Below are 162552 nucleotides of genomic sequence, written 5' to 3'. Positions count from 1 at the left end.
CCCACCAACCCACCCCCGCCAGCCCCAGCCAGGCGGCGCATCAGACCCGACGCTTTGGCTTTGGCTACGACCATTAAAGTCGCCCGGATCCAGGCCGATAGTGACCGTGACGCCCCGGTTTTCCGACCGCCACGCCCGACCCAGGATTCCCTCCATGAACGACAGCAACCCCAACGCCGCCAGCAGCGGTGGCGAATACCTCAGCTTCACCCTCGGCGCCGAGCACTACGGCGTGGACATCCTCAAGGTCCAGGAAATCCGCGGCTATGACTCGGTCACCCGCGTTCCCGATGCCCCCGACTACATCAAGGGCGTGATCAACCTGCGCGGCACCATCGTTCCGGTGATCGACCTGCGCCTCAAACTGCGCCTGGACGAAGCACGCTACGACGCCTTCACCGTCATGATCGTCCTCAACGTCGACAACCGCGTCGTCGGCATCGTCGTTGACAGCGTCTCCGACGTGATCCCGCTCAACGCCGACCAGATCCGCCCCACCCCCGAGTTCGGTGCCGCCGTCGATACCCGCTTCATCTCCGGCATCGGCACCCAGGACGACCGCATGCTGATCCTGCTCGACATCGAAACCCTGCTCGACAGCGCCGACATGGGCCAGCCGGCCGTTGTCGAAGACGCCGCCGCCTGATCGGCCCGCCACGGCAGACCGGATCGACTTTCATTCAACAAAGCCCTTCAGTTCTGTCGCAACTGGCCGATAGCTGGATTCAGGAACCGGACGCGCGGCACTGCTTCGCCCCGGACCACTTGTCCATATCCCCCGGAGAATCTCCCGATGAAGTCCCTGCTTGCCTTGATTTCCATTGCCGCGCTCGCCTCGTCCGCCTCGTCCGCCTTCGCCCAGTCGGCTGAAATGATCCCGCCGGAGCTGGCCCCGCGCGCCGTTGGCAAGGATGGCATGGTCTGCGGCAAGGTCGAAAAGGCCCGCTACGCCGAAGGCTCCGAAGGCCAGCCGACCTTCCTGTACATGGGCGGCGCCTTCCCGCGCCACACCTTCTCGGCCCGCATCGCCGGCGAGAACCGCGGCAAGTTCAACTTCCCGCTGGAAACCCTGGAAGGCAAGACCGTGTGCGTGATCGGCAAGATCGCCCGCGATGCCTCGCGCGCTGAAATCGAAGTCAGCTCGCCGGCTGGCCTGAAGCTGGCCAACATCAAGTAAATCGCCCCACGCCCCGCCACGCCGGCACAGGCCGGCGTGGCCGCTGCAACCGGGCGCCACGCCCGGGCGCGTCTGCCACCGGAGAGTGCACCACCATGCAATGGATCAACAACCTCAAACTGATGCCGAAGTTGATGCTGACTTTCGGTGTAATCCTGCTGGTGATGCTGCTGCAGGGCGTGGTCGCCTATCGCGGCCTGCACTCCCTCAACAACGTGACCACCGAACTGGCCGGCAACCGGATGGAAAGCATCCGCATGGCCGGCGAAATGCGTGGCATGCTCGGTGAATACCGAAACGCCGCCTACCAGGGCCTGATCCGCGCCAGCGACGACGTCAAGGCCGACGCCAAGACCCGCGCCGCCGACTTGCGCGGCAATATCGACGCCTCGATCAAGAAGTACCCCTCGCTGATCGATGGCCCGCAGCAGAAGAAGCTGTTCGACGCTTTCGCCAAGGACTGGAACGACTCGCTCGCCTCCTACGATGCCGTCGCCGAAATGCTGGAGCTGGACCTGCCGGACGATGCCATCGATACCTTCGTTGGCGAAACCCGTGCCAAGCACGGCAAGGCCTCGGCCGCGCTCGAAACGCTGATCGCCGAAGACAACCGCCTTGCCCGCGCCTCGCGCGAAGAGGCTGAATCCACCTATGCCACCTCGGCTACCCTGACCATCATCGCCCTGCTCGGCGGCGCCGCGCTCGGCCTGGTACTGGTCTACCTGTTCGCCCGCTCGCTGGTCGGCAGCGTCCGTGGCGCCGTGTCGGTGGCCAACGAAGTGGCCGGCGGCAAGCTGGACGGGCATATCGACGTCACCCGCAAGGATGAAGTCGGCGACCTCATGCAGGCCATGCAGCGCATGCAGCGCGACCTGCGCGACCGCACCGAAACCGAACAGGCCGTGGCCCGCGAAAACCTGCGCATCCGTACCGCGCTGGATTACAGCTCCACCGGCGTATACCTCACCGACAACCACCTCAACATCGTCTACGCCAACCGCGCACTGGAGCAGACCCTGTCCCAGTACCAGGACGAGCTGCGCAAGAGCCTGCCGGACTTCGACGCCACCACCTCGCTGGTCGGTCGCCCGTTGACCGTGCTGGAGCATCACGGCGAGATGGACACCCACCTGCTGGCCAACCTCAAGCAGCACGGCGTGGCACGCCGCGCCATGCAGTTCGGCGATGCCCAGTTCGCCCAGGTCGTGTCCACGATCCGCAATGAAGACGGCGAGAGCGTCGGCCACGTGGTCGAATGGCGTGACCGCACGCCGGAAGCGCTGGTCGAAGCCGAAGTCGCCCGCGTCATCGCCCAGGCTGCCGCCGGCGACCTGTCCGGCCGCATCACCGCCGAAGGCAAGGACGGCTTCTTCCTGCAGCTGGCCCAGCAGATCAACGGCCTGCTCGACGCCAATGCGTCCAGCATCGAGCAGATCTCCGGCCTGCTCACCGCCCTGTCGCAGGGCGACCTGACCGTGCGCATGCACGGCGAGTTCGACGGCGTGTTCGCCACCATGCGCGACGACGCCAACGCCACCGCCGAACAGCTCAGCGGCATCGTTACCCGCATCAAGCAGTCCAGCCAGGCCATCAGCTCGGCCGCCAGCGAAATCGCCACCGGCAACAGCGACCTGTCACGCCGCACCGAACAGCAGGCCGCCAACCTGGAAGAAACCGCCGCCTCGATGGAGGAACTGACCTCCACCGTGCGCCAGAACGCCGAACATGCCCGCCAGGCCAACCAGCTTGCCATCGGCGCGCACACGGTCGCCTCGCAGGGCGGTGACGTGGTCGGCCAGGTGGTTACCACCATGAGCGCGATCCAGACCTCGTCCAAGAAGATCGCCGAGATCATCTCGGTCATCGACGGCATCGCGTTCCAGACCAACATCCTGGCGCTGAACGCCGCCGTGGAAGCGGCGCGTGCCGGCGAACAGGGCCGCGGCTTCGCCGTGGTCGCCTCTGAAGTGCGCACCCTGGCCCAACGTTCGGCCGGTGCGGCCAAGGAGATCAAGGGCCTGATCGACGACTCCGTCGGCAAGGTCAACGACGGCTCGGCACTGGTGCACAAGGCCGGCGCCACCATGGGCGAGATCGTCGCCTCGGTGCAGCGCGTGACCGACATCATGGCCGAGATTTCCGCGGCTTCGCAGGAACAGTCGGCCGGCATCGAACAGGTCAACCAGACCGTGGTGCAGATGGACGAAACCACCCAGCAGAATGCCGCGCTGGTGGAAGAAGCCACCGCCGCTGCGCGCTCGATGGAAGAACAGGCCGGCCACCTCAGCGATGCCGTGTCGATCTTCCGCCTGGACGAGCAGGAAATGATTCCCGCCGCGCCGGTCATCGCGCCGGCACCGCGTGCGGTGACCCGCCCAGTAGCCGCACCGGCACCGGCGCGCAAGCCGGCCAGCCGTGCGGTTGCAGCCGAGCTTGCCGACGGTGACTGGCAGGAGTTCTAAGCCGGCTGCACGCCCGCGTGCAGGGCAACGAAACAGGCCCCGGTGCTTCGGCATCGGGGCCTTTCTGCATCCAGAGCTGAATGCACTCAGCTCATGCTGCTCAATGCGCAGCACCTGCGGCCGATAACAGCATTGCCGCCACGTGTTCGTCGACGGCACGCCCCCGCTAGAAAAGACCCCACTACATGAATCTTTCCAGTCGCTTCTCCAACCTCTCCGTCCGGGGCAAGCTGAACCTGCTTACCGTTCTGATCGCCATCGGCGTCATCGCCCTGGCCATCATTGCCGCGCGCATCCAGTACCTGGACCTGGCCGAGACCCGCAAGGACGCCCTGAAGACCCAGGTCGAACTGACCTACGGCATCCTCGACCACTACAAGCGACTGGCCGATAGCGGCGAGCTCACCGAAGACGCGGCCAAGGCGACAGCACTGCAGGCGCTGCACAGCATGCGCGCCGATGGCGAGAGCGCGTACTACAACGTGCTGGCCACCGATTACACCCTGCTCATGCACCCGTTCGCGCCCGACCGGGTGGGCAAGGTGCAGAAGGACTACCTGTCCAAGGACGGCGTGCCGCTGTACCTGCAGCAGGTGGACATGGCCAAGACCGGTGGCGGGTACACGTACTACTCCACCACCAAGCCGGGCGCCGGCGAGACCCTGATCGAGAAGGCCACCTACGCCAGCATGTATGCGCCGTGGCAGTGGGTGGTGACCAGCGGCGTGTACATGGACGACGTGCAATCGGACGCGCTGGCCTTCACCGGCATCATGGCGGCGTCCGGTGGCGCGCTGGTGCTGGTGGTGCTGGCCCTGAGCTGGCTGATCGGCAACCGCATCACCGGTCCGCTGCGCCAGGCCACCGCCGTGGCCGACAGCATCGCGCGCGGCAAGCTCGATACCCGCATCGGCGCACAGGCCCAGGACGAACCGGGCCGCCTGCTCGAAAGCATGGGCCGCATGCAGCAGCAGTTGCACGCGGTGATCGGCGCCCAACGCGAGATGGCCAGCCAGCACGATGCCGGCCAGACCCGCTTCCGCATGGACGAATCGGCCTTCCCGGGCGAGTACGGCCTGATGGTGCACGAAACCAACTCCCTGGTCGGTGCGCACGTGCAGACCATGCAGGACGTGCTGGCCGTGGTGCAGCGCTATGCCGTGGGCGACCTGAGCGCCGACATCGCCCGCTACCCGGGCGACAAGGCCACCATCAGCACGACCGTGGACACGGTCAAGCAGAACCTCGCCAGCATCAACGCCGAGATCAAGCGCCTGGGCGCTGCGGCGGCTGCGGGCGATTTCACCCAGCGCGGCGATGCAACCCGCTTCGATCACGATTTCGGCCAGATGATCGCCAGCCTCAACGCGATGATGCAGGTCAGCGACGACAACCTGGGCAAGCTCTCGCAGCTGCTCTCGGCCATTGCCGAAGGCGACCTCACCGCGCGCATGCACGGCGACTACCAAGGTGTGTTCGCCACCATGCGCGACGATGCCAACGCCACCGTCTCCCAGCTGACCCAGATCGTCGGCCAGATCCAGGAAGCCGCCGGCAACATCAACCTGGCCGCCGGCGAAATCGCCACCGGCAACAGCGACCTGTCGCGCCGTACCGAGCAGCAGGCCGCCAACCTGGAAGAAACCGCCGCTTCGATGGAGGAACTCACCTCCACCGTGCGCCAGAATGCCGAGCACGCCCGCCAGGCCAACCAGCTGGCGATCGGCGCGCACAGCGTGGCCTCGCAGGGCGGTGAAGTGGTCGGCCAGGTGGTCACTACCATGAGCACCATCGAAGCCAGCTCCAAGCGCATCGCCGAGATCATCTCGGTCATCGACGGCATCGCGTTCCAGACCAACATCCTGGCGCTGAACGCCGCCGTGGAAGCCGCGCGTGCCGGTGAACAGGGCCGCGGTTTCGCCGTGGTCGCCTCCGAAGTGCGTACCCTGGCCCAGCGCTCGGCGGCTGCCGCCAAGGAGATCAAGGGCCTGATCGATGATTCGGTGGCCAGTGTGGCCGATGGCTCGGCGCTGGTGCACAAGGCCGGCACCACCATGGGCGAAATCGTTGCCTCGGTGCAGCGCGTGACCGACATCATGGCCGAGATTTCGGCGGCCTCGCAGGAACAGTCGGCCGGCATCGAACAGGTCAACCAGACCGTGGTGCAGATGGACGAAACCACCCAGCAGAACGCTGCGCTGGTGGAAGAAGCCACCGCCGCCGCCCGCGCCATGGAAGAGCAGGCCACCCAGCTGTCCGACGCGGTGTCGATCTTCCGCCTGGACAACCAGGTCGCGGCTGCCGTCAGTGCCGTCACCGCCCGCATCGTCAGCCCGGCGCCGGTACGCAGTGTGAAGCCGGCAGGAATTCCCAGGTAGAGCGGGGCGCGCCCCGGCAGCAGCGACAAACCGAATGGATGAACGCGTCGCCACGCGCCATTGCAATGAATGAACGACGCGCAACCGGGCCACGCTCGGCTTACCCCCTTGATGGACGCCACCCGTGACCACGCCTACCGCACCTGCCTCCGCCGCATCTACGACCGGCCGCGAATTCGAGTTCGCCGACCGCGACTTCCGCCGGATCTGCGACCTGATCTACCAGCGGGTCGGCATCTCGCTGGCGCCGGCCAAGCGTGACATGGTGTACGGCCGGCTCTCGCGCCGGCTGCGCACGCTCGGCCTGCGCAGCTTCCAGGAGTACCTGGACCAGCTGGAAAGCCGGGGCGGCGATGAATGGCAGGCGTTCACCAACGCACTGACCACCAACCTCACCGCGTTCTTCCGCGAACCGCATCACTTCGAGAAGCTCGACACCGAACTGCGCGCGCGTGCCGGCCACGGCACCCTGCACCTGTGGTCGTGCGCCGCCTCCACCGGCGAAGAGCCGTACTCCATGGCGATCACCGCCTGCGAGGCGTTCGGCACGCTGAAGCCGCCAGTGCGCATCCTCGCCACCGATGTCGACACCCAGGTGCTGGCCACCGCCAGCCGTGGCGTGTACGCCATCGACCGCGTGTCGGGCCTGGATCCGGCGATCAAGAGGCGCTATTTCCAGCGCGGCAGCGGCCCCAACGAAGGCCAGTGCCGCGTGCACCCTGCGCTGCGCGAGCTGATCGACTTCCGCCCGCTCAACCTGCTGGCGCCCCGTTACGACGTCGGTGGCCCGTTCGACGCCCTGTTCTGCCGCAACGTCATGATCTATTTCGACAAGCCCACCCAGCGCGGCATCCTGTCGCGGCTGATCCAGCACATGGACGACGATGGCCTGCTGTACACCGGCCACTCGGAGAACTACCTGCACGCGGCCGACCTGATCCAGCCGTGTGGGCGCACCCTGTACAAGCGCGCGCCCGGGGCCCCGGCATGAGCCACGCTGCGCGCCCCGACGATGTGATGCGCTATTTCGACAGCCGCTTCAAGGTAACCGCGGCCAAGCTGCTGCCGACCCAGTACCTGGTCGTCGACGACAACACCGTGCTGACCACCACCTTGGGCTCGTGCGTGGCCGCATGCCTGCGCGACCCGGTGCTGAAGATCGGCGGCATGAACCACTTCCTGCTGCCCGAAGGCAACGTCGGCGATGGTGCGCCGGCACGTTACGGCAGCTACGCCATGGAACTTCTGATCAACGATCTGCTCAAGCGCGGCGCACACCGCAAGCGCCTGGAAGCCAAGGTGTTCGGCGGTGCCAACGTGCTGAAGGGCTTCACCAGCAACCCGGTGGGCACCCGCAACGCCGAGTTCGTGCGTCACTACCTGCAGGCCGAGCATATTCCGGTACTGGCCGAGGACCTGTGCGGCATCCACCCGCGCAAGGTGTGGTTCTTCGCCGACACCGGCCGCGTGGTGGTGCAGCGCCTGCCGCATGCCCACGAAGCCGAAGTGGCCGCCACCGAATCGGCCGTGCGTGCGCGCCTGTCCAAGGCCCCGGTCACCGGTGGCGTGGAGCTGTTCGAATGATCAACGGTTCCCCCTGCCGGGTCCTGATCGTCGACGACTCGGCGGTGGTGCGGCAGATGCTCAGCGAGATCCTCGCCAGCGATCCGGGCATCGAGGTGGTGGGCACCGCTGCCGACCCCCTGCTGGCACGCGAGAAGATCAAGCGCCTGGCCCCGGACGTGATCACCCTGGACGTGGAAATGCCGCGCATGGATGGCCTGGCGTTCCTGGAGAACCTGATGCGCCTGCATCCGCTGCCGGTGGTGATGATCTCCTCGCTGACCGAGCGCGGCGCCGACACCACCCTGCAGGCGCTGGCGCTGGGCGCGGTCGACTTCATCTCCAAGCCCAAGTTCAACGTAGCGCGTGGCCTGCAGGGCTACGCCGAAGAGATCATCGGCAAGGTCAAGATGGCGGCGCGCTCACGCGTGCGCACCCTGGCCCGCCCGGTCACCCCACGCATTACCCTGGATACCGTGGCGCCCACGCCCGCGCGCAAGATCCAGTTCCGCACCACCGACCGCCTCATCGCCATCGGCGCTTCTGCCGGCGGTACCGAAGCGCTGCGCGTGGTGCTCGAAGGCTTGCCCGCCGATGCCCCGGCGGTGGTGCTGACCCAGCACCTGCCCGCCACGTTCAGCACTGCCTTCGCCGAACGCCTGGACCGCCATTCGGCGATGTCGGTACGCGAAGCCAGCGATGGCGAAGCGGTGCTGCCCGGCCACGCCTACCTGCCGCCCGGCGGAAAGCACCTGCGGGTGATCCGTGACGGCGCGCGCTGGCGCTGCCGGGTGGATGATGGCCCGGCAGTGAACCGGCACAAGCCGGCCGTGGATGTTCTGTTCCGCTCCGTGGCCGAAAGCGCCGGCGCCAACGCCATCGGCGCGATCCTCACCGGCATGGGCGACGACGGCGCGCGTGGCCTGCTCGAACTGAGGAACGTCGGCGCGCCGACCCTGGTCCAGGACGAAGCCACCAGCGTGGTCTGGGGCATGCCCGGCGCCGCATTCAAGCTGGGTGCTACCGACGAACAGGTACCGCTGGAACGGATCGCCGAACGCCTGATGGCGCTGGCCCGGGGGGCCTGACGCCGGGTAGGGTCGGTTCCTGAACGACTGCCGATACGATTGATCGGCACGGTAACGCATGAACCCCGAACGCGGAAACGCTCTTCGCCGAATGTCATGCCTCAATGCACCACCTACCACCCCGGCGGTCGATTGGGATGCGACCCTACCAACAGGTTCGCCAACGTTGCTCCATCACGTCCAGTACAACCGCATCGGGTTGTCCACCAGCAGCTTGCGCTGCAGCTCGGCCGTCACGGCAATCCGTGGAATGAAATCCACCAGCGTGCCGTCGTCGGGCATGTGCGATTTCAGGTTCGGGTGCGGCCAATCGGTGCCCCACAGCACCCGGTCCGGGAACTGCTCCATCAGGTGCCGTGCGAACGGGACCACATCGTCATACGTCGGCGGCCCGGACTGCGACAGCCGCTCCGGGCAGCTCACCTTGCTCCACACGTTCGGGTGTTCGCGCATCAAGCGCACGAAGCGCTGGAATTCCGGGCCGTCCACCGCCTGGGTCACGTCCGGCCGGCCCATGTGGTCCACCACCACCGTGGTCGGCAGCGAGGTGAAGAAATCCCAGCGCTCGGCCAGGTCGGCCGCCTCGAAATACACCACCACGTGCCAGCCCAGCGGTGCGATCCGTTCGATGATTGCGTTGTAGTACGCATTCGGCTTCGGGTCCACCAGCCGCTTCACGAAATTGAAGCGCACCCCGCGCACACCCGCCTCATGCAGCTCGCGTAGTTCGTCATCGGTGACCGTATCGCGCACCGTGGCCACGCCACGCGCACGACCCTCGGCACTGCGCAGCGCATCGACCAGCGCCCGGTTGTCGGCACCATGGCAGGTGGCCTGCACGATCACGTTGCGTTCGAAGCCCAGCTGGTCGCGCAGCGCGAACAGCTGCGCCTTGCCTGCATCGCAGGGTGTGTACTTGCGCTCGGGCGCGTACGGAAACTCGTCACCGGGCCCAAATACATGGCAATGCGCATCCACCGCCCCTGGTGGCGGTACGAACGCCGGCTGGCTCGGGTCGGGGCAGAAATCCAGCCAATCGGCATCTTTCACGAAATCCGCCATTACAGCCCCCTCGCCTTCAGCTGGGCGTCCAGTCGTGGGTAGACCCGGCGCGCGTTGCCCTCCAGGACCTTCGCGCGGTCGGCGGCCGACAACCCCAGCGCCTCCACGTAGCGCAGGGTGTCGTCGAAGTACTGCCCGGTCTCCGGGTCGATGCCACGCACCGCGCCCACCATTTCCGAACCAAACAGGATGTTGTCGATGTCGATCACCTTGAACAGCAGGTCGATACCGGGTTGATGGTAAACGCAGGTATCGAAGAACACATTCTTCATCACGTGCTCGTTCAGCGACGGCTTGCCCAGCATGTCGGCCAGGCCGCGGAAGCGGCCCCAGTGGTACGGCACCGCGCCGCCGCCGTGCGGAATGATGAAACGCAGGTCCGGGAAGTCACGGAACAGGTCGCCCTGCAGGAACTGCATGAACGCGGTGGTGTCGGCGTTGAGGTAATGCGCCCCGGTGGCGTGGAAATTGGCATTGCAGCTGCCCGACACATGCACCATGGCCGGCACGTCCAGCTCCACCATCTTCTCGAAGAACGGGTACCAGGCGCGGTCGGTCAGCGGCAGCCCGGTCCAGTGCCCGCCCGAGGGATCCGGATTGAGATTGCAGCCCACGAACCCCAGTTCGTTGACGCAGCGCTCCAGCTCGGCGATCGAGTTCGCGATGGGCACTCCGGGCGACTGCGGCAGCTGGCAGACGCCGATGAAGGTGTCCGGGTACAGCCCGACCACGCGCGCGATCAGGTCATTGCAGCGGCGGGTCCATTCGGCGCTGACCGCCTCATTGCCCACGTGGTGCGCCATGGTGCTGGCCCGTGGCGAAAAGATGGTCATATCCGCGCCGCGCTCGCGCAGCAGCCGCAACTGGTTGCCTTCCACGCTCTGGCGCAGTTCGTCGTCGCTGATGTCCGGGTAGACCGGCTTCGGCAGCGACGGGTCGTTGAAGTGCGCCACCTGCGCCTTGCGGAAGGCATCGTGGCTGGCGGGAGCGGTCGTGTAGTGACCGTGGCAATCGATGATCATGCAGGGGCCTCGTGGGGGAGGAGTTACCAGCCGAACAGCTGGGCGAAGTGGACGTCCACGCGCAGCCCGACGATCAGTGCATCGGGAATGTCGGTGGTACGGGTGGGTGCGTAGATCGGATCCGGATTGATCACATACTGCAGGTTGGGCATCAGCCGGATGCCCCTGTGCACGGCCCAGCCGTAGCTGAGCTCGGCGATGATCTCGTCGGCATTGGGCGCACCACTGCCGCCGTTGCGGGCGCGCCGGTCGCGCAGGAAGGCGATCTGCTCGTCGCTGAAATGCGTGTTGGAGACAAACATTGCCAGGGTGTCCTGGTCGCGCCCGGCGAAGGTGCCGGTCTTGACGAACCCTGCAGCGAGGAACTGGTCGACGGGCGCCTCGTTGCCGGTGTTGATATACGCACGGGCGAACAGGGCCAGGTTGCGCTTGCCCTCACCGCGCCACACGGTCTGGTCGGCCATCGCGTACCAGCCCATGCGCGCGCCGTCCTGCATCGCAGTGGGCCTGCCGGTGAGCGCGGCCGAGTTGCCGTTGGCATCGAAGTAGGAGCTCTTGCCGCCATCGCTGTTGCGGTACATGCCCACACGGTAGGTACGCGGCAGTCGGTCATTGGCGAAGGTGGTCTGGTAGCCGGCCTCATAGGCCGTGATGGTGCCGGTGCCTTCGCCGACCGAGAAATCCAGCCCGTTCTTGCCGGCCTTGTTCAGCTCGTTGTTGTAATCGAACGCCCCGCCCTGCACATACCAGCGATCGTTCACGTCGTAGCGCAGGATCCCGGCCCAGGACGAGTTCGGGTACGCGGTGATACCCAGGTCGGTGATCGCACCATAGGGCGTGAGGCACATCGCGTTGCTCATGAACACGCAGTTGAGTGCCGAATTGTTGAAATAGCTGTTCACCGGCGCGCGGCCGGCGGTGATGCTCAACCCGTTGTCGAACCGGTGGCGCACGGTGAGTCGGGTCAGGCGACCGCCAGCCACTGGCCGCCAGGTCTGCTGCGCGCTGATCGAATTGCCGATCTTCTCGCGCGCCAGGTTGCGCCCGGCGAACCAGGCCCACTGCGCGTCGACGTCGGTGTTGTGCACTCCGAACAGCGCGTCCAGGTCGAACTTCGACTGCGCCATGATCCAGTAGGATCCCTCGGTGCCCTGCTCCACTCCGCCAACCGGGTTGGAGGCCACGTTGCCGACGAAATCCAGGGTCAGATCGACGCCCTTGGGCAGGGTGCCTTCGGCGGCGGCAGGAGCGGCCAGGGCGGCGCTCAGCAGCAGCGCCAGTGTGGAGCGTTGGATGATGGACATGATGTCTCCCTCCCCGGCGCCGTGGGCACCGGGTTCAATGCATGGTCAATGGGCGCCGCAGCTCGCCTGCGGCGCGTCGGTCAGGCTTCGCGGACGCCGAGGTGGCGCAGGCGGGTGCGGCGGGTGCCGATCTGCTCGGCCATCACCTTTTCATCCAGCTTGCCTTCCCACTTGGCGATCACCAGCACCGCGATCGCGTTGCCGACCAGGTTCACGAAGGTCAGGCCCTCGGCCAGGATGCGGTGGATGCCCAGGATCAGCGCGATGCTGGCCACCGGGATGGTGCCGGTGGTACCCAGCGTGGCCGCCAGCACCACGAACGCGGCCCCGGCCACGCCCGCAGCGCCTTTGGAGGTCAGCAGCAGCACCGCGATCAGGCCCAGCTGGTGCCACACGGTCAGCTCGGTATTGGTCGCCTGGGCCAGGAACAGCGCCACCGTGGTCAGGTACAGGCAGGTGCCATCCAGGTTGAATGAGTAGCCGGCCGGAACCACGAAACCGACCACGCCTTCTTCGCAACCCAGCTTCTTCATCTTCTCGATCAGGCGCGGCAACACCGTTTCGGTGGAGGTGGTGGCGGCCACGATCACGATTTCATCGCGCAGGTAGGCCAGCAACCGCCACAGGCTGGCACCGGTCCACCAGCACACCGCGCCGAGCACGAATACCGTGAACGCCGCGCAGACCACGAAGAACTCGATGATCAGCTCGCCCAGCGACAGCAGCGAGCCCGCGCCGAACTGGCCGACGGTGAAGGCGATCGCCCCGAACGCACCGATCGGGGCGAAGTACATGACAAAGCCGATGATCTTGAACAGCGCCGCCGAGGTGCCTTCGATGACCTTCATCACCGGCGCGCCGCGCTCACCGATGGAGGCCAGTGCCACGCCGAACAGCACCGCCACGAACAGCACCTGCAGCACATGCGCTTCAGTGAACGCACTGACCAGCGTGTTGGGGATGATCGCCATGATGTAGGACACGATCGACTGGTCGTGCGCGGTATGCACATAGCCCTGGATGCTGGCCATGTCGATGGTGGCCGGGTCGATGTTCATGCCGGCGCCGGGCTGCCACAGGTCCACCGCGACCAACCCGACGATGAGCGCCAGGATGGTGATCACCTCGAAGTAGATCAACGACTTGAGCGCAAGCCGGCCCACGCTGCGCATGTCGCGCATGCCGGCGATGCCGTGCACCACCGTCACGAAGATGATCGGCCCGATCATCATGCGGATCAGCTTGATGAAGGCATCGCCGAACGGCTTCATCGCCGAACCCCAGTCCGGCTGCAGCCACCCCAGCACGACGCCGATGATGGTGCCGGCCAACACCTGGAACCACAATTGGCCAAAGACGCCGAAGCGGCCCTGCCGCTTCTCGACAACAGTCATAACAACCCTCCCAGGTCACAAGAATAGAGACGTCGCGCGTATTCAGTCGAACAGCACGCCGTCGAACAGCTTTCGGGCGGTACGCAGGATGGCCGCAGCGGCCACCTGCCCCTGCGCATCCCGCTCCAGCACACAGCCGGTGCTGCCGCTGGGGTGTTCGATGTCCAGCTGCAGTCGCCTGCCGTCGGGCACCACCGCCAGTGCGCTGGCCGGTGAATCAGGCAGCAGGCACGCCGTTGCCACGGTGACCGCGCCGAGCACCCCGATCGAGGCGTGGCAGCGGTGCGGAATGAACGAACGCACGCAGATCGCGCCACCGTCGCGCGGCGCCGCCACCAGCATCATCTTCGGCACCGACTGCGCGGTGACATCGCCGAGGTTCATCCGCGGGCCGGCCTGCAGGCGGATCGCCTCCAGGCGTGCCTTCAGCGCGTCATCGGCATCCAGCGTGGCGCGGTCTTCGTAGCCACTCACGCCCATATCGCGGGCGCGCAGCACCACGCACGGCATGCCGTTGTCGATCAGGGTGACGTCCACCCCGTCGATCACATCGCGCGCGTTGCCCGTAGGCAGCAGCGCGCCGCAGCTCGAACCGGCAATGTCGGCAAAGGTCAGCGGAATCGGCGCGGCCGTGCCCGGCACGCCGTCGATCCTGGCCGTGCCGTCGTAACGCACCTGGCCGCCGGGGGTCAGTATGTTGGCGGTGGCCACCGTGCCGGTGTTCACCATGAAGATGCGCACGTCGGTGCTCTCCCCGGTGGATTGCACCAGCCCACGCTCGATGGCGAACGGGCCGACCCCGGCCAGCAGATTGCCGCAGTTCTGCGCATCGCTCACCACGGCCTGGTCGACGAACACCTGCAGAAACAGGTAGTCCACGTCGGCGTCGACGCGGTTGCTGCGCGATACCACCGCGACTTTGGAGGTCAGCGGATCGGCACCGCCCATGCCGTCGATCTGGCGCGGGTCTGGCGAGCCGTAGGCGCGCAGCAGGAATGCATCGCGCGCGGCCGCGTCGGCAGGCAGGTCGGTGGCCAGGAAATATCCGCCTTTGGACGTGCCACCGCGCATCCACATCGCGGGCACGCCCTTACTCATAGCGCAGGCCCCTGGCCGCGAGGCGTTCGCGCATCGCGTAGATATCCAGGCCCAACTCGCCCTTGGCCAGCCGTTCGCGCTTCTCGGCCTCGCGCGCCTCGCGCGCCTGCGATTCGGCGGCCACGCGTGCGGCATCGGCACGCGGCACGATGCAGATGCCGTCATCGTCGGCGATCACCACGTCGCCGGGGTGTACCAGCGCACCGCCGCAGACCACCGGTACGTTCACCGAGCCCAGCGTCTCCTTGACGGTGCCCTGTGCGTGGATCGCCCGGCTCCAGACCGGAAAGCCCATCGCGGTCAGGTCGCGCACATCGCGCACGCCGGCATCGATCACCAGCCCGCGGCAGCCGCGCACCTGCGCCGAGGTGGCCAGCAGGTCGCCGAAATAACCGTCGGTGCAGTCGCTGGTCGGTGCCACCACCAGCACGTCGCCCTCGCGCAACTGCTCGATGGCCACATGCATCATCCAGTTGTCGCCGGGCGGCACCGAGACGGTGATGGCGCTGCCTGCAATGCGCGCGCCACTGTAGATCGGGCGCAGGCGCGGGTGCAGCAGGCCGCTGCGTCCCTGGGCCTCGTGCGCGGTGGCAACGCCGGCCTGGGCCAGGGTTTGGATCGCACCGGCAACGGCACGTTCGACGTGGGTGACGACGCGGGACATCCATCCATCCTTCAATGACGATGATGCAGTCTTGTCCGCGAACGCCGACCCCCTCAAGATCGATTTCCGTAACACCCATTGAGTTTGGTTATAGTTGATGCATGAACCGGTCCTTCGAACTGAACCTGAAGCATCTGCATGCACTGGTCGCGGTGCACCACCACGGCGGCATCAGCGCCGCCGCACCGCATGTGAATCTGTCCCAGCCAGCGTTGACCCAGGCCATTGCCCGGCTGGAGAGCCAACTGGATGCGCCGCTGTTCGACCGCCAACCCGGCGGCATGGCGCCCACTGAAGCGACTGAACTGCTGGTGCCGCGCATCGAGCGCGCACTGGGGTACATCGCCGATGGTGTGCGGGTGGCACGGCGTGCACAGCGCTTGCCCGCATTGCACGCAGTGGAGCGGCGGGTCACTTTGGGGCAACTGCGCGCCTTGGTGGCGGTGGACGACGCCGGCAGTTTCACCCTGGCCGCCACCCGCGCCGGCATCTCGCAGCCGGCGATCTACCGCGCCGTGCACGAGCTGGGCACCGCGATTGGAACCCCGCTCACCGAACGCCACGGCAAGACCGTGCAGACCACCCCGGCCGCCACGCGCATGCTGCGGCTGGTGCGCCTGGCCCTGTCCGAACTGGCGGCAGGCCTGGACGAAGTGGCCCTGCTGCGCTCCGAACAGGGCGGCAAGGTCACGCTCGGCGTGATGCCGCTGGCGCGCGCGATCCTGCTGCCGCAGGTGCTGGCTCGCTTCGCCCGTGCGCATCCAGGTGCATCCGTCAACGTGATTGAAGGGCCCTACGCAGAACTACTGGGCGATCTGCGCGCAGGCAGCCTGGACCTGTTGATCGGTGCGATGCGCGATACCTTGCCCGTTCGCGATGTCGCGCAGGAAGGCCTGTTCGATGATGACCCGGTGATCGTCGCGCGCAGCGGGCACCCGCTGGCCGGCAGCGACCCGCTCGACTTCGACCGGCTTCTGGCGTTCCCGTGGGTAATCGCCGCCACCGGCGCCCCGGTACGGGCACGCTGGGAGCGCATGTTCCGCCAGCATGGCCACGAACCTCCTCGCCTGCGTATCGAATGCGGCTCGGTGCTGATCACCCGCGGCCTGCTGCTGGAAGACGACTGGCTCACCCTGATGTCACGCGACCAGTTCTTGATTGAACGCCGCGCCGGACTTCTATGCGAAATCGGCAGCGCCGGCGACGAACTGCGTCGCCGCATTGGCCTGACCACCCGCGCAGACTGGCACCCGACCCGCCTGCAGCAGGCGTTCGTGGAAACCTTTCGCGCGGTGTGCGCAGAACGCAGCAACGACGCCGACAACGCATGGCCGTTCCGATACCCAGCGCGTGGATGACGTCGGAAACTGGCACCTGGATCGCGTGGCGGCGGTAGGGGCGGTTCCCAAACGACTGCCGATAACGGCTCGACGCCCGGTAACGCATGACCCGAAACGAAAAACGGCTCTCCGTTCCGGCGCCATGCACACCGGACAGGCGGCTTCGGACGCATGTCAGCGTCGGTGATGTCATCCGCGCCGCATTGCCGTGGCTTCGGATGCTTGCGCCGCGCTTCGCGCGGTCGCCGACCAACGGTCGGCGCTACGAATTGTTGGCGAACGCGATAAGACACGGATACATCACCAACGGGTGAGCAAACAAAAACCCCCGGTTTTCACCGGGGGTTTTGTTCAAACGTCCACCGACCAACGGTCGGTGGCTACCGTTGCCGGGCAGCGCCCGGCATCACTCAGGCAGCGACCGTGTTGGCCACGTCCTGGTAGTCCTCGATCTGGTCGAAGTTCATGTAACGGTAGATCTCCTTGCTGCTGGCATCCAGCACGCCGATGTCGGCCATGTACTCTTCCCTGGTCGGGATGCGACCCAGACGCGAGCAGATCGCGGCCAGTTCGGCCGAACCCAGGTACACGTTTGAGTTGCGGCCCAGCCGATTCGGGAAGTTGCGGGTCGAGGTCGAGAACACCGTTGCGCCCTCGCGCACCTGTGCCTGGTTGCCCATGCACAGCGAGCAGCCCGGCATTTCCATGCGCGCACCAGCGGTGCCGAAGGTGCCGTAGTGGCCTTCCTTGGTCAGCTCCGAGGCATCCATCTTGGTCGGCGGGGCCACCCACAGCTTGGTCGGGATGTCGCGCTTGCCTTCCAGCAGCTTCGCCGCCGCACGGAAGTGACCGATGTTGGTCATGCACGAACCGATGAAGACTTCATCGATGGCCGCACCGGCCACGTCCGACAGCGTCTTGACGTCGTCCGGATCGTTCGGGCAGGCCACGATCGGCTCGTGGATGTCGGCCAGGTCGATCTCGATGACGGCGGCGTACTCGGCGTCGGCATCCGGCTGCAGCAGCTCCGGGTTGGCCAGCCAGGCTTCCATCTTCTCAATGCGGCGCGCCAGCGAACGCGCGTCCTGGTAACCCTCGGCGATCATCCACTTCAGCAGCGTGATGTTGCTGGTGAGGTACTCGATGATCGGCTCCTTGTTCAGGTGCACCGAGCAACCGGCCGCCGAACGTTCGGCCGAGGCATCGGACAGTTCGAATGCCTGCTCGACCTTCAGGTCCGGCAGACCTTCGATTTCCAGGATGCGGCCGGAGAAGATGTTCTTCTTGCCGGCCTTGGCCACGGTCAGCAGGCCCGACTTGATCGCATACAGCGGGATCGCGTTGACCAGGTCACGCAGGGTCACGCCCGGCTGCATCTGGCCCTTGAAGCGGACCAACACCGATTCGGGCATGTCCAGCGGCATCACGCCGGTGGCAGCGGCGAAGGCGACCAGGCCCGAACCGGCCGGGAACGAAATACCCACCGGGAAACGGGTGTGCGAATCGCCGCCGGTGCCCACGGTGTCGGGCAGCAACATGCGGTTGAGCCAGCTGTGGATCACGCCGTCGCCCGGGCGCAGCGAGACGCCGCCACGGGTGGAGATGAATTCCGGCAGCGTGTGGTGGGTCTTGACGTCCACCGGCTTCGGGTACGCGGCAGTGTGGCAGAACGACTGCATCACCAGGTCGGCCGAGAAGCCCAGGCACGCCAGGTCCTTCAACTCGTCGCGGGTCATCGGGCCAGTGGTGTCCTGCGAGCCCACCGAGGTCATCTTCGGTTCGCAGTAGGTGCCCGGACGCATGCCCTGGCCTTCCGGCAGGCCACAGGCGCGGCCGACCATCTTCTGCGCCAGCGAGAAGCCCTTGCCGGTGTCCGGCGGGTCCATCGGCAGGCGGAACAGGTCGGTCGGGGCCAGGCCCAGCGCTTCGCGCGCCTTGGCGGTCAGGCCACGGCCGATGATCAGCGGAATGCGGCCACCGGCGCGCACTTCGTCGAACAGCACGTCGGACTTCACCTGGAACTCGGCGATGACCTGGCCATCCTTCAGGGCCTTGCCGTCATAGGGACGCAGTTCGACCACGTCGCCCATGTTCATCTGCGACACGTCCAGCTCGATCGGCAGCGCGCCGGCGTCTTCCATGGTGTTGTAGAAGATCGGGGCAATCTTCGAACCCAGGCACACGCCACCGAAACGCTTGTTCGGAATGAACGGAATGTCTTCGCCGGTGAACCACAGCACCGAGTTGGTGGCCGACTTGCGGCTCGAACCGGTACCGACCACGTCGCCCACGTAGGCCACCAGGTGGCCCTTGTCCTTCAACGACTCGATGAACTTGACCGGGCCACGCTTGCCGTCTTCTTCCGGCTCGATGCCATCGCGCTTGTTCTTCAGCATCGCCAGCGCGTGCAGCGGGATGTCCGGGCGGGTGGTGGCGTCCGGGGCCGGCGACAGGTCGTCGGTGTTGGTTTCGCCGGTCACCTTGAGCACGGTGATGGTCAGGCTCTGCGGCACTTCCGGTCGGCTGGTGAACCACTCGGCATCGGCCCAGCTCTGCAGCACGCCCTGGGCGTTCGCATTGCCGGCCTTGGCCTTTTCCTGCACATCGTGGAAGGCATCGAAGACCAGCAGGGTGTTCTTCAGCGCAGTGGCGGCGATCGCACCGACGGCGGCATCGTCCAGCAGCTGGACCAGCGGTGCGACGTTGTAGCCGCCCAGCATGGTGCCCAGCAGCTCGGTGGCGCGCTCGCGCGGGATCAGCGCGTTGGTTTCGCTGCCGAAGGCGATGGCGGCCAGGTACGAGGCCTTGACCTTGGCCGCGTCATCGACGCCGGCGGGAACGCGGAGGGTGAGCAGGTCGAGCAGAAACCCGGCCTCGCCGGCCGGCGGGTTCTTCAGCAGTTCAATGACGTCGGCCGTCTGCTGGGCGCTCAGCGGCAGCGGCGGGATGCCAAGCGCGGCGCGCTCGGCTACGTGGTGGCGGTAGGCTTCCAACATGACAACTCCCGGGAAATTCTTTGAATAAACTTCGGTTGAATACGGCGGTTGAGTAACGGGCTCAGGCGTTCGGCACGATCAGCTTCAGGCCCTTGAAGTAGTCGCGGTAAAATTTGTCGTTCCAGGTGATCAGGCCGTCGCACTGCAGCAGGGCATGCGCGCCGACCATGAAATCATCGATGCCGCGCTTGCCGGTACCGCGCTGGCGGTGGCGGCGGTGCATCTCGCCGGCGCGCAAGGCTGACTTGGCTTCCAGCGGGCTGAAATGGATACCCATTTCTTCCAGCGCTTCCTGCACCTCGGCTCCGCCGCGCAGCGCGGTGCAGATCTCGGCCAGCACCACCCCGCAGATGACCACGCGGCCGCCGACCAGGCTCTGGCGCAGGCAGGCTTCCACGGCATCGGCCTGCGGGCCGTTGCTTAGCAGTTCGATCAGGACCGGGGAATCGACGGCGATCATGCGGCGATCATTCCTCGTCGCGCACGGCGCGCACGGCTGCCTCGGCCGAATCGAAGCCGTCCAGCGCGAACTTGCCACGGGCACGCGAAATGGCATCGTCCACGCTCTTGCGCAGGATGATGCGGCTGCCCTCGAGCTCCACCTTCAACTGGGTGCCCTTGGTCAGGCCAAGCGCATCGCGGACCGCCTTGGGCAAGGTGATCTGTCCGCGTTCTGCAACGGTGGCTTCCATTGGTAGGCCCTCCAAAGTATGCACAAATTATACATACTTCCCCGGACATACTTCCACTGCAGCGTTGTTCAGCCAGCCAAGGCCCATACCGCGCAAAGGATCCGCCTTATCGATGACATCGGCGATACATATTTGTATGTAGCCTGAGAACCCTGCCACCGACCGCGTCCGGCTGAATGGTTCATACTCAGTCCGACTGCCGGGCCGTCGGCGCACCGGCAACCGCAAGCAGGCCCGAACGGGCCACTGCAAGCCATCCGCAAGAGGAGTCACCCCGCATGAGCGATTCGTTCTCCACCCGCAGCCAGCTGGACGTCGGCGGCACCACCTACGACTACTTCAGCCTGCCCAAGCTCGGACAGCAGTTCGACATTTCCCACCTGCCCTACTCGATGAAGATCCTGCTGGAGAACCTGCTCCGGCACGAGGACGGCGGTGTCACCGTCGGCAAGGATCACATCGAAGCGGTGGCGCGCTGGGATCCCAAGGCCGAGCCGGACATCGAAATCGCCTTCATGCCCGCACGCGTGGTCCTGCAGGACTTCACCGGCGTGCCGTGCGTGGTCGACCTGGCCGCAATGCGCGATGCCGTGGTCAAGCTCGGCGGTCGCCCCGAGCAGATCAACCCGCAGATCCCCTCCGAACTGGTCATCGACCATTCGGTGCAGGTCGATGTGTTCGGCACGCCCGATGCGCTGGACCTCAACGGCAAGATCGAATTCCAGCGCAACCAGGAACGCTACGGCTTCCTGCGCTGGGGCCAGAAGGCGTTCGACAACTTCAAGGTGGTGCCGCCCAATACCGGCATCGTCCACCAGGTGAACCTGGAAAACCTGGCGCGCGTGGTGATGACCGCGGACAAGGATGGCAGGACCATCGCCTACCCCGACACCGTGTTCGGCACCGACAGCCATACCACCATGATCAACGGTATCGGCGTGCTGGGCTGGGGCGTGGGCGGCATCGAGGCCGAGGCGGCCATGCTGGGCCAGCCCTCGTCGATGCTGATCCCGCAGGTAGTCGGCTTCAAGCTCACCGGGCGCCTGCCCGAAGGTGCCACCGCCACCGACCTGGTGCTCACCGTCACCCAGATGCTGCGCAAGCACGGGGTGGTCGGCAAGTTCGTCGAGTTCTTCGGCGAAGGCCTGCAGCACCTGCCCCTGGCCGACCGCGCCACCATCGGCAACATGGCGCCCGAGTACGGCGCGACCTGCGGCATTTTCCCCGTCGACAACGAATCGCTGAACTACCTTCGCCTGTCCGGCCGCAGCGAGGCACAGATCGCGCTAGTGGAAGCCTATGCCAAGGCGCAGGGTCTGTGGCACGACGCGCAGACCGCGCACGCCAGCTACAGCGCAACCCTGGAACTGGACATGGGCGAGGTCAAGCCCTCGCTGGCCGGCCCCAAGCGCCCGCAGGACCGCGTGCTGCTGCAGGACGTCAAGCAGAATTACCGCGACAACCTGGGCGGGCTGACCACCAACCGCGACAAGCGCAACGAAGAGGTGTCCAAGTTCGTCAATGAAGGCGGCGGCGCGGCGGTCGGCAACGAGCAGCTGGCCAAGGGCTACGCCGATGTCGAGCTGGGTGGCACCCGCTTCCGGCTCAAGGACGGTGCGGTGGTCATCGCCGCCATCACCTCCTGCACCAACACCTCCAACCCGGCGGTGATGATCGGCGCCGGCCTGCTGGCCCGCAACGCGGCCGCCAAGGGGCTGGACCGCAAGCCGTGGGTGAAGACCTCGCTCGGCCCAGGCTCGCGCGTGGTCACCGACTATCTTGAGAAGGCTGGCGTGCTCACCGAGCTGGAAAAGGTGGGTTTCTATGTGGTCGGCTACGGTTGCACCACCTGCATCGGCAATTCCGGCCCACTGCCCACCGAAGTCAGCGCCGGCATCGCCAGCGGCGACCTGGTGGTCACCTCGGTGCTCTCAGGCAACCGCAACTTCGAGGGCCGCGTGCACCCCGAAGTGAAGATGAACTACCTGGCCAGCCCGCCGCTGGTGGTGGCCTATGCAATCGCTGGTACCACCGACATCGACCTGACCACCGAGCCGCTCGGCACCGGCAACGATGGCCAGCCGGTGTACCTGCGCGACATCTGGCCGAGCAACAAGGAAATCGGCGACGTCATCGCCGCCACCATCGGCCCGGAGATGTTCAAGCAGAACTATGCGGACGTGTTCAAGGGCGACACCCGCTGGAATACCATCCAGTCGCCCGACGGCGACCTGTACGACTGGGACGGCAGCTCGACCTACATCAAGAACCCGCCGTACTTCGAGGGCATGACCATGCAGGTCGGCCACATCGAGGACGTGCATGGTGCACGGGTGATGGGCCTGTTCGGCGATTCGATCACCACCGACCACATCTCCCCGGCCGGCAACATCAAGAAGGATTCACCGGCAGGCCGCTTCCTGCAGGAACGCGGCGTGCAGCCGGCCGACTTCAACAGCTACGGCAGCCGCCGCGGCAATGACGATGTGATGGTGCGCGGCACCTTCGCCAACATCCGCATCAAGAACCTGATGTTCGGGGGCGAGGAAGGCGGCAACACCCTGTACTTCCCCAAGGCAGGCGGCGCGCCGCAGAAGCTGGCCATCTACGATGCGGCCATGCTGTACAAGGCCGAGGGCGTGCCGCTGGTGGTGTTCGCCGGCAAGGAGTACGGCACCGGCTCCTCGCGCGACTGGGCCGCCAAGGGCACCAACCTGCTGGGCGTGAAGGCGGTGATCGCCGAGAGCTTCGAGCGCATCCACCGCTCCAACCTGGTCGGCATGGGCGTGCTGCCGCTGCAGTTCCAGGCCGGCGAGAATGCCCAGAGCCTGGGCCTGGACGGCTCGGAAACGGTCGATATCACCGGCCTGGCCGATGGCGCCAGCAAGACCGCCACCGTCACCGCCTCCAAGGCCGACGGCACCGCCAGGACGTTCCAGGCCCACGTGATGCTGCTGACCCCCAAGGAAGTGGAGTACTTCAAGCACGGCGGCCTGCTCCAGTACGTGCTGCGCCAACTGGCAGCGAGGTAGCGCCGGCCTCTGGCCGGCTCCCGGGTCCCCCCGCGCTTCGTAGAGCCGGCCTCTGGCCGGCTCCTTACGGACCCCGCACCGTTCTACACGTCGCCTGCACGCGATATTCACGGGCTCTTCGCGTTTTCCATTCGGACCGGTATGCTGCCGGGGACCGAAACGACGGATACTCTCCGTCAGCATCACACCATCAACGTTTCCTGGAGGGGGAATAATGAGTCTGGAACGTCCCTGGCTGCAGAGCTATCCGAACGGCGTACCCGCCGAAATCGACGTCAACGAGTTCCATTCGGTATCGGCCGTATTCGACACGTCGGTGGCCAGGTTCCGTGACCGCCCCGCCTACTCCAGCTTCGGCAAGGTGCTCACCTACGGTGAAACCGATGCCCTGGTCGAACAGTTCGCCGCCTACCTGCTGGGCGAACTGCAGCTCAAGAAGGGCGACCGCGTCGCCCTGATGATGCCCAACTGCCTGCAGTACCCGGTGGCCACCTTCGGTGTGCTGCGCGCCGGCCTGACCGTGGTCAACGTCAACCCGCTGTACACCGCCCGCGAGCTCAAGCACCAGCTGGTCGATTCCGGCGCGTCGGTACTCGTGGTCGTGGACAACTTCGGCGACACCGTGCAGCAGGTCATCGCCGACACCCCGATCAAGCAGGTCATCACCACCGGCCTGGGCGACATGCTCGGCCTGAAGGGCGTGGTGGTGAACTTCGTGCTGAAGTACATCAAGAAGATGGTGCCCAACTACACCCTGCGCGGTGCCATCCGCTTCAACCAGGCGCTGAAGCTGGGCAGCGGCCACACCCTGCCGAAGGTGGAGCTGGACCACGACGACGTGGCCTTCCTGCAATACACCGGCGGCACCACCGGCGTGGCCAAGGGCGCCATGCTGACCAACCGCAACCTGGTCGCCAACATGCAGCAGGCCTCGGCGTGGATCTCCGCGTCGGGGATTGAAATGGGCAAGGAGTGGATCATCACCGCCCTGCCGCTGTACCACATCTTCGCATTGACGGCGAACGGCCTGGTCTTCATGAAATTCGGTGGCTGCAACCACCTGATCACCAACCCGCGCGACATGAAGGGCTTCGTCAAGGAGCTCAAGGCGACCCGCTTCACCGCCATCACCGGCGTCAACACGCTGTTCAACGGCCTGCTCAACACCCCCGGCTTCGACGAGGTGGATTTCTCCTCGCTGAAGGTCACCCTGGGGGGCGGCATGGCGGTGCAGCGTGCCGTGGCCGAGCGCTGGAAGAAAACCACCGGCGTTACCCTGGTCGAAGCCTACGGCCTGACCGAGACTTCGCCGGCAGCCTGCATCAACCCGCTCACCCTGGCCGAGTACAACGGCGCGATCGGCCTGCCGATTCCGTCCACCGACGCCTGCGTGAAGGACGACAATGGCGTCACCCTGCCCGCTGGCGACGTCGGCGAACTGTGCATCCGCGGCCCGCAGGTGATGAAGGGCTACTGGCAGCGCCCGGAAGACACCGCCGCGGCGATCGACGCGGAGGGCTGGCTGCATACCGGCGACATGGCGCGCATGGACGAGCACGGCTTCTTCTACATCGTGGACCGCAAGAAGGACATGATCCTGGTGTCCGGCTTCAACGTGTACCCGAACGAAGTCGAAGACGTCATCGCGATGATGCCCGGCGTGCTGGAAGTGGCCGCCGTGGGCGTACCGGATGAAAAATCCGGCGAAGTGGTCAAAGTGGTGATCGTCAAGAAGGACCCGAACCTGACCGCCGAGATGGTCAAGGAACACGCCCGCGCCAACCTGACCGGCTACAAGCACCCGAAAATCGTCGAATTCCGCAAGGAACTGCCGAAGACCAACGTCGGCAAGATTCTGCGCCGCGAACTGCGCGACGCACCGGCGGCGTAACGGCCAGCCACATGCAACACCGGAACGCCCGCGAGGTCAGACTCGCGGGCGTTCTGCTTTCTGCCTCCTGCGTGGACGGTATAATGAGGGCATGCCAGCGATGTTCCCCGCGGGCACGGCCGCCTCACTTGTCGGTGGCGTCCTGACCCCTGCAGGAGCACGTGACATGAACCCAACTGCTTCCCCCTCGCCAACGGTCGCAGACTTCCTGTCGGTCGACACACCGTCTGAGCTGAGAATGCTGGGACACTTCAACGTGCTTAAAGCGTCACTGAGCGCGGCACTCGGACTGACAGTTGCGACGCGCAGCTGGGATGCTCTTTACGCGTTGGTCAGCGATATCCAAACGACAATCAAGAGCGATCCGTCGATTCGCTCCACTGCCCCTTACCCGGCCTCAGAAGCGGTAAGAAGCAAGCTGTCCACCGTTCTGATGAGCGCGACGTCAGTCAAAGGACCACTCGTCAATTACGACGCCGCACTCGCCCATGCCGTTATCCAGCTCGTCGCCGCCGCCCGTGACCCTGCCGCCAGGTTTCAAGCCAGCCGCACACGCAACTTTCAGCACAGCTCCCGACTTGAGGGCATAGACATGCGAAAGGCGAAGCCGGCGGAATCCCTGCAGACTGTCCTCAACAGGTATCGAAAGCGCTGAGATGGACCGGTACGACGATGCAGGCGTCCGGTACTGCCTTGGCAACTCTGGCGCCCTGAAGAATAAGCTGGGCATTACCCAGCTCGACGACGTGGAAGCTGCAGAGCGCGACATAACTGCCCTCACCCATCGAATCGTCGAGTATTTACCGCCGCCGTACAGCCTGCAGTCCCTCCAGGCCGTTCATCGGACGCTGTTCGCAGACCTTTATGACTGGGCCGGCGAACTACGAAACGTCGATATTTCCAAGGGAAGCACGCGCTTCTGTACCCATGGCCGAATCGAAGCCGAGGCACGACGTTGCTTTGATGCCATGGCGCGAGACCGCTGGCTGCAAGGCCTGGATCCTGACGCCATGTGTGGAAAGCTGGCTGAGCATTATTGCGAGCCCAACATGATCCACCCGTTCCGCGAGGGAAACGGGCGCGTTCAACGCATTCTGTTCGAGCAGCTGGCGCTCAGTGCGGGTCATGCGCTGGACTGGTCGGACATCGACCCGGGTGAATGGATCGAGGCAAACCTTGGTGGCGTACGACTCGACTACCGGGCCATGCAAGCGATATTCGAGCGCATCATCGCGCGGTGATGTGGGGCGCCCGGGACAATTCCGCCGGGCCGGCAGATTCGTCGAATTCCTAGGTTGATCCGTCGCCATCACCCTTGGCCGCGCAGCGCGGTGTGAACCGCTGGATACGCTTGCGGCGTAAGGATGAACGAGATTTTGGCTTGGGTTTCGGGCCCCAATGGGCAAGGTCTACAACGTTTGCATTCCGGCCCGGGTTGGCGGTGTAGGATCGCGGCGTGTGGACCCGTCCGGCCTGCCGCCCACCGTCCTCCCTGCAGGCCAACCCGCCGAGGCAATCACCATGCAATCCATCGAAAAGCTTCCGTATTCCCGCGGCTACACGACCATCCGCACCGAATCGACTCCCGACGACGCCGCCCATTGGCTCTTCATGCACGCCGATGCCGCCACCGGCATCCGCCCCTGTTGCCGCAAGGACATGCTGGATGAAATGTGGAGCGTGATGAGCAGGATCACGCTGTCGCCGGCCGAGCGCAACAGTGGCCGGCTGCGCCACTTCGTGCTGGCCTCCGACGCCACCGCCTACAACCTGGGTGGCGACCTGACGCTGTTCGCCCAGCTGATCCGCGAAGGCAACCGCGACCGCCTGCTCGCCTATGCCCAGCGCTGCGTGGAAGGCGTGCACCACCTGCACACCGGCTTCGGTGGGGATGTGCGTTCGATCGCGCTGATCCAGGGCGACGCACTCGGTGGCGGCCTGGAAATGGCGCTGGCCTGCCACACCATCATTGCCGAGGAAGGCTGCGGCATGGGCCTGCCCGAGGTGCTGTTCGGGCTGTTCCCGGGCATGGGGGCGTACTCGTTCCTGTGCCGCCGCGTGGCCCCACAACTGGCCGAGAAGATCATCCTCGAAGGCCGCGTCTACTCCTCCGAAGAGATGTATGCCATGGGCGTGGTCGACGTACTGGTGCCCAAGGGCCACGGCGTCAAGGCCACCGAAGAGCTGATCCACCAGCAGCAGCGCACCCCGCGCAGCTACCTGGCCATGAACGCCGCGCGCAACCTGGCCCAGGCGGTGGGCTACGACGAGCTGCTGGAAATCACCAGGATCTGGGTGGATTCGGCGCTGGCCCTGGAGGACAAGTCGCTGCGCACCATGGACCGGCTGATCAAGGCGCAGACCCGTCGTGCGCAGTTCGATGCGGCGTAACTGCGCCAGCGCCGGCCAGGGGGAAACGGGGCGGCATCAACGCATGTCGATGCCGCCGTCGTCGCTGGATGAGGCGCCGGGATGCCTGCGTTCTTCCAGCGCCTGCCTGCCTTCCTTCACCGCCGTGCGGATCAGCTTCATCCGCTCGCGCCATTCGCTCTTGAGCTGCCAGTCGGCCATGTGCATCACCTCACCGGCCCGGTAAGCCACCCGCACCAGCCCCAGGTTGCTGGCCACGCCCTTGATGGCGTGCGCCTGCTCGCGCAGGTGCACCCAGTCGCTGCGTTCGCCGGCTTCCATTGCCACGCCCACGCACTGCGTGGCGTCGGCCAGGCACTGGCGGATGAACTCCTGTTCGAAACCCTCCCCCATCCCCAGCGCGGCCAGCTCATCGAGCACGCCGGTGTCGAGCACGCCCACCGCAACCGGTGGCGGCTGGACCACGGCAGTACGCAGCTTCAGGCCATCGTTGGCGGCGATCTCGGCCAGCGTGTCGAGCAGCTTCACCGGCACCACCGGCTTGCCGAAGAACGTGTGCGCACCGGCCTGGGTACACTGCTGGATCGATTCGGGGGTGACATCGGCGCTGAGCACCAGCACCGGCGTGCGTGGGGCGCCACCGGCCTGCAGCACGCGCAGCTCCCTTAGCATGTCCAGCCCGCTCATGCCCGGCATGTGCAGGTCGACGATGGCCACGTCGTAGTCGCTCTCGGCCATCGCATCGAGCACGGCTTCGCCGCCATTGACGCACACCACCTTGTGCCCGGCCTTCTGCAGCAGCCGCTGCAGCACCAGCCGGTTGGCCTGGTGGTCGTCGGCGACCAGCACCTTCATGCTGCGCACCCGCGCGCGATGGCGCAGGAACGGGTCGGCAAAGGCGATCACGTTGTCCGCGACACCCGGCGCGCGCTCGCCCAGCACGGCCGGGGTGAACTCCCCGGCGACTACGGGCGGCAGCGCGAACGGCAGCTCGAACCAGAAGCAGCTGCCCTGCGGCGGGTTCTCGGCATAGCCGATCTGGCCGCCCATGGCTTCCACCAGCCCGCGCGAAATCGAGGTACCCAGACCACTGCCTTCGTGGCGGCGGCCCAGGCTGACGTCGGCCTGCTCGAAGGCCTGGAACAGGCGCGGCTGCATGTCGGCAACGACGCCGATACCGCTGTCGAGGATGTCGAAGCGCAGCCGGACCTGGCCCTGGCCCTCCTCGCGCAGCTGCGAAACGCGTATCTCCACCTTGCCGTGCTCGGTGAACTTGACCGCATTGCCGGCCAGGTTCAGCAGGATCTGGCGCAGGTGGCCGAGGTCACCCCGCAGCAGTCTGGGAACCCCTGCAGCGACCTTGACCTGGTAGTCCAGCCGCTTGAGCTTCGCCTGCGGCATCAGGATCAGGCCGATCGACTGGATCACGTCATCCAGTGCGAAGTCTTCGGCCACCACCCGCAGCTTGCCCGCTTCGATGGCCGAGATGTCCAGCACCTCCTCCACCAGCGCGAGCAGGCTGCGTGAAGAAGCCTGGATGGTGTTGACGCACTCGCGCTGCTCTTCGTCCAGCGTGGTGGTGGCCAGCACTTCGGTCATGCCCGAGAGCCCGTTCAACGGGGTGCGGAATTCATGGCTCATGTTGGCCAGGAAGCGGCTCTTGGCCTCGCTGGCGCGGCGTGCCTCGTCCATGGCGCGGGTCAACTGCCGCAGCAGCGTGGCGAAGTACAGCGGCACCGCCGCCAGGCCCAGCCACAGGCCGAAGCCCAGCCGCGCATTGGCCTGCCAGTAACCGGTGGCCAGCACCGTCACCCCGAAGCTGACCAGCGCCATGCCCACGGCGGTGTACAGGTATTTGTTGCCGTAGCGCATGCCGTTGCCGACCGTCACCCACATCACCACGATGTAGACCCAGGCAAGCGGCTCACCCATCTGCACCATGCCGGCAGCGATCAGCCCGTAATCGGCCAGCATGCCGGCCACCCGGCGCGGGTCCGAACGGCCCGGGCGCGCCAGCAGCCACGCAAACAGCAGCACCGACAGGGTAAGACCGGTCAGCACGATGCCCAGCACCACCTGGTACTGATGATGCGGCAGGTCGTTGCGCACGCCCGGCATCATCACGTAGCCCAGGATCAACACGATCAGGACGATGCGGACGATCGCCTGGCCATGCTCGCTGTCGGGGCGGTTGCCCAGCCGGTGCTTGAGCAGCGCAAGGCCGGGGAGCGCGCCGAGCCGCTGTTTCACCACCTGGAACAGACCGGCCATGTCACATCCCAGGGCGGGAGGACGCAGTGGAATGCTGCGCGCAGATATCGTCGAGCTGTACGCGGCCGCGCAGCAGCGCGTCCACGCAGCGCGGGTCGAACAGGCGTCCGCGTTGTGCGTACAGGTAGGCCAAGGTGGCTTCCATCGTCCATGCTTCCTTGTATGGGCGCGGCGAGATCAGGGCATCGAAGACATCGGCGACGGCCACGATCCGCGCTTCCAGCGGGATGGCTTCACCGACCAGACCGTCGGGGTACCCACTGCCGTCATAACGTTCGTGGTGGCGCAGCGCGATCAATGCGCCCACCTGGATGAAACGGTTCTGGCTGCCACTGAGCAGTTCGTAACCAATACGCGGGTGCCGGCGCATGATCGCCAGCTCCTCGTCGTTGAGTTTGCCCTGCTTGAGCAGCACGGAATCGGGAATGGCGATCTTGCCCATGTCGTGCAGGGGCGCGGCCATCTCGATCAGTTTCACTTCTTCTTCGGGCAGCCCGAGCTGCTCGGCGATCAGCCCGGCCACGTGCGCCATGCGCTCGAGGTAGGCACTGGTGCCGGCATCACGGAACTCGATCGCGCGTGCCAGCCGCGACAGCGTCTCGCGCTCGCGCTCTTCGACCTCGTGCATGCTGGCCAGCAGCCGCTGTTCCAGCGACAACGCGCGTTGCTTCACATTTTCGGACTGTTGGCGCAGCTGCAGCAGGTTGTAGCAGCGGGCGCGCAGTTCACGCGGGCGGATCGGCTTGACCAGGAAGTCGATCACCCCGGCTTCCAGCGCGGCCTGGCGGATCGGCTCGTCGCCCACCACCGTGATCAGGATCACCGGAATGTCGCGGTGCTTGGGCAGGCGGCGGAAGCGGCGGGCGAACTCCAACCCGTCCATTTCCGGCATGCGGTAATCCAGCAGAAGCAGGTCCACCCCGTGCGATTCGCACCAGGCCAGGGCGGTGAGTGGGTCGCCGAAATCATGCACGCTCAGTTCGGGCGCGATGTCCTCGATGACATGCCGCAGCATCGTGCGCGCGGACGTCTGATCGTCAACGATGACAATATTCAAGGCTGCTTCCGTCGACTTCCTGGACCACACTGGAACATGCTCCAGTAAGGATACTCCGCTGCTCTGCATACCGGCACCTTGCATGGGACCACCTCCGGTCACGATTCCCCAGTTCATGATCGTGGTCACAGTGTGATGCGCCTGTCACGCATGCTCCGTCCCATCCTCATGCTCCGTGGCCAGCGCGCATTGCGCCACCCAGGGCCACGGGCAAACCATACGCGTCCGGCCACCGCAGCGGAAGCCCGCCGCAACGGCCTCGGGGGGCATCCGGACCTGCGTCTCAGTTTTCGGGACGCATGTAGGGGAACAGCAGCACATCACGGATCGAGCTGCTGCCGGTGAGCAGCATCACCAGACGGTCGATGCCGATGCCCAGGCCGCCGGTCGGCGCCATACCGTACTCCAGCGCACGGATATAGTCGGCATCGTAGTGCATGGCCTCGTCGTCCCCACCTTCCTTGGCCGTGACCTGGGCCTGGAAGCGTGCCGCCTGGTCTTCGGGGTCGTTCAGCTCGGAGAAGCCGTTGGCCAGCTCCTTGCCGTTGATGAACAGCTCGAAGCGGTCGGTGTAGCCCGGCTGGTCGTCATTGGCCCGGGCCAGCGGCGAGACCTCGACCGGGTGGTCGGTGATGAAGGTCGGCTGCACCAGGGTGTGCTCGACGGTGGCTTCGAAGATCTCCAGCAGCAGCTTGCCCCAGCCGTAGGACGGCTTGACCCGGATCTTCAGGCGCTCGCAATGGCGCAGCAGCGCCTCGCGGTCGGTGCAGTCGGCCAGGCTGATGTCCGGGTTGTGGTGACGCACCGCCTCGTCCATGCGCCAGCGGCGGAACGCCGGGGCCAGGTCGATGGTGGCGCCGTCCCACTCCAGGGTGGTGGTGCCCAGCACCTTGCTGGCCACGTCACGGATCACGCCTTCGGTCAGGTCCATCACTTCGTTGTACGTGGCGTAGGCCTCGTACAGCTCCATCATGGTGAATTCCGGGTTGTGCCGGGTGCTGACGCCTTCATTGCGGAAGTTGCGGTTGATCTCGTACACGCGCTCCAGGCCACCCACGACCAGGCGCTTGAGGTACAGCTCCGGGGCCACCCGCAGGTACAGGTCCAGGTCCAGCGCGTTATGGTGGGTGGTGAACGGCTTGGCCGTGGCGCCGCCGGGGATGTAATGCATCATCGGCGTTTCGACTTCCAGGAAGTCGCGGTTGTCCAGCCAGGCGCGCATGGCACGGATGATCCGCGAGCGCTTGATGAACACCTCGCGCGACTCCGGGGTCACGATCAGGTCAACATAGCGCTGGCGGTAACGCTGCTCCACGTCCGCCAGGCCGTGCCACTTGTCCGGCAGCGGGCGCAGCGACTTGGTCAGCAGGCGGATGCTGCTGGCCTTGACCGACAGCTCGCCGGTCCTGGTCCGGGTCAGCCCGCCTTCGACGGCGATGATGTCGCCCACGTCCCAGCCTTTGAAGGCGGTGTAGGCATCGCCCAGCGTGCTGCCCTGCAGGAACAGCTGGATACGGCCGGATTCGTCCTGGATCTGGGCGAAGCTGGCCTTGCCCATCACCCGCTTGGCCATCAGCCGGCCAGCCATCCTGACCTGGCGGTCGGTGGCTTCCAGCGCCTCGGCGGTCCACTGTTCGGCGTCGGCGAATTCGCCCTGCAGGGTGCCGGCAAAATCCTCACGACGGAAATCGTTCGGGTAGGCGATGCCCTGCCCACGCAGCGCGGTCAGTTTCGCGCGGCGCTCGGCGATGAGGCTGTTCTCGTCGACGGGGGGCTGCGGCGCGGGGATCTGATCGTTCATGGCGTGGGTCTATGTCTGGGGAATATGGACGGGGAATACGAAACCCGGGGCGTGCCGGGGGTGGAGCGGATCGGACCGCGCGCGGCGGCCCGGCCGTCAGGCGTCGAGACGTTTGGAACCGACTTCCAGGCCCGACTTCAGGCTGGCCTCGACGAACTCGTCGAGGTCGCCGTCGAGCACCTTCTGCGTGTCAGAGCGTTCGATACCGGTGCGCAGGTCCTTGATACGGCTCTGGTCGAGCACGTAGTTGCGGATCTGGCTGCCCCAGCCGATGTCGGACTTGGTGGCTTCCACAGCATCGCGTTCGGCGTTGCGCTTCTGGATTTCCAGCTCATACAGCTTGGCGGCCAGCATCTTCATCGCGTTGTCGCGGTTCTGGTGCTGGCTGCGGCCGGTCTGGCAGGCCACGACCGTATTGGTCGGGATGTGCGTGATGCGCACCGCCGATTCGGTCTTGTTGACGTGCTGGCCACCGGCGCCGGACGAACGGTACACGTCGGTACGCAGGTCGGCCGGGTTGATGTCGATTTCAATGTTGTTATCGACTTCCGGCGACACGAACACCGAGGTGAAGCTGGTATGGCGGCGGTTGTCCGAATCGAACGGCGATTTGCGCACCAGGCGGTGCACGCCGGTTTCGGTCTTCAGCCAGCCATAGGCGTAATCGCCTTCCACGCGCAGCGTGGCCGACTTGATGCCGGCAACGTCGCCACCGGACACTTCCATCAGCTCGGTCTTCCAGCCGCGCGATTCGCACCAGCGCAGGTACATGCGCAGCAGGATTTCGGCCCAGTCCTGTGCTTCGGTACCACCGGCGCCGGCCTGGATGTCGACGAACGCCGGGGCGTTGTCCATCTTGCCCGAGAACATGCGCTGGAATTCCAACTGCTCGACGTGCTTCTGGTACTTGTCCAGGTCGGCGACCACGGCCAGGGCGGTATCTTCGTCCTGTTCGCTTTCAGCCAGTTCCAGCAGCTCGCCGGATTCGGCCAGCCCATCGAGGATGGTGGCGATGCCGCCCACCGTCTTTTCCAGGCTGGAACGCTCGCGGCCCAGGGCCTGGGCGTACTCGGCGTTGTTCCAGATATCGGGGTTTTCCAGTTCCCGGGTTACTTCTTCCAGACGCTCTTTCTTGGCGTCGTAGTCAAAGATACCCCCTGAGCGAGAGCACGCGATCGGTGAGATCGGTGATTCGCTGGCGCACGGGATTGAGCTCGATCATATCGGCGGTCATGAAGGCTTGGGACAAGACCGGAATTGTAACGCAGGGACGCCTGTTCATGTTTGGGGGCCGGCGGCCCGACGGCCCCCACTGCGGCATGGCCTGCTGCGGGCCGGCCAACGGCCGGCGCTACCCGCTCGCGCTGTGCATCGCGGTATGTCGTCCACGTCCGGCGGCGTGTCGCCGCCGGGTTATGCCCCCGGTAGCGCCGGCCGTTGGCCGGCCTCCAGGGTCTTTCATCGCACCTCGAATTCGCCCCCCCCTACCTCCTTCCGGCATCCATCCGGATCGTCCTGCGCACGTAACGGTTCGTAGAGCCACGCGCTGCGTGGCTACCGCGCGCAGCGCGGCACAAGCATCCGAAGCCGCATAAACGTGGCGCTCGTTATGGACCCGGCGTTTGGACCCAACCGAAGACATGCAGCAGGGTTCATGACCTCTACACGTCGGCGCAGTGCTCGATGATCAGCTGGATCGCACCGCCGCCCCGGTAATCGTCGCTGACCAGCCGGTAGGCGATATGCACGGTGTTGGCCGGGGCGTTGCCACGCCAGCCGCTGAAGTGGATGGCGTTGATCGGCTCGGCCCGGCCGGGCACGCGCAGGCTCAGCTTGAGGTGTTTCTCTTTCAGCACCTGCCAGCGCGCCACCTGGAACTGGCCATCGAACAGCGGCTCCGGGAAGCCCTGCCCCCACGGGCCGGCCAGGCGCAGCGCTTCGGCATGCGGGAAGTCCAGCTCGGCCGGGGCGAGCTCGCCATCACTCATCAGCAGTTGCTGCAGCGCGGCCGGATCCATGCTCGCTTCAACCACGGACACGAACGCCCGCTGGAATTCCTGAAACCGCGCATACGGCAGGCTCAGGCCGGCCGCCATCGCGTGGCCACCGAACTTGTCGATCAGGCCCGGGTGGGCCGCATTGACCAGCGCCAACGCATCACGGATGTGGAAGCCGGCGATGGAGCGCGCCGAGCCGCGCAGTGAATCGCTGCCGGGCGCGGAAGGCGCAAACGCAATGACCGGCCGGTGCAGCCGATCCTTCATCTTTGAAGCGACCAGGCCTACCACGCCCGGATGCCATTCCGCGTCGAACAGGCAGGCCGCGATCGGGCGCTCGCCTTCGGCCGTCAACACCGCGCGGGATACCGCCCGTTCGGCGTCATCGGTCATCAGCTGCTGCACGGCACGCCGTTCGGCGTTGATCTGCTCCAGCGCCTGCGCGATCTCGCGCGCCTGGCTTCGGTCTTCGGTGAGCAGCAGTTGGATGCCCAGCGCCATGTCTTCCAGCCGGCCGGCTGCGTTCAGGCGGGGGCCGAGGGCGAAGCCGATATCGGTTGCGCTCAGGCGCGCCGGGTCGCGACCACTGGCTTCGATCAGGGCCTGCAGACCAACGCAGCCCTGCCCCGCACGCAGCCTCCGCAGGCCGGCAGAGACCAGTGCCCGGTTGTTGGCATCCAGTGCGACAAGATCGGCCACGGTGCCGACCGCGACCAGGTCCAGCAATGTCAGCAGGTCTGGCTCCGCACCTGCGACAAAGGCGCCCTGCCCGCGCAGGTGCCGCCGCAGCGCCATCAATACATAGAAGATCACCCCGACCCCGGCCAGCGCCTTGCTCGGGAACGCATCGCCGTTGATGTTGGGGTCCACGATGGCATCGGCTGGGGGCAGCCGTTCGCCCGGCAGGTGGTGATCGGTGACCAGCACCTTCCAGCCCAGCGCCTTGGCCGCGGTCACGCCGGCATGGCAGGCAATGCCGTGGTCGACCGTGACCAGCAGCCCCGGCTGCAGCGGTGCCAGTTCGGCCACCAGCGACGGCGACAGGCCGTAGCCGTGCAGCATGCGGTTCGGCACGGCATGCACCACGTCGCGCGCGCCGAGCAGGCGCAGGCCGCGCACGCCGACCGCACAGGCGGTAGCGCCATCGCAGTCGAAATCGCCCACCACCAGGATGCGCTCATCGGCGGCAATGGCGGCCGCCAGCAGGTCCACGGCCGCCTGCATGCTGCCCATCAGCTCCGGGGGATGCAGCTGCGCCAGCTTCGGCTGCGCCTGCGCCGCATCGGTGACGCCGCGCGCGGCGTACAGACGCTGAAGCAGCGGCAGCATGTCGGCGGGCCAATCGCCGAGGGCAGCCGCAGGACGGCGTTGAATCTGGAGGGAGTCAGCAGAGGTCAAGGCGGGCTCGGTAAACAGCGCGAACGCCGGTGGCCACCATGATACGCGCCATCAATCCCTCAGCCCTCGTGCAATTGCACCGGCTTCTTCCAGAACCGCCAGCGCTGGGCCTTGTCCAGCTCGAACCGCGCGCCATCTTCGAAATCCAGCACCAGCCGGCGCAGTTCGCCGCGCTGCAACGCCGACAGCAACGGCCGGATCGCATCGTTGCCCAGCTGCTCCAGCGAGCGCAGCTGGCGCAGATCCACCAAGGCATCCACCTGCTGGTCGCCATCGGCCTGCACGCCGGCGGCCTTGGCCAAGGCCTGCAGCAGCGCATCACGGCTGCGCACCTGCGCATGCGCGGTACGCACTGCCCCGGGCAGCTCACCACCGCCCCAGAACCACAATGAATTGATCGCCCGCTTGCCGGCCGCCAGGCGCTGCACGTTCCACGGATGCTGGTGCAGCACCACCTGCGCCTCGGTCAGCAACGCACGCCAACGGCGCCCGGCATCCCCTTCTGGCAGGTGTGCGAACAGGTCGTCGCCGAGTGCGTCATCGGGCGCGGCGAATGCCGGCAACGTGGTCCCGGGTGGCAGGCGCAGATACCAGCGCGATGGGGTCGGCGCGTCCAGCGTGAATCCATAGCCTGCAAAGAGAGGCTGCAATGCAGGCAGCAATGCCGCCACGTCGTCGGCGTCAAGCCGCAGCGTGTCGCCATGACCCATCATCCGCGCGCCGTGCATGTCCGGCACCACATTGGCCGGATCGGCACGCAGCCACACGCCATCGTGGGCGTCACCGACATCCAGCTGCCGGGTCAGCGCCGCCACCGGCCAATCGGCCGGCTGCAGTTGGAAATGCCGCTGCAGCTGGGCGCGTTCGCCAGCATCAACGCGACTTCGCTCGGCACGGCCGAGCGCCTTGGCCACGTCATCCGGCAGCGCCGCCGCCGGGAAGCGGCTGCGCGCCGGCAGCAACAGGGTTGCCGTGGCCATGGTCAGGTCAGTCCAGGTACTGGACGCTGACGATTTCGTACTCGCGCTGCCCTGCCGGGGCGTCGATCACGATGCTGTCGCCCTCGTTCTTGCCGATCATGGCACGCGCCACCGGGGAGGAAATCGCGATCAGGCCAAGTTTGATGTCGGCCTCCAGGTCGCCCACGATCTGGTAGCGCTTCTCTTCCTCGCTTTCCACATCGGCCAGTTCGACGGTGGCGCCGAACACCACCTTGCTGCCGGCGTTGAGCTTGGTGATGTCGATGATCTCGGCATGCGACAGTTCGCCTTCCAGCTGCTTGATGCGGCCTTCGATGAAGCCCTGCTCTTCGCGCGCGGCGTGGTACTCGGCGTTCTCCTTGAGATCGCCGTGCTCACGCGCCTCGGCGATCGCCGCGATGACCTTGGGGCGCTTGACCGACTTCAGGTGGTCCAGCTCTTCGCGCAGACGCTGCGCGCCCTTCAGGGTGATCGGTGCTCTCATGCGTTCAACTCCTTGTGCAGCTCCTGCAGCGACCAGACGGGGCCGGTGCCGCGGAATTCCAGTGATTGCACCAGCGCCTTGGCGCCGGCAATGGTGGTCGAATAGGTGACGCGGTGCTGCAGCGCTTCGCGACGGATCGAGAACGAATCGTTGATCGCCGCACGACCTTCAGTCGTGTTGACGATATACACGATCTCGCCGTTCTTGATCGAATCGACGATGTGCGGGCGGCCTTCGACGACCTTGTTGACGATCTCGCATTGCATGCCGTGCTGCTGCAGCCACGCGGCAGTGCCACGCGTGGCCACCAGGCTGTAGCCACGTTCCAGCAGCGCCTGGGCGACCGGCAGCACGCGCTTCTTGTCCGGGTCGCGGACCGACACGAATGCCTTGCCCAGCGGCGGCGCCTTGATGCCGCCGGCTTCCTGTGCACGCGCGAAGGCGGCACTGAAGCTGCGGCCCACGCCCATCACCTCGCCGGTGGAGCGCATTTCCGGCCCGAGGATCGGGTCGACGCCCTGGAACTTGGCGAACGGGAAGATCGCTTCCTTCACCGAGTAGTAATCCGGCACGATTTCCTTGGTCGCGCCCTGTTCGGCCAGGGTCTTGCCGGCCATGCAGCGCGCGGCGATCTTGGCCAGCGCCATGCCGGTGGCCTTGGACACGAACGGCACGGTGCGCGAGGCACGCGGGTTCACTTCCAGCAGGTATACGATGTCTTCGCCGTTCTCGCCCGCCTGGATCGCGAACTGGGTGTTCATCAGGCCGACCACGTTCAGGGCCTTGGCCAGTTCCACCACCTGGCGGCGCAGCTCGGCCTGGGTTTCAGCCGACAGCGAATACGGCGGCAGCGAGCAGGACGAATCGCCCGAATGCACGCCGGCTTCCTCGATGTGCTCCATCACGCCGCCGATCAGCACGTTGCCGTCCTTGTCGGCAATGATGTCCACGTCCACTTCCACCGCGTTGTCGAGGAAGCGGTCCAGCAACACCGGAGAATCGTTGGAGACCTTGACCGCGTCACGCACGTAGCGCGCCAGGTCGGACTCGCCGTAGACGATTTCCATCGCGCGGCCGCCCAGCACGTAGCTCGGGCGCACCACCAGCGGGTAGCCGATCTCACGGGCCAGCAGCAGCGCTTCCTGGTCGTTGCGGGCGATCCGGTTCGGCGGCTGCTTCAGGCCCAGCTTGTCCACCAGCTGCTGGAAGCGCTCGCGGTCTTCGGCCAGGTCGATGGAGTCCGGCGAGGTGCCGATCACCGGCACGCCATTGGCTTCCAGCGCGCGCGCCAGCTTCAGCGGGGTCTGCCCGCCGTACTGCACGATCACGCCCTTGGGCTGTTCGAGCTCGACGATTTCCAGCACGTCTTCCAGCGTCAGCGGCTCGAAGTACAGGCGGTCGGAGGTGTCGTAGTCGGTCGAGACGGTTTCCGGGTTGCAGTTGACCATGATGGTTTCGAAGCCATCCTCGCGCAGCGCCAGCGCGGCGTGCACGCAGCAGTAGTCGAACTCGATGCCCTGGCCGATGCGGTTCGGACCGCCGCCCAGGATCATGATCTTGTCGCGGTTGCTGGGCGCCGCTTCGCATTCGTCCTCGTAGGTCGAATACAGGTAGGCGGTGCTGGTGGAGAACTCGGCGGCGCAGGAGTCCACGCGCTTGTACACCGGGCGCACCTTGTGCGCACGGCGCAGCGCGCGCACGGCTGCTTCGTTGGTGCCGGTCAGCTCGGCCAGGCGCGCATCGGAGAAGCCGGCGCGCTTGAGCTTGCGCAGGCGCGCGGCGTCGAGCGCGTCGATGCCTTCAGCGGCCAGCTGGGTTTCGGCCTGGATGATCTCTTCGATCTGGTCCAGGAACCACGGGTCGATGTGCGACAGCGCGAACACCTCTTCCACGCTGAAGCCGGCGCGGAACGCGTCGCCCACGAAGAACAGGCGCTCCGGGCCCGGGGCCTTGAGTTCGCGCTTCAGGGTGGTGATGTCGTCTTCGCTGGCCAGGTCCAGGCCGGTCGGGTCGAGGCCGATCTTGCCGGTTTCCAGGCCACGCAGCGCCTTCTGCAGCGATTCCTGGAAGGTGCGGCCCATCGCCATCACCTCGCCCACCGACTTCATCTGGGTGGTCAGGCGCGCGTCGGCGGCCGGGAACTTCTCGAAGGCGAAGCGCGGGATCTTGGTGACGACGTAGTCGATCGACGGTTCGAACGAGGCCGGGGTCAGGCCGCCGGTGATTTCGTTCTTCAACTCGTCCAGGGTGTACCCCACCGCCAGCTTGGCAGCGACCTTGGCGATCGGGAAGCCAGTGGCCTTGGAGGCCAGCGCCGAGGAACGCGACACGCGCGGGTTCATTTCGATCACGACCACGCGGCCGGTGGTCGGGCTGATGCCGAACTGCACGTTCGAGCCACCGGTATCCACGCCGATCTTGCGTAGCACGGCGATGGAGGCATCGCGCAGGCGCTGGTATTCCTTGTCGGTCAGGGTCTGGGCCGGGGCCACGGTGATCGAGTCACCGGTGTGCACACCCATCGGGTCCAGGTTCTCGATCGAGCAAACGATGATGCAGTTGTCGGCGGTGTCGCGCACCACCTCCATTTCGAATTCCTTCCAGCCCAGCACCGATTCTTCCACCAGCACTTCGGTGGTCGGCGACAGCTCCAGGCCGCGGGTCACGATATCGACCAGCTCTTCGCGGTTGTAGGCGATGCCGCCACCGCTGCCGCCCAGGGTGAAGCTGGGGCGGATGATGGTCGGGTAGCCGACGCGGGTCTGGATCTCGATCGCTTCCTCGACGGTGTGCGCGACCGCGGCGGACGGGCAGTCCAATCCGATCTCACTCATCGCCACGCGGAACAGCTCGCGGTCTTCGGCCATGCGGATCGCATCGCGCTTGGCGCCGATCAGTTCAACGTTGTACTTCTCCAGCACGCCGTGGTCGGCCAGGTCCAGCGCGCAGTTCAGCGCGGTCTGGCCACCCATGGTCGGCAGCAGGGCGTCGGGCTTTTCCTTGGCGATGATCTTTTCGACCGTCTGCCAGTTGATCGGCTCGATGTAGACGGCGTCGGCCATCTCCGGGTCGGTCATGATCGTGGCCGGATTGCTGTTGACCAGCACCACGCGGTACCCCTCGTCACGCAGGGCCTTGCAGGCCTGGGCGCCGGAGTAATCGAACTCGCAGGCCTGGCCGATGACGATCGGGCCGGCACCGATGATGAGGATGGTCTTTAGGTCAGTGCGCTTGGGCATTGTCTTCTCTAAGTCAGTACAGCGTGTCGGGGTGTCGCAGCGCCGCGCCGAAGGCAGCGGCGCCTCGAATCAGGCCTTGGCCTGCGCCATCAGGGCAATGAAGCGGTCGAACAGCGGGCTGACATCGTGCGGGCCCGGCGATGCTTCCGGGTGGCCCTGGAAAGAAAACGCCGGCACGTCGGTGCGGGCGATGCCCTGGTTGGTGCCGTCGAACAGCGAACGGTGGGTCACCCGCAGGGTTGCCGGCAGCGTGGCTTCGTCTACCGCAAAGCCGTGGTTCTGCGAGGTGATCATCACCCGGCCGTCGTCCAGGTCCTGCACCGGGTGGTTGGCACCGTGGTGGCCGTGGCCCATCTTGACCGTCCTGGCACCGGAGGCCAGCGCCAGCAGCTGGTGGCCCAGGCAGATGCCGAACACCGGCACCTTCTTGCCCAGGAACACCTTGATCGCCTCGATGGCGTAGTCGCAGGGTTCCGGGTCGCCCGGGCCGTTGGACAGGAACACGCCGTCCGGGTTCATCGCCAGCACTTCGGCGGCCGGGGTCTGGGCCGGTACCACTGTGATGTCGCAGCCGCGCTCGGCCAGCATACGCAGGATGTTGAGCTTGGCGCCGAAGTCATAGGCCACCACCTTGTACTGCGGGGCGGCGCTGGCGAATGTATTGGAATCCAGGTCGAGCTGGCCCTCGTTCCAGCGGTAGGCCTTCTCGGTGCTGGTCACCTTGGCCAGATCCATGCCCTTCAGGCCGGGGAACTTGCGTGCCGCTTCCAGCGCGATGTCCACGTTGATGTCGTCGCCGGCCATCAGCGCGCCGTTCTGGGCGCCGCGCTCGCGCAGGATGCGGGTCAGCTTGCGGGTGTCGATGCCGGAAATGGCGATCACCCCGCGCTGCAGCAGCCAGTCCTGCAGCGAGACCTGGCTGCGCCAGTTGCTGGGACGGCGCGGCACGTCGCGCACGATCAGACCGGCCGACCACACCTTGCGGGCTTCGTCGTCCTGGTCGGTCATGCCGGTATTGCCGATATGCGGGTAGGTCAGCGTGACCATCTGCCGGGCGTAGGAGGGATCAGTCAGCACTTCCTGGTAACCGGTCATGGCGGTGTTGAACACCACCTCACCGACGGACAGGCCGGGCGCGCCTACGGATTCGCCCTCGAATACGGTGCCGTCTTCGAGGACGAGGATTGCGGCTTGGGTCACGGGAATCTCACTTTGGCTACCGAGGGGTCACCGAAGTCACGCCACGCTTCACGGAAAAGCGGTTGCAAAAAAGCGCGGACTGCGGTGCGGGACCGGTCCGGCTGTCGTGATTCGGCGAGCGGGAATTGTAATGGGAAGGTCACCCGGACGCCAGTGGTTGTGCGTATTCAGCGTTGGGCGGTACAGGTCCGCGAGGACACGCGTAGAGACACGCCATGCGTGTCCCACGTACCCCATGCCTCGTTCAGCTACCCGAACCTGCCAGCAGATCCCGAACCCGATAGCTTCCTGCCACGCGCCCATTCAGCTGAACGGCGGCGAACAGGGCGCCGCGGGCGAAGATGTCGCGGCTGGTGGCACGGTGGGTGAGTTCGATGCGTTCGCCCAGGCCGGTGAACTGGACCAGGTGCTCGCCCACGATGTCGCCGGCGCGCAGGCTGGCGTAGTGCGGCTGCGCCCCGCCCTTCTGGGCGGCGGCACCCAGGGTCAGGGCGGTGCCGGACGGCGCGTCCTGCTTGTGCACATGGTGGGATTCGACGATGTCGCAGTCCCAGCCAGCCAGGGCGGCAGCGGCGCGTTCGACCAGCTCGTCCAGCACGGCCACGCCCAGGCTGAAGTTGGACGCCCACACCAATGGAATGCGAGTAGCCGCCTGGATCAGCGCCTGGCGCTGGGTTTCGCTGATCCCGGTGGTGCCGGATACCAGCCCTGTCCCGCGCTCGACGCACAGGGCCAGGATGGGATCGAAGCCTTCGGGCAGGCTGAAGTCGATGGCGACATCGAACTGCGGTGCGCCGTGGAGTTCACTGGCGGCGAAATGCGGCACGCCCTCGACCACGCGCTGGGCGGGCGAACGACGGGTAACGGCCGCAACGACCTGCAGATCGTCGCGCTCGGCGGCCAGGCGCAGCAGAGCCTGGCCCATGCGACCGGACGCGCCGTGGATGAGCAAACGAAGGGGGGGAGTAGTCATGTTTGAAGGCTAATGGAAAGCCTGTAGAAACGGTAGCGCCGGCCGTTGGCCGGCCCACGCGATCCCAGGGCCGGCCAACGGCCCGCGCTATCGGTGCTGTTTCGGTGGCGTGGGCCCGCAACTGTCGCAACCACCACACGCGCCCCCGCCGCCATTGACCGGCGGCGCGATCCTCCGCCCCAGTGCCTGCACCCATCCGGCCCGCGCCGGCTTCACCAGCCCCAGTGCAATCGCCCCGCGCGCCTTGCGCAAGGTGCCCGGGAACTGCTTCTTCAGCACCACCCACGCACTGGCCAGCACGATCAGCGCGACCACGATGTACTGCAGCAGCAGGCCGGTGCTCATCAGCCACCGCCCAGGGCCACGGTCACCTGGTAGGTGACCAGCGCCGCGATGTAGGCGGCCGCGAACAGGTAGAAGGTGGCAAAGCCAACCTGCTTCCACGAATTGGTTTCGCGTTTGATGGTGGCCAGGGTCGAGATGCACATGGGCGCGTAGATGAACCACACCAGCAGCGACAGCCCGGTGGCCAGCGACCAGCCGTGGGCCACCACCGGGGTCAGGGCCTGGATCGCGGCGTCATCGTCGGCGGCGGACAGGGCGTAGATGGTGGCCAACGAGGATACGGCCACTTCGCGGGCGCCCATGCCCGGGATCAGCGCGATGCAGATCTGCCAGTTGAAGCCCAGCGGCGCGAAGAACACCGCCATCGCGTGGCCGATCTGGCCGGCAAAGCTGTAATCGATGGCCGGGTTGGTCGCGTTCTCCGGCGCGCCGGGGAACGACAGCAGTACCCACAGCAGGATGGTCAGCGAGAGGATGATGCCGCCCACCCGCTTGAGGAAGATCATGCCGCGCTCGTACAGGCCCACGGCCAGGTCGCGCGGGTGCGGAATGCGGTAGGACGGCAGTTCCAGCATCAGCGGATGTTCGCTCTTGTCGCGGCGCCACTTCTTCATCACCCACGACATCGCCAGCGCACTGAAGATGCCGGCGACATACAGAGCGAACAGCACCAGGCCCTGCTGGCTGACGAAGCCCCACAGGGTCTTCTGCGGGATGAACGCACCGATCAGCAATGCGTACACCGGCAGGCGTGCCGAGCAGGTCATCAGCGGCGCCACCAGGATGGTGGCCAGGCGGTCGCGCGGGTCCTGGATGCTGCGGGTGGCCATGATGCCCGGCACCGCGCAGGCAAAGCTGGACAGCAGCGGGATGAACGAACGCCCGGACAGGCCGGCCGAGGCCATCATCCGGTCGAGCAGGAACGCCGCGCGCGGCAGGTAGCCCGATTCCTCAAGCGCCAGGATGAAGGCGAACAGGATCAGGATCTGCGGCAGGAACACCACCACGCCACCAACGCCGGCGATGATGCCGTCGGTGAGCAGGCTGGTCAGCGGGCCTTCGGGCAGCCCTGCGGCAACGACCTCGCCCAACCAGCCGAAGCCGGCTTCGATGCCGTCCATCATCGGCGTGGCCCAGGCAAACACCGCCTGGAAGATCAGGAACATCACCACCACCAGGGTCAGCAGCCCGAACACCGGGTGCAGCAGCCAGCGGTCCAAAGCGTCGTCGATCCCGGCGGTGCGGGTGGGCATGCTCACCGACGCAGCGAGAATGCCGCGCACCTGGGCGTGGTAATCCACCTCGCCGGCCGGGGCAGCCACCGGTGCATCCAGGTGCGGCACCATCGCATCCAGGCGCTCGACCAGTGCGTGTGCACCGTTGCGGCGCACCGCCACCGTTTCCACCACGGGCACGCCCAGCGCCTGCTCCAGCGCGCGCACGTCGATTTCGATGCCACGGCGCTCGGCCGCATCGACCATGTTCAACGCCACGATCATCGGTTTGCCCAGCTCGCGCAGCTCCAGCGCGAAGCGCAGGTGCAGCCGCAGGTTGGTGGCATCGATCACGCACAGCAGCACGTCGGGTGCGGCTTCGCCCGGGTAGAAGCCCCGGCACAGGTCGCGGGTGATCGCCTCATCCAGGCTGGCCGGCTGCAGGCTGTAAGCGCCGGGCAGGTCGAGCACGGCGAACTCGCGCCCCGACGGCGCCCGCAGGCGGCCTTCCTTGCGCTCCACGGTGACGCCGGTGTAGTTGGCGACCTTCTGGCGGCTGCCGGTGAGCTGGTTGAACAGCGCGGTCTTGCCGCTGTTCGGGTTGCCGACCAGGGCAACGCGCAGGGTGGCGGCCGCGCTCATGCGCCTGCCCCGGCTGCAACAGCGGTGATCTCGATGCGGGCCGCTTCGGTACGGCGCAATGCGAAACGGGTGAACCCGACCTGCACCAGCAGCGGCTCGCCGCCGACCGGACCATGGGCTACCAGACGCACATCTTCGCCCTTCACGAACCCCAGTTCCTGGAGGCGGCGGGCGATGGCGTCGTTTGCATGAAGTTCGCGCACCGATTCCACCAGGGCGGAGGCGTGCAGCGGCAGATCGGACAACGTCACAGGTCGCCTTCTCGTCGATAAGAATGGTTATCAATTCTAGCATCGCCGCGCCGCGTCATGGTCCGGGCCCCATGGGCCGCTATGATCCATACATGTATGGAGCAGGCGCAGGCCCCCGATGAGTGACGCTTTACGAATTGAACGCAGCGCGGCCGTGCTGACCCTGTGGCTGAACCGCCCCACCCTGCATAACGCCTTCGATGCCGCGCTGATCGCCCAGCTCACCGCCGCGCTGGATGCGGCCGGGCGCGACGAACAGGTGCGCGCGGTGGTGTTGGCAGCCACCGGGGCCTCGTTCTCGGCCGGTGCCGACATGCAGTGGATGCGCGGCATGGCCGCCGCCAACGAGGAAGACAACCGCCAGGACTCGCTGGCGCTGGCCCGGCTGATGCGGACGCTGGATGAACTGCCCAAGCCGACCATCGCCCGGGTGCATGGCGCGGCGTTCGGCGGTGGGGTCGGCCTGGTCGCCTGCTGCGATATCGCCATTGCCAGCACCACCGCCCGCTTCGGCCTGACCGAGAGCCGGCTGGGCCTGCTGCCGGCGGTGATTTCCCCCTATGTGATCGATGCGATCGGCCCCCGCCAGGCCCGGCGCTGGTTTGCCACCGGTGAGCATTTCGACGCCGACACGGCCCTGCGGATCGGCCTGATCCACCAGCTGATCGAACCTGAACGGATCGACGAAGCGGTCCAGCGCCAGCTGGGCCTGCTCGACAAGGCCGGCCCGATTGCCTCGTCCTCGGCCAAGGAGCTGGTACGGCGGGTGACGGTCGGCCGCGACCGCGACGCGCTGGACCACGACAATGCCGCGCTGATCGCCCGGCTTCGTGTGTCGGAAGAAGGCCAGGAGGGGCTGGGTGCCTTCCTGGATAAACGCGCGCCACATTGGGTTACCCAGGAGTGATCCCCCTGCCGGCCCCCGGTCGGTAGCTGCCGTGTCGGACCCCACCCCGGCCAATGGCCGTTTTGCCGACCATCCCGCGTATCTCCCTGTCGTGGCCCGCCAGGGAATTGCACCGCTACTTTCAGCCAGGACGTTCCGTGATCGCATGTGAGTACCACCCGCTTCCCGCCCGCCCGGAGACCCGTCATGGATGACTTCGTCCGCATCGTCGAGGTCGGTCCGCGCGACGGACTGCAGAACGAAGCCCGGCCGGTGGCCACCGCCGACAAGATCGAGCTGATCCGCCAGCTGTCGCTGACCGGCCTGCGCACCATCGAAGCCACCAGCTTCGTCAGCCCACGCTGGGTGCCGCAGTTGGCCGATGCCGCCGAGGTCTACGCCGGCATCGAACGCCGGCCCGGTATCGATTACCCGGTGCTGGTGCCCAATGAACAGGGCTACGACCGTGCCCGCGCGGTGGGCGTGGAGGAAGTGGCGGTGTTCACCGCCGCGTCGGAAACCTTCAACCGCACCAACACCAATGCCGGCATCGATGAATCGCTGGCCCGCTTCGCGCCGATCCTGGCGCGTGCCGCCCTCGATGGGGTCAAGGTGCGCGGCTATGTGTCCACCGTGCTCGGCTGCCCCTACCAGGGCGAGGTCGCGGTCAGCGAGGTGGTGCGCGTGGCGCGTGCGCTGCACGACATGGGCTGTTACGAAATCTCGCTGGGCGACACCATCGGCGTGGGCACCCCGCGCAAGGCCCGCGCCATGCTGCGCGCGGTGGCCAGTGAAGTGCCGATGGCCGCCCTGGCCGTGCACTTCCACGATACCTACGGCCAGGCGCTGGCCAACATCGATGCGTGCCTGGAAGAAGGGGTGCGCGTGGTCGATTCGGCGGTGTCCGGTGCCGGTGGCTGCCCGTATGCCAAGGGTGCCAGCGGCAACGTGGCCAGCGAGGACGTGGTCTACCTGCTGCACGGCATCGGCATGCGCACCGGCATCGACCTGCCTGCCCTGGCCGCGACCGGCCGCTGGCTGGCCGCACGGCTTGGTCGCGAAACCGGCAGCAAGGCCGGCAAGGCCCTGGCGGCGACATGAACCACCGCCGCCCGCGCAAGGATGCTGCGGTCGGCGATCACCTCGCCGCGCACGTGCATGCGCTGGCCGCCCTGGAACAGGCCCTGGCGCAACCGCCCGGCGAGGACGTGCACGTCCTGCTGCGCGACGTGCAGCAGGCCCTGCAGGAGGCGATGGATGAGCGACAGCTGGCATTGCGCCGCTACGCTGCGCTGTTCGACGCGGTACCCGACCCGGTCAGCATCCTCAGTGAATCGGGGGTCGTGCTGGACCTCAACGAGGCCGGCGTGCGCGCCTACGGACGGACCCGCGCGGACATCATCGGGCAGCCGATCGAGCTGCTGAACCCGGACCTGCCCAGCGACCACCTTGATCCGGTCTGGGAAGCGCTGCGGCGCGGCGAGACCTATGTCATCGAAGTCACCAACATGCGCGGTGACGGCAGCCGCTTTCCGGTGGAGGTGCACTCGGCCGGATTTGAACACCAGGGCGAGCACTGCATCGTGGCGGTGGCGCGCGACCTGAGCAGCCGCTGGCAGGCCGAGTCGCGCTATCGCCTGCTGATGGAATCCATCGACAAGGGCGTGATCCTGTTCGACCGCGATCTGCAGGTGGTATCGGCCAATCCGGCCGCACACCGGATACTGGGCTCGCCGGGCAACGGCGGCAGCGTGCAGGCCCTGCTGGCACCGGAAGACTGGATCAGCGTGGACGAACACGGCCACCTGTTGACCCGCGAGCAGTGGCCGGCCAGCGAAGCGCTGCTGCGCGGCCGCATCATCCGCAGCACCATCGTCGGCCTGTACCACCGTCCGCGCGGACGCATGATCTGGATCTCCACCACCAACGTGCCGGTCTACAGCAATGGCCGCGACTGCCCCGACCACGTGTTCGCGCTGTTCAGCGACATCACCGAACTCAAGCGCAACAACGCCCTGTTCGACCGGGCGCAGTCGCTTGCCCATATTGGTGGATGGGAGTGGGACCGCGGCCTGCGGCGCCTGTACCTGACCGACGAAGCCGCGCGCATTCTCGGCCAGGCGCTGCCATTGCAGGACATGACGCAGCTGATGGAGAGCCTGCGCCTGGACGACCGCGCCCAACTGCAGCAGGCGCTGCAGGACGTGATTGACCGCCAGGTGCCGTTCGAGCTGGAGCTGCAGGGCCAGCGCAGCGACGGCCATTCGTTCTGGGTGCGCATGATCGGCGAGGCCGAGGCCGGCGACGTCAACGCCGCGCGCATTGCCGGCACCGTGCAGGACATCACCTCGCGCAAGCAGGCCGAAGAATCCCTGCGCATCCAGGCGCGCACCGACCCCCTCACCGGGATCATGAACCGCGATGCGGTGCTGACCGACCTGGCCACGCGCATGGGCAACCCCACCCACTGCCGGGTCGCCGTGCTGTACATCGACCTGGACCGGTTCAAGACGGTCAACGACCTGCTCGGCCACAACGCCGGCGACGAGCTGCTGATCGACGCCACCCGGCGCATTTCAACCGCGATCGGCACCGAAGGGCTGGTCGCCCGCTTCGGCGGCGACGAATTCCTGGTGGTGTGCGATACCCGCGACCAGCCCGACCAGCCAGAACGCCTGGCCGAAGCCATCACCCGCGCGTTCTCCACCCCCTTCCGGTTCGGCAGCGACGAGTTCGCGGTCACCACCAGCATCGGCATCGCCCGCGCGCCGCAGGACGGGCTGCGCCCACAGCAGCTGATCCAGAACGCGGACCTCGCCATGTACGACTGCAAGCGGCGCACCCGCAACGGCTGGCAGGTGTTTTCGCCGGAACTGGCGCAGCGCCAGCACGACCGCCTGCAGATCGAAAGCCGCCTGCACCGCGCACTGGACGACGACGAGTTCCATCTGGTCTACCAGCCGCAGGTCAATCTGCACACCGGCCAGATGGTGGCGGCCGAGGCCCTGATCCGGTGGCGCAACGCGCAACTGGGCGAACTGCGCCCGGACGTCTTCATCAGTCACGCCGAAAGCACCGGCGACATCGTCCGCATTGGGCTGTGGGTGCTCAATGAGGCCTGCCGCCAGGTACGCCAATGGCAGGACGCCGGGCTCGGCATCGTCCGGGTGGCGGTCAACGTGTCCTACCGCCAGCTTGTCGGCGAGGACCTGGCCCGCAACGTGCGCCAGGCATTGGACCAGTACGGCCTGCCGGGCAGCGCGCTGGAACTGGAATTCACCGAGCGGGTGCTGATCGAGGACGCGCCGGACACCCTGCACACCTTCGCCCGGCTGCGCGAGATGGGGGTCGTGCTGACCATCGACGACTTCGGCGAAGGCTACAGCGCGCTCAACTACCTACGTCGGTTGCCAATTCATGGGCTCAAGCTCAGCCAGCTGTTCGTCGAAGGCGTGCCGGGCGACCGCTCCGACGTGGCGGTGTGCGAGGCGGTCTGCGGCATCGCCCGCAGCCTGGGCCTGGGCCTGGTCGCCGAAGGCATCGAATCGGAGGTGCAGCGCCAGTTCCTGCACGACATGGGCGTTACCGTGGGCCAGGGCTTCCTGTTTGCGCCGGGCCTGACCCCGGACGAGTTCGCCCGCCGCCTGCCGCCGCGCCGCTGAGCGCCTGCACGCGCTGCACAACGGCGAATGGCCCGGCATCCGCTAGAATCGGCGGCTCTTGAACCCGCGGGATCGTGCAATGCAGCTGTCTTCCGTCCGCGCCGTCGTCACCGGCGGTGTTTCCGGCCTGGGCCTTTCGGTAGCCCAGCACCTGGTCGCCCATGGCGCCAAGGTAGCCCTGTTCGACCTCAATGATGACAAGGGCGCCGCTGCCGTGGCCGAGCTCGGCCCGGCCAACGCCCGCTATTTCAGCACCAATGTCAGCGACGAAGCCGCGGTGTCCGCGCAGATCGACGCCGCGCACGATTTCCTGGGCGGCCTGAATGCCGTGGTCAGCTGCGCCGGCATCCTCGGCGCCGGCCGCGTGCTGGGCAAAGAGGCACCGATGCCGCTGGCCACCTTCCAGAACACGGTGATGGTCAACCTGGTCGGCAGCTTCAACGTGGCCAAGGCCGCCGCCAACCGCATGCAGCACAACACGGCCGGCGACGATGGCGAGCGCGGCGTGATCATCAACACCGCCAGCGTGGCGGCCTATGAAGGCCAGATCGGCCAGGCCGCGTATGCCGCCTCCAAGGGCGGCGTGGTCGGCATGACCCTGCCGATGGCGCGCGAACTGTCGCGCTTCGGCATCCGCGTGATGACCATCGCCCCGGGCATCTTCTGGACCCCGATGGTCGATGGCATGCCGCCGGCCGTGCAGGAATCGCTGGCCGCCTCGATCCCGTTCCCGCCGCGGCTGGGCAAGCCGGACGATTTCGCCGGCCTGGTCGGCCACATCCTGACCAACACCTACCTCAACGGCGAAACCATCCGCCTTGACGGTGCGGTGCGCCTGGCGCCCAAGTAAGCAAGCAACCCTACCTCCCACGAACCGACCTTCATTCCATGAAAGCCAACGACATCAAGAAGGGCAACGTCGTCGAACACAACGGCGGCGTCTACCAGATCCGCGACATCGAACGCAGCTCGCCGCAGGGCCGCGGCGGCAATGTGCGCTTCCGCTTCATCATGTACAGCGTGCCGGGCGGCAACAAGCTGGACGCCAGCTTCGACGCCGACGACAACCTGCCTGAAGTCGAACTGCTGCGCCGCCAATCGACTTACTCATACAAGGATGGCGACGCCTTCGTCTTCCTCGATGATGAGGATTACACGCCGTACACCCTGGATGCCGATGTCATCGGCGATGACGCTGGTTACATCACCGACGGCCTGACCGGCATCTACGTGCAGGTGATCGATGAAACCCCGGTCGCCGTGCAGATGCCGAGCAGCGTGGTGCTGGAAGTGGTCGAAACCCCACCGGAACTCAAGGGCGGCACCGCCACCAAGCGCCCGAAGCCGGCCAAGCTCAGCACCGGCATCGAAATCATGGTGCCCGAGTACATCGCCAACGGCGAGCGCGTGCTGGTCAACACCGCAACCGGCGAATTCGCCGGCCGCGCGGACTGACCGCTGACACCGGATCGTAGAGCCACGCCGCGCCGGATGACCGCTGGGCGCCGTTGCGATGAGCGCGTCGCCACGGTCTGGCCGCAATGGAACGGGGCAGTGCTTGCTGCGTGGCTGCGTGGCTGCGTCCGGTGGAAGCAGATCACGCCATCAAGGGCGCTCGGCCAAGGCCGGCGCCCCGGCGAAATCACCACAGCCGTGGTACTGGCGCGCGCCCACCGTGAGCATCACGGTGGCGCCAAAGCCCTGCCCGCTCATGTCGTCGTGACACACCGTGCGCTGGAAGCTGAGCTTGATGTCGGTACCATCGGCGGCCTTGCCCGACCAGCCATCCTTGCCCTGGGTGGGCGACACCACCTCGAACTTCTGCTCGCCGTACCCGGTCTCCACGCGCAGCACCGGGTTTTCCCCGGCACTGACCTGCGCCAGCCAGCCCGGCTCATTGCCGGTAGCGCGGAACGCGGGCGCTGCATCCGCAGTGACTGCGGCGGCGGCAACCTCGCCCTCCTTGCCCGAGCCCGTGCAGCTGCGGTCAGGCTCGCCCTGGAGTGTCAGGATGCCTTCGGTGGTGCCCTTGGTCCAGAACACGTTGCCCTGGCCGTCGCTGAACTTCGCGCCGGAGGCGGCGGTGTCCGACGCCATCACGAAGGTGCGCCCGCCCACCACCACCGTGGCCGAATCCTGTCCGCGGTAGGTTGCCTGCACGGCCAGATCACCGCACTGGAAGGCGTACACGCGTTCATCGGAGGTCGGTGCTGCCGTCGGCGGCGGCGTTTCGTTGCCGGCCGCGACGGTGTCAGGGCCCGCACTGTCGGCCTGCTGCGCCGGCTGGCATGCCGCCAGGCCGGTGGCGATGGCCAGGCTGAGAATGAAGGGAGATGCGCGCATGTTCGACTCCTTGCCGATGTTCTGATTCAACCGGAGATCCTAGCCCTGCCGGTGTGACCGGGGGTGAAATGCGGTCGCTGCCGCGTCTGGAAAATACGCCCCCCGCGTAGGGACACGCCATGCGTGTCTGCTCTCCGCCCGGCACCGCGCAGACACGCGGCAAGCACTGTCCCGTTCCATTGCGGCCAGACCGTGGCGCGTGGCGACGCGCTCATCGCAACGGCGCCCAGCGGTCATCCGGCGCGGCGTGTCCCTACACCCCTTCGCGCGCCAGCTGACGCATTCGGCTCCCCAGCCGGGCCAGCGTGTCATCAATCGTGACCAGCTCCCGCTGCTGCGCCGCCGGCAACCGCGCACGCATCTGCGCCTGCAACGCCGCCCACGCCGGCACCCCACGTGCGCTGATCTGCTGGGCCGCCTCGGCCGCCACGACACGCTCCTGCAGCGTCGGCAACCCATACCCGTCACCGCCCACCAACCCAGCCGGATTGGCCAGCTGCCCGGCATCGTCCAGCAACGCCAGCAATGCCGCATGCGCCGCATCACCGCCCGCAGCCGAACCGCCCAACGCCCGCTTCAACCCATCGCGCGCCCGCAACTCTTCCCGGTACCGCGCCGCCTGCTCCAACAGCAACAGCGCCGATGTCGCACGCAACCCGCCTCGCTCCGCCCAGGCCGCGCGCTGCGCCGCAGGCAACGCCAACCACCCGGTCACCTGCGTGGTTGGCAGCGCCAGCTCCGCGCGTGCCACATCAAACAGCTGCTGGTAATGCGCCTGCGCCGACGGGAAGTAGTAGCCCAACCGCATTGCCTCGCGTCGATCCTCCAGCACCGCGCCATCGGCACGGCCCTGCCGCTCCAGCCGGCGCAGCAATCCACCGGGGCTCAGCCGGTTCAGCCCGGGATCGGCCCAGCGCGGCACGCCTTCCTGCAGCAGCTTGCCGGTTTCCACCGCGCAGTTGTTGCTGACAAAGCGATACCGCCCGTCATAGCTCCAATGCACCTGGCCCACACGCTCCAGCAGGCTGGCGATGTCGGTTTGATCAAGCGCCAACGGCACCGACTGCAGCCCGCGCAGCTCCAGTTGCGTGTATTCGTTGATCACCTGGTTGAGCGGCAGCACGAACAACCGCGACGGGTACGCCCCTGTAAGCCCACGCCAGCTGGAAATCTGCACATCGCCGACAAACGCACGAAACGACAACACCCGGTGCTCGGCCAGATCCAGCCGGCAATCCGGACCGCGCGGCCTGCCGGGCGCGCAGATCACCAGCCGCAACATGCTGTGGCCCCAGCGGCTCATCAGCTGGTCGTTGCCCTCGGCCAGCAGGTAGTCCACTGCGTACACCCGCTGCGGATCCAACGCCAGCAATGACGCTTCGCCCGGCACATCGCCGGCCTGCACCAGCGCCACGCGCGGATCGCACGCTGCCTGCTGCGGACCCGGGCCGATGCGGTCGGCGAACCACGCCGCCAGCGCCGGGCGACGGCAGGCGTAATCGGCATCGAGCAGGTAGTGCTCGGCATTCACCGCCAGGTACTCGGCCGGGCTGTGGCGCTCGTACGGATCGGGGCTGCGTTCGGTGAACGCGTTCGCCCCCCGGCCCCACCGCCAGGGGTGCTGCTGCCAACCGGCCAGGTCACGCCAGCGGGCGCTGTACGACCAGCGGCCGGCGGCGGCGCGGTCCAGCACGTGGGTCAATTCATGGATCAGCGCCGCCTGCACCGCGCGTGGCAGCGGTTGACCGGGCTGCATCTGGTCCAGCAGGCTGCGCCGCAGGGTGATCGCGCTCTTCCGGGTGCGGCCATGCACCGTATCGGGAAGCTGGTCCGACCACGAGATCGTGACCGGAGCGACGAACCGCGCCTGCCATGACCCAGGCAGCAGCGCAGGCGCCTGCTGCAGCACGAGGTTGGCTTTCGCTCGCTGGCCTGGATCAAGCCCGTCTGCCTGCAACTGAAGCTGCAGGGCGGCATGGGCGGTCGGGACGGCCAGCAACGCCGCCAGGACCGCCGCGCATCGGCGCAGGGCCCGGCGGCGGAGTTGCATCAGCGGGCCAGGAGGGCCTGGGCCAGCTGCATGTCGCTGGCGTCGCGCTGGGCGGCGCCGGTTTCGCGCAGGTGCAGCAGTGCCGCTTCCAGACGTGCGCCACGGATGGCGCCGTCGGTGGCCACGAACGCAGCCGCGTCTTCGCGCGCGTCGACCACCACCTTGTCGTCGTCCGAGCTGGACGAACCGGCCGACGACGCGCCGGAAGCGGAACCGGCCGAGGAACCCGCGAAGCTGGAGGCGAAGGCCGACAGCGGCAGGGCGAGCACGGCAAGGAGCAGGATCGAACGCATCATGAGGGTGTCATTCACGGCAGGAAAAGACAGAGCGTATCGGCTACGTGAAATTCTGTCGCGTGCTACAGATCAAACACCTTGCCGGGATTCAGCAGCCCTTGGGGATCAAACGCACGTTTGACCGCCCTCATCAGCGCGATTTCCTCCGGGCCGCGGGTGCTGTCCAGGTAGCCCTTCTTGACCAGGCCGATGCCATGTTCGGCGGAAATGCTGCCATCGAAGTCCTTCAGCACCTGCGCCAGCAGCTTGGTCACGTGCTCGCACTGCTGCAGGAACCGTGCATCGTCGGTGGCATCGGGCTTGAGCACGTTGATGTGCAGGTTGCCGTCGCCGATGTGCCCGAACCAGACCACGTCGAAATGCGGGTAGGCCTCGCCGATCAGCGCCTGGGTGCGCGCCATGAACGCCGGCATGGCCGAGATCCGCACCGACACATCGTTCTTGTAGGGCTTGTAGCGGGCCACGGCCTCGGTGATGCCCTCGCGCAGGCGCCACAGCTGCGCGGCCTGCGCATCGCTCTGGCTGACCACGCCGTCGCTGACCCAGCCCTGCTCCATGCATGCCTCGAACGCCGCCATGGCCGCCGCTTCCTGGACCTCGTCGCCGGCGGCGAACTCGGTCACCACATAGAACGGATGGACCTCATCGAACGGCGCCTGTGCGCCATGGGCCAGCACGTGTTCCAGCGCCCGGTCGGTGAAGAATTCGAAGGCCTGCAGCTGCATGCGCTCGCGAAATGCAGCGAACACCTGCATCAACACCTCGAACGAGGGCAGCGCCAGCAGCATCACGTTGCTGGCGGGCGGCGGGTCGGTGAGCTTGAGCGTGGCTTCCACGATCACGCCGAGCGTGCCCTCGGAGGCGATCAGCAGCTGGCGGAAGTCGTAGCCGCTGGAATTCTTGATCAGCCCCCTGTTCAGCTCCAGCAGCTCGCCACTGGCGGTGACCACCTTCAGGCCGGCAATCCACTCGCGGGTGTTGCCGTAGCGGATCACCCGGATCCCGCCGGCATTGGTGGCGATGTTGCCGCCGATCGAGCAGGAGCCGCGTGCGGCGAAGTCGACCGGATAGATCAACCCGTGCTCGAGCGCTGCGTTGTGGACCGCTTCCAGCGCCATGCCGGCCTGCACGGTGAGCGTGCGGTCCACCGCATCGAAGGCCAGCGGCTTGTTCATCCGCTCCATGCTGAGCACCAGCTCGCCGTTGGCCGCGACCGCACCGCCGCTCAGACCGGTGCGGCCACCGGACGGCACCACGGCCACGTTCTGGGCGCTGGCCCAGCGCAGGATGGCCTGCACCTGCTCCACGCTGGCCGGCAGCGCGATGGCCAGCGGCGCCGGGGTCCAGCGCCGGGTCCAGTCGCGCCCGTAATGTTCCAGCTCGGCCGGCTCGGTGGTGAGCCGCAGCCCGGGGCAGTCCTGCAACAGCGAATCAAGGCGTGGATCGGTCATGTGAACAAGGGAGCCAGGACAATCCAAAAGGGTAACGCACGCAGGGAACGGTGTCGCCGTTCCCACCGTCGCTTGCCGACGGCCCGAAGGGTGCCCGCCTCGGCGGGCATACTGTTGGTCGTGCGACCCCGCCACGAATTGGTCGCATCTGAAACCGTCAAACCATCACATGGCGCACCGCACCATCCCTGCCCTGATCTGGCATAGTGGACAGCTCCCGTCCAACCTGCTGCCGCTTGCCCATGTCGCCGAAGAAGACCTCATTCCCGAAGCAGGATATCCGCGTGCTGTTGCTGGAGGGGGTGAGCCAGACGGCCATCGACGTGTTCAGTGCCGCCGGCTATTCGCAGATCGAACTGCACAGCAAGGCCCTGCCCGAAGACGAGCTCAAGGCACGCATCGCCGAAGCGCACATCGTGGGCATCCGCTCGCGCACCCAGCTCAGCGCCGAGGTGCTGGCCAACGCCAAGCGCCTGATGGCGGTGGGCTGTTTCTGCATCGGCACCAACCAGGTCGACCTGGACGCGGCCGAGCTGGCCGGCATTCCGGTGTTCAACGCGCCCTACTCCAACACCCGCAGCGTGGCCGAGCTGGTGATCGCCGAAGCGATCATGCTCACCCGCGGCATCCCGCAGAAGAATGCCGAATGCCACCGCGGCGGCTGGTCCAAGTCGGCCGCCGGCAGCCATGAAGTGCGCGGCAAGACCCTGGGCATCATCGGCTATGGCCACATCGGCACACAGGTCGGCGTGATGGCCGAAGCGATGGGCATGCAGGTGATTTTCCACGACATCGAAACCAAGCTATCGCTGGGCAACGCCCGCGCTGCGATCGACCTGGACGACCTGCTCGCCCGCGCCGATATCGTGACCGTGCACGTGCCCGAAACCCCGGCCACCCAATGGCTGATCGGCGCACCGCAGCTGGCCCGCATGCGCCCGGGCGCACACCTGATCAATGCTGCACGTGGCACCGTGGTCGACATCGACGCGCTGGATGCGGCGCTGCGCTCGGGGCACATTGGCGGCGCGGCGCTGGACGTGTTCCCGGTCGAACCGAAGGGCAATGGCGATGCGTTCGTGTCGCCGCTGACCGCGCACGACAACGTGATCCTGACCCCGCACGTGGGTGGCAGCACGTTGGAAGCGCAGGACAACATCGGCGTGGAAGTGGCGGCGAAGCTGGTGCGCTACAGCGACAACGGCAGCACCCTTTCGGCGGTCAACTTCCCGGAAGTGACGTTGCCCGAGCATGCCGACAGCCTGCGCCTGCTGCACATCCACCAGAACGTGCCGGGCGTGCTGTCCAAGGTCAACGAGATCTTCTCGCGCCACAACGTCAATATCGACGGCCAGTTCCTGCGCACCGACCCGAAGGTGGGCTACGTGGTGATCGACATCACCGCCAGCGAGGAACAGGCCGCGACGGTGCGCGAGGAGCTGGCGGCGATTCCGGGCACGTTGCGGACGCGCGTTCTCTACTGAGTCTGCAGCCCGCACGCTGGTAGGGTCGCATCCCAATCGACTGCCGATATCGATGATCAGCGCGATGGCGGCATGACTCCGGAACGAAACGCGCTTTTCCCTCAAACGGTCATGCCCCACCGAACGTTGCAACATGGTCGGCGGTGGAACGCTCTTCCGCATCCTGCGGTCGCACCACTTGTGCATCCATGCACGGCGTCGATCGGGATGCGACCCTACCAGGGTGGCATCCCCGTTGACCGTTTTACCGCGCCCGCTTCGGCACATGGTCCTGATATCGGTACGGCACGGGCACCGGTGTCTCATCCAACGTCAGCGTGATCCGCTTCGGCTCCACCTGCACCACCACACGGCCGCCTACGGGCAGTTCAAACCGGTCCAGCCACAGGCCGCGCAGCATCAGGCACGGAATGCGCCCACCGCCGGGTAGCGGATGACCACCAGGATGCTTGAACGACCCGATCCGCAGGTGCTCCGGCGCACGCAGGCCAATGCCGGTTTGCGGTTGTTCGTTTGAGGGTAAGTCCGAAATCGAGCGACGCATTTGCCACCTCCGAGGAAGTCTCCCTCGCCGGAATGGCGAGGGAGTCGGGAGGCTGAAACCGTGCGAAACGTCGGCATGGCGTATTCCCGCGAAGGTGTTGTATTCCACCACCCTCCCGACAAAGAACTTCCACATTGCGTCTGTTTCACGGAGATTTCAGGCTCCTGAGCAAACCATGCGCGAGATCGAGTGCGATGGGAAATTGCTTGTTCCGAAGGATATTCGAGTTTCAGTAGGCAGTACCTACCGCATGTCGCAATCGGTGCAGTTGCACGCGCGTCTTTCCGATCATGGTCATGCCACAACCGGACGTTGGCACACGGCCGGCAGTCGATTGGGATGCGACCCTACCGCGAGTTACCTCGCGGCGGTTGATTTCGTGCGGCAGCCATCGGTAGGGTCGCATCCCTATCGACCGCCGATAACAATGATCGGCGCGACGAAGGCATGACCTCCGAACGAAACGCGTTTTTCCGCCAACGGTCATGCCGAACGCGTGCGATGGCCCACCGGTAGGGTCGCATCCCTATCGACCGCCGATAACGATGATCGGCGCGACGAAGGCATGATCTCCGAACGAAACGCGTTTTTCCCGCCAACGGTCATGCCGAACGCGTGCGATGGCCCACCGGTAGGGTCGCATCCCTATCGACCGCCGATAACGGTGATCGGCGCGACGAAGGCATGACCCCAGATCGAAGGCGCCTGACTCAGCGCGCCAGCCAGCGCTTGGCCATGCGCGGCAACGACTCATCCCCGTCCGGCGTCTCGATCGCGGCATTGGCCACATCGGTCACCTCGCGCCACGCCAGCGCCAGCGACTCCTCACTGACTGCGAACGCCTCGCTGCCCACCGCCCGCACCACGTACCGGGCGTCGTAATGCCAATGCCCCGGCACGTCATGGCGCTCCGGTATCCAGTGCTTGTCAATATCGAACAGGACCGCCCCGTCCTCCAGCACCAGCCCGGTCAGACCAGACTCTTCCTCGGCTTCGGTCAGCGCGACCCGGGCCAGGTCGCGCTCGCCATCGGCATGCCCGCCCAGCTGCAGCCAGCGGTTCAACTTCCGGTGGTGGGTCAGCAGCACGCGGGCGCCGTCGGCGCTTACCAGCCAGGCGCTGCCCGTGAAATGGCCGGCCAGCCGGCTGCGCAGGAATGGATTTTCCCGCTCGTCGAGCAATGTGCCGAATTCGTCAGCCAGACCAGCGTGTTCGGGGTGGCGCCGTGCGTAATCGGCCAGCTGCGCGCGCAGCGCGGCGTCAAGTCCTACAACGGATTCAGGGATTTGTGACATGGCGGCAGGGGGAGAGGACGGATTTTGCCGATTATCGCCCGGCATGTTGCATTTGCGCTTGTGCGCGGGCTTCGGCTTTGGCTAAGGTACAGCGGGCCGTCGCGTTGGGGCGGCCGACAATAAACGCAAGGGCGTGCGGCGATCTACCGCACGCCCGTCATTGCCGCAGCGGGGCAGAGCCCCGCTCTACCGTCCTTTTTTGGGAAGCACTGCATGTTGAAGTCTCTGTTGAGGGTCAAACCGGTCGAGCCGGCCGGGCACGTCGATGCCGGCGAACCGATTGAAGGCAGCCTGGATGGCGAAGCCTCGCTGAAACGGACCCTCACGGCGAAACATCTCATCATGCTGGGTATTGGCGCCGTGATCGGCGCGGGCATCTTCGTGCTGACCGGCCAGGCGGCCGCCAACCATGCGGGCCCCGCCATCATGCTGTCCTTCGTGATCGCCGGGTTTGCCTGCGCCCTTGCCGGCCTGTGCTACGCCGAATTCGCGGCAATGATGCCGGTCTCCGGCAGCGCCTACTCCTATTCCTATGCCACCCTGGGCGAAGGCATGGCCTGGTTCATCGGCTGGTGCCTGGTGCTGGAGTACCTGTTCGCCTCGGCCTCGGTCGCGGTGGGTTGGTCGGCGTACCTCATAAGCTTCATCACCACCACGCTGCACATGCCGTTCCCGGATGCGCTGAGCGCGGCGCCGATCAGCTGGACCGGGCATGAGTTCATCTCCTCGGGCAAGCTGTTCAACCTGCCGGCGGTACTGATCGTGGCAGCGGTGTCGGGCCTGTTGTACGTGGGCGTGACCCAGTCGGCGTTCGTCAACGCGATCATCGTGGCGATCAAGGTCACCGTGATCTGCCTGTTCATCGGCTTTGGCGCGCAGCACATCGACATGGCCAACTGGACCCCGTTCATTCCGGAAAACACCGGCGTCCCCGGCGAATTCGGCTGGAGCGGCGTGTTCCGTGCGGCCACCATCGTGTTCTTCGCCTACATCGGCTTCGATGCGGTTTCCACCGCCGCCGGTGAAACCAAGGACCCGCAGCGCAACATGCCGATCGGCCTGCTGGGCTCGCTGGCGGTGTGCACAATCGTCTACATTATTGTGTGCGCGGTACTGACCGGCATGATGCCGTACAACCTGCTGGGCACCGACAAGCCGGTAGCCACTGCCCTGGAGCCGTACGCGAGCCTGTCCTGGCTGAAGACCGCCGTCGAAATCGGCGCCATCGCCGGCCTGTCCTCGGTGGTGCTGGTAATGATGATGGGCCAGACCCGCATCGCCTACACCATCTCGCGCGATGGCCTGCTGCCCAAGTTGTTCGGCAAGGTCCACAAGCGCTTCCGCACCCCGTACTGGGCCACCATCGTGGTGGGCGTGCTGGCCGCCGCGCTGGCCGGCCTGATGCCGCTGAACGTGCTGGGCGAGCTGGTCTCGATGGGCACCCTGCTGGCCTTCGCCACGGTCTGCATCGGCGTGCTGGTACTGCGCTATACGCGCCCGGAACTGACCCGTCCGTTCCGCGTGCCGCTGGTGTGGGTGATCTGCCCGCTCGGCGCGCTGTCGTGCCTGTTCCTGTTCTGGCAGGCGTTCGTGGTGCATTGGCACCTGTTCGTGGGCTGGACCGTGCTGGGCCTGCTGATCTACTTCGGCTACGGCATCCGCCACAGCAAGCTCAACAAGGCTTCGTGATCCCATGCTGAAACAACTGTGGGCCACCAAGCACCCGCACGCCGCCCATCAGGACGCCAACGGACTGAGCCTGAAGCGCACCCTGGGTCCCTGGGGCCTGACCGCACTGGGTATCGGCGCGGTGATCGGCGGCGGCATCTTCGTCATCACCGGCCAGGCCGCCGCCAACCATGCGGGCCCGGCGATCATGCTGAGCTTCGTGCTGGCGGCGATCTGCTGCGCGTTCTGCGCCATGGCGTATGCGGAGTTCGCCTCGATGGTGCCGGTTTCCGGCAGCGCCTATACCTATACCTATGCAACCTTCGGCGAGCTGGCGGCCTGGTTCATCGGCTGGATGCTGGTGCTGGAATACGGCGTATCTGCCTCGGCGGTGGCGGTCAGCTGGACCGGCTACTTCCTGAGCCTGCTCAGTCATTTCGACATCTACCTGCCAACGGCGCTGGTGAGTGCCCCGCTGGATGCGCAGCTGCGTCCTACCGGCGCCATCGCGAACCTGCCGGCGGCGATCCTGGTGCTGCTGCTGACCTGGCTGTGCTATGTGGGCATCAGCAAGTCGTCGGCCATGAACATGGCGATGGTGGTCCTGAAAACCGGCCTGATCGTGCTGGTGATCGTGGTTGGCTGGAAGTACGTGGATCCGGCCAACTGGACCCCGTTCATTCCGGCCAACGAAGGCCCGGGCAGGTTCGGCTTCGAAGGCGTGCTGCGCGGTGCGGCAATGGTGTTCTTCGCCTACATCGGCTTCGAGGCGGTGTCGGTGGCGGCACAGGAATCGCACCGGCCGCAGCGCGACATGCCGATCGGCATGTTGCTGTCGCTGGTGATCTGCACGGTGCTGTACATCGCCATGGCCGCAGTGATGACCGGGCTGGTGCCGTACACGATGCTGGGCACCGACGAGCCGGTGGTGACCGCTGTGGCGGCCCATCCAACCCTGGGCTGGTTGCGGGTGGTGGTGGAGATCGGCGCGTTGATCGGGCTGTCATCGGTGGTGCTGGTGATGGTGATCGCGCAGCCGCGCATCTTCATGATCATGGCCAACGACGGCCTGCTGCCGAAGGTGTTCACCACGATCCACCCGAAGTACCGCACGCCGCACATCAACACGGTGATCACCGGCATCGGCATCGCGCTGCTGGCGGCGCTGTTCCCGCTGGACGTGCTGGGCGAGCTGACTTCGATGGGCACGCTGATCGCGTTCGCAGCGGTCTGCGCGGGCGTACTGATCCTGCGCCGCACCCAGCCGGACCTGCCCCGCCCGTTCCGCATCCCGGCCGCCTGGCTGATCTGCAGCCTGGGCGTGTTGAGCTGCCTGGCCCTGTTGTCGGCCATGACGATGCACAACTGGATGCTGATGGGCATCTGGACGGTGATCGGCTTCGCGATCTACTTCGGCTACAGCTTCCGCCACAGCCGCCTGCGGGGCTGACGGCGAGCCGGGCCGGGTCCGACCCGGCCCGGCGCCCGGGAACCTGCTTTTAACGCGCAACGCCGTTAAAATGCCAGCCATGAACAACACCCCCTACGACACGGCCCGGCTCAGTGAACTGGCCCAGGTGCTGATCGACAACATCCGCGAACTGGCCCAGGCCGGGTGGACGCCGGCGACCAGCAGCAACTTCTCGCACCGGCTGGATGACCAGCATGCGGCGATCACCGTGTCCGGCAAGGACAAGGGCCGCTTGATCGAAGACGACATCATGGTGGTCGACTTCGACGGCAAGGCCGTCGGCCGCCCCCTGCGCCCGTCCGCCGAAACGCTGTTGCATACCCAGCTGTATCGCCGCTTCCCGGAAATCGGCTGCGTGCTGCACACACATTCGCCGGTGCAGACCATTGCCTCGCGCCTGTATGCCGCCAATGGCCATATCCGGCTGGAGGGCTATGAGCTGCTCAAGGCCTTCCACGGTAACAGCACCCACGAGACCGCCGTGGACGTGCCGGTGTTCGCCAACACCCAGGACATGGACGAGCTGGCCGCCAAGGTCGAGGCCAAGCTGGACGAAGGCTGCATGTGGGGCTACCTGATCGACGGGCACGGCCTGTACGCCTGGGGCCGGGACATGGCCGAGGCACGCCGCCACCTGGAGGCGTTCGAGTTCCTGCTGCATTGCGAGCTGGAGCTGCGCAAGCTGCGCGGTCCATAACGCCGGCGCTACCGGTCTCTCCCCCGGGAAACTGTTTTCCGCGCAGGCGTATCGGGTTGCCGGGCAGAGCCCCTGGTTGCCGGGCAGAGCCCCTGGTTGCCGGGCAGAGCCCGGTACTACACACTGTCACTCCCTCCGCCGTTCAAGCTGCCGCCATGAGCCGACTGCGTATTTACGACCATGACCATCCTGACGCCCCGCTGCTGGATTCCCAGGACGGCAGCGTCATTGCCGCCGAGCTGCAGAAGATCGGCGTGACCTTCGAACGCTGGCAGGCGGCCCATGAGGTCGCCCCGGGCGCCAGCCAGGACGAGGTGTTCGCCGCCTACCGCAGCGACATCGACCGCCTGGTGGCCCAGCACGGCTTCAAGAGCGTGGACGTGGCCTCGATCGCCCCGGACAACCCGAACCGCGCCGAACTGCGGAAGAAGTTCCTGGACGAGCACTTCCACAAGGAAGACGAGGTGCGCTTCTTCGTCGCCGGCTCGGGCCTGTTCACCCTGCACGTGGACGACAAGGTCTACGAGATCGAGTGCGTGAAGGACGACCTGATCGCCGTGCCCGATGGCACCACGCATTGGTTCGACATGGGCGATGAACCCAGCTTCGTGGCGATCCGCTTCTTCACCGAACCGGATGGCTGGGTCGGGCACTTCACCGGCACCGACATCGCACAGAAATTCCCCCGCTACATTCCAACCAAGGCGTCCTGATCCATGCCCCACCCCACCGTCATCCTCACCGACATCGAAGGCACCACCAGCAGCATTTCGTTCGTCAAGAACGTGCTGTTTCCGTATGCGCGCAAGGCGCTGCCAGCCTTCGTGGCCGCGCACGGCCAGCAGCCGGACGTGCGTCGTTGGCTGGATGCGGTGGCAGTGGAGATCGGCGGTGCCTGCCAGGACAGCCTGATCGTGGAGACCCTGCAGGGCTGGATCGACCAGGATCGCAAGCACACCGCGCTGAAGGCGCTGCAGGGCATGATCTGGGAAGCCGGCTACCGCAATGGCAACTACAAGGCGCACTTCTACCCGGAAGTGGCGGCCGTGCTCAACGGCTGGCATGCCGAAGGCAAGCCACTGTACGTGTACTCGTCCGGTTCGGTGCCGTCGCAGAAGCTGTTCTTCGGTTTCAGCGAGGCCGGCGACCTGACCGGATTGGTGTCGGGCTGGTTCGATACCCAAATCGGTGGCAAGCGCGAGGCGGAGAGCTACCGCAACATCGTCAAGGCCATTGGCGTGCCCGCCGGCGAGATCCTGTTCCTGTCCGATGTGGTCGAGGAGCTGGATGCGGCGCGTGAGGCGGGTCTGCAGACGCGGTTGCTTGACCGGTTGGACGACTATCCGCTACCGCGTACCGGCGCCGCCGCCAACGGACACGATCGCGTCGAGAGTTTCCAGCAGATCACGCTGTAAACCAGAACCGCGCAGCGGCCGCTGCCGGTAGTGTCGGTTCCCAAACGACGCCGTGCATGGATGCACAAGTGGTGCGGCCGCAGGACGCGGAGGAGCATCCACTGCCGGTAACGATGATCGGTGCTGGGACGCATGACCTCAAACGGAGAAGCATCTCCGACGGAGGTCATGCGTTAAAGAAGTCACGACCGCTATTGGCAGTCGTTTGGGAACCGACCCTACCCCACCCGATTCAACCAATGGGTTACCGACCCGCTATCGCGTCCGCTACGGACCGGATCCGCAGCGCCTTGCGCAGCGTTTCGGGATCGGCATCTGCCTTCACCTTGATCCGCACCGGTTCGCCCGGCGCCAGGTCGATGGCATTGTCGTCCAGAACCGCATCCAGCCCGTCGAAGTCGATCCACACCCCGCGCGCCAGTTGCGCTGCGCGGAGTTCCAGCACGGTGTCGTCGCCATCCTGCACCCAGCGGCTGTCGATCTTCACCTCCGGCAGCTGCATGTCCTTGGCCGCGGCGAAATAGACGACCTGCCGCGACAGCACGCGCTTCCCGTCCAGCAATTCCACCACCGCGACCGTCCGCGTCGGGTCGGCCTTGTCCAGCAGCTGCGCATCGGTGAAACGCCCGACCTCCAACGCCGACAGCGCCGGCACGGTCACCGCATGCTGTTGCTTCGAGATCTGGCGGCCATCCACATCCATCACCCGCAACCGCCACTGCGCCTTCAGCGGCTGCTGCAGGTCATTCAGCAGGCTGACGCGGGTAACACCCTCGTCACGCAACGCCGCTACCGCGTGGTCGGCAAAGAACCGCTTCGCATGGAAATGCAGCGCCTTCCAGCGCCCGGCATGATCGATGCTCGACCACGACGCCCCCGGCCACACATCGTTGAGCTGCCAGTACAACGAGCCCATCGTGTACGGCCGCGAGGCGCGATGGTGCAGCGCGGCCAGTTCGATACCTTCGGCCTGCATCACCTGGCTCAGGTAGACGAAGTCCGGGAAGTCACGCGGCGTGCCGAACTCGCGTTCGATGTACTGCAGCAGCCGCTGGTTGCCCTCGCCGGCCATGAACTTCTGGTGCGCGCGCACGGTGTCGCTGTCGACGCGCATCTGATCCGCCGGAATGATGCCCTCCAGCGTACGCAGCGCCGGCCAGGCCTGCAGGCCATACTCGGACATGAAGCGCGGGGTCTCGCGCAGGTAGGCCTGCACCGGCAGCGCCGGATTGCCCCACACCTGCCAGTAGTGCTTGTCGCCGCGGGTGGAATCGTTGGCCACCGTATCCAGGTCGTTGCTGGGCGAGCTCGACCAGTACGGCACGCCGAGCCCCGCTTCAGCCACCACCTGGCGCAGGTCGTGGCCGAACAGGTCCACATAGCCCTGCCAGACGCGTTCGGCAAAGGCGGGATCAGCTGCCTTCAGGTCGCGGCCGTGGCCCCAGTCCTTCCAGGCGGTTTCTTCTTCGTTGTTGCCACACCACAGCACCACGCTGGGGTGCCGGCGCAGGCGGCGCACGTTGCCGCGCGCTTCGGCCACCACGTTGGCGCGGAAGGCCGGATCGTAGCCGGGCTGCATGCCGCCGCCGAACATGAAATCCTGCCAGACCAGCAGGCCCAGCTCGTCGGCGATGTCGAAGAAGGCATCGTCCTCGTAGTAGCCGCCGCCCCAGTTGCGCAGCATGTTCATGTTGGCGTCGCGGGCGGCGGTCAGCTCGCGACGGATCCGCGCCGGATCGACGCGGGCCGGGAACATGTCGAAGGGAATCACGTTGGCGCCCTTGGCGAAGATCGGCACGCCGTTGATGACGAAGGCAAAGCCCTGTCCGCCCTTTGCGTCGTTCTCCCGGCGCAGCTCGACGGTACGCAGCCCAGTGCGGATGCTGCGCTCTGCCGCCTCCGGCGTATCGGCATCGATGCGCGCCCGCACGGTATAGCGGGCCTGCTCACCGTGGCCGACCGGCCACCAGCGCCGGGGCTGCGCCAACTGCACCGGTACCAACACCACCTGCACGCCGGCGCGCAGCGTGGCCGGTTGTTCCACCGTGGCCGCGACACGACCGTCTGGGTCGAGCATCTCGACCTGCACCCGCGCCTGCCGCGCGGCCGCCGCTTCCACCTCGACGGTTACCTGCAGCACGGCGCGCTGTGCGTCCAGCGCCGTGGTCTGCACCGCCACATCGGTGATGCGCTGCGCATTCCAGCTCTCCAGCCGCACAGGGCGCCAGATTCCGGCGTTGACATAGCGCGGACCCCAGTCCCAACCAAAGTGGTAACCGGGTTTGCGCACGAAGTTGCCGACCATCGCATCGCGCGGCTCATCGCCGTACGGCGACGGGTAATTGCCGGCAATCTTGTGCGGCATGGCCTGCACGCCGGGCAACAGTGTGCTGATCGGCGAACGGAACACCACGCGCAGCTCATTGCCGCTGGCGCGCAGCTGCCCCTGCACGGCCGCCCGCCAGGTGCGGTGGCTGTTGTCGGCACGCAACAACGGCCGGCCGTTGAGCATGACTTCGGCGAACGTGTCCAGACCGTCGAACACCAATTCGGCGTGGCTGCGCGCCAGCGTGGCGGCATCCACATCGAACCGCGCCTGATACTCCCAATCGGCCAGGCCGATCCATTGCAGCCCGGCTTCGGGTGCACCCGCATACGGGTCCGGTATCAGCTTCGCTGCCAGCAGGTCGGTGTGCACCGCGCCGGGAACCGAGGCCGGTCGCCACTGCGCTGCATCGGGATGGGCTTTCAGCTGTGCGGTGCCTGGCAGCAGCCGGAACGACCATTGCGCCTGCAGCGGCGCCGCAACGCTGGGAAGCGCATGCAGCGCAAGCAGAAGAACCAGTCCAACGCCCCATGCCCACTGCTTCATGCACCACCCCACTGCTGCAGACAACACGCCGTAGCGCCGGGCTCTGCCCGGCGAACCCCATTGCTCTCAACGCACCACGTTGAGCACTTCGTAACACGCGCCCATGGTGTGGTAATCGGTCTTGCCGGCCGGGCTCTTCTCGTTGCTGTACTTGCGGTTGTCCGCATCCAGGATGCGGTACCACGCGCCGTACTGGTGGTCGATCATGTGTTGCCATGCATACGCCCACAGACGGTCGTACCAGTCCCAGTACACCGCATCACCGGTGCGGGCGGCCAGCAGCGCGGCGGTGGCCAGCGATTCGGCCTGTACCCAGAAGTACTTGTCGTCGTCGCACACGCTGCCATCCGGCGCGAAGCCGTAGTACAGCCCGCCGCGTTCCGCGTCCCAGCTGCGCTCGATTGCAACGTCGAACAGGTGGCGCGCGGTCGGCACCAGCCAATCGGCCTGCACGTGGCGGTCCAGGATCAGCAGCAGCTTGGCCCACTCGGTCTGGTGGCCGGGCTGGAAGCCCCACGGGCGGAACAGGTGCTTGGGGTTGTCGCGGTTGTAGTTCCAGTCGATCTGCCAGTTCGGATCGTAGTGCTCCCACACCAGGCCCTCGCCCTGCGCAGCCTGGCGGCGGGTCATGTGGTCGGCCAGCAGCAGGGCACGGTCGCGGTAGCGGGCTTCGCCACTGGCGTCGTAGGCAGCCAGCATCGCTTCGCACATGTGCATGTTGGCGTTCTGGCCGCGATAGTCACTGAAGTTCCAGTCCGCGTCCGCTTCGTCCTTGTACAGGCCGAATGCCGGTTCCCAGAAGCGGCTTTCCAGCAGTGCCCAGGTTTCATCCATCCAGGCACGTGCCTCGCCGATGCCCGCCTTCAATGCGCAGCTGTAGGCCAACAGCACGAAAGCCACGCCGTAGCAGTGGTTGGTGGCATCTTCGACCACGCCGTCGCGCAGGGTCCAGGCGTAGCCGCCGGAAACCGGGTTGCGGTGCACCTCACGCAGGTAGCGGATGCCATGCTCGACCGCCTTCAGGTCTTCCGGCTTGCCGAACTCGCGGTAGGCCATCGCGTGGTTGAACACGAAACGGGTGCTGCTTACCAGGTGGCGGTGGCTGGCGTCGTAGACCGTGCCATCGTCCAGGTAGTAGTGGAAGAAGCCACCGTTGGGATCGATCTCGTGCGGCTGGTAGAACGCCATGCTCTGCGCGATATGCGCGCGCAGGAATGCCGGCGAACGGAAATCGGGCTGTGCGGGAATGTTGGTGGTCATGCGGCGGTTTCCTGTTGTTGCTGCAGCAGGTGCTGGACATCGGCCAGGCTCGGCATCGCGGCGAACGCACCTTTGCGGGTCACGGCCAGCGCGCCGACGGCGGCACCGAATCGAATGGCGCCCTGCAGGCCCACGGGATCACGGCAGAAGTCGACGAACGCCGGGCCATCGGCGCCGCGCTCACCGAGCGCGAACAGCAGGCCACCGACGAATGCGTCACCCGCTGCCGTGGTATCCACGGTGGGCACCTGGAAGCCGGTGACCACGCCGCTGCCATGGCGGGTGTGCCAACGCATCGGGGCGGCACCGTCGGTGACCACTACGGCCTGCGCCTGCGCGGCCAGCAGGCGCTGGATGACCACGGCATTGCCGTCGGCGCCGAGCGGCGCGGCCAGGTAGTCCAGTTCCTCGCGCGAGAGCTTGACCAGGTCGGCCAGCACCAGCGCTTCCCACAACTGCGTGGTCGGGTCGACATCGGCCGGCCACAGCGCCGGGCGCAGGTTGAGGTCCAGGCTGACCATCGCCCCGGCGGCGCGGGCGCGCTGCATGCCTTCCAGCGTGGCCTGGGCGATGGCGCGTTCGGTCAGGCTGTTGGAGCACACATGGAAGCTGCGGGTGCCCTCGAAACAGGCCGGGCTGAAGTGCCCGGCGCGGAACAGCAGGTCGGCGGCCGGCGGCCGGTAGAAGCTGAAGCTGCGCTCGCCATGCGCGTCGAGCGCGACGAACGCCAGCGCGGTCTTGGCCGCGTCGGTACGCACGATGCAGTCGGTCGCGACGCCCGCACTGGCCAGGCTGTCGGCAAGGAAGTCGCCGAACATGTCCTGGCCGAGCATGCCGGCGAAATGCGTGTCCGCACCCAGCCGCGCGGCGGCCACGGCAACGTTGGCGGGGGCACCACCGGCGTACTGCAGGAACGCGCGCGGCGTGTCCGGCGTGGCCGGCGGCTGGGCAAGTAGATCGATCAAAATTTCGCCGAAACAAACAATCTTGGTCATGACGCGCTCAGCCCCCCTGGCTGAAACCGGCGCGCGGGCGCGAGCCCCACACGCCGTAGAAGAGGATGTAGCCGTAGCAGAGCAACGGCAGGATGAAAGACAGGTGCAGCCCGATCCGGTCGGCCAGCAGGCCCTGCAGGAACGGAACAATCGCGCCGCCCACGATCGCCATGATCAGCAGGCTGGAGGCCTTGCTGGTCAGCGCGCCCAGGCGTTCGATGCTGAGCGCGAAGATGGTCGGGAACATGATCGAGTTGAACAGGCCGATGGCCACCACCGAGTACACGGCCACCTGCCCTTCGCTGCTCATCGTCACCGCCAGCAGCACCGCGTTGGCCGCAGCGAACAGGGTAAGCAGGATGCGCGGGGAGAAGCGGGTCATGATCGCCGAGCCGGCGAAGCGGCCGATCATCGCCATGGTCCAGTAGGCCGATACGTAACCGGTAGCCTGCTGCTCGGTCAGCCCACCGATGTTGGGCATGGAAAGGTAGTTGACCAGGAAGCTGCCGATCGACACTTCCGCGCCGACGTAGAAGAAGATGCCCAGCACCCCGAACGTCACATGGCGGTGGCGCAGCGCATCCATCAGGGTGTGCTTGACCGGGTCGGCCTGTTCGGTGGTCTCATTCAGCGCCGGCAGCCGGAACAGGTAGACGAACACCGCCAGCAGCGCCAGCGCGATCGCCAGGCCTACGTACGGTCCCTGCACCGCCTGCGCTTCCTGGGTGCGGTAGGCCAGCTGTTCGGCCGCGCCCAAGGCGGACAGTTCATCGGCGCTCTTGACCGTGTTGCCCAGGATCAGCAGGCCGCCGAAGATCGGCGCGATCGCCGTGCCCAGCGAGTTCAGTGCCTGCGCCAGGGTCAACCGGCTCGACGCGGTCTGTTCCGGGCCCAGCAGTGCCACGTACGGGTTGGCCGCCACCTGCAGCACGGTGATGCCCGTGGCCAGCACGAACAGTGCGCCAAGGAAGGCTTCATACACGCGCAGCTCGGCGGCCGGCCAGAAGCCCAGTGCGCCCACCGCAGCGATGGCAAGCCCGGCCACGATGCCCTTCTTGTAGCCCAGGTGCGCCACCAACCGACCGGCCGGCAGCGACATCAGGAAGTACGCACCGAAGAAGGTGAACTGCACCAGCATCGCCTTGGCATAGTTCAGTTCGAACACGGCCTTCAGGTGCGGGATCAGGATGTCGTTGAGGCAGGTCAGGAAGCCCCACATGAAGAAGATCGTGGTGGCCACCGCCAACGCCATGCGCGTGTTGACCACGGGTGCGGTGGACGATGATGTGGGCAGGCGATGCGTTGGAGAAATGGGCATGCGTAACGCGCCTCATTGCGCGGGCAGGTGAAGGGGAAGCGCGATCAGCCGACGGCGGGGCCGCTGCTGTCACGGATGCGGAGCTGCACCGGCGCCACGGTACGGCGCGGTGCGGCGGTGGGATCGTCCAGCCGCTGCAGCAGCAGTTCGGCCGCCTGGCGGCCGCGCTCGCGCGGGTTGACGGTCAAGGTGGTCAGCGGTGGCAGCGCCACCGCGGCTTCGGAAATGTCATCGAACCCGGTGACCGCAAAATCGCGGCCCGGCTGCACGCCGCGCGAGGCCAGGCCCAGCATCAGGCCCAGGGCCACGGTGTCGTTGTAGCAGACCGCGGCAGTGGGCACTTCGCCGGTGAACAGCTCGCCCGAACGCGCTGCGGCCTCAAGCCGATTGGGCGCCGATTCGATCAGCCAGTCCGGCTGCACCGGCAGCCCGGCTTCGGCCAACGCCTGCGCATAGCCGGTACGGCGCTGGTGGCAGGAGCTGGACTCGGCATGGCCGCCGAAGAAAGCGATGCGGCGATGGCCCTGCTCGATCAGGTGGCGGGTGGCCAGGTAAGCGCCCTGCTGGTTGTCCAGGGTGAGGAAATCCCAGTCGCCGCCCTTGAGCTCACGGTTGAACAGCAGCACGTTGGCATTGAAGCCCACGGCCTGGCGCACCTCGGTGGCATCGCTGCCTTCGGCCGGCGACAGGATCACGCCGGCCGGGGTGTGTTCCATCAGCGTGGTCAGCACCGCCTGCTGCCGCACCGGTGATTCGCCGGTGCTGCCCAGCAGTGTCACGTAGCCCTTGGCGCCCAACGCCTCATCCACGCCCGAGGCGAACTCGGCGAAGAACGGGTTGGACAGGTCGTTGATCACCAGCGCCACGCTGGTCGAGGTCCGCCGGCGCAGGTTGGCTGCGCCACGGTTGTAGACATACCGCTGCCGGCGCAGTTCGGCCTCCACGCGCGCGCGGGTGTCGACATTGACCAGCGGGCTGCCCCGCAGCACCAACGACACCGTTGCCCGCGACACACCGATCGCATCGGCGATGTCGGTCACGGTGACCGCACGTGCGGCGCCGGCACGGGGCGTGCTGGCGCGGGTTCCCTTGGCAGCGGAGGTGTCCTTTTTCATCGTGGCGTCGGCGTCCTTATGGTCCTGCAAGCCTAAACGATCACATCGGTCAACGGATCGCGGCCTGCGGGCTCATTCCAGCGCGGCCCCCGGGGTGGCGCAGTACGACACCGGCAGCGCATCGACCTGGGTACCCCAGCCGGCTTCCGGCGCTTTGTCGCCCAGGGTGTAGGCGATGGTGCCGCCCTGCTGCAGGCGGCTCCAGTCCAGCCAGACCGGGGCATGCGCCTGGCCATCCACCTGCACGCCCTGCACATACTGCAGCCTGCGGCCGTCGGCGCCCGGCGCCTGCAGGCGCAGCGTGCGGCCCTGGCCGAGGTCGACCTCGACCTTGGCAAAGCGCGGGGTGTGCAGCAGGAACTGGCCACTGCCCGGCACCGCCGGGTACAGGCCCAGCGCGCTGAACAGGTACCACGCCGACATCGTGCCCAGGTCATCGTTGCCGGTGACGCCATTGGGCGCGTTGGTGAACAGCTGCTGCGCGGCGCGCACCACGGTGGCGGTTTTCCACGGCTGGCCGATCAGCGTGTACATCCACGGGGCGTGCAGGTCCGGCTCGTTGTTGGGGTTGTAGCGGTACTGGTTGTAGTAGCTGTACGGCCCCACCACCCATTCCTTGCGCGCGGCCTGCAGCGGCGACTGCAGCAGTGCGTCGTAGGCGAAGAACGCATCCAGGCGCTTGCCGGCGTTCTCGCGGCCGTGCATGGCCTGGACCAGGCCGGGGATGTCCTGCTGGGCCAGCCACTGGTACTGCCACGCGGTGCCCTCGTGGAAACCATGGTGCGAGCGCGGGCTGTAATGCCCATCGGCCGGCAGGTACCACTTGCCATCGTCCATGCGCGGACGCGGGAAGCCGCTCATGCCGGTTTCCTCGTCACGCACGCCCGGGTCCCACACCTTCTGCCAGTTGCGGCCGCGTTGGCGCAGCACGCCTGCATCGTCGGCATGGCCGAGGCCGTCGGCCATCTGTGCCAGCGCGCAGTCGGCCAGTGCGTATTCCAGCGTGGCCGAGCCACCGTGGTGCGGATCGACATCCATGCCCTTGGACGGGAAGGCGCGGTCGTAGGCGACGTAGCCGTTCTCCACATACCCCGGGTTGCCCGAGCGGCCGGCATGCCGCGAGTTCATCGGCGGCAGTTCGAACGCATTGCGGCGCAGCGCGGTGTAGGCCTCGCCTTCGCGCCCGGCCAGCGCGCCGAAGCGCCACAGGTCAACCATGAAGGGCGTGACCGGGTCGCCGGTCATGATGTTGGTCTCGAAGTTCGCGTAACCCCAGCGCGGCAGCCAGCCGCCCTGTTCGTTGATGGCCAGCAGGCTGCGGCCGATATCCTTCGTCACCTGCGGCCGGGTCAGCGCCAGCCACTGGTTCTGCGCACGGTAGGTATCCCACAGCGAGAAGTACTCGTAGTAGGTCCAGCCGTCGGCGTGGTGGATGTTGTCGTCGTAGCCCCGGTAGCGCCCGTCGGCGTCGCTGCCGGTCAGTGGCTGCAGCAACGCGTGGTACAGCGCGGTGTAGAGCACGGTGCGGTCGTCGGCGTGCTTGCTGTCCACGCGCACGGTCGACAGTTCCCTGCGCCACTGCTGCTGCGACAGGCCGCGCATGCGCTCGAACCCGAGCAGGCGGCCGTCCTGCATGCCGTCGCTGCGCAGGTTGGCACGCGCGCCCTCTGCATCCACGTGGGAGATCGCGCTGACCGCGGTCACTGCCCGCCCCTTGGACAGGTCGAAGCTCAACCAGGCACCGCTGGGCTTGAGTTCGCCTTCCATGCCGTGGCGGGCCCCGGGCAGGCCGCCGCCTTCGCCCCAGGTGCCGAACGCCTTGAACGGGCGGTCGAACTCGATGCGGAACCAGGTGGTGTACTGGTGGCCGCCGCAGAAGCTCTTGGTGACCAGCTTGCCTTCGACCACGCGGTCGCCGACCACGTCGATAACGCTGCCGATCACCGAATGGCGCTCGTTGGCCTGGCCGACGTTGACCAGCACGTGGCCGGTGCCGGCCTCGGACGGGAAGGTGTAACGCTCGGCTGCGGCGCGGGTGCGGGCGGTGGCTTCGGCATCGATGCCGCCGTAACTGGTCAGGCGCACCTTGTAGTAGCCGGCCTGGCCGACTTCGCCTTCATGGGTGTAACCGGAGGCGTAGGCCTTCTGGTCGAAGCTCTTGGCGCTGTCGGTATCGAAATCACCGCCCGGCCCGATCGTGCCGGTCACCGGCAGCACCGAGACCTGGCCGCCCTGCTCCCAGCAACCGGCGCCGGACAGGAAGGAATGGCCGAAACCGCGGATCTTCGGGTCGTCATAGCGCCAGCCGGCGTAGTGCTCGCCGATCGGGCTGACCTGGATCAGCCCGAACGGGGCCGAGGCGCCCGGGAACGTATTGCCGTCATCCTTGCTGCCGATGAAGGTGTTGACCTCCCGCTCGAGCGCGGCCGGAGCGGCCTGCAGCATCGGGGTGAAGGCCAGCACGGCCAGGCAGGCCAGGCCCGCCAAGGGGCGGCGCAGGGGCGGTAAGGCAAGGCGGGACGGCAATCGGCGCATGCAGTGGGTCCTTAGGTTTGGATCGCTCCAAAGTCACGATGGCGTGAATTTAGATCGATTTAAGTAAACCATGGACAATTTGCGGGATGCATTCTGCGGCGCAACATAACGACCCTCCACCACCAGCCATAGACACATCTACCCCCTCCCCGTCCATATTGCGGAGCAGCATGCTTCCCTGGGCTGGCCGTGTTAAAAATTCGCCGCCAACGGTTTAGATCGATCCAACTCCAAACCGTCACACCAGCGGCCAGGGCGAGTTCGGGACCCGTGAAACCCCGGCCCGATTCGGCCTTCGAATTTAGATCGATACAACGTGTCAGCCAAACGATTCAATCCAAGGGAGAGAGTGGAATGAACCAGATGTCCCGCATGCACGGCCGCGACGCGTTGTCGGCCGCCATCACCTTCGCATTGGCCGCCGCCGCTTTCGTGCCGGCGACCGTATTTGCCCAGCAGGCCGCAACCCCGTCCGAGACCCCTTCGGCGACCACGCTCGACAGCGTGCAGGTCACCGGCTACCGCTACGCGATCGAAAAGAGTCTGCAGCAGAAGCGCGACGCCAACGCCGTGGTCGAAGTGATCACCGCCGAAGACGTGGGCAAGTTCCCCGACAAGAACGTGGCCGATTCGCTGCAGCGCGTGCCGGGCGTGGTCATCACCCGCGACGGCGGCGAAGGCAAGAGCGTCAGCGTGCGTGGCCTGGATCCGGACCTGACCCTGACCCTGTTGAACGGCAACTACATTGCCACGTCGGAAACCAACAACGAGGCCAGCCGCTCCTTCAATTACACCCTGCTGCCCTCGAACATGCTGTCCAGCGCCGAGCTGTTCAAGTCGCCGGAAGCGCGCATCGACGAAGGCGGCATCGGCGGCACGGTGATCCTGCATACGCGTCGTCCGCTGGAGATGGAATCCAATTCCGGCTACGTGACCCTGGAAGGCACCTCCTCGGACACCAGCCATGACGTCGATCCGCAGGCGTCGGCGCTCTACTCCTGGCACAGCAAAGACGAGCGCTTCGGCGTGCTGGTCGGCGTGACACAGCAGAAGCGCACCAGCCGCACCATGGAAGCCACCACCGAGAATTTCCAGTGGTACGGCACTGATACCACCGCCCACGATGTCAACGGCAACCCGATGAACCAGGGTGGCGTCAACTACTGGTGGGGCAACTCCGGCTTCAACGACCAGAACGGGCGCAATTACACCGACTTCTTCATGCCCACCTCGGTGAACTTCGCGGTCAAGGAAGAAGAGCGCGAGCGCAAGGGTGGCCAGTTCACCTTCCAGTTCAAGCCGACCGACAACGTCACCTTGACCGCGAACTACTTCCGCTTCGAGCTGGAGGGTGATTACACCCAGAACATGCTGAAGATTCCGGAATGGAACATGGCGCGCTACAACCAGGATGGCAACTGGGCCGGCGGTCGCCTGCTCAATGGCCTGACCATGGACCCGAGCGGCAGCATCGTCACCGGGGCGCAGTTCGAGAAGATTCCGGGCAAGACGTACTACTGCAGCGAAGACGAGGCCGCAGCGGCTGGCCTGCCGCCGGGTGGCTGGGGTCCGGACGACTGCACCATCCCCACCCCGCAGCTGACCGGCGACTACAGTCGTGAAAAGGCGCTGTCGCAGACCGCCGACCTGAGCATCGACTGGGACATCAGCCCGCTGTGGAAAGCCTCGTTCAGCGGCGGCCGCACCTGGTCTGAAGGTGGCCCGACGATGAAATTCCGCATGTCGGCCAAGCCGCGCCGCCGCGTCGATGGCGTGTGGCAGGCCGGCAACCAGTATTCGGCGTGGGACCTGACCGGCACGCCGTCGGCCACGTTCTCGCCCGACCTGCAGCAGCAGCTGATGAATGGCGTCGCGGAAGTGGACACCGGCTCGACCGATTCGTCCTGGATGCAGACCGAGGTCAAGCAGAATCACTTCCAGGCCGACTTCACCAAGCTGTTCGAGACCGGCGTGCTGGATTCGTTCCAGTTCGGCGCCAAGTACAGCGATGGCAAGGTCCACCGTAATACCGGCAACACCTACTGGGTCTGCCCGGGCACCGACCCGGCCGACTATGACAACAACCGCTACCAGGCGGGCTGCGACAACACGGCGGGTATCGCGCAGCCGGGCTTCTTCCTGTCCAATCCGATCAGCGGCATCCGCGGCGGTTTCGACGCCAATGTGTTCCCGGGCATCGATTACCCGGCCTACATCAACTACCTCAACGATCGCTACGGTGGTTCCCACAACCGCACCGAAGAGGACTTCGTCTACAACGTCAACGAAAAGGTATACGCCGGCTACTTCCAGGCCAACTTCCGTACCGAGCGCCTGCGCGGCAACGTGGGCATGCGCGTGGTGCGTACCGAGCAGTTCGCGCAATCCAGCGATGCGATCGAACGCTTCAACGACTACTTCCTGGACAACGCATCCGGCGCGCCGATGTCGTGCAGCGACCCGGCGGCGGCGGCCTTCCCGACCTTTGGTTGCGAAAGCGGCTTCGTCCGCCTGCCTGACAGCCTGGCGCGCGAGAAGTCGTTCGAGCTGATCGGCACGGACAGGACCTACACCGATTTCCTGCCGAGCTTCAACATCGCCTGGGACATCACCGACAACCTGGTGCTGCGTGGCGCGGCATCCAAGGTCATTGCCCGCCCGAGCTACACCAGCATCGCCGCACCGGGTGCGCTGAGCTACTTCAGCGCCGAGTACGTCAATGACCGTCGTGTCGCCGGTGGTGCGCCGCAGGAAGGCTGGCAGGGTCACGGCAGCAACAAGGACCTGGAGCCGTTCAAGGCCACCCAGTTCGACGTGGGCCTGGAGTGGTACTTCACGCCGGGCGCTGTCGCGGGCATCGGCCTGTTCCGCAAGAACGTCGACAACTTCACGGTGCCGGTGGTGCGTGACGTGCAGATGGTGATCGGCGGTGAGTCGGTCACGGTGCAGGATTACGAGACCCAGGCCAACGGCCGCGATGGTGTGTCGCAGGGCGTGGAGCTGTACGGTCAGTACACCTTCGACATGGGCTTTGGCGTGCAGGCCAACTACACCTACAACGACACCAACCTGGCATCGATCGTGCTCGACGGTGAAAGCATCGGTTCGTCGCCGCTGGTCGGCAGCGCCAAGAACCAGGCCAACGTGACGGTGTTCTACGAGAACGAGAAGTTCCTGGCGCGTGCCTCCTACAACCGTCGTGGTGAAGTGGTTGGCGGTCTGAACGGCGGCATGACCGAGTACACCGAGCCGTATGCACAGCTCGACCTCAACGTGGCCTACAACTTCACCGACGCGCTGACCTTTACCGCCTCGGTGTTGAACGCCACCAAGGAGGAACAGCGCATCCACCTCGGCAGCGACACCGATGCCCGCCTGATCTCCAGCCTGTACTCCGGCCGCCAGCTGTACTTCGGCGCGACCTACAAGTTCTAAGCCACCACCCTACCCCGCCTTCGGGCGGGGAAACGCTCCTCCACGGCAACCGCGCTATTACAGGCGGTTGCCGTTTTTTTTGTTTTTGGAATCAGGGTCAGGGCCGAAGCAAAAGCCGTCATTTTCCCGATCACGCACGCAGGGCCGGCGGGTGCGGGGGTACGGAACACGCCGTGAACCCATCCATGGGGGCTCGTAGAAAACATCCATGTTTTCTACGGTCCCGTACCCCCGCACCCGCCGACCCTCTGACGGTTTGTTGGGGGCCATAGAAGATGCAACAGCAACAGCGTGTGTTGATGCGTAGAGCCACGCCCTGCGTGGCTGCATTGCCCAACCGCACACGGAATCCGTCGGGGAGGCAGGCGGGCAGCCCCTGTAGGGACTGTCAAAAACATGGATGTTTTTGCCAAGCCCCCATGGATGGGTTTACGGCGTGTCCCGTAAGGGGTTGCCCGACTGCCTCCCAACTCGTAGTACTGGAAACGCTGCCGTTGCGGTTGCGGTTGCGGTTGCTTTAGAAGCCAAATCCATCCAACGCAGCACGCAACCCAGCCACGGTCTCAGCGTCCGTCTGCGTCCAGTCGTTGTCGAGACCACGCAGGTCTGCATTGCGATAATGCATCCCCGAGGTGCGAACCGCCTTGGCCGACGCATGCAGTTCACGGCACCCGGTGGTTGTCGCGATGCTGGCGATGTTGCCCGGGCCGATACCCGCGCCGGCCATCACGGACAGGCGATCACCTGCCTTCGCGACCAGCTTGGCCAGCATGTCACTGCCCGCTTCCGCGCTGGCCTGACCGCCGGAACTCAGCACGCGCTGGCAGCCCAGCGCGATCACCTGCTCCAGGGCGGCCGCCAGGTCGCGCGCGGCGTCGAAGGCGCGATGGAAGGTCACCCCGAGCGGGCCGGCGGCGGCGATCAGTTCGCGGCACAGCGCGGTGTCGATGCCGCCCTCCGCATCCAGTGCCCCGATCACCACGCCGTCGCAGCCCAGCTGGCGGCACTGCGCGATATCCCGCAGCATGATCTCCGTCTCCAGCGCGTCGTAATGGAAATCGCCAGGGCGTGGCCGGATCAGCACGAAGAGGGGAATCCGCAACTGCTCGCGCGCTACGGCGATGCTTCCGTGCGAAGGGGTGGTGCCGCCTTCGCCGAGGTTGTCGAACAACTCGATGCGGTCCGCGCCGCCCTGCTGGGCCGCCAGGGCAGAGGCAACCGAGTTCGAGGCTATCTCGAGGGTACGACGCGACATGCTCAGGTCTGCTCGCTGGTATAGACCGAGGCCGAATCGCGCAGGTCATCCTGGCGGTCCTTGTCGCACACCGCATAGACGAAGCCGCGATGCAGCGCATACGCGCCCACCTCGCCGTGGCGGTCCATCGCCAGGAAACAGACCTGCAGCGTCCTGCTGGCTTCGGGGCGCTTGCGCACCACCCGCGCGATGGCTTCACGGCAGGCCTCCGCCGGGGAACGGCCCTGGCGCATCAGTTCCACCACCAGGAAGGAGGCCGCGTTGCGGATCATCTCCTCGCCGACGCCCGATGCCGTGGCCGCGCCGACCTCGTTGTCCACGTAAAGACCGGCGCCGATGATGGGGCTGTCGCCCACCCGGCCATGCAGCTTCCAAGCCATGCCGCTGGTGGTGCAGGCACCGGCCAGCTGCCCCTGCGCATCCATGGCGAGGATGCCCAGCGTGTCGTGATTGCTGCTGTCGCCCGGGCGCGTACGCCGCTCTGCATTGATCTCCGGCGTGTACTGCGCCGTCTTCAACCACTCGCGCCACGCCTTCTCGGCCGCCGGCGTCAGCAGTTTTTCGCGTTTGAACCCCTGCTTCAGGGCGAACTGCCGGGCGCCCTCGCCCACCAGCATCACGTGCGGGGTCTGCTCCATCACTTTGCGGGCGACCGATACCGGGTGCAGGATGTCGCTCAGCGCCGCAACTGAACCGCAGCGCCCGTCACCGGCCATGATGCTCGCATCCAGGCTCAGCACGCCGTCGCGATCCGGGTTGCCGCAGCGCCCTACGGTCGGATTGCACAACTCGCTCTCCGCCCAGCGTGCTCCGGTTTCCACCGCGTCCAGCGCGCTGCCGCCGGCCGACAACACGTTCCAGGCGGCCTGGTTGGCACCCACGCCGAAATCCCATGTGGACACCACCCGCGCGCGTCCGTCGGCCTTGGCCTGCCCGCGCGGAAACGCCATGACACCTGCGGCCAGCGCACCGGCCTGGAGGAATTGCCTGCGATCAGTCACTCGTTGTTCTCCCAGAATACTTACGCGGCCGCGCAGCGATGTTCGGCATGCCAAACGGCTGCACCCACCACGCCCAGCTCGCCGTGTTCCACCCGCCACACCGGCACCTGCTCCAGGACCCTGCGCATCACGCCCTTGGCGAGGAAACGCGTGCGGAAATGCCCGTCATCGAGGAAGCGCGCCACGTGGCTGGAGATGCCGCCCGCCAGGTACACCGAGCGCGCCCCGAAGGTCACCGCAAGATCGCCTGCCAGGCTGCCCAGCCAGCCGCAGAACACCTCAAGCGCTTCCACTGCAAGTGCATCCTCGCCCGCGTGCGCCGCAGCGATCAATGCTTCCGGCGTTGGCCACTGCGGGGTTTCGCCGCGGATCGTGCACAGTGCCGGGTAGAGATTCATCAGGCCGCTGCCGGACAGGATGCGCTCATTGTCCACGTGCTCCCAGCGCGCCAGCATCTGCTGCAGCACCTGCAGTTCCAGCGCAGTGCCGGCGCCGAGCGCCGCGTGCCCTGCCTCGCTGGCCAGCACCGCGCGTGCACCGGCCTCGAAGCGCAACGCACCGCCCAGGCCAGTGCCCGGCCCCAGCACCAATGCCGGCCAGCGGCCGCCATCGGCCGGTTCGCCGTTCAAGGCGACCAGTGTGTCCTGCGCCACGTGCGGAATCGCGTAGGCAACGGCTTCGAAATCGTTGATCAGATCGAGCGTGGCCAACCCGGCGTCACGCCGGGTCGCTGCTACCGAGACCGACCATGGCAGGTTGGTGTTGACCAGATGGTCGCCCTCGAGCAACCCCGCGATGGCCACCACGGCAGTGGCGGGCGCGAGATGCTGCGACGCACGGAACGCCGCCAGGATGGCGGCCAGGCTGGCGAAATCGGCGCATGCGTAACGGCGCAGGTTGCGGATGCGGGGCGCTTGGCCGACGACCACGTCTGCCAGTGCCAGGCGTGCATAGGTGCCGCCGACGTCGGCGACGATCAGGGTGTCGCCTTGGGAACCCGGGCGTGGCAGCAGCGCGCTCGACACTTCAGGGTGAACCGGATGGGCGTCCGGAAACGGTATCGCAACGCTCACTCGCAGGCCTTGGGTGGATTCGATTTCATTGCCGGGATTTTCGGTGATCGTGCTGGCTTTGCAAAGCCGTTGATGCCGTACTTGGGCGTACTGGCGCTGGGGCCAGCACCGCCTGGTTGCCAGGCAGGGCCTGGCACTACGGCTTTGCTGCCTGGAGGCGGTAGGTGGTGCTGGCGGTGGCGGTGGGGCCATCGGCGTGGACGGCGCGTACTTCTACCTTGTGGGGGCCGGCGGCCAGATCGGTGGGCAGCGCGCCGCGCCAGAGGTGCGGTGAGGGGGTGGCTTCGGGCGAGCGGTCGAAGCCGCGCAGGCGTTCTGCAGTGTCATCAGCGACGTTTTCGACCAGCAGGCGCGGGTCGGGCTGCTCCACCCGCTTCATGCCCTGCCATGCACCGTCGTCAACGCGGTACTCCACCCGCGTATCTTCCTGGCCCATGAACACGTTGGCGTAGACGCCCCATGCCGGGTAGGCGCCCTTGCGCAGCACCTTCGGTGCGTGCAGCGCGATCTGATAGTCATCCGGCGCGCGCGCCACGTAGTAGCGCAGGCCGTAGTCGCCGCCGGCCTTCACCGACAGCACCGCGTAGCCATTCGGCGTGCCATCGCTCATGGTGGCATCGGGAATGCCGCTGCTGTCCTTCACCCCGGACCAGAACGCGCCACAGGCCGCGCCCACGTTGTACTCATGCAGCGGCTGGCTGCCCTGCCAGCCTTCGGCCGCACCGTGGTAGTAGTGCTGCTGCGTGTGGCTGTGGCCACTGAGCACCAGCACGTGCGGAAAATCCTTGAGCAGTGCGAACAGGCGCGTGCGATCGGCGTGGCGGAAGGTCTCGCGGCCCGGCGCGGCATCGAACAGGGGAATGTGCATGCCCAGCACCAGCAGGCGGTCACGCGGCAGGCCCTTCAGGTAGTTCGCCAGGAAGGTGAACTGGTCCGGGCGCAGGCCGCCCACGTACTTCGGCTTCGCAGTCGGATCGTAGACGACATCATCGAGGAACACGAAGCTGGCGCCGCCCTCTTCCACCGCATAGGTGTCCGGGCCATAGACCGCGCGCCAGCTGTCCAGCGAATGGCGGTCATCACCGGCATCCATGTCCAGGTCGTGGTTGCCCGGCACATGGAACCACGGCACCTGCAGCTGTGCGGTGGCCTTGTTGATCTGGGGATACAGGGACAGATCGTCGTTGACGATGTCGCCCAGCGTGGTGCCCAGCCGCGCCGGATGCTTGCCGATGATCGGCTCGACGATGGCACGCTGGTAGTAGTCCACGTCCTGGCGGCTGGCGGTCTGCGAATCGGTGAAAACCAGCATCTCGAAGCCGGCCCGCGCCGTGTCGGCGTCCTCGACCGGCTCCAGCGCGAAATCCCAATTGCGGGTGTTGCTGCCGGTGGCGGCGATGCCGTCGTACTTCAGCCGTGGCGACCCCTGCGGCGCGTAATGCCGCCAATAGCCGGGCATGCCGTTCTCCGCTGCGGGGAAGCGGAACTCGTCGGGCTTGATCACGAATACCGTCTGGCCCTCGCGGACCGGCAGGCTGTAGCTGCCGTCGGCTGCGGTACGCACGATCTGTTCGCCGTTGGAAACCTGCACCCCCGCCAGGGCCGGGTCGGTTGGGCCGCGCCCGGGTTTCCCGTCGCGCTCCTGGTAGACCTTGCCGGTCACGGTGGCCTCGCTGGACCAGGCAGGTGCGGACATCAACAGCAGGCAGGCCAGCCAGGCAGCAGTGCGGGTCATCGAGGCGTTCCGTTGAAGGTGGGCGATTGTAAAGCCACACATGATCGCCTGCGGCCCGTTTCAACGACGTTAAATGGCGGGCCGCCTGCTCACCCGGCGTGGCGGGCCGCCAGCACGGCGACCGCATCCTGCAGCGACAGCCCGCGGGCGCGCAGCAGCACGGTCAGGTGGAACAGCAGGTCGGCCGATTCGCCAAGCAGTGCACCCTCGTCCTGGACCACGCCGGCCAGCGCGGTTTCCACGCCTTCCTCGCCCACCTTCTGCGCGATCCGGCGCAGGCCCTGTTCGAACAGGCCGGTGGTGTAGCTGTTGGCCGGACGCTGCTGCTCGCGTTCGCGCACCAGCGCGTCGAGACGGCCAAGGAAACTGCCTGGCGCCTGGGCAAAGCAGCTCTCGCTGCCGGTGTGGCAGGTGGGCCCAGCCGGGCGCGCGCTCACCAGAAGGGTGTCGCGGTCGCAGTCCACGCGCACGGCCACCACCGCCAGCACGTTGCCGGATGACTCGCCCTTGGTCCACAGGCGCTGCTTGCTGCGGCTGTAAAAGGTCATGTGCCCGGTCTCCAGGGTCAAGGCCAGCGATTCGGCATTGGCATAACCCAGCATCAGCACCGCCAGCGTATCGGCATCCTGCACCACCACCGGCAGCAGCCCATCGCCCTTGGCCCAGTCCAGCTGTTCCAGCGCCTCGCGCGACGGCAATACTTCAATAGACATCTCGTACCTCGATCTGCTGCGCGCGCAGGAACTGCTTGAGCGCGGGAATGGCAATGGCGCCACTGTGGAACACGCTGGCGGCCAGCGCACCGTCGACATCGGCCTGGTCGAACACATCGGCGAAGTGCTGCATGTCGCCGGCACCGCCGGAGGCGATCAGCGGCACGCTGCACAACGCCCGCGCCTGGCGCAGCTGGGCCACGTCGTAGCCGCGGCGCACGCCGTCGCTGTCCATGCAGTTGAGCACGATCTCGCCAGCGCCACGGCGCTGGGCTTCCGCCAGCCAGTCCAGCGTGCGCATCGGTACTGCCTGGGTCTTGTCGGGGTCACCGCTGAAGCGGCGCACGCGCCACTCGCCATCGGGCTCGCGCACCGAATCGATGCCGACCACCACGCACTGCACACCGAAGGCATCGGCCAGCTCCTCGATCAGCGCTGGGCGGCCCAATGCGGGCGAATTGATGGAGATCTTGTCCGCGCCGGCATACAGTACCCGGCGCGCGGTCTCCACGTCGCTGATGCCGCCCGCCACGCAGAACGGAATGTCGATCAGGCGCGCGATGCGTTCGATCCACCCCACATCCACGGCACGCCCTTCCGGGCTGGCGCCGATGTCGTAGAACACCAGCTCGTCGGCGCCCTGGTCGCGGTAGCGCAGCGCGAGCTCGGCGATGTCGCCCATGTCCACGTGATCGCGGAAGCGCACGCCCTTGACCACGCGACCGTCGCGCACGTCCAGGCAGGGAATCAACCGGCGACTCAGCATGCCAGCGCCTCCTGCAGGGTCATGCGCCCTTCCAGCAGCGCCTTGCCGAGGATCGCGCCACCACACCCGGCGGCCTTCGCTTCGGCCACGTCAGCGGCGCTGCGAACGCCGCCCGACGCCTGCACCGCCACACCGGGCAGCAGCGCGGACAGGTGCCGATACAGGTCGATGTTGGGGCCGGACAGCATGCCGTCGCGGGCGATGTCGGTGCACAGCAGGTGGCGCATGCCGGCCTGCGCGTAACGCTGCGCCAGCACGTCCAACGTCACGTCGGCGGTTTCGGTCCAGCCATGCACCGGCAGCAGCCAGCGGCCGTCGTCGGCCTGGCGCGCGTCGAGTGCGATGGTGAGGCGATCGGCGCCAAATTCCTGCAGCCAGCCGATCACGGTCTCCGGTTCGCGTACCGACACCGAGCCCACCACCACGCGCGCCGCGCCGGCATCCAGCAGCCGCGCCACGTCGTCACGGCGACGGATGCCGCCCCCGGTCTGCACGTTCAGGCCGCTTTCGCTGGCGATGGCGGAGAGCAGCGGGGCGAGGGTGTAGCCGCCGGCGCGCGCGGCGTCCAGGTCGACCAGGTGCATCCAGCTCGCGCCCGCTGCAGCGAACGCGTTCGCGCGCGGCAGCGGATCGTCGCCGTAGGTGGTCTGCTGGGCGTAATCGCCCTGCAGCAGGCGCACCACGCGCCCCTCACGGATGTCCAACGCGGGATAGACGGTGAAACTCATGCGGGTTCGTTCTCGAGGAAGTTGCGCAGGATCCGCGCGCCGGTGGCAGCGGAACGCTCGGGGTGGAACTGCGCGCCGCTGTGGCGACCGCGCTGCACCACCGCCGCGAACAGGCCGCCGTGGTCGCAGGCGGCCACGGTGTGTTCGTTCAAAGGGGCCGCATAGCTGTGCACGAAGTAGGCGCTGGCGCGGTCGGCCACGCCATCCATCAACGCCGCCTGGCGCAGCGGCAGCAGCCGGTTCCAGCCCATGTGCGGCACGCGGATGCCGGTGGCCGGGTGCAGGTGGCGGACCACACCGGGCAGCAGGCCCAGGCATTCCACGTTGCCCTCTTCGGAGTGTTCGAACAGCAACTGCATGCCCAGGCAGATACCCAGCAGCGGCACCTGCAGCTCACGCAGGGGCTGCACCAGGTCCTGCGCATGCAGACGTGCCATGCCGTGCGGTGCAGCGCCCACGCCGGGCAGGATCACCCGCGATGCACCGCGCAGGCCTGCGGCATCGCGCACCAGCTGCACGCGCGCACCCAGCCGTTCCAGTGCATAGCGCACCGAGCCAAGATTGGCACCGCCGGCATCGATGAGGGCAACGTCGGTCACAGTGCCCCCTTGGTGCTGGGCAGCGCGGTGCCCTGGCGCGGCAGTGCCTGGCGCAGTGCGCGGGCCAGTGCCTTGAAACACGCTTCGACCTTGTGGTGGTCGTTGTCGCCGCGCACGCTCAGGTGCAGGTTCAGGCCCGAGGCATCGCACAGCGAACGGAAGAAGTGCGGCACCAGCTCGGTGGGCATGTCCCCCACCCGCTCGCGCTTGAACTCGCCTTCGAACACGAAGTACGGGCGGCCGCTGAAGTCCAGCGCGGCACTGGCCAGGGTCTCGTCCATCGGCAGGGAGAAGCCATAGCGGCCGATGCCGCGCTTGTCGCCCAGTGCTTCGCGCAGGGCCTGGCCCAGGGCCAGCCCGGTGTCTTCGATGGTGTGGTGCTCGTCGATATGCAGGTCGCCTTCAGCCTGCACGCTCAGCGCGAAGCCGCCGTGCTTGCCGATCTGCTCCAGCATGTGGTCGAAGAACGGTAGACCGGTGTGGGTCTGCGGTTCGGCGGTGCGGTCCAGGTCGACCTCGACCCGGATGCGGGTCTCCTTGGTGTTGCGCTGTACGGTGGCGCGGCGTGGGGCATCGGCCAGCTCATGCGCGATGCCGTTCCAGTCCCACTCGCCGCCAAACTGTTCGGTGCGCAGCTGGAAACCACGGATGTTCATGTTCTGCGCGAACTGGATGTCGGTCGGGCGGTCGCCGACCATGCCCGAGCGTGCCCAGTCGATGCTGCGGTCCTGCAGGTACGGCAGCATCATGCCGATGCCCGGCTTGCGCGTGGGCGCGTTGTCGTGCGGCCAGGTGCCGTCGATGAGCACGTCACGGAACACGATGCCCTGGCTGGCAAAGATCTGCAGCATCAGGTTGTTGGGGCCATCGAAGGCGGCCTGCGGGTAGCCCTCGCTGCCCAGACCGTCCTGGTTGCTGACGATCACGAACTGGTAGCCGGCATCGCGCAGCTTCAGCATCGCCGGGATCACATCGCGCACGAAGCGGATCTTCTCGTACGCGTCGATCTGGAAATCGGCAGGTTCTTCGATCAGGGTGCCGTCGCGGTCGACGAACAGGATGGGGGTCATGCGGCGGCCCTCCGGGCGCTGAGTGCCTGCAGCACGCGGTCGTTCTGCTCCGGGCTGCCAAGGGTGATGCGCAGCGCATCGTGCAGTTGCGGGGCGGCGCGCTGGTCGCGCACCACCACGCCAGCGGCCAGCAGCGCGTCGAACGCAGCCTGGGCATCGCTGAAACGGACCAGCAGGTAGTTGCCCTGCGAGGGATACACGCGCGCCACCCCAGGTGCCTGTTGCAGCGCATCTGCCAGACGGGCACGTTCGCGCTTGATCTGATCCACGCGCGCGGCGGTGATCTCGAGCGCGGCTGCGTCCAACGCGGCCAGCGCCAGTGCCGCGCACGGGGCCGGCACCGGATACGGGGCCTGGCAACGGCGCAGCACCTGGATCAACGCCGGGGCGGCGATCAGGCTGCCGATACGCGCTGCAGCCAGCGCGTGCGCCTTGGACAAGGTACGCAGCACTGCCACGTTGTCATGGTCCGCCAGCAAGGTGGTGGCCGAAGGCTGTTCAGCGTACTCGCCGTATGCCTCATCCACCACTACCAGCGCCCTGCCCCGCAGCGCCCGCGCGACGCGTTCGATATCGGCCAGCGCGATCGTGCTGCCAGCCGGGTTCGACGGCGTGCACAGGAACACCAGCTTGGCGTTGCCGGCCAGGGCGGTGGCGATGATGGCGTCGATATCCGCCTCCAGCGCATCGCCAGCGTCACGCAGTGGCACCTCCAGCAGTGGCGCGTTCTGCAGCCGCGCGCACACCGCATACATGCCGAACACCGGCGGGGTGACCAGCACGGCATCCCTGCCCGGCTCGCACAATGCGCGGACCAACAGATCGATGGCTTCATCGCTGCCGCGGCCGATCAGCAACTGCTCGGCCCTGCAGCCATACAGCGCCGCCAGCCGCGCACGCAGCGCTTCGGGCTGCGGTTCGGGATAGCGGCGGGCAGTTCCCTGCGCGTCGACAGGGTTGGCCCAGGCCGCTTCATTGGCGTTGAGCCACACATCCCCCACCAGCGCGCTGCTGCGCGCCGAGGAGTAGCCGGCAAACGCGCGCAGGTCGCTGCGGACCAGATCGAGCACGGTGGCAGCGGTCATGCGGCCGACTCCATGCGCAGCGCCACGGCATTCTCGTGCGCATCCAGCCCTTCGGCACGCGCCAGTACACGGGCGCAGTCGCCGATGGCGGCGATGCCCTGCGCGGTCGCGGACTGCACGCTGATCATGTTCTGGAAGCTGGCCACGCTCACCCCGCTGTACGCGCGCGCGGCACCGGCGGTGGGCAGCACGTGGTTGGTGCCGCTGCAGTAATCGCCCAATGCTTCGGGGGTGTAATCGCCAAGGAACACCGAACCGGCCGCTTCCACCTGCGCCAGCCAGTCGCGCGGTTCGCGCAGCGCCAGGATCAGGTGCTCGGGCGCATAGCGGTTGCTGATCTGGAAGGCCTGCACCAGCGAATCAACCAGGACCAGGCGGGAAGACTGCAGCGCCTGCGCGGCGATGTCGGCACGCGAGAGCTGGGCCAGCTGCACCTGCACCTGCGCTTCCACCCGGGACAGCATGTCGGCATCATCGGTCAGCAGCAGCACCTGCGAATCGGGGCCGTGTTCGGCCTGCGAGAGCAGATCGGCGGCGACGAAGGCGGGATTGGCACCGGCATCGGCAATCACCAGCACTTCGGAAGGGCCGGCGGGCATGTCGATGGCGGCGGCGCCATCCTGGGCGACCTGCTGCTTGGCTTCGGTCACGTAGCTGTTGCCCGGCCCGTACAGCTTGTCGCAGGCAGGCACGCTGAGCGTGCCATAGGCCATCGCCGCAATGGCCTGCGCACCGCCCAGCTTGAAGACGCGGTGCACGCCGGTGAGGCGCGCGGCCACCAGCACCGCCGGATCGGCGCTGCCATCGCGGCGCGGCGGCGTGCACAGCACCACTTCACGGCACCCGGCCAGCTGCGCCGGTACGCCCAGCATCAACGCGGTGGACGGTAGCGGCGCACTGCCCGCCGGCACGTAAAGGCCGACCCGCCCAATCGGGCGCAGCATGCGTTCGCAGCGCACGCCCGGCGCGGTCTCCACCGCATAGCCCTGGCTCATGCCGGCCTTGTGGAACAGACGGATGCGTTCGGCAGCCTCGGTCATCGCCTGGCGCAGCGCTGTGGGCACCGCGCGCTCGGCGGCGGCGAATTCTTCGTCGTTCACTTCGAACGAGGTAGGCGCCACGCCATCGAAGCGCAGGCTGATCTCGCGCAATGCGGCATCGCCATCATCACGCACCGCCGCGATCAACGCGGCCACCAATTCACGGGTACGCGCGGCCACCGCCTGCACCGGGCGCTGCAGCGCCTCGGCCTGGGCGGTGTCGCTCAACTGGGACCATTGCAGACGATTCATGCCAGCGACCGCTCCACGCTCAACACCATCAATCCCTGGGCGCCCGCGCGCTCCAGCTCCTCAAGCCGCTGCCAGGTCAACGCACCGTGGCACATGGTCTGCAAACGCAGGTGGCCGCCATCATCGGGCAGCTGCACCAGCGGGTCCGCGTCGGGCAGCAGGCGGGCCAGCTCGGACACGCGGTCCAGCTCTGCGCGGAACATCAGCAGCTTGCTGTCCTGCACCTTCACCACGCCGTCAAGGCGGCGCAGCAGCATCGCCATCAGGCAGGCGCGGGCATCGTCGGGGGTCTTCACCGGGCCGGCCAGCACCGCTTCGCTTTCCAGCAGCGTTTCCACCGGCTTGAGCTGGTTGGCTGCCAGGGTGGCACCGCTGGACACCAGGTCGCAGATCAGGTCGGCGGTGCCAAGACGGGGGGCGATTTCCACCGAACCGGACAGTTCCACCACCTGCGCGTCCACGCCACGCTCGGCCAGCCAGTTGGCCAGGATGGCCGGGTAGCTGGTGGCGATGCGCTTGCCGGCCAGCTGCTGCACGCCCTGCCAGTCCCATTCCTCGGGCACGGCCAACATCAACCGACACTGGCCGAAGTTCAGGCCGCGCAGCGCCTGGTAGGCATCCGGCAGGCCGATCCGGCGGCGCGCAGCGCCCTGCTCGTCCAGCTCGTTGCGGCCGACGATGCCGAAATCGCACACGCCATCGGCGATCAAACCGGGGATGTCATCATCGCGCACCAGCAGCAGGTCCACCGGCAGCGATTCGCCGTAGCAGAACAGCTTGTCGCGGCTCTGCCGCCAGCTCAGCCCGCAGGCGGTAAGCAGGCTGCGCGCGGGTTCGGCCAGGCGCCCGTTCTTCTGGATGGCAATACGCAGCCGGTCACGGGCCGGGGCGGTCTGGGTTGCACTCATGGGGGAGGTCTCTACTCGGATTCAGGGGGTGCAGGCGTGGCGGTCGCGGCAATGGCGGCGGCATAGCCGCCGTGGCCATGGTCCAGCGAGCGCGCCACGCGCCCGGTGGTGGTCACGCTGACACCGGTCAATTCGTGGATTTCGCGATACGGCACGCCCTGCTTGAGCAGCGGCACCACCTTCCAGCGGTCCGACAGTGCCTCCAGCTCGGCCGGGGTACACAGGTCGCGCAGGAACGCGGTGACCTGCTCGGCGCTGGACAGGCCGGCAAAGGCGCCAGCCAGGCTGCCCAGGTCGGCCTGGGGGTCTTTCTCACGGGGGACAGGGCGAATTTTCATCGTATCAATGTAATAGCGTGCTATTACATTAGCGCACAAGTGAGGCCATGCCAAGCCGTCGCGATCCGGGAGAGCCGGGCTCGGCCGCGCTGCTGTTGGATTTAGGCGAACAGCCCTTGGGTCTAGCGATCCCTGGTTTGGGTCGCCCGGTGCCGGTTTGCGGGGTCGCCGTAAACCCATCCATGGGGGCTAAGCGGTCGCCATCCATGGCGCCGATTCCCCCGCAAACCGACCCCGGGCGATCCTCTGACAGATGGCCGGTGGCCAAGACAAACGCGGTAGAGCCGGGCACTGCCCGGCCGCTCTTCCAGCCGCATCGCGACAACGTACGGGGGCGGCCGTCGGGTAGCCCCCGGAGAGACGCTAGAAAACATGGATGTTTTCTAGCAGCCCCCATGGACGGGTTCACGGCGTGCCTCGGAGCGGGGCTACCCGGCGGCCGCCCCTGCACGTAGCAATCAGACGCGGGCTGTTCGCCGTTGACGTTGAGGTATCACAAACGACCACCCGTTCCCAAGGCCGGCCAGCGGCCGGCGCTACCGGTCTTGCGACACGGAAACGACAACGGCACCCGAAGGTGCCGTTGTCGAGTGACTCAACAGGCCCTACCCCTTACGCCATGGCGCGGGCCTGCTCCAGCTCTACCTGCAGGGCGCTGGCCAGCTCATCGCGGGCGACTTCGAACTGCTGCTCGCGCAGCAGGTCCTTCACCGCCACCACGCCACGCGCCAGCTCGTCCTCACCGGCCAGCACCACGAAACGGATGCCTGCCTTGGCCGCGTACTGGAACTGCTTGCCGATCTTCTTCGGCTCCATCTGCACTTCCGCATTGATGCCACCCACGCGCAGGCGACGGGCGATATCCAGCGAATCTGCCAGGCCGCTGTCGTCCATCAACGCCACCAGTGCATGCACGCTGCTGTCGTCGATGCCGGCGATCAGCCCGGCTTCGCGCAGCTGCCAGAACAGGCGCGTGAGGCCGATGGAGATGCCCACGCCCGGCAGCTTGGACTTGCTGTAGTGGCTGGCCAGGTCTTCGTAACGGCCGCCCGAACAGATAGAACCGATCTGCGGGTGGTCGGTCAGCGTGGTCTCGTACACCGTGCCGGTGTAGTAATCCAGGCCGCGTGCAATCGAGAAGTTCAGGCAGTACGCCGTTTCCGGCACGCCCAGCGCCTTGACCAGCTGCAGCACCTCGCGCAGCTCAGCCACACCCAACTTCAGCGTCTCGCTGGCGCCGCCATCGGTAACCAGTGCATCCAGCTGGGCCAGCGCATCGGCATGGTTGCTCGAGCGCACCGCCACGAACGCCAGGATCCGGTCCACCTGCTCGGCCGGAATCGCGAAGCCTTCACCGGTCAACGTCTCGCGCACGTAATCCGGGCCGCGCTTGTCGAGCTTGTCGACTTCGCGCAGCACCGCCATCTGGCGCTCGCCGTCGGCCACGCCCAGGCTTTCGAAGAAGCCGCGCATCAGCTTGCGGTTGTTCAACTGCACCGAGAAATCACCGATGCGCAGCTCGGCGAACACCGCGTGGATGACCGCCAGCACTTCGGCGTCATAACGGGTGCTCAGGCTGTCCTTGCCGATCACGTCGATATCGCACTGGTAGAACTCGCGGAAACGGCCACGCTGGGCGCGCTCGCCACGGTACACGCGCTGCATCTGGTAACGACGGAACGGGAAGGTCAGGTCGTGCTCGTGCTCGGCTACGTAACGCGCCAGCGGCACGGTCAGGTCGAAACGCAGGGCCAGCTCCGGCAGGCCCTTGTCGCCGGCCTCGGCGGCATTGGCCAGCGCGCCGGTGGACTGCACGAAATATACCTGGCGCTCGGTCTCGCCACCGGACTTGGTCAGCAGCACATCCGACAGCTCGAACACCGGGGTTTCCACCGGCAGGAACCCGAACCGCTCGTAATTGCGGCGGATGACGTCCAGCATGCGCTGGAACGCGATCTGCTCGCGCGGCAGCAATTCCATGATGCCGGGCGGCGTACGGGGCTTGATCACTTGCGGGACTCCTGCGGGGGAACGTGGGAAGAGCGAGCTGCATATTCTAGCCGCAGCCAGGCCGCGCGGCCGCCATCGACCCTCTCGAACCGGGTCAACCGGGTCAACCGGCGCATGACGTATCATAGGCAGGCCCCCGTTTCCTGGTTTGACATGACCCGGCCCCACTCCGGAACCGCCGTTGCCGCTGTAGACGATCCCGCACCGGGCTACCCGCCGCTGCGCGACTGCCTGCACTGCTCGGTACGGCACCTGGCCGTGTGTTCGGCACTGTCGCCCGACGAAGTCCAGGCGCTGGAACGGGTCACGGTGTCGCAGCCGCTGCTGCTGGGGGCCACCCTGGCCCGCGCCGGCGAGGCGCGCCAACATGTCTATACCTTGACCTCGGGCGCCTTGCGGCTGGTCCGCACCCTGGCCGACGGACGCCGCCAGATCAGCGGGTTCGTGCTGCCCGGCGATTATCTCGGCCTGACCGGCAGCGACCACCACCGCCATGACATCGAGGCCATCGCCGACAGCCGCGTCTGCCGCGTGGGTCTGGCCCCGATGAAGGACCTGCGCGCGCGCTACCCGCACCTGGAGCGCAAGCTGCTGCAGCGCGCCTGCCAGGCGCTGGACGAGGCGACCGATGCCGCGCTGGCGCTGGGCCGCCTGCAGCCGGCCGAGAAGCTGGCCGATTTCCTGCTGCGGCTGGCCGCGCGCGAAGCGCGGCTGGGCGGCAATGGCCTGCGGGTGACCCTGCCGATGGGGCGCAGCGACATCGCCGACCACCTTGGCCTGACCATGGAAACGGTGAGCCGTACGTTCACCAAGCTGCGGCAACAGGGCCTGGTCGCCCTGCCCCATCTGAATACTGTTGAGATTCTGGACGAGGCTGGGTTGCAGGTGCTCTGCGGGGGCTGAGGGGCGGCTTCGGTTGTTTTTAACCCCGGTCGGGCATGAGCCAACGGAAATGATCCGGTTTCGGAGGCTTGTGCCGCGCGTTGCGCGGTGGTCGACCATGGGTCGACCCTACGAATTTCTACGTCCCGGGTTGGGATCTTGATACATCAGGAAAGCAGGAATTCGCGCAGCGCCGCGTAATGCGGCGGGCACGGTTCGGCATGTGGGGGGCGTTCCAGCAGCGCCGCCAGTGCTGGCGGCACCTCGATGGGGCGGCCGATCAGCGGTTCCACCACCGATTCGAATTTGGCCGGGTGCGCGGTGGCGGCCACCGCCCAATCGCCCTGCACGCCTTCAGCGCGCAGCTGTTCGAGTAGTTTCGCTGCGGTGGCGGTGTGCGGGCAGAACACCTCGCCTGCGGCGGCGTGGCGTCGCGCGATCAGTTCCCGGATCACCGCATCCTCCACTGCTTCGACGCGGAACGACGTGCGCAGCGCATCGTCGTCCTCCGAATACAGCCAGCGCAGCCGCTCGAAATTACTGGGCGCACCCACGTCCATCGCGTTGGCCAGTGTCGCCACGCTGTGCTGCGGCCGGTACGCACCGCCGTGGAAGAAGCGCGGCAGCACGTCATTGGCATTGGTGGCCAAGGCGACCTGCCCCAGTGGCAGGCCCATCGCACGCGCGAGCACCGCTGCCATCGCGTTGCCCAGGTTGCCGGTGGGCACCACCAGGTTCAGTACCTCACCCGTCGCCTCATGATGGGTCAGCGCAGCATCGGCGTAATAGCTCATCTGCGGCAGCCAGCGCCCCAGGCTGATGCTGTTGGCCGAACTCAACGGCACCTGCGCCTGCAACTCGCGGTCGCCCAGCGCCTGCTTCACCATCGCCTGGCAGTCATCGAACGAACCGGCCACGCGCAGCGCATGGATGTTGTCGCCAAAGCATCCCAGCTGGTGCGCCTGGCGCGGCGACACGCGACCATCCGGATACAGCACCACCACGCGGATGCCAGGCTGGCGATGGAAGGCCGCGGCGACGGCCGCGCCGGTATCGCCCGAGGTGGCCACCACGATCGTCAACGGCCGGGCACGATCACGCGGGAGCCGGGCGAGACTGGCGGCCAGGAAGCGCGCCCCGAAATCCTTGAACGCTGCGGTGGGCCCATGGAACAGCTCAAGCACGTGGTCGCCGGGGGTGGCGAGCGCACGCAGCGGCGCGGGGAAGTTGAACGCTTCCTCGCACAATGCGGCCAGGTGCGGGGCGAGCGCGTCGCCGGCGACGAACGGTGCAAGCACCGCTTCGGCGTTGCGCGCCAGGGTGCCCTGCGCCTGCCAGCGCCGCAGCTGCGGTCGCTGCTGCGGAACATACAGCCCGCCATCGGGGGCCAGGCCGGCGGCGATGGCGGCACTGAGGGTTGCAGCCGGTGCGGCATGGCGGGTCGAAACGAAATGCATGGCAGATCCTGGCAGAAGAGAAGAAACCGCGCTCACAGCAGCTGCGCCCCCGGCGCGTTCAACAGTGATACCCAGCCCTGGCTGTCGAAGCCCGCCTCGGCAAAGGCTGCCTGCACGGCGCGCTGTGCGGCCTGTGCCGCCGCCTGGCTGTCAAACCACGCGAACACGCTGGGACCGGCCCCGGAGATGCTGGCGCCCAGTGCACCTGCGGCCAGCGCGGCGTCGCGGGCGGCGGCGAACCCCTCGATGAGGCCGGCACGGCGCGGTTCCACCAGCACGTCGCGCAGGCCGGCGCGCACCAGCCCGGCATCACTGCGGAAGCAGCCGCTCAGCACCAGCGCCAGATTCGCGCTTTGCGTGACGAATTCCGGCAGGGTGTAGCTGCCCTGCAGCGCCGCGCGTGCGCGGCGCGTTTCCAGCACCGCGTCCGGATGCACCAGCAGGCTGTACCAGCCCGCCGGCACCGGGATGCTCACCAGCCGATCCATCGTGCTGAGCACCAGTCCGCCCAGCAGCATCGGCCCCAGGTTGTCGCCGTGCCGGCCGCCACTGGCGACGGCTTCACCGGTCAACGCGAACGGATACAGCGCCTCGCGCGGCAGGGGCGTGTCCAGCAGCGCATTGGCCGCCACCAGCGCGGCCACGCACGAGGCCGCCGAACCGCCCATGCCCGAGCCCAGTGCGATGCCCTTGTCGATTTCCAGTTCGAACCCGAACGGCAACGCCAGCACGTCGATCATCGCCAGCAACGCGGCGCCTGCGGTGTTCTCGGCGGCCGCCAGCGGCAGGTCGACGACGGTGCCGCGGATGGCGATGATCCGCACACCCGGCGCCTCGGTGCGGCGCACGGTCACGGTATCACCGACGCCCGCAATGACATGGCCAAGAATGTCGAATCCCACCGCGACATTGCCCACCGATGCCGGTGAAAACGCACGCGCTTCCCGTACTTCGCCCGCCATGCTCACAGACGCGCTCCTTCGCCGGCAGCCACCCGCAGGACATCGGCGAACACGCCCGCGGCAGTCACTTCCGGACCCGCCCCCGGACCCTGCACCACCAGCGGGTTGTCGCAATAGCGGCGCGTGGTGAACTGCACCACGTTGTCGGTCAGGCGCAGGTTGGCGAACGCATGATCGGCCGGCAGCTCCACCAGGCCGACCTGCGCCGCATCAGCGGACAACCGCGCCACGTAACGCAGCACTGCGCCCCGCGCCCGGGCCTGCTGCAGCCGTTCGGCAAACTCGCCATCGACCGATGCCAGCCCGCCCATGAAGTCGTCCACGCTGGCCTGGCGCAGTGCCTCGGGCACCAGGCTTTCCACGCTGACCTGTTCCAGGCTGAGCTCGCGGCCGGCTTCGCGCGCCAGGATGACCAGTTTGCGCGCGACATCCACGCCGGAAAGATCGTCGCGTGGGTCCGGTTCGGTGTAGCCCATGCCGCGCGCCTGGGCGACCAGCTCGGAGAACGGCACCTGGCCGTCGTACGTGTTGAACAGCCAGGCCAGCGTGCCGGAGAAGATGCCATCGACGGCCAGCACTTCATCGCCGGTATCGACCAGGTCGCGCAGCGTGGTGATCACCGGCAGTCCTGCACCCACGGTCGCCTCGTAGCGGAACCGCGCGCCGGTGGCGGCCGCCGCCTCGCGGATGGCGTGGTAGCGCGGCAGCGGGCCGGCACCGGCCTGCTTGTTGGGCGTGACTACGTGGATGCCGGCCTGCAGCCAGCCGGCATAGCGGTCGGCCACCTCGGCGCTGCCGCTGCAATCGATGATCAATGCATGCGGAAGATGCGCCGACAGAAGGTGCTCGGTGAACTGCTCCAGGTCGGTCGCCTGCGCCTGCCCGGCAAGTGCAGCGCGCCAGTCGCCCTGCACGCCTCGTGCATCCAGATGCATGCGGTTGCGCGAGGCCACCGCGCGCACCCGCAGGTCCACGTTGGCCCGCGTCAGCAGCGTCGGCTGCGCGGCCAGCAACTGGTCCAGCAGCGCAGCGCCGACATTGCCCGGGCCGATCACACCCACCGAGAAGGTCTGCGGCGACAGCCAGAACCCGGCGTGCGCCGCACGCAGGGCCTTGGTTGCGTGACGGCTGTCCACCGCCACCGAGATGTTGCGTTCGGAAGAGCCCTGCGCGATGGCCAGGATGTTGACCTGCGCGCGCCCCAGTGATTCGAACAGGCGAGCGGCCACGCCCGGTTGGCCAGCCATGCCATCACCCACCGCCGCCAGTACGCTGACGTTGTCGGTGAGCTGCACGCGCTGCACCTGGCCCAGGCCGAGTTCGTGCGCGAACGCCTGCAGCAGGGCATCGCGCGCACGTTGCGCTTCGGCCTGGCGCACCACGCAGCAGATCGAATGTTCCGACGACCCCTGCGAGATCATCACGACCGACACGTGCGCGTTGCGCAGCGCGGCGAACACGCGCTCTGCGGTGCCCGGTACGCCGATCAGGCCGGTGCCCTCCAGGTTGAGCAGCGCCAGTTCCGCGCTCAGGGTCAGGCCCTTGATCGGGCCGGACGCGGTGCGTTCGGCGGTGATCCGGGTACCGGGGTGATCGGGGTGGAAGGTGTTGCGGATGATGATCGGCAGGCCGCGTTCGATGGCCGGCGACATCGTCTGCGGGTGCACCACTTTGGCACCGAAATACGCCAGTTCGCAGGCTTCGTCGTAGCTGAGCGCTTCCAGCTGCACGGCTTCTGGCACCACCCGCGGATCGGCCGAGAGCACCCCGTCCACGTCGGTCCAGATGTGCAGTTCGTCGGCGTTGAACAGCGCTGCGAAAATCGCACCGGAATAGTCGCTGCCGTTGCGTCCCAGCGTGGTCACCCGGTCGCGGCGATCGCGCGCGACGAATCCGGTGGCCACCACGCGCGCAGCCGCATGCGCTTCCCGCCACACCGCCAGGCGCTGCGCGCTCTGCACCCAGTCCACGTCCACGCCCAGCTCGCCACGGTCCACCACCAACACCTCGCGCGCATCCAGGACCGCACAGTCTTCGCCGATGCTGCGCAGGTAGAGGCCCAGCAGCTGCGCGGAATACACCTCCCCCAGCCCCTGCACGCGGTCGAGCACCTCACCCGGCAGTTCGCCGATCACCGCCAAGGCACCCAGGACTTCAGCCAGGTGATCGAAACGCGCATCCAGCCATTCCAGCGTATCGCCCGCGTGCTCGCCCAACAGGGCCACCGCAGCACCGCGATGGCGCGCGCGCAGCGCGTGCCAGTCGTCGCGCCACTGCGGGGCGTTGTCGGCAGCGGCACCGGCCACGGCGATCAGCGCGTCGGTCACGCCCTTCATGGCTGACACCACCGTGACCTGCACCGCCTCGTCGCGGGCCAGCAGCAACTGGGCCACATGGCGGTAGCGGTCAGCGTCGGCCACGGAAGTGCCGCCGAACTTGTGCACGACCGTCGAGGTTGCCGCACGCAGCGGCGAGGAGGATGCAGGCGATGCGGCGGCATCGGGTGAAGCGGCGACAGAAGACATGCTGACCTCGATTCGAGGCCCCGCGTCATTCAGGCTGAAGGAGATCCCCCGCAACCTGATCTGGTGCGGGGCCGTTGTTTTCGGAAATTACGCGAAGACGACGGGCCGCACCAGGCGAGTGGTGACGGTAGTAATGGTGGTGGTACCGCGGGCCCGGGCAACGCTGCACATGCCGCCGATGAGGGCGGTGGTGAGCAACGGGGCGGTGGCGGCGGCAAGGACCATGAACCAAGAAAACTACGCCGGCATGCTGCTTGTCAAGTGTTGCAGCGCAAAAACCCGAACGCAGCAATCGGCAGGCATCGTCGGCAAACAAGTTGCGAATGTGACCATCCTCGCCATGCAACGCAATCAGCCCGCGTGCTCGGCCACCGCCCTCGGGGGGCGGTGCGCATGCGCGCACAACAGCACGCCGGACACCAGGCAGACGATCGCCAGCGATTCCATCAGGGTCGGCCAGCGGCGCTGCCAGCCGAATCCGTACAGCAATGCGAACAGTGTCTCGAACACGATCATCTGCCCGGTCAGGGTCAGCGGCAGGTTGCGGCTGGCCCGGTTCCAGCAGGCGTTACCGAGCACCGATGCCACCACCGCCACGCCCGCACTGATGACCCAGAACCACATCCAGTCGACCACGGCATGCGAGGGGCCGGAGACCACGAACGCGCTGGGCACCAGCAGCAGCGCCAGCGCACCGGTAGCCACGCCGGTCAGCAGCGACCAATCGTGCCCGGAAAGGTCCGGCCGCCGCGCCAGCCAGCGGCTGTTGCCGATCGAGTACAGCGCCCACGAGAACAGCGCACCGAACGCGCACAGCAGGCCCAGCAGCCGTTGATTGGCCGAGCCCTGCGCATGCTCGGACTGCAGCGCCTCATGCCCGACCAGCGCTACCCCGAGCAGGCAGAGGGCCAACGCCGGCGCGAGCTGGCGCAGCGGCACCGCGCCTTCTTCGCGCACGCCGGCCACCGTCACCACGACCGGAATCAGCCCGACGATCAGCGACGCCGCCGCGCCGCCCGCCCACTGCACCGCGTGGGCCAGCAGCACGAAATACACCAGGTTGCCGGCCAGGCTGAGCCACAGCAGCCCCCGCCATTCGGCCATGCCGATCCGCTCGCGCAGTTCGCGCCAGCGCGGCGCCAGCAGCACCACGGCGATGAGCCCATAGACCAGGTAGCGCCCGGCCGACAGCTGCACGGCGCTGAAACGGCTCAGCACGGCCGGAGCCAGGAACACCACGCCCCACAGCGCCCCGGCGGCGACGCCATTGGCGATACCCACGCCCATCGAACGATTCATCAGCGACTACATGCCCGGCAATGGAAACACGGCGCAGTGTAGGCGCGACCTGCGGGCTGAGTCCGAAGGCATGGCGGAACAAGGCGTGCAGGCCACTTCCATGGGTGGTGGTCCACGTCCGATGAGTGTCCATAGCGTCGAAGGTTGAAGGCAGGTGAAGGCATCGTGAGAGAGATCGTGGTCTGTGTTTGAAGTCTGCGCGCGGTTGCGGAAAGCTGCAACGCGTCACGGCAGAGGCCCGTTACCCGGGTGGTATAACGGGTGCGTTGCCTTGAGACGTACCGTCGCGCCGTACAGGGAATACCCGATGCCGTTTCTTACACTCAGCCAGGCCCCCCACCTGTTGCCCGTTATTGCCGGCTGGTACTTCGACACCTGGGGCTGCCACATGCCGGGCGCGACGCTGGAAGACGAACAACAGCGGTTGGAGGTGTTCCTGCACGACAACGAGCTGCCCGTGCTGTTGATGGCCATGCACAACGATCAGCCCATTGCCGCCGCACAACTGAAATTCCATGAACGCACCGAACGTCCGGAACGGCTGCACTGGCTGGGTGGCGTGTACGTGTGCCCCGCGCACCGCGGCAAGGAGCTGGCCAGCGGGCTGATCGCGGCGTTGATGGAGATCGCGCAGGGCCATGGCGCGCGCGAAGTGTTCCTTCAAACCGAACGTGACGATGGCGGCCTGTATGCCCAGCTCGGCTGGGAGCCGCTGGAGCGGCGAAAGCATCGCACCGGGGTGCAGGTGCGCATCATGCGCCGCGTGCTGCCGCTCCGGAAATGAACGCTGCAGGCGACCTCAGCGGAAACGCACCGGCTGCGGTGCCGGGCGATCCGCCAGCGACCCCATGGTGAAGGTGTAGCCGGCTTCTTCAAGCAACTTGCGCATGCGCAGTTCGGCCCGCTTGGGATACGCGAGCGAGGTAGGTGCATGCAGTGCATAGGCGATCGAGCGCCCGGCCTGGGTATCGCGGGTGACCGATGACTGGTTCGTCTCGCACGCGTTGGACCACAGCTCCTTCAGAACCACAGGTCCGATGGACTGGTTGTTGCCAAGACGAAGCGTGAGCCAACGCATGTGTTCCATGAGCAATCCCAACGATATCTGTGATCGAGTATGCACCATATCCCGGACACCCGTACGCAGGGGTCCGGAATCGCGCGGCCCCCTGATACGCAAACGCCCCGGGCGGAGCCGGGGCGCTTGCTGCGAGGTGCAGGCGGGTGAAACCGCCGCAGCCGCTTAGTGCTTCATGGCGTGTTTGCGAGCGCGCATGACCTGGTGGGTTTCTTCCACGACGGGCAGCAGGCGGGTGACCTCCTGGCGCGCGACCGGCGGCGTGTCACTGTCATTGGCCGCATCCCTGAAGGCCTTCAGCAGGCGATCTTCGGATTCTTCCAGTTCGGCAACGTAACCGTACTGGGTGTCGCCCAGGGTGGCGCGGACCTTGCCGTAGAACTGCTGCATGGAGCCCACCACGGTACCGTGTTCGGGCGGCTTTGCGCCGGTGGCGGCCACAGTGCTGCTCAGCGACGTGACGATCTGCGACTTGACGCCGGCGATGCGGGTGAACAGCGCGGACAGCTCGGCATCTTTCACCTGCTTGGCCGCTTCGGTGTAGAAGTCCTGGCCATCACGGGCGATCTCGATGAGGTCGTTGAGGGTGTGCGCGGTCTTGGATTCGGTGCTCACTGATTTCTACTCCTGAAGAGAATTCGTGTTGACCCGTGTCGGGGTGAATCCACTTTTCCGCATTCGCAATGAAGTCGACGTGACCTTTGGACGACGATAAACAGCAGCGTTAAGGCACGTGTGCAGGATGGCAACGCGGCGTCTTCGCATCGTGTCTGCGCGCCCAACGATCTCGTCACGCCATTCAGCGTGATCAGCAAAAAAAAGCGCCGCACATCATGCGCGGCGCGACTGGCAGTCATCGTTCTCTGCCAGGAACCGGCGCTTCCAACGGTGGCTCGGCCGGCGGGGGATCGCCTTCGGGAGGCGCCTCACTCGGCGGCTCGGTTACCGGCGGCTCGTGCAAGGGCGGCGCTTCCACCGGCGGTTCGGGTGCGGGCACCTGCATTGCAGGCTGCCACGGAGTTTCCAGGCGGCTGTCCAGGGTCAACATATGCAGATCCATCAGGATGGTCGGCGCAAGCTGACATTCTTTCCGTCAATGCACGGCGACAGAAGTGTGCAGGTGGTGTCTGGCGCGCTCTGATGATGGTGACCCCGGCCCGATTCGAACGGGCGACCTTCCCCTTAGGAGGGGGACGCTCTATCCAGCTGAGCTACGGGGCCGTGTGCGGATCAGGCGCGTTGCCTGCCCGCTGGCTGCCGGCACATTGCGTGCTGGCAGCAGTAAAGGATACCCACATTCAGCGACAGGACCAAGGCCAATGGCGCCGCGCGGGTACCGCCGGCTCAGCGGATGTCGAGCTCCGCAAAGCCCTTGACCAGTTCATCCACGGCCTTGATCTGGGCCAGGAACGGTTCCAGCGCGCTCAACGGCAGGGCGCTGGGGCCGTCGCAGCGGGCATGGTCCGGGTCGCGGTGCGCTTCCAGGAACAGGCCGGCCAGGCCCAGCGCCATGCCCGAACGGGCCAGTTCGGCCACCTGGCGGCGGCGGCCACCAGAAGCTTCGCTGCCGGCATCGCGGCGCTGCAGGCTGTGGGTGACGTCGAAAATCGCCGGCAGGCCGCCAGTGGATTCGATCATTTCGCGGAAACCCAGCATGTCCACGACCAGGTTGTCGTAGCCGAACTGCGACCCGCGTTCGCACAGGATGATGTTCTCGTTGCCCGCTTCGCGGATCTTGGACACGATGTGCTTGATCTGCGTGGGGCTGAGGAACTGCGGCTTCTTGATGTTCACGGCACGGCCGGTCTGGGCGATGGCCACCACCAGGTCGGTCTGGCGGGCCAGGAACGCCGGAATCTGCAGCACATCGACCACTTCGGCCACCGGGGCGGCCTGGGCCACTTCATGCACATCGGTGATGACCGGAATGCCGAACTGGCGCTTCACTTCCTCGAAGATCCGCAACCCTTCGTCCAGGCCTACACCGCGATAGGAGTGGATCGAAGAGCGGTTGGCCTTGTCGAACGAGGCCTTGAACACATAGGGGATGCCCAGCTTGGCCGTGACCTTGGTGAAGTGTGCGGCCGCGTGCAGGGTCGAGTCGAGGTCCTCGAGCACATTCAGGCCGCCAAACAGCACGAACGGGAGACGGTTCCCGACGACCACGCCTTCTGCAACGGTAACGTTCATTCAGATTCCTGGGGGCGAACAATGACGCCCATTCTAGCGGGTTGGCGGGGAATGCCACCCGACCAACGGTCGGGCGCTACCAGGGGTAGCCGCCGACCGTTGGTCGGTACCGGCGGACCGTGACGGGTTAGAATCACGGGTCTGCATGCCGCACCCCACCCTGCCAGCGGCTGCGCCCTTTTTGATCCGCAACAGGAGTTTGCATGTCCTCTGACCTGCTCAAGGCGCTCGGCCTCGACGCGACCAACGCTGGCACCTACCTCGGCAACGGCGAGTGGTCCAAGGCCACCGATGCCGGCGTGATCACCCCGGTCAACCCGACCACCGGTGAAGCCATCGCCCAGGTGTACGCCACCACCGACGCCGACTACGAAACCATCGTGGCCCGTGCCCAGGAAGCCTTCAAGGTATGGCGCACGACCCCGGCCCCGCGCCGTGGCGAAGCCGTGCGTCTGTGCGGCGAAGCACTGCGCGCCCACAAGGATGCGCTGGGTTCGCTGGTTGCACTGGAAATGGGCAAGAGCAAGCCGGAAGGCGACGGCGAAGTGCAGGAGATGATCGACATCGCCGACTTCGCCGTGGGCCAGAGCCGCATGCTGTACGGCTACACCATGCACTCCGAGCGCCCTGGCCACCGCATGTACGAGCAGTACCAGCCGCTCGGCCTGGTCGGCATCATCAGTGCGTTCAACTTCCCGGTCGCGGTGTGGGCGTGGAACTCGTTCCTGGCCGCGATCTGCGGTGACGTGTGCCTGTGGAAGCCGTCCAACAAGACCCCGCTGACCGCGATCGCCTCGATGAAGATCTGCAACGACGCGCTGCGTGGCGCCGGCTTCCCGGACATCTTCTTCCTGATCAACGACGCTGGCACCGCGCTGTCGGAAAAGATGGTGGCCGACAAGCGCGTGCCGCTGATCAGCTTCACCGGTTCGACCCAGGTGGGCCGCACGGTCGCTGAAAAGGTCGCACACCGGCTTGGCCGCTGCCTGCTGGAACTGGGCGGCAACAACGCGATCATCCTCGACGAAACCGCCGACCAGAAGCTGGCCATCCCCGGCATCGTGTTCGGCGCAGTCGGCACCGCCGGCCAGCGCTGCACCACCACCCGCCGCCTGATCGTGCACGAATCGGTCTACGACACCGTGCTGGCCACGCTGATCAAGGCGTACAAGCAGGTCGAAGGCAAGATCGGCGACCCGACCGACCCGGCCAACCTGATGGGCCCGCTCAACAGTGATGGCGCCGTGCAGCAGTTCCTGGCCTCCATCGAGAAGGCCAAGGCCAGCGGCGGCACCGTGGAAACCGGCGGCACCCGCATCGACCGCGCCGGCAACTTCGTGCTGCCGGCCATCGTGACCGGGCTGAAGAACAGCGATGAAGTGGTACAGCACGAAACCTTCGCACCGATCCTGTACGTGATGAAGTACAGCACGCTGGATGAAGCCATCGACATGCAGAACGGCGTGCCGCAGGGCCTGTCCTCGTCGATCTTCACCCAGAACCTGAAGGTGGCCGAACGCTTCCTGTCGGCCGCCGGTTCGGACTGCGGCATCGCCAACGTCAACATCGGCACGTCCGGTGCGGAGATCGGTGGCGCGTTCGGTGGTGAGAAGGACACCGGCGGTGGTCGTGAGTCCGGTTCGGACGCATGGAAGGTCTACATGCGCCGCCAGACCAACACCATCAACTACTCCGATTCGCTGCCGCTGGCCCAGGGCATCAAGTTCGACCTGTGATGGTCGAACGCCCCCGCCTGGATTACACCGGCCGCCGCGTGCTGGTGGCCGGTGGCAGCAAGGGCATCGGCCGGGCGATGGCGCTCGCCTTCGCTGCGGCTGGCGCCCAGGTTTCGGTGTGTGCCCGCGGCGAAGCGGGCCTGGCCGCACTGCGCGATGATGCCGCTGCACAAGGGCTGTCGCTGCACACCGAGGTCGCCGACCTTTCGCGCGTCGACGATATCGAACGCTGGCTGGGCAGTGCTGCCGACGCGTTCGGCGGCATCGATGTGCTGATCAACAACGCAACCGGCTACGGTATGACCGATGACGAAGCCGGTTGGGAAGCAAGCCTCGGCGTGGACCTGATGGCGGCGGTGCGCGCCTCGCGCCTTGCCCTGCCCTGGCTGAAGCAGTCGGCCGACGCCTGCATCCTCAACCTGGCCTCGATCGCGGCCCAGCAACCGCGTCCCGGCGCAGCCCCCTACGGCGCGGCCAAGGCGGCGCTGATGCACTACACCACCTCCCAGGCACTGGCGCTGGCCCCCGACCGGATCCGGGTGAACGCCATCGCCCCCGGCTCGATCGAGTTCGAGGATGGGCTGTGGGCGCGTCGGCGCGAGCAGGACCCCGCGCTGTACCACGGCACGCTGGCCAGGATTCCGTTCGGCCGCTTCGGGCAGCCGCAGGAAGTCGCCGATGCCGCCCTGTTCCTGTGCTCGCCGATGGCGCGCTGGATCACCGGCCACACCTTGAATGTCGATGGCGGCCAGGTGCTGATGGGATAAACCCCCGGCTGGCCCTATCATTCCCTTGTCCCCCCACCTCCCAGGAATCGCATGAGCGTCCCGCCGCGTCAAACCAGCGCCATGGCATTGATCAGCCTGATCGCCGGCATCCTCGGCTGGACCGCCCTTCCCTTCCTGGGCAGCGTGGTGGCGATCATCACCGGGCACATGGCCCGCGCCGAGATCCGCCGCCGCCCACTGGAACTGGAAGGCGACGGCCTGGCCTTGGCGGGCCTGATCATGGGCTGGGTAGTGGTGATCGGCAGCCTGCTTGCGCTGCTGGCCATCGTGCTGTTCTTCGGCGGGTTGGCCTGGTTCGTTTCCCTGCAATCGTGAGGTGCCCATGAGCGGATCGGACGCAACCGAACGTTTCAGCAACCGGGTGGCGGACTACGTTCGTTACCGGCCCGACTACCCGCCGGCGCTGCTGGGTTGGGTGCATGGCCAGATGGGCGTGCCGACCGAAACCCTGGTCGCCGACATCGGCGCCGGCACCGGCATTTCCACCCGGCTGTTCCTGGCCAGCGGCCACCCGGTGATCGCGGTGGAACCCAACGCGCCAATGCGCGAGGCGGCCGGGAAACTGTTGGGCAAGGAATACCTGCGCCTGAAACTGGTGGATGGCACCGCTGAAGCCACCACCCTGGCCGACGACAGCGTCGGCCTGGTTGCCGCGGCGCAGGCCTTCCACTGGTTCGACACCGACGCGGTGCGCACCGAATGGAAGCGCATTCTGCGCCCGGGCGGCCTGGCGCTGGTGTTCTGGAACTCGCGCCTGCTCGACGCCTCGCCGTTCCTGGTCGGCTATGAGCAGCTGCTGCTGGAGTTCGGCACCGATTACACCCAGGTCGCCGAGCGCTACCAGGACGACGAGGCCATGCGCGCGTGGTTCGGCCCGGGCCTGCGCGGCATCGCGCAGTTCCCCAACGCGCAGTACATGGACGCCGATGGCCTGCGCGGCCGCCTGTTGTCGTCTTCGTATGCACCACCACCGGGCCACCCGTGCCACGCGCCGATGCTGGAAGCGCTGCAGCAGCTGTTCGATGCACACGCGGTCGATGGCAGAATTGCGTTTGAATACCAAACCCGTGCCTTCGTCGGCACGCTGGACTGACTGGACGCCATGTACTCGCTTGCCCGACCCTTCCTGTTCTCGCTGGACGCCGAACGCGCCCATGGCCTGGGCCTGAGTGCGCTTGAGCTCGCCTACCGTACCGGCACCACGCCGCTGGTGGCACGCCGCCCTGCCCCGCTGCCGACCACCGTGTTCGGGCTGAGCTTCCCCAACCCGGTCGGCCTGGCCGCGGGCCTGGACAAGAACGGCGAGCATATCGACGCGCTGTTCGCGCTGGGTTTCGGTTTCGTCGAGATCGGCACCATCACCCCGCGACCGCAGGAAGGCAACCCGAAGCCGCGCCTGTTCCGGCTGCCCGACCACCAGGCGATCATCAACCGCATGGGCTTCAACAACCTGGGCGTGGATGCGCTGGTGCGCAACGTCGAGCGTTCCCGACGCCGCGGTGGACTGCTGGGCATCAACATCGGCAAGAACAAGGACACCCCCAACGAGCAGGCGTTCGACGACTACCAGCACTGTTTGCAGAAGGTGTACCCACTGGCCGATTACATCACCGTCAACATCTCTTCGCCCAACACCGCTGGCCTGCGCGAACTGCAGGAAGAAACCGCACTGCGCCAGCTGGTATCCCAGCTTCGCGAAAGCCAGGAAGCGCTCGCCGCCCAGCATGGCAAGCGGATTCCGATGCTGGTCAAGGTCGCCCCGGACCTGAGCGACCGCGACATCGACGCCGCCGCGCGCGTGCTGGGAGAACTGAAGGTGGACGGGGTGATCGCCACCAACACGACCATCGACCGCAGCGCGGTCGCTGCCGACCGGCACGCCAGCGAAGCCGGCGGCCTGTCCGGCGCGCCGCTGCTGGGCCAGTCCACCCTGGTGCTGCGCCGCCTGCGCGCGCGCCTCCCCGAATCCATGCCGCTGATCGGCGTCGGTGGCATCCAGTCCGGTGCCGATGCCGTTGCCAAGATGGCAGCCGGCGCTGCCCTGGTGCAGTGCTACAGCGGCCTGATCTTCCGCGGCCCGGCCCTGGTGCACTACTGCGTCGAGGCGATCCGCCGGCGCCGGGAAGCACCGAGCCGTGGCGCGGTGGCCCCCCTATGAGTACTGCAATGCCTGCCTGGTCACTGACCGAAAATGCCTCGCTGAAGGCCCTCAACACGTTCCATGTCGACGCCGTCGCAGCACAGCTGCTGGAACTGCACGACACCACCCTGCTACCCGACGTGCTGGCCCTGCCCCAGGTCGCCGGCCACCCGCTGCTGGTGCTGGGCAGCGGCAGCAACGTGCTCATCGCCGATGACGTACCCGGCACCGTGCTGGTGTTCGCCAACCGCAACATCGAGGTACTGGAACACCGCGCCGACCACACCGTGGTGCGTGCCGGCGCGGGCGTGGACTGGCACGGCCTGGTGATGTGGTCGCTGCAGAACGGCCTGTCGGGGCTGGAGAACCTGGCACTGATTCCCGGCACGGCCGGCGCGGCACCGATCCAGAACATCGGCGCCTACGGCGTGCAGGTGGATGAGTTCATCCAGGCGGTGGAAGCCTGGGACCGCCAGAACGGCGAATGGGTGCGGCTGGACGCCGAAACCTGTGCCTTCAGCTACCGCGACAGCGTCTTCAAGCGCGATGCGGACCGCTACCTGATCAGCGCGATCGAACTGCGCCTGCCGCTGCTGCATGACCTTCGCCTGGGCTATGCGGGCATTGCCGAGGAAATGCAGGCGATGGGCGTGGAGCTGCCGGTGGCCGCCGACGTGGCCAATGCGGTGATCGCGATCCGCCGGCGCAAGCTGCCCGACCCGGATGTGCTGGGCAATGCCGGCAGCTTCTTCAAGAATCCGGTGCTGCCACTGGAACAGGTGGAGGTGCTGCTGCAGCACTTCCCCGGCCTGCCGGTGTACCCGGCCGAACAGGACGACCGGCGCAAGCTCTCGGCGGCGTGGATGATCGAAGCCTGTGGCTGGAAGGGATTCCGTGAAGGCGATGCCGGTGTCGCGCCACAACACGCACTGGTACTGGTCAACCATGGCGACGCCACGGGCGCCGAACTGCTCGCACTGGCGCGGCGCATCTCCGCATCGGTGCTGGAGACATTCGGCGTTCCCATCGAGCCGGAGCCGCGCCTGATCGGCGCACAGTGGTGACCCTTCAGCTCGCCCTTCCAGCGCCGACACCGATGCGTGCGGCGCTGCTGATGCTTGGCAGCACCCTGGCCTTCGGCTTGATGGCCGTGGCGATCCGCTATGCCACCCGCTACGTGCCCACCCAGGAAGTGGCCTTCTTCCGCAACGCGTTCGGCCTGCTGGCCCTGCTGCCGTTCCTGTTGCGCCCGGGCAGCTCGCCGTTCCGCACGCAACAGCTGCCCCGCTACTTCGTGCGCAGCCTGATCGGGCTGGCCTCGATGCTCTGTGCGTTCTGGGCCATCGGCCACCTGCCGATGTCGCAGGCGATCTCGCTTTCGTATTCCACGCCCTTGTTCGTCACCATCGCCGCGGTGCTGTTCCTCGGTGAAACCGTGCGGGTGCGCCGCTGGGCGGCGGTGGTCTGTGGCTTCATCGGCGTGCTGATCATCGTACGACCGGGCGCTGCGACGTTCAGCCCAGGCGCGCTTGTGGCCGTGCTGGCTGCGCTCCTCAGCTCGCTGGTGGCGATCCAGATCAAGCAGCTGACCCGCGTGGACGGGGCCGACACGGTCGTGTTCTACACCTACGTGTTCTGGGTGCCGCTGTCGCTGGTGCCCGCCCTGTTCGGCTGGGCCTGGCCCAGCGGCGTGGCGTGGGTCTGGTTGGCCGCTACCGGCGTGCTTGGCACGCTGGGCCAACTGCTGTGGACGCGTGCGCTGCGCCTGGGCGAAGTGTCGGCGTTGACCCCGATCAGCTTCATGCAGCTGCCGCTGGTCAGCCTGTTGGGCTGGCTGCTGTTCGATGAAGCGCTGGACCGCTGGACCGTCACCGGGGCGGGCATCATTCTTGCCGCCAATGCCTACATCGCCCACCGCGAAGCGGTGCTGGTGCGGCGCGCGGCGTCGAAAGCCGCCACGGCCGGCGCAAAGCCTGGCGAGTAAGCGTCACGACTGTCCACTTGCTGCGGAATTACCAGGTTTACTGGCCAGTTCTGGCGTCTTCGCGGCTGCGTCATGCGGCGGCCCTCCAACTGCGGGCCGCCGCGTCGACCACGTTGCCCGGCGCGAACTGTTCCTCCATGTAGCGCAATGCCTGCCGCCGCTGGCTGGGTGGACGCGATGCCGCGCCCGGCTCAAGCAGCAGGTCGTGGAACTCCTGCAGGTCGTGCAGGATCCGCCAGTGCCGGTAATACGCCAGCCGGACCGGGTCGAGCGCAACCGCACCGTACCCTTCATGGAACCGCGGCGGATCATCGCGCCCCCAGCGACCGCCGACGCCGGCACCGACGAACATCAGGTCGCGCTCGCGTGGCGCCAGCACCATGTCGTCCCAGTCGATCAGGTGCAGCCCCCCATCGGCGCGCAGCAGCAGGTTGCCCGCGTGCGGGTCACCATGGCATAAGCCCCGCGACCAGCGCTGCCCGGCCAACCGCTCACGCAGGGCGACGCAGTGCTGCCAGACCTCGGTAATCGGCGCTTGTCGCTGCCGCCACACCCGGCGGTACGCCTCGGCCAGGGCGTCGGCAACCGGCCAACGATCATCGCCGCGCCGCAGCCACGCCCCGACCCGTTCCACCGCCGTGTCGTCATCGAATCCGGGCTGCGCAAGACCCGACGCCAGGCCGGGCGGCAACGTCGTGTCGTGCACGCGACGCAACACCTGGCCCAGTCGGTACCACTGCACCTGTGACAGCGCCACTTCGAAACCCGACTCGCCTTCCACATAGGCAAACAGCGTCCACTGCAGGCCTTCGGCATGGGTGGCCGGGGCGCCATCCAGGGTGGGCTGCGGGGCCACCACCTCGTCCAACCCGAGCGAGCAGCGCAGGTACTGGACGACTTCCCACACCGCATCAGCCACGGCATAGCGGCGGCACTTCAACCACCAGCGCGTGCCATCGTCAGAGCTCACCTGGTACACCGTGGCGCCCGCGTCGGCACCCGCCGGGCGCTGCATCACGTGGCTGACGTGCACGCCATAAGCCTGGGCCAGCACTGCGCCAATCTGCGAAGAAGACAATTCCTGTGGATGCAGCATCACTCCGCCGTGGCGCACGAACATCGCACCACTATCTCAGAATCAAGTCCGCACACACAGGGAAACGCGTCACGAAGAGATGCAATGGATCAGATCGCTGCAGCCTGCACCGCAGGCTTCGGCCCGGAAAGCCTCAGCCCCTCCTTGGCGACATTCACCTCGAGCGCGACCCGGGCAACCTCCACCAGCCCCGCCGTGAGCGCATATCCGCCGCGTGCCTGCAGCCACGCCAGCACATCGGCCAGATGCCAGATCGAGGTGCTGCCATCATGTACGGGCAGCGGGAACGTATCGGGGTAGGCCAGCATCAGCTTGCGCATGTTCTGCCGCGATACGCCGACCAGCGCGGCAACGTCGGTGAGGCCGACCAGATCGGGTGTCACCTCGATCAGCGTCGCGCTGGGCACAGCCCGGCGAACATCTTCCAGCGCGCTGCGCACTGCAGCGTCGGCACTGTCCGCTTCACGCGTGAACTCCAGTGCGATGCGGCCCGGCAACCCGGCTCCGATCAGGGCGTCATCGCAGCCATGCTCCCCCAGCTGCTCCACCAGCGCCTGCAGGTCGCCGTTGGCGTCTGCCAACTGGTACTTCAGGGTAAACATGTACTCCATGATCCGGCTCCTGGGGAAATGATCAACTGCGCTTCGCGCAGTTGTCTACGACGCGGCGCAATGCATCCGCATGGTTGCCTGGATTCTTCGGCGTGCTCCAGATGCTGGAGATGCAGAATTCACCACACCGGCAGTCCCGGTCGTTGAAGGGGCAATAGATTCGCCCCCACGCATGGCTTCCTCCAACCGCTACCCGCCATCCCATTGCTTCAGCGTGTGCGATGGCGGCTTCAACCTCTCGTTTGGGGTGCTTCGGTCTGACCATCAGGCGGCTCCAGTGTGGCGCCGTGAACCCGGGTTGTCAAGTGACAACCCGCACATGTGTTCGGTATCGCCCGATCCTGCTGCCCTGATCCACTCGCTTCCACCGTCGCGTGAAGGATTTGTGAGGCCGGACACCCTTCATCGCGCTTCCATATTGCGTCGCGTCATGTAACCGATTACATCCCCTGTTAGCGTTGACCCGGCCTCATCGGCGAGGCATATCAATCGAGGAACTCGTTGATGGGTTTGTATGTTGATCGGCGCGTGGTGCAGCTTCTCCTGCTGGGATGGGTTGTCGGTTTCTCCTGTTCCGCCCAGGACCTGCCCGACCGTAGTCAATGGCGGGCCAGCAGTTCCTCCCAGCAGGTCCCCGCCATGGCGGTGAGCCACCTGATCGACGGCGATCCGAAGACCGTCACCGGCGGTGCGTTCAGCCCGGGCCACTGGTTCCAGGTCGATCTGGGCAAGCCCAGCGCGCTCAGCGGCACCCGCCTCACCTGGGACGTCTCGAACCCGGAGGGCTACACCCTGCAGACCTCGCTGGATGGCAGGCAATGGCAGACCGCCTACACCATGCGCGATTCGATCGGCGGCATCGAAACCCTCTACTTCGCGCCCCGCCAGGCCCGCTACCTGCGGCTGGCCAGTCCCGAGCGCACCTCGGACTGGGGCGTGTCCATCTTTGAACTCGAGCCACTGGACCAACGCGCAACGGCCCGCATTTCCGGGCTGGATGCGACACAAGCAGCGGCGCTGTGGCAAGGCGGCAGCGCGGTTGCCATCCCTTCCGACAAGGACGGCCGCCATGTGCTGGACATCGCCCTGCCAATGGCCGTTGCCACCACCGGATTGGCCGTCGACTGGGCTGGCGCGCACGACAGCGCCCGCCTGCAGGTACGGGACGCCCGAGGAAGCTGGAGCGATCTCGCACAGGACCCCCAGGCCGGCAGCCGACAGCAGAGCTGGCTGGCGGGCACCGCGCCGGTGACCGCCCACGCCCTGCGCCTGCAGGTGGAAGGCGACGCACCGAAGATCGCGCGCCTGCGCCTGCTCGGCCCGGCGGCGGTAATGACGCCGATGAAGCGCTACCAGACCGTTGCAAGCGGCGCGCAGCGCGCGTTGTTCCCGGCCTCGCTGCACCTGCAGCAGACCTACTGGACCGCAGTGGGTGTGCACGGGGGGCTGCAGAAATCGATCTTCGACGAGTACGGCAATATCGAGGCGTTCAAGGGCGCACCGCTGGTACAGCCGATCTGGCGCAGCGCGGATGGCAGCGCCGCCGGTGCCGCGGACCACCCGGTGCAGCACGCCCTGCGCGACGGGTGGAAGCCGATGCCCTCGGTCACGTGGCAGCCGCAGCCGGGCCTGGAATTGACGAGCGAAGCCTTCGCCGCAGAGCTGGGCGGCCAGCCGGTCACGTTGGTGCGTCATCGCCTGCGCAACGTGGGCACCACCCCAATTGCCGGCAGCCTGGCGCTGGTGACGCGCCCGATGCAGATGAACCCGCCGTGGCAGAACGGTGGGCTCTCGCCGATCCACAAGGTGGCCGTCGAGAGCTCGACGGTGCGGGTCAACGGTCGCTCGCTGCTGCACTCGCTGACGCCGGTGGGTGCTTCGGGCGTGGCACCCTTCGGCACCGATGGCAGCACCGAGATCACCGCAGCAGTGGCAAGCGGCGAACTACCCACCCCGCAGCAGGCCGATGATCCCGATGGCTTGGCTGCCGCAGCGCTCTCTTACCGCGTCCAGCTCGCGCCCGGCGCCACCCGCTCGGTCGTGGTTGCCTTCCCGCTGGGCACCGCTGCCGCCAACAGCGACGGCGCACTACCGGAGCCGCCACCGATCGCGTTCGGCATCAAAGAGCGCGATCCGGATACCGTCTTCGACGCCCTGGCCACCCGCGTATCCGACGACTGGCAGAAGCGGCTGGGCCAGGTCGGGCTGCGCCTGCCCGACCCCTCGCTGGTGGACATGCTGCGCGCCCAGGCGGCGTACATGCTGATCAACCAGACCGGCCCGGCCATGCAACCGGGACCGCGCAACTACAACCGTTCGTTCATCCGCGATGGCATGGCCACCTCGGCAGTGCTGCTGCGCATGGGGGAATCGCGCATCGCGCGCGACTACCTGGCCTGGTACACCGCGCACGGCGTGCATGCCAACGGCCTGGTCTCGCCGATCCTCAACAACGACGGCAGCGTCAACACGGGGTTCGGCTCGGACATCGAGTACGACAGCCAGGGCCAGTATGTTGCGCTGGTGGCCGATGTCGCGCGGCTGGACGGCGGCCCGGAATCGGTGCGCGCCTACCTGCCGAAGGTGAAGGCCGCCCTGCAGTTCCTGCAGGAGCTGCGCGAACGCACGCTGGTGCCCGGCTACATGGCCAGCCAGCCGGCGCCGGAACGGTTTGCCGGCATCCTGGCGCCGTCGATCAGCCACGAAGGCTATCCCTCGCCTACCCACAGTTACTGGGACGACTACTGGGGCCTGAAGGGCTGGCATGACGGTGCGTGGCTGGCCGAATCACTGGGTGATCACGAAACCGCGGCGTGGGCGCGCGGGCAGTACCGCGCGCTGCATGACGCGTTGGCGGCGTCGATCCTCGCCACCATGGCGTGGAAGGGCATCGACTTCATTCCCTCTTCCGCTGATCTCGGCGATGGCGATCCCACCGGCGTTTCCATCGCGCTGGATCCCACCGGCGCGCAGGACGTGCTGCCCGAGCAGGCACTTCGCACCACCTTCGCGCGTTACCTGGAGGACGTGCGCAAGCGCAACCAACCGGATGCGCTGTACGCCTATACGCCGTATGAAATCCGCAATGTGCTCAGCTACGTGCACCTGGACCAGCCCGAGGCCGCCGATGAGCTGCTGCAGGGCCTGCTGCGCGACCGCCGGCCGTTGGAGTGGCAGGTATTGGCCGAAGTGGTGCATTCACGGCTGCGCTTCCCGCGCTACCTGGGCGACATGCCGCATACGTGGATCGGTGCCGAGTACGGGCGCACGTTGTTCGGCATGCTGATGCGCGAGGACGATGATGCGCTGTCCCTGCTGCCGGGCACGCCGCCGTCGTGGCTGGCCGGTGACGGGCTGGCGGTGGAACGGTTGCCGACGGCGTTCGGGACGCTGCAGATGGAAGCGGTACAGCGTGGCGACACCCTGATGGTGACGTTGGGCAAGGGACTGCGCAAGGACGCTGCGGTTCGGGTGTGGTGGCCTTCGCGCACCCGGCCCAGCCAGGTGCGTGTGGATGGGCGTGTCATGCGGGATTTTGATGAGAAGGGGGTGCTGGTCAACACCCCGTTCCGGATGCTTGAGGCGGTCTGGTGACCGCGCTTGATGCCGGATTTCAGCCACGCAGGGCGTGGCTCTACGGGGCGGGTAGGCCTGGGGGGTTGGTTTCCGAGCGCGCTACTGCTTCTTCGCCTACGTTCCAGCGCTTCAGTGCCTGGGCGTAGGTGCCGGAGTCTATCTGGGTGTTGAGGGCCTGGGTGATGGCGGTAGCCAGGCCGCTGCCCTTGCGCGTGGTCACCGAAATGGCCGCCGCGTTGGGCCAGCCACCCGGGAACAGGCCGATCCGCCGCACCTTGCCATCGCGCGCCGAGTACGCGCCGGTGGCGTTGGGCTCGAACGATACGTCGGCGCGCCCGGTGATCACGGCCAACCGGCCCACCACCGCGTCGTCGAAGTACTGGTATTCCACCGGTTTCAGGCCGGCGGCGATGTTCTGCTTGTCCCACTGGCGCAGGATCTGGTCCTGGTTGGTGCTGGCCCCCAGCACCACCTTCAACCCTGCCACGTCGGCCGGCCGCTCGATTTTCTGCAGAGGGCCGTCAGTGCGGGTGTAGATGCCCAGCAGGTCGAAACGGTAGCTGGAGAAGTCGAATTTCTGCTTGCGCTCTTCGGTGACGGTCACGTTGGACAGCACTGCGTCGTACTTGCCCGACGCCAGTCCCAGTGGCCAATCGGCCCAGGCCACCGGCACCAGCACCAGCTTCAACCCCAGCCCATCGGCGATGAGCTTGGCGATATCCGGCTCGACGCCGATGATCTTCTTACTGTCGGCACCATAGTCGGCGAGGGGCAGCTGCCCGGGGTGCGTGGCCACCGTCAGCGCGCCCGGGGTGACGAACGCGTAGCCCGCCGGAATCAATGCCTGCGCCGTGGGATCAGGCGTACCCACCAGTGCGGCCACGTCGGCCTGGCGGGACGCGGCCACTGCAACCGGTTCGGGAGCGGCGGTTACGCGCGAATAGACGATGGCACCGATACCGGCAATCAATGCAGTGGCGACGACAACGGTGCGGACGGGAAGACGGCGGGTGCGCGGGCTGCTCATGGGGATTCCTGGAAGGAGGCGGTCATAGCGTCTTGGCAAGGAACGCTGCGGTGCGCTGCTCGCGCGGGCGGTCGAACACCTGCGCTGGCGGCCCCTGCTCGATTACCCGTCCCTGGTCCATCATCACCACGTGGTCGGCCACCCGCCGCGCGAAGCCCAGCTCATGGGTGACGATGACCAGCGTGGTGCCCGACTGCGACAGTTCTTCGATCACGCCGAGCACTTCAGACACCAGTTCCGGGTCCAGCGCCGACGTCGGCTCGTCGAACAGCAGCACCTTCGGCTGCAGCGCCAACGCCCGTGCGATGGCCACACGCTGCTGCTGTCCGCCGGAGAGCTGGCGTGGGAAGGCATTCGCCTTCTCCGACAACCCTACGCGTTCCAGCAGGTCATGTGCCTGTTGTTCGGCCTGCGCACGCGATACCCCACGCACGGCGATCGGTGCTTCGATGATGTTCTCCAGCACGGTCAGGTGCGGGAACAGGTTGAATGCCTGGAACACCATGCCCACCTCCGCACGACGGCGGCGGATCTCGGCTTCGGGCAGTTCGTAGAGAGTGTCGCCCTCGCGGCGATAGCCCACCAGCAGCCCGGCCACGGTGATGTAGCCGCCGTCAGCACGCTCCAGGTGGTTGATCAGCCGCAGCAGGGTGGACTTGCCGGCGCCCGACGGACCGACCAGCACGGTGACGCTGCCGGCCTTCAGTTCCAGCCGCACATCATCCAGCACGGTGGTATCGCCAAAGTGTTTGCTCACACCCTGCAGCGATACTGCCGCGCCCTGCCCCGCCACCACCGGGCGTGCACGCTCCGGCCTCGGGGCGACGCGTGGCGCAGCACCCGGCATACTGCGCGGTCGTGACACCACCGGCGAAACATTGCGGTCACGTTGCAGCTGGCCACGCGCGAAGCGGCGCTCGATCCGGTGCTGGGCCAGCGACAGCGCGGTCAGGATCACCAGGTACCACACCGTGGCCACCATCAGCAGCGGCACCACTTCCAGGTTGCGCCGGTAGATCACCTGCACGGTGTAGAACAGTTCCGGCAGGGCCAGCACATAGACCACCGAGGTGCTCTTGGCCAGTCCGATCACATCGTTGAACGCAGCCGGCAGGATCGAGCGCATTGCCTGCGGCAGGATGATGCGGCGGATCTGGCGGCCACGCGGCAGGCCCAGGGCAGCGGCCGCTTCGTACTGGCCATGATCCACCGACAGGATGCCGCCACGGATGACTTCCGCCGAGAACGCGGCCTGGTTCAGGGTCAATCCCAGCACCGCCGCGGTGAACACGCCGATCAGCTGCGTAGTGGGATAGGAAAACAAGGTGATGGCGGTGAACGGCACATCCAGCGCAATGGTGCTGTAGAGGTAGCCCAGGTTGTTGAGCAGCAGCAACAGCACCAGCAGCGGGATCGAGCGGAACAGCCACACATACCCCCATGACACCGCCGCCAGCAGCGGCGATCCCGATACCCGTGCCAACGCCAGCAACGTGCCGAGTGCGAAACCAAACGCGGTGCCCAACGCGGTCAGCCACAGGGTTCTTGCCAGGCCCTCCAGCACCGGCCGCGCAAAGAACCACTCGGCAAACGTGCCCCAGCCCCAGCGCGGGTTGCCCAGCACCGACTGCACCGCCAGCAGGATCAGCGCCAGTGCCAGCAGCGTGCCGAACAGCTGCAATGGGTGCCGCGCCGGCACGATGCGCAGGGGCGCCGGTGCGGCCGCAGCCAAACCGCCGAAGGCGGACGAAGGCGCGCTCAAGCGTGTACTCCGTGCACTGCAGCGGGTACGACCTGGCTGGATGCGTGCGCTGCCGCCAGGTGCTTTTCGAACGGCAGGTGGGCCACGGTTTCCGGATCGGCCTGGAGATCGAACAACGCGGTGTAACCGTGGCTCAGGTACAGCCCGACCGCTTCGGGCTGGCGGAAGCCGGTGGTCAGGTATACGCGCCGGTAGCCCTGGCGCAGCGCTTGGTCTTCCAGCTCCTGCAGCACCCTGCGGGCGATGCCCTGGCGGCGCAGGCCGGGCAGCGTCCAGATCCGCTTGAACTCCGCGGTGTCCGGGTCACGATGCGGCATGAACGCGCCGCCGGACACTGCATGCCCATCGCGCAGCAGCAGGACGAATGCGCCAACGGGCGCAGCGAATGCCACGGCGGGATAGCGCTGCAGCTCTTCGCGGGCCGTGCCGCCGATGCGACCCTGCACATCGGCGTAACGGTGCTCGTACTCCTGCTCCAACCCGTCGAACAGGGGTTGGGCCAGCGGGTCGTTCACCGAGGTGTACAGGAAGCGCTCGCTCATGTCGTGGACTCCACCAGATAGTGTTCGGCCAACCGTGCCCACAAGCTCGCCGCCGGGGCGATCGCTGCGTCATTGAACACATAGCGCGGGCTGTGCAGCGGCGCGCTGTCGCCGTTGCCGACGAACACGAAACTGCCCGGGCGCGCCTGCAGCAGGAAGGCGAAATCCTCGCTCGCGGTGCGCGGCGCGAAGGATTCCTGCACGTGTCCGGGTCCGAATGCGGCACGCGCCACCTCGCGGACCAGCGCGGTCTGTTCGGGGTGGTTGATGACGCTGGGGAAGCCGCGCGGGAACGAAATCTCCGCGCGCGCACCCAACGCGGCAGCCGTGTGCTCGGCGATGTCGATCACCCGCCGGCGCAGCGTGTCGCGTACCTCGGGCAGGTACGCACGCACGGTAAGCGTCAACTCCACCACGTCGGGAATCACGTTGGCAGCCTTGCCGCCGTGGATCGAGCCCACCGTGACCACGCCCATCTGGCGCGGATCCACGTTGCGCGACACCACGCTCTGCAGCGCGGTGACGATATGCGCCGCCGCCAGGATCGGGTCCACCGCGTGCTGCGGCTCGGCGCCGTGCCCCCCGTTGCCCACCACGCGCAGCTGCGCCCAGTCCACCGATGCCATTGCCGGCCCATCGACGAAACCGAAGTGACCGGCGGGCACGCCCGGCCAGTTGTGCAGGCCATAGATCGCATCGACCGGGAAACGCTCGAACAAGCCGTCGGCGATCATCTTCGACGCACCCGAGCCGGTCTCCTCCGCAGGCTGGAACACCAGCTGCACGGTGCCATCGAAGCGGCCATGGTGTGCCAGATAATGCGCCGCCGCCAGCAGGATCGCGGTGTGCCCGTCATGGCCGCAGGCGTGCATCAAGCCGTCGCGCTGGCTGGCATAGGCGAGGCCGGAGTCTTCGTGGATGGGCAGCGCGTCGATGTCCGCGCGCAGGCCAAGGCGCCGGGTGCCCTGCCCTCGCTGCAGCGTGCCAACCACACCGGTGCCACCAATACCGATGGTGACCTGGAAACCCCACTGCTGCAGCAGCTCGGCCACCCGCGCACTGGTGCGATGCTCCTCGAAGGCCAGCTCGGGGTGCTGGTGCAGGTCGTGGCGGATGGCGATGGCGTCGTCGATGCGTGCGGCGATCTGCGGCAGGATGCCCGCCATGGTCGCAGGCAGATCCAGGGGTGGGCGGTGCAGGACGGTCATGGCATCGCCCTCAACCGGCCTTGCGAGCGGGCACGGCGTCGGCCGCGTAGCGGCTGGCCTTGCGCGGCAGGCCCAGGTGATCGCGCAGCGTGCCCCCGTCCAGCGTGCCGCGGTGATAGCCCCGCGCTTCGAGGATGGGCAACACCTGCCCGACGAAATCGTCCAGGCCTTCGCGCTGCACGGAGAAGCCAAGGATGAAGCCGTCACTGGCACCGGCCTCGAACCAGCGGATCAGCTCGTCGGCCACGTGCTCGGCGGTACCGATGAAGTTTGGCCGTGGGCTGACCGCCTGCAGCGCCACCTGGCGCAGGGTGAGGCCCTGCTCGCGGGCGTCCTGCTTGATCTTGTCGGTGGTGGAACGGAACGAATTGCTGCCGATATCGCCCAGCGCCGGGAACGGCGCATCCGGTTCGTACTGGGTGAAATCGTGGTGGTCGAAGAAACGGCCCAGGTACGCCAGCGCGTCATCGAGCGTGGCCAATGCCGCAATGGCCTGGTACTTCGCTTCCGCGTCTTCGGCGGTGCGACCCACGATCGGGCCGATGCCAGGGAATATCTTCACATCCGCCGCGCTGCGGCCGTGGGCGATCGCGGCATTCTTCACCTTCTGGGTAAACGCGCGGGTTTCCTCCAGCGACGGTGCGTGGGTGAACACCGCATCGGCGTACTTGCCGGCCAGCGCAATGCCATCGTCGGATGCACCGGCCTGGAAGATCACCGGTTGGCCCTGCGGCGAGCGCTGGATGTTGAGCGGCCCTTCGACCTGGAAGAATTTCCCCTTGTGGTCGAGGCGGCGGAACTTCTCCGGTGCGAAGAACGTGCCGCTGTCGCGGTCGCGCACGAAGGCGTCGTCGTCCCACGAATCCCACAGCCCCTGGACTACCTCCAGGTACTCATCGGCAATCTGGTAGCGCAGCGCGTGCTCGGGGTGCGCGCGGCCATAGTTGCGCCCGGACCCCTCCAGCGGCGAGGTCACCACGTTCCAGCCGGCGCGCCCGCCGCTGATCAGGTCCAGCGAGGCGAACTGGCGTGCCACCGTGAACGGATCGCTGTAGGACGTGGAGAGCGTGCCAGCCAGGCCGATCTTCGACGTTGCCGTGGCCAGCGCCGACAGCAGCGTGATCGGCTCGAAGCGGTTGAGGAAGTGCGGAATGGATTTCTCGTTGATGTACAGCCCATCGGCAACGAAGCCGAACGCGATGCCGTGGTTTTCGGCGGTACGCGCCACGTCGATGTAGTACGCGAGGTTGACGCTGGCATCGGCCACGTTGGACGGATGCTTCCAGGCATGCATGTGGCTGCCGGGGCCCTGCAGCATGATGCCGAAGGGAATGGGGCGCGGGGTCCTGCTCATGGCGATGCTCCTGCGGGTCAGGCCACCGCCGCGCGGGGCGCGGGCGACAGCAGTTCAAGTGAAGTGAGGCGTGCATCGACATCCGCCACCGGCGCGTCGAGGATGAACTCGCCGACGCCGAAGCGCTGGTGCAGCTCGTCCAGTGCACGGCGTACCTGGTGGCCATCGCCAGACAGCACGCTGGGATGGGTTTCCTCGATGCGGTAGTCCGCCACGCCCACCTGGCGGGCGTACTCGGCAGCGGCCTCGGCGCTGGGCAGGTTCACCGTCTGCCCCGGGCCCAGGTGCAGTTTGTAGATGCGCAGTGCACCCAGCTGCGCGGCAGCGGCGTCGGCACTGCGCGCGGCGAAGGCCACCGTGGCCAGCAGCGGCGCCTGCGATGACACCTCGCGGTACGCACTGAACGCCGTCTCGATGCTGCGCGGGTCGCCATCGAAATGCGCTGCGTAGACGAAGCCCCAGCCCAGTTCACCCGCGAGCCGCGCGCTCTGCGCGCTGGCCCCGAGCAGGAACCGCGCCGGCCCGGTCTGCGGCAGTGGCCGCGCCTGCGCATTGGCATGCGGATGATCGGCTGCCAGGGTTCCGGAGAGGAAACCTTCCAGGTCCTGCAGCTGCTGCTCGAACGGGCCCGCTGGCGGGCGTCCCGCGGCCAGTGCGGCCGTGGACGCGGGAAGCCCGCCCGGTGCCTTGCCCACGCCCAGATCCACCCGCCCCGGTGCCAGGCTGGCCAGCAGGTTGAACGTTTCGGCCACTTTGTAGGGTGCGTAATGGCGCAACATCACCCCCCCGGTTCCGACCCGGATCCGGCGCGTCTGCGCCAATACCCACGCTGCCAGCACTTCCGGCGCCGGGCTGGCCAGCTGCGGCGCAGCGTGGTGCTCGGCGAACCAGTAGCGGTGGTAGCCCAGGTGTTCGGCATGCAGCGCCAGCCGCAGGCTGTCGCGCAGCGCCTGCTCGGCGGTACCGCCTTCGCGTACCGGGCTCTTGTCGAGCACGCTGATCAGATAGCTCATCGCATCGTCCTCGCTCAGGGATGGGCCACGGGAATGCCGAGCAAACCGTTCAACGCCGCCAGGATGGGTTCGGCCCCGGACACCACCTGTCGCGCTTCGTGCGTACCCGTCGCATGCGCCGAGCGCACGCCCTGCGGCAGCACCAGCTTGGGCAGCGACTGGTCGTGCTCGCCGATCTCGGCGATCACCTCGCGACGCGGCCGGGCGAACCCGATCCGGCGCACATCCAGCTGCGTATCCAGTCCGTCGATGCTCGACAGCGCCCCCTCCAGCAGCAGGCTGTGCCGGCAGAAGAATCGCTGCCCGGGCAGCTGGCCGTCTTCGAATTCACGATCCAGCAGGAACAGGATCGGCTTGTGGATGGGCTGTGCAGACACGAAACGCTCCTCGATCTGGCCGGCACCAAGGTGCCGTTGGACTATCGATGCTAGAGAAGGACCGGCGCGGAACTGCGCCGTAATTCGACAATCGGCGGTCGGATCCGGCCACGCAAATGCGCGTTGGCCATGACCAGACTGCCGGTGGTTATGGCGTTGCCTAGGCGATCCGCCGCAGCACCACCGGGGGTGCTGCCTGCAGGTGGCTGGCGGCGCGTTCTGCGGCCAGCTCGATGCGCGCCTGCAGCGCGACGCTGCGGATCTCCGCCTCGTCGAAATCGGCGGGCGTGGCATACACCCCGATCGGCAGCGTGTGCGCCTGCAGGAAGCTGAACAACGGCCGCAGTTGGTGGTCGATGACCAGCGCATGGCGTTCGCTGCCGCCGGTGGCAGCCAGCAGCACGGGCGTGTCCACCAGCGCGTCCAGCCCGATGAAATCCACCAGGTGTTTGAATAGGCCTGGATAGGAGCCGCGATACACCGGTGTGGCCGCAATCAGCAGGTCGGCCGCTTCAATCCGGGCCAAGGCCTGTTCGATGCGCGGCTCCACTTCGTCGCGCGCCAGGGCCTGGCCCAGCGAACGCGCCATCGGGGCCAGTTCGATCAGCTGCACGTCCATGTGCAACCGAAGCCGAAGCTGGTCAAGCAGGTGGCGCACCAGCAGCACGGTGCGCGAGGTGGCCGAGCTGGTCGGCGAACCGACCAGAGCAACGACATTCAAGGCGGTGGACATGCAGCTCTCCCTCAGAAGCGGTAGTGGACGCGGCCGTACCAGAACGCGCCGATGGTGCTCAGCACATCGCCGGTGTCCCAGGTGGTTTCGATGCTGGCCACGTCGGTGGCGCTGCGCGCGTGCTCGGGCACCTTGCGGGTGCGCTCGTCGAACAGGTTGTTGATGCCCAGCGTCGCGCTCCAGCCCGAACCCAGCTCGACGCCGCCGGACAGGTTGGTGACCAGCACCGGCGGCTGCCGGTACTCCACCCCGTTGTTGAGCCGCTTGATCGGGCCGTACCAGGTGAAGTCGAGGTTGGAGCGCCAGCGGCCCTGCTGCCAGCCGAGCCCGGCCACCTGCGTATAGGACGGCGTGCGGAAACGCAGCGCGTACTCGCTCGATTTCGTCAGCAGGTTGATGTTGGGCAGGCCCTGCAGCACCACCGGGATGTCACGCACCTTCTGGATGGTGGTGCGTCCGACGTTGGCGGCATAGCTCCAGCGCAGCGTGCCCCACGCTGTCTCCTGGTTCGCTTCCAGGGTCAGCTCCACCCCGCGCGTACGGGTATTGCCCACGTTGGTGAAGTAGCTGGCATAGAACGCATCGCCCGGCAGGATGCTGATACCGGCGCTGGCCAACAGGGTATCAATCGTAGTGACCTGCGCCGGCGTCAGCACCGTGCCACTGTTGTCGGTGATGCGGTTGGGGTCCTGCGCGTTGTAGCCGATCTGGCTGGACTGGCCGAGCTGACCACGGATGTCGATCTGGTACGCATCCAACGCCAAATGGAAGGCCGTGCTGGGATCCCAGGTGACACCGAGGCTGTAGTTGTTGGCCTTTTCCGGCTGCAAGGGCGTTGCGCCGAGCGCAATGGCCGCCGGTGAAGAGACCTGCGCCACCAGCGTGGTGCCGCACGGGCAGCTGCCGGTAGCCTGGTAGTACTGCGCGCCCAGGCTGGGGGCATGGAAACCGTTGCTGACCGTGGCGCGCACGCCGAAGGCATCGGTGAAATCAAAGCGCGTGGTCAGGCGTCCGGTGGACACGCTGCCGAAGTCGGAGTGGTCTTCCCAGCGGGCCGCCGCGTCCAGGTACCAGCGCGAGGTGACGTTGGTGGCCGCCCCGGCGTACACCGCCTTGCTGTTGCGCGTGGCCTCCACAGCGTCGGCGGTGGAATAGCCGACGAAGGCAGCGGCGCCGAAACCGGTGTAGGACTCCCACTGCCCTGCCCCGCGTTCGTACTTCTCATGCTGGTACTCGGCACCGGCGCTGACCTGCAGCGGCGATGCGAAGGCGGCCACGTCGAAACCCCGGCGCAGGTCCAGGTTGGCGATGCGCTGCTGGTAATCCAGCCGGCCCACGTAAAAGTCCGTGGGTGCACCGGGATAGATCAACGAGAAGTTGGCCGAATCGCGGGTGTAGGTGCGCACCGTGCTGCGGTTGGCGGTGAGGCTGGTGTCGTACTCCCACCCTGCCAGGCTGCCTTTCACCCCGGCGCTGCCGGTGGTCTGCTTTTCCTTGGTCTGCAGGATCGGCAGGAAGCCATCCGGCCATACGTTCAACACGGTGGGTGCCTTGTAGGTGCCGAAGATCGTCGCCGGCAGGCGGAAGTTCTGGATCGCCTGCGCGGTGCGGTCGCTGGCCGTGGCGGTGGCGTAGAACTGCGCGTTCTCACCCAGGCCGTGCCCGACGTTGGCGGCCAACGCCTTGAGCGTGTATGACGGCGAACTCAGGATCGTGTTGGCTTCCGGGTTGCGGGTGGCCTCGGCCGGGTTCTCGGTGGTGTTGGGCGGCAGCCGGTTGTTGGGAAGCAGCGCCACCGGATTGCCGTCGGCATCGATCGCCGGGTAGCTCAGGTAGTCATCGATATACCGACGCGGCCGGATGGCGTGGTGCTGGCGGGTGTACTCACCGGACAGGTTCACGAAACCATCCGCGCCCCACGGCAGGCCGACGTTGGCGCGCACGCTGGTGCGGGTGCCATCGCCGTCGATGCTCTGCCCGCTCTCCACCGAGACATCACCGCCCTGCGCCTGCGACTTGAGGATGACGTTGATCACCCCGGTGATCGCATCCGAGCCATACAGGGCCGAAGCACCATCGCGCAGCACTTCGATATGGTCCACGGCCGCCACCGGGATCAGCGCAAGGTCGGTCCAGGCATGGCCCGGGAAGCCGCCACCGTTGGCGCCGCTGACGTAGGCGCTGGCATTGCGACGCTTGCCGTTGACCAGCACCAGCGTGTAGCCCGGCGACAGGTTGCGCAGCTGGTACCCACGAATCAGGCTTTCCTGGTCGCTCTGGTAACCGCCGATCTGGCTCAGCGACGGCAGGCTGCGCTGCAGCGCTTCGAGCAGGTTGGCCTGCCCGGTCGCGACCAGGTCTTCCCCCGACACCACGTCGATCGGCGTGGAACTGTTCTTGACCGTGCGGTTGCTGGCGCGCGAGCCGGTCACCACTACCGCATCAAGCGTGGACGCAGCGGCCACCGACGACGTGGCCAATGCCTCGGGCGGGGTATCGGGACCGGCGGCGATTGCCGGCGCGGCCAGGACGAAGGCGATCATCACGGAAAGCGGACGCAGCAGCATGTCGGGACCTGATCGAGGACAGGCCCCCATTCAACAAACAGCGCTCACCCCGCAACAGCCGCCCACACGCCATCCACCCGCAACATCGCGCCACCCACATGACCACAAGGAATAACCACGTAGCGACACGCCATGCGTGTCCCACGTAGACCCGGATAGCATCAGGTCATGCCACACCCCCACCCGCCCCCCACCATCGCCATCGTCGCCGCCCACGGCCAAGGCCTGTTCGAATTCGGCTGCGCAGCAGGCCTGTTCGCCCCCATCCGCCCCGAACTCGACGTCCCCTGGTACACCACCCAGCTCTGCGCCGCCGAACCCGGCGCGCTGCGCATGCTCGGCAGCACCCAGGTGCAGCTCCCACACGGACTGGAAGCGCTCGACCATGCGGACACCATCATCGTCCCGGGCTGGCGCGACCCCGGCGAACGCCCACCACAACCCCTGCTCGACGCACTCCTCCGCGCACACAGACGTGGCGCGCGCATCGCCTCGATCTGCTCCGGCGCGTTCGTGCTCGCATGGGCCGGCCTGCTCGACGGCCGCAGCGCAACCACGCATTGGCGCCTGACCGAAACACTCGCACGCGACTTCCCCGCCATCACCGTGCGCGAGGATGTGCTTTACGTCGACACCGGCAGCATCATCACCTCGGCAGGCTCGGCAACCGGCATGGACATGATGCTGCACCTGGTGCGCAAGGATTACGGCGCGCACGTGGCCAACCTGGTAGCAGAACGTCTTGTGTTGGCGCCCTGGCGCGACGCCGAACGCAGCCAGCGCGTGGTGCGCTCGATACCCAACGGCGAGCCCACGCGGCTGGCCCGCCTGATGGAATGGATGCGCCGCAACCTGCGCGAAGACCACTCGCTGCGCAGCCTGTCCGGGCAGGCCGCACTGAGCCAGCGCACGCTGCAGCGCCAGTTCCTCGAAGCCACCGGCCTGTCACCGATCGACTGGCTGATCCGCGAGCGCGTGGCCTTCGCGCGCGAACTGCTGGAAACCACCGACCGCCCGTTGCACTGGGTGGCCGAACAGGCAGGTTTCGGCTCGCAGGAATCGTTCCGCCGGCATTTCCGTGGGCAGACCGAGCTCAGCCCCACGACCTACCGCGAGCAACACCGTGGCAGCACCAATGCCTATGCGTTGACCGGCTGCTGACGACGTCAGTGCTGCAGGCGCTTGTTGCGCGCATGGATCATCCAGCTCTGCGCAGCGATACCGATGAGGAACACGACGAAGCAGCCCAGCAGGGTCTGCAGCACCACCGGCGCCATCGGCGCAGCGGCCAGCGGATGCGAGACCGGCAACCGGGTCAGCGATTCGTTGACGGCAGGCACCAGCCCGAGCAGGAAACTGAAGGACAGCGCGAAGGCGGACAGGTACGGCCGCAGTCGGCCAAGGAAGCCCAGCTTGTTCACCAGCACGCCACCGAACGCCACCAGCAGCACAATGATGCCGAAGGCATGGCCGGGATTGAGGCCGCCAGTGCTGGAGACGGTAAACGAGGTCGCCACCGCCAGGACCAGGCCCAGCAGATAGAGCTTGCCGGAGGTAGTGGCGGGATCGATCTTCCGGTGCCGCACGAATCCGTACAGACCGGCCAGTACGGGGATGAGGCTGATGGCGGTGTGCAGTACACCGAGTGTCGAGAGCGGATGTGGCATGGCGGCGAATCCTTGATTGAACCTACTAGTAGGTAGTCGATTGGGGCATGAAAAAGCCCGCGCAAAGCGGGCTTACGGAAAACGAATCAACGTGGTGCGACCACCCGGGCAACCGACAGCTGCGCCAGCGCTACGAAGGTCTGCGCATCACCAAAACCTCGAGCCGCCAACATGGCCCCGTGCACGGAGGCCATGAAAGCCCTGGCTTCATCCGCGGGAACGCCCTGTAACCGGAACTGCCCTTGGACGACGCCCTTCTCCAACGTGGCGGTCAACCAGCCACTGAGATCCTCGAAGTGCCCACGAACCTCTTCCGCAATTTCCGGTGGGATCATCGGCGACTCTGCCGCCAGCATGGCGCAGATGCAGAACGACGCAGTGCCACCGGTGATGCAGGTGGACCAGTAGTCGACGTAGGCATTGAGCTCGCTAAGCGGATCACCCAGCTGCCGGTCCAGCATGGCCAGGCCCTCGCGCGCTTCCGCGCGGTACAGTGCCACTACCGTCCGCACCAGTTCGGCCTTGCTCGGGAAATGGTGATGGATGCTGGCCTTGCTGATGCCGACCCGGGCCGAGATATCGGCATAGCTGAAGCCGTTGTAGCCGCCCACTTCAAGCAGGGTGCGGGCGTGGGCGACGATTTCGGCGGCTTTGGGGGAGAGTTCGAATGTCATGGAGTCATCCTACTAGTAGGTAGATTGCCTGTCAAACCCCATAAGCGTCGTATCGACCAACGGCCGGCACCTACCAGCACTTTACGATGCCCCCTGTCCATGACCACCCACACATCATCGTCCTGATCGGGCTCCTGCCGCAGATGATCTACAGGCGCTGGCGTCGCTGGAACTGATCAATGACGGGCGATGCCATCGGTCTGCGCCAGCTTATCCAACCGGCTACGAACGACAATGTCGCCACAACCAGTGGCGGCACCGCGTGCGCATACTCGCCGTGGAACACGACGGTCACGAAGGCGGCAACCATGACAGTGCCGCCCAGCGCCGCGCCAGGCAGCCGACTGCGCGTCCGGAAAAGCAGAACCGCAGCCGTGAGTTCCAGCGATCCGGTCACGAAGTGGAACCAGTGCGGATACCCCCATTTCAGGTACTCCTCGCCGATGGATCCCGGCGCGAAGATGTTGCTGAGTGAGCCAACGACGAAGAAGGCGGCAAGCGCGAGGGGAAGGGCCTGGCCCCAGGACATACTGGGCATGTGTACTACCTTGGATGGTGGCTGTGCTGCCGGTGGAATGCGACGTTCGGAACAGACTCGAACGCCGCATCGATGGCGGATGAGCGGGCCTATGCTGCAGCGGCTTACCGGGCCGCCGCAAAAACATCGCGCGCAGAGGTTGCGCCCGGGACGTGCTCCGTACCCATTTGCCCGAGATCCATCCCTCCGGCATTTACAGCCTCATACATGGTTTCGGCCGGGCCAGACTGGCCCTTCGGAATGCCGAACTGCTCGAAGGCCTCCTGCCATCCGGCTCGCGGGACAGCAACCGCTTCAACGTGGCGTTTCATTACTTCACCCAATTGCGCAGCGACCTCATCTGCACTCACCATCGAGCCGAGTTCGATGGCGCGATGTCCTGACCACACGGGCCCGCTCAGAAGCCTTGCGATCTCGGCACCGATGTCATGGGTCGCAACCATGGTCGATTTGCGGCTTGTCGGGTCGTTGAAGACAGGCAGCTTGCCGCCTTGGGCGACATGCAAGCCGTAAAGGAAGTTTTCAAAGAAGCCACCTGCCCGCACATAGGCGATCGGCAATGGCAGGTCGCGAAAGCCCTGCTCCAGGAGCGACAACGCGGTGATCAACCCCATCCCGCTGGGTCTCTCCGCGCCCATCGACGAAAGCGCGACGACCCGCGGCACCGGGGCTCTGGTGAGCGCCTGGATATAGTTCGCGATGACGCCCCTGGCTTCCCTGAAATCCGGCGAGGGGGCCCAGATGGGAGGCAGCATGACAAACGCGCCAGCGACGCCATTGAGCGCCCGCTCGATGGAGGCGGCATCATTCCAGTCACCATCAACCAGTTCGACGCCCTGTTCCATCCAACGGACCGCCTTCGCGCGGTCGCGAACCAGCGCACGCACCCTCCTGCCCTGCGCCAGCAGATGGGTTGCCGCTGCACCCCCCACTTTTCCCGTAATTCCCATGACCAGATACACGTGCGTTCTCCTTCATCAGTTCGATGAACCACGGTACGCCGTGCGCTATTATTCGAATACTGGGTACATTCGGAACGGGCCGTACAGATGAACTTAACAATCACCAGGACCCACCTGGATGGGCTGGTCATGTTTTTGACCGTGGCGGAACGCCGCGGCTTCCGTGCGGCGGCACGGCAGCTCGGAATCACGCCATCTGCGGTCAGCCAGGCGATACGCAGCCTGGAGGAACGGATAGGCGCGCCCCTGTTCTCCCGTACGACCCGAAGCGTCAGGCTGACCGAGGCCGGTGAACGCCTGCTCGCCCATGCACGTCCGGCTGTCGATATGCTCTCGGCAGGACTGGATGCGGCGAGTGGCCTGGGTGGCGAGATCACCGGCCGGCTGCGCATCAATGCCCCCAGGCCGATTCTGCCGCTGCTGGTGAATCGCCTGCTGCCGGACTTTTTCGACGCATACCCGAACGTTGAACTCGACCTGGTGGGCGAGGATCGCCCCATCGACATCGTCGAAGAAGGTTTCGATGCGGGGATACGCCTGGGAAATTTCGTGCAGATCGACATGGTCGCGGTATGGTTGACGCCGCCGGAACGCTTCGTTGTCGTTGGCGCCCCTGCACTATTCCGGGAACATGGCCGACCATCGACACCTTCCGACCTGCAGAATTTCCGTTGCATCCTGCTCCGTCAGTCCGTGCGGGCGCTCGACCATTGGCAATTCGTCGTTGATGGCAAGCGCATCACGGTGGGGGTCAAGGGACCTCTTGTGATCAACGACATTGAAACCTGCATCCGCTCGGCGTTGAAAGGTGTCGGGCTGTTTCAGCTGCCGCATTCGCTCGTGATGTCGCATCTTGAACGTGGGGACCTGCAGGCCGTTCTCGAACCCTATTGCGAAGAAGTTCCTGGTCTTTCCCTTTACTATCCAAGCCGAAGTCAGGCGCTGCCAAAACTTCGCGCATTCGTCGATTTTGCCACCCAACGGATGCGCAGGGCCTTCAAACCAGACGATTACCTGCCGACGCCAGCGGAACGATGACGGGGGCATGGGGCGGAACTCCGTCCTCCTTGCAGAGGGGTCAGTCTGAGAGCGTGGTCGCCCACCGCGGCGGGCCCGGTGGGCAGGACGCGCCCTTGACCTATCGAGCAACCTGAACGGCCGGATTCGGGCCAGCAAAGCTGAACGGATGGCTACGTTTGATTGGATTTGGCTTCAAAGTTAGTTTTTCACGCTATTTTTTAAGCGTATTTTAATCACGCGCTTTTTATCGATTGGATTTCGCCTCGAACTTCAAGCATGCAACGAAATAGCAAGCACAATCTAATCAAGCGAGTTCAGACCCAACTACCGCGCGGGGCGCCCTTCACCGCACTCAACCTGTTCCTGCATGACATGCCACGCCTGTCGGTGGACAGTAGTCGTAGCCATGCCACGACTTCTACAACTTTCCAAAACGCAAGTTAATTTTATTTTTAGTGTCTCAAGTCGTAGTCTTATTACGACACTGACAACATATTCAAATACTGGTCACGTGGGAAGAACCTCGCGGGAATACCGCTACATCGTTTCCTGAACCGCTCTCAGGACGTCGCCAACGCTCTGATCTTCAGGTTTTGAGCAGATCCGACAGGCAATCGGCGAACGCCGGCTGGTTATTGCTCATTGGCGTGGAGATGGCTTCATCACCGGTGACGACGGCCATGGTCATGCCGGTCATGTTGCTCAGGCCGTTCGAGTTGCGCAGCACCTGCAGGGCCAAGTGCAAGGGAAGCCGTCGGCGCTGCGTCGCAAAGGGTGGATACCGCCGTGCACGAACGAATTCATGGCGTTCCAGGACACGTCCTTGAAATGGGCCAGCATCTGGTGGGCCGCCGCCGGCACGCCTTGCCCGGCGCGCTTGCCGATCTGTTCGATCATCTCATTCGCACTGGGGAGGTTCTTGGCAGCCTGTTCGGCTTCCAGCGTCAAGAGCGCGATAAGCCATCCAGCAGACGATCCAGGGCCTGTCCATACTGTTCTTGCAGGATCTGGCTTTGCATCTTTGCGCCTCGAACCGAGGCAAGGGCGAGGCCGCTGCCATGGGCGTGGTCCACCAGAACGTCGCGCCACAGGATGGGCTCGGCCGTGATCCCGGCCAGCAATGTGGTCAGGCGGTCAGTGATCTGGCGGGTCACCCCGGCCAAGGCTTCCGGCGTTGCAAAGAGCGCCAGCGTCAGCTGCGGATGACGGCCGACGGCCTGGTGGTAGCGGGTGAGCAACCCCCGGATTTCCGCCCGGTGGTCCGCCAGCTCGCCGGGTCCTTTCAGGGCCTCGGCATAGACCCGATCCGACAGCGCCCGCAGCAACCCGGCCTGGTCGGCCACATGGTTGTAAAGGCTCATCGGCGTGACGCCCAGCCGGGTGGCCAGGGCGCGCATCGTCAAGCCTTGCCCTCCGCTTTCATCCAGCAGGGTCAGTGCAGTGGTCAGAATGTCGTCTCGCGCCACGCCCTGCCCTTGGGCCGGGCGCCCACGCGGTCGGGTCATGGGGCGAGTCGATAGGTGGATTGCACCAACCCCGAGGGGAAGCTGCGGCTGGCTACCAACTTCAGTTCCACGTCGTGGGGCAGCGCGCCGAACAGCGGCCTGCCCGCCCCGAGCAGCACGGGCACGGTGGTAATCACCATGTCGGCCACCAGCCCATCGCGCAGGAAGGACTGCACCACCTTCCCGCCATCGACGTACACCTTGCGCACATTCTGCGCCGCCAGGTTTTCCATCGCGTCCTTGGGCGCGCGGCTGGAGAACCAGACCTTGCCCTTCAGCGCCTCGGGCACGGGCGCATCGGCCAGCTGCCGGGACAGCACCAGTACGGGCAGGTCGTAGGGCCAGGGGCCGAGGGTCAGCGCCTTCTCGTAGCTCCCCCGGCCCATCACGATCGTGTCCTTGTCGGCGATGAAGGCTGCGTAGCCGTGATCTTCACTCGGATCATCGCGCTGCAACAACCAGTCGATGTCGCCGTCTTCCCGGGCAATGAAGCCATCCATGCTGGTGGCGATGAAAACGTGAGCTGTGATCATGGGAGCCCCTTTATAAATATACACCGTATATTAAAAGGGGATGGCGACTGAGCACAAGGGCTGACCAATGTCATTCAATGCGAGCATTGTTCCCATGCATCTCAACCGAAGCCGCGGCTGGCGATAGTCCCCGAAGGACCTGATTTCACTCCCACTCAATCGTCGCCGGCGGTTTCCCGGAGATGTCATACACCACCCGCGAAACCCCGCGCAGCTCATTGATGATCCGGTTGCTCACCGTGCCCAGGAAGTCATACGGCAAATGCGCCCAGTGCGCGGTCATGAAGTCGATGGTTTCCACCGCGCGCAGCGCGATCACCCACTCATACGCACGGGCATCACCGACCACGCCCACCGACTTCACCGGCAGGAACACCGCGAAGGCCTGGCTGGTCTTGTCGTACAGATCGGCCTTGCGCAGTTCGTCGATGAAGATCGCGTCGGCCTTGGCCAGCAGCTCGGCATATTCGCGCTTCACTTCGCCAAGGATGCGCACGCCCAGGCCCGGACCCGGGAACGGGTGGCGGTAGACCATGCTGCGCGGCAGGCCGAGTTCGACGCCGAGGCGGCGCACTTCGTCCTTGAACAGCTCGCGCAGCGGTTCGACCAGGCCCAGCTTCATGTGCTCGGGCAGCCCGCCGACGTTGTGGTGGCTCTTGATCACGTGGGCCTTGCCCGTCTTGCTGCCGGCCGACTCGATCACGTCGGGGTAGATGGTGCCCTGCGCCAGCCACTTGGCGTTGCTCAGCTTGTTGGACTCTTCGTCGAAGATGTCCACGAACAGGTTGCCGATGATCTTGCGCTTGGCTTCCGGGTCGGCCACGCCTTCGAGCTTGCCGAAGTAGCGGTCCGCAGCATTCACGCGGATCACCTTGACGCCCATGTGCTCGGCGAACATCGCCATCACCTGGTCGCCTTCCTGCCAGCGCAGCAGGCCGGTGTCGACGAACACGCAGGTCAGCTTGTCGCCGATCGCCTTGTGCAGCAGTGCGGCAACCACCGACGAATCCACGCCGCCGGACAGGCCCAGGATCACTTCGTCATCGCCGACCAGTTCGCGCACGCGGGCGATCTGGTCGTCGATGATATTGGCTGCGGTCCACAGGGTCTGGCAGCCACACACGTCGACCACGAAGCGGCGCAGCAGCGCCTGGCCCTGCAGGGTGTGGGTCACTTCCGGGTGGAACTGCACGCCATACCAGCGCTTTTCCTCGTTGGCCATGGCGGCCACGGGAATACGGTCGGTGGTGGCGGTGATGGTGAAGCCCGGGGGTGCCACGGACACGTGGTCACCGTGGCTCATCCACACGTTCAACTTCGGCTCGCCGCCATGGTCGCTCAGGCCCTTGAACAGCGCGTCGGGGTGGACCACGTTGACTTCAGCGTGGCCGAATTCGCGCTGGTCGGCCGCCTCGGTGGCGCCGCCCAGCTGTGCGGCCAGGGTCTGCATGCCGTAGCAGATGCCGAAAATCGGCAGGCCGCTGTCGAACACTTCCTGCGGCGCGGCGGGCGCGCCCGGCAGCGTGGTCGATTCGGGGCCACCGGACAGGATGATGCCCTTGGCGCCGAACGCAGCAATCTCGGCCGGGTCGTGGTCCCACGCCCAGATTTCGCAGTACACGCCGATCTCGCGGATGCGGCGGGCGATCAGCTGGGTGTACTGCGCGCCGAAATCGAGGATGAGGATCTTGTCGTTATGGATGTTGGTCATGGCGCCCGGAAATGCAGGTTGAAAACGGAGAAACGGAATTCAGAACGGAGGGCAGATAGAGAAAGAGGAACGGGAATCAGCTTCCTCGTTCCTCTCTGCTCACCGGCGCATCAGGCGCGGTAGTTCGGTGGCTCTTTGGTGATCTGCACGTCGTGGACGTGGCTCTCACGCTGGCCGGCGCCGCTGATCTTGACGAACTTCGGCTTGCTGCGCATGTCCTCGACCGTGCCGCAGCCCACGTAGCCCATGGTGGCGCGCAGGCCGCCCATCAGCTGGTGGATGATGCCGCCAACCGGGCCGCGATACGGCACGCGGCCTTCGATGCCTTCGGGAACCAGCTTGTCGGCGCTGGAGGCGTCCTGGAAGTAGCGGTCCTTGGACCCCTTCTCCATCGCCGCCAGCGACCCCATGCCGCGGTAACTCTTGTACGAACGGCCCTGGAACAGCTCGGTTTCACCGGGCGATTCCTCGGTACCGGCCAGCAGGCCGCCGATCATGATGGTGGAGGCACCGGCGGCCAGCGCCTTGCCGATGTCACCGGAGTAGCGGATGCCACCGTCGGCGATCAGCGGGATGCGATCCTGCAGCGCTTCGGCCACCAGGTCGATCGCCGTGATCTGCGGCACGCCGACACCGGCGACCACGCGGGTGGTGCAGATCGAGCCCGGGCCGATGCCGACCTTGACCGCGTCCGCGCCGCTGTCCAGCAGCGCCAGCGCAGCTTCGCCGGTGCAGATGTTGCCACCCACGACCTGCACCTGCGGGAAGTGCTTCTTGACCCAGCTGACGCGGTCCAGCACGCCCTGCGAATGGCCGTGCGCGGTGTCCACCACCAGCACGTCCACGCCGGCAGCGACCAGCGCTTCGACGCGGCGATCGGTATCGCCGCCGACCCCCACCGCGGCACCCACCAGCAGGCGCGTGGCGATATCCTTGGCGGCGTTGGGGTAATCGGTGTTCTTCTGGATGTCCTTGACGGTGATCAGGCCACGCAGGGCGAAATCATCGTTGACCACCAGGATCTTTTCGATGCGGTTGCGATGCAGCAGTTGCAGCACCTCCGCGGACGCGGCGCCTTCCTTGACCGTGATCAGGCGATCCTTCTTGGTCATGATGTGGCGGACCGGATCGTCCAGCTCGGTTTCAAAGCGCATGTCGCGGTGGGTCACGATGCCGACCAGCTGGCCGCCATCGACCACCGGCACGCCGGAGATGTTGCGCGCCTGGGTCAGCGCCAGCACGTCGCGGATGGTGGTTTCCGGACCGACCGTGATCGGGTCGCGGATGACACCGGCCTCGAATTTCTTGACCTTGGCCACTTCGGCGGCCTGTTGGTCCACGCTCAGGTTCTTGTGGATGATGCCCATGCCACCCAGCTGTGCCATGGCGATGGCCAGGCGTGCTTCGGTGACGGTATCCATGGCAGCCGAGAGGATCGGAAGCTTCAGCCGCAGGTCGCGCGTCAGGCGCGTTTCCAGGGTGACATCCTTGGGCAGGATGATGGAATGGGCGGGGACGAGCGAGACGTCGTCGTAAGTCAGTGCTTCAGCCTGGATGCGCAGCATCGGCATACCCGAGATGTGGGGAAGCGCGACATTTTACCCTGATTTCCCCCCGATGGGCAGGGGGAGGATGCGACGCTGTGTCGCGTTCGACGTAGCCGTTCATGGTGCCATGCGCCGGTAGCGCCGGCCGTTGGCCGGCCCAAGGGGTGCTGCCGACGCCATGAGGGCCGGCCAACGGCCGGCGCTACCGATCAGTAGGTGACGACCGTTGGTCGTCACGGCGTTCCGGCGTCAGGCCCCTTCTGCAGCCTCGATGGTGTTCTGCATCAGCGTGGCCACGGTCATCGGCCCTACCCCACCCGGCACCGGGGTGATCCAGCTGGCCCGTTCGGCCGCCGCCTCGAAGCCCACGTCGCCGACCAGGCGCCCGTCGTCCAGGCGGTTGATGCCCACGTCGATCACCACCGCACCCGGCTTGACCCACTCGCCCGGCACGATGCCCGGGCGGCCCACCGCCACCACCAGGATGTCGGCATTGCGCACCGACTGCTCCAGCACCTCCTTGGGGGTGAACTTGTGGCAGCTGGTCACGGTGCAGCCGGCGATCAGCAGCTCCAGGCCCATCGGCCGGCCAACGTGGTTGCTCACCCCCACGATGGTGGCGTTGCGGCCACGCACCGGCTGGTCGGTGTGGCCCAGCAGCGTGGTGATGCCGCGCGGCGTGCACGGGCGCAGGCCGAATTCACGCAGGGCCAGGTGGCCCACGTTTTCCGGATGGAAGCCGTCCACGTCCTTGCGCGGGTCGATCCGGTGGATCAGACGGCTGGCATCGGGAATGCCCGGCAACGGCAGCTGCACCAGGATGCCGTGGATCTTCGGATCGGCATTGAGCTGGTCGATCAGGGTCAGCAGTTGGGCTTCGCTGGTGCCGGCCGGCAGGTCGTAATCGAACGCCTCGATTCCGACCTTCTCGGCAGCGCGGCGCTTGTTGCGCACATACACGGTCGAGGCCGGATCGCCACCCACCAGCACCACGGCCAGGCCCGGCCGGCTGCCGCCGGCGGCCAGGCGGGCGTCTACGCGCACCTTCAGGCTGTCCAGCAGGTCTTCGGCGATGCGGCGTCCGTCCAGGAGGCGGGCGGAATGGGGGGCGGCGGAGTCGGTCATCGAATGTGCGGCGTGGGGCGGCGGGGAACGTATTGTCCCCGATTAACGCGGTGCGTTACACCGGTAGCGCCGGCCGTTGGCCGGCCCAGGCGGTAATGAGGGCCGGCCAACGGCCGGCGCTACCGTCATTCTTCCTCGGGAACCTGGTCGGCGTTAAGGGTTCTGGCCTTGCGCTTGGGTGCGGTGAACGGCGTCGGCGTGGGCACGCCCGGCAGCGCGGTACCAAACACCATGTGCGCCCCCGCGCGCAGATCACCACCGGCCATTTCCAGCTCGAACCGTTCGGCGTCGCGCTGGCGGATCTGTTCGGCGATGTCGCGCGCGTCATCCTCCTCTGCACCGAGTTCAACCAACGCCGCCTGGCCGAACAGCAGCGCCGACTCGAAGGTTTCGCGGATCTGGAAATCCACACCGGCGTGGATCAGCCGCAGGGAATGTTCGCGATCGAACGAACGCACCAGCAGCTTGGCCTGCGGGAACTCATGCGCGATCAGTTCGACGATGCGGTCGGCATCCTGCGCGTTGTTCACGCACACCGCGATCGCGCGCGCCGTCGCGGCACCAGACGCGTGCAGCACGTCCAGCCGGGTGCCGTCGCCGTAATAGATCTTGAAGCCGAAGCGCTCCGCGTTGTGGATCATGTCCACGTCGTTGTCGATGATGGTCACGTCCACGTCGCGGGCCAGCAGCGACTGGCTGGCAACCTGGCCGAAGCGGCCGAAGCCGATCATCAGCACGCTGCCGGACATGCCCTCGGCGGTGTCCACGCCTTCCAGCGAGACCTCGCGCGCTGGCATCAGCTTGTCGTGCAGCAGCACGAACAGCGGGGTCAGCGCCATCGACAGCACCACGATGGCAGTCAGGTTGGCGTTGACCTCGATACCGATCACCCCGGTGGTGGCGGCAGCCGAGAACAGCACGAAGGCGAATTCGCCACCCTGCGCCATGACCACGCCACGATCCAGCGCCTGGTGGTGATCGCTGCCCAGGATACGCGCCACCGCGTAAATGCACACCGCCTTGGCCAGCATGAGTGCCAGCACGCCGGACACGATCAGCGGCCAGTTGTTGGCGACCACCGTCAGGTCCAGCGCCATGCCCACGCTGAGGAAGAACAGCCCCAGCAGGATGCCGCGGAACGGTTCGATGTCGGCTTCAATCTGGTGGCGGAAGGTGGATTCGCTGAGCAGCACGCCGGCCAGGAACGCACCCATCGCCATCGACAACCCACCCAGCTGCATCAACAGCGCCGCGCCCAGCACGACCAGCAATGCGGCGGCGGTCATTACCTCGCGCGCCTTGGCGGCGGCCAGGATGCGGAACAGCGGGTTGAGCAGGAAACGGCCCACCAGCACCAGCCCGATGATCGCCCCGGCAGCGATGGCCACGCTGATCCAGCGCGAACCGGTCCCGGCGTCGGCCTGCACCGGTGCCATGAAGGCCACGACCGCCAGCAGCGGCACGATCAGCAGGTCCTCGAACAACAGGATCGACACGATCTTCTGCCCCGACGGCAGCGCGATGTCACCGCGCTCGGCGAGCAGCTGCATCACCACCGCCGTGGAGGTCAGCACGAAACCGGCCGCACCGATGAAGGCCACGGGCAACGGGAAACCGAACAACATGCACACACCGGTGAGCACCGCACCGCAGACCGCGATCTGCAGCGTGCCCAGCCCGAAAATTTCCTTGCGCAGGCTCCACAGGTGCGAAGGCCGCATTTCCAGTCCGATCACGAACAGGAACATCACCACGCCGAGCTCGGCGGTGTGCAGGATCGCCTGCGGATCAGAGAACCAGCCGAACCCGAACGGACCAATCGCCAGGCCGGCGGCGAAGTAACCCAGCACCGAGCCCAACCCCAGCCGGCGGAACAAGGGCACCATCACCACTGCCGCACCCAGCAGGGCGACCACTTTCACCAGCTCACTGGCACCTGCTTCCACCGCCATGCGGTTCGTTCCTTGCAACTCCGATCAGCCATCACGATAGGACATGTTGACGCAGGGACATAGCACGCAGGTGCGCATGATCGTGCCACGCATGGAACGACTGGCGAAAAAACAGGCGCGGTGTCCCATCACCGGTAGAGCCGGGCTCTGCCCGGCTGCCTTGCACGTCAACCGCCGCGGCAGAACGCCGCGTAATCGATGTAACCCGGAAACGCGCGCCCCGGCGCACATAGCGGGCAGCCGGGGTCCGGCGCCAGCCGGATCTCGCGGAACCGCATGGCCAGCGCGTCGAAGGTCAGCAGCCGCCCAACCAGCGGCTCACCGATCCCGAGCAGCAGCTTGAGCACTTCCGTAGCCTGCAGCAGGCCGACCATGCCCGGCAGCACGCCGAGCACACCGGCCTCGGCGCAGCTGGGGGCGAACTCCGGCGGCGGCGGTTCGGGAAACAGGCAGCGGTAGCAGGGCGCCTGCCCACGATGACGGCCGGCATCGAACACCGATACCTGCCCGGTGAAGCGCTCCACCGCGCCATACACCAGTGGAATGCCGTGCTTGATACACGCATCGTTGAGCAGGTAGCGCAGCGGGAAGTTGTCCGATCCGTCCAGCACCACGTTCACGTCGTCGAGCAGCGCATCGATGTTGTCCGAGGTCACCCGCGCCTGCACCGCTTCGATGTCCAGGCGCGGATTGAGCGCCAGCAGCCGTTCGCGTGCCGAGCCCACCTTGGGCTGGCCGATGCTGGCCTCGGTATGCAGGATCTGCCGCTGCAGGTTGCTGCGATCCACCACGTCGTCATCGGCGATGCGCAGGTGCCCTACCCCGGCAGCTGCAAGGTAGAAGGCCGCCGGCGAGCCGAGGCCACCGGCGCCGAGCAGGAGCACGCGGGCGCCAAGCAGCGCATGCTGGCCGGCAACGCCCACCTGGGGCAGCAGCAGGTGGCGTGAATAACGCTCGTTGAAATCACGCTCGTCGTCGCTCTGCAGCGGCTGCACGAACGGCAGCCCGGCAGCGCGCCAGGCGGTGGTGCCGCCGTGGACGGAGGCGATGTTGGTGTAGCCGAGATGGAGCAGCGCCTGCGCGGCTTCCATGGAACGTTTGCCGCTCTGGCAGATCAGGATGAGTTCGCGGTCGTGCGCCGGGAGGTGGGCAGACGGATGTGCCTGGAGCTCCCCTTTCGCGATGCCCAGTGCGCCCTCGGCGATGCCGGTGGCGCGCTCGTGCGGTTCGCGCACGTCGATCAGCAGGGCGCCGCGCCCATGCAGGGCGCGGGCGTGTTCCGGGGATATCTCGCGAATGTCCATCGGCCCATTATCACCGGTGATATGAGGGCGCGGGCGTCAGCGACCCTTTACGTGCTTGATCAGGCGCTTTTTCTTTGCAATCTGGCGTTCGCTGAGCACGTTCTTCTTGCCTTCGTACGGGTTGGCACCCTCGCGGAAGATGAACTGCACCGGCGTGCCGATCAGCTTGAAGCGCTTACGGAAGAAGTTTTCCAGGTAGCGCTTGTACGACTCCGGCAACTCTTTCAGGCGGGTGCCGTGCACGATGAAGGTGGGCGGATTGGAACCACCCGGGTGCACGTAACGCAGCTTGGACACGTGACCACGGATCGCCGGCGGCGGGTTGGTCTCGTAGGCGATTTCCAGCGCCTTGTTGACTTCGCTGGTGCTGAACTCGTGCGTGGCCGAGGCATGTGCCTGGTGGATCGCACGGAACAGCTCACGCAGGCCCGAACCATGCTTGGCCGAGATGCGCACGGTTTCCGCCCACGGCACGAAGCCCAGCTTGCGCGACACCAGTGCTTCGGCCTGCTCGCGCTGGTAGTCGGTCAGGCCGTCCCACTTGTTGATCGCCACCACCAGCGCACGCCCGGCATCGAGCACGGCGCCCAGCACGGTGGCGTCCTGGTCGGTCACGCCTTCGCTGGCGTCGAGCATCAGCACCGCCACCTGGCACTGCTCGATGGCCTGCAGGGTCTTGATGACGCTGAACTTCTCGACCACCTCTTCGACCCGCCCCCTGCGGCGCAGGCCGGCGGTGTCGATCAGGCGGTACTCACGGCCGTCGCGCTCCAGGTCCACGGCGATCGAGTCGCGGGTGGTCCCGGGTACTTCCGAGGCGATCATCCGCTCTTCGCCGAGAATGCGGTTGACCAGGGTCGACTTGCCCACGTTGGGGCGGCCGACGAAGGCAATGCGCATCCGGTTCGGATCGTTGTCCATCTCTTCGCCGCTGCCCTCTTCGGGCAGCCGCTGGATCACTTCTTCAAGCAGGTCGTCCAGGCCCTGGCGGTGGGCAGCCGACACCGTCAGCATTTCGCTGAACCCGTAGCGGGCGAACTCGGCGCGCACGGTGTCTTCGTTGGTGCCGTCGATCTTGTTGATCAACAGCAGGGTCGGCCGCGACAGCTTGCGCAGCCACGCCAGGATCTCGTCATCCAGCGCGGAGGTGCCGTCACGGGCATCCACCACGAACAGGATCAGATCGGCTTCGCCAGCGGCAGCACGCGCCTGGTCGGCGGTCGCGCCGGCCAGGCCTTCGTCATCCTCCGAGATACCGCCCGTGTCGACGACGAGGAAATGGTTGTCCTCGTCAAGACGGCAAACACCATAGTTGCGGTCCCGGGTGACGCCAGGCTGGTCGTGGACCAGCGCGTCACGGGTACGGGTCAGCGCATTGAAAATGGTGGACTTGCCGACATTCGGCCGTCCAACCAGGGCGACCAAGGGCAGCATCGCGGTAACTCCTTATTGTGCCAACCGGAATGCGGTCAGCTTTCCATCAACGTTCTGCACCAGCAGAATCCCATCGGCGACCACCGGCTGCGCCAGCAGGGCATCGCCGCCACTCTTGGCGCGCGCGGCCAGTTCACCATTATCCGTCCGCAACCAGTGCAGATAACCCTTGTAGTCACCGACCACAACGTAGTCGCCGTGGATCACCGGCCCGGTCAGCGAGCGCCGGGCCAGGCCGGTCTGCGACCACATGGCACTGCCGCTGGCCTTGTCCAGGCCGAACACGCCGCCCTTGTTGTCGGTGACGATCACATTGCCCGAGGTCAGGGCCACGCCACCGGCGCCACCATGGTCACGGGCCCACAGCGGACGGCCGGTCGGGCCTTCGATCGCCATGGTCTGGTTCTTGAAGCTGCTCACGAACAGGGTGTTGCCTTCCAGCACCGGGGCACCGTCCACGTCGGACATGCGCTCCAGCTCGGTGCGGCCTTCGCCGTTGGCAACCATCTGGTCCCACACGGTGCGGCCATCCTGCATCGCCAGCGCGGAGACGCTGCCGTCATCGTTGCCGATGAACAGCACGCCCGGGCCGGTCACCACCGGCGCGTTGCCGCGCACGGTCAGCATCGGCAGTTCACGCGGGTTGAACCACTTCTGGGTGCCGTTGCCGGCATCGAAGGCGGTCACCCGGCCGTCGTTGCTGCGCACGAACACGACGCCCTGGGCCACGGCCGGCGCTGCGATGACTTCGCCCGTCACCTTGGCGCGCCACTTCTCGCTGCCGTCGTTGGCGTCCAGCGCGATCACCTGGCCATCCAGGGTTCCGATCACGACCAGGCCTTCGCCCACGCCTGGGCCACCGGACAGGCGCAGCTTGGGCTGCTTCTTCACCTTGGCCGGCTCGTAGGTCCAGACCGTCTTGCCAGTCTGCAGGTCCAGCGCCTGCACGCCACCGGTGATCGCCGCCGCGTACACGCGGCCGTCAGCCACGACCGGGCCCTGGCGCACGCCGATGCGCTTCTCGCCCTTGCCCAGGTTGCTGCTCCAGATCCGGTCGACCTTCACGGTCGGCTCGAACTTGACCAGTTCGGCCGGTTCCAGCGCCTTCTTGGCCTCCGCGTCCTTGCCGGCGAACCAGCCCTTGACGGTGGTGCAACCGGACAACGCCACGCCCATCAGAACCAGGGTGGCAACGCGCTTGATCATGACCATCTGCTTCATTACACCGACTCCGCAGGCTCGGTGACGGTGCCACCGGCATCCATCACTTTGGTTTCCAGCACGCGCCGCTGGGGCGCTGCCACGTCCAGCGTCTTGAGCGCCTTCTCATACTGCCCGCGGGCTTCGTCACGCTTGCCCAGTGCCATCAAGGCATCGCCGTGGATTTCCACGCTCGCACTATCGGTGGCACTGCCCAGCAGCGCGATGGCTTCATCGTGCTTGCCGGTGGCGATCAACAGGCGCGCGATGCGCTGGTCGATCGCAGTCTTGTATTCCGGGTCGGCCTTGATGGCACGAAGGGTGGCCAGGGCCTCCTCGTTCTTGCCAGCATCCACCTGGGCCTTGGCCAGCTGAAGGGCCGCCAGGTCGCCGTAGATCTGGACCTTGCCGCCTTCCAGGCCCTTCACGCCCTTGGCCGCTTCGTCCAGCTTCTTGTCCTGCAGCTGCTTGAGCACCAGCTGGTACTCGCCGTTGGCACCGGCCAGGTGGCTGCCCTGCTCTTTCTGCCACCACTGCCAACCGGCGATGCCGCCGATGGCAATCGCCACGCCGGCGATGATGCTGACACCATTCGTCCGCAGCCAGCTGCGGACGCGTTCACTTTGTTCGTGCTCGTCGAGCAGGTCGTCGATCGCCATGCGTACTCTCGCCCCTGCCCGTCAGGAGGGACTGTTTGAATTGGATTGTCGAAATGATTCGGTAAACGCGGCTCAGTGTGAAACCGGAGCCACGGAGCCGTCAGAGGATACCGTAAAGCGTGCCACGTTGGCTCGCTGGTAAGGCGAAAGGTCGACGATAGTGCCGGCCTGCTGAACCTCGACCGCCGACGCATTCCCCAGCACCATGCGGGCTACCTGGCCCGGGCTGAAGGTGCGGGTTTCGCCCGACTTGATCAGGGCTTTTTCGACCGTGCTGCCATCGGGTGCGGCAATGTCCACCCAGCTGTCGCCCCTGAACTGCAGGCTGAGCGCGCCCGCCGGAGCGGCGGCGGCGGCACTGGGCCGGGGAACCGGGGTGAGTGACGCCAGGTAAGGCGCAGACGGCGCCGACGGGGCCACGCCGGGGGCCGCCTCCGACGCAGCCTGGGCGGCAGGTGCCGCGGTTCCTGCCACCGGTACGGCGGCGGGAATGACATCCAGCGACGCGGTGCTGGGGGTGGTCGACGCACTGTCGAAATGGCCGCGGGTGGCGAACCACACCGGCACGGCCAGCACCGCGGTGATGCCTACATACAGGGCACGTCGCCCCAGGCTTTCGGCGATACGCCGGGCCCGCGGGGTATGGGTGTGACTGACCAGCTGCGGTGGCACGACAGGGCCGATGCGGGCCTGGTCAAGCACATCGCCCAGATCGACCTTGAGCAGGCGCGCATAGCTTTTCAGCTGACCGCGGACGAACACCGGCGCGCCGAGGCGATCCCACTGCTCGGCTTCCAGTGACTTCACCACCTGGACCGGCATGCGCAGCTGCTGCCCGACCGCATCGAGCGTCAATCCTGCCGCTTCCCGCGCCTGCCGGAGACGGGTTCCACAGCCGGCCGCAGTCTCAAAAGCGTTCACAGTCTGGTCATCAATCACAATGCTTCAACCCCGGGAATTAGGAGCCGCATCCTGCGGAAATTCGTCGCGAATTCGCTGCAGATAACGACCGGATGCCACTGTGTCGCCAAGCTGCGCCTCGATTTGAGAGGCAAGTTGTAACACGGAACGTGTGGCCGGTGCAGCCGCAAGACGCCGTTGCACGAAGGCCCGCGCCTCGAAATGGCGGCCTTGGGCATACTCGTTGCGTGCCATGGACTCCAGCGCATAGGGATTGACCGGGTCCAGCGCCAGGGCCCTGCGCAGGTCACGCTCGGCACGCTCGGGCTGGCCCGCATCAAGCGCACAGCCGCCGGCGTTGGCCAGGGCAGCCGCCGGCGTGCGGTAGCCAGGCGTTGCAATGGCCCGGTCAAAGAGCGGCAGCGCCTCGCCGGCGCGGCCATGACCACATAACCACGCACCATAATTATTGAGTACTTCGCCACTGCCCGGCGCCAGTTCGGCCGCCTTCTGGAACAGCGGCCCCGCCTGGGCGTCGTCGCCACGCCGGTTGGCCAGCGCGGCCAGCATCACATAGGCATCGGGCCGGCCCGCATCGAGCTTGAGTGCGCCCTTGGCCCGCTTCTCGGAAACATCCAGGGCCCCGGCCCGGAACGCCTCGGCCGACAACGTCATCAGGTCCTGGTAGCTGACCCGGCGACGGGTGTCGGCGTTGTCGCGCGCCACATACTCGGGCGCGATGCCGAGAGGCGCGGTTGGGGGCTTGACGCCTTTGTTGCCACACCCGGCTACTGCCAGCGCGACGAAAAGAACGGCTGGCAATCGGCGGTCAGGCAGCGGCATCCCGGTTTTTCCCCTCCTGGAGTGTCTTGTTGAACTCGGCCTGGCGGCGGGTACGATCCATCACCTGGCCCTTGAGCTGGCCACAGGCGGCATCGATATCGTCGCCACGGGTGCGCCGCACCATGGTCAGCACCTGCGAATCGAGCAGGATCTTCTGGAAGGCGCGGATCTCCGTGTCACCGGACCGCTCGTAACGGGTACCCGGGAACGGATTGAACGGAATCAGGTTGACCTTGCCCGAATGCGATGCCTGCACCGCATTGTCGAACTGGCGCATCAGCCGCGCCAGCTGGCGGGCGTGCTCGGGCTGGTCATTGATGCCCTTCATCAGGGTGTACTCGAACGTCACCGATTCACGGCGCTTGTTGGCACGCAGGTAGCGCGCGCACGACGCCATCAGTTCGACGATCGGGTACTTCCTGTTGAGCGGCACCAGGGTCTCGCGCAGCGCATCGTTGGGTGCATGCAGCGACACCGCCAGCGACACATCGCTTTCCGCGGACAGGCGGTCGATCTGCGGCACCAGGCCGGAGGTTGACAGGGTCACGCGCTTGTTGGCCAGGCCGTAGCCCAGGTCATCGCGCATCACGCTCATCGCGCGCACGACGTTGTCGAAATTCATCAACGGCTCGCCCATGCCCATCATCACCACGTTGGTGAGACGACGCTGCTTGTGCGGGATGTTGCCCAGGTGGCGCGCCGCGACCCACACCTGGCCGATGATCTCGGCGGTGGAGAGGTTGCGGTTGAAGCCCTGGGTGGCCGTGGAGCAGAACGTGCAGTTCAGCGCGCAGCCCACCTGCGACGACACGCACAGCGTGCCGCGGTTCTTGTCCGGGATGTACACCGCTTCGATCGCGTTCTTGCCGTCGGTGCCCATGGCCAGCAGCCATTTGTGGGTACCGTCGGCGGAGGGCTTGTCGAACACGATGTTGGGAACACGGACCTCGGCATGCTGCTTGAGCTTGGCGCGCAACGCCTTGCCCAGGTCGGTCATTTCATCGAAATCGGTGACGTAGTGGTGGTGGATCCACTTCATCACCTGGTGGGCACGGTAGCGCGCTTCGCCGAGTGTCCCGGCGAAGAAGCGCTCCAATCCCTCGCGATCGAGGTCGAGCAGGTTCTGCTTGGCCACCGGCGCGCCCTGATCGAGCACGACGGGGATGGCGGTGGGCTGTACGACCTCGTTCACGGCATTACTCTCAGCGCGAGACCACGTCGGTCGCGGCGAAGAAGTACGCGATTTCAATCGCGGCATTCTCGACCGAGTCCGAGCCGTGGGCGGCATTGGCATCGATGGAATCGGCGAAGTCGGCGCGGATGGTGCCCGGCGCAGCGTCCTTCGGATTGGTGGCGCCCAGCAGGTCGCGGTGGGCCAGCACGGCGTTGGCGCCTTCCAGCGCCTGGATCATCACCGGGCCGGAGATCATGAACTCGACCAGCGCGTTGAAGAACGGACGTTCCTTGTGCACGGCGTAGAAGCCTTCGGCTTCGCGGCGCGACAGCTGCTTGTACTTGGCAGCCACGACCTTCAGGCCAGCCTTCTCGAAGCGGGCGTAGATTTCACCGATGACGTTCTTGGCGACGGCGTCCGGCTTGATGATGGAAAGGGTGCGCTCCAGCGCCATGGGAATTCTCCGTTGGGCGGGCCACTGATCAGCCCGAGAGTAACATGAAAAAAACCCGCGTCGAAACGCGGGCTTAGCCTATATACGTGGCGGTGATTCTACAGCCTCCCCCAAATCTACGGTAGTGCCACGCCCTGCGTGGCAGGCCGAATCTGGACGAAGGAGGCTGCGTGGCAGGCCCAATCCGGACGAAGGAGGCTGCGTGGCAGGCCAAATCCGGACGAAGGGCGGCGGCGCGGCAGGCCGAACCCGGACGAAACCAGGCGCCGCGTTCAGACAAGGTCGACTGCCACGCAGGGCGTGGCACCACGTGAACCGCTCCCCACTTCTGCTGCGGCGCAGCATGCCTCCCGCCTCAGCCAGGTCTAATATCAAACAATCGTTTGATTGAACCCTGCCCCGCCCATGGCCAAACCTGCTCACTTTTCCACCAAGGACCGCATTCTCGGCGCTGCCGAGGAGCTGTTCGCCCTGCACGGGTTCGCCGGTACCTCGCTGCGCCAGGTGACCAGCCAGGCCGACGTGAACATCGCCGCGGTGAACTACCACTTCGGCTCCAAGGAGAACCTGGTCAACGAGGTCTTCCGCCGGCGCATGGACGAAATGACCGCTGCCCGCCTGTCGCAGCTGGAGACCGCGCGGTGCGAACATCCGGGGCAGCTGCGCCCGGTGCTGGCCGCCTTCGTCGAGCCGGCGCTGGCCATGGCCCAGGATCGCCAGACCGGGGGCGCCTTCGTGCGGGTCATCGCGCGCGCGTATGCGGAAAAGAACGACAACCTGCGCACGTTCCTCTCCGATCACTACGGCCACGTCCTGCGCGAGTTCGGCAAGGCAATCGCCGCCAGCGTGCCCGGCCTGAGCAAGGAAGAGCTGTATTGGCGGCTGGACTTCCTGGCCGGCGCGCTCACCTACGCGATGGCCGATTTCGGCCTGATCAAGCGACCCGCCGGTGTCACCGAAGCGGCGCATCGTGCCCATGCGGCCCACGAACTCATCCATTTCGCCGAAGCCGGTTTCCGCGCCAGCGCGGCGGCCACCCCTGCGGCGACGCCCCTTTCCACCCCGTAGAGCCGGGCTCTGCCCGGCTGCTTCCAACCAACAAAGGCTTATCGACATGTCCAATTCCCTGCTAGTCCGCCGCGCCGCCGTTCTGGGTGCCGGCGTCATGGGTGCCCAGATCGCAGCCCACCTGACCAATGCCGGCGTCGACACCGTGCTGTTCGACCTTCCCGCCAAGGAAGGTCCGGCCGACGGCATCGTGCTCAAGGCCATCGCCCACCTTGGCAAGCTCAGCCCTGCCCCGCTCGCCAGCAAGTCGTACGCCGAGGCGATCACCCCGGCCAACTACGAGACCGGGCTCGAGCAGTTGAAGGACTGCGACCTGATCATCGAAGCCATCGCCGAACGGATGGACTGGAAACAGGACCTGTACAAAAAGATCGCGCCGTTCGTGGCCGACCACGCCGTGCTGGCCTCCAACACCTCCGGCCTGGGCATCAACAAGCTCGCCGACGTGCTGCCCGAACAGCTGCGGCACCGTTTCTGCGGCGTGCACTTCTTCAATCCGCCGCGTTACATGCACCTGGCCGAGCTGATCCCGGCCACCACCACCGACGCCGCCGTGCTGGAAGGCCTGGAAAGTTTCCTGGTCACCACCCTGGGCAAGGGCGTGGTGTACGCCAAGGACACCCCGAACTTCATCGGCAACCGCATCGGCGTGTTCTCGATCCTGTCCACCATCCATCACACCCAGCAGTTCGGCCTGGGCTTCGATGAGGTCGATGGCCTGACCGGCCCGCTGGTCGGGCGCCCGAAGTCGGCGACCTACCGCACCTCCGACGTGGTCGGCCTGGACACCATGGCCCACGTCATCAAGACCATGGGCGATACCCTTCCCAACGACCCGTGGCATCAGTATTTCGCGTCGCCGAAGTGGCTGGACGCGCTGATCGCCAAGGGCGCGCTGGGCCAGAAGACCGGCGCCGGCATCTTCCGCAAGGTCGGCAAGGACATCGTGGTGCTGGATCTGGAGAAGCAGGACTACCGCGCAGCTGATCGCACCGCTGCCCCGGAAGTGGTCGAGATCCTGAAGATCAAGAACCCGGCCGAGAAGTTCGCCAGGCTGCGCGAAAGCCAGCATCCGCAGGCGCAGTTCCTGTGGGCGACCTTCCGCGACCTGTTCCACTACAGCGCCTACCACCTGGCCGACATTGCCGAGACCGCGCGCGACGTGGACCTGGCCATCCGCTGGGGCTACGGCTGGTCGCTGGGCCCGTTCGAAACCTGGCAGGCCGCCGGCTGGAAGCAGGTCGCGCAGTGGATCGCCGATGACATCGTCGCCGGCAAGAGCATGAGCAACGCCCCGCTGCCGGACTGGGTGTTCGACGGCCGCGACGGCGTGCACGCCGCCGAAGGCAGCTACAGCCCGACCCGCAACGCCAAGCTGCCGCGTTCGGCGCTGCCGGTCTACCAGCGCCAGCGCTTCCCGGATCCGCTACTGGGCGAGACCTTCAGCCCCGGCGAAACCGTGTTCGAAAACGACGGCGTGCGCATGTGGCACGACGGCGACGGTATCGCCGTGGTCAGCTTCAAGACCAAGATGAACACCGTGTCCGACCACGTGCTCAATGGCCTGCAGGAAGCGATCAAGCGCGCCGAGAAGGACTACAAGGGCCTGGTGATCTGGCAGCAGAAGGAACCCTTCTCCGCCGGTGCCGACCTGGCCGGCGCGCTCGGCCTGCTGCAGGCCGGCAAGGTCGATCAGTTCGAGGAAATGGTCCACAACTTCCAGCGCACCAGCCAGGCGATCAAGTATTCGCTGGTGCCGGTGGTGACCGCCGTGCGCGGCCTCGCCCTGGGGGGAGGCTGCGAGTTCCAGATGCACAGCGCCAAGAGCGTGGCCGCACTGGAAAGCTACATCGGCCTGGTGGAAGCCGGCGTCGGCCTGCTGCCGGCCGGTGGTGGCCTGAAGGAACTGGCGGTGCGCGCCTCCCAGGCCGCCGGCCCGGGCGGTGACGTGTTCGCCGAGCTGAAGAAGACCTTTGAAACCGTGGCCATGGCCAAGGTCTCGACCTCGGCGGTCAACGCCAAGGAACTGGGCCTGATGCGCGCCACCGACAAGGTGGTGTTCAACAGCTTCGAAGCGCTGCACATCGCCAAGGCCGAAGTGCAGGCACTGGCCGAAGGCGGCTACCGTCCGCCGATGCCGGCCCGCCGCATCCAGGTGGCCGGTGACGTCGGTATCGCCACCTTCAAGATGATGCTGGTGAACATGCTCGAGGGCCGCTTCATCAGCCCGTACGACTACGAGATCGCCGTGCGCATCGCCACCGTGCTGTGTGGTGGCGAAGTGGACCGCGGCACGCTGGTGGACGAAGAGTGGCTGCTGACCCTGGAGCGCAAGCACTTCGTCGAGCTGGCCCAGCAGGAAAAGACCCAGGCCCGCATCGCGCACATGCTCAAGACCGGCAAGCCGCTGCGCAACTGAACCCAAAGGAATCACCACAATGACCAAGCAGATCCAGGACGCCTACATCGTCGCCGCCACCCGTACCCCGGTAGGCAAGGCGCCCAAGGGCGTGTTCCGCAATACCCGTCCCGACGACATGCTGGCCCACGTGCTCAAGTCCGTGGTCGCGCAGGCACCGGGCATCGACGTCAACCGCATCGATGACGCCATCATCGGCTGCGCCATGCCCGAAGCCGAGCAGGGCATGAACGTGGCGCGCATCGGCGTGCTGCTGGCCGGCCTGCCGGACACCATCGCCGCCCAGACCGTCAACCGCTTCTGCTCCTCCGGCCTGCAGGCCGTGGCGATGGCGGCCGACCAGATCCGCCTCGGCAACGCCGACCTGATGCTGGCCGGCGGCACCGAATCGATGTCGATGGTGCCGATGATGGGCAACAAGATCGCGATGGCACCGAGCGTGTTCGACAACGACCACGTGGCCATCGCCTACGGCATGGGCATCACCGCCGAGAAGGTTGCCGAGGAATGGAAGGTCTCGCGCGAGGAGCAGGATGCGTTCGCCCTGGCCTCGCACCAGAAGGCCATCGCCGCGATCCAGAACGGCGAGTTCAAGGATGAGATCAGCCCGTATGACGTGCGTACCCGCCAGCCGGACCTGGCCGACGGCCGCCGCATCATCACCCGCGACCGCATCGTCGACACCGACGAAGGCCCGCGCCTGGACTCGTCGGCCGAAGGCCTGGCCAAGCTGCGCCCGGTGTTCCGCAACGGCCAGTTCGGCGGCACGGTCACGGCTGGCAACTCGTCGCAGATGAGCGACGGTGCCGGTGCGGTGCTGCTGGCATCGGAGCAGGCGGTCAAGGACTACGGCCTGAAGCCGCTGGCCCGCTTCGTCAGCTTCTCGGTCGCCGGCGTGCGCCCCGAAGTGATGGGCATCGGCCCGATCGCTGCGATCCCGAAGGCGCTCAAGCAGGCCGGCCTGACCCAGGACCAGCTGGACTGGATCGAGCTCAATGAAGCCTTCGCCGCGCAGTCGCTGGCGGTGATCCGCGATTGCGGCCTGGACCCGTCCAAGGTCAACCCGCTGGGCGGCGCCATCGCCCTGGGCCACCCGCTGGGCGCCACCGGCGCGATCCGTACCGCCACCCTGCTGCACGGCCTGCGCCGTCGCCAGCAGAAGTACGGCATGGTCACCATGTGCATCGGCACCGGCATGGGCGCTGCGGGCATCTTCGAATCGCTGTGACGCGGCGATGGGGAGTCGGCCTTGACCGATTCCCCTGGTAGCCCCGGCCGTTGGCCGGCAACATTGGAGAAAAAGGCGGCACTGCCGCCTTTTTTTGCCTTTACCGTGAGGGCCGGCCAACGGCCGGCGCTACCAAAAAAGGCGGCCCTTCGGGCCGCCCTCTTTCATCGCCGGATTGATCGCACAGCGATCAATCCTCCGCCAGCATCTGCGCCAGCTTCTCGCGCGCCGGCTTGCCCAGCTTGTGGCTTTCCAGTGCGAAGCGGATGGTGGCTTCGACCAGGCCAAGATGCGTACCGCAGTCGAACCGCGTGCCTTCGAAACGGAACGCATCCACTTCTTCGGTCTTCAGCAGCTCGGCGATCGCGTCGGTCAGCTGGATCTCGCCGCCCGCACCCGTGCCGGTGGCTTCAAGCAGGTCGAAGATCTTCGGGCTGAGCACGTAACGACCGACCACGGCCAGATCACTCGGCGCGTCCTCCGGCTTCGGCTTTTCCACGATCTGCGAAATGCGGCCCTTGCTGCCATCGAACGCTTCGGTAGCGACAATGCCGTAGCTGGCAGTACTCTCGTGCGGCACGTCTTCGACCGCGATGACGCTGGCGCCGGTGGCTTCGTTCAGATCTGCCATCTGCTTCAGCGCGCCGTCGCCACGGTTCCAGATCAGGTCATCCGGCAACAGCACGGCGAACGGTTCGTCGCCCACCACGGCCTTGGCACACAGCACTGCGTGGCCCAGCCCCAAGGCCTCGGTCTGGGTGACGAAGACCGCACGTACGCCTTCGGGCAGCACGTGGCGGACCAGCTCGAGCAGCTCGGTCTTGCCGGCCCGCTCCAGCTTCTGTTCCAGCTCGTAGGCTTTGTCGAAGTAATCGGCTACCGCGTGCTTGTAGCGGTTGGTGATGAAGATCAGGGTGTCGCACCCCGCTTCGATCGCCTCATCGACAGCGTACTGGATCAACGGCCGGTCGATGATCGGCAGCATTTCCTTGGGAACCGTCTTGGTTGCGGGAAGGAACCGGGTGCCCAGTCCCGCCACCGGGAAAACCGCCTTGCGAATACGCTTGTTCGTCACAGCCTGTTGGCCTCTCGTGCCGGAAAGGGAAGCACCTTAGCCGACTCGACGTGAGATTCCTGTTGCAACGGCGCAAATTCCGGCATGGTCGCGAACAGGATGCTGTTGATGGCGTCGGTATCGTAGTTGGCGATCGCCTCGCGCAGGCGCGGCACGTTGCCCAGCACCTGGTCGCGGGCGAAGGTGCGTACACCGGCTTCGAGGATCTTGGGATGCGCGGTCGGGCGGTAGTCCTCGTCCGAATAGAACAGGGTCTCATGCAGCTTTTCGCCCGGACGAAGACCGGTGTAGATGATCGCGATGTCCTTGTACGGCTGCTTGCCCGCCAGGCGGATCATCTGCTCGGCCAGCACCCGGATCGGCACCGGCTCGCCCATGTCGAGCGTATAGATCGCCCCATGCGACGCCGACGCCGCCGCCTGCAGGATCAACTGGCAGGCTTCGGGAATCGTCATGAAGTAACGGGTCACTTCCGGGTCGGTGACCGTGACCGGGCCGCCCTTGAGGATCTGCTCGCGGAACACCGGAACCACGCTGCCTGCCGAGGCCAGCACGTTGCCGAAACGCACGGTGACAAAGCGGGTATGGCTGGTCTTCTGGTCCAGGCTCTGGCAGATCATCTCGGCGTAGCGCTTGCTGGCGCCCAGCGCATTGACCGGGTCGACCGCCTTGTCGGTGGAGATGAACACAAAATGCTCGATACGCGCTTCCACGCAGGCGCGCGCCACCGTTTCGGTGGACAGGATGTTGTTGCGGACCGCTTCGCGCAACTGGCGTTCCAGCACCGGCACCTGCTTGTAGGCGGCCGCATGGAATACCGCGTCGACCTGCGACAGCGACAAGGCGTGGCGGATCACCGCCGGGTCTCCGCAGTCGCCCAGCACCGCCTCCACGACCAGGTCCGGGAAACTGCGCTTGAGTTCGGCCTCGATGGTGAGCAGCAGCAGCTCGCTCATCTCCAGCAGCACGACCCGCCCTGCTCCGTGGCGCGCGCACTGGCGGCACAGTTCCGAGCCGATCGAGCCACCGGCGCCGGTCACCAGCACGGTGCGCCCACCCAGCCAGCCGCGGATCAGCGACCAGTCCGGCAGAATCGGCTTGCGTCCCAGCAGGTCCTCGATCGCCACTTCCTTCAGCTCACCGGGCAGTGAGTGGCCCAGCATCACGTCGTTGAGTTTTGGCACCATCCGGAATGGCACGCCGGTGCTTTCGCAGATCGCCACCACCCGCTGCATGCCAGCGGCGTCCAGCGACGGGATGGCAATCACCAGCAGCTTGGCCGCCGTTTCGCGTACCACCGAGGCGGCATCGTCCAGCGTGCCCAGGATGGGCAGGCCCTGCAGCTTTGCACCCTGCAGGTGCGGGGCATCGTCGAGCAGGCCCACCGGCTCGAAATCCCCCGAACGGCGCAGGTCGCGGACCAGCGCTTCAGCCGCCTGCCCGGCGCCCAGGATCAATACCCGCCGCGCGGTCGCATCCGACTGCAGCGCCTGGTAGTCCTTCCATGCCCGGTACAGCAGGCGCGGCGCGCCCAGCAGCGCCGACAGCGCAAAGGGATAGATCACCAGCACCGACATCGGTACGCCATTGAAGCGCTTGTAGGCCAGCACGACCACGATGGCCAGCAGGCCGATGAAACTGGATTTGAAGATGTGCAGCAGGTCGGCCACGCTGGCAAAACGCCACAGGCCGCGGTACAGGCCCACGCGCCAGAACACCACGGCCTGGATGACAAGCACCAGGGTGGTGTCGATGTTCCACAGGGGCAACGCAGGCGCGTCGGCCAGCATTGAATAGCGACCCGCATGCAGGAGTTGCCAGCAGGCCCAGACCATGAACAGGTCGTGGACTACGATGGCGGCACGGGGAAGCAGACTCGTAAAGCGGTCCTGCCAAGGCGTCATAAAGCAAGCAATCCTTCTATTAGCGCATTCCCTTGCGCAGGAGCAGCCAAAGACCTGACGCGGACAACAGCCACGTTACGGCCACGGCAACCTCCCACCTCGGCTGCAAATACGAGCAAGCATTAAACACTGTAATACTGAACAAACCGAAAACAAAGTACAAGCCCGTTACTGAAGTGTGCGTTGCGCCACGTTTGACCGCACGCTGGTAAAGATGCTGGGTGTGGGGTTCCATCCATCTTTGCCCTGACAGCATGCGCGAAAGCAGTGTGAAGCCAGCGTCCACGAGGAAGGCGGCCAGGGGCACCAGCAGCAGCAGCCAGGAGACATCGGTGGCCACGCTGGCCAGGCACACCAGGGCTGCCACGGCATACCCGAGCGCCCCGCTGCCCACGTCCCCCATGAAGATCCGTGCACGCGGAAAATTGAACGGCAGGAAGCCCAGGCAGGCCAGCGCCAGGACAATGCCAGCCAAGGCAAGCGGACCCGGCAGGACAAGGGCAAATGCGACGCCGGCCAGGATGGCCTGGCTGGTCGCAATGCCGTTGATCCCATCCATGAAGTTCCAGATGTTGATCAGGGATGTCGTAAACAGCAGCGCCAGCAGGGCCTGCCACGGGTTTCCCGTGGCCTGCAGCACCAGGCCCGCCAGCAGGGTCGCGGCCACCAGGTGGACCATGAGCCGGCGCACGGCCGGCAGCGGGCGGTGATCGTCCCACCAGCCGATCCCGGCCACCAGCCCCAGCCCGAGGGCCGTCACCAGCAGCGGCACGCGGGCGCCCGGCCAGGCGATGGCAGCCACGCCCAGGCCCAGCAGCAGGGTCACGACAATGGCGATGCCCCCGCCACGCGGGGTAGCCACGGCGTGGCTGCGGCGCTCCCCCGGCTGGTCGAACAGCTTGCGCCGCAGCGCGTAATGGCGGGCGCACCAGGTGAGCGCCGCCGCAACTGCCAGCACCGCCGGCAGTCCAATCCACCACGCCGCCGGCATGGCTCAGAGCACCGCGTAGTTCAGCAGCGGCTTGACCGTTCCCCACTCCTTGCAGCTGGGGCATTGCCAGTGGTGGGTGCGTGCACCGAAGCCGCAGCGCGTGCAGCGGTAGGCCGGATTGCGCACCAGCAACTGGTCGGTGATGTGCTTGAGGTCATGCAGGGTGGCGGTGGAATCGGCACCCTCGGCCAAGGTCAGATCGATCAGCGCCGACTCGCCACGAACCGACGGACGATCCTTCAGCTGGCGGCCCAGGTAGGCGCGCGCCGGCGCCACGCCCTCCTGCTCTTCCATCAGCTGGGTCAGGGCCAACACCGGAGCGATGCCGCGATAGTGCTCGGTCATTTCCGACAGGAACGCGCGCGCGCCGCCCAGATCCCCGACCTTGCGGTAGTTCTGCATCAACGGCTGCAGCACCTCGGGCAGGTACTCGGGGTCGTTGCGCGCTGCACGCTCGAACGCGCGCACGGCCGCTTCGGCATTGCCGGCATCGGTTTCCAGGCGTCCTTCGATGATGCCGGCACGTACCGACATCGCATCGGACTGGTAAGCACGGGCAATGGCCGCGCGCGCTTCATCAATCTTGCCGGCGCCACGGAAGCGCTCGGCCAGTTCGCATTCGAACTGCCCGACCAGCTTGCCCATCGGCTCACCGGTGACGTCTTCGTAACGGGTGGCGTTGTCGATCGCCTTTTCCCAGTCGCGTTCGGCCTGGTAGATGCCGATCAGGTGCTTGAGCGCCTGCGGGGCGCGCTGGTCGATCTGGGCCAGTTCGGTAAAGACGGTTTCAGCACGGTCGAGCAGGCCGGACTTCATGTAGTCCTCGCCCAGCGCCAGCAGGGCCTGCACGCGCTGCGCGTCGCTCAGGTCGGTACGATTGACCAGCCCCTGGTGCAGCCGGATGGCGCGGTCAACCTCACCACGGCGCCGGAACAGGTGGCCCAGCGCGACCTGGGTCTCGAAGGTTTCCTTGTCGAGCTCGGCGATGTGCAGGAACAGTTCGATGGCTTTGTCGGGCTGCTCGTTGAGCAGGTAGTTCAAGCCACGAAAATAGGTGCTGGAGAGGTGGCTGACCTGGTTGTCGCCGTGGCGCTGGCCACCGCGCCGGCCGATCACCCAGCCGGACACTGCTGCCAGCGGCAGGAACAGGAAAAACCAGAACCACTCGGATACAAATTCCATCGGCGCTCAACGTCCGTCGAAAGTAGAAGAAGGTGCCACGGGGGCGTCGGCCGGAGCCGCTTTCTGCGCCTTGCGCAGTCGGGAATACAACGGAATCACCAGGCCCACCAGGACCAGGCCGGCACCGAGGATCGCACCGGTCAACAGGGCCACGGTAATGGCCAGGCCGGTACTGGAATGGATGGCAGTGAACCCCAGGTTGAGGGTCATGTCCTGCGAATTGAGGGCACCGATGACAAGCCCGGCCACCAGGACGGCGAGCAGGATCAGCAGGCGTGCGACGTTCATGCGGTAGCTCCCTTTCCCTTGGAGGTAAAGAGTAGCGGACTAACAGTCCGCTCTACTAGGCCGGATCGCTTTCCAGCGGTACCACGGCGCTCACGCGCTCACGGAGCTCCTTGCCCGGCTTGAAGTGCGGGACATGCTTGCCCGGCAATGCGACCGATTCCCCGGTCTTGGGGTTGCGCCCCAGCCTTGGCGGCCGGTAGTGCAACGAAAAACTGCCAAACCCGCGGATCTCGATGCGATCCCCGCCGGCCAGCGCCCCGCCCATCATTTCCAGCAACGACTTCACCGCCAGATCGACATCGTCCGACTTGAGATGCGCCTGCCGGCGCGCCAGGATTTCGATCAACTCGGATTTGGTCATTGCGGACTCGCGTCGAGGGTCTCAAACCCTGAAACGGCCCGGACTAATGTCCGGGCCGCCCAGGAAACTACGGCTGCGGGCTAAGGCCGATTACTCGGACTTGTTGCCGTTCAGCTGGGCACGCAGCAGCGCGCCGAGCTGGGTGGTGCCGCTGGACGCCGAAGAAGACTGGTATTCCTCCAGCACTTCGCGCATTTCGGCGTCGTCCTTGGCCTTGATCGACAGCTGCAGGGTACGACCCTTGCGATCCATGCCCACGAACTTCGCTTCAACCTTGTCGCCGACCTTCAGGAACTGGGTCGCGTCGTCGACGCGCTCGTTGGCAACGTCACGAGCCGAAACGTAACCTTCGATGCCGTCAGCCAGTTCGATGGTAGCGCCCTTGGCGTCCACTTCCTTGACCACGCCTTCGACCTTCGAACCCTTCGGGTTGGCAGCCATGTACTGACCGAACGGATCCTGCTCCAGCTGCTTGACGCCCAGGCTGATGCGCTCGCGCTCCGGATCGACGGCCAGGACAACAGCGTCCAGGTTGTCGCCCTTCTTGAAGTTGCGGACCACGTCTTCGCCGGTGGTGTTCCAGCTGATGTCGGACAGGTGCACCAGGCCGTCGATACCGCCGTCCAGGCCGATGAAGATGCCGAAGTCGGTGATCGACTTGATCTGGCCCGACACCTTGTCGCCCTTCTTGTGGATGGCAGCGAAGGTTTCCCACGGATTGGCGGCAACCTGCTTCATGCCCAGCGAGATGCGGCGACGCTCCTCGTCGACGTCCAGGACCATGACTTCAACTTCGTCACCGACCTGCACAACCTTGGACGGGTTGACGTTCTTGTTGGTCCAATCCATCTCGGACACGTGCACCAGGCCTTCGACGCCCGGCTCGATCTCGACGAACGCGCCGTAATCGGTGACGTTGGAGACCTTGCCGAACACGCGGCTGTTGGCCGGGTAACGACGGGCGATGTTGTCCCACGGATCCTCGCCCAGCTGCTTCAGGCCGAGCGAAACGCGGTTGCGCTCGCGGTCGAACTTCAGCACGCGCACGTCCAGCTCGTCGCCGACGTTCACGACTTCGGACGGATGGCGCACGCGCTTCCAGGCCATGTCGGTGATGTGCAGCAGGCCGTCGATGCCGCCCAGGTCCACGAACGCGCCGTAATCGGTCAGGTTCTTGACAACACCCTTCAGGATCGCGCCTTCCTGCAGCTTGTCCATCAGCTGCTCGCGCTCTTCCGAGTGCTCGCTTTCGACGACAGCGCGGCGCGAGACCACGACGTTGTTACGCTTGCGGTCCAGCTTGATGAGCTTGAATTCCAGCTCCTTGCCTTCCAGGTAGGCCGGGTCGCGCACCGGGCGCACATCCACCAGCGAACCGGGCAGGAACGCGCGGACATCCTTGATGTCCACGGTGAAACCACCCTTGACCTTGCCGCTGATGCGACCGGTGATGGTTTCGTTCTTCTCCAACGCTTCTTCCAGCTCGTCCCACACCATCGCGCGCTTGGCCTTCTCGCGCGACAGGACGGTTTCACCGAAGCCGTTCTCGATCGAGTCGAGGGCGACCTTGACGACATCACCTTCGGCGACGTCGATCTCGCCAGCGTCGTTACGGAACTGTTCGATCGGCACGATGCCTTCGGACTTCAGGCCGGCGTTGATCACCACGACGTCGCCGCGGACCTCAACGACAACACCGCTGACGATGGCGCCGGGCTTCAGCTTGGCCAGGTTGTTCTGACTGGCTTCAAACAGTTCGGCAAATGATTCGGTCATTAGATTTACTCTGTTGGACACATGGGCATTGGTCCCCGCGAGGGTTCCGTTTACTGCCCGCCTGTTGGTCGACCCCGGAAACGCAGGTCGTGTGTTAAGTAGGAAAACCGCCACGCATCATTGCGGGACGGAGCTTGTGTTGCCTTGTGGTGGTGCGACTGCCGCCGATGGAACTGACGACCCTCCTTACAACGGATCAGGCACCCGAAACCGGAAGCAGATCCAGTACCTTGGCAACGACTTGGTCGATGCCGATACCACTGGTGTCGATGACGACGGCATCGTCTGCCGGCTTCAGGGGCGCCACTGTGCGCTGTGCATCACGGGCGTCGCGGGCCATGATCTCGCGCAGGAGGTCCTCAAAGTTAACAGAAACCCCCTTGTCTTTCAACTGGTTATGCCGACGTTCGGCGCGCTCTTCGGCACTGGCCGTCAGGAAGACCTTGAAGGGGGCGTCGGGGAAGATCACGGTTCCCATGTCGCGGCCGTCGGCCACCAGCCCCGGGAGAACCCTGAATGCGCGCTGGCGCTCCTTCAGGGCAGCGCGGACCTCCGGGATGGCGGCAATGGCCGAGGCCAGCGCACCGGTGGTTTCCAGCCGCAGCTCGTCGGTGGCGTCCGTCTCATTGACGATGACACGGAGGCTGCCGTCATCGGCCTCGACGAAGCGGACGTGGGTGTCGAAGGTGCAGCGGACCAGCGCTGAGGCGTCGGAGGTGTCGATATCGGCCCAGCTGGCAGCCACGCCCACGGCGCGGTACAGGGCGCCCGAATCCAGGTAATGCCAGCCCAGCCGGCGTGCGACAATGCGGCTGACGGTCCCCTTGCCGGCCCCGGACGGGCCGTCGATGGTGAGCACGGGAGATGGCGGGTTCATGGGTTTCCCTGTGGATTTGACCCCCCATTCTAGCCCCTGCCCGCCCCCTTCCAAGACCTTTTGGGTGCAACCACTTGAAAGGATGGAAGAAAGCCCGGTAGAATGGCGGGCTTGAACGGGCGTCACCTGCCGATTGTCATCTGCATATCGCGGCCGCGCTCCAACCGAATCCACGTTTCCGCCGAGGTATGCAATGAAAGTCCTGTCTTCCCTGAAGTCGGCCAAGTCCCGTCACCGCGACTGCAAGGTCGTTCGTCGCCGCGGCAAGATCTTCGTGATCTGCAAGTCGAACCCGCGTTTCAAGGCTCGCCAGCGCTGAGCCTTCAGGGCATCACGGCCACGGGTCGCGACCTGCCTGAATAAAAAGCCGCCTCCGGGCGGTTTTTTATTGCCAATTTTGTTGTAATCGCTGGGTGCGCGGCGACCGTAGGTCGCGGCTGCCTTGCCGGATTCGCCGGTAGATCACGACCGTTGGTCGTGACTCCATTCTTGATAACTGGGGAGTAGATCGAGATGAAGCGTTACCTGACCACACTGCCGTTGCTTGCCCTGCTGGCCTGCGCCAGCGCCCATGCCGACACCCTGCTGATCGACCGCACCAAGGAACAGGTCGCGCCGATGGTGCCGGTACGCGGCCAGACCACCAGCCAGGTGCTCAGCACCTTCGGCGAGCCGAGCGAGAAGCTGGAGCCGCGCGGCGGCCAGAAGCGCCAGTGGCCAACCATCAACCGCTGGGTCTACCCGATGTTCACCGTCTACTTCGAGAAGCAGAAGGTGATCGATGTGGTGGCCAACCAGGCCGACGCCAACGAAGTCGGCCCGAAGCCGCCCATCCGCTGATCCACCACCACGCCCGCCGCCCGGCGGGCCATCGCACCGAGACCATGAACGACACGCTCCGCTTTCCGGCCGAATGGGAATCCCAGTCGGCCATCCTGATCGCCTGGCCCCACGCCGACACCGACTGGGCCGACCGCCTGGGTGACGTCGAGGACACCTACATCGCGCTGGTCGCGGCCATCACCCGCTTCCAGCCGGTGGTGATCATCGTGGCCGACGACGACCTGGAGGCATACGCCGACGCGCGCCTGCGCTCGAACCGGATCGACACGGACCGCGTGCGTTTCGTCACCGCGCCCTATGACGACACCTGGCTGCGCGATTCGGGTCCGATCACGCTGCGCCGCGCTGACGGCGGCTTCCGCCTGCTGGACTTCCGCTTCACCGGTTGGGGTGGCAAGTTCGAGGCGAGCCTGGACGACCAGCTGGTAGGCGTACTGCACGCAGCCGGCCTGTTCGCCGACGCGGAACTGAAGAGTATTCCGTTCGCGCTGGAAGGCGGTGCCATCGAGACCGACGGCGCCGGCACCCTGCTCACCACCTGGCAGTGCCTGCACGAACGCCACCCGGACCGCGACCGTGCTTCGCTCAGCGCGGACATGGCGAGCTGGCTGGCCCAGGATCGGGTGCTGTGGCTGGACCACGGCTATCTGGAAGGCGACGACACCGACGCACACATCGACACCTTGGCGCGCTTTGCGTCGGTGGACAGCATCGTCTACCAGGCCTGCGATGACAGCGCCGATTCGCACTACGCCGAGCTGCAGGCGATGGGCAGCGAACTGGCGGCGCTGCGCACTGCCGACGGCCAGCCGTACCGGCTGTTCCCGTTGCCGTGGGCGCGTCCCGTGATCGACAACGGTCGCCGCCTCGCCGCGTCGTACGCCAATTACCTGATCCTCAACGGCGCGGTACTGATGCCGGCCTACGGCGACGTGGCCGACGATACCGCGCGCGACGTGCTGGCCCAGGCCTATCCGAACCACGAGATCGTGCAGGTCCCCTGCCGCTCGCTGATCTGGCAGAACGGCAGCCTGCATTGCATCACCATGCAGTTGCCTGCAGGCGTTCTGGCGTAGCGCCGGGCTCTGCCCGGCTGCTCCGGCTGCCGAGGTTGCACTCATCTGCTTGGAGCCGGGCTTTGCCCGGCTTCATGCATTTTGGCGAACAGCCTTTGGCTGATGCGATCTCTGGCTTAGGCGGGTCGGGACGGGTTCGTGGGGGACGCCGTGAATCCGTCCATGGAGGCTTGTAGAAAACATCCATGTTTTCTACACCCCCACGAACCCGCCCCGACCCACCTTTTGACAGTGTGTCGTTACCACGGGAAACGCGGCTCACGGCCGTTGGCCGTCGAATGGTCTCAATCAGGGTCATGCATAACCGGACGTTGATCCATTCACGGCGGTTCTCTGGGAACCAGCCCGACCGGCGTCGCGGCGCCCGACTGTTGCCGACCAACGGTCGGCATTCTGCGTTTCCCGTGGCCATCGGCCAACTGTCGGAGGGTCGGCGGGGGTGGGTTTGCGGGACTGTAGAAAACATGGATGTTTTCTACAAGCCTCCATGGATGGATTCACGGCGTGTCCCGCAAACCCACCCCCGCCGACCCAGCTCGGGGCATGCATCAGCCACAGGCTGTTCGCCAAAATGCATGAAGCCGGGCACCGCCCGGCGCCTGGCG

The 162552-nt window shown here is 66.4% G+C and carries 138 protein-coding genes and 1 tRNA gene; 44 read left to right on the top strand and 95 right to left on the bottom strand.

Annotation, left to right across the window (positions count from 1 at the left end; translation table 11 throughout):
• The first annotated feature begins 154 nt into the window (after positions 1–154).
• From J7J08_RS12145 to J7J08_RS12115, 7 genes are all read left to right on the top strand, one after another.
• Positions 155–646, top strand: coding sequence for a chemotaxis protein CheW (locus J7J08_RS12145; protein WP_068851606.1), 492 nt, complete (start codon positions 155–157; stop codon positions 644–646).
• A gap of 147 nt (positions 647–793) precedes the next feature.
• Positions 794–1177 carry a hypothetical protein gene (locus J7J08_RS12140; protein WP_214905819.1) on the top strand — a complete coding sequence of 128 codons (384 nt, stop codon included), beginning with the start codon at positions 794–796 and terminating at the stop codon, positions 1175–1177.
• A 95-nt stretch (positions 1178–1272) separates the two neighbouring features.
• The gene (locus J7J08_RS12135; protein WP_214905816.1) at positions 1273–3639 is read left to right on the top strand and encodes a methyl-accepting chemotaxis protein; all 2367 of its coding nucleotides are present in this window, start codon (positions 1273–1275) and stop codon (positions 3637–3639) included.
• Positions 3640–3824: 185 nt separating this feature from the next.
• On the top strand, positions 3825–6017 hold the full coding sequence (locus tag J7J08_RS12130; protein WP_214905812.1) for a methyl-accepting chemotaxis protein: 2193 nt from the start codon (positions 3825–3827) through the stop codon (positions 6015–6017).
• Between the two features lie 124 nt (positions 6018–6141).
• Entirely contained in the window at positions 6142–7008 is an 867-nt protein-coding gene (locus tag J7J08_RS12125) for a CheR family methyltransferase (RefSeq protein WP_214905808.1), read from the top strand.
• Positions 7005–7601, top strand: coding sequence for a chemoreceptor glutamine deamidase CheD (gene cheD, locus J7J08_RS12120; protein ID WP_214905805.1), 597 nt, complete (start codon positions 7005–7007; stop codon positions 7599–7601). Before J7J08_RS12125 ends, cheD begins: the two co-directional genes overlap by 4 nt.
• Positions 7598–8668 carry a chemotaxis response regulator protein-glutamate methylesterase gene (locus J7J08_RS12115; RefSeq protein ID WP_214905802.1) on the top strand — a complete coding sequence of 357 codons (1071 nt, stop codon included), beginning with the start codon at positions 7598–7600 and terminating at the stop codon, positions 8666–8668. The genes cheD and J7J08_RS12115 overlap by 4 nt, the downstream gene beginning before the upstream one ends.
• Positions 8669–8842: 174 nt before the next feature.
• On the opposite strand, the gene J7J08_RS12110 is transcribed toward J7J08_RS12115, so the two are convergent.
• From J7J08_RS12110 to J7J08_RS12085, 6 genes are all read right to left on the bottom strand, one after another.
• Positions 8843–9718 carry an amidohydrolase family protein gene (locus J7J08_RS12110; RefSeq protein WP_343237730.1) on the bottom strand — a complete coding sequence of 292 codons (876 nt, stop codon included), beginning with the start codon at positions 9716–9718 and terminating at the stop codon, positions 8843–8845.
• An 11-nt stretch (positions 9719–9729) separates the two neighbouring features.
• On the bottom strand, positions 9730–10752 hold the full coding sequence (locus J7J08_RS12105; protein WP_214905796.1) for an amidohydrolase family protein: 1023 nt from the start codon (positions 10750–10752) through the stop codon (positions 9730–9732).
• A 23-nt stretch (positions 10753–10775) separates the two neighbouring features.
• Positions 10776–12056 carry a carbohydrate porin gene (locus J7J08_RS12100; protein ID WP_214905793.1) on the bottom strand — a complete coding sequence of 427 codons (1281 nt, stop codon included), beginning with the start codon at positions 12054–12056 and terminating at the stop codon, positions 10776–10778.
• An 80-nt stretch (positions 12057–12136) separates the two neighbouring features.
• The gene (gene dctA / locus J7J08_RS12095; protein WP_214905790.1) at positions 12137–13450 is read right to left on the bottom strand and encodes a C4-dicarboxylate transporter DctA; all 1314 of its coding nucleotides are present in this window, start codon (positions 13448–13450) and stop codon (positions 12137–12139) included.
• Between the two features lie 42 nt (positions 13451–13492).
• Complete coding sequence (locus J7J08_RS12090; protein ID WP_214905787.1) at positions 13493–14548, bottom strand: 4-oxalomesaconate tautomerase; 1056 nt, start codon at positions 14546–14548, stop codon at positions 13493–13495.
• Entirely contained in the window at positions 14541–15212 is a 672-nt protein-coding gene (locus J7J08_RS12085) for a 4-carboxy-4-hydroxy-2-oxoadipate aldolase/oxaloacetate decarboxylase (RefSeq protein ID WP_214905785.1), read from the bottom strand. The genes J7J08_RS12090 and J7J08_RS12085 overlap by 8 nt, the downstream gene beginning before the upstream one ends.
• A 101-nt stretch (positions 15213–15313) precedes the next feature.
• Here J7J08_RS12085 and J7J08_RS12080 point away from each other — a divergent pair, with 101 nt between their 5' ends.
• A complete protein-coding gene (locus tag J7J08_RS12080) occupies positions 15314–16570 on the top strand; it encodes a LysR family transcriptional regulator (protein WP_214905783.1) in 1257 nt (418 codons plus the stop codon).
• Between the two features lie 392 nt (positions 16571–16962).
• Here the strand turns inward: J7J08_RS12080 and acnB are convergent, their stop codons facing one another.
• From acnB to J7J08_RS12065, 3 genes are all read right to left on the bottom strand, one after another.
• The gene (gene acnB / locus J7J08_RS12075; protein WP_214905781.1) at positions 16963–19548 is read right to left on the bottom strand and encodes a bifunctional aconitate hydratase 2/2-methylisocitrate dehydratase; all 2586 of its coding nucleotides are present in this window, start codon (positions 19546–19548) and stop codon (positions 16963–16965) included.
• A 61-nt stretch (positions 19549–19609) separates the two neighbouring features.
• Positions 19610–20008: a type II toxin-antitoxin system VapC family toxin gene (locus J7J08_RS12070; protein WP_214905779.1), complete on the bottom strand. Its 399-nt coding sequence runs from the start codon at positions 20006–20008 to the stop codon at positions 19610–19612.
• A gap of 7 nt (positions 20009–20015) precedes the next feature.
• The gene (locus J7J08_RS12065) at positions 20016–20240 is read right to left on the bottom strand and encodes an AbrB/MazE/SpoVT family DNA-binding domain-containing protein (protein WP_019182937.1); all 225 of its coding nucleotides are present in this window, start codon (positions 20238–20240) and stop codon (positions 20016–20018) included.
• Between the two features lie 278 nt (positions 20241–20518).
• Between J7J08_RS12065 and acnA the strand changes: the two genes are divergently transcribed.
• The 5 genes from acnA (at position 20519) to J7J08_RS12040 (ending at position 27554) form a co-directional block, all read left to right on the top strand.
• Complete coding sequence (gene acnA / locus J7J08_RS12060) at positions 20519–23272, top strand: aconitate hydratase AcnA (protein WP_214905777.1); 2754 nt, start codon at positions 20519–20521, stop codon at positions 23270–23272.
• A 214-nt stretch (positions 23273–23486) separates the two neighbouring features.
• Positions 23487–25163 (top strand): long-chain fatty acid--CoA ligase, encoded by a 1677-nt coding sequence (locus J7J08_RS12055; protein ID WP_214905774.1) that lies wholly within the window; start codon positions 23487–23489, stop codon positions 25161–25163.
• A gap of 166 nt (positions 25164–25329) precedes the next feature.
• A complete protein-coding gene (locus tag J7J08_RS12050; RefSeq protein ID WP_214905771.1) occupies positions 25330–25818 on the top strand; it encodes a YhfG family protein in 489 nt (162 codons plus the stop codon).
• Position 25819: 1 nt separating this feature from the next.
• A complete protein-coding gene (locus J7J08_RS12045; RefSeq protein ID WP_214905768.1) occupies positions 25820–26404 on the top strand; it encodes a Fic family protein in 585 nt (194 codons plus the stop codon).
• Between the two features lie 280 nt (positions 26405–26684).
• Entirely contained in the window at positions 26685–27554 is an 870-nt protein-coding gene (locus tag J7J08_RS12040; RefSeq protein WP_214905764.1) for a crotonase/enoyl-CoA hydratase family protein, read from the top strand.
• 36 nt (positions 27555–27590) lie between these two features.
• Here J7J08_RS12040 and J7J08_RS12035 read toward each other — a convergent pair whose 3' ends face one another.
• The 13 genes from J7J08_RS12035 to J7J08_RS11975 all read right to left on the bottom strand — a co-directional run bounded on the left by J7J08_RS12035 (position 27591) and on the right by J7J08_RS11975 (position 45385).
• Positions 27591–29804: an ATP-binding protein gene (locus J7J08_RS12035; protein ID WP_214905761.1), complete on the bottom strand. Its 2214-nt coding sequence runs from the start codon at positions 29802–29804 to the stop codon at positions 27591–27593.
• A gap of 1 nt (position 29805) precedes the next feature.
• Positions 29806–30945 carry a two-component system response regulator gene (locus tag J7J08_RS12030; protein WP_214905758.1) on the bottom strand — a complete coding sequence of 380 codons (1140 nt, stop codon included), beginning with the start codon at positions 30943–30945 and terminating at the stop codon, positions 29806–29808.
• A gap of 199 nt (positions 30946–31144) precedes the next feature.
• Entirely contained in the window at positions 31145–32662 is a 1518-nt protein-coding gene (gene lysS / locus J7J08_RS12025; RefSeq protein ID WP_214905755.1) for a lysine--tRNA ligase, read from the bottom strand.
• A gap of 96 nt (positions 32663–32758) precedes the next feature.
• Positions 32759–33884 (bottom strand): peptide chain release factor 2 gene (gene prfB / locus J7J08_RS12020; RefSeq protein WP_214905834.1). Its coding sequence is split into 2 segments (ribosomal slippage): positions 32759–33808 and positions 33810–33884, totalling 1125 coding nucleotides; the frame shifts between segments, so codons are not numbered across the junction.
• Positions 33885–34323: 439 nt separating this feature from the next.
• Entirely contained in the window at positions 34324–35988 is a 1665-nt protein-coding gene (gene recJ / locus J7J08_RS12015; RefSeq protein ID WP_251006608.1) for a single-stranded-DNA-specific exonuclease RecJ, read from the bottom strand.
• A gap of 128 nt (positions 35989–36116) precedes the next feature.
• Positions 36117–37037, bottom strand: a complete 921-nt coding sequence (locus tag J7J08_RS12010; protein ID WP_214905748.1) for a phosphoglycerate mutase — start codon at positions 37035–37037, stop codon at positions 36117–36119.
• A gap of 7 nt (positions 37038–37044) precedes the next feature.
• Positions 37045–37509 carry a transcription elongation factor GreA gene (gene greA, locus J7J08_RS12005; protein WP_214905832.1) on the bottom strand — a complete coding sequence of 155 codons (465 nt, stop codon included), beginning with the start codon at positions 37507–37509 and terminating at the stop codon, positions 37045–37047.
• A gap of 8 nt (positions 37510–37517) precedes the next feature.
• The gene (carB, locus tag J7J08_RS12000) at positions 37518–40760 is read right to left on the bottom strand and encodes a carbamoyl-phosphate synthase large subunit (protein WP_214905745.1); all 3243 of its coding nucleotides are present in this window, start codon (positions 40758–40760) and stop codon (positions 37518–37520) included.
• Positions 40761–40829: 69 nt separating this feature from the next.
• Positions 40830–41960, bottom strand: coding sequence for a glutamine-hydrolyzing carbamoyl-phosphate synthase small subunit (carA, locus tag J7J08_RS11995; protein WP_214905743.1), 1131 nt, complete (start codon positions 41958–41960; stop codon positions 40830–40832).
• Between the two features lie 244 nt (positions 41961–42204).
• A complete protein-coding gene (dapB, locus tag J7J08_RS11990; protein WP_214905741.1) occupies positions 42205–42933 on the bottom strand; it encodes a 4-hydroxy-tetrahydrodipicolinate reductase in 729 nt (242 codons plus the stop codon).
• A gap of 87 nt (positions 42934–43020) precedes the next feature.
• Positions 43021–43278, bottom strand: coding sequence for a DUF6587 family protein (locus tag J7J08_RS11985; protein WP_214905739.1), 258 nt, complete (start codon positions 43276–43278; stop codon positions 43021–43023).
• Positions 43278–45134 (bottom strand): ferrous iron transporter B, encoded by a 1857-nt coding sequence (locus J7J08_RS11980; RefSeq protein WP_214905737.1) that lies wholly within the window; start codon positions 45132–45134, stop codon positions 43278–43280. The genes J7J08_RS11985 and J7J08_RS11980 overlap by 1 nt, the downstream gene beginning before the upstream one ends.
• On the bottom strand, positions 45131–45385 hold the full coding sequence (locus tag J7J08_RS11975) for a FeoA family protein (protein WP_214905735.1): 255 nt from the start codon (positions 45383–45385) through the stop codon (positions 45131–45133). Before J7J08_RS11975 ends, J7J08_RS11980 begins: the two co-directional genes overlap by 4 nt.
• A gap of 118 nt (positions 45386–45503) precedes the next feature.
• Here J7J08_RS11975 and J7J08_RS11970 point away from each other — a divergent pair, with 118 nt between their 5' ends.
• The 5 genes from J7J08_RS11970 to yeiP all read left to right on the top strand — a co-directional run bounded on the left by J7J08_RS11970 (position 45504) and on the right by yeiP (position 51388).
• On the top strand, positions 45504–46292 hold the full coding sequence (locus tag J7J08_RS11970; RefSeq protein WP_214905734.1) for an enoyl-CoA hydratase-related protein: 789 nt from the start codon (positions 45504–45506) through the stop codon (positions 46290–46292).
• A 186-nt stretch (positions 46293–46478) separates the two neighbouring features.
• The gene (locus J7J08_RS11965) at positions 46479–47372 is read left to right on the top strand and encodes a hydroxymethylglutaryl-CoA lyase (protein WP_214905732.1); all 894 of its coding nucleotides are present in this window, start codon (positions 46479–46481) and stop codon (positions 47370–47372) included.
• A complete protein-coding gene (locus J7J08_RS11960; RefSeq protein ID WP_214905728.1) occupies positions 47369–49933 on the top strand; it encodes an EAL domain-containing protein in 2565 nt (854 codons plus the stop codon). Before J7J08_RS11965 ends, J7J08_RS11960 begins: the two co-directional genes overlap by 4 nt.
• Positions 49934–50012: 79 nt before the next feature.
• Positions 50013–50783, top strand: coding sequence for an SDR family NAD(P)-dependent oxidoreductase (locus J7J08_RS11955; protein ID WP_214905725.1), 771 nt, complete (start codon positions 50013–50015; stop codon positions 50781–50783).
• A gap of 38 nt (positions 50784–50821) precedes the next feature.
• Positions 50822–51388, top strand: coding sequence for an elongation factor P-like protein YeiP (gene yeiP, locus J7J08_RS11950; RefSeq protein ID WP_214905721.1), 567 nt, complete (start codon positions 50822–50824; stop codon positions 51386–51388).
• Positions 51389–51538: 150 nt separating this feature from the next.
• Here yeiP and J7J08_RS11945 read toward each other — a convergent pair whose 3' ends face one another.
• The 4 genes from J7J08_RS11945 to J7J08_RS11930 all read right to left on the bottom strand — a co-directional run bounded on the left by J7J08_RS11945 (position 51539) and on the right by J7J08_RS11930 (position 56073).
• On the bottom strand, positions 51539–52276 hold the full coding sequence (locus J7J08_RS11945; protein ID WP_214905717.1) for an MliC family protein: 738 nt from the start codon (positions 52274–52276) through the stop codon (positions 51539–51541).
• A 253-nt stretch (positions 52277–52529) separates the two neighbouring features.
• Positions 52530–54326 carry a DUF4105 domain-containing protein gene (locus tag J7J08_RS11940; RefSeq protein WP_214905716.1) on the bottom strand — a complete coding sequence of 599 codons (1797 nt, stop codon included), beginning with the start codon at positions 54324–54326 and terminating at the stop codon, positions 52530–52532.
• Positions 54326–54622, bottom strand: coding sequence for a DUF2388 domain-containing protein (locus J7J08_RS11935; protein ID WP_214905713.1), 297 nt, complete (start codon positions 54620–54622; stop codon positions 54326–54328). Before J7J08_RS11935 ends, J7J08_RS11940 begins: the two co-directional genes overlap by 1 nt.
• A gap of 62 nt (positions 54623–54684) precedes the next feature.
• On the bottom strand, positions 54685–56073 hold the full coding sequence (locus tag J7J08_RS11930; RefSeq protein WP_214905710.1) for an FAD-binding oxidoreductase: 1389 nt from the start codon (positions 56071–56073) through the stop codon (positions 54685–54687).
• Positions 56074–56315: 242 nt separating this feature from the next.
• Between J7J08_RS11930 and serA the strand changes: the two genes are divergently transcribed.
• Positions 56316–57557, top strand: a complete 1242-nt coding sequence (serA, locus tag J7J08_RS11925; RefSeq protein ID WP_214905706.1) for a phosphoglycerate dehydrogenase — start codon at positions 56316–56318, stop codon at positions 57555–57557.
• 244 nt (positions 57558–57801) lie between these two features.
• On the opposite strand, the gene J7J08_RS11920 is transcribed toward serA, so the two are convergent.
• On the bottom strand, positions 57802–58101 hold the full coding sequence (locus J7J08_RS11920; RefSeq protein WP_214905703.1) for a hypothetical protein: 300 nt from the start codon (positions 58099–58101) through the stop codon (positions 57802–57804).
• A gap of 175 nt (positions 58102–58276) precedes the next feature.
• Between J7J08_RS11920 and J7J08_RS11915 the strand changes: the two genes are divergently transcribed.
• Positions 58277–58552, top strand: coding sequence for a hypothetical protein (locus J7J08_RS11915; RefSeq protein ID WP_214905700.1), 276 nt, complete (start codon positions 58277–58279; stop codon positions 58550–58552).
• A gap of 259 nt (positions 58553–58811) precedes the next feature.
• Here J7J08_RS11915 and J7J08_RS11910 read toward each other — a convergent pair whose 3' ends face one another.
• Entirely contained in the window at positions 58812–59396 is a 585-nt protein-coding gene (locus J7J08_RS11910; protein ID WP_251006618.1) for an NUDIX hydrolase, read from the bottom strand.
• A 213-nt stretch (positions 59397–59609) separates the two neighbouring features.
• Between J7J08_RS11910 and J7J08_RS11905 the strand changes: the two genes are divergently transcribed.
• The 5 genes from J7J08_RS11905 to mtnC all read left to right on the top strand — a co-directional run bounded on the left by J7J08_RS11905 (position 59610) and on the right by mtnC (position 64647).
• Positions 59610–61085: an amino acid permease gene (locus J7J08_RS11905; protein ID WP_214905694.1), complete on the top strand. Its 1476-nt coding sequence runs from the start codon at positions 59610–59612 to the stop codon at positions 61083–61085.
• Between the two features lie 4 nt (positions 61086–61089).
• On the top strand, positions 61090–62514 hold the full coding sequence (locus J7J08_RS11900; RefSeq protein ID WP_214905691.1) for an amino acid permease: 1425 nt from the start codon (positions 61090–61092) through the stop codon (positions 62512–62514).
• A 79-nt stretch (positions 62515–62593) separates the two neighbouring features.
• Positions 62594–63232, top strand: coding sequence for a methylthioribulose 1-phosphate dehydratase (locus tag J7J08_RS11895; RefSeq protein ID WP_214905688.1), 639 nt, complete (start codon positions 62594–62596; stop codon positions 63230–63232).
• A gap of 155 nt (positions 63233–63387) precedes the next feature.
• Positions 63388–63945: an acireductone dioxygenase gene (locus J7J08_RS11890; RefSeq protein ID WP_214905685.1), complete on the top strand. Its 558-nt coding sequence runs from the start codon at positions 63388–63390 to the stop codon at positions 63943–63945.
• 3 nt (positions 63946–63948) lie between these two features.
• Positions 63949–64647 (top strand): acireductone synthase, encoded by a 699-nt coding sequence (gene mtnC / locus J7J08_RS11885; RefSeq protein WP_214905682.1) that lies wholly within the window; start codon positions 63949–63951, stop codon positions 64645–64647.
• 244 nt (positions 64648–64891) lie between these two features.
• Here mtnC and J7J08_RS11880 read toward each other — a convergent pair whose 3' ends face one another.
• The 6 genes from J7J08_RS11880 to J7J08_RS11855 form a co-directional block, all read right to left on the bottom strand.
• Entirely contained in the window at positions 64892–67519 is a 2628-nt protein-coding gene (locus J7J08_RS11880; RefSeq protein WP_214905679.1) for a glycoside hydrolase family 2 protein, read from the bottom strand.
• Positions 67520–67585: 66 nt separating this feature from the next.
• Positions 67586–68779, bottom strand: a complete 1194-nt coding sequence (locus J7J08_RS11875) for an AGE family epimerase/isomerase (protein WP_214905676.1) — start codon at positions 68777–68779, stop codon at positions 67586–67588.
• Positions 68776–69774: a carbohydrate kinase gene (locus J7J08_RS11870; RefSeq protein WP_214905673.1), complete on the bottom strand. Its 999-nt coding sequence runs from the start codon at positions 69772–69774 to the stop codon at positions 68776–68778. Before J7J08_RS11870 ends, J7J08_RS11875 begins: the two co-directional genes overlap by 4 nt.
• Before the next feature lie 7 nt (positions 69775–69781).
• Positions 69782–71026 carry an L-fucose:H+ symporter permease gene (gene fucP / locus J7J08_RS11865; protein ID WP_251006617.1) on the bottom strand — a complete coding sequence of 415 codons (1245 nt, stop codon included), beginning with the start codon at positions 71024–71026 and terminating at the stop codon, positions 69782–69784.
• A gap of 110 nt (positions 71027–71136) precedes the next feature.
• On the bottom strand, positions 71137–72207 hold the full coding sequence (locus J7J08_RS11860; protein ID WP_214905665.1) for a LacI family DNA-binding transcriptional regulator: 1071 nt from the start codon (positions 72205–72207) through the stop codon (positions 71137–71139).
• A gap of 72 nt (positions 72208–72279) precedes the next feature.
• A complete protein-coding gene (locus J7J08_RS11855) occupies positions 72280–74742 on the bottom strand; it encodes a GH92 family glycosyl hydrolase (RefSeq protein ID WP_214905663.1) in 2463 nt (820 codons plus the stop codon).
• 354 nt (positions 74743–75096) lie between these two features.
• Here J7J08_RS11855 and J7J08_RS11850 point away from each other — a divergent pair, with 354 nt between their 5' ends.
• The gene (locus tag J7J08_RS11850) at positions 75097–78177 is read left to right on the top strand and encodes a TonB-dependent receptor (protein WP_214905660.1); all 3081 of its coding nucleotides are present in this window, start codon (positions 75097–75099) and stop codon (positions 78175–78177) included.
• Between the two features lie 517 nt (positions 78178–78694).
• On the opposite strand, the gene J7J08_RS11845 is transcribed toward J7J08_RS11850, so the two are convergent.
• The 14 genes from J7J08_RS11845 to hisS all read right to left on the bottom strand — a co-directional run bounded on the left by J7J08_RS11845 (position 78695) and on the right by hisS (position 92750).
• The gene (locus J7J08_RS11845; protein ID WP_214905658.1) at positions 78695–79432 is read right to left on the bottom strand and encodes a copper homeostasis protein CutC; all 738 of its coding nucleotides are present in this window, start codon (positions 79430–79432) and stop codon (positions 78695–78697) included.
• Positions 79433–79434: 2 nt separating this feature from the next.
• Entirely contained in the window at positions 79435–80433 is a 999-nt protein-coding gene (locus J7J08_RS11840) for a N(4)-(beta-N-acetylglucosaminyl)-L-asparaginase (RefSeq protein ID WP_214905655.1), read from the bottom strand.
• Positions 80434–80453: 20 nt separating this feature from the next.
• Positions 80454–81458, bottom strand: a complete 1005-nt coding sequence (locus J7J08_RS11835; RefSeq protein ID WP_343237729.1) for a glucokinase — start codon at positions 81456–81458, stop codon at positions 80454–80456.
• Positions 81459–81642: 184 nt separating this feature from the next.
• Positions 81643–83241: a calcineurin-like phosphoesterase family protein gene (locus tag J7J08_RS11830; protein WP_214905649.1), complete on the bottom strand. Its 1599-nt coding sequence runs from the start codon at positions 83239–83241 to the stop codon at positions 81643–81645.
• 89 nt (positions 83242–83330) lie between these two features.
• On the bottom strand, positions 83331–83954 hold the full coding sequence (gene hisIE, locus J7J08_RS11825; protein WP_214905647.1) for a bifunctional phosphoribosyl-AMP cyclohydrolase/phosphoribosyl-ATP diphosphatase HisIE: 624 nt from the start codon (positions 83952–83954) through the stop codon (positions 83331–83333).
• On the bottom strand, positions 83944–84720 hold the full coding sequence (gene hisF / locus J7J08_RS11820; protein WP_214905644.1) for an imidazole glycerol phosphate synthase subunit HisF: 777 nt from the start codon (positions 84718–84720) through the stop codon (positions 83944–83946). The genes hisIE and hisF overlap by 11 nt, the downstream gene beginning before the upstream one ends.
• Entirely contained in the window at positions 84714–85448 is a 735-nt protein-coding gene (hisA, locus tag J7J08_RS11815; RefSeq protein ID WP_214905642.1) for a 1-(5-phosphoribosyl)-5-[(5-phosphoribosylamino)methylideneamino]imidazole-4-carboxamide isomerase, read from the bottom strand. Before hisA ends, hisF begins: the two co-directional genes overlap by 7 nt.
• Positions 85445–86047, bottom strand: coding sequence for an imidazole glycerol phosphate synthase subunit HisH (gene hisH / locus J7J08_RS11810; RefSeq protein WP_214905640.1), 603 nt, complete (start codon positions 86045–86047; stop codon positions 85445–85447). Before hisH ends, hisA begins: the two co-directional genes overlap by 4 nt.
• Entirely contained in the window at positions 86044–87117 is a 1074-nt protein-coding gene (gene hisB / locus J7J08_RS11805; protein ID WP_214905638.1) for a bifunctional histidinol-phosphatase/imidazoleglycerol-phosphate dehydratase HisB, read from the bottom strand. The genes hisH and hisB overlap by 4 nt, the downstream gene beginning before the upstream one ends.
• Entirely contained in the window at positions 87114–88202 is a 1089-nt protein-coding gene (gene hisC / locus J7J08_RS11800) for a histidinol-phosphate transaminase (RefSeq protein ID WP_214905636.1), read from the bottom strand. Before hisC ends, hisB begins: the two co-directional genes overlap by 4 nt.
• On the bottom strand, positions 88199–89494 hold the full coding sequence (gene hisD / locus J7J08_RS11795) for a histidinol dehydrogenase (protein WP_214905633.1): 1296 nt from the start codon (positions 89492–89494) through the stop codon (positions 88199–88201). The genes hisC and hisD overlap by 4 nt, the downstream gene beginning before the upstream one ends.
• Complete coding sequence (gene hisG / locus J7J08_RS11790; RefSeq protein ID WP_214905630.1) at positions 89491–90402, bottom strand: ATP phosphoribosyltransferase; 912 nt, start codon at positions 90400–90402, stop codon at positions 89491–89493. The genes hisD and hisG overlap by 4 nt, the downstream gene beginning before the upstream one ends.
• A gap of 11 nt (positions 90403–90413) precedes the next feature.
• Complete coding sequence (locus J7J08_RS11785) at positions 90414–90740, bottom strand: YerC/YecD family TrpR-related protein (RefSeq protein ID WP_214905628.1); 327 nt, start codon at positions 90738–90740, stop codon at positions 90414–90416.
• A gap of 612 nt (positions 90741–91352) precedes the next feature.
• On the bottom strand, positions 91353–92750 hold the full coding sequence (hisS, locus tag J7J08_RS11780) for a histidine--tRNA ligase (protein WP_214905625.1): 1398 nt from the start codon (positions 92748–92750) through the stop codon (positions 91353–91355).
• 153 nt (positions 92751–92903) lie between these two features.
• On the opposite strand from hisS, the gene J7J08_RS11775 reads away from it, so the two are divergent.
• Positions 92904–93653 carry a helix-turn-helix domain-containing protein gene (locus tag J7J08_RS11775; protein WP_214905622.1) on the top strand — a complete coding sequence of 250 codons (750 nt, stop codon included), beginning with the start codon at positions 92904–92906 and terminating at the stop codon, positions 93651–93653.
• Positions 93654–93799: 146 nt separating this feature from the next.
• Here J7J08_RS11775 and thrC read toward each other — a convergent pair whose 3' ends face one another.
• The 4 genes from thrC to J7J08_RS11755 all read right to left on the bottom strand — a co-directional run bounded on the left by thrC (position 93800) and on the right by J7J08_RS11755 (position 99875).
• Complete coding sequence (gene thrC, locus J7J08_RS11770) at positions 93800–95089, bottom strand: threonine synthase (protein WP_214905620.1); 1290 nt, start codon at positions 95087–95089, stop codon at positions 93800–93802.
• A gap of 32 nt (positions 95090–95121) precedes the next feature.
• Positions 95122–96051 (bottom strand): homoserine kinase, encoded by a 930-nt coding sequence (locus tag J7J08_RS11765; protein ID WP_214905617.1) that lies wholly within the window; start codon positions 96049–96051, stop codon positions 95122–95124.
• Between the two features lie 2 nt (positions 96052–96053).
• Positions 96054–98576 (bottom strand): bifunctional aspartate kinase/homoserine dehydrogenase I, encoded by a 2523-nt coding sequence (thrA, locus tag J7J08_RS11760; protein WP_214905614.1) that lies wholly within the window; start codon positions 98574–98576, stop codon positions 96054–96056.
• Between the two features lie 351 nt (positions 98577–98927).
• Positions 98928–99875, bottom strand: a complete 948-nt coding sequence (locus tag J7J08_RS11755; protein WP_214905611.1) for a DMT family transporter — start codon at positions 99873–99875, stop codon at positions 98928–98930.
• 307 nt (positions 99876–100182) lie between these two features.
• Here J7J08_RS11755 and J7J08_RS11750 point away from each other — a divergent pair, with 307 nt between their 5' ends.
• Positions 100183–100659: a GNAT family N-acetyltransferase gene (locus J7J08_RS11750; protein ID WP_214905608.1), complete on the top strand. Its 477-nt coding sequence runs from the start codon at positions 100183–100185 to the stop codon at positions 100657–100659.
• A 15-nt stretch (positions 100660–100674) separates the two neighbouring features.
• Here the strand turns inward: J7J08_RS11750 and J7J08_RS11745 are convergent, their stop codons facing one another.
• From J7J08_RS11745 to kdsA, 4 genes are all read right to left on the bottom strand, one after another.
• The gene (locus tag J7J08_RS11745; protein WP_214905604.1) at positions 100675–100962 is read right to left on the bottom strand and encodes a hypothetical protein; all 288 of its coding nucleotides are present in this window, start codon (positions 100960–100962) and stop codon (positions 100675–100677) included.
• 156 nt (positions 100963–101118) lie between these two features.
• Complete coding sequence (locus J7J08_RS11740; protein WP_214905601.1) at positions 101119–101568, bottom strand: PA2169 family four-helix-bundle protein; 450 nt, start codon at positions 101566–101568, stop codon at positions 101119–101121.
• A gap of 529 nt (positions 101569–102097) precedes the next feature.
• Positions 102098–102174: transfer RNA gene (locus J7J08_RS11735), tRNA-Arg, on the bottom strand.
• A gap of 123 nt (positions 102175–102297) precedes the next feature.
• Positions 102298–103143, bottom strand: coding sequence for a 3-deoxy-8-phosphooctulonate synthase (gene kdsA, locus J7J08_RS11730; RefSeq protein ID WP_214905598.1), 846 nt, complete (start codon positions 103141–103143; stop codon positions 102298–102300).
• Positions 103144–103346: 203 nt separating this feature from the next.
• Between kdsA and J7J08_RS11725 the strand changes: the two genes are divergently transcribed.
• From J7J08_RS11725 to J7J08_RS11695, 7 genes are read left to right on the top strand one after another with little or no spacing between them, the layout of a single operon-like run.
• Positions 103347–104879, top strand: coding sequence for an aldehyde dehydrogenase family protein (locus J7J08_RS11725; protein ID WP_214905595.1), 1533 nt, complete (start codon positions 103347–103349; stop codon positions 104877–104879).
• Positions 104879–105646 (top strand): SDR family oxidoreductase, encoded by a 768-nt coding sequence (locus J7J08_RS11720; RefSeq protein ID WP_214905592.1) that lies wholly within the window; start codon positions 104879–104881, stop codon positions 105644–105646. The genes J7J08_RS11725 and J7J08_RS11720 overlap by 1 nt, the downstream gene beginning before the upstream one ends.
• 51 nt (positions 105647–105697) lie before the next feature.
• Positions 105698–105982 carry a DUF4190 domain-containing protein gene (locus tag J7J08_RS11715; RefSeq protein WP_214905589.1) on the top strand — a complete coding sequence of 95 codons (285 nt, stop codon included), beginning with the start codon at positions 105698–105700 and terminating at the stop codon, positions 105980–105982.
• A gap of 7 nt (positions 105983–105989) precedes the next feature.
• Entirely contained in the window at positions 105990–106760 is a 771-nt protein-coding gene (locus tag J7J08_RS11710) for a class I SAM-dependent methyltransferase (RefSeq protein WP_214905586.1), read from the top strand.
• Positions 106761–106769: 9 nt separating this feature from the next.
• Positions 106770–107825, top strand: coding sequence for a quinone-dependent dihydroorotate dehydrogenase (locus J7J08_RS11705; RefSeq protein WP_214905583.1), 1056 nt, complete (start codon positions 106770–106772; stop codon positions 107823–107825).
• Positions 107822–108871, top strand: a complete 1050-nt coding sequence (gene murB / locus J7J08_RS11700) for a UDP-N-acetylmuramate dehydrogenase (RefSeq protein ID WP_214905580.1) — start codon at positions 107822–107824, stop codon at positions 108869–108871. Before J7J08_RS11705 ends, murB begins: the two co-directional genes overlap by 4 nt.
• 32 nt (positions 108872–108903) lie before the next feature.
• On the top strand, positions 108904–109791 hold the full coding sequence (locus J7J08_RS11695; protein ID WP_214905829.1) for a DMT family transporter: 888 nt from the start codon (positions 108904–108906) through the stop codon (positions 109789–109791).
• Between the two features lie 70 nt (positions 109792–109861).
• Here J7J08_RS11695 and J7J08_RS11690 read toward each other — a convergent pair whose 3' ends face one another.
• The 3 genes from J7J08_RS11690 to J7J08_RS13425 form a co-directional block, all read right to left on the bottom strand.
• Positions 109862–110911, bottom strand: a complete 1050-nt coding sequence (locus J7J08_RS11690) for an aminoglycoside phosphotransferase family protein (RefSeq protein ID WP_251006605.1) — start codon at positions 110909–110911, stop codon at positions 109862–109864.
• Positions 110912–110976: 65 nt separating this feature from the next.
• Positions 110977–111498: a DNA-binding protein gene (locus J7J08_RS11685; RefSeq protein WP_214905577.1), complete on the bottom strand. Its 522-nt coding sequence runs from the start codon at positions 111496–111498 to the stop codon at positions 110977–110979.
• 22 nt (positions 111499–111520) lie between these two features.
• Positions 111521–111763, bottom strand: coding sequence for a hypothetical protein (locus J7J08_RS13425; protein ID WP_251006604.1), 243 nt, complete (start codon positions 111761–111763; stop codon positions 111521–111523).
• A 239-nt stretch (positions 111764–112002) separates the two neighbouring features.
• Between J7J08_RS13425 and J7J08_RS11680 the strand changes: the two genes are divergently transcribed.
• Positions 112003–115092 (top strand): discoidin domain-containing protein, encoded by a 3090-nt coding sequence (locus J7J08_RS11680; protein WP_214905574.1) that lies wholly within the window; start codon positions 112003–112005, stop codon positions 115090–115092.
• A gap of 40 nt (positions 115093–115132) precedes the next feature.
• Here J7J08_RS11680 and J7J08_RS11675 read toward each other — a convergent pair whose 3' ends face one another.
• From J7J08_RS11675 to J7J08_RS11635, 9 genes are all read right to left on the bottom strand, one after another.
• The gene (locus tag J7J08_RS11675; RefSeq protein ID WP_214905570.1) at positions 115133–116101 is read right to left on the bottom strand and encodes an ABC transporter substrate-binding protein; all 969 of its coding nucleotides are present in this window, start codon (positions 116099–116101) and stop codon (positions 115133–115135) included.
• Positions 116102–116123: 22 nt separating this feature from the next.
• A complete protein-coding gene (locus J7J08_RS13450; protein WP_214905567.1) occupies positions 116124–117863 on the bottom strand; it encodes an amino acid ABC transporter permease/ATP-binding protein in 1740 nt (579 codons plus the stop codon).
• Positions 117860–118405, bottom strand: coding sequence for a GNAT family N-acetyltransferase (locus J7J08_RS11665; protein WP_214905564.1), 546 nt, complete (start codon positions 118403–118405; stop codon positions 117860–117862). Before J7J08_RS11665 ends, J7J08_RS13450 begins: the two co-directional genes overlap by 4 nt.
• Complete coding sequence (locus J7J08_RS11660) at positions 118402–119613, bottom strand: M20 aminoacylase family protein (protein WP_214905561.1); 1212 nt, start codon at positions 119611–119613, stop codon at positions 118402–118404. Before J7J08_RS11660 ends, J7J08_RS11665 begins: the two co-directional genes overlap by 4 nt.
• Positions 119614–119623: 10 nt before the next feature.
• Positions 119624–120967 (bottom strand): LLM class flavin-dependent oxidoreductase, encoded by a 1344-nt coding sequence (locus tag J7J08_RS11655; RefSeq protein WP_214905559.1) that lies wholly within the window; start codon positions 120965–120967, stop codon positions 119624–119626.
• Positions 120968–120984: 17 nt separating this feature from the next.
• Complete coding sequence (locus J7J08_RS11650; protein ID WP_214905556.1) at positions 120985–121980, bottom strand: MsnO8 family LLM class oxidoreductase; 996 nt, start codon at positions 121978–121980, stop codon at positions 120985–120987.
• A 14-nt stretch (positions 121981–121994) separates the two neighbouring features.
• Positions 121995–122357, bottom strand: a complete 363-nt coding sequence (locus J7J08_RS11645) for a DUF3088 family protein (protein WP_214905553.1) — start codon at positions 122355–122357, stop codon at positions 121995–121997.
• 160 nt (positions 122358–122517) lie between these two features.
• Positions 122518–123090 (bottom strand): FMN reductase, encoded by a 573-nt coding sequence (msuE, locus tag J7J08_RS11640; protein ID WP_214905550.1) that lies wholly within the window; start codon positions 123088–123090, stop codon positions 122518–122520.
• Positions 123091–123101: 11 nt separating this feature from the next.
• Entirely contained in the window at positions 123102–125657 is a 2556-nt protein-coding gene (locus tag J7J08_RS11635; RefSeq protein WP_214905547.1) for a TonB-dependent receptor, read from the bottom strand.
• A 168-nt stretch (positions 125658–125825) separates the two neighbouring features.
• Between J7J08_RS11635 and J7J08_RS11630 the strand changes: the two genes are divergently transcribed.
• Positions 125826–126818 (top strand): helix-turn-helix domain-containing protein, encoded by a 993-nt coding sequence (locus J7J08_RS11630; protein ID WP_214905544.1) that lies wholly within the window; start codon positions 125826–125828, stop codon positions 126816–126818.
• A 5-nt stretch (positions 126819–126823) separates the two neighbouring features.
• On the opposite strand, the gene J7J08_RS11625 is transcribed toward J7J08_RS11630, so the two are convergent.
• From J7J08_RS11625 to J7J08_RS11610, 4 genes are all read right to left on the bottom strand, one after another.
• Positions 126824–127324 (bottom strand): hypothetical protein, encoded by a 501-nt coding sequence (locus tag J7J08_RS11625; protein WP_214905541.1) that lies wholly within the window; start codon positions 127322–127324, stop codon positions 126824–126826.
• An 86-nt stretch (positions 127325–127410) separates the two neighbouring features.
• Positions 127411–127998, bottom strand: coding sequence for a TetR/AcrR family transcriptional regulator (locus J7J08_RS11620; RefSeq protein ID WP_214905539.1), 588 nt, complete (start codon positions 127996–127998; stop codon positions 127411–127413).
• Positions 127999–128146: 148 nt separating this feature from the next.
• The gene (locus J7J08_RS11615) at positions 128147–128536 is read right to left on the bottom strand and encodes a DoxX family protein (RefSeq protein WP_251006602.1); all 390 of its coding nucleotides are present in this window, start codon (positions 128534–128536) and stop codon (positions 128147–128149) included.
• A 104-nt stretch (positions 128537–128640) separates the two neighbouring features.
• Positions 128641–129498, bottom strand: a complete 858-nt coding sequence (locus J7J08_RS11610; protein WP_214905537.1) for an NmrA family NAD(P)-binding protein — start codon at positions 129496–129498, stop codon at positions 128641–128643.
• 129 nt (positions 129499–129627) lie between these two features.
• On the opposite strand from J7J08_RS11610, the gene J7J08_RS11605 reads away from it, so the two are divergent.
• Positions 129628–130536, top strand: a complete 909-nt coding sequence (locus J7J08_RS11605) for a LysR family transcriptional regulator (protein ID WP_214905535.1) — start codon at positions 129628–129630, stop codon at positions 130534–130536.
• 568 nt (positions 130537–131104) lie between these two features.
• On the opposite strand, the gene J7J08_RS13410 is transcribed toward J7J08_RS11605, so the two are convergent.
• The 15 genes from J7J08_RS13410 to ndk all read right to left on the bottom strand — a co-directional run bounded on the left by J7J08_RS13410 (position 131105) and on the right by ndk (position 146859).
• Positions 131105–131257: a hypothetical protein gene (locus J7J08_RS13410; RefSeq protein ID WP_251006601.1), complete on the bottom strand. Its 153-nt coding sequence runs from the start codon at positions 131255–131257 to the stop codon at positions 131105–131107.
• Positions 131258–131462: 205 nt separating this feature from the next.
• The gene (locus J7J08_RS11595; protein WP_214905533.1) at positions 131463–132023 is read right to left on the bottom strand and encodes a TetR/AcrR family transcriptional regulator; all 561 of its coding nucleotides are present in this window, start codon (positions 132021–132023) and stop codon (positions 131463–131465) included.
• Positions 132020–132556 carry a dihydrofolate reductase family protein gene (locus J7J08_RS11590; RefSeq protein WP_214905531.1) on the bottom strand — a complete coding sequence of 179 codons (537 nt, stop codon included), beginning with the start codon at positions 132554–132556 and terminating at the stop codon, positions 132020–132022. The genes J7J08_RS11595 and J7J08_RS11590 overlap by 4 nt, the downstream gene beginning before the upstream one ends.
• Positions 132557–132701: 145 nt before the next feature.
• Positions 132702–134267, bottom strand: coding sequence for a glutamine-hydrolyzing GMP synthase (guaA, locus tag J7J08_RS11585; RefSeq protein ID WP_214905528.1), 1566 nt, complete (start codon positions 134265–134267; stop codon positions 132702–132704).
• A gap of 110 nt (positions 134268–134377) precedes the next feature.
• Positions 134378–135832, bottom strand: coding sequence for an IMP dehydrogenase (guaB, locus tag J7J08_RS11580; RefSeq protein ID WP_214905524.1), 1455 nt, complete (start codon positions 135830–135832; stop codon positions 134378–134380).
• A 231-nt stretch (positions 135833–136063) separates the two neighbouring features.
• Positions 136064–136939, bottom strand: coding sequence for a bifunctional methylenetetrahydrofolate dehydrogenase/methenyltetrahydrofolate cyclohydrolase FolD (gene folD, locus J7J08_RS11575; RefSeq protein ID WP_214905521.1), 876 nt, complete (start codon positions 136937–136939; stop codon positions 136064–136066).
• A 125-nt stretch (positions 136940–137064) separates the two neighbouring features.
• Positions 137065–138891 (bottom strand): monovalent cation:proton antiporter-2 (CPA2) family protein, encoded by a 1827-nt coding sequence (locus J7J08_RS11570; RefSeq protein ID WP_214905519.1) that lies wholly within the window; start codon positions 138889–138891, stop codon positions 137065–137067.
• 167 nt (positions 138892–139058) lie between these two features.
• Positions 139059–140195 (bottom strand): molybdopterin-synthase adenylyltransferase MoeB, encoded by a 1137-nt coding sequence (moeB, locus tag J7J08_RS11565; RefSeq protein WP_214905517.1) that lies wholly within the window; start codon positions 140193–140195, stop codon positions 139059–139061.
• A 36-nt stretch (positions 140196–140231) separates the two neighbouring features.
• Positions 140232–141629, bottom strand: a complete 1398-nt coding sequence (gene der / locus J7J08_RS11560) for a ribosome biogenesis GTPase Der (protein ID WP_214905515.1) — start codon at positions 141627–141629, stop codon at positions 140232–140234.
• A gap of 12 nt (positions 141630–141641) precedes the next feature.
• Positions 141642–142850, bottom strand: coding sequence for an outer membrane protein assembly factor BamB (bamB, locus tag J7J08_RS11555; RefSeq protein ID WP_214905513.1), 1209 nt, complete (start codon positions 142848–142850; stop codon positions 141642–141644).
• Positions 142850–143488, bottom strand: coding sequence for a tetratricopeptide repeat protein (locus J7J08_RS11550; RefSeq protein ID WP_214905511.1), 639 nt, complete (start codon positions 143486–143488; stop codon positions 142850–142852). Before J7J08_RS11550 ends, bamB begins: the two co-directional genes overlap by 1 nt.
• 72 nt (positions 143489–143560) lie before the next feature.
• Positions 143561–144427 carry a RodZ domain-containing protein gene (locus J7J08_RS11545; protein ID WP_214905507.1) on the bottom strand — a complete coding sequence of 289 codons (867 nt, stop codon included), beginning with the start codon at positions 144425–144427 and terminating at the stop codon, positions 143561–143563.
• A 6-nt stretch (positions 144428–144433) separates the two neighbouring features.
• Positions 144434–145231: a type IV pilus biogenesis/stability protein PilW gene (gene pilW, locus J7J08_RS11540; protein WP_214905504.1), complete on the bottom strand. Its 798-nt coding sequence runs from the start codon at positions 145229–145231 to the stop codon at positions 144434–144436.
• Positions 145218–146423, bottom strand: coding sequence for a 23S rRNA (adenine(2503)-C(2))-methyltransferase RlmN (gene rlmN / locus J7J08_RS11535; protein WP_214905501.1), 1206 nt, complete (start codon positions 146421–146423; stop codon positions 145218–145220). Before rlmN ends, pilW begins: the two co-directional genes overlap by 14 nt.
• A 10-nt stretch (positions 146424–146433) precedes the next feature.
• Complete coding sequence (gene ndk / locus J7J08_RS11530) at positions 146434–146859, bottom strand: nucleoside-diphosphate kinase (protein WP_214905497.1); 426 nt, start codon at positions 146857–146859, stop codon at positions 146434–146436.
• A gap of 405 nt (positions 146860–147264) precedes the next feature.
• Between ndk and J7J08_RS11525 the strand changes: the two genes are divergently transcribed.
• The 3 genes from J7J08_RS11525 to J7J08_RS11515 are packed head-to-tail and all read left to right on the top strand — an operon-like array spanning position 147265 to position 151574.
• Positions 147265–147927: a TetR family transcriptional regulator gene (locus J7J08_RS11525; RefSeq protein WP_214905494.1), complete on the top strand. Its 663-nt coding sequence runs from the start codon at positions 147265–147267 to the stop codon at positions 147925–147927.
• A gap of 46 nt (positions 147928–147973) precedes the next feature.
• A complete protein-coding gene (locus J7J08_RS11520) occupies positions 147974–150346 on the top strand; it encodes a 3-hydroxyacyl-CoA dehydrogenase/enoyl-CoA hydratase family protein (RefSeq protein WP_214905491.1) in 2373 nt (790 codons plus the stop codon).
• Between the two features lie 19 nt (positions 150347–150365).
• On the top strand, positions 150366–151574 hold the full coding sequence (locus tag J7J08_RS11515; RefSeq protein WP_214905488.1) for an acetyl-CoA C-acyltransferase: 1209 nt from the start codon (positions 150366–150368) through the stop codon (positions 151572–151574).
• A 190-nt stretch (positions 151575–151764) separates the two neighbouring features.
• On the opposite strand, the gene galU is transcribed toward J7J08_RS11515, so the two are convergent.
• The 8 genes from galU to cmk form a co-directional block, all read right to left on the bottom strand.
• Complete coding sequence (gene galU / locus J7J08_RS11510; protein ID WP_214905485.1) at positions 151765–152649, bottom strand: UTP--glucose-1-phosphate uridylyltransferase GalU; 885 nt, start codon at positions 152647–152649, stop codon at positions 151765–151767.
• Positions 152646–154553 carry a nucleoside-diphosphate sugar epimerase/dehydratase gene (locus J7J08_RS11505; protein ID WP_214905482.1) on the bottom strand — a complete coding sequence of 636 codons (1908 nt, stop codon included), beginning with the start codon at positions 154551–154553 and terminating at the stop codon, positions 152646–152648. Before J7J08_RS11505 ends, galU begins: the two co-directional genes overlap by 4 nt.
• A gap of 19 nt (positions 154554–154572) precedes the next feature.
• A complete protein-coding gene (locus J7J08_RS11500) occupies positions 154573–155544 on the bottom strand; it encodes a glycosyltransferase family 4 protein (RefSeq protein WP_214905479.1) in 972 nt (323 codons plus the stop codon).
• Between the two features lie 3 nt (positions 155545–155547).
• Positions 155548–156726 (bottom strand): lipopolysaccharide assembly protein LapB, encoded by a 1179-nt coding sequence (gene lapB, locus J7J08_RS11495; RefSeq protein WP_214905476.1) that lies wholly within the window; start codon positions 156724–156726, stop codon positions 155548–155550.
• A 6-nt stretch (positions 156727–156732) separates the two neighbouring features.
• Entirely contained in the window at positions 156733–157014 is a 282-nt protein-coding gene (locus J7J08_RS11490) for a LapA family protein (protein ID WP_214905473.1), read from the bottom strand.
• Positions 157015–157069: 55 nt separating this feature from the next.
• Complete coding sequence (locus J7J08_RS11485; RefSeq protein WP_017355596.1) at positions 157070–157375, bottom strand: integration host factor subunit beta; 306 nt, start codon at positions 157373–157375, stop codon at positions 157070–157072.
• A 90-nt stretch (positions 157376–157465) separates the two neighbouring features.
• A complete protein-coding gene (gene rpsA, locus J7J08_RS11480; RefSeq protein WP_214905470.1) occupies positions 157466–159151 on the bottom strand; it encodes a 30S ribosomal protein S1 in 1686 nt (561 codons plus the stop codon).
• 196 nt (positions 159152–159347) lie between these two features.
• Positions 159348–160028, bottom strand: a complete 681-nt coding sequence (gene cmk / locus J7J08_RS11475) for a (d)CMP kinase (RefSeq protein ID WP_214905467.1) — start codon at positions 160026–160028, stop codon at positions 159348–159350.
• Positions 160029–160221: 193 nt separating this feature from the next.
• Here cmk and ykgO point away from each other — a divergent pair, with 193 nt between their 5' ends.
• From ykgO to J7J08_RS11460, 3 genes are all read left to right on the top strand, one after another.
• Positions 160222–160347 carry a type B 50S ribosomal protein L36 gene (gene ykgO / locus J7J08_RS11470; protein ID WP_017355593.1) on the top strand — a complete coding sequence of 42 codons (126 nt, stop codon included), beginning with the start codon at positions 160222–160224 and terminating at the stop codon, positions 160345–160347.
• A 194-nt stretch (positions 160348–160541) separates the two neighbouring features.
• A complete protein-coding gene (locus tag J7J08_RS11465; protein WP_214905464.1) occupies positions 160542–160868 on the top strand; it encodes a hypothetical protein in 327 nt (108 codons plus the stop codon).
• A gap of 44 nt (positions 160869–160912) precedes the next feature.
• Complete coding sequence (locus tag J7J08_RS11460) at positions 160913–161947, top strand: agmatine deiminase family protein (RefSeq protein WP_214905461.1); 1035 nt, start codon at positions 160913–160915, stop codon at positions 161945–161947.
• Positions 161948–162552 lie beyond the last annotated feature (605 nt).

Source organism: Stenotrophomonas sp. ISL-67 (assembly GCF_018612915.1).
Classification (GTDB): Bacteria; Pseudomonadota; Gammaproteobacteria; order Xanthomonadales; family Xanthomonadaceae; genus Stenotrophomonas.
This window is presented reverse-complemented; position numbering and strand designations above follow the sequence as displayed.

What these genes read in the sequence shown, in the direction of transcription:
- J7J08_RS12145 (WP_068851606.1), top strand. Translation starts at nt 155, where the DNA reads ATGAACGACAGCAACCCCAACGCCGCCAGCAGCGGTGGCGAATACCTC.
- J7J08_RS12140 (WP_214905819.1), top strand. Translation starts at nt 794, where the DNA reads ATGAAGTCCCTGCTTGCCTTGATTTCCATTGCCGCGCTCGCCTCGTCC.
- J7J08_RS12135 (WP_214905816.1), top strand. Translation starts at nt 1,273, where the DNA reads ATGCAATGGATCAACAACCTCAAACTGATGCCGAAGTTGATGCTGACT.
- J7J08_RS12130 (WP_214905812.1), top strand. Translation starts at nt 3,825, where the DNA reads ATGAATCTTTCCAGTCGCTTCTCCAACCTCTCCGTCCGGGGCAAGCTG.
- cheD (WP_214905805.1), top strand. Translation starts at nt 7,005, where the DNA reads ATGAGCCACGCTGCGCGCCCCGACGATGTGATGCGCTATTTCGACAGC.
- J7J08_RS12115 (WP_214905802.1), top strand. Translation starts at nt 7,598, where the DNA reads ATGATCAACGGTTCCCCCTGCCGGGTCCTGATCGTCGACGACTCGGCG.
- J7J08_RS12105 (WP_214905796.1), bottom strand. Translation starts at nt 10,752, where the DNA reads ATGATCATCGATTGCCACGGTCACTACACGACCGCTCCCGCCAGCCAC.
- J7J08_RS12100 (WP_214905793.1), bottom strand. Translation starts at nt 12,056, where the DNA reads ATGTCCATCATCCAACGCTCCACACTGGCGCTGCTGCTGAGCGCCGCC.
- dctA (WP_214905790.1), bottom strand. Translation starts at nt 13,450, where the DNA reads ATGACTGTTGTCGAGAAGCGGCAGGGCCGCTTCGGCGTCTTTGGCCAA.
- J7J08_RS12090 (WP_214905787.1), bottom strand. Translation starts at nt 14,548, where the DNA reads ATGAGTAAGGGCGTGCCCGCGATGTGGATGCGCGGTGGCACGTCCAAA.
- J7J08_RS12085 (WP_214905785.1), bottom strand. Translation starts at nt 15,212, where the DNA reads ATGTCCCGCGTCGTCACCCACGTCGAACGTGCCGTTGCCGGTGCGATC.
- J7J08_RS12080 (WP_214905783.1), top strand. Translation starts at nt 15,314, where the DNA reads ATGAACCGGTCCTTCGAACTGAACCTGAAGCATCTGCATGCACTGGTC.
- acnB (WP_214905781.1), bottom strand. Translation starts at nt 19,548, where the DNA reads ATGTTGGAAGCCTACCGCCACCACGTAGCCGAGCGCGCCGCGCTTGGC.
- J7J08_RS12070 (WP_214905779.1), bottom strand. Translation starts at nt 20,008, where the DNA reads ATGATCGCCGTCGATTCCCCGGTCCTGATCGAACTGCTAAGCAACGGC.
- J7J08_RS12065 (WP_019182937.1), bottom strand. Translation starts at nt 20,240, where the DNA reads ATGGAAGCCACCGTTGCAGAACGCGGACAGATCACCTTGCCCAAGGCG.
- acnA (WP_214905777.1), top strand. Translation starts at nt 20,519, where the DNA reads ATGAGCGATTCGTTCTCCACCCGCAGCCAGCTGGACGTCGGCGGCACC.
- J7J08_RS12055 (WP_214905774.1), top strand. Translation starts at nt 23,487, where the DNA reads ATGAGTCTGGAACGTCCCTGGCTGCAGAGCTATCCGAACGGCGTACCC.
- J7J08_RS12050 (WP_214905771.1), top strand. Translation starts at nt 25,330, where the DNA reads ATGAACCCAACTGCTTCCCCCTCGCCAACGGTCGCAGACTTCCTGTCG.
- J7J08_RS12045 (WP_214905768.1), top strand. Translation starts at nt 25,820, where the DNA reads ATGGACCGGTACGACGATGCAGGCGTCCGGTACTGCCTTGGCAACTCT.
- J7J08_RS12040 (WP_214905764.1), top strand. Translation starts at nt 26,685, where the DNA reads ATGCAATCCATCGAAAAGCTTCCGTATTCCCGCGGCTACACGACCATC.
- J7J08_RS12035 (WP_214905761.1), bottom strand. Translation starts at nt 29,804, where the DNA reads ATGGCCGGTCTGTTCCAGGTGGTGAAACAGCGGCTCGGCGCGCTCCCC.
- J7J08_RS12030 (WP_214905758.1), bottom strand. Translation starts at nt 30,945, where the DNA reads ATGCAAGGTGCCGGTATGCAGAGCAGCGGAGTATCCTTACTGGAGCAT.
- lysS (WP_214905755.1), bottom strand. Translation starts at nt 32,662, where the DNA reads ATGAACGATCAGATCCCCGCGCCGCAGCCCCCCGTCGACGAGAACAGC.
- recJ (WP_251006608.1), bottom strand. Translation starts at nt 35,988, where the DNA reads ATGCTGCCGCTGCTTCAGCGTCTGTACGCCGCGCGCGGCGTCACCGAT.
- J7J08_RS12010 (WP_214905748.1), bottom strand. Translation starts at nt 37,037, where the DNA reads ATGGCCACGGCAACCCTGTTGCTGCCGGCGCGCAGCCGCTTCCCGGCG.
- carB (WP_214905745.1), bottom strand. Translation starts at nt 40,760, where the DNA reads ATGCCCAAGCGCACTGACCTAAAGACCATCCTCATCATCGGTGCCGGC.
- dapB (WP_214905741.1), bottom strand. Translation starts at nt 42,933, where the DNA reads ATGACTACTCCCCCCCTTCGTTTGCTCATCCACGGCGCGTCCGGTCGC.
- J7J08_RS11985 (WP_214905739.1), bottom strand. Translation starts at nt 43,278, where the DNA reads ATGAGCACCGGCCTGCTGCTGCAGTACATCGTGGTCGCGCTGATCGTG.
- J7J08_RS11980 (WP_214905737.1), bottom strand. Translation starts at nt 45,134, where the DNA reads ATGAGCGCGGCCGCCACCCTGCGCGTTGCCCTGGTCGGCAACCCGAAC.
- J7J08_RS11970 (WP_214905734.1), top strand. Translation starts at nt 45,504, where the DNA reads ATGAGTGACGCTTTACGAATTGAACGCAGCGCGGCCGTGCTGACCCTG.
- J7J08_RS11965 (WP_214905732.1), top strand. Translation starts at nt 46,479, where the DNA reads ATGGATGACTTCGTCCGCATCGTCGAGGTCGGTCCGCGCGACGGACTG.
- J7J08_RS11960 (WP_214905728.1), top strand. Translation starts at nt 47,369, where the DNA reads ATGAACCACCGCCGCCCGCGCAAGGATGCTGCGGTCGGCGATCACCTC.
- J7J08_RS11955 (WP_214905725.1), top strand. Translation starts at nt 50,013, where the DNA reads ATGCAGCTGTCTTCCGTCCGCGCCGTCGTCACCGGCGGTGTTTCCGGC.
- yeiP (WP_214905721.1), top strand. Translation starts at nt 50,822, where the DNA reads ATGAAAGCCAACGACATCAAGAAGGGCAACGTCGTCGAACACAACGGC.
- J7J08_RS11945 (WP_214905717.1), bottom strand. Translation starts at nt 52,276, where the DNA reads ATGCGCGCATCTCCCTTCATTCTCAGCCTGGCCATCGCCACCGGCCTG.
- J7J08_RS11940 (WP_214905716.1), bottom strand. Translation starts at nt 54,326, where the DNA reads ATGCAACTCCGCCGCCGGGCCCTGCGCCGATGCGCGGCGGTCCTGGCG.
- J7J08_RS11935 (WP_214905713.1), bottom strand. Translation starts at nt 54,622, where the DNA reads ATGATGCGTTCGATCCTGCTCCTTGCCGTGCTCGCCCTGCCGCTGTCG.
- J7J08_RS11930 (WP_214905710.1), bottom strand. Translation starts at nt 56,073, where the DNA reads ATGACCGATCCACGCCTTGATTCGCTGTTGCAGGACTGCCCCGGGCTG.
- serA (WP_214905706.1), top strand. Translation starts at nt 56,316, where the DNA reads ATGTCGCCGAAGAAGACCTCATTCCCGAAGCAGGATATCCGCGTGCTG.
- J7J08_RS11920 (WP_214905703.1), bottom strand. Translation starts at nt 58,101, where the DNA reads ATGCGTCGCTCGATTTCGGACTTACCCTCAAACGAACAACCGCAAACC.
- J7J08_RS11915 (WP_214905700.1), top strand. Translation starts at nt 58,277, where the DNA reads ATGCGCGAGATCGAGTGCGATGGGAAATTGCTTGTTCCGAAGGATATT.
- J7J08_RS11910 (WP_251006618.1), bottom strand. Translation starts at nt 59,396, where the DNA reads ATGTCACAAATCCCTGAATCCGTTGTAGGACTTGACGCCGCGCTGCGC.
- J7J08_RS11905 (WP_214905694.1), top strand. Translation starts at nt 59,610, where the DNA reads ATGTTGAAGTCTCTGTTGAGGGTCAAACCGGTCGAGCCGGCCGGGCAC.
- J7J08_RS11900 (WP_214905691.1), top strand. Translation starts at nt 61,090, where the DNA reads ATGCTGAAACAACTGTGGGCCACCAAGCACCCGCACGCCGCCCATCAG.
- J7J08_RS11895 (WP_214905688.1), top strand. Translation starts at nt 62,594, where the DNA reads ATGAACAACACCCCCTACGACACGGCCCGGCTCAGTGAACTGGCCCAG.
- J7J08_RS11890 (WP_214905685.1), top strand. Translation starts at nt 63,388, where the DNA reads ATGAGCCGACTGCGTATTTACGACCATGACCATCCTGACGCCCCGCTG.
- mtnC (WP_214905682.1), top strand. Translation starts at nt 63,949, where the DNA reads ATGCCCCACCCCACCGTCATCCTCACCGACATCGAAGGCACCACCAGC.
- J7J08_RS11880 (WP_214905679.1), bottom strand. Translation starts at nt 67,519, where the DNA reads ATGAAGCAGTGGGCATGGGGCGTTGGACTGGTTCTTCTGCTTGCGCTG.
- J7J08_RS11875 (WP_214905676.1), bottom strand. Translation starts at nt 68,779, where the DNA reads ATGACCACCAACATTCCCGCACAGCCCGATTTCCGTTCGCCGGCATTC.
- J7J08_RS11870 (WP_214905673.1), bottom strand. Translation starts at nt 69,774, where the DNA reads ATGACCAAGATTGTTTGTTTCGGCGAAATTTTGATCGATCTACTTGCC.
- fucP (WP_251006617.1), bottom strand. Translation starts at nt 71,026, where the DNA reads ATGGCGTTGGCGGTGGCCACCACGATCTTCTTCATGTGGGGCTTCCTG.
- J7J08_RS11860 (WP_214905665.1), bottom strand. Translation starts at nt 72,207, where the DNA reads ATGAAAAAGGACACCTCCGCTGCCAAGGGAACCCGCGCCAGCACGCCC.
- J7J08_RS11855 (WP_214905663.1), bottom strand. Translation starts at nt 74,742, where the DNA reads ATGCGCCGATTGCCGTCCCGCCTTGCCTTACCGCCCCTGCGCCGCCCC.
- J7J08_RS11850 (WP_214905660.1), top strand. Translation starts at nt 75,097, where the DNA reads ATGAACCAGATGTCCCGCATGCACGGCCGCGACGCGTTGTCGGCCGCC.
- J7J08_RS11845 (WP_214905658.1), bottom strand. Translation starts at nt 79,432, where the DNA reads ATGTCGCGTCGTACCCTCGAGATAGCCTCGAACTCGGTTGCCTCTGCC.
- J7J08_RS11830 (WP_214905649.1), bottom strand. Translation starts at nt 83,241, where the DNA reads ATGACCCGCACTGCTGCCTGGCTGGCCTGCCTGCTGTTGATGTCCGCA.
- hisIE (WP_214905647.1), bottom strand. Translation starts at nt 83,954, where the DNA reads ATGTCTATTGAAGTATTGCCGTCGCGCGAGGCGCTGGAACAGCTGGAC.
- hisF (WP_214905644.1), bottom strand. Translation starts at nt 84,720, where the DNA reads ATGCTGAGTCGCCGGTTGATTCCCTGCCTGGACGTGCGCGACGGTCGC.
- hisA (WP_214905642.1), bottom strand. Translation starts at nt 85,448, where the DNA reads ATGAGTTTCACCGTCTATCCCGCGTTGGACATCCGTGAGGGGCGCGTG.
- hisB (WP_214905638.1), bottom strand. Translation starts at nt 87,117, where the DNA reads ATGACCCCCATCCTGTTCGTCGACCGCGACGGCACCCTGATCGAAGAA.
- hisC (WP_214905636.1), bottom strand. Translation starts at nt 88,202, where the DNA reads ATGACCGCTGCCACCGTGCTCGATCTGGTCCGCAGCGACCTGCGCGCG.
- hisD (WP_214905633.1), bottom strand. Translation starts at nt 89,494, where the DNA reads ATGAATCGTCTGCAATGGTCCCAGTTGAGCGACACCGCCCAGGCCGAG.
- hisG (WP_214905630.1), bottom strand. Translation starts at nt 90,402, where the DNA reads ATGAGTGCAACCCAGACCGCCCCGGCCCGTGACCGGCTGCGTATTGCC.
- J7J08_RS11785 (WP_214905628.1), bottom strand. Translation starts at nt 90,740, where the DNA reads ATGAAAATTCGCCCTGTCCCCCGTGAGAAAGACCCCCAGGCCGACCTG.
- J7J08_RS11775 (WP_214905622.1), top strand. Translation starts at nt 92,904, where the DNA reads ATGACCCGGCCCCACTCCGGAACCGCCGTTGCCGCTGTAGACGATCCC.
- thrC (WP_214905620.1), bottom strand. Translation starts at nt 95,089, where the DNA reads ATGCATTTCGTTTCGACCCGCCATGCCGCACCGGCTGCAACCCTCAGT.
- J7J08_RS11765 (WP_214905617.1), bottom strand. Translation starts at nt 96,051, where the DNA reads ATGGCGGGCGAAGTACGGGAAGCGCGTGCGTTTTCACCGGCATCGGTG.
- thrA (WP_214905614.1), bottom strand. Translation starts at nt 98,576, where the DNA reads ATGTCTTCTGTCGCCGCTTCACCCGATGCCGCCGCATCGCCTGCATCC.
- J7J08_RS11755 (WP_214905611.1), bottom strand. Translation starts at nt 99,875, where the DNA reads ATGAATCGTTCGATGGGCGTGGGTATCGCCAATGGCGTCGCCGCCGGG.
- J7J08_RS11750 (WP_214905608.1), top strand. Translation starts at nt 100,183, where the DNA reads ATGCCGTTTCTTACACTCAGCCAGGCCCCCCACCTGTTGCCCGTTATT.
- J7J08_RS11745 (WP_214905604.1), bottom strand. Translation starts at nt 100,962, where the DNA reads ATGGAACACATGCGTTGGCTCACGCTTCGTCTTGGCAACAACCAGTCC.
- kdsA (WP_214905598.1), bottom strand. Translation starts at nt 103,143, where the DNA reads ATGAACGTTACCGTTGCAGAAGGCGTGGTCGTCGGGAACCGTCTCCCG.
- J7J08_RS11725 (WP_214905595.1), top strand. Translation starts at nt 103,347, where the DNA reads ATGTCCTCTGACCTGCTCAAGGCGCTCGGCCTCGACGCGACCAACGCT.
- J7J08_RS11720 (WP_214905592.1), top strand. Translation starts at nt 104,879, where the DNA reads ATGGTCGAACGCCCCCGCCTGGATTACACCGGCCGCCGCGTGCTGGTG.
- J7J08_RS11715 (WP_214905589.1), top strand. Translation starts at nt 105,698, where the DNA reads ATGAGCGTCCCGCCGCGTCAAACCAGCGCCATGGCATTGATCAGCCTG.
- J7J08_RS11710 (WP_214905586.1), top strand. Translation starts at nt 105,990, where the DNA reads ATGAGCGGATCGGACGCAACCGAACGTTTCAGCAACCGGGTGGCGGAC.
- J7J08_RS11705 (WP_214905583.1), top strand. Translation starts at nt 106,770, where the DNA reads ATGTACTCGCTTGCCCGACCCTTCCTGTTCTCGCTGGACGCCGAACGC.
- murB (WP_214905580.1), top strand. Translation starts at nt 107,822, where the DNA reads ATGAGTACTGCAATGCCTGCCTGGTCACTGACCGAAAATGCCTCGCTG.
- J7J08_RS11695 (WP_214905829.1), top strand. Translation starts at nt 108,904, where the DNA reads ATGCGTGCGGCGCTGCTGATGCTTGGCAGCACCCTGGCCTTCGGCTTG.
- J7J08_RS11690 (WP_251006605.1), bottom strand. Translation starts at nt 110,911, where the DNA reads ATGTTCGTGCGCCACGGCGGAGTGATGCTGCATCCACAGGAATTGTCT.
- J7J08_RS11685 (WP_214905577.1), bottom strand. Translation starts at nt 111,498, where the DNA reads ATGGAGTACATGTTTACCCTGAAGTACCAGTTGGCAGACGCCAACGGC.
- J7J08_RS13425 (WP_251006604.1), bottom strand. Translation starts at nt 111,763, where the DNA reads ATGGTCAGACCGAAGCACCCCAAACGAGAGGTTGAAGCCGCCATCGCA.
- J7J08_RS11680 (WP_214905574.1), top strand. Translation starts at nt 112,003, where the DNA reads ATGGGTTTGTATGTTGATCGGCGCGTGGTGCAGCTTCTCCTGCTGGGA.
- J7J08_RS11675 (WP_214905570.1), bottom strand. Translation starts at nt 116,101, where the DNA reads ATGAGCAGCCCGCGCACCCGCCGTCTTCCCGTCCGCACCGTTGTCGTC.
- J7J08_RS11665 (WP_214905564.1), bottom strand. Translation starts at nt 118,405, where the DNA reads ATGAGCGAGCGCTTCCTGTACACCTCGGTGAACGACCCGCTGGCCCAA.
- J7J08_RS11660 (WP_214905561.1), bottom strand. Translation starts at nt 119,613, where the DNA reads ATGACCGTCCTGCACCGCCCACCCCTGGATCTGCCTGCGACCATGGCG.
- J7J08_RS11655 (WP_214905559.1), bottom strand. Translation starts at nt 120,967, where the DNA reads ATGAGCAGGACCCCGCGCCCCATTCCCTTCGGCATCATGCTGCAGGGC.
- J7J08_RS11650 (WP_214905556.1), bottom strand. Translation starts at nt 121,980, where the DNA reads ATGAGCTATCTGATCAGCGTGCTCGACAAGAGCCCGGTACGCGAAGGC.
- msuE (WP_214905550.1), bottom strand. Translation starts at nt 123,090, where the DNA reads ATGTCCACCGCCTTGAATGTCGTTGCTCTGGTCGGTTCGCCGACCAGC.
- J7J08_RS11635 (WP_214905547.1), bottom strand. Translation starts at nt 125,657, where the DNA reads ATGCTGCTGCGTCCGCTTTCCGTGATGATCGCCTTCGTCCTGGCCGCG.
- J7J08_RS11630 (WP_214905544.1), top strand. Translation starts at nt 125,826, where the DNA reads ATGCCACACCCCCACCCGCCCCCCACCATCGCCATCGTCGCCGCCCAC.
- J7J08_RS11625 (WP_214905541.1), bottom strand. Translation starts at nt 127,324, where the DNA reads ATGCCACATCCGCTCTCGACACTCGGTGTACTGCACACCGCCATCAGC.
- J7J08_RS11620 (WP_214905539.1), bottom strand. Translation starts at nt 127,998, where the DNA reads ATGACATTCGAACTCTCCCCCAAAGCCGCCGAAATCGTCGCCCACGCC.
- J7J08_RS11615 (WP_251006602.1), bottom strand. Translation starts at nt 128,536, where the DNA reads ATGCCCAGTATGTCCTGGGGCCAGGCCCTTCCCCTCGCGCTTGCCGCC.
- J7J08_RS11605 (WP_214905535.1), top strand. Translation starts at nt 129,628, where the DNA reads ATGTTTTTGACCGTGGCGGAACGCCGCGGCTTCCGTGCGGCGGCACGG.
- J7J08_RS11595 (WP_214905533.1), bottom strand. Translation starts at nt 132,023, where the DNA reads ATGACCCGACCGCGTGGGCGCCCGGCCCAAGGGCAGGGCGTGGCGCGA.
- J7J08_RS11590 (WP_214905531.1), bottom strand. Translation starts at nt 132,556, where the DNA reads ATGATCACAGCTCACGTTTTCATCGCCACCAGCATGGATGGCTTCATT.
- guaA (WP_214905528.1), bottom strand. Translation starts at nt 134,267, where the DNA reads ATGACCAACATCCATAACGACAAGATCCTCATCCTCGATTTCGGCGCG.
- guaB (WP_214905524.1), bottom strand. Translation starts at nt 135,832, where the DNA reads ATGCTGCGCATCCAGGCTGAAGCACTGACTTACGACGACGTCTCGCTC.
- folD (WP_214905521.1), bottom strand. Translation starts at nt 136,939, where the DNA reads ATGACCGACTCCGCCGCCCCCCATTCCGCCCGCCTCCTGGACGGACGC.
- J7J08_RS11570 (WP_214905519.1), bottom strand. Translation starts at nt 138,891, where the DNA reads ATGGCGGTGGAAGCAGGTGCCAGTGAGCTGGTGAAAGTGGTCGCCCTG.
- moeB (WP_214905517.1), bottom strand. Translation starts at nt 140,195, where the DNA reads ATGGACATTCGCGAGATATCCCCGGAACACGCCCGCGCCCTGCATGGG.
- der (WP_214905515.1), bottom strand. Translation starts at nt 141,629, where the DNA reads ATGCTGCCCTTGGTCGCCCTGGTTGGACGGCCGAATGTCGGCAAGTCC.
- bamB (WP_214905513.1), bottom strand. Translation starts at nt 142,850, where the DNA reads ATGAAGCAGATGGTCATGATCAAGCGCGTTGCCACCCTGGTTCTGATG.
- J7J08_RS11550 (WP_214905511.1), bottom strand. Translation starts at nt 143,488, where the DNA reads ATGGCGATCGACGACCTGCTCGACGAGCACGAACAAAGTGAACGCGTC.
- pilW (WP_214905504.1), bottom strand. Translation starts at nt 145,231, where the DNA reads ATGCCGCTGCCTGACCGCCGATTGCCAGCCGTTCTTTTCGTCGCGCTG.
- ndk (WP_214905497.1), bottom strand. Translation starts at nt 146,859, where the DNA reads ATGGCGCTGGAGCGCACCCTTTCCATCATCAAGCCGGACGCCGTCGCC.
- J7J08_RS11525 (WP_214905494.1), top strand. Translation starts at nt 147,265, where the DNA reads ATGGCCAAACCTGCTCACTTTTCCACCAAGGACCGCATTCTCGGCGCT.
- J7J08_RS11520 (WP_214905491.1), top strand. Translation starts at nt 147,974, where the DNA reads ATGTCCAATTCCCTGCTAGTCCGCCGCGCCGCCGTTCTGGGTGCCGGC.
- J7J08_RS11515 (WP_214905488.1), top strand. Translation starts at nt 150,366, where the DNA reads ATGACCAAGCAGATCCAGGACGCCTACATCGTCGCCGCCACCCGTACC.
- J7J08_RS11505 (WP_214905482.1), bottom strand. Translation starts at nt 154,553, where the DNA reads ATGACGCCTTGGCAGGACCGCTTTACGAGTCTGCTTCCCCGTGCCGCC.
- J7J08_RS11500 (WP_214905479.1), bottom strand. Translation starts at nt 155,544, where the DNA reads ATGCCGGCGGCGTGGTGGATTGGACTGCCGGCGGTGCTGGCAGTTGCG.
- lapB (WP_214905476.1), bottom strand. Translation starts at nt 156,726, where the DNA reads ATGGAATTTGTATCCGAGTGGTTCTGGTTTTTCCTGTTCCTGCCGCTG.
- J7J08_RS11490 (WP_214905473.1), bottom strand. Translation starts at nt 157,014, where the DNA reads ATGAACGTCGCACGCCTGCTGATCCTGCTCGCCGTCCTGGTGGCCGGG.
- J7J08_RS11485 (WP_017355596.1), bottom strand. Translation starts at nt 157,375, where the DNA reads ATGACCAAATCCGAGTTGATCGAAATCCTGGCGCGCCGGCAGGCGCAT.
- rpsA (WP_214905470.1), bottom strand. Translation starts at nt 159,151, where the DNA reads ATGACCGAATCATTTGCCGAACTGTTTGAAGCCAGTCAGAACAACCTG.
- cmk (WP_214905467.1), bottom strand. Translation starts at nt 160,028, where the DNA reads ATGAACCCGCCATCTCCCGTGCTCACCATCGACGGCCCGTCCGGGGCC.
- ykgO (WP_017355593.1), top strand. Translation starts at nt 160,222, where the DNA reads ATGAAAGTCCTGTCTTCCCTGAAGTCGGCCAAGTCCCGTCACCGCGAC.
- J7J08_RS11465 (WP_214905464.1), top strand. Translation starts at nt 160,542, where the DNA reads ATGAAGCGTTACCTGACCACACTGCCGTTGCTTGCCCTGCTGGCCTGC.
- J7J08_RS11460 (WP_214905461.1), top strand. Translation starts at nt 160,913, where the DNA reads ATGAACGACACGCTCCGCTTTCCGGCCGAATGGGAATCCCAGTCGGCC.